Origin of the sequence: Paenibacillus sp. FSL R7-0302, from assembly GCF_038006885.1 — a bacterium.
Lineage (GTDB): Bacteria > Bacillota > Bacilli > Paenibacillales > Paenibacillaceae > Paenibacillus_AQ.
In genome coordinates this window covers 4,783,348-5,014,033 of sequence record NZ_JBBOWB010000001.1, presented here as the reverse complement: position 1 = coordinate 5,014,033, position 230,686 = coordinate 4,783,348, and the positions used below count along the sequence as shown (strand labels likewise).

Annotated in this window: 186 protein-coding genes, 5 pseudogenes and 1 riboswitch (1 of these 192 cut by a window edge); of the genes and pseudogenes, 147 read left to right on the top strand and 44 right to left on the bottom strand. The window is 50.9% G+C overall.

Features of this window, described 5'->3' with window-relative positions; all coding sequences use genetic code 11:
• From MKY96_RS21545 to MKY96_RS21455, 19 genes and pseudogenes are all read left to right on the top strand, one after another.
• Positions 1-995, top strand: partial view of a DegT/DnrJ/EryC1/StrS family aminotransferase gene (locus MKY96_RS21545; RefSeq protein ID WP_340943154.1) — the 3' portion only. The gene continues 448 nt to the left of window position 1, outside the view; 995 of the gene's 1,443 nt are visible here — the last part of the coding sequence; its start codon lies off the left edge, out of view; the stop codon is at positions 993-995.
• Positions 996-1,010: 15 nt separating this feature from the next.
• Entirely contained in the window at positions 1,011-2,720 is a 1,710-nt protein-coding gene (locus MKY96_RS21540; protein WP_340943152.1) for an ABC transporter ATP-binding protein, read from the top strand.
• A 13-nt stretch (positions 2,721-2,733) separates the two neighbouring features.
• A complete protein-coding gene (locus MKY96_RS21535) occupies positions 2,734-4,359 on the top strand; it encodes an ABC transporter ATP-binding protein (RefSeq protein ID WP_340943151.1) in 1,626 nt (541 codons plus the stop codon).
• A gap of 24 nt (positions 4,360-4,383) precedes the next feature.
• Complete coding sequence (locus MKY96_RS21530; protein WP_340943148.1) at positions 4,384-5,892, top strand: radical SAM/SPASM domain-containing protein; 1,509 nt, start codon at positions 4,384-4,386, stop codon at positions 5,890-5,892.
• Positions 5,893-5,940: 48 nt separating this feature from the next.
• Positions 5,941-6,858 carry an SPL family radical SAM protein gene (locus tag MKY96_RS21525; protein ID WP_340943145.1) on the top strand — a complete coding sequence of 306 codons (918 nt, stop codon included), beginning with the start codon at positions 5,941-5,943 and terminating at the stop codon, positions 6,856-6,858.
• A gap of 51 nt (positions 6,859-6,909) precedes the next feature.
• On the top strand, positions 6,910-8,436 hold the full coding sequence (locus MKY96_RS21520; RefSeq protein WP_340943142.1) for a B12-binding domain-containing radical SAM protein: 1,527 nt from the start codon (positions 6,910-6,912) through the stop codon (positions 8,434-8,436).
• Positions 8,414-9,409: a hypothetical protein gene (locus MKY96_RS21515; protein WP_340943139.1), complete on the top strand. Its 996-nt coding sequence runs from the start codon at positions 8,414-8,416 to the stop codon at positions 9,407-9,409. The genes MKY96_RS21520 and MKY96_RS21515 overlap by 23 nt, the downstream gene beginning before the upstream one ends.
• Positions 9,378-10,358, top strand: a complete 981-nt coding sequence (locus tag MKY96_RS21510; RefSeq protein WP_340943137.1) for a radical SAM protein — start codon at positions 9,378-9,380, stop codon at positions 10,356-10,358. The genes MKY96_RS21515 and MKY96_RS21510 overlap by 32 nt, the downstream gene beginning before the upstream one ends.
• An 18-nt stretch (positions 10,359-10,376) precedes the next feature.
• Positions 10,377-11,669: a radical SAM/SPASM domain-containing protein gene (locus tag MKY96_RS21505; RefSeq protein ID WP_340943135.1), complete on the top strand. Its 1,293-nt coding sequence runs from the start codon at positions 10,377-10,379 to the stop codon at positions 11,667-11,669.
• Positions 11,666-13,309 carry a B12-binding domain-containing radical SAM protein gene (locus MKY96_RS21500; protein WP_340943132.1) on the top strand — a complete coding sequence of 548 codons (1,644 nt, stop codon included), beginning with the start codon at positions 11,666-11,668 and terminating at the stop codon, positions 13,307-13,309. The genes MKY96_RS21505 and MKY96_RS21500 overlap by 4 nt, the downstream gene beginning before the upstream one ends.
• 20 nt (positions 13,310-13,329) lie before the next feature.
• Entirely contained in the window at positions 13,330-14,805 is a 1,476-nt protein-coding gene (locus tag MKY96_RS21495; protein ID WP_340943131.1) for a radical SAM protein, read from the top strand.
• Positions 14,806-14,820: 15 nt separating this feature from the next.
• Positions 14,821-14,955, top strand: coding sequence for a hypothetical protein (locus tag MKY96_RS21490; RefSeq protein ID WP_340943129.1), 135 nt, complete (start codon positions 14,821-14,823; stop codon positions 14,953-14,955).
• 39 nt (positions 14,956-14,994) lie between these two features.
• Complete coding sequence (locus tag MKY96_RS21485) at positions 14,995-15,123, top strand: hypothetical protein (protein WP_340943126.1); 129 nt, start codon at positions 14,995-14,997, stop codon at positions 15,121-15,123.
• Positions 15,124-15,183: 60 nt separating this feature from the next.
• The gene (locus MKY96_RS21480; protein ID WP_340943124.1) at positions 15,184-15,495 is read left to right on the top strand and encodes a PqqD family peptide modification chaperone; all 312 of its coding nucleotides are present in this window, start codon (positions 15,184-15,186) and stop codon (positions 15,493-15,495) included.
• A 148-nt stretch (positions 15,496-15,643) separates the two neighbouring features.
• On the top strand, positions 15,644-16,567 hold the full coding sequence (locus MKY96_RS21475; RefSeq protein ID WP_340943122.1) for a hypothetical protein: 924 nt from the start codon (positions 15,644-15,646) through the stop codon (positions 16,565-16,567).
• A gap of 571 nt (positions 16,568-17,138) precedes the next feature.
• Positions 17,139-18,008 carry a class I SAM-dependent methyltransferase gene (locus MKY96_RS21470; RefSeq protein ID WP_340943118.1) on the top strand — a complete coding sequence of 290 codons (870 nt, stop codon included), beginning with the start codon at positions 17,139-17,141 and terminating at the stop codon, positions 18,006-18,008.
• A 202-nt stretch (positions 18,009-18,210) separates the two neighbouring features.
• The gene (locus MKY96_RS21465; protein WP_340943115.1) at positions 18,211-19,833 is read left to right on the top strand and encodes a hypothetical protein; all 1,623 of its coding nucleotides are present in this window, start codon (positions 18,211-18,213) and stop codon (positions 19,831-19,833) included.
• A 215-nt stretch (positions 19,834-20,048) separates the two neighbouring features.
• Positions 20,049-20,650 (top strand): annotated as a pseudogene (locus tag MKY96_RS33990) (transposase); the annotation flags it as partial.
• A gap of 1,910 nt (positions 20,651-22,560) precedes the next feature.
• Positions 22,561-22,743 (top strand): hypothetical protein, encoded by a 183-nt coding sequence (locus MKY96_RS21455; RefSeq protein ID WP_340943113.1) that lies wholly within the window; start codon positions 22,561-22,563, stop codon positions 22,741-22,743.
• A gap of 509 nt (positions 22,744-23,252) precedes the next feature.
• On the opposite strand, the gene MKY96_RS21450 is transcribed toward MKY96_RS21455, so the two are convergent.
• The 5 genes and pseudogenes from MKY96_RS21450 to MKY96_RS21445 all read right to left on the bottom strand — a co-directional run bounded on the left by MKY96_RS21450 (position 23,253) and on the right by MKY96_RS21445 (position 26,846).
• A complete protein-coding gene (locus tag MKY96_RS21450) occupies positions 23,253-24,314 on the bottom strand; it encodes a hypothetical protein (protein ID WP_340943112.1) in 1,062 nt (353 codons plus the stop codon).
• A gap of 281 nt (positions 24,315-24,595) precedes the next feature.
• Positions 24,596-24,655: pseudogene (locus tag MKY96_RS33985) on the bottom strand (IS3 family transposase); the annotation flags it as partial.
• A gap of 103 nt (positions 24,656-24,758) precedes the next feature.
• Entirely contained in the window at positions 24,759-24,974 is a 216-nt protein-coding gene (locus MKY96_RS33980; RefSeq protein WP_445671453.1) for a transposase, read from the bottom strand.
• 895 nt (positions 24,975-25,869) lie between these two features.
• Entirely contained in the window at positions 25,870-26,211 is a 342-nt protein-coding gene (locus MKY96_RS33975; RefSeq protein ID WP_445671493.1) for a hypothetical protein, read from the bottom strand.
• The gene (locus MKY96_RS21445; RefSeq protein ID WP_340943111.1) at positions 26,178-26,846 is read right to left on the bottom strand and encodes a transposase; all 669 of its coding nucleotides are present in this window, start codon (positions 26,844-26,846) and stop codon (positions 26,178-26,180) included. Before MKY96_RS21445 ends, MKY96_RS33975 begins: the two co-directional genes overlap by 34 nt.
• Positions 26,847-27,064: 218 nt before the next feature.
• Between MKY96_RS21445 and sigK the strand changes: the two genes are divergently transcribed.
• Positions 27,065-27,634, top strand: coding sequence for an RNA polymerase sporulation sigma factor SigK (gene sigK / locus MKY96_RS21440; RefSeq protein ID WP_340944694.1), 570 nt, complete (start codon positions 27,065-27,067; stop codon positions 27,632-27,634).
• A 15-nt stretch (positions 27,635-27,649) separates the two neighbouring features.
• Here sigK and MKY96_RS21435 read toward each other — a convergent pair whose 3' ends face one another.
• Positions 27,650-28,513, bottom strand: coding sequence for a helix-turn-helix domain-containing protein (locus MKY96_RS21435; protein ID WP_340943109.1), 864 nt, complete (start codon positions 28,511-28,513; stop codon positions 27,650-27,652).
• 118 nt (positions 28,514-28,631) lie between these two features.
• Here MKY96_RS21435 and MKY96_RS21430 point away from each other — a divergent pair, with 118 nt between their 5' ends.
• Both MKY96_RS21430 and MKY96_RS21425 read left to right on the top strand, forming a co-directional pair.
• Complete coding sequence (locus MKY96_RS21430; protein WP_340943108.1) at positions 28,632-31,736, top strand: glycoside hydrolase family 2 TIM barrel-domain containing protein; 3,105 nt, start codon at positions 28,632-28,634, stop codon at positions 31,734-31,736.
• Between the two features lie 46 nt (positions 31,737-31,782).
• Entirely contained in the window at positions 31,783-31,911 is a 129-nt protein-coding gene (locus MKY96_RS21425; protein WP_340943107.1) for a hypothetical protein, read from the top strand.
• A gap of 52 nt (positions 31,912-31,963) precedes the next feature.
• Here the strand turns inward: MKY96_RS21425 and MKY96_RS21420 are convergent, their stop codons facing one another.
• The 6 genes from MKY96_RS21420 to MKY96_RS21395 form a co-directional block, all read right to left on the bottom strand.
• Entirely contained in the window at positions 31,964-35,083 is a 3,120-nt protein-coding gene (locus tag MKY96_RS21420) for an amidase family protein (protein ID WP_340943106.1), read from the bottom strand.
• A gap of 677 nt (positions 35,084-35,760) precedes the next feature.
• Entirely contained in the window at positions 35,761-36,771 is a 1,011-nt protein-coding gene (locus tag MKY96_RS21415; protein ID WP_340943104.1) for a glycoside hydrolase family 130 protein, read from the bottom strand.
• 36 nt (positions 36,772-36,807) lie between these two features.
• A complete protein-coding gene (locus MKY96_RS21410) occupies positions 36,808-37,758 on the bottom strand; it encodes an MTP-1 family protein (RefSeq protein WP_340943103.1) in 951 nt (316 codons plus the stop codon).
• 33 nt (positions 37,759-37,791) lie between these two features.
• Positions 37,792-39,354 (bottom strand): extracellular solute-binding protein, encoded by a 1,563-nt coding sequence (locus MKY96_RS21405; protein ID WP_340943102.1) that lies wholly within the window; start codon positions 39,352-39,354, stop codon positions 37,792-37,794.
• Positions 39,355-39,412: 58 nt separating this feature from the next.
• Positions 39,413-40,285 (bottom strand): carbohydrate ABC transporter permease, encoded by an 873-nt coding sequence (locus tag MKY96_RS21400; RefSeq protein WP_340943101.1) that lies wholly within the window; start codon positions 40,283-40,285, stop codon positions 39,413-39,415.
• Positions 40,286-40,309: 24 nt separating this feature from the next.
• The gene (locus tag MKY96_RS21395; protein WP_340943099.1) at positions 40,310-41,161 is read right to left on the bottom strand and encodes an ABC transporter permease; all 852 of its coding nucleotides are present in this window, start codon (positions 41,159-41,161) and stop codon (positions 40,310-40,312) included.
• Between the two features lie 381 nt (positions 41,162-41,542).
• Here MKY96_RS21395 and MKY96_RS21390 point away from each other — a divergent pair, with 381 nt between their 5' ends.
• A complete protein-coding gene (locus MKY96_RS21390; RefSeq protein WP_340943098.1) occupies positions 41,543-43,795 on the top strand; it encodes a helix-turn-helix domain-containing protein in 2,253 nt (750 codons plus the stop codon).
• A 261-nt stretch (positions 43,796-44,056) separates the two neighbouring features.
• Here the strand turns inward: MKY96_RS21390 and MKY96_RS21385 are convergent, their stop codons facing one another.
• The 4 genes from MKY96_RS21385 to MKY96_RS21370 form a co-directional block, all read right to left on the bottom strand.
• Complete coding sequence (locus MKY96_RS21385; RefSeq protein ID WP_340943096.1) at positions 44,057-44,773, bottom strand: ABC transporter permease; 717 nt, start codon at positions 44,771-44,773, stop codon at positions 44,057-44,059.
• Entirely contained in the window at positions 44,773-45,723 is a 951-nt protein-coding gene (locus tag MKY96_RS21380; protein WP_340943095.1) for an ABC transporter ATP-binding protein, read from the bottom strand. Before MKY96_RS21380 ends, MKY96_RS21385 begins: the two co-directional genes overlap by 1 nt.
• 123 nt (positions 45,724-45,846) lie before the next feature.
• Positions 45,847-46,890 (bottom strand): HAMP domain-containing sensor histidine kinase, encoded by a 1,044-nt coding sequence (locus tag MKY96_RS21375; RefSeq protein ID WP_340943093.1) that lies wholly within the window; start codon positions 46,888-46,890, stop codon positions 45,847-45,849.
• A gap of 1 nt (position 46,891) precedes the next feature.
• On the bottom strand, positions 46,892-47,587 hold the full coding sequence (locus MKY96_RS21370) for a response regulator transcription factor (RefSeq protein WP_340943091.1): 696 nt from the start codon (positions 47,585-47,587) through the stop codon (positions 46,892-46,894).
• Positions 47,588-48,605: 1,018 nt separating this feature from the next.
• On the opposite strand from MKY96_RS21370, the gene MKY96_RS21365 reads away from it, so the two are divergent.
• From MKY96_RS21365 to MKY96_RS21215, 31 genes are all read left to right on the top strand, one after another.
• Entirely contained in the window at positions 48,606-49,586 is a 981-nt protein-coding gene (locus tag MKY96_RS21365; RefSeq protein ID WP_340943089.1) for a hypothetical protein, read from the top strand.
• A 346-nt stretch (positions 49,587-49,932) separates the two neighbouring features.
• Complete coding sequence (locus MKY96_RS21360; RefSeq protein ID WP_340943086.1) at positions 49,933-51,207, top strand: ACP S-malonyltransferase; 1,275 nt, start codon at positions 49,933-49,935, stop codon at positions 51,205-51,207.
• Positions 51,208-51,219: 12 nt separating this feature from the next.
• Complete coding sequence (locus MKY96_RS21355) at positions 51,220-54,963, top strand: type I polyketide synthase (protein WP_340943084.1); 3,744 nt, start codon at positions 51,220-51,222, stop codon at positions 54,961-54,963.
• On the top strand, positions 54,960-55,469 hold the full coding sequence (locus MKY96_RS21350) for a nucleoside deaminase (protein WP_340943081.1): 510 nt from the start codon (positions 54,960-54,962) through the stop codon (positions 55,467-55,469). Before MKY96_RS21355 ends, MKY96_RS21350 begins: the two co-directional genes overlap by 4 nt.
• A gap of 14 nt (positions 55,470-55,483) precedes the next feature.
• Positions 55,484-56,164 (top strand): 7-carboxy-7-deazaguanine synthase QueE, encoded by a 681-nt coding sequence (locus tag MKY96_RS21345; protein WP_340943079.1) that lies wholly within the window; start codon positions 55,484-55,486, stop codon positions 56,162-56,164.
• 15 nt (positions 56,165-56,179) lie between these two features.
• On the top strand, positions 56,180-57,559 hold the full coding sequence (locus MKY96_RS21340; RefSeq protein WP_340943077.1) for a coproporphyrinogen-III oxidase family protein: 1,380 nt from the start codon (positions 56,180-56,182) through the stop codon (positions 57,557-57,559).
• Positions 57,560-57,562: 3 nt separating this feature from the next.
• On the top strand, positions 57,563-58,762 hold the full coding sequence (locus MKY96_RS21335) for a class I adenylate-forming enzyme family protein (protein WP_340943076.1): 1,200 nt from the start codon (positions 57,563-57,565) through the stop codon (positions 58,760-58,762).
• Positions 58,759-59,124 carry a 6-carboxytetrahydropterin synthase QueD gene (queD, locus tag MKY96_RS21330; protein WP_340943073.1) on the top strand — a complete coding sequence of 122 codons (366 nt, stop codon included), beginning with the start codon at positions 58,759-58,761 and terminating at the stop codon, positions 59,122-59,124. Before MKY96_RS21335 ends, queD begins: the two co-directional genes overlap by 4 nt.
• Before the next feature lie 45 nt (positions 59,125-59,169).
• Complete coding sequence (locus MKY96_RS21325) at positions 59,170-59,454, top strand: hypothetical protein (RefSeq protein WP_340943072.1); 285 nt, start codon at positions 59,170-59,172, stop codon at positions 59,452-59,454.
• Positions 59,451-60,518 (top strand): BtrH N-terminal domain-containing protein, encoded by a 1,068-nt coding sequence (locus MKY96_RS21320; RefSeq protein ID WP_340943070.1) that lies wholly within the window; start codon positions 59,451-59,453, stop codon positions 60,516-60,518. Before MKY96_RS21325 ends, MKY96_RS21320 begins: the two co-directional genes overlap by 4 nt.
• The gene (locus tag MKY96_RS21315; protein ID WP_340943069.1) at positions 60,509-61,366 is read left to right on the top strand and encodes a 3-hydroxyacyl-CoA dehydrogenase family protein; all 858 of its coding nucleotides are present in this window, start codon (positions 60,509-60,511) and stop codon (positions 61,364-61,366) included. The genes MKY96_RS21320 and MKY96_RS21315 overlap by 10 nt, the downstream gene beginning before the upstream one ends.
• A 38-nt stretch (positions 61,367-61,404) precedes the next feature.
• Positions 61,405-61,662, top strand: coding sequence for an acyl carrier protein (locus tag MKY96_RS21310; RefSeq protein ID WP_340943068.1), 258 nt, complete (start codon positions 61,405-61,407; stop codon positions 61,660-61,662).
• Between the two features lie 11 nt (positions 61,663-61,673).
• Positions 61,674-62,804 (top strand): acyl-CoA dehydrogenase family protein, encoded by a 1,131-nt coding sequence (locus MKY96_RS21305; RefSeq protein ID WP_340943066.1) that lies wholly within the window; start codon positions 61,674-61,676, stop codon positions 62,802-62,804.
• A 36-nt stretch (positions 62,805-62,840) separates the two neighbouring features.
• Positions 62,841-63,920 (top strand): HAD-IIIC family phosphatase, encoded by a 1,080-nt coding sequence (locus MKY96_RS21300; RefSeq protein ID WP_340943063.1) that lies wholly within the window; start codon positions 62,841-62,843, stop codon positions 63,918-63,920.
• The gene (gene folE, locus MKY96_RS21295) at positions 63,907-64,506 is read left to right on the top strand and encodes a GTP cyclohydrolase I FolE (protein ID WP_340943060.1); all 600 of its coding nucleotides are present in this window, start codon (positions 63,907-63,909) and stop codon (positions 64,504-64,506) included. The genes MKY96_RS21300 and folE overlap by 14 nt, the downstream gene beginning before the upstream one ends.
• Before the next feature lie 46 nt (positions 64,507-64,552).
• A complete protein-coding gene (locus tag MKY96_RS21290; RefSeq protein ID WP_340943059.1) occupies positions 64,553-66,370 on the top strand; it encodes an ABC transporter ATP-binding protein in 1,818 nt (605 codons plus the stop codon).
• Positions 66,360-68,132 carry an ABC transporter ATP-binding protein gene (locus MKY96_RS21285; RefSeq protein WP_340943056.1) on the top strand — a complete coding sequence of 591 codons (1,773 nt, stop codon included), beginning with the start codon at positions 66,360-66,362 and terminating at the stop codon, positions 68,130-68,132. Before MKY96_RS21290 ends, MKY96_RS21285 begins: the two co-directional genes overlap by 11 nt.
• Positions 68,133-68,180: 48 nt before the next feature.
• Positions 68,181-69,455: a DNA glycosylase AlkZ-like family protein gene (locus tag MKY96_RS21280; RefSeq protein WP_340943054.1), complete on the top strand. Its 1,275-nt coding sequence runs from the start codon at positions 68,181-68,183 to the stop codon at positions 69,453-69,455.
• A gap of 5 nt (positions 69,456-69,460) precedes the next feature.
• The gene (locus MKY96_RS21275) at positions 69,461-71,017 is read left to right on the top strand and encodes an amino acid adenylation domain-containing protein (protein WP_340943052.1); all 1,557 of its coding nucleotides are present in this window, start codon (positions 69,461-69,463) and stop codon (positions 71,015-71,017) included.
• Between the two features lie 3 nt (positions 71,018-71,020).
• Positions 71,021-71,266, top strand: coding sequence for an acyl carrier protein (locus tag MKY96_RS21270; RefSeq protein WP_340943051.1), 246 nt, complete (start codon positions 71,021-71,023; stop codon positions 71,264-71,266).
• Between the two features lie 296 nt (positions 71,267-71,562).
• On the top strand, positions 71,563-72,534 hold the full coding sequence (gene sbnA, locus MKY96_RS21265) for a 2,3-diaminopropionate biosynthesis protein SbnA (protein ID WP_340943049.1): 972 nt from the start codon (positions 71,563-71,565) through the stop codon (positions 72,532-72,534).
• Between the two features lie 6 nt (positions 72,535-72,540).
• A complete protein-coding gene (locus MKY96_RS21260; protein WP_340943047.1) occupies positions 72,541-73,665 on the top strand; it encodes a glycoside hydrolase family 88 protein in 1,125 nt (374 codons plus the stop codon).
• On the top strand, positions 73,665-73,937 hold the full coding sequence (locus MKY96_RS21255) for a hypothetical protein (protein ID WP_340943044.1): 273 nt from the start codon (positions 73,665-73,667) through the stop codon (positions 73,935-73,937). Before MKY96_RS21260 ends, MKY96_RS21255 begins: the two co-directional genes overlap by 1 nt.
• On the top strand, positions 73,934-74,662 hold the full coding sequence (locus tag MKY96_RS21250; RefSeq protein ID WP_340943041.1) for an HpcH/HpaI aldolase/citrate lyase family protein: 729 nt from the start codon (positions 73,934-73,936) through the stop codon (positions 74,660-74,662). The genes MKY96_RS21255 and MKY96_RS21250 overlap by 4 nt, the downstream gene beginning before the upstream one ends.
• 84 nt (positions 74,663-74,746) lie before the next feature.
• Positions 74,747-75,913: a hypothetical protein gene (locus tag MKY96_RS21245; RefSeq protein ID WP_340943040.1), complete on the top strand. Its 1,167-nt coding sequence runs from the start codon at positions 74,747-74,749 to the stop codon at positions 75,911-75,913.
• Positions 75,910-76,842, top strand: coding sequence for a triphosphoribosyl-dephospho-CoA synthase (locus MKY96_RS21240; protein ID WP_340943039.1), 933 nt, complete (start codon positions 75,910-75,912; stop codon positions 76,840-76,842). The genes MKY96_RS21245 and MKY96_RS21240 overlap by 4 nt, the downstream gene beginning before the upstream one ends.
• Positions 76,805-77,356 carry a citrate lyase holo-[acyl-carrier protein] synthase gene (citX, locus tag MKY96_RS21235; protein WP_340943038.1) on the top strand — a complete coding sequence of 184 codons (552 nt, stop codon included), beginning with the start codon at positions 76,805-76,807 and terminating at the stop codon, positions 77,354-77,356. Before MKY96_RS21240 ends, citX begins: the two co-directional genes overlap by 38 nt.
• Positions 77,353-78,591 (top strand): MFS transporter, encoded by a 1,239-nt coding sequence (locus MKY96_RS21230; RefSeq protein WP_340943035.1) that lies wholly within the window; start codon positions 77,353-77,355, stop codon positions 78,589-78,591. The genes citX and MKY96_RS21230 overlap by 4 nt, the downstream gene beginning before the upstream one ends.
• Positions 78,579-79,814 carry a hypothetical protein gene (locus tag MKY96_RS21225; protein WP_340943033.1) on the top strand — a complete coding sequence of 412 codons (1,236 nt, stop codon included), beginning with the start codon at positions 78,579-78,581 and terminating at the stop codon, positions 79,812-79,814. Before MKY96_RS21230 ends, MKY96_RS21225 begins: the two co-directional genes overlap by 13 nt.
• Complete coding sequence (locus tag MKY96_RS21220) at positions 79,783-81,024, top strand: ATP-grasp domain-containing protein (protein WP_340943031.1); 1,242 nt, start codon at positions 79,783-79,785, stop codon at positions 81,022-81,024. The genes MKY96_RS21225 and MKY96_RS21220 overlap by 32 nt, the downstream gene beginning before the upstream one ends.
• Before the next feature lie 13 nt (positions 81,025-81,037).
• Positions 81,038-82,012: a 2,3-diaminopropionate biosynthesis protein SbnB gene (locus MKY96_RS21215; RefSeq protein WP_340943030.1), complete on the top strand. Its 975-nt coding sequence runs from the start codon at positions 81,038-81,040 to the stop codon at positions 82,010-82,012.
• Between the two features lie 83 nt (positions 82,013-82,095).
• Here MKY96_RS21215 and MKY96_RS21210 read toward each other — a convergent pair whose 3' ends face one another.
• The 3 genes from MKY96_RS21210 to MKY96_RS21200 form a co-directional block, all read right to left on the bottom strand.
• Positions 82,096-82,302 carry a hypothetical protein gene (locus MKY96_RS21210; RefSeq protein WP_340943028.1) on the bottom strand — a complete coding sequence of 69 codons (207 nt, stop codon included), beginning with the start codon at positions 82,300-82,302 and terminating at the stop codon, positions 82,096-82,098.
• 162 nt (positions 82,303-82,464) lie between these two features.
• On the bottom strand, positions 82,465-83,745 hold the full coding sequence (locus tag MKY96_RS21205; protein ID WP_340943027.1) for a glycoside hydrolase family 27 protein: 1,281 nt from the start codon (positions 83,743-83,745) through the stop codon (positions 82,465-82,467).
• Between the two features lie 109 nt (positions 83,746-83,854).
• Entirely contained in the window at positions 83,855-84,736 is an 882-nt protein-coding gene (locus MKY96_RS21200) for an AraC family transcriptional regulator (protein ID WP_340943026.1), read from the bottom strand.
• 109 nt (positions 84,737-84,845) lie between these two features.
• Here MKY96_RS21200 and MKY96_RS21195 point away from each other — a divergent pair, with 109 nt between their 5' ends.
• Positions 84,846-85,913, top strand: coding sequence for an SGNH/GDSL hydrolase family protein (locus MKY96_RS21195; RefSeq protein WP_340943023.1), 1,068 nt, complete (start codon positions 84,846-84,848; stop codon positions 85,911-85,913).
• 7 nt (positions 85,914-85,920) lie between these two features.
• Here the strand turns inward: MKY96_RS21195 and MKY96_RS21190 are convergent, their stop codons facing one another.
• Entirely contained in the window at positions 85,921-87,966 is a 2,046-nt protein-coding gene (locus MKY96_RS21190; protein ID WP_340943020.1) for an ATP-dependent DNA helicase, read from the bottom strand.
• Positions 87,967-88,172: 206 nt separating this feature from the next.
• Between MKY96_RS21190 and MKY96_RS21185 the strand changes: the two genes are divergently transcribed.
• From MKY96_RS21185 to MKY96_RS21175, 3 genes are all read left to right on the top strand, one after another.
• A complete protein-coding gene (locus MKY96_RS21185) occupies positions 88,173-89,462 on the top strand; it encodes a DUF1963 domain-containing protein (protein WP_340943019.1) in 1,290 nt (429 codons plus the stop codon).
• A gap of 88 nt (positions 89,463-89,550) precedes the next feature.
• A complete protein-coding gene (locus MKY96_RS21180) occupies positions 89,551-90,753 on the top strand; it encodes an ATP-binding protein (protein ID WP_340943017.1) in 1,203 nt (400 codons plus the stop codon).
• Between the two features lie 87 nt (positions 90,754-90,840).
• A complete protein-coding gene (locus tag MKY96_RS21175; protein WP_340943016.1) occupies positions 90,841-96,549 on the top strand; it encodes a HAMP domain-containing protein in 5,709 nt (1,902 codons plus the stop codon).
• A gap of 124 nt (positions 96,550-96,673) precedes the next feature.
• Here the strand turns inward: MKY96_RS21175 and MKY96_RS21170 are convergent, their stop codons facing one another.
• A complete protein-coding gene (locus MKY96_RS21170) occupies positions 96,674-97,714 on the bottom strand; it encodes a LacI family DNA-binding transcriptional regulator (protein ID WP_340944692.1) in 1,041 nt (346 codons plus the stop codon).
• 266 nt (positions 97,715-97,980) lie between these two features.
• On the opposite strand from MKY96_RS21170, the gene MKY96_RS21165 reads away from it, so the two are divergent.
• From MKY96_RS21165 to MKY96_RS21150, 4 genes are all read left to right on the top strand, one after another.
• Complete coding sequence (locus tag MKY96_RS21165; RefSeq protein WP_340943013.1) at positions 97,981-99,513, top strand: DUF5605 domain-containing protein; 1,533 nt, start codon at positions 97,981-97,983, stop codon at positions 99,511-99,513.
• Between the two features lies 1 nt (position 99,514).
• Complete coding sequence (locus tag MKY96_RS21160; protein ID WP_340943010.1) at positions 99,515-100,552, top strand: Gfo/Idh/MocA family protein; 1,038 nt, start codon at positions 99,515-99,517, stop codon at positions 100,550-100,552.
• Between the two features lie 180 nt (positions 100,553-100,732).
• Positions 100,733-101,398 carry a serine/threonine protein kinase gene (locus MKY96_RS21155; protein ID WP_340943008.1) on the top strand — a complete coding sequence of 222 codons (666 nt, stop codon included), beginning with the start codon at positions 100,733-100,735 and terminating at the stop codon, positions 101,396-101,398.
• Between the two features lie 147 nt (positions 101,399-101,545).
• Positions 101,546-103,069, top strand: coding sequence for a glycoside hydrolase family 43 protein (locus MKY96_RS21150; protein ID WP_340943005.1), 1,524 nt, complete (start codon positions 101,546-101,548; stop codon positions 103,067-103,069).
• A 75-nt stretch (positions 103,070-103,144) separates the two neighbouring features.
• On the opposite strand, the gene MKY96_RS21145 is transcribed toward MKY96_RS21150, so the two are convergent.
• Complete coding sequence (locus MKY96_RS21145) at positions 103,145-104,005, bottom strand: helix-turn-helix domain-containing protein (RefSeq protein ID WP_340943003.1); 861 nt, start codon at positions 104,003-104,005, stop codon at positions 103,145-103,147.
• A 141-nt stretch (positions 104,006-104,146) separates the two neighbouring features.
• Here MKY96_RS21145 and MKY96_RS21140 point away from each other — a divergent pair, with 141 nt between their 5' ends.
• Entirely contained in the window at positions 104,147-105,850 is a 1,704-nt protein-coding gene (locus MKY96_RS21140; RefSeq protein WP_340943001.1) for an ABC transporter substrate-binding protein, read from the top strand.
• 105 nt (positions 105,851-105,955) lie between these two features.
• Here the strand turns inward: MKY96_RS21140 and MKY96_RS21135 are convergent, their stop codons facing one another.
• Complete coding sequence (locus MKY96_RS21135) at positions 105,956-106,852, bottom strand: helix-turn-helix domain-containing protein (protein WP_340942999.1); 897 nt, start codon at positions 106,850-106,852, stop codon at positions 105,956-105,958.
• A 747-nt stretch (positions 106,853-107,599) separates the two neighbouring features.
• Between MKY96_RS21135 and MKY96_RS21130 the strand changes: the two genes are divergently transcribed.
• The 4 genes from MKY96_RS21130 to MKY96_RS21115 all read left to right on the top strand — a co-directional run bounded on the left by MKY96_RS21130 (position 107,600) and on the right by MKY96_RS21115 (position 114,925).
• Positions 107,600-111,103, top strand: a complete 3,504-nt coding sequence (locus MKY96_RS21130) for a DUF5107 domain-containing protein (protein ID WP_340942997.1) — start codon at positions 107,600-107,602, stop codon at positions 111,101-111,103.
• Positions 111,104-111,124: 21 nt separating this feature from the next.
• Positions 111,125-113,086: a glycoside hydrolase family 2 protein gene (locus tag MKY96_RS21125; RefSeq protein ID WP_340942996.1), complete on the top strand. Its 1,962-nt coding sequence runs from the start codon at positions 111,125-111,127 to the stop codon at positions 113,084-113,086.
• A gap of 39 nt (positions 113,087-113,125) precedes the next feature.
• Positions 113,126-114,412 (top strand): cellulase-like family protein, encoded by a 1,287-nt coding sequence (locus tag MKY96_RS21120; protein WP_340942995.1) that lies wholly within the window; start codon positions 113,126-113,128, stop codon positions 114,410-114,412.
• Between the two features lie 117 nt (positions 114,413-114,529).
• A complete protein-coding gene (locus MKY96_RS21115; protein WP_340942994.1) occupies positions 114,530-114,925 on the top strand; it encodes a DUF488 domain-containing protein in 396 nt (131 codons plus the stop codon).
• 67 nt (positions 114,926-114,992) lie between these two features.
• Here the strand turns inward: MKY96_RS21115 and hmpA are convergent, their stop codons facing one another.
• Entirely contained in the window at positions 114,993-116,174 is a 1,182-nt protein-coding gene (hmpA, locus tag MKY96_RS21110; protein ID WP_340944691.1) for an NO-inducible flavohemoprotein, read from the bottom strand.
• 163 nt (positions 116,175-116,337) lie between these two features.
• Between hmpA and MKY96_RS21105 the strand changes: the two are divergent.
• A pseudogene (locus MKY96_RS21105) lies at positions 116,338-116,763 on the top strand (RrF2 family transcriptional regulator); the annotation flags it as partial.
• 22 nt (positions 116,764-116,785) lie between these two features.
• Here MKY96_RS21105 and MKY96_RS21100 read toward each other — a convergent pair.
• Positions 116,786-117,202: a hemerythrin domain-containing protein gene (locus tag MKY96_RS21100; protein ID WP_340942992.1), complete on the bottom strand. Its 417-nt coding sequence runs from the start codon at positions 117,200-117,202 to the stop codon at positions 116,786-116,788.
• 313 nt (positions 117,203-117,515) lie between these two features.
• Here MKY96_RS21100 and MKY96_RS21095 point away from each other — a divergent pair, with 313 nt between their 5' ends.
• From MKY96_RS21095 to MKY96_RS21060, 8 genes are read left to right on the top strand one after another with little or no spacing between them, the layout of a single operon-like run.
• A complete protein-coding gene (locus MKY96_RS21095) occupies positions 117,516-121,190 on the top strand; it encodes a nitrate reductase subunit alpha (RefSeq protein WP_340942990.1) in 3,675 nt (1,224 codons plus the stop codon).
• Positions 121,180-122,751, top strand: a complete 1,572-nt coding sequence (gene narH / locus MKY96_RS21090) for a nitrate reductase subunit beta (RefSeq protein WP_340942988.1) — start codon at positions 121,180-121,182, stop codon at positions 122,749-122,751. The genes MKY96_RS21095 and narH overlap by 11 nt, the downstream gene beginning before the upstream one ends.
• Entirely contained in the window at positions 122,744-123,310 is a 567-nt protein-coding gene (gene narJ / locus MKY96_RS21085) for a nitrate reductase molybdenum cofactor assembly chaperone (protein WP_340942987.1), read from the top strand. Before narH ends, narJ begins: the two co-directional genes overlap by 8 nt.
• The gene (narI, locus tag MKY96_RS21080) at positions 123,307-123,993 is read left to right on the top strand and encodes a respiratory nitrate reductase subunit gamma (RefSeq protein ID WP_340942984.1); all 687 of its coding nucleotides are present in this window, start codon (positions 123,307-123,309) and stop codon (positions 123,991-123,993) included. The genes narJ and narI overlap by 4 nt, the downstream gene beginning before the upstream one ends.
• Positions 123,994-124,044: 51 nt before the next feature.
• Positions 124,045-124,503, top strand: a complete 459-nt coding sequence (locus MKY96_RS21075) for a GAF domain-containing protein (RefSeq protein WP_340942981.1) — start codon at positions 124,045-124,047, stop codon at positions 124,501-124,503.
• Positions 124,503-125,546 (top strand): sensor histidine kinase, encoded by a 1,044-nt coding sequence (locus tag MKY96_RS21070; RefSeq protein ID WP_340942978.1) that lies wholly within the window; start codon positions 124,503-124,505, stop codon positions 125,544-125,546. Before MKY96_RS21075 ends, MKY96_RS21070 begins: the two co-directional genes overlap by 1 nt.
• A gap of 28 nt (positions 125,547-125,574) precedes the next feature.
• Positions 125,575-126,222: a response regulator transcription factor gene (locus tag MKY96_RS21065; protein ID WP_036691001.1), complete on the top strand. Its 648-nt coding sequence runs from the start codon at positions 125,575-125,577 to the stop codon at positions 126,220-126,222.
• 23 nt (positions 126,223-126,245) lie between these two features.
• A complete protein-coding gene (locus tag MKY96_RS21060) occupies positions 126,246-126,773 on the top strand; it encodes a hemerythrin domain-containing protein (RefSeq protein ID WP_340942975.1) in 528 nt (175 codons plus the stop codon).
• A 96-nt stretch (positions 126,774-126,869) separates the two neighbouring features.
• Here the strand turns inward: MKY96_RS21060 and MKY96_RS21055 are convergent.
• Positions 126,870-127,298, bottom strand: a pseudogene (locus tag MKY96_RS21055) (PD-(D/E)XK nuclease family transposase); the annotation flags it as partial.
• 332 nt (positions 127,299-127,630) lie between these two features.
• On the opposite strand from MKY96_RS21055, the gene MKY96_RS21050 reads away from it, so the two are divergent.
• Genes MKY96_RS21050 through moaA form a run of 3 tightly spaced genes read left to right on the top strand, consistent with a single transcriptional unit; the run spans position 127,631 to position 131,463 of the window.
• Positions 127,631-129,121, top strand: a complete 1,491-nt coding sequence (locus MKY96_RS21050) for an MFS transporter (protein WP_340942973.1) — start codon at positions 127,631-127,633, stop codon at positions 129,119-129,121.
• Positions 129,122-129,169: 48 nt separating this feature from the next.
• A complete protein-coding gene (locus tag MKY96_RS21045) occupies positions 129,170-130,414 on the top strand; it encodes a molybdopterin molybdotransferase MoeA (protein ID WP_340942971.1) in 1,245 nt (414 codons plus the stop codon).
• A gap of 32 nt (positions 130,415-130,446) precedes the next feature.
• A complete protein-coding gene (gene moaA, locus MKY96_RS21040; protein WP_340942970.1) occupies positions 130,447-131,463 on the top strand; it encodes a GTP 3',8-cyclase MoaA in 1,017 nt (338 codons plus the stop codon).
• 138 nt (positions 131,464-131,601) lie between these two features.
• Here the strand turns inward: moaA and MKY96_RS21035 are convergent, their stop codons facing one another.
• A complete protein-coding gene (locus MKY96_RS21035; RefSeq protein WP_340942969.1) occupies positions 131,602-132,315 on the bottom strand; it encodes a YwiC-like family protein in 714 nt (237 codons plus the stop codon).
• A 201-nt stretch (positions 132,316-132,516) separates the two neighbouring features.
• On the opposite strand from MKY96_RS21035, the gene mobB reads away from it, so the two are divergent.
• From mobB to MKY96_RS20965, 14 genes and pseudogenes are all read left to right on the top strand, one after another.
• Positions 132,517-133,083 (top strand): molybdopterin-guanine dinucleotide biosynthesis protein B, encoded by a 567-nt coding sequence (gene mobB / locus MKY96_RS21030; protein WP_340944686.1) that lies wholly within the window; start codon positions 132,517-132,519, stop codon positions 133,081-133,083.
• A gap of 15 nt (positions 133,084-133,098) precedes the next feature.
• A pseudogene (mobA, locus tag MKY96_RS21025) lies at positions 133,099-133,548 on the top strand (molybdenum cofactor guanylyltransferase); the annotation flags it as partial.
• Between the two features lie 171 nt (positions 133,549-133,719).
• Positions 133,720-134,205 (top strand): molybdenum cofactor biosynthesis protein MoaE, encoded by a 486-nt coding sequence (locus tag MKY96_RS21020; protein WP_340944684.1) that lies wholly within the window; start codon positions 133,720-133,722, stop codon positions 134,203-134,205.
• 19 nt (positions 134,206-134,224) lie between these two features.
• Entirely contained in the window at positions 134,225-134,932 is a 708-nt protein-coding gene (locus MKY96_RS21015; protein WP_340942966.1) for a DNA alkylation repair protein, read from the top strand.
• A 107-nt stretch (positions 134,933-135,039) separates the two neighbouring features.
• Entirely contained in the window at positions 135,040-135,531 is a 492-nt protein-coding gene (locus tag MKY96_RS21010; RefSeq protein ID WP_340942965.1) for a pyridoxamine 5'-phosphate oxidase family protein, read from the top strand.
• A gap of 174 nt (positions 135,532-135,705) precedes the next feature.
• Positions 135,706-136,263: an RNA polymerase sigma factor gene (locus MKY96_RS21005; protein WP_340942964.1), complete on the top strand. Its 558-nt coding sequence runs from the start codon at positions 135,706-135,708 to the stop codon at positions 136,261-136,263.
• Positions 136,245-137,429 (top strand): DUF4367 domain-containing protein, encoded by a 1,185-nt coding sequence (locus MKY96_RS21000; RefSeq protein ID WP_340942962.1) that lies wholly within the window; start codon positions 136,245-136,247, stop codon positions 137,427-137,429. Before MKY96_RS21005 ends, MKY96_RS21000 begins: the two co-directional genes overlap by 19 nt.
• 201 nt (positions 137,430-137,630) lie before the next feature.
• Positions 137,631-138,980, top strand: coding sequence for an ABC transporter substrate-binding protein (locus tag MKY96_RS20995; protein ID WP_340942960.1), 1,350 nt, complete (start codon positions 137,631-137,633; stop codon positions 138,978-138,980).
• A 183-nt stretch (positions 138,981-139,163) separates the two neighbouring features.
• Positions 139,164-140,126, top strand: coding sequence for a carbohydrate ABC transporter permease (locus MKY96_RS20990; RefSeq protein WP_340942958.1), 963 nt, complete (start codon positions 139,164-139,166; stop codon positions 140,124-140,126).
• On the top strand, positions 140,123-140,968 hold the full coding sequence (locus MKY96_RS20985; protein ID WP_340942957.1) for a carbohydrate ABC transporter permease: 846 nt from the start codon (positions 140,123-140,125) through the stop codon (positions 140,966-140,968). The genes MKY96_RS20990 and MKY96_RS20985 overlap by 4 nt, the downstream gene beginning before the upstream one ends.
• A gap of 200 nt (positions 140,969-141,168) precedes the next feature.
• Positions 141,169-142,932 carry a sensor histidine kinase gene (locus tag MKY96_RS20980; protein ID WP_340942955.1) on the top strand — a complete coding sequence of 588 codons (1,764 nt, stop codon included), beginning with the start codon at positions 141,169-141,171 and terminating at the stop codon, positions 142,930-142,932.
• Positions 142,933-142,974: 42 nt separating this feature from the next.
• Positions 142,975-144,579 carry a response regulator transcription factor gene (locus MKY96_RS20975; RefSeq protein WP_340944681.1) on the top strand — a complete coding sequence of 535 codons (1,605 nt, stop codon included), beginning with the start codon at positions 142,975-142,977 and terminating at the stop codon, positions 144,577-144,579.
• A 112-nt stretch (positions 144,580-144,691) separates the two neighbouring features.
• A complete protein-coding gene (locus tag MKY96_RS20970; protein ID WP_340942954.1) occupies positions 144,692-145,774 on the top strand; it encodes a Gfo/Idh/MocA family protein in 1,083 nt (360 codons plus the stop codon).
• A gap of 418 nt (positions 145,775-146,192) precedes the next feature.
• Entirely contained in the window at positions 146,193-146,873 is a 681-nt protein-coding gene (locus MKY96_RS20965; RefSeq protein ID WP_340942951.1) for an RAP domain-containing protein, read from the top strand.
• A 570-nt stretch (positions 146,874-147,443) separates the two neighbouring features.
• On the opposite strand, the gene MKY96_RS20960 is transcribed toward MKY96_RS20965, so the two are convergent.
• Both MKY96_RS20960 and MKY96_RS20955 read right to left on the bottom strand, forming a co-directional pair.
• Positions 147,444-148,487, bottom strand: a complete 1,044-nt coding sequence (locus MKY96_RS20960) for a HAMP domain-containing sensor histidine kinase (protein WP_340942949.1) — start codon at positions 148,485-148,487, stop codon at positions 147,444-147,446.
• Positions 148,484-149,158 (bottom strand): response regulator transcription factor, encoded by a 675-nt coding sequence (locus MKY96_RS20955; RefSeq protein WP_076076479.1) that lies wholly within the window; start codon positions 149,156-149,158, stop codon positions 148,484-148,486. The genes MKY96_RS20960 and MKY96_RS20955 overlap by 4 nt, the downstream gene beginning before the upstream one ends.
• 216 nt (positions 149,159-149,374) lie before the next feature.
• Here MKY96_RS20955 and MKY96_RS20950 point away from each other — a divergent pair, with 216 nt between their 5' ends.
• Positions 149,375-151,753, top strand: coding sequence for an ABC transporter ATP-binding protein/permease (locus MKY96_RS20950; RefSeq protein WP_340942946.1), 2,379 nt, complete (start codon positions 149,375-149,377; stop codon positions 151,751-151,753).
• A gap of 195 nt (positions 151,754-151,948) precedes the next feature.
• Positions 151,949-152,290, top strand: coding sequence for a hypothetical protein (locus MKY96_RS20945; RefSeq protein ID WP_340942943.1), 342 nt, complete (start codon positions 151,949-151,951; stop codon positions 152,288-152,290).
• 44 nt (positions 152,291-152,334) lie between these two features.
• On the opposite strand, the gene MKY96_RS20940 is transcribed toward MKY96_RS20945, so the two are convergent.
• Together MKY96_RS20940 and MKY96_RS20935 are read right to left on the bottom strand one after the other, a co-directional pair.
• On the bottom strand, positions 152,335-152,625 hold the full coding sequence (locus tag MKY96_RS20940) for a hypothetical protein (RefSeq protein ID WP_340942942.1): 291 nt from the start codon (positions 152,623-152,625) through the stop codon (positions 152,335-152,337).
• A 159-nt stretch (positions 152,626-152,784) separates the two neighbouring features.
• Complete coding sequence (locus MKY96_RS20935; protein WP_340944679.1) at positions 152,785-154,215, bottom strand: DHA2 family efflux MFS transporter permease subunit; 1,431 nt, start codon at positions 154,213-154,215, stop codon at positions 152,785-152,787.
• Between the two features lie 299 nt (positions 154,216-154,514).
• Between MKY96_RS20935 and MKY96_RS20930 the strand changes: the two genes are divergently transcribed.
• The 3 genes from MKY96_RS20930 (at position 154,515) to MKY96_RS20920 (ending at position 156,919) form a co-directional block, all read left to right on the top strand.
• A complete protein-coding gene (locus MKY96_RS20930) occupies positions 154,515-155,096 on the top strand; it encodes a TetR/AcrR family transcriptional regulator (protein WP_340942941.1) in 582 nt (193 codons plus the stop codon).
• A gap of 119 nt (positions 155,097-155,215) precedes the next feature.
• On the top strand, positions 155,216-156,043 hold the full coding sequence (locus MKY96_RS20925; RefSeq protein WP_340942939.1) for a metallophosphoesterase family protein: 828 nt from the start codon (positions 155,216-155,218) through the stop codon (positions 156,041-156,043).
• A 177-nt stretch (positions 156,044-156,220) separates the two neighbouring features.
• Positions 156,221-156,919 carry an SDR family NAD(P)-dependent oxidoreductase gene (locus MKY96_RS20920; protein ID WP_340942938.1) on the top strand — a complete coding sequence of 233 codons (699 nt, stop codon included), beginning with the start codon at positions 156,221-156,223 and terminating at the stop codon, positions 156,917-156,919.
• A 25-nt stretch (positions 156,920-156,944) separates the two neighbouring features.
• On the opposite strand, the gene MKY96_RS20915 is transcribed toward MKY96_RS20920, so the two are convergent.
• Complete coding sequence (locus MKY96_RS20915) at positions 156,945-158,156, bottom strand: sugar efflux transporter (protein ID WP_340942936.1); 1,212 nt, start codon at positions 158,154-158,156, stop codon at positions 156,945-156,947.
• 248 nt (positions 158,157-158,404) lie between these two features.
• On the opposite strand from MKY96_RS20915, the gene MKY96_RS20910 reads away from it, so the two are divergent.
• On the top strand, positions 158,405-161,245 hold the full coding sequence (locus MKY96_RS20910; RefSeq protein ID WP_340942934.1) for a glycoside hydrolase family 3 C-terminal domain-containing protein: 2,841 nt from the start codon (positions 158,405-158,407) through the stop codon (positions 161,243-161,245).
• 168 nt (positions 161,246-161,413) lie between these two features.
• On the opposite strand, the gene MKY96_RS20905 is transcribed toward MKY96_RS20910, so the two are convergent.
• Positions 161,414-161,803 carry a hypothetical protein gene (locus tag MKY96_RS20905; RefSeq protein ID WP_340942932.1) on the bottom strand — a complete coding sequence of 130 codons (390 nt, stop codon included), beginning with the start codon at positions 161,801-161,803 and terminating at the stop codon, positions 161,414-161,416.
• A 27-nt stretch (positions 161,804-161,830) separates the two neighbouring features.
• On the bottom strand, positions 161,831-162,742 hold the full coding sequence (locus MKY96_RS20900; RefSeq protein WP_340942929.1) for a helix-turn-helix transcriptional regulator: 912 nt from the start codon (positions 162,740-162,742) through the stop codon (positions 161,831-161,833).
• A gap of 183 nt (positions 162,743-162,925) precedes the next feature.
• On the opposite strand from MKY96_RS20900, the gene MKY96_RS20895 reads away from it, so the two are divergent.
• Both MKY96_RS20895 and MKY96_RS20890 read left to right on the top strand, forming a co-directional pair.
• Positions 162,926-166,063: an alpha-mannosidase gene (locus MKY96_RS20895; protein WP_340942927.1), complete on the top strand. Its 3,138-nt coding sequence runs from the start codon at positions 162,926-162,928 to the stop codon at positions 166,061-166,063.
• 16 nt (positions 166,064-166,079) lie between these two features.
• Entirely contained in the window at positions 166,080-167,219 is a 1,140-nt protein-coding gene (locus tag MKY96_RS20890) for a glycoside hydrolase family 88/105 protein (protein ID WP_340942926.1), read from the top strand.
• Between the two features lie 410 nt (positions 167,220-167,629).
• On the opposite strand, the gene MKY96_RS20885 is transcribed toward MKY96_RS20890, so the two are convergent.
• The 8 genes from MKY96_RS20885 to MKY96_RS20850 all read right to left on the bottom strand — a co-directional run bounded on the left by MKY96_RS20885 (position 167,630) and on the right by MKY96_RS20850 (position 173,464).
• A complete protein-coding gene (locus tag MKY96_RS20885; protein WP_340942925.1) occupies positions 167,630-167,893 on the bottom strand; it encodes a hypothetical protein in 264 nt (87 codons plus the stop codon).
• A 94-nt stretch (positions 167,894-167,987) separates the two neighbouring features.
• Complete coding sequence (locus MKY96_RS20880) at positions 167,988-168,917, bottom strand: phosphotransferase enzyme family protein (protein WP_340942923.1); 930 nt, start codon at positions 168,915-168,917, stop codon at positions 167,988-167,990.
• 23 nt (positions 168,918-168,940) lie between these two features.
• A complete protein-coding gene (locus tag MKY96_RS20875) occupies positions 168,941-169,393 on the bottom strand; it encodes a GNAT family N-acetyltransferase (protein ID WP_340942921.1) in 453 nt (150 codons plus the stop codon).
• A gap of 87 nt (positions 169,394-169,480) precedes the next feature.
• On the bottom strand, positions 169,481-169,936 hold the full coding sequence (locus tag MKY96_RS20870; RefSeq protein ID WP_340942920.1) for a DinB family protein: 456 nt from the start codon (positions 169,934-169,936) through the stop codon (positions 169,481-169,483).
• 59 nt (positions 169,937-169,995) lie between these two features.
• On the bottom strand, positions 169,996-170,574 hold the full coding sequence (locus MKY96_RS20865; RefSeq protein ID WP_340942919.1) for a hypothetical protein: 579 nt from the start codon (positions 170,572-170,574) through the stop codon (positions 169,996-169,998).
• A 4-nt stretch (positions 170,575-170,578) separates the two neighbouring features.
• Positions 170,579-171,103, bottom strand: coding sequence for a GrpB family protein (locus MKY96_RS20860; protein WP_340942917.1), 525 nt, complete (start codon positions 171,101-171,103; stop codon positions 170,579-170,581).
• 325 nt (positions 171,104-171,428) lie between these two features.
• Positions 171,429-172,358, bottom strand: a complete 930-nt coding sequence (locus tag MKY96_RS20855) for an alpha/beta hydrolase family protein (RefSeq protein ID WP_340942915.1) — start codon at positions 172,356-172,358, stop codon at positions 171,429-171,431.
• 119 nt (positions 172,359-172,477) lie between these two features.
• Positions 172,478-173,464 carry an alpha/beta hydrolase gene (locus MKY96_RS20850; protein WP_340942913.1) on the bottom strand — a complete coding sequence of 329 codons (987 nt, stop codon included), beginning with the start codon at positions 173,462-173,464 and terminating at the stop codon, positions 172,478-172,480.
• Positions 173,465-173,674: 210 nt separating this feature from the next.
• On the opposite strand from MKY96_RS20850, the gene iolG reads away from it, so the two are divergent.
• The 21 genes from iolG (at position 173,675) to MKY96_RS20745 (ending at position 202,856) form a co-directional block, all read left to right on the top strand.
• On the top strand, positions 173,675-174,724 hold the full coding sequence (iolG, locus tag MKY96_RS20845) for an inositol 2-dehydrogenase (RefSeq protein ID WP_340942911.1): 1,050 nt from the start codon (positions 173,675-173,677) through the stop codon (positions 174,722-174,724).
• 39 nt (positions 174,725-174,763) lie between these two features.
• Positions 174,764-175,597 (top strand): 5-deoxy-glucuronate isomerase, encoded by an 834-nt coding sequence (gene iolB, locus MKY96_RS20840; RefSeq protein WP_340942910.1) that lies wholly within the window; start codon positions 174,764-174,766, stop codon positions 175,595-175,597.
• Positions 175,598-175,798: 201 nt separating this feature from the next.
• Positions 175,799-176,809 (top strand): LacI family DNA-binding transcriptional regulator, encoded by a 1,011-nt coding sequence (locus MKY96_RS20835; RefSeq protein WP_076076418.1) that lies wholly within the window; start codon positions 175,799-175,801, stop codon positions 176,807-176,809.
• Between the two features lie 590 nt (positions 176,810-177,399).
• Positions 177,400-178,410: a 5-dehydro-2-deoxygluconokinase gene (gene iolC, locus MKY96_RS20830; protein ID WP_340942907.1), complete on the top strand. Its 1,011-nt coding sequence runs from the start codon at positions 177,400-177,402 to the stop codon at positions 178,408-178,410.
• A 48-nt stretch (positions 178,411-178,458) separates the two neighbouring features.
• On the top strand, positions 178,459-179,919 hold the full coding sequence (locus MKY96_RS20825; protein WP_340942904.1) for a CoA-acylating methylmalonate-semialdehyde dehydrogenase: 1,461 nt from the start codon (positions 178,459-178,461) through the stop codon (positions 179,917-179,919).
• 23 nt (positions 179,920-179,942) lie between these two features.
• Positions 179,943-181,889, top strand: a complete 1,947-nt coding sequence (iolD, locus tag MKY96_RS20820; RefSeq protein WP_340942901.1) for a 3D-(3,5/4)-trihydroxycyclohexane-1,2-dione acylhydrolase (decyclizing) — start codon at positions 179,943-179,945, stop codon at positions 181,887-181,889.
• Between the two features lie 94 nt (positions 181,890-181,983).
• A complete protein-coding gene (gene iolE / locus MKY96_RS20815; RefSeq protein WP_340944677.1) occupies positions 181,984-182,880 on the top strand; it encodes a myo-inosose-2 dehydratase in 897 nt (298 codons plus the stop codon).
• Positions 182,881-183,184: 304 nt separating this feature from the next.
• The gene (locus MKY96_RS20810) at positions 183,185-185,452 is read left to right on the top strand and encodes a helix-turn-helix domain-containing protein (protein WP_340942899.1); all 2,268 of its coding nucleotides are present in this window, start codon (positions 183,185-183,187) and stop codon (positions 185,450-185,452) included.
• A gap of 410 nt (positions 185,453-185,862) precedes the next feature.
• Positions 185,863-187,476: an extracellular solute-binding protein gene (locus MKY96_RS20805; RefSeq protein WP_340942897.1), complete on the top strand. Its 1,614-nt coding sequence runs from the start codon at positions 185,863-185,865 to the stop codon at positions 187,474-187,476.
• A 137-nt stretch (positions 187,477-187,613) separates the two neighbouring features.
• On the top strand, positions 187,614-188,453 hold the full coding sequence (locus MKY96_RS20800; RefSeq protein ID WP_340944676.1) for an ABC transporter permease: 840 nt from the start codon (positions 187,614-187,616) through the stop codon (positions 188,451-188,453).
• Positions 188,454-188,478: 25 nt separating this feature from the next.
• Positions 188,479-189,351 carry a carbohydrate ABC transporter permease gene (locus MKY96_RS20795; protein ID WP_340942894.1) on the top strand — a complete coding sequence of 291 codons (873 nt, stop codon included), beginning with the start codon at positions 188,479-188,481 and terminating at the stop codon, positions 189,349-189,351.
• Positions 189,352-189,388: 37 nt separating this feature from the next.
• Positions 189,389-190,333, top strand: coding sequence for a sugar phosphate isomerase/epimerase family protein (locus MKY96_RS20790; RefSeq protein WP_340942893.1), 945 nt, complete (start codon positions 189,389-189,391; stop codon positions 190,331-190,333).
• 74 nt (positions 190,334-190,407) lie between these two features.
• Positions 190,408-192,147, top strand: coding sequence for a hypothetical protein (locus tag MKY96_RS20785; protein ID WP_340942892.1), 1,740 nt, complete (start codon positions 190,408-190,410; stop codon positions 192,145-192,147).
• A 520-nt stretch (positions 192,148-192,667) separates the two neighbouring features.
• Complete coding sequence (locus MKY96_RS20780; protein ID WP_340942891.1) at positions 192,668-194,032, top strand: IS4 family transposase; 1,365 nt, start codon at positions 192,668-192,670, stop codon at positions 194,030-194,032.
• A 179-nt stretch (positions 194,033-194,211) separates the two neighbouring features.
• Positions 194,212-195,594 (top strand): radical SAM/SPASM domain-containing protein, encoded by a 1,383-nt coding sequence (locus MKY96_RS20775; RefSeq protein ID WP_340942888.1) that lies wholly within the window; start codon positions 194,212-194,214, stop codon positions 195,592-195,594.
• Positions 195,595-195,663: 69 nt separating this feature from the next.
• Positions 195,664-195,798: a hypothetical protein gene (locus tag MKY96_RS20770; RefSeq protein ID WP_339223142.1), complete on the top strand. Its 135-nt coding sequence runs from the start codon at positions 195,664-195,666 to the stop codon at positions 195,796-195,798.
• A gap of 77 nt (positions 195,799-195,875) precedes the next feature.
• Positions 195,876-197,246, top strand: coding sequence for a radical SAM/SPASM domain-containing protein (locus tag MKY96_RS20765; protein ID WP_340942885.1), 1,371 nt, complete (start codon positions 195,876-195,878; stop codon positions 197,244-197,246).
• 27 nt (positions 197,247-197,273) lie between these two features.
• Positions 197,274-199,220: a B12-binding domain-containing radical SAM protein gene (locus MKY96_RS20760; RefSeq protein WP_340942883.1), complete on the top strand. Its 1,947-nt coding sequence runs from the start codon at positions 197,274-197,276 to the stop codon at positions 199,218-199,220.
• Positions 199,221-199,261: 41 nt separating this feature from the next.
• Positions 199,262-200,509 carry an MFS transporter gene (locus MKY96_RS20755; protein WP_340944673.1) on the top strand — a complete coding sequence of 416 codons (1,248 nt, stop codon included), beginning with the start codon at positions 199,262-199,264 and terminating at the stop codon, positions 200,507-200,509.
• A gap of 201 nt (positions 200,510-200,710) precedes the next feature.
• Positions 200,711-202,033 (top strand): IS4 family transposase, encoded by a 1,323-nt coding sequence (locus MKY96_RS20750; RefSeq protein ID WP_076086935.1) that lies wholly within the window; start codon positions 200,711-200,713, stop codon positions 202,031-202,033.
• Between the two features lie 436 nt (positions 202,034-202,469).
• On the top strand, positions 202,470-202,856 hold the full coding sequence (locus MKY96_RS20745) for a hypothetical protein (protein ID WP_340942881.1): 387 nt from the start codon (positions 202,470-202,472) through the stop codon (positions 202,854-202,856).
• Positions 202,857-202,936: 80 nt separating this feature from the next.
• On the opposite strand, the gene MKY96_RS20740 is transcribed toward MKY96_RS20745, so the two are convergent.
• On the bottom strand, positions 202,937-204,301 hold the full coding sequence (locus MKY96_RS20740) for a helix-turn-helix domain-containing protein (RefSeq protein WP_340942879.1): 1,365 nt from the start codon (positions 204,299-204,301) through the stop codon (positions 202,937-202,939).
• 116 nt (positions 204,302-204,417) lie between these two features.
• Here MKY96_RS20740 and MKY96_RS20735 point away from each other — a divergent pair, with 116 nt between their 5' ends.
• The 8 genes from MKY96_RS20735 to MKY96_RS20700 all read left to right on the top strand — a co-directional run bounded on the left by MKY96_RS20735 (position 204,418) and on the right by MKY96_RS20700 (position 214,213).
• Complete coding sequence (locus MKY96_RS20735) at positions 204,418-206,697, top strand: glycoside hydrolase family 3 C-terminal domain-containing protein (protein ID WP_340942877.1); 2,280 nt, start codon at positions 204,418-204,420, stop codon at positions 206,695-206,697.
• Positions 206,698-206,759: 62 nt separating this feature from the next.
• Positions 206,760-206,871, top strand: a riboswitch (guanidine-I (ykkC/yxkD leader).
• Positions 206,872-206,929: 58 nt separating this feature from the next.
• Positions 206,930-207,289, top strand: coding sequence for a DMT family transporter (locus tag MKY96_RS20730; RefSeq protein ID WP_036725854.1), 360 nt, complete (start codon positions 206,930-206,932; stop codon positions 207,287-207,289).
• A gap of 1 nt (position 207,290) precedes the next feature.
• Complete coding sequence (locus MKY96_RS20725) at positions 207,291-207,605, top strand: DMT family transporter (RefSeq protein ID WP_036725732.1); 315 nt, start codon at positions 207,291-207,293, stop codon at positions 207,603-207,605.
• Between the two features lie 111 nt (positions 207,606-207,716).
• Positions 207,717-208,580: an aldo/keto reductase gene (locus MKY96_RS20720; protein WP_340942872.1), complete on the top strand. Its 864-nt coding sequence runs from the start codon at positions 207,717-207,719 to the stop codon at positions 208,578-208,580.
• 422 nt (positions 208,581-209,002) lie between these two features.
• Positions 209,003-210,442, top strand: coding sequence for a PTS mannitol transporter subunit IICB (locus MKY96_RS20715; protein ID WP_340942869.1), 1,440 nt, complete (start codon positions 209,003-209,005; stop codon positions 210,440-210,442).
• 108 nt (positions 210,443-210,550) lie between these two features.
• Positions 210,551-212,617: a BglG family transcription antiterminator gene (locus tag MKY96_RS20710; protein WP_340942867.1), complete on the top strand. Its 2,067-nt coding sequence runs from the start codon at positions 210,551-210,553 to the stop codon at positions 212,615-212,617.
• 16 nt (positions 212,618-212,633) lie between these two features.
• Positions 212,634-213,068 carry a PTS sugar transporter subunit IIA gene (locus tag MKY96_RS20705; RefSeq protein WP_076079725.1) on the top strand — a complete coding sequence of 145 codons (435 nt, stop codon included), beginning with the start codon at positions 212,634-212,636 and terminating at the stop codon, positions 213,066-213,068.
• Positions 213,068-214,213 carry a mannitol-1-phosphate 5-dehydrogenase gene (locus MKY96_RS20700; RefSeq protein ID WP_340942864.1) on the top strand — a complete coding sequence of 382 codons (1,146 nt, stop codon included), beginning with the start codon at positions 213,068-213,070 and terminating at the stop codon, positions 214,211-214,213. Before MKY96_RS20705 ends, MKY96_RS20700 begins: the two co-directional genes overlap by 1 nt.
• Positions 214,214-214,304: 91 nt before the next feature.
• On the opposite strand, the gene MKY96_RS20695 is transcribed toward MKY96_RS20700, so the two are convergent.
• Positions 214,305-215,378: a M42 family metallopeptidase gene (locus MKY96_RS20695; protein WP_340942862.1), complete on the bottom strand. Its 1,074-nt coding sequence runs from the start codon at positions 215,376-215,378 to the stop codon at positions 214,305-214,307.
• Positions 215,379-215,531: 153 nt separating this feature from the next.
• On the opposite strand from MKY96_RS20695, the gene MKY96_RS20690 reads away from it, so the two are divergent.
• The 17 genes from MKY96_RS20690 to MKY96_RS20610 all read left to right on the top strand — a co-directional run bounded on the left by MKY96_RS20690 (position 215,532) and on the right by MKY96_RS20610 (position 230,443).
• Positions 215,532-215,708, top strand: a complete 177-nt coding sequence (locus MKY96_RS20690) for a hypothetical protein (protein ID WP_340942860.1) — start codon at positions 215,532-215,534, stop codon at positions 215,706-215,708.
• A gap of 139 nt (positions 215,709-215,847) precedes the next feature.
• Positions 215,848-216,345 (top strand): stage V sporulation protein AC, encoded by a 498-nt coding sequence (gene spoVAC / locus MKY96_RS20685; protein ID WP_340942859.1) that lies wholly within the window; start codon positions 215,848-215,850, stop codon positions 216,343-216,345.
• Positions 216,346-216,348: 3 nt separating this feature from the next.
• Positions 216,349-217,383, top strand: a complete 1,035-nt coding sequence (gene spoVAD, locus MKY96_RS20680) for a stage V sporulation protein AD (protein WP_340942857.1) — start codon at positions 216,349-216,351, stop codon at positions 217,381-217,383.
• Positions 217,380-217,730 carry a stage V sporulation protein AE gene (spoVAE, locus tag MKY96_RS20675; RefSeq protein WP_036697920.1) on the top strand — a complete coding sequence of 117 codons (351 nt, stop codon included), beginning with the start codon at positions 217,380-217,382 and terminating at the stop codon, positions 217,728-217,730. The genes spoVAD and spoVAE overlap by 4 nt, the downstream gene beginning before the upstream one ends.
• Before the next feature lie 221 nt (positions 217,731-217,951).
• Positions 217,952-218,908, top strand: coding sequence for an AAA family ATPase (locus MKY96_RS20670; RefSeq protein ID WP_036725719.1), 957 nt, complete (start codon positions 217,952-217,954; stop codon positions 218,906-218,908).
• Position 218,909: 1 nt separating this feature from the next.
• Entirely contained in the window at positions 218,910-220,160 is a 1,251-nt protein-coding gene (locus MKY96_RS20665) for a DUF58 domain-containing protein (protein WP_036725716.1), read from the top strand.
• A complete protein-coding gene (locus tag MKY96_RS20660; protein ID WP_340942856.1) occupies positions 220,157-222,400 on the top strand; it encodes a DUF4129 domain-containing transglutaminase family protein in 2,244 nt (747 codons plus the stop codon). Before MKY96_RS20665 ends, MKY96_RS20660 begins: the two co-directional genes overlap by 4 nt.
• A gap of 95 nt (positions 222,401-222,495) precedes the next feature.
• Positions 222,496-223,020: a YqeG family HAD IIIA-type phosphatase gene (locus tag MKY96_RS20655; RefSeq protein WP_036697929.1), complete on the top strand. Its 525-nt coding sequence runs from the start codon at positions 222,496-222,498 to the stop codon at positions 223,018-223,020.
• Positions 223,021-223,028: 8 nt separating this feature from the next.
• Positions 223,029-224,150, top strand: coding sequence for a ribosome biogenesis GTPase YqeH (gene yqeH, locus MKY96_RS20650; RefSeq protein WP_036725851.1), 1,122 nt, complete (start codon positions 223,029-223,031; stop codon positions 224,148-224,150).
• A gap of 20 nt (positions 224,151-224,170) precedes the next feature.
• Positions 224,171-225,049, top strand: a complete 879-nt coding sequence (gene aroE / locus MKY96_RS20645) for a shikimate dehydrogenase (protein ID WP_340942853.1) — start codon at positions 224,171-224,173, stop codon at positions 225,047-225,049.
• A 51-nt stretch (positions 225,050-225,100) separates the two neighbouring features.
• On the top strand, positions 225,101-225,394 hold the full coding sequence (gene yhbY / locus MKY96_RS20640; RefSeq protein WP_036697934.1) for a ribosome assembly RNA-binding protein YhbY: 294 nt from the start codon (positions 225,101-225,103) through the stop codon (positions 225,392-225,394).
• A 12-nt stretch (positions 225,395-225,406) separates the two neighbouring features.
• Positions 225,407-225,997 (top strand): nicotinate-nucleotide adenylyltransferase, encoded by a 591-nt coding sequence (locus MKY96_RS20635; RefSeq protein ID WP_036725703.1) that lies wholly within the window; start codon positions 225,407-225,409, stop codon positions 225,995-225,997.
• A complete protein-coding gene (gene yqeK / locus MKY96_RS20630) occupies positions 225,981-226,559 on the top strand; it encodes a bis(5'-nucleosyl)-tetraphosphatase (symmetrical) YqeK (RefSeq protein WP_036725702.1) in 579 nt (192 codons plus the stop codon). The genes MKY96_RS20635 and yqeK overlap by 17 nt, the downstream gene beginning before the upstream one ends.
• Positions 226,556-226,903 (top strand): ribosome silencing factor, encoded by a 348-nt coding sequence (gene rsfS, locus MKY96_RS20625; protein WP_340942849.1) that lies wholly within the window; start codon positions 226,556-226,558, stop codon positions 226,901-226,903. The genes yqeK and rsfS overlap by 4 nt, the downstream gene beginning before the upstream one ends.
• On the top strand, positions 226,900-227,823 hold the full coding sequence (locus MKY96_RS20620; RefSeq protein ID WP_340942847.1) for a CvfB family protein: 924 nt from the start codon (positions 226,900-226,902) through the stop codon (positions 227,821-227,823). Before rsfS ends, MKY96_RS20620 begins: the two co-directional genes overlap by 4 nt.
• A 22-nt stretch (positions 227,824-227,845) precedes the next feature.
• A complete protein-coding gene (locus tag MKY96_RS20615; RefSeq protein WP_340942845.1) occupies positions 227,846-228,616 on the top strand; it encodes a class I SAM-dependent DNA methyltransferase in 771 nt (256 codons plus the stop codon).
• Between the two features lie 633 nt (positions 228,617-229,249).
• On the top strand, positions 229,250-230,443 hold the full coding sequence (locus tag MKY96_RS20610; protein WP_076086938.1) for an IS256 family transposase: 1,194 nt from the start codon (positions 229,250-229,252) through the stop codon (positions 230,441-230,443).
• Positions 230,444-230,686 lie beyond the last annotated feature (243 nt).

Here is a 230,686-nt window from a genome sequence, read left to right as displayed (position 1 = left end):
CCGTTAACTCTGGTACAAGCGCTCTCCTCTGCGCATTTAAAGCTTTGGGTATCGGTGAAGGGGATGAGGTTATCTGCCCAACCTTTAATTACATCGGTTCGGCAACCTCAATGATGCATTTTGGAGCTACTCCTGTTTTATGCAATATAGACAATACCTTCATGTTATGCCCGGAAGAAGCCGAACAACGCATTACATCCAACACCAAAGCGATAATATGCTCCCATTTACAGGGCAAGGCTGCCAGAGTCAAAGAATTACAGAGCATAGCAAAAAAACATAATATATTTTTGATTGAAGATTGTGCGCAATCTTTCGGCGCTTTTTATGACGATCAAGCACTTGGCTCTTTCGGAGATGTTGCCTGTTTTAGCTTCCATGAACATAAAGTATTAAGCAGTGGCGAGGGCGGGGCTCTTGTTACGAACAATCAAGAAATATATGAGAAGGCTTTATTATATTCTGATGCGAGCCTGTTATATATGCACTCTAAATACTTGCCCGGCTTCCCGGCACAAAATATGCGCTTATCGGAATTGCATGCGGCAATTTTTATGGAGCAGATGAAAAAATTGGATTTATTTGCAAATCATTTGCGCAGTCTGCATAGATTGATGACACAAAAATTATCTCTGCTCCCTAATGTAGATCTGCAAACTATTGAGAACTACGAAGGTTACATACCGCAGTCTATATATATCGGTATGAAATCTCAGGACATTGCTGTTCAACTGGCGGAATTTCTCCGGGGAATTGGTGTCCAGGCAAAAACACTTTACAACGAAAAAGAGATAACGACAAATGTATTTATGCATTGGCCCTGCTTGCTGGAGAAGACGGGAGTTCATGCCTCAACCGAAACACAGTATTCAAGAACTGCGGATCTGTTGAGCCGGACTGTCACACTTTCATTCGGACTGGATATCACTGAGGAGCTTGTTGATAAGGTAAGTGATGAAATTGTGCAATTCTGTTCGCCGTTGGGGATGAAATAGGACAGGAGAGAAATGATGATCGCAAAAACTATTCGTTCGGTACGGGAAGTAACGGAGACGAAAAAGCGGAAGCTAGTAATTTTAATATTGCTGAATCTAATTATAAACTTGTTATTTATTGTCTATTTGAATTCTATTAAGGATCTAATTAACAGTGTAACCACTAGGGAATTTGGAGCTCTGGGGAAGCTTGCAGCCTTTTTGTTCCTGGTAGTGCTGTTAAATATATTAATGAACAGCATAAGTAAATTCTATACTAACCGTTTACAAATGCAAACGGAAATAAAGATGAGTAACAAATTTTATGAGAAATTGAACAGGGTCTACTTAGGTGATCTTGAGAGCTTCAGCCAAGCGGATATAATCACCAGATTTAACGACGATTTAAAAAGTATAGTTAACTTTCAATTCAATACGTTGTTATCCTATATGTCTAATATCACTAGGCTTGGATTGATCCTGTTATATATAGGCATAAATAATGTATATCTGCTGGCTTTTGTTGTGCTGATGCCCGTACTCATTATAATTCCCAGGCATTTCGGGAAAAAAAGCGGTGAAGCCTACATCAAAGCTCAAGAGTCCAAAACGGCACTGAATATGATTTCTAAAGATATTATTGACCATGCAGATGATATCCGTATTTATTCGGCAAATGAATACTTCATGGACAAATACCGGTCCAGCGAGCGGAAGTTAGTGACACATGAAAAGAAAAAAACTTTGTACGATAACATAGTCTGGATTGCTGGCGTAGGAGGCTATCAAGCCATTTATGTATCGTTATACGTCATCGGCGGAATTTTAGCTTACAACAATAGGATGGATTTTGGCGTGATCGTAAGTACTTTTATAGTCATTGATCCAATGGTTGATATGATAATGCAGCTGCCGGGGATTATGCCTGCAATCTATAATGTGCGAAAAAATATTGAACGGTATAACGAATTAATGAATTTGCCGGAAATGCCGGCTGGAAATATAAGCGGTGAAGCTTCCAATACGAATTCGATCATCCTGAACCAAGTCAGTTATACCTACAAGCATGGGAGAAAGGCGTTAGACAACATTTCTCTAGAAATTAAAGATCAAGAAAGAATAGCGGTGATTGGGAAAAGCGGCAGCGGAAAAAGCACCTTGTTGAAGCAACTGATGGGTTATGACGGCAAGTATAATGGAAGTCTGATACTAAATGGCCAAGAACTCAAAGCAATGGGTACGGATGATGTGAAAAAATATATATCATATTTGCCACAGGAAATATTTTTCCAACACGATACTATCGAGAACAATATTAGGGGAGTCCTGTATGATTGCAAACTTGAGAACTTCATAAGGTATGCACGCATAACAGAAATTCATTCTGAAATCCAAAATATGAGCAGCGGATATCAGACTGTAATTCAGAATGATGGTGAGAATATGTCAGTCGGACAAAAGCAACGTTTAGGAATTGCGATGGCAGTGGCCAAGCAGAAGCCGTTTTTGCTTTTGGATGAATGCTTTTCCGGAGTTGATGCCTCAACAGAGCAGAAGATTCTAGATCATATGTTTTCAGAATTATCATGCGGTGTTGTGCTAGTTACTCATAGAATAAGTGCAGACATTATGAGTAAATTCGATAAAATTCTTCTAATGGATAACGGGCAGATTGCCGCTTATGAAAATTATAACGTTATATTACAAAATTCACTATATAAAAGCATGTTAAAAGAAAATGAATAGAGGGGGTGACGGATTGAACAACAGATTTCAAAAGGAATTTATTAAACACCTTAAGCAAACAAAAAGTTTAGGAATTCTCATGGTTACTTCTGGCCTGGAAATTCTAAGGGGCCTCCTAATGTCTTTAGGAATAGCATGGGGAGTAAAGTGGATTACTGATGGAACACTACAGCATGATGTAGGAATACTCAGAGACGGGATCATCGTTTTTACCGGCTCCATTCTTATTGGTACCTTTGTTGTGTATCTCATAAACCAAAAATTAAATTATTCTATTATTTCAATGCACAGCCAATTACGAACCAACATGGTACATAACGTGTTGTACAGCGATTCAAAAGAAACAAATAAAAATGATGTCTTATATAGGGTCAATAATAACATTACAGATTTCAGCAATTTGTACAAGGCGATCCACTTATGTATCGGCAGCCTGGGGAAGATATCAGGCACAGTTATTTCCGGCTTTATTCTATCCTGGCACTTAACGCTTGCCCTTTTAGTTTTCGGCGTGGTAAAAATCTTCATCGATAAGAAGTTGGTCGCCTACTTCTATGGTGTTCATGATGAAATTAATAAAAAAAAGTCATCAATGTTTTCAGCTGTAATGCAGATTATACAAGGAATTATTTTTTACAAATTGGCCGGTGATGAACGCGCAACAAGAGAAAATATTCAGAATCACTTAGAAGATTATAACCGCCTCAATACAAGATCCGTTCGTATTGGTGTGAACATTGATGCCATTTCCAACTTTGTCGATATTTTAGCATTGCTTACCGTTTTATTTATAGGATCATTTTTGGCTGCAGAACAAGCGATCACAGTAGGGGCCTTTGTGGCATTCGTATCCATGTACGATGTTCTGCTTAATCCTTATAAGTTTGTCAGCAGTCTCATGCGCGAGTATCAAAAAAACAAAGCAGGATGTATAAGTGTTTTTGAATTACTGGGATTACAGATTCCGGAGATTAACAGCTGCGAAGCTGCCGAAATTCTAAAGACTCCGTTTCAATTGAAAGTGGAGAGTATCAAGTTTGGCTACGATAAGAGCAGGCTGATTCTGAACAACATTCAATTTGAAGCCAACTCCGGCAGAATTACCTATCTTACTGGCAAAAGCGGCATTGGCAAGACAACGTTATTGAATCTGATTAACGGATTATACAAACCCTTAAGCGGAAAAATCTCCGTCGTAGGCGAACACAAGACGGAATTGAATCCAAGTTTAGTTACCTGTGTATCCCAATCTCCATTTTTATTTAATGGAACCATTAGTGAGAACATAGCCTTAACACATAAATCAGAGATAGACGAAACCCGTTTGGTTGAGGCAGCCCAAAAAGCTGGTCTAGAGGAATTTGTGCTAATGCTTTCCAACCAATATGAACATGTAATTAAGGACGGAGGTGAAAACTTATCGGGAGGCCAGAAATGCAGGATTGCACTCGCCAGGATGTTCTATAATCCGTCTCCGCTTATATTATTGGACGAAATTTATGCGTCACTGGATAATATCACTATCTCTTCTATCGAACATTCTTTAAAGGATTTATGCAGCAAAAATCATTGTGTCTTATTTATATCCCATCGGGACGAGTGGATTCCCAAGGAATCTGCAATTATACAAATAATGTGACATTCAGATTGGGAGGTAAATCTTTTGCTAGCAAATGAGCCGCAAAAATATTTTGATTTCCAGATCCTATCCAGGCCGTTAAAAACAATTTACGATGATTTGCAGCATTTCAGAGATATCGGAATTCCTCAGCCTAATGACTTCAAACTGTTTGCCCCAATAAATCAGAGGAATTTTCTGCTGGCTGTTAAAAGCGGGGTTTTCATGGAAGTTACTGAAGATGCAAGACAACAGTTATTTCAATATCAAGCAGAAGGAGAGTCTTTTGCAATCGATGCACAGGTCAAAAGGCAATTGATTTCTTTAGCCAAGCTGGGGGTTTTCTCGGAGAATAAATTAAAGACATTATCGACTTACGTGGAAAAAATGAATCTGAATCTCTGTCACAAGTGTAATCTGATTTGCAAATACTGCTTTGCCGAAGGAGGAGGGTATGGATATTCAGAATCTGTGATGCCTGAGGAGACTGCGCGCAAAGCCCTTGAGGTTTTTATTTCCCAGATTCCTGAGAACTGTGGGGGTAACATCATTTTATTTGGCGGAGAACCGCTGCTGAACAAAAAGCTGATGTATTTCATCATAGATTACGGCAGAGCGTTATCACGGAGATATGGCAACCAAATCATTTTTGATATTTTCACAAATGGTACTTTGATCGATGAAGGTATTGCCGAATTAATGAATAGTGGTAAAGACATTCGAATTCTTCTGAGCTTGGACGGCCCTCCAGAAATCAACGATCAGTACCGCTTCGGCAGGGGAAAGCTGCAGGTATCTGCACAAGTCGAAAAGCGGGTGAAATTGATTGAACACTATTTAAGTGACCGTGTGGTTCTTCGATGTACTGTTGCAGATGTTGAACATAATTTGATTAACCGTATTAAATACTTTGTATCTTTAGGGTTCCGCAATATTGTGTTTGACCCGGCATCTGGTGATAATCTACCGGGAATTCCACCTACAGATCAAATTTATCAGTCAATTTTGGAGCAATTACCTGCTGTAACTGATTATTTAGTTGAATTAATTGATACCAAAGGTAATGTGAATATCAATCTGGTATCGGAAATGCTATCACAAATCCTGAAAAACAGCTGTAAGGCTGAATTTTATGAAACACCGCCATGTCCTGCAGGAAGCAGTTACATTTCCGTAGATACTTCCGGTGCTGTGTACCCCTGTCATTTCTTTGTCGGAAAGGAAGCATTCTCTATAGGAAGAGTCAACGAAGGTATTCAGCCTATAGATATCCTCACGGATAATGGAATCAGGAATCTGGAAAAACAAAATGATTCGCTCTGCAAGGATTGCGATTTGAACGTACTGTGCGAAGGCCCTTGTCCATACAAACGGCTTGTATTATTTCCTTCGGAGTTAATCGTCCAAAAATCTCATTGCAGGTTAATGGAAGAACGGGTTATTCAAAGTTTAAGATTGCTTTCCAACTATTACCCTAAAGGGCAGCTGCCTTATAGGAAACTGTGGGATGTGCTGATCAGAGAGGTTGAAAATAAAGCTGTAGCACAAAGCTGAATCTTCTTTTATTAGTTCAATTAAATAAATAATAAAGAGGTCACGATGATGAAATCATATGAAATCAAACGAATTTCACCAGCAGTGAATAAGACGAGTCAAAAGATTGGTCCGAAGATCCTTGTCAATCCGTACTATGGCTGCGAACATCAGTGTCTCTTTTGCCCTGCAAATGATGGGTTTCTTAAACGCAAAGCATTCGATGATTTTAGGGAAAAAGGTGTAATCCGTGTTGTCGAGAACATCATTGATCATGTGAATAATTATATCCTCAATAACGATTATGCCAAGGTGATCCATTTATCACCGGTGTCTGACCCTTTTCAACCGGTAGAAGCAGAGCTTCAACTAAGCAGGCAAATCATAAAACATGCTGCTGACATTAACATGCCTGTAGCCATTTGTACTAAAGGATCCGTTCCAGGCGAGTTATACCCGTTAATCCAAAAGCATCCGCATTCCTTTGTGCAAATTTCAATTTTGACTATAAATGAGGCCAAACGAAAAATGCTTGTCCGGGGAAACGGTGCCAGTGTGGAAGAATTATTGAACGGGATTGAGGCGATGTCTGATTACGGCATCCGGATTATTGCCAGAATCGATCCGATATTCCCCTATATCACCGATGATATGGCGGAATTTAAAGCGCTGGTAGATGAGTTGAAGAAGAGAAAGGTAAGATATATTGTCAGCAGTGTGGCGGATATTATCGAAGGTGCCCTTGATAGAGAACGAGGATATCTAGAAGCTATACAACCGGGACTATTTGAAAAGTATACAAATTTGTACACAGAGAAGATAAATGGAAGAATACACGCAAATACAGAGTATCGTGAGAGTATTTTTTCCAAACTGAAAGAGATCTGCGAAAGTAAAGGACTGGAATTCGGAATTACATGGGAACCTGATATAAATGGTAACAGCATAAATCACAAATACAGTCATCAAATCTCAAATATGCTGTGACTAAATTCATATAACAACGATGGAAATTTTACTAGGAACGAGGTGCAGAACATGAGAATTGCTTGTATTCTTCCACACAGCAATTCGATATACAGGCATAAGTATTGTGCGGACTATGTTCATATGTCAGGCCTTATTACAATCAGAGAGTTTATGAAGAAGAAAGGGCATGACTCCCAGATTTTTGATTTTATAAAAGAAGAAGGGGAGGATGAGGAGGAACTCACTGAGGCGTTAGAGCTTTATGATCCGGACATCGTGTGTATATGCGGCATGTTTTGTATTGAGGATATTTACGATTTTATGTGGGCGCCTAAAAACAGTCTGGAACACCGTATATGTATTGCAATTGGAACAGGTGCATTAGATTATGCCAAGTGTCTAGAGAGTATGCCTATGCTTGATTATGTTATACCTGTGAATCCTGAAGAAGTGCTCATGGATATTATTAATATTGAATTAGGGGCTATGACACTCTGCCGATTAGAAGGTGCTGCATACAAGGATGTTGGTGGAGATATATGTTTTGCCAAAAGAAATTTCAGTTCCCTTGATGATATCATGGCCGGTGTGGATGTGCGGCATTACATCTCATCAGAAGATCCTTCAATGGCTTTAGTGTGGTCCAGCAGGGGCTGTTGGTACAAGTCCTGTATTTACTGCAATGTCGGAGCTGCATCCACATTATGTAAGGGTGGCAGCTGGATATGCCGGGATATCACAGAGGTGGTAGCCGATCTACAGATTTTATATGAGCTGGGGATTCAACGTATTCATTTTTTGGATGCTGAGTTTATCGGACCGGGCAAATTAGGACGCAAGAGGGTTAACGAGTTTGCTGAACTCATTCGTGAAAGTGAAATGAAGTTGGAATTCTATATAGATGTCAGGGCGGATTGCATTGACTATGAAACTATTAAATTACTTAAGGATGTCGGATTACATTCCGTTTTTGTAGGAGTGGAATCGGTATCCTCACGTGAACTTTCCACGATAAAAAAAGGGTACGGCCAGGAGAAGGTTGTAAAGGCTCTGGATTGTATAAAAAAGGCAGGTATCGGTTACAGAATAGGCTCTTTATTGGCTGTACCGGACAGTACGCTGGATGACATTGACTCCAAACTGGAATTCTACCTGGAACACAAAATATACGAAGCACTAAATATAACTGGCGTAGGTTCTATATTTCATGAACTTCATCTGCATTTAGGCACTCCAATATATAAGGGGTTCAAATCCTTTATTAAAGATGAAAGCATCTGGGAAGGCGAAGTTCCCTGTTACTACATGGATGGGGATGTTCAAGTTTTTATTGCCCAGGCAAGGATTTTTCAACAGTTCGTCTTGGACCGCTATGTATATTCCAAAGATAACTGGAATAATCCGGACATGGTGAAAAGATATCATTTTTCATTAAGGATTATCGCTTTATCAGGACTCCGCAAACTGATTTCAGCTCAAAAAGAAGGAATGGATTCCATTCTGCTGCATGAAAAAATTGTTGATATCTTTAAAAAACATGATCATACATGGACCAAAATGGGAGGGAATATTCTTGATGAACTCGCTTATAGATAATGATCTGGTTTACAAAGACAATGAGGCGCCAGCGTTATTGCTGGAGGAGGATTACCGGGATTTTAAAGGACACGACTTTGAAATCCTAGGGAATATGTTAACTGGGCTTCCACAGGCCAATATTAAAAATATTATTATTAAATCGATGAGTCCCCAGGCGTTAACCGGAATGTCTGAATATATTCTTAGCAAGATTAGTGCAGGGATTGTGTGGCGGATTACCTATGAGGATTTGTTGAAGATTTATGAAGAGCGGCGTGAATTGCCCTCTTGTGTGAAGCTTGTACTAAGAATAGAAGAAAACATGACGAACGAATGTTTAAATTCAGTTGATTTCTTGAATACTCTTTGTGAAAAAATTAACGAAATAAATAGAACCTACTATAAAATCTCCGCAATGATTATAAATCTCAATACAAATCATCTTGTGCATGTTGAAGAGCTGCTGCTGAATGTCTATAACCGAACCCAAATTACACTAACTTTAAACCCAGTGCTGGACGCAAATAACGGCCTGCATATTACATGGGCTCAATTGGACCATCTTTACCGTATTTCCATAGAAATAAATAATAATTATGAGAATCGTACAGCTGTACTGATGGAGCTGGGAATTCTTCCTGCCAGACTGCTGAATGAGCATCCCTGCAACGGTTATGTCTGTTTTAAACACACCTGCCATTCTTCTAAGGGTGATGTTCCAAGGAGACTGGCTATCATGAGAAACGGCAAGGTCTACCCTGAACGCAAACAAGCAGACCCTAATTTGTTGATCGGTGATCTTGCAGAGAATACTCTAGAGAACATGCTGATCTCCTATAAGGATAGCGAAAGCCATGAACTCTTCAAACAAATTTCTAAGGCAGTGCATATTAAGTGGGTGCAGACAAGCCCATTTCGTGTAGTCCCTTGGGGTCATTTGTTCAGTGAGGAGGCAAAATATGCAGATAGAACAACAGAGGCTTCAGTATGAGTCTATTTCCATCGAATTAACCAAACAATGCAACCTGGAATGCCCTTATTGCTATTCCAGACTGAAGAAGAAGGAAGAGGAACATCAATTGACAACAGAACAGCTGTGCTTCTTTTTGGAGAAATTCAGAAGCTCCGGCGGACGCAGAGTTTTGTTCACAGGTGGAGAGGCACTTCTAAGGACTGATTTCAAAACGCTGGTGTTGTTTGCCAAATCGCAAGAATTACTGGTTGATTTATTTTCTAATGGAACACTGATTGACGAGGATTATGCAGAATTCATCAGCAAGCATATCAATATGGTTAACATTAGTCTGGATGGTCCCCTTGAATATCATGACCGGATGAGAGGGAACGGCAGCTATGAACAAACAATAAAGGCGTTATCTTACCTTGCTGAACAAGGAGCACATGTTGCCCTGCAGTGTATGGTGACACCAGAAAGTCATGATGACTGGGATTGGTTGAAGGATATTATTCTGCACACAGATCCGGTGATGGTGAAGTTAGGACATGTGAGCAGAATGGGCAGAGGAAAATACAAGGAAAAGCTATGGTTAACGAGTGATAAAATACTGGATTTAAAATCCGTCTCAGGGATTTTGGCAGAATCACATAACCATTTCCACACGAGAATTACCACGAATGTCATTACTAAAGAAGAATATTTAAAGTTCTACCCGACTCTCGAAAACGTACTTTCCCCGTGGATGCTGCCTGACGGAAATATTATGAGCTGCTATGTACACCATCATAAGGAAGATTGGGCTATCTCTAACTATGAAATATACCCTCAATATAATGAGGAAGTTTGGCAAAACACAAGACTTCTTGAGCAGCAAATGCAGCTTGAGGTTATGCAGAGAGAATATTTTGACATGCTTGAGCTGTCAGAACAAGTAGCTTCCAGAATTAGCAGTAGGAATAGAAGCCTTGCCTCGTCACATTAAAAAATTAGGAGAATTAATATGGCACTTAAATACTATCTGAACGGTAATTTCATCCTGGTCCAGAAACCTGATCTTGTCCTAATCAGAATGAAGCCATACGGAATTTATCCCATCAATGAAGCAGGGGTTAAGATTCTACAATCTGTTCATCATACCGCTGATCTGGAAGGGATATGCAGGGAGTGCAACGCAAACACAGAGATCAAAATTAACAAGCTGTCGGCCTTCTTGGATCTTTGTACGACTAATCAAATTTTAACGAATGATGCAGCAAAGGGAGGGAAATTAAGCGTTAAGTCCCCTGGAACAACTCCTTATCTGGAACGCCTATTTTTTGAAATAACCGATCGCTGTAATCTGAATTGCAATCATTGTTATATGTCTGCGTCTTACAGGTCTGTTAATACCACTGATGTGCCGTTGGAGAATATTAAGGATGTGATAGCTCAAGCGGACAAGCTTGGCGTCTACCGGACAGATTTTACAGGCGGGGAAATTTTCTCCCGTGACGACATTGATTCTGTGCTAAAAATCAGTGCCGATCATTTTATGATCACCAACATCTTTACCAATGGAACGCTAATCAATGAATCCATGGTTAATCTTTTGGCGGATCTGGGGAATATCCGGACAGTTTTCGTTAGTCTGGATGATATCGTAGAGAAGGAACATGATATATTCCGGGGGATGAGGGGAGCTTTTTCCAGTACAATTCAGGCACTGCATCTAATGAAAGAAAAAAATATCAAGGCGGTAGCAAACGTAACTTTGAGTAAAAGAAACATTAACCGGATACAAGAGATCATTGATTATTGCCGGAATGAGCTTCAGATTGAATGCAGGACTGCACCAATTTTATATGTCGGGCGGGGGAAATGCTTTGAGCATATGGATCTGTCTTTAGACGAGATTAGCGAAGCCATGAAAATATCTTTGAAAAATCGGGTGAGATTTACTTCCGGATACTGTGAAGACGAGACACCTGACGGCACTATCGTCCCTGGCTGCGGAGTAGGTCATAAAATGCTGTATGTACGTTCTAACGGGGAAATATGTCTGTGCCCGACACTCAGCTCACGGGAAGCCGACATGTTTAATTTAGGGAATATTTATAAGGATTATCTAAAGGAAGTATGGGAAGAATCCCACGGAATTATAGCTTTTAGGGAATCTGCATGTAAGAACAGGGATTGTAAAAATATAGGGGGGTGTCTGGGGGGCTGCCGCAGCCGCGCATATTTAATGAATCAAGACCTGTGTGACGTCGATCCTATCCTATGTAACTTTTTTAAAGAAGAAGTTGTAGTATGAAAATATTGCTGTTGTATCTGAATCCGTTTGATTGGGCATCTATAGCGGCTCCTCCTTACGGGCTTGAGATTATCTCTAATTACGTGAAAAGAAACGTGGACGATACGACGACCAGCATTGTAAATCCCTTTGCCTTCAAAAATATGAAGGATGATCTGAAGCAATTGTTATTAAATTTCCAACCGGAAATGATCGGCTTAAGCATCAGAAACCTTGATAATATGGCGAACATATGGACGGAAAAAGCGGAAGCATGCAACGGAATTAAAACAAGAGGCTTCTTGCAAGAATATGAAGAGGTCGTTCGCATTATAAAAGCAGTTACACAAGTGCCCGTAATCGTTGGTGGGGCAGGCTTTAGTATTGCCCCTGCGGCCATATTGAAGAGACTGAAATTAAACCTTGGTATTGCAGGGCCGGGAGAAGTTACATTTGCTAAGTTAGCCAATGCAGTTAAAAGCAAGCTTAATCTAACAAGGTATATTGACAATAACCTGGATCAATTAGATGGAATGATCTATGTTTCTCCTGAAGCTGACAGGGTCAGTCCGCCGGCGCACGCTACGTACTCCGCTGAAATGTCTTTTTTCGAGCGAGCTGTCCAATATAGCCCGAAATGGACCGGAAGTGTGCCGGTCAGAGTTTCTACAGGATGCACAGGAAAATGTTCATTTTGCGTAGAAGGAAGCTTGTTTCCAAAAAACCAGTGGAGATGTATCGAAGATATCATCAACGAAATCAAGCTGAACAATAATCATAACGAGGCCGTATGGTTAGCCTGCAGCGAACTGAACGATCCGGATGAAAGCAATGTCATTGAGTTATGTAATGCGATCAGGAAGAGCGGAGTGAAAAATCGTTTCAGCTCTTACTTCACTCCGGCTCCTTTTTCCAAGGAACAATATTATGCCTTAAAAGCAGCCAACTTTTCGGATCACAGCATCTGTTTCGGGATCACGCATGTGTCAGACCATGTGTTGCGCAAAAATAACATTGCCCATCGTAAAAAAGACATTGACCAGTTGATAAAAACACTTGTTGAAGCAGGAGCATCAGGGATCACCGTAGGATTCATTGTAGGGTTACCTGGAGAAGATGAACAAACCTTAAATGAACTCATGCAATGGATCAAGGAAATGGATAATCTGTTTGGAGAAGGGCTACGCTGCTTCTACAATTGCGGTGTTAGGGTGTATCCGAATACGCAGCTTGCCCGGATAATTCAGAAGCAGGGTGACAGGGATAACCTGTATGGAGAGGCAGGGCCGGACTTTTTGGAGCCGGTGGTTTTCTCAACGCCATGCGCTCCGGAGGAAATGAATCAACGGATTATTAAAGCCATCGGAAAGACCAAGGGAATTGTAGCTTCCTATAATCTGGGTAATGAACTGCTTCAGGAAGACATAAAGGTTGCTATCCATTGGCAAAGATCAAAGTACCACCAATTTGAGAACAATTATAAAGAAGCTATCGGCGAATTGCTGGAAATATATCCTCTGTGCTCCAAAAAGAGTGTGAGAGAAAAATTAATGCTGGATATCATTCAATTGATTATAGAGGCTAAGAAACAGGATTTGAATACAAGTTTGTATCTCAATCACATGCTGAAGAATTCTGCTTTTTATTCGTTAGTTGATTAACTGAATAGTGGGGTGATTCGATGAACGCTGATAGCGTCAATTACTTGAAAGGGATCAGGGACCCTTTAAGGCCAAGGATCAGAATGACTTCTTTTTGTAACAGACAGTGTAATTATTGTTTTGCACAGGACTTTCTCTCTGAGGATACATCCGACCGGGAAATCTCTATTGACAATCTGACTTACATTCTGAACAGGCTGACTGAGGATGGAATTCCTATGGTTGGCTGGCAAGGCGGAGAGCCGTTACTGCACTCCCGTATTGATGAGATTATAGCATTACACAAACAATATGGCGTGAAGGTTATGCTTTTTACAAATGCGTTGGTTCCGCCTGACATTATACAGTCATTGGACGGGGTAGTAGAACAAGTATTGATTAACTGCAATGAGCCGCTAACCTATTCTGCGGAAGAATGGACATTGCTGAACCAAAATATCTCTAGCTTTATTTCTTTAAAAGGAACCGGCAAAGTCGCTCTTGGCATCAATGTATACGATAGCTCCATGGACACGGATTATATTATTGATTTGTCCGTTAAGCACGGTATAAAAGAAGTCCGAATTGATATGACACGGCCAGCACCCAGTAATACTAACGACTTCATTAAATTCTCCGGAATCAATCAAATATTCGCTTTAATTAAACAAACCATTATGAAGCTGGAGCGAAAAGGGATTTCAACGCCGCATTTGGATTGCCCATTTCCACTGTGCACTCTTTCTGAGGAGGATAAGAGATTTGTACAAAAATATATTCATGACGATTTCAAATTTGGTGCATGCCGGACAGGAGTAGACATAACGACAAACGCTAACCTTTCCTCATGCTTTTGCTCTGTACCTATCAGCGATACGGGTCTTAGAAAGTATAAGAACATTTGGCATGCTTGGCTGAGCCTTGAACATTTGGAGAATAAAATACGTTGGGAAAGACACACGAAAGAAAGCTGTAAAACTTGCAGATATCATACTCAACAAATATGCCAGGGCGGGTGTCTGGGCTATAAAATCGACGCTGGCGAACATGTTGATTTTGCCGGTATAAAGCACTCTCAAAATGATCTGCCCGATCATTACCTGGAGGCGCTGGCTTCTGCCTATAAGTACTTTTACAAGTCTAATTATGTAGATTGTTATTTGGTGCTGAAAAGATTGCTCACTCAATACGAACATGAGAGAGTCTTATGGTTAATGGCAGTGGTCTGTGTCTATCTCAACTATGATGCCTATGATTATTTTGTGAAGTTTATTGCCGCCAGTAAGGCGCCGTTAATTTCAGCTTACGAAGCAGGATCTGTCTTATGGTCAGCCGGACTATTGAATTTAAGCCAGACTGTAATGGAGTATGGACTTAATTTGGCAACCGCTAAGGATTCCGGATACCAAAGATTGTTATATGCACTAATCAAAGTCGTCAAAGAAAGCAAAAAATATGATGAAATTAATAAATATTTCAGAATGTTAATAACGGAATTCAAAGAAGCAGTGGTATGAAAGGAGGTGAATAAAATGGAAAACAAAAAATCGGAGTTTATGGAGCTCGGAGTTAACAAAGCTGAACAAGAAGATATTTTTGAGCCTGTCTTAGGAGAACTGGTATCTGATGACTCTTTTGCATTTACTCTGCTATCCTGTCATTGCTGATCACAGGAAATATTAAACGAAATAAGGTGGTGAATAGATATGGAGAATAATAATGCTGAAGTGGCTGCACAATTAATGGAGCCGCAAGAGGATATTTTCGAGCCTGTCTTAGGGGAATTAGTATCTGATGATTCTTTTGCGTTCACACTGTTGTCTTGCCATTGTTAATGACCATTAAATAAATACCCGAGACTAATGCAGGCCTTGCTCAGGGTATGACTTAATAGAATGCTGCTTGCATTAGTCAGGGCTAAAAAGCGAGGGTTACTAATGACAACGTATAAATTAAAAGATTCAGTGAAGATGGAGTTAAATGAAGGAGATTTAATGATTGTTGACATGGAAACAGGTTTTGTAGGCAAAGGCAATAAACATGCATATCAGATCTTATCTTTACTGTCTGAACAAAAAACGGTTAATGATGTAGTTAATGTATTGAAATCTCAGTTTCATGAGAGTCAAATAGAACGAATTGAAAAATCAGTGCCTAGTGTTTTGGAGTGGGCAGTCGAAAGAGATTTAGTCTTATCCCATCCATAAGGGTTAAGGCTCAAAAACCACCACACATTGCCCAATGTGTGCTTCGGATCTATATATAAAGTGCGATGCCATATTGTGCGTGGGGATGGGTCCACACGCACAATGAAAAATCACTGGATCGCCAAAAAAGGGTAGGGAAAAATTAGATATGGACAAGAAGTTGAGAATATCGGCGCCCTATATTACGACTTATCCGCCTTATGCTAATATTTCTTCAATGATTGGGGACTGCAAAGACTCCATGAACTGGTTTCATAACAACTTTGTTGACTTGAAAATTGAAGAGGACACCATTTTTTTTGCTGAACATCCAACATTATTTAATTCATGTCCGTGGCTCTGCATTGAGAAATTAACAAGAGAGCAAATTCAACTGAAGTGGAACAGCTTTGTTCATTTTGTAATCGATTGTATCGATGCAGGTTGCTATTTAAATCTTACACTAGACCAATCGCAAATATCTAATGCTAAAAGGACAACGGCCCCTTTTTTTCACGAAACAATGATCTTTGGCTATAATTTTTCTAAAGAGATCATTTATATTGCCGATAATTTCGGAGGAGGAGACTACCAAACAACTGAGTGCACATTTCTAGAAATCTCACGGGCATATGCCCGATTTAAGCCTAGTTCTTATCTTGGAATTAACAAAATAAGTGTAACTGAAATAGATTATAATTTTGACCTGGAGTTTGTATTGAAGTCCATGCACAGCTACATGAATTACCGTTTAAATTGCAACCTTAAAGCCTCTGACGTTTACTCTTTTTGGAATAATAAAATTATTAGATATAGCGAACATGATGATTTGGATATACGTGATTTCCATTTATTGTGTAGTCACAAAAAGTGCATGCTGGACCGTTTGAATTTCATGAAGGACAATGGCCATATTCATAAAGAAAGGAAGTACGATGACTACATTGAAGTCGTTATTCAGACCCATATCCAACTATACTTGGCATTAAAATATTTAGTCACTAAAGACCAAAAAATTATTGATCGAATCATCTACAGTAATAACCGAATCCGTGCAAAAGAGTCAGCGATTCTAAAGAGACTCTTTATTTAAAAACTCTTCCTGCTTAACGGCAATTTTTATGACAACTGAACAGTGTTTTCAGTTAATCATTGTAACAGATTGTTTCAGTGTGATGAGATAAGAAATTAATATTCTGAAATAAAGTTCTATATAAATGACTTGAGTGTTGGGAAATCGACTTGAATGTCTTTAAAAAGACAGAGCTGTAGTGTGGTAGGCAGTTCAGGCGCTTTAGGCAGAGAGTCGAAGCAATTTTAGAATGTCGAAAAGAGGCTGCTTTTCTAGGGCTTGCTGATACACATAGACAATCATTTGTCCAAAATGCTCTTCTTAAATGCGGCGCACCACATCACCCAGTGTAAGGTTTGGCGTCACTAATGTGGGTAGCCTTTCCATCAGGGGGACTGGCTTTAGTAAGGGGTCTGAAAAAGGGAAATAAAATAATGAATACATATAAGTTGAAGGATTCTGGAAAATGGAGATTCATGAAGAAGATGTATTGATTGTTGATATGGAAGCTGATTAAACTTAGTGCTTGAACGGTACGTGAGAACCAGCGTTTAGGGCACGGCTTTACGGAGATGCGGGTATACTTTATGACTTGCTCGACAGCATTAAATACAAATGGGATGGCGACTATACTTTAACCCTCCCTAAAAAAACGGAGGGAATCGCCTTGTTTAACGAAAATCCGATTATTTCTAAATGGGTCGCTGATATATACGACCAAAAAGTTACCGAAACAGACGAGGTAGATTTTCTGTTATCGGTCATTGGAAATGAACCTAAAAGGATTTTAGAAGTCTGCTGTGGTAGTGGACGCATACTTGTACCGCTTGCTAAGGCGGGACACACCGTGATCGGTATAGATATAGACACATTTATGTTAGACAAAATTTTAGCAAAATCCGCAGGACTTGAAAAAATCGAATGGCACAAAGCTGATGCGGTGCATGACGATTGGGGTTCTGGCTTCGATGTAGTTGTGCTTGCCGATAATATTTTATTCAATATAGTTTCCGACATGGATTATAAAAGAGCACAGGAGTTGTTTATTAAAAAGGCGGCTTCTTCGCTTGTTCCAGGTGGATATGTTTATATTGCATATAGTCCGGGAGGCAATAACATAACCAAGCCTGGGCAATCACAGTCGCATAAAGATAATGGAAATAGGATTGTATGGGAAGGTACGGACAACGATGGAAATTACGGGAAAATGATATTAATACCCGGGTCGTTCAACTCGGAAACAAGTCTTAATAGCTTTGGTCGAAGGTTCGAGTTAACCTTTGCTAATGGTGGGGAATTATCACAAAATATTGATTGCGTAAAACATTTCGCCACGCTTGAGCAAATCCACGGTTGGTTATCTGATGCCGGATTTATAATCGAACTTGAATGTGAGGATTTTGATAAAAACCCCATCAATGATGAATCGTGCGAAGTTAAAATTTATGCACAGAAAAAATAGCATTTCCTAATTATGAAGCCCCAATATGGAGACATATACTAAATGGAGAAGTTATTTTGAATAAATTACTTGAGTGCTGCGAAATCGATTTGAATGTCTTGAAAGAGGACAGAGTTGTAGCCCTTTTAATTGATATTGCTACAAATCTGTTTTTTATCTTCAACAGTTATTTTAGTTGTTTTAGCATTGAGAGGAGAAGGAAATGAAAAAAATATTGCCTATAAGCAAAGAAAGTTATCTTACTGCCTACCCGCATTATGTTAATATATCCTCGATTTTATTTGATGATAGAATTGATGAACCTTTTAATTTGTGGATTTCTAATATCAAAACAACTGAGGCGAAATTGAATACAGAGTGGTTCGAAACAGAAATTATGAAATGCAGCCATATCAATAAAGCAGAGGGTAGTGTAAAAGTCTTTTTATCTAATATTAATAAAATCTCTTGTAATGAAGGAGATATAACTGGCTATCATGATTCTTTTAAATATATCTATACTGAGATGAATGGAAATGGTTATATTGAAATTGAAATTGAGCATTTTAAAAATACAAGTGTTTGGGCAAAAGCTGGCTTAATGTTCAGGGAAAACCTTTGCTCAGATTCAAGATATATATCCATTCTTGCTACACCTTCAGTTAATGGTATCGTCATTCAAACAAGAGAATCGGCTGGGGGAGAGTCCGAATATGAGTATATTTGTGCTTCGCATTTTCCGGCATGTATGAAAATAGAGCGGATAGGTGATTGTACTCAATTGTACTGCGGCAATTCATTAGGAGAATGGGAGTATATCAGAACAATTGAATTTCAATTTCCATCATCTGTTTATATGGGGATTGCATTATGTTCACCAGTAAAAAATGCGTATTTAAATTGGATTACTACAAACTTTATTCAGTTGTATTGCTATAAAGATTTTGATTTACATGCTATCCCCTTGAACTTTAGCACAGGTATATACTTAAACGATGATTTTTATTCCTTTTGTCCATACCTTAGAGTTCAAAATATTAAGTATTCTTTGCTGAAAAAAAACAACATAAATATAATTAAATTCATAATAAGTGCTTTGGATGATGATAATTATGTTGATGTGTTTTTAAATGAGTATTTTGTACCACAAGGCAATGGATTTGAGAAGTATGAGTATCAACATGGGAATATGATTTACGGCTATGATCTACAGGGTGAAACGTTTAATATAGTTGGTTACAACGAGCACAGTCTTATTAGACATAGTGTATTGTCATTTAAACAGTTGGAGGATGCGATTATTGAGGACGGGAGAGAAGGATGGTATCGAATAGGACTATTATCTATATTTAAATTTCATCCCTATGTTACGTTTACATTTAACTTGGATTTGATGTTAAAACAGCTCGAAGACTATTTATATGCTAAAAACTCCTTGGAAGGTTGTTCTATTATGGAGAACAATGAACCTAGAATAGCCCACGGAATAGATGTGTACGATTATTTAATTATAAATATTTCACTTTTCCCAAGCGACATTCGACCACTGCACGTTATTTGGGAACACAAGAAAATTATGCTGTTGAGATTGAAGTATCTTAAGTTTTATGATTACATAAATATCGATGATTTTCAATTTCTCTATTCTGAATATTCCTCCATTGAACGACTGGCTATGCAAACAAGAAATCTACAAATGAAAAATATTCTTAAGTTTAATGATGCTAATATTGAAAAAATACAAAAAAAAATTAAAATTATTAAATTAAAAGAAAAAGAAACAATACCTATTATCATACAAGCTTGTCGGAATATTGCCGAAAATCGAGATGGAAACTCTCAATGATGACGTAAAAAAGTGCGTGTAAGGATCGGGGAGTCTAGTAAAAAAGTAGGGTATCTTTGGGATTGCGCAGACACCAAGAAAAAATGGGCCAACCAGTATTTTCTGCTGGCCTATTAATACGAAGAAGCCCTAATCAATGACGAGTAACAACAAAACCGTTCAGTGATCTACTCAAAAAGTCTTTAAGAGTTTCAGATAGAAAAGATCAAAATTGAATCCGCTACGAAATCAAAGATCACGTGACGGTCGAACATCCAGATGAGCCCTATACTCAAAAAGGATATTACATACGGAAATGGGAAACCCGTGACGGTCCCAATCCTAATTTACAGCTTCTTCAGGATTGGCAAGGGCAGTTCCAGACCGAGCTCTTTGAGCCCTACCAGCGCTGGGAAGCGTGGCTCGAGGATACCATTATCCACATGTACACAGGGGCAAGAGTACCCGGCATATTGCCTCGTTTATTGAAAAAATATTTGGAACATCCCGCTCCTAACCACCGTCAGCAATATCACCCGCACGGCCGCCTGACAGGCCCGTCCGCTCGCCAAACGGTACTCTGTCATTCATCTGGAAGGCATGTATATCAAGCTTAAGCGCCAAAGTGTAGCCAGTGAAGCCATCTATATGGCGATGAGGATAGACGAAGAAGGGCAATGGGAAATCCTCAGCTTCAGTATTGGCGCCAAGGAGGGGGCACATGGCTGGCGGGAAGTGCTGCAAGACTTGCACCGCAGGGGGCGAATGAGAGGAAGCCTTTAAGGAAACCTAACCCTAAGTCGATGTCCAGCGCTGCATAACCCATAATATGCGGAATATCTCCGAGAGATGGAACCAGCGCATCCTATGAGAGGTTAGCAATGCTCAGACGACAGCTACGTTGGCCCAAAAGTTCCCAGAAAAGCATCCTCCTGCTCCCGCGAGCGAAGAAAAACGACAACCGCACCAATGGGTAACGAAATTAAATTTTAGTAGGCCAGATTGCCCTGTCCCTTTGAAAAACATTCATATCCATTGTCACAATGGATACTCTACAACCCTTAAAGATAAATATACAAACTTCTTGACGCTACCAACTATGATACGCCGAAAAAGGTTTTATCCTGCTTTCTCTGAACTTAAGTATACAGATTTCCTGAAAGGTGGGTCTAATTTCATGTGGGAGTTGATCTTTGCTTTATCATAAAAGGTCACCTGTTCTGCGGTTTAGTGGATCTTCGATAATCTCACTTTACTAATGAAGGGGTGTTTTTTTCTGTGCTCGTTAGACCCTTGCTTAAATAAGCTTCATCTTAATCGTTCGAATTTATCCTAAGAAAAGACAATAGATATCTTGGCTTAGAAATATATGATGTTATTACAGAAATGCTAGAAAAACAGAAGAATAATACGGTTGGGCAACAATTTGTCATTCATCCATTCCATTTGCTTTTTGAACATAAAAAGTTGTTATCATTAGCTATTTCCTTGACTAGCAGCCCTTCTTTAAAAAGGGAATCAGATTTGTTAATTAATGAGGCCTTGAAGCTTAGAAATTTAGTCCTTTACTGCAACCATTTCATCGCTGAGAAAGGAATATATATAAAGTACGAAGTTATAATTGAAAACATTATGAAGATAAAGAAAATCGAATTAGCTATGATCAACTCCTTAATCAAAAATAGTAGAGTGTTCACCACTCGCTCTTCTTCCAAACATTAATAAACCATTTCATTAACGGATTTGCCAATTAATATTAAGCGTTAATGAGGCTGTGTCATGAAGAGTCAAAATAAACCTAAGGTAGCGAAAAAAATGTGTCGAAATGGTTTTTGGTATAAAAATGCAAATCACGTCGACACTATTTCAAACACAATCGTTGATACAAAATCATGCCGTGAACGATAGTGAACAGGTGAGCTGCAACTCGGGCTACCCGGCGTTCGAAAGGAAGACAAGAAATATCGAAGCCTGCAGAGGCTCCCCCACAAATGGGTTGAAAAGCAAACCGGTAAAAATCATTGTAAGCTAATCGAAATAAATTACTTTTTATGGTGATTATTCCTACGTCCTGAATCCGTGAAATGAAAAGCCTGAAGGGTTAGAAAAATAGCTTCCGGTGAAGTGAAATAAAGAAAAAGGAAATAATTCCCTTATTTCAAGAACTCACCTTGGAGGTGCACCGAAGAACCCTGTCCGTTTTTAACTCGATCAGTCCGTGGAACTGCTGACCGCTCATTCCGGTTTGGACCTTAGCGGCGTTCGCCCTTCTCATACCCAGATCGCCAAATGTTTAATTCGCTATTTGTTGCCTGTTGCCCTGCACCCTACCGTCACTCACACGGATGTCCTTCTGGCCTACCTGGGGCTGCTTTGCCAAAGGAAAAGTGACTTCGACCCGATTGAGCCCTTTCGGAAGGATCGCTTTTTCGCCAAATCCCTAGGCCTTAAACACGTCCCGTCTTCGCCTACCCTTCGGCAGCGCCTGGATTTGGCCGCTACTCACAGTTACGACTGGCAGACGATTCTGCTTGAAAAGTCGGCGGACTTGCTTCGTGCGCTGGACGTACCGCTGCCCCCTGTTCGGGTCTCCCTTCCCGAAGGGGAAACCATGTCCTGGCTACCACTGGATCTGGACGTCTCGACGTTTGACAATAGCACCACCCGCAAAGAAGGGGTGCCCCTAACGTACAAAAGGTGGACGGCTATACGCCGTTTTTGCCTATCTCGGACAGGAAGGCTACCCGAGTGAACGTCAACCTGCGCGAAGGAACCACGCATGTGCAAAAAGAAGCGGCTGCGTTTCTATACATGCGTAAGGGAAGCTGTGGTGTGTTTTTATTTACCGAACCGTTAGCCGGACGGCGTCATGTACAGGCGAACGAAAGACGAACCAAAGTGGATTGGGCCCTTCAAATCAGGAATTACTAGACGTGCACTACCTCAATGCGAAACGGGTTCCACTTGTGATGGACAACTTGAATACTCATACGATCTCTTCGTTGTATGAAGTGTTTCCGCCAGAATAGGCCTTATCTTTAGCGAGACGTCTGAAAATCCACTAGACTCCCCAAGCATGAGAGTTGGCTAAACATGGCCGAAATTGAACTGAGCGCATTGACGATCTAATATCTGAATCGGCGCATTGGCTCAATTGAACAATTGCAGCGCGAAATTACGGGATGGGAAGTTGACCGGAATCAGGTACAAAAAAACCGTGGAGGGGCACTTCACCACCCCTATGGACAGAGGGGAATTGAAACATTTGTTTCCTGAAATTTGATGTGGTCAAGGTACTAGGTTGAGAAATATATATTTGAAGTCTTTTTGGGGCTGGAGAATGGGATAGAATTATTCAAGTGAAGTCATGTGCATATACCTTTTTCCCAGATAAAAAGGCATACTTCAGCAGTATCTATTAGACTACGCCTTTTTACAAATCATACCCGAATAGTGCCCGTTCGCCTCGTATAATGAACCCTTGGAGGAATGGTGGTGAAAATTAAATTATCCAGCATCATCTCTACGACGCAGCGTTCTTTTGAGACAATATCATCAAGCCCAATAATAATTTTTTTGATTAGCTCCGAATTTCTCGTCAACTGTGCTTTTAATAACATATTACGAAACATGAGCATGTTCTGCACAATTTGTTTGTAGTTATTATAAATGATATCTGCATTGTTCATCAATTTGCGGGATTTCATATATTGTATTCTTTTTAGCATCATTACTTTGTGGTCCCATAGTACATGCAGCGGCTTGATATCGTACTTATCTTTATTCTGCAAAAGCAAATCCAGATAATGCTTGATGTCCTCATAAACCTTCATTCCAAATACAAAATCCCTGGGATTGTCCATCATTCTGAATCTTTCCGAAGTATTTTTGGATAGGAGATAGTCATTCAGCGTCTCTGCAACTAAGGATGTGTCAAAGTGATAGCTTGCTTTGTTGAAAAAACTTAATAAGTGCAGCCCGCCTCTTCCTTCTTCTAAATAATCCTTAGGTGCGTCGATATTTAGATATGCTTGCTCTACCTGCTCAAAAGATGCCTTTGTGTAAGAATATTTTCCTGTAAAGGTAAAGTCGGCCACATCGAACATTTGTTCCTCCAGGTTGTATCCAAAAATAAATAATTCGTGTGGAGAGATTTTTTTTTGATGGACAAGGCTGCCTGCAATACAAGACTCATCAAAGATGCCGTAAATATAATTATCAAGGTCAATAGCATCCACAAAAAATTGGCTTAAGTTTGTACTCATGCCGGCGATGGTTTCTCTTTTTAGCGTTTGGTTGTATAGCCAGGGGCAGTCAAAAATTATATTGGACTTGGGCCAGAAGTCAAAGAACAGTCCATGCGTATCGCTCCACAGTTGTATGTAGTTGTTGTAAATCCATGGCAACGTTTCTTCATAGTTTGATAAAATTGACAATAGATTGGCATGCCATGTCCAAGATGTTATAGGGGGATATTTCATCGGCAAGACTTTTTTTGTCATGACTATCACTCCTGTACATTTTGTAGAGATCATGTTAAATTGCAAAGCACCTGTATAGATGATATCATATTATTTGGTTTTTTTTTCAATATAAATATACCCACGATAAAATGAGTAGAGAATAAAATCCAGATGGCCATACAGAGTATTATTAATATTGCTCAACGTATTTGAATAAGCTTCTTCACAGCAGCTCGAAGCGCTTTCATATTTTTCACGCCCCCTTAAAAATGCAGCTGGTGGATTGTCAACAGTAATTAGAAAGCTTTTTTAAGGGTTTCTTAGCGGTACTGAACCGGCGTCAGGTAGCCGATCGTTCCGTGAATGCGGTGTTTATTAAACTAATACCTTGACCAGACCAAAATACAGGATAGAAATACTTTAACTTCCCCCCGTGCCTGCTCAGTGGTAAATTGCCAATCGACAGATTTTTTTTGATTTTAGTTACGTTGCGTTTCCCAAGCTGATACCTCGCCATTCTTCAGTAGAGGCAATTCGGCGGTTTAGGCATTGAATCGTCAGTGCACTGAGTTCAACTTCAGCGATGTTCAGCCAACTGCCATGCTTAGGGGTGTAATGAATTTCTAGCCGTTTCGACAAAGCCAAGGCCTGTTCAGGTGAAAAGGTGTCGTACAAGGACGAGATCGTAAGGGTATTCAAGTTGTGGACTTCCAGCAACTCCTAGATCTGCAGAGCCCAATCGGATTTAGTGCGTCTTTCCGAAGCCTGCACGTGACGCCATCCGGCGAGCGGTTCCTTGAACAAAAACAGGCTGCAGCTTACCTTACGAACATATTCGTAATCTTCCCGCAGAACCTGCCCTGGCTCCATTAGTTGTGGAGGGCGTGGGTCATACGGAAGGGCATAGACATCTAAGACGTCTTTTATCCGAGCGACGAATTAGCTACTCGGTTTGGCGGGAATGCACCATTGTTTTTTAGGTGAGGCTTACGTTTTGTTTTTTTTTAAGTCGTCCAAATCGTTTCTCGTCCGACCGATTCCAAAATATTCAGTTCGATGACTCGACGGGTCAGCAAACGAATGGGCTAGCGGGCATACCCTTTCGGGGGAATGAACAGGCTTGTGCAATAATTCGGGCTTCCACCGCACCCGTGATCGGCGAAGAGCGTGCTGGTTAAGCGCGCCGGCGGTAACGGAGTGCCTCCTCCAGTCCGTGGGTACAGTAAGGGATTACTGTATAAAAAACCATGACAGTACTGACTCCTGAGCGGCTGGCGATTTCAGTCTGCTTAGGAATGGCGCCTTGATTTTCATCCGAATGAAGCAGCACTAGATAGCGACGGCGAATGTCAGGGGGCGTTGTTTCTGCATGAAGAAATTGTTCAATTCTTTCGCGTTCTTTCGGCTTCAGTCGAACCTCGTGTTCTTATTAATCTTCCATAAATTCCATATTATTCTTTTAGAAGGAGCATAAAAATAGAATTAAAAACGGTCAAGGTACGGTTTGAGTTAATTAATATAATAATCTATGGAGCCAATAGTTTTTGTTCCTTTTTGTACTCAGATAGAACAGTAGCAGGTAACGGATAGCAGGCTACACGTCTAGATTATTAAATCGAGGATCGGTGTCTTCTTTGACAGGCCTTTGTATGTTACCGTTGAGTTCTGTCCGGATCGGCTGGCAGTTGGCAAAGGAGCTCTTCCGGATCCTGCGGCGCCTACGAGTTGAAGCCCGGCGTTTGGCCTTGCCAGCTGGCGGGCATCCAGGAGTGGGATTGGCTGGGATTTGCAGTAGCAGTCGTAGCTGGTTCAACTTGTCTAATGCAAACTTACTCAAATTGTACGCTAGCGTGCTGAGCAGGAAATCGACACTTGCCCGGACACCCCAGTGACGTGTGCGTTTCATCCCGAAACATTCTTTGAGATAGGCAAACACACGCTCCACTGACGTACGCTTGTTGTACAGTGTGTAAAACTTTCGCTACCTCTTGCGGAATAGGTGTACAACCGCAAATCCGTTTGTATGCGAATTTTAAACATTTTTTGTAAATCGGATCCGGAAAGCTCACAGCCTTTGCATTTGCTAGGCCGGGTCAGGGTCTCGTACTTGGTATCCAAACTGTCGTAACGGTATGGATGCCCTTGAGTACACAGCGGTGTGCAATCCACATTCATTCCCGCAGGCGGGTCTTTGTGGTGAATCAGAGAAATCCCAGGACAGGCTCCCAACGAATGAGTCAACTGGTAGGTCGCCGCGCAGTTGTAGCCTTTGTCGCCCAAGATATATTTGACCTTCAGCATTGGAAACTTTAGGAGCAGGCCTTTGAGAAGGACGATCGCCATACGCTGATCATTCAGATTGGCCAAACTAAAGAGGCCGCTGAGAATATACTGGCTGTCCGTGTCGACCAGCAGATTCGCCTTAAAACCGTAACAGCTGATCATTCTGCCCTTCGTATTTTTCTTGTCGCAACGCGCGGCTTGCCGGGGCAATGCGGTCAGCAGTTCATCGTACGTGTAGGGCAACATCGCTTCAATAGTTTTCTTGAAACGGTCCGAGACTTTGTTCATAGGCTTCCATTTCCTCGCGCCAACCTTCCTTTTCGGCCTGGGATGGACGACCGGGCTTGCTGTGCCTGGGTTTCTCGACAATCTGAGAGTCCCTTTTCAGGGACTCTTTTCTTAGTCTCTGCTGCCAGCACGCAAGTCTACAACTACAATGTTCTTCTGGTACCAAGAATATTTCGAGAATGAGTTTAAAGTGCAACCTAAATAAGTTCCCAGAAGATATCTTCTGTTACCTTTTTAAAAATGTTGTAACAATTAAACTGACATCGCATCGTGTCCACAACCTCAAGAAATTCGACAACACCGGCGAAGACATGGAGGACCTGATCTCCATCGGCACCATCGGCCTGATCAAGGCCATTGAGAGCTACCGCCCGAACAAGGGCACGAAGCTGGCTACTTTTGCGGCAAGATGTATCGAGAATGAAATCCTGATGCACTTACGTTCGCTGAAAAAAACACGTAAAGACGTATCCCTCCACGATCCGATCGGAACGGATAAGGAAGGCAACGAGATCACCCTGATCGATATCCTCGGCTCGGAAGCCGATGATGTGATTAAAGAGGTCGATCTGAAGATTGAGAAGAGCAAGATCTATCGGAATCTGGATATTTTGGATGACCGGGAGAAGGAAGTCGTAGTCGGCCGCTTCGGCCTGGACACCGGCGGGGAAGAGCGGACGCAGCGGGAGATTGCGAAGGAGCTGGGGATCTCGCGGAGCTATGTGTCGCGGATTGAGAAAAGGGCGCTGATGAAGCTGTATCATGAGTTTTATAAGGTGAAGCGGTGAACTCATAATCAATTTCTAAAGCAACTTGTCTGCGGATGAGTTGCTTTTTGTTTTACGAATATATCGTCCTGGAGATACCCCTTCGGACTTCGTGAATTGTTTGGTGAATGAATATATATCCCCGTAACCAAGACTGACGGCTACGTGTTTGATGGGAAGTCCAGACAGCAGCATCATTTTTGCCTGTCTCATTAAATGTTCAGTGTGGTATCGCTTAGGGGAAATTCCTGTAGTCTCTTTAAACAATTTCCGAAAGTTCTCGTAGCCCATATTCACGGCAGATGCCACTTCCTGAATATCAAAGTGAATATCATTGGAGGCACTAATCAGCTCGCAGGCTTTTGTTATTTTACTTTCAATTTCATTGCTATGAGCATTATGAATGCTACTGTGTAATCTGATAATCAAATCCTGAGACTTCATTAGCAGGGAGGGAAGACTTTCATCTGTTGCACTTTTCAAGGCTTTCAGCAAGGAAACAAAATCAAAGAAAAAATCATTCGTATGCTGTGTCGATTGGACTTCCTTATCGGAATTAATAATTCCAAGTGTCTGTAAGTATGAATAGACAGGATACCCGACACTGATATAAAACTCGATCCAATTCCCATCTGGTTCAATTGCAGTAGAGTGCAAACGTTCAGGTAGACGTTGAACAAGATCACCTGCTTGCATAGGAGTAACGGTACCGTCCGCAGAAATAAACTTTCCAGTGCCTTGCAATACTACAAAACAGCTGTAATAGCCTATCTTAAAATCATATTGAGAACGCTCTGCTGATCTTTTCCGCATAAAGCCGCAAGATAAAATACCTTGATTAAAGTCTTTGCCGATACAGCGGTAGATTACATCATTTTCATTAATGTCTTCAACATTCATGTACGCACACCCCTACCAAAATGGATAAATGAAATACCATACTCAACATTTAATATAAGGGAATTTCCTTATATTATAGGGGCATCTACATTAAAAGATCAACCAATTAGAACAATGGATGGGAGTGTTATTTAAGCCAATGAAGCTAAGCAGAGATTGGGAAAATCAATATGTTACTCAAAAAAACCGTTATCCCATGCATGAGCCCTACGGAGTATACGAAACCGTTGAACAGGCTTTGAGCGGAGACCGGAGAAAGTCTAAATACGTAAAAAGCCTGAATGGAATGTGGAAGTTTAAATGGTTCGGATCTCCCGATGAAGTAACGGATGAATTCTACAGTCCTGAATATGATGTTTCCCATTGGGATCATATTCCGGTTCCTTCCCATTGGGAGCTTTCGGGGTATGGAAAACCTGTATACACCAATATGTTATATCCCTTTGTTCAAAAAGGGGAGGGTTCAAGTCACGAAATTCAACTCAGGAATAATGAATACATTTTGAATCCGCCTCATGTGCCAGAGAGTAACCTTACCGGTTGTTACGTTAGAACGTTTGAAGTTGACGAACATTTTAACGAAAGGGATATATTTATCGATTTTGGAGGTGTAGAATCGTGTTTTTATCTGTGGTTAAACGGCAAAATGGTTGGTTATTCTCAGGATAGTAAGCTTAACGCTTCTTTTGATATCACGGATTACATTCAAAAGGGACAAAACCTTATAGCTGTTCAGGTGATGCGGTTTGGAGCCGGTACTTATCTGGAGGATCAGGATTACTGGCATCTCTCGGGGATCTACCGGGATGTTCTCATTTATGCAAAACCACGTATGCGCATTCATGATTATAAGATCGAAACCCTCTTTTCCGGTAATTATAACAATGCCGAATTATCCGTGACGGTTGTACCTAATAATCAAGTGAATGGTTATGGTGATGCCCATGCGCGCTTGTCCCTGTATGATAGCGATCAGCAATTGGTGACTGCGTTTGAAACGCCAAAGTTTGCGGATTGTGATTCCTACCTGCGAGAAAAATATGTAGCAAAGGTTACAAAAACCATTTCAAATCCTCACTTGTGGAGCGACGAGAGCCCTTATCTCTATAAATTGGTGTTAGAAATGATTGATTTGTCTGGAAATGTAGTTGATATTGAGAGCGCGAATGTCGGCTTCCGTGAAGTGAATATCGATCGCAAAGGGGTCCTGAGAATTAATGGGAAGCGTCTCATTATACGGGGAACCAATCTTCACGCCTTTTGTCCTGAAACAGGACGAGTCGTAACAACAGAATATATGCGCGAGCAAATCAAGGTCATGAAATCGCTGAATATCAATGCGGTAAGAACAAGTCACTATCCGCACGCAATCGAATGGTATGACTTGTGTGATGAACTGGGCATTTACTTGGTGGATGAAGCCAATATTGAAACACACGGTCTTGGCGGCCAGTTAAGCGCATCCCCCGAATGGACAAATGCGTATATGGAACGGGCTACACGGATGGTTCTGAGAGATAAAAATCATCCATCCATTATTCTCTGGTCTCTGGGTAATGAATCCGGTTATGGAGCGAATCATGCTGCGATGTACGGCTGGATTAAGGAGTATGACAAAACAAGGTACGTTCAGTATGAGTCTCTGAATCCTCCGGCAAACATATCCGATATTATGGCGCCTATGTATCCTCAGAAAGATTGGATTCTGGATGTCATGGCTGAAAGCGAGGATTTGCGTCCTTTTATTATGTGTGAATATGCGTACGCGAAAAGTAACAGTAACGGAAACTTTAAGGAATTTTGGGATCTCATTCATAAATTCCCGCGGTTTCAAGGAGGATTTATTTGGGATTTTCAGGATAAAGCGCTGGTTAAGCAGGATAAAGACGGAAATAAAAAGTATGTCTATGGCGGGGCATTCCAGGAAGAGGTTACTGATCCTGCACCTGATATGTGCCTGAATGGTATAGTTTTCCCAGATCTCACTCTCAAGCCAGCTGCGAATGAAATCAAAAATGTACAAGCTCCTATCCAGATCGATTACATGCCTGGGAATAATGGCTTTCGAATTTATAATCATTACACGCATCGGGATTTAAGCCATTTGAATATGGTTTGGGAGCTGGTTTGCGATGGAAAGGTGACTGAAAGCGGTAGTTTGCCTAGATATCACACAGCACCCGGATCCGTTGATAAGCTGCAAGCGCCATACGATTCGTCTAAAGTCTCCGGGGAAGCTTTTCTGAATTTCCATGCTTATTTGGACGAGGACACCTTCTATTCTAATAAGGGAACCTGTATTTATGCATGCCAGATAGAGATTAAAGATTCTATTAATAAAGTGCATACCGGAGATATAGAAAAGGATAGCTTGAAGTATGATGAAACGGCAAATGAAATTCATATCTATAATGAAAATACGTCGGTTCTTTTCTCGAAAGAAACCGCAGAGTTCATCTCTGTAAAATACAATAACAAGAATTATTTCACGGGAGGAACCAATAACTTCTATCGCCCTCCGACAGGCATTGATGGAGGTATTCATCTCGAATCGTCCAATTATGCAGATGAATGGAAAGCTCTCGGGCTCCATTCCCATCAAAAAGAAATCAAGAATATTCGGGTATTTGCAGCATCTGCTGCTGTTATCATTCAAGTTCATTGTCTATATCATGGGTGCATTGAAACAAAAACTAATTATACCGTCGGCGGCAAAGGTATAGAAATCACTAATACCGTTGTGAACAATGCCAAGGTCGACACCCTCCCGAGAATTGGGCTAAGCTTTAAGTTCTCAGATGCGTGGAAGAAGTTGAAATGGTATGGTCGCGGGCCATGGGAAAACTACGCAGATCGTAAATCTGCCGCATTCGTTGGAGTCTATGAGAGCACTGTAGAACAGCAGCACGTACCCTATATCTTACCGGTAGAATGCGGTGGTAAGGAGGATGTCCGGTATTTATATTTGTCATCCCAAGAACAAGCAGTAAAAGTATCGGCAGCGGGACATTTCCATTTTGATATTCATGGACACAGTATTGAGCAATATGACAATGCCGCCTATGAAGACGAGCTGGGAAATTCAGATTCTGTTTATCTTAATATTGATCACAAACATGCAGGTCTTGGCGGAGATACCGGCTGGACCAAAAATATTCACGATCCCTATCAAATTAAGAAAGGTATTTATGTTTATAGGGTAACTATAGAAATTATTTCTTAAGAAAAACGCATCCGCTGCAAACTTCAGATGATATCCTTTCGTTTATATGCCGAAATTATTTGAAAAAGATGAGCAACTGGAGATGCCGACAATGATAAGTGAGGGGCAAATGGTTAGAGAATATTGTACAGGAAAGATCGAGAATATGACTGAGCAGGACTTCATCCATGAATAAGACAAAGGCCATCCTTTTTAGGATGGCCTTTCCTTTACACTTTTAACTCCTCTTACTTCCCACTCTCCAGCAATCTCGCCACCATAGTAGCGAACTCTGCCCGAGTGATATCTTTAGCAGGCTTAAAGGTGCTGTCTTCGTATCCTTTGATGATGTTATTCGATGCGAGTGCATCAATGGAGTTATAATACCAAGCTTCTTTGTTAACATCCTTGAATGATGTGTTTCCGGTGCCGGTCAGCTTGAAGGCTCTGGTGATTAGTGTTGCTAGTTCACTGCGGCTAATCTTCGCGTTCGGACGGAAGGTGCCATCGCTGTATCCGTTCATCAGGCCGGCACTGGCTGCTGCGCCGATATACTTATTGGCCCAATGTGCCCCAGATACATCGGTGAATGTACTTGCTTGTCCATCAAGTCCCATGTGCGTTGTAATGACCTTAATGGCCTCGGCACGGGTCAAGCCTGCATTCGGACGGAAGGTGCCATCTTCATAGCCGGTTAGTAATCCTTTGGAAATCAGCAGGTCAATGCTTGCTTTTGCCCAATGATTCAGTGTATCTGTGAAGCTGACCACTACCGGCGTAGGTGTTGGTGCTGTTGTTTCTGCTGGTGCTGGTGTAGCTGTAGGAGCCGGTGTAGCTGTAGGTGCTGGCGTTGGTGTTGCCGGTGGAGTTACGGTACCTCCTCCAGGACTTGGATTGCTTGGTTCATTGTCTACTGGATCAGGATCAGTAGGGGTTGGAACATATGGGAGTGCTGGTGCAAAAGCGGTAAGCAGTCTGGCTTGACTTTGCTGCTCAAGCGCATAGCCCATGCCCAGAACCTTGGCATCGTCCCACGCTCTGCCCACAAGCTGCATCGAGATCGAATATCCGCTGTCGTTTGTTCCCACAGGAACCACTACCGTAGGGAGACCCACATTAGATGTTAATACGCCCGTGTTGCGGTCCGAACTTAATTGAGAGGCTGATGCGTCATTGTTGTAGACGTCACTGATGAAGCCTGCATAGACAATGGCATCCACGCCATTCTCGTCCATCCAGCCTTTGATCACTTCCTTATAGTCCGTTCTATACTTGATGTAATCTTGTACAGCCTGTTCCGTCATCCGCGTAGGTGCAGTGTAACCTCTCTGATTATAGATAAGCACCTTATCTGAAGCGAGTACACTTGCTCCGTCCGCGTAAGGGAAGGCTTTGTGAAGCTCAATGTAGCGCGCCCAGCCTTCAGTAGATCCGTTAATGCCTTGAGGACGGGTAGGAGCTGCTGGCATTTTTGTCATTTCAACCATTTCCGCTCCCGCAGCTTGCAGTTCTGAGAACTTATTCTTTACGGCTAGTCCGGTATCATCATCAGCATAACTGGAGACAAAGGATTCGGGGATGAATCCGATTTTCTTTCCTTTCAATGCCCCGGCATCCAATGATTCCTTCCAGTTCTCCGGACGTTTATGATCTGCATCAGCAGTTACGGTGAAAATATCCTGCGGGTCCGTACCTGTTGTAGCATTCAGCATAATGGCCAGGTCCGTTACGGTTTTGGCGATAGGGCCCGCATAATCCTGTCCCCAAGTGAGCGGCAGTACACCTGTCGTACTGGCCATGCCGTCTGTACCGCGGAAGCTCTTTAAGCTGGCGCCTGTTGTCGGTGCATAGAGAGATACCCCGGTCTGCGATCCCATGGCTGCTGCTGCGAAATCAGCTGCTACCGATACGGCCGAACCGCCGCTGGAGCCAAAAGAGGTTTTGGACGGATAGAGCGCATTCCATGTCTGCATCCAGCCGCTTTCACTGAAGCTTCCGCTGTTCGCGAACTCCGAAGTGTTGACTTTACCAATAATGACCGCGCCGGCTTCCCGCAGCTTATTCACCTGGAAGGCATCCGATTCCGGCCGCCAGCCTTCTAGTGCTTTACTGCCGCCTGTTGTAGGCATGTCCTTGGTGTCGTAGATGTCTTTAATCGCAATTGGAATTCCCAGCAGATCACCCTTGGCACCTTGTGCACGGGCATCGTCAGCAGCTTTGGCCTGAGCCAGCGCGGTTTCGGATACATGCAGGAAGGCATGGAAGCCAAGTTGCCCCATATCGTATGCCTTGATTCGATCCAAATACGCTTGAGTAATTTGTACAGAAGTCGTTGTACCACTAATCATATCCTGCTGCATCTGTGCAATGGATTTATTCACAACATCGTAAGGGGAGGAAGTGATGAAGCTTTGCGCTGCCGGAGCCTCTGGAATGAACAGGTTATCTCCAGTATTAAGTCCCTCTATGCCTGAGATATCCCAGTTGCTGATGGAGCGGATCTGTGCAGGGGTTAAGCCGGATACATCCAGCTGCTGATGGAGTCCATTAAGCGTGGCAACCAGATTGTTCAGCCCGGCTTCACCAGCTTCTCCAACTTGTACAAAATTCACCAGGGATTTCGACTGGCCCGGTTCAAGATTCAAGGTATTAATGAAGCCATAGAAATTCGCCTCATTACCGGACTTGGCCAGAGGTGTGGTGAATGGATTCTGCTGCTGATTCCCAAGAGCCGTTAATCCATTATTAAATGGATGTGGAGACCCGACTGCAACACCTAGAGGTTTATTGTTTCTGGCACTGCTATCGACCACAATCCATGAATCGTCTGTAGTCACCTCCAGATCATTGGAGTAGGTTGCCTTGACCACTGAAGCATTAGCCGCTGTGCCATAGCCTAAGGAGCCGCCGAAGGAGACATCTACTTTTACAGCCATATCATTCTTATTGGTAAAAGTATCAAAGAATCTAGTCCGGTTATTGATAGTGTCCACATACACATCACGGGTGACGGTGACATTTCCCAGATTGACAGATTGAGAGGAAGTGAATCTATTAACGCCATCGTATTTGAGGTCGAACCCGCGCATCATTTGTCCATTCATTAGGGAGGCGGAAGGCGAAGATACTTTAACAAAGATATTACCGAAGCCCTGCACTTGTGTAGTGCCGACGGTACGCAAGCTTCCTGTGTCCAAGCTGGGAGCAAAAGCATCGTGAATCTCCCATACAGTGCCACTAGATGAAGTAACCCTCGTTAACGCATCTGCCGTTTGAAACGGAATGACTCCTGAAGCAATAACAGATAATGCAATGGAAGTAGCTATAACTTGCCTCTTAGTTCTACGCAGACGTTTCAACTTACTCATGTAGGCAATCTCCCTTTCCTCTATGTATATTATTAATTGTGTTAAGAAATATAACATTGTATATTAATTCAGTCAATGAATAATATGAAATTGAACTATTTTTAGAGATTTTAACAAAGGGAGAGTACTGTATTTATTAAAAAGTGTATAAAAAATAATATAAAAGTGTTTTATATAACATTTAATGTTATGTATATGGTAGTTATCCTGGTTAGTTTTTTCATAACCCTACTTTTCTGCTGATAGATTATGGAATGTGCTACAATTCACCCATCCTGATCGTTACAGGGGCTGTGGCAGCTTTTCTCATTGTTTTTACAATCCAATTCTATTACCCGGCTGTTTTGGACAAGTGTGTGGATCGCGTGGAGTCCTTTTTACGCAGCCAGAAAAACAATCCTGCTCTCTCTACATTCAGTATGTTCTTGCGAACAGGCTTGAGGATGAAGCGAGAACGGTTATGGAGCAGCTGATGAGCAAGCATAAAAGCCGACAACAGGGAGCTTGCGATTAAGTATGCGAGGGAAGCAGTAGAGGCTTCGAGGGGCGTCCAGCGTTATGTGTTATACAAGGAGTACGAACGAACGTTACCGCAAGCGGTTGAAGCATAGTTTGAAAAAGCGGGTATCATCCTCATTCAAGGATGATACCCGCTTCTGTTAGTTAGGATGCCAGTCTTACTGTCCTAAACAAACCCTGATCAGATCATCGACATGCGCGGTCGCCAAACATTCCACAGTGTCAGCAGCACCGTAATAGATTTTGACTTCGCCGTCATCCTCCAGGATCATGCCGCCGGGGAAGATGACGTCGTTGCGGAAACCTATGTCCATTTCGTAGGGGGCTTCCGGGGCAAGCAGCGGCGAAGCGCTCATCCCGAGAATTTTCTTCGGATTGTTCAGGTCAAGCAGCATAATACCTGCCGTATACCGCTTCTTCCAGGACGGCTCCCAGCCGTTCTTGCCTCGGGCCGGATCAAGATCCACCGCATGGAAGGTGGTCAGCCAGCCCTTATCTGTCTTCACGGGCGGTGCTGCCGGACCGATCTTGTCATTGGCGAACGGGACCTGCTCCACCGCCAGCAACAGCTCCGAACGTCCCCAGTAGATCAGATCCGGTGACTCCGCGATCCAGGTGTCGAACCGGTCCTTGCCTCCGCGGCTGTAGACGGTGAACGGCCGTTCCAGCCGCACATAGTTGCCGTTGATCTTCTCCGGGAACAGCACCATATTCCGCAGGTCCGGCGTGGACAAGCTCAATATTTCAAAGGATTCGAAGTCATCCGTTACGGCGATCCCTCCCCGGATACCGTGCCGCGTATCTACAGCGAAGCACATGTAGCAGCGGCCGTCAATTACCGTCAGACGCGGATCATATCCGCGCACGAACTCTTCATCGTTCAGCTTGAACACCGGCTTGGGGCCGGCCGTCCAGTGGATGCCGTCTTCACTGAATGCGATACCGAGATCCGTTGTATGAGAGGGCTCAAGGGTCTGCTGCTCAAGGGAGCCATAGTCATTGCGGAATACCATCACATACCGGCCGCCGAACTTCACCACTCCCGCATTGAACACAAGTGCGGTGGGATAAGGGACCCGCGCTGCATCCAGCACAGGGTTGGCCGGGTGACGGCGGATGAGCGGGCTGGATGCCAAAGCTCCTATGACGGGTGTACTTGCCTGATTCATCGTTTGAATATCCTCCTTATGAGTAAGAACTGTATTCTAAACAATATGTCCATGGGGGGCGAACGGATAGTCGATTGTAATCCGCCCGGCCTGGCAGTCGCCAACGCCGCTGTACAGATCGGCCTTGCCGTCGCCCCGCATCACGATCCCCGAAGAGAAGACGCAGTCCGTCAAATAGGGTAACTTGGCAGGTCCGGGCGGGTAGCAGGAACGGCTTCCGATCAGATGCAGGTCATGGGATTCCCGGGTCACGGGATCGAAGACGAAGGCCATGTTCAAATATACCTTGATTTCCTGCCCGTTCTCATCCTTATGCTGATAACAAATATGGCCGATGATTCCGATTTTGCCGCTGCTCAGCAGGTAAGCCTGATTGACGCCTCCCCATTCACCAGCTCCGAAGATACCGTGGATGTAAGGGGCATTCTCAATGACTTCAGCAGTCAAATCCTCCAGCTTGTCAATCACCGTGAAGCCGATCATGGATTCGCTGCCATATTGGCCCTTCACCTCGTGGCCCCGCGGACGCGAGAAGACGCCAATTCTGCCGTCTGCCAGAGCAACAAGACGGATATCCTTCATTTTGTTAGGACCGGTAGTGAAGTAGTACAAATCGTGGAGGTCCGTCCCCCGGTAAAAGTAACCGAAAAATGTGCTATATTTGCCGCTCTGATATTGCACATGGGTTCCGCCCAGTACAAGCTCATCTCCTATTTCGCTGATAAACGGGTCCTCCAGCGTGTAGATCATGCTGTTCTCCACCAGGGTCCATTCATCCTGGCCTGTCTGCTCGAACAGCCGGACCCAGGAGCGGGCCCATTCCTCCCGGCGTTCTACCCGGCCGAACAAGTAACGTTTGCCATCCCGTTCAAAAGGAATCGAAATATTATAGACATCGAATCCGTCCACGTTTTTAAATACCAGAGTTGTGCTGTCATAGATGGTTTTGGTTGCTTCAAATTCTAGTTTTTGCTGATGCAGGCTCACGATTTCTCCGCTCCTTTTGTATAGCAGCTCGTTTTATTGCTGAGAAGCTTGATATTCCTTGAACTGCTTTTGGTATTCGGCAACGACCTTGTCCAGACCTGCCTTCTTCATCTTATCCAGCGCTTCGGGGAAGGACTTGTCGTAGTCCAGTACCCCCATATAGATTGGAGTGATGCTGGCTGAAGCTTCCGAGAGAATATTGGTATACTCGGTTCTTACATTCGTCGGGTCAAAAATAAAGTTGGCTGCGATACTATTGACCGCACTCGGATTAGGCTCGAATAAGACCTTGTTATTCTCAGGAATACTGCTCTCCGGGTCAAAGCGCATAAAGTTCACATTGCCGTTCTGGGAATCAGAGCCTCTGTATCTTGGATTATTATTGTTGTTCGGGTCTCTAATAGGCTTTAGGCCCTTGTCGCCATCTTTGGTGTAGTGCTCACCCTCGATGCCGTATTGAACCAGATCGTAGTTGTCTTGGCTGGCTAGCATCCAATCCATAAACTTAACGGCGGCCTCCGGATGCTTGCTATTCGCCGGCACGGCATTTCCGTTCTTGAAGGAGAGGGGACGCAGATACTCTTTCTCCGGGTTAAACCATACGACGCCGATATCGTCCACTGTAGCTGCCGGGTTGTATTTCTGGAGCCCGTTCAGGCTTCCGCCGGTTCCCAGGCGTACGAACCATTCTCCGCTGTCGAGTTGGGCATCTACCTGCTCCTGCTTCATGACCAGGATGTCAGGATTCGTAATTCCCTTGGTGTACAGCTCGTGCATGAAGGCAGCATCCTTCTTGAATTCGTCAGTTTCAATCCAGGATTTGACCTCTCCATTCTGGTTGACATAGAAGAACTTATCCTTAACGGTGAACGGGAAGGTGTCATAGGTCCGGTGCAGGATGGAGGTATGCAGATTGATCGGGTCAAAATCGGCCCGGGTGCCTAAGTAAGGCTTGTTCTTTCCCTTCCAGTTCTTCATCACCGTCTCCCAGGCGCTAATCAATTCAGCCGGAGTTTTAGGCTCCTGCAAATTATTTTCGCGGAGAATATCGCGGCGGATATTAAACTGGCCTTCGCTCGCCATTTCAACCCAGTAGGAGGGGACGATATAATATTTCCCGCCGATGGTTGCCCCGCTAAAGATATCCTCCGGAATATACTTTTTCAGGTTGGCTCCATACTTCTCAATCTCATCCGAGATATCTGCCAGTGCGCCCCGGGTATAGTAGTTGGAGAACGGAGTACGGTCCTGCATGACATGGAACAGATCGAAATCATCGCCAGTGGACAGCATCAGGTTCAGCTTCTGGTCCCAGGCATCCCAGGGGATGAAGATTTTCTCTACGGCAACTCCGACACCGTCTGCAGCCAGCTTCTCATTGACCTTCTGGAACACCTTTTGGTAATCCTTGGGCTCGGTGCCGGGAACGACGTATTTGATCTTGACGACCTCAGAGCCATTAGCATTCTCTGCATTCGGGGATGAAGCATTGCTTTCTCCATTTGCGGCAGGGCTGGCATTATCGGCCTTGCCGCACCCAACCAGGGTGGACAGGGCGAGCACCACAGCTAACAGGGTTGCATAGGATTTTCTCATGAATAATACGGACCTCCTCTTATGATGTCTTATATATGTTAACCCCTAAGGGATGACATCAGCCTTTCACTGAACCGATCACGAGCCCTTTCACGAAGTATTTCTGTAAGTAAGGATAGAGGAAAACAATCGGCCCGATGGTTACGATGGCTGTCGCCATCTTGACCGACTCCGAGGGAAGCGTAACATCGCTTGTTCCCGCCAGCATGGCCATATCGTTCAGCATACTGATCTCCGATTGCATCTGCAGCAGCATGAATTGCAGCGGGTACAAATCCTTCGTGTCAATCAGCATGATCGCATTCCACCAGTTGTTCCAATAATCCAGTCCATAGAAGAGGGCAATCGTCGCCAGTACCGGCTTACATAACGGAAGATAAATCTTGAAGGCAATGACAATATCACTGGCTCCGTCTATGGTGGCGGATTCCCGCAGCGAATCAGGAATGCCGTTCATGAAATTGCGTACCAGGAAGAGGTTGAACGGGCTGAACAGCAGGGACGGAATAATCAGAGCGAGAATATTATCGGTTAATCCGAGCGCACGGTTCATCAGATACCAGGGCACAATGCCGGCTGAGAAAATCATGGTGATAAAAAAGTAAAGGGCCAGCAGATTGCGGTGCCTCACATTTTTGTTCGCCAGCGTGTAGCCTGCCATAGAAGTAATCAGCAGGGCCAGCGTGGTACCGGCGAGAGTGACAAAGATCGAGATGCCGTAGCTCTGAATGACCTGGGAGCCGCTTGTAAAGATCAGCTTATAGGCATACAGAGAGAATTTCTCCGGAAACAGGCTGTAGCCGTTCTTAAGAATAGCATCCTCATCCGTGATGGAGATCATCAGCACGAGCAGCATCGGAAGCAGGCACAGTGCCGAATAGACCGCAGTCAGCGTGTACATGACCGTCCTGCTGATTGAGATTCTTTTCATTAATACTCCTCCTCCTTCCTGGATTTAATATAATGCGCCATCTTTGAAGTACTTGCGGGTAATGGCATTGGTACCAAAGACAAGGATAAATCCGATAACGGACTGGAACAGTCCCACGGCCATGGCTTCGGAAGGGTCGCCGATCTGGCGCAAGGAACGGAATACATACGTATCAATAATATCTGTGGTCGAATACAGGGTACCGTTGTCCCCGATGAGCGCATAGATCATCCCGAAATCGCCGTACATAATTTTGCCGACCGAGAGCATCGTCAGAATAATAACCGTTGGCATCATTAGCGGAAGCGTGATCCGAAAGCACATCTGCAGGCGGCCCGCCCCGTCAATCTCGGCTGCTTCATACAACGTCTCATCGATGCCGGTAATGGTTGCCAGATAGATAATGGCGCTCATGCCGGCTCCCTTCCACACATGCATAATGGTCAGAATCGCCGGCCAGGACTGGGCTTCGGTGTACCAGTTCACGGAGGCCATACCGAACTGGTTCAGAATTCTATTGATTACGCCCATATCCATGGAGAAAAGCGCATACAGCACATAGCTGATGACGATCCATGAGATGAAGTTGGGGAATAACATCAGCGACTGGCTGATCTTCACAAACAGCTTCTTGCGCAGCTCGTTCAGCACCAGTGAAATGGCCAGCGCCATCAGCGTGCCGAAAATAATAAACAGTAAATTGAGGTAAATGGTATTAAAGGTAACTGTAAGCGCTTTATTGGAACGGAAGAAAAACTCAAAGTTTTTGAAGCCCACCCATTCGCTATGGAAGATTCCCTTTGTATAATTGAACCGCTGGAAAGCAATGACCATATAAGGATAAGTCAGATAGCCGAAAATAAACGTGTATGCCATGGCCGGCAAAACCAACAAATAGGATGTGCCATTCCTGCGGATGTCTGACAGTATGCTGAGCCCTGGACGCCGTTTTTTCTTCAATTCCTGTTCCCCCCTATTTGTTTGTATAGATGACTGTTGCCTTGATTTCAGCTTAGCCATGGCCGCAGCAAGTGTCTATTTTAAAAGATAGCAAACGCTTTCAAATTCGCTCTTAAGGCTTTCAAAAAAACGGAATGGCTTTCATTTTCCCCTGATTCAGTACCTTTTCAGCTGGAAATGTACTATATTTAGAAATGATACCGAGCAGCATGGGGGGGATACAGCATGCGGGCAACCATCAAGCGGCTTGTTCGATACAAGGCCTTTCAAAAACTCACCATTTCATATTTCCTTCTCGTGCTTCTAACCGTAAGCCTGCTGTCAAGTGTACTCTTCTCCCTGTTCTCCCGAAGCGCGATTAAGGAGATCGAACGTAATTCCCGGGCGATGTTATCCCAGATTACTTACGCCTCGGATGTCGTCTATAATCAGGTCATGACAATCGGAAATACACTGCTGATTCAACCGGAGATCCTGTCCTTTCTGGATGAGACGGTGGAGAACAAGGTAAGCAATTATCATATTTATCAGCAGATCGAACAAATTGCCAATCTGAACCCGTATATCCACAGTATCGGAATCCATCGGCCTTCTACAGGCACGACAATCGATACCGCCGGGCTTCCGTTCGACGCATCGCTCACCGCGCTCAGTGCGAAGCAGTACATGGAGTTCAATCCCCGCAGCCTTAAGGTTGCGGGCCGGAATAACGGCAGACCGTTACAGTTCCTGACCTTCTTGCTGTATCCGAACTTCGCATACCAGACCGCAGGCAATCCGCTGATCTATATTAATGTAGAGGAGCAGTCGATTCTGACGACCATCCGCAAGATCGGCAAAGCGGACGCGGCCAATAATGTGTTCGTGATTAATAATGAAGGTAAAGTATTATCTCATACCGATTCCAATCTGTTCCTGGATGATTTATCCGGAGAAGAGTATGTGCGGACCCTGTTAATCGAGAACCAACCGGAGAACAGCTTCACCACAACGATCGGAAACGAAAAGAATCTGGTCACTTATGTGAAATCCGAGGGACTTGACTGGTATTTTGTAAGCGTTTCACCGTATTCTGAGCTCATCACTGACATTGACAGGCTACGGAGTATTACGCTGCTGGTCACAGCCGGTATTGTTCTTGCAGGTTTGTTGATCTCTATCCTGTTGACCTCGAACATGAATAGGCCCTTATCGGCGCTGCTTGAAAAAGTAATGCCTAACCCGGCTAATCCCGCACGCGGCTTGGCGCTTATTGATGAATACAAGATGATGACCGAGGTGTTCCATTCCTATCATGAACGCGAGAAATCGATGCAGTTTGTCATCAGCCGCTCTTCCCGGACCGTCCGTGAGCATTATCTGCATGCCTTGCTGCGTGGTCATTCCCTGGAGGACTCGGCCTCCAGCGAGATGATTAAGGAGATCGGCGAGGAGGTTGCGGGACCGTTCTTCGGCGTGCTGGTGTTCAAGATCAATGAGTTTGAGCCTGCAGGGGAGAGGGTGGAGGGGAAACAGCAGTCCTTGCTGCGCTTCGCACTAGGGAATATTGCCAAAGAGCTGCTGGAGCATATCGGCCCCTGTGATGTTCTTATTATGGGAGGAAGTGAAGCCGTTGCCATCCTTCAATACACGAAAAATCAGCTGCCGGAGGAGTTGAAGCCTGCCTTGCGTAATGTTCAGAGCTTCCTGAACCGTTACTTCAAGGTGACTGTATCGGTAGGTGTAGGAGATATCTCCTTTGGCAAGGGGAATATTCCGTCCTCGTATACTTCAGCCCAGCAGTATGTGAAATACCGCTTAATCTATGGAAAGGAAGCGATTCTAGATGCAGCAGCGACACGGCACCATGTGTTAACGGCCTTAAGCTATCCCGCCGCCTGCGAGAAGAAGCTGATTGATGCCGTGCAGCAGTGCAAGACGGAACTCATTGTTAGCGCAATCGGAGAATTTATAGATACCATATCCGGCGGTTCCGTTCATCAGGTCATCACCTTCAGCAGTCAGCTCATGTTGTCTTTGCATAAAGCTTTTGACTATTTACAGCATGTGCCGGATTCGAATTTCAATGATTACCTGCAGGCCGTAACCGAGATTGAAGGGGCTGAGGATCTGACGGAGATCCGTAACCTGTTTGGCCGCTATTGCAGCACAATATGCACTTTAATTGAAGAGAAAAATCACTGGCTGAATGCGCAGAAGCATAATATTCTCATTGAAAAAGCACAGAATTACATTCATGAGCATTATGCTGAGCCTAATGTCTCCCTCGATCTGGTGTCCAATATCGCCGGACTATCCCCCAGCTATCTGGGCAAGCTGTTCAAAGGAGCGACCGGGCAATCCTTCAGTGAATACCTGAACAACACCCGGCTGGACAAAGCGAAGGAGTTGCTTGCTTCTACGCCTGACACGGCGGCCAAGATCAGTGAAGCGGTCGGGATCTACAATATCACTTACTTCTCCACCTTGTTCAAGAAAAAGTACGGGCTGACCCCTTCGGCCTTCCGTGAGCAGGAGGCGATGAAGAGCGCCGCAGGTGATGATGAGTAGTCGTTTCCCGCTTAAACAGCGGAGAGGACGGAACGATTGTGGAAAAGCGATAGCGGTCGCCTTTGTGTCCGGATTTTCACCGCTAAGGGGAATGAAAAAAATCTGGACACAACAGCGATTGTAACAACGTTCCGTTTGCGGAGCGTCCACCCAAGTACTCACGTTGATCCTGCTCCGCAATAAAAAGCTGTCCCAAGTAGCCATTTCATGGCCTTTGGGTACAGCTCTTTTCTTCATATGATGTGAGATGATCCGGCCCTCTTATGGCTGCTCTGCATATCTCCACCAGGCAAAGGTTCCGGCGATTCCGATGATCCCGGTATACGCAACAATGATGATACTGCTTAGCTGCAGCGAACCTGTGCTCTGGAATACCGACGGGATGGTCCATGGGAAATAAGGCGCGAATCCGAAGGAGGCCAATACATTGGATAGAATAACGATGATCAGGATGAGTCCCAGGGGTGCAAGGTAGCCCCTCGTCACATTAGCCAAAAGAATGGTTGGCGCGGTCACCAAAATGTACAACAGCGAGGTGACCAGGAACTTAAGGAACAAACTCCAAATGAAAGCGGCGGACCCGCCTTCTACGCCCAGGATGGCCCCTACGGCAAAACCTACAGCAAACATATAAACGGAAAGCAACAGGCACCATGCCAAAATGACCAGGAATTTGGACAATACAATTTTCGCTCGGGAAATGGGCTTGGCCAGTAAGTCCTTAATGGTCCGATCCGAAAACTCCCGCCCGAATACCCATGCTGCAACAAAGGTGTATCCGATCAGTCCCAGCGGGGCAAGCGTCTCCAGCAATCCGGTTAAATACGCTTCCCAGGTAACACCGCCGGCGGCACTGGATAATACATTTCCAACGCCCATCATGATGGGCCCGAAGCCCAGAACCAGGAACATGATCCAGAACACATTCGAGCGGATAATCTTGCGGAGCTCACAATGTAACACCGATAGAATATTCATTATCTAATCCCCCTGTTAACCCCGATAGTGCGGAGAAAATAGCCTTCCAGATCCTCTGTAACTACCCGGAGCGATGTGGGCGGCTGATTGGATTGAACCAGCAGTTCGGCCAGCCGTTCAGGATGATCTGCGACATGTTCATTGGTGAGTCTGATATAGCCGTCCGGGGTATCCACAAAGGCATAGCCATGCTCTTCCAGCACCTTCTTTAAGGCAGGCTTGTTCCGGCCGTTAACGACCAGACTTTTCTCTAAGGACTGCTCCAGCTTGTCCATTGCGACTTCTTGCACCAGCTGACCGCCGTGGATAATTCCAATCCGTGTGGACACCTTCGAGAGCTCCTCTAACAGATGGCTGGATATGAACACCGTGATGCCGAAATTGTGCGCCAGATTATATAACATATTTCGTATCTCAGCTACGCCTGCGGGATCAAGGCCGTTGATCGGCTCGTCCAGGATCAGAATTTCCGGGTTGTGAATCATCGCTTTGGCCAGTCCCAGGCGCTGTTTGTTCCCGAGTGAGAGATGTTTTGCTTTTTTCTTTTGGTGCGGCGCAAGCCCCAGCTTGTAGATTACCTGAGATACGGCATCCTTGTCCGGCATCCCTTGCATGCGTCTTGCGATCTCAAGATTCTCTGTTACAGTCAGATCCGGATAAAAGGTAGCCTCCTCCAAATATCCGACATTGCTCCATAATTTAGAGTTTCCGGCATCGACCTTCTCACCTAACATATAGAGCTTGCCGGAGGTAGGCTTCAGCATGGCCAGCAGCATCTTGATCGTCGTTGTTTTCCCGGCGCCGTTCAGTCCCAGGAATCCGTAGATCTCTCCCCGGCTGACCTCCAGCGAAAGATTGTTTAATATGGTATAGTCGCCAAACCTTTTGTGCACACCGTCAATGTGTATGGCGGGCGTGCTGCCGATTCTTTTCTTGGATAAAATACTCATTTTTCCTCAGACCTCCTACTTGTAAAGCCAGTGTTTGTTGTGTTCTGCTGTAACCTATTGTCACATCCAAACATGAAGCTTTATTAAAAGAAAAATAAATAGATCTGAAGAAAATATAAAAAACTATAAAGGCAGGCTGAACCGTATCCCCAAACCGCCGTATTCAGAAGGGAAGGCCACAATTTCACCCCCGTGATGCTCAATAATTGATTTACAGCTGGCCAGTCCCAGGCCAAGCCCGCCCTTGCGGATCTGCCGCGACGGGTCTACCGTGAAGAATTTGAGGAACAGCGAAGACATATCCTTATCCGGCACACCAATGCCATTATCCTCTATTTGAAAATAGGCATGATGCTCCCGCAGATAGCCAGTCATATAGACCTTCAGCTTAGGCTTCCCTCCATATCTTACGGCATTGCTGAAGAGGTTGCCGAACACCCGGCGGAGCATCGGTTCATTGACCATAAGCCTTATACTGTCGGTGAAGTCATGGCGGCAGGTTAGTTCGATGTCCAGTCCAGCAAGCTCGTACTCATATTCAAAAGCGATGTCTGCAAACAGTTCTGTCGCCTTAACAGGTGTAGCGGTCATGGACTCGAGCTCCATTTTTTCTTTGGTGAAGCGGGAGAAATCATTGAGCAGTTCAACCATAAAGGCTGACTTCCGCTGAATCAATTCATAAAATTCCTGCTTTTCAGCATCAGGTAAGTCCCCATGTGTAGCCAAAAGTTCGGTGAAGCCGTTAATCGAGGTCAGGGGTGTCTTCAAGTCGTGGGCGATGGCGGCAATCATATCGGTCTGTTCTCTGTGGGCAAGCTGAAGCCTGTGCTCCATCTTATTGAAGTGCTTATACAGTTCTCCGATCTCGTCCTTACGCTTCAAAGCCAGCGGAGGCAGGGGGTGGACCACATTGACTTCCTCCAGCCGGGCATTCAGACGCCGGATAGGCTTCTCAATATAATAATGAATATAGATGATCAGAATGGAAAATATGCAGCCGGCGATGACGAAGATGGGCAGCAGTAATACTACATATGGTGAATCCAGCAAAGTGGTACGTATGGGGGAATATACGGCGAAGACAAACTTCAAGTACAAACCAATAGAGAACATCAGAATCAGCAGCATTAGCAGGAATAACAGGGGAAGCTTGATTTTCAGTTTCATCCTATTGCTCTCTTTCCGTGTATTTATAGCCTATGCCCCAGATGGTTTTGATGAAGTGTTGCTCAGGACCCAGCTTCTTGCGGATATTCTTAATATGAACCGTTACGGTGTTGATCTCGCCATATTCGTCTCCCCAGACGTTCTCATAGATCTGCTCCCGGCTCAGTACCTGGTTGGGGTGACGCATCAGGACAGACAGAATCAGAAATTCCTTCGCGGATAAGTCGAGCTTCTGGCCGTACAGGAAGGCTTCATACGTTTTATCATTCAAAAGGAGCGGAGCATCGGCCTTTTCTTTAGCGGGACTAAGCTCGCCCCACTCTTTGTGCAGCCTGTCCACCTTGCGGAAATGAGCCTTGATTCGGGAAGCCAGCTCCTGAATACTGAATGGCTTGGTCATGTAATCGTCTGCGCCGATTTCCAGACCGACAATTTTATCAATGTCCTGATCCCGCGCACTTAATAACAGAATCGGAACATTATAAGACGACCGGATCGTTCGGCAGACATCCAGTCCGCTCATATCAGGCATGACGATATCGAGAACAATGAAATCAATAGGGTGATCCTCCACCGCAGACAAGGCTTCTCGCCCGGAACTGGCCGTAATTACAGCGAATTGCTCATACCTTAGCGTCTTGCTGATGAGTTTCACGATTTCTTGATCATCATCGACAACTAATATTGTTTTTGACATTTGACTACCTCCCGGGCACTAACCGTTCTGAGGTTAATCATAATTGCTGGATAGTGTTGTTGCAATCCTCAGCAGGTCTCTTAATTGGAGAGATTAGGTCCGGTGTATGTTCATAAATAATAGTCTTTCCTGTTAAGGCAATATCATCATTTGCGCCGGGTAATTCCCAGTCAGGGAAAGAAACCTTAACTTCCATTGTTGTCTCGTTATCTTGAATAAAAACAATGTTCTCAGAAAATGTCCCCCACTCTGAACATCCGAGGAAGGAGAGAGAAGAAAGTGATGAAAAATGAGGGAGAGAGATTTGCTGACCTAGACAAGAAATTTGATCTTCTAATTCTGTAAAGATGGAATATTATATTTCTCGTTGATTGTATTAGGAAAATAATCATTTAGATTAGGTACCATTATTTCCGGATAAGAAATGGGTGAAATTTAATTTATTATTATTAGAACTGTACATAGGATCAATACAGATCAAAGTTCGATCTTCTTCCGAATAGCCAATGACCACGGTCCTCTTTTTGATAGCCGTCAACCCATGGAATCCAAAATATACTCATATAAATACCAACCGGGTAATTCTAGCCCCCAAGCGCTGGTGTACATTAGTTCATAGTCTCTCCCCCAAAACGAAGAAACACTCACTATTAGGTCTTGTGTACATGTTTTCTTAGGATCATAAACAGGCATTATTTCAAGTAACATAAATTACCCCTTTCATTTAAAATGGGTAGAGAATTAAGAGAAATACATAAAATGTGAAGTAAAACGTTAATTTATTTATTGAGAATATAATTTTATGTATGTGACTGAAGTGAACTTAATCACTATTAGATTCATTATTAGGGATTTTATTACAATCCGGTTACGATGATTGCGCTTTCTAAAAATTAAACTTATACTTTCTTAAAGCCTGTGCCAAAGAGGTGAACTTAAAGCGAATTCTCAATGTTATGCGAATTGAAATTTCAGTATGAAGTCGATTACTTAACAGATTAAGATGGAGGTGTTATTTATGAATGTATACACATTGCCTGTATGCATACCGCAGGTTTATGGATTTCTACATCATGCACATAAGCTCTCTATAGTGCTGGAGAATGAAAAGAACTTACCTTGGTTTTATAGCAATTATCTCCAGTTATACACAGCCGAATACTCAAATGAATTTAAACTGGACTTTTACTCTTTTGATGGGAAATATCCCCGTCATCCCGGAATCAATGAGAACTGGTACGAAAAAGAATTTTTTTTAGACATGCATTTTAATATAGTTCCATTTATTATAAATTGTATAAAAAATGGACGTTATGTTGAAATTTTAATGGATGAATACTATTTGTCCTGCAAACCATCCTATCAAATTTCTCATTTCACACATCAGAGTTTAATTTATGGATTTGATAAAGAAGAAGAATGCTTTTTAATTCTGGGTTTTAATCGTTCGGGGAATTTTAGCAGAATTCAGGCGTCCTTTGAAGAGATTGAAAAGGCATTTCACAATTCCAGTATAGGTGGAGTTGGTTTTTTTGACTGTACTACTTCACTTGATTATTCCAATTCTGATCCTTCACTTAATCTTGCAGTCATAAAAACTTATATAAGCGACTTTATTCATTCTACTAATTCTTTTTTAACATACAATCCCCCAGGGGCTACTTATGGATTAGGTATATACAAAGAATTATGCAACCGATTAACTCTAGTAGAATCCTTCAGAGAAGATATCAGACCGATACATATTATACTCGAACATAAAAGTTGTATGGTTAACAGATTGCGTTATCTGCAAAAAGAAGGGATTTTTACTGATGCTTCTTATTTAATTGATGGATTTTCCGGTCTTGTTAAGGATGTAAGTAGAATAAAACAAGTACAACTAAAATATGTTTTATCAAAAAAACAACAGTTGATAAATTATGTAATACAAGAAATCCTTACTATTATGGAGCGGGAAGAGGAGCTTTTGCATAACTTTTTAAAGAAATTGGATTAGTTACCCTCCAGACGACCTAGCTCTTATTTTGCTCACATCCTACGCTTTTTTGTTAAAGCTATCTATTTCGGCGTAAACTGTCGGGATAGATTTTTTTTGATTTAAATTTAAAAAGGAAAAAAGACACTATCATAAAATATAGCATGGTCTTATGTGATTATACATGATGGTCATCACAATTTTTTATATTATTAGGATAAAATATCAATTATGTTACAATAGTTGTGCTTTCATGAATTCGAACGTATACTTTCATTATTGTACGAAAATAGGTATTTTATAGAAAAATATATAAAATATTTGGTTGTGATACTATTTTTGATGATCTAAGGGAGTGCGAAGAAAATTGTATAAGAAGAAGGCATTTATTTTTCCGGGACAAGGTTCACACTACGCTGGGATGGGACAGACGTTCTACAACGACTTTCATTCTGTACAGATATTGGTTGAGGAAGCCGGTGATCTGCTTGGCCTTAATATAAAGGATGTGTTACTTCATTATACAATAGATGAATTGGAACAATCGGAGTTGGTACAGACTGCAATAGTAATAGTAGGTTATTGTTCGTTTAAGGTTTTAACGGAGGAGTACGGCATCTATCCCGATTTACTGGCCGGACATAGTCTGGGGGAATTATCGGCACTCGCCTGCTCTGGTGCGATAACGTATAAAGATACTTTAGCATTGACCCGAAAAAGGGAAAAAATTATGAATATGATTGGTCCCGGGCAAGGGGGCATGATAGCAGTTATGGGAATTGACGCTGATTCGGCAGACAAAATATGTAAAAGCATATCAAGTCATCTCGGATATGTTGCTGTTTCAAATTACAACTCGGATGAGCAAGTGACGATTTCAGGAACGGAACAAGCTTTGAAAGAACTGATATCTCAACTAAACAATCAGGGAGTCAGAATATTACCGGTTCCAGTTCCCGGACCCTATCACAGCAGATTAATGGAATCTTCGCTCCCCTTCATGAAAGATGAATTGAATAAATGTGATTTTTCCCCTCTTGAGTATCCCGTCATTTCCAGCATTACAGGAACCCTATACAGATCAGAAAAAGAAATTTATGAGCGTTTGGCAATTCAATTAACCAACCCCGTTCGCTGGACACAAGTGTTGGCCTGTTTTGCTGAGGGTGGGATAAAAGAATTGATTGAAATTGGTCCTCAGTCAGTCCTGCGCAATCTCTCAATGACTAATTGTATTGACTTGACTGTTCTGGCAATAGAAAACCGTCGTGACTTTCAAGAAATTCTTCGCAGGTTTTCAAAGGTACGAGAGCTTGAAACAGTAAACTCCGTTAGTCGTAATCAACTTCTGAATGATTGTCTGAAAGAAGCGTTGTGCGCTCCTAATTATAATGATGATGAAAAGGAGTTTGAACAGGGGTTCCTGAAACCTTACAGAAAAATACTATCGAATTCAAGAAATTCAGAAAAATTGGGAGGAGTGCCAGGATATAAAGAAATGAAAGAAGCTTTAGACATGCTTCATCAAGCTCTAATCATAAAAAAAGTGGCGGATTCTGAACGTCGTGAAATCATGCAAGATGTGCTCTATGTAAACGGGTTGTTTGACGTTTATCCTGATTATCTGAAAATGCAGGTATAAGGAGGTATGAATATGGAGAGTTCGAAGGATATAGCAGTAATAGGGATAGGTGTTAGGTTTCCCCAAGCGGAAAATCCAAAAGAGTTTTGGGAGTGTTTGCGCAACGGAGTGGATTGCGTAGGTTCCCTGCCTGAGGGTAGACGCCAGGATGTAGAGGAATACGTCAAGGCGGTGTATCACGAAGATGAAATCCCCCACTATCGTGAAGCAGCGTACTTGGAACGAATTGATACGTTTGACTATGAGTTTTTTAAAATATCGCCTAAAGAGGCAGCTTTGATGGATCCACATCAGAGGTTGATGCTTGAGACGGCGTTTCAGGCTGTTAACAATTCCGGCTATGCTCAAAAGATAAGGGGGACCCGTACAGGCGTATTTATTGGATTTCCAACGGAATTTTCTGCTGTTATGTATCAGCATTTAATTATGAAACTGAATCCGGAAGAAGCAGATAACTCCTTTTCAGGTAATTTGCCTGCGGTTATCGCGGGGCGCATTTCCTATTTCTTTGATCTCAAGGGACCTTCTCTGCTAGTAGACACCTCTTGTTCATCCTCCTTGGCAGCTGTACATATGGCTTGCAACAGTCTGAACAGCGGTGACAGTGAGTTAGCCCTGGTCGGTGGAATCAATTTATTTATTATGCCAACAGAAAATAAAGTGGTTAAAAATATAGGTATTATTGCTCCAGACGGGCGCACAAAGTCTTTCGATGAGGACTGCGACGGGGTAGGGCAAGGTGAGGGAGTAGGCGTTTTAATATTAAAGCCGCTGTCCCGGGCCCTGGATGATCATGACTATATCCATGCCGTTATTAAAGGCAGTGCAGTGAACCAGGACGGCAAATCTATTGGAATTACTGCCCCTAGCGCAGGTGCTCAAGGACAAGTGCTGATGCAGGCCTGGAAAAATGCTGGAATTGATCCATCATCCATAAGCTACATTGAAACGCATGGAACAGCAACAAAACTCGGTGATCCAACCGAAATTCAGGGAATACGCAAAGCTTTTTCCAATTACACTTCACATAAGCAATTCTGCGGAGTTGGATCAGTGAAAACCAATATCGGGCACACGATCGGCGCAGCTGGGGTAGCGGGTATGATAAAGGCGATCCTCTCACTTAAACAGCGTCAAATTCCGCCCAGTCTTAATCTTATAAAGCCTAACAGGAAAATTAAATTTGAAGATTCACCGGTTTACATTAATCACAGACTCCGCCACTGGACCGTAAGTCCCCGTAGGTGCGGAGTAAGCTCTTTTGGAATCAGCGGAACAAATGCCCATGTCGTATTGGAAGAAGCCCCTGAGTTATACAGGGAGAAATATTTAAGACCGGACTCTAGCATTTTCACTTTATCCGCTAATGGACGGGAACAGATATTAGAGCTTGTAGACCTCATGACGTCCTATCTTAAAGGAGAACGCTCTGACTCACTGGCAGATATCTGTTATACCTCTGCTGTTTGCAGACTTCATTTGAAATACCGCATAGCCATAATAGTGCAGGATGCAGGTGAATTAATAGCTAAACTGGATAATTTAAGACTTAATCCAGAGACGCCGCAGCCCAGTGTGTGGACCAACCTTGGAAATTGCATATCGGTTAATGAGATAGCAACGAAATCAACGACCGATGATTTGCCTGTTATTTGTAGGCGTTATGTTCAAGGTGAGGATATCCCCTGGGAGGCTTATTATGCAGACTTACCAGTATACAAGGTTCCTCTTCCCGATTATCCCTTCAAAAAAACACGCTGCTGGATTCAGAGTGATCCACGTGTACTAGCCTACAAAAAGCGGAATTCCGCTGAGAAGATGTATCGAACGGTTTGGAGTGCCGAACCGCTCCTCTTATCAACGGTACCATGGAACGGCAAGCGAGTAATCCTTCTTACAGATCGCTCAGTTGCGGGAACTTCGATGGCGGACCTTCTGCGGCATCAGGGCAACAACGTACTAGAGATCGAGATAGGCTCCTCCTATGTTCCTTTAGACAAGGACCGTATAAAGGTTCCCGCACGTGAAGAGGATTTCGAGCGGCTGCATCCTCATTTGGAAATGTTTATGCCGGAGAAAATTATACATATGACGACAGCTTTCAGAGATAGAGATCCTGACACTCTTGCGCAATTGGAATTGAATTTAGAAGAAGGTGCCTACAGCCTGTTATATCTAGTCAAAACACTTCAGAAGCTTAAATCACCTGTTGGAGTCGAGCTTGTTATTGTGACCTCAGGTACTGCCCGCATTGAAGCAGATGATCTTGTCCAACCGCATAATGCAGCGTTGGCAGCTCTAGGTAAAACGGTAAAATGGGAAAATCCGCAGATAAATTGCCGAAGTGTTGATGTTGGTCGGGGTATTACAATCGATGAGCTAATGGCAGAAATCCAATATCCGGGCAGTCCATACGCAGTGGCTCTCAGGGAGAAACGGCGTTATGTTGAAACGATTGAAGCGGTCTCTGCGGATTCCATTGAACTTCGGTCAGGACCAGTACTTCGTAAGGGCGGTACTTATGTGATTACGGGAGGTATTGGACGTATCGGCAGCCGTCTGGCAGAGACATTGTCTGGACATGAGAGAATCAATTTAGTGCTACTCAGCCGTTCCAGCTTCCCCCCGAAAGAACAATGGGAGAACATTCTTAACAGGTCCGGTGAATTGGAAGACGGTATTGGAGAAATCCTTCTTAAACTTATGAGGATTGAGCGTAGTGGTTCCTACGTGGATGTGCGTTCTTGTGATATTAGCGATCCGGATCAAGTGAACGCTACATTCCAGAGTATACGGCGAGATTGCGGAATTATCGACGGCCTGATTCATCTGGCTGTATCTGATGAAACCTGTAGCTTGGCTGAACTAACGAAGAAAGCGATGAACCGTTCGACCAGAGCAAAGGTTCATGGTACATGGATTCTGGACCAGGAGACACGTGAGGATAATTTATCCTTCTTTATTCTGTTTTCATCGGTGATGACATTAGTATCGGGAGCCGGGAATGGGACCTATACGTTATCGAATGCCTACATGGATGCTTATGCCGAATACAGGAACAACAAATTTCCTGGTTCGATGGCAATCAACTGGCCGGAGTGGGAAGGTATTGGTCTCGCTGAGGATAAGCAAACCGATGAAGAACGTTCCATTTTCAAAAAGATTCCTTCAGAAAAAGGTCTGGAGATGTTCTCCAGGATAATGGAGCTGAAGGCGGAGCGTCTTATTCCGGGAGAACTTAACGTAAATAGTCCAATCTTCCAGTTGTTGGATTACATGCCTTTTCAATTATCTGGCGATTTGGTCTCACAGCTCAAACACTATAGAAAAACTAAGCCTTCCGCCAACCACCTGCCCATTGAGAAGAATAGCGGCGTACCGCAGCGGCAGGTATCAGCCGGGAGTATGGATATAAGCCGCACTACTGTTCCTGTTCAGACAGCGGATTCTTTACAGGTCCGTTCTTTACAGGCGAGCGAAGCTTGCGCTTTAACAGGAAGAGCATCAGGTATGTATACACATTATGAACAGCAGCTGGCAATGGTATGGCGTGATATGTTTGGTTATGAAACGATTAATGTTACCGACAATTTTTTTGAAATAGGCGGGGACTCAATTTTTGCTTTCAGGCTTGCAGCAATTCTCTTAGATAAGGGAGTAAATGTGGATGCGGAAGATATCTTGCGCTATCAATCCATTGAATCTATTGCCAAGATTATGGAGAGCAAGGTTGAAGAGGGGGCTGTCCCTACATGATGGATCATGATGAGTATTTTATGCGATTGGCAATTGAGACTGCCCGTCATGGGATCGAACGTTTTGAATTTCCGTTTGGTTGTTGTATAGCCCAGGACAGCTATCGTTATGTAGTTACCGGAAATCATTGCTTTACTTCCGCCGATCCAACTGCTCATGCAGAGATTACTGCAATACGTGAATGGAGTCGGTTATACGGTGCAATCAGCTTGAAAGAAACAGTCATTTATTCAACTAGCGAACCATGCCTGATGTGCCTTGGAGCCATAAATTGGGCACGCATCCCGCGGATTGTATACGGAACCTCGCTGCACAGCTGTATCCATCACGGATTTGCAGAAGCAGATATTAACTCTGCTGCTTTGCTGAATACCTTTTTGCATTCTGTTTCTATGGAAGGGGGGGTACTGGAGCAAGCGTGTGAGCAACTATTTGGATCGTGGGAAAAAAAGAAGAGGTTGACAGCCTTATTCTCTAAACAGCCATCTAAGCTAAGTACGACGTAAAGGAAGGAGAGGCAATGAAGAAAATCGGAGTATATGAAATCTTCTCTTCCATCCAAGGAGAAGGGATTTTGCAGGGGATTCCTTCTGTTCTGATTCGCCTAGTCGGTTGTAATCTGGACTGTTCCTGGTGCGACACCCAGAGCTTTCTGAAAGGAGGAAGAGGGACTTACTACAAGCTGGAGCAAATAGTTGATGCACTTGATAGCTACTGCTGCAAAAATGTTGTTATCACCGGAGGAGAGCCCTTTATTCATCAAGAACTTCCTATACTCACCCGTGAATTACATGAGCGCGGATATCATATTACGATCGAAACGAATGCGACACTATACCAGGAGGTAGTCTGCGACCTCATAAGCATGAGTCCCAAGTTGTCTAATTCCGTTGTTACAGATCCCGACACGAAGAGCAACAAGATTGATATTGGAGTTATACGTAAGTTCATTTCCAATTTTGACTACCAGATTAAATTCGTTGTCAACGATCAGGAAGATATGGAAGAGGTTAGTTCTATTCTGAAAGAGATCGGAGATTATGATCCTTTTCGGGTGATGATTATGCCTATGGCAGCTACCTTGAAGGATCTGCAGCTAGTGCAGAAAAAAGTGCTCAAATTGTGCATTGATTATAACATGAGATACGCGAACCGTCTTCAGCTGCAAATCTGGGACAATCAAAGTGAGGTTTTAAACTAAAAGGGAGGCTATAGAATGAAAGGACCACTGAGTTTAAAAGAACGTATGGATGATTTTTGGGTGTATCCGAAATTATCGAAAGTGAATGATAAACGCGAGTACAGAGATGATTTTTTTCAATTCCTGCAACAACCTTCTTTAGATAGTAAAGCAGCACTTAACTTGTATATACACATTCCATTCTGTGATTCTGCCTGTATTTTTTGTCCTTATTATAAAGTTCACGGTAGTAAAAATCTGGAAATCAAAATATCAGAGTATATCGACACTCTTATCGCTGAAATGAAGCACTATGCCTCAACTCCATATTTCTATGGGAAAAAGATTGATTCCGTTCATTTTGGTGGGGGCAACCCGCTGCTTATGCAACCTGCAGATTTTGAACGGATCATTCTGGCTGTTAAAACATATTTTCAGGTGGATTTTAAGGAAAATTGGTCAGTTGAAGGATCGATCAATTGTGTGAGAAGCGTCGATCAAATTCGCCAAATGATGGATTTAGGAATTAACAGGATTAGCTTCGGTATTCAGACATTTAAAGAAGATATTCGTAAGGATATGAATATGAGAGTGACTCTGGATGATATTTACCGTGGGGTAGACATCCTGAACTCTGCTGGTCTGACTGATTATTGCATCGATATGATGTACAATATGCCGAATCAATCAATTGATGATGTCATAGAAGATCTGGAGAAAGTGACAGCTTTGAATCCCTATCATATTGATATTTACAATATGGCTGTCTTTCCAAACACTTATCTTGACCGTCAGATCAAGAAAGGTGCCTATCGAATTAAACCTTCCAACCCGAACCAGCTTACAGCCTTCCGTGAGGCCCATAAGTGGCTGAAAGAGCATGGATACCAGCAGATAACGACCAATACCTATTCCTTGCGTCAAAAGGAAACACATATTGGCGACCGCCTATACTTAACTAATAACAATGTACTTGGAATCGGAGTATCTTCAAGAGGTTATTTAGACGGTTATGTCTACAAGAATGTGTGTGATATGAAGCAATATACGGAACAAGTGAGTCAGGGTTTATTTCCTGCCAATCTGGCACACAAGCTGACTGAAGAAGAACACAATGACCGGACAATGGTCTTTTTCCCGATCACTTTGGCGATCAGCAAAGCTTCTATCCCCAATTATGCCTTCTATGAAGAAAAGATAAATACCGTTATCGGTATGGGACTTGCCGAATGGACAGGCGACACTCTAAAGCTGACAGAGGAAGGCATCGTATGGGCCGGCAATATAGCGGCACATTTTATTAGTGAGGAACGATGGAACACGTACATGAGTTCATTTTTCCAGTCTGTTCGAGACAAGACGAACTTCTACAACGAAGATGATACAGGGATGAAGGTTGTGGAACTGGAGGTTTAGTTCATGTTGTACTCGAGTCTTCAACAAGCAAAGAATAAATACTCAGAGCGGTGTGCAGTAGTCTGTAACGGACACCATATGAGCTATGCTGAACTCTTGAAAGAAGTTGACTATGCCTCGGAGCGGTTTGGCGAACTGGGACTTGGGGGCGGTCAAACAGCCGCTTTGGTTTTGAGCAACTCACTGGAGTTCATCATCTGTCTGTACGCGTTGTCTAGCAGGCATGTATGTGTGGTGTTAATAAATCCGCAGAATGACGTAGAGAAAATATGCGAAAACCTGCAAATGACTCACTTGGATATTGTAATTATGGAGAATCACGTTTACGACAACCTTAAGGATACGGGCGCATCTTTTCCTTTCCAAGTTATTTTGCGTGAACATCTTTCCGGGTATTGTCGTCCCGGTGCATCAAAGCTTATGAACAGGGACGATAATCTGTATCAATCCAGAAACGAACATGCTCCGGTTGTTATCCAATGTTCTTCGGGGACTACAGGATTGCCTAAAATGGCCATCCGGACGAACCGGAACCTGTCAGTGGATACGGATAACATTATCTCGACATTTGCTTATACAGAGGAAGATGTTGTCTACTGCGCAGTTCCGGTATGCCATGGATACGGGTTGACCATGGGGTTGTTAGCTCCACTTAAGGCAGGAGCTCAAATATGGCTGGAACGCTGGTTCATGCCGAACCGTCTAATCAGCGACTTATCCAAGACAAGGCTGTCTGTATTTCTGGGAACGCCAGAGTACTATGATATTCTGAACCGCCGTCAATACAGCGAAAGAAACATCAACTTAAGTGAAGTCCGGCTGCTGTTGTGCTCCGGCTCTCCTTTACAAAAAGAGACCGGGTTATCGTTCCACACACGGTATGGACGCTGGATTCAGCAGTTGTACGGAATGATGGAAGTGAGCACGATGTCCTGTAATTTGGCTGCGGATGAAAACAATGTAACAAGTGTAGGACTGGCAGTGAATAATGTCTTGATCAGGCTCGGTGCAGGAGGGGAGATTGAGGTTTTCAGCGAGACGATCTCCGAGAGCTACGTTGGAGACCGAAAGATAACTCCAGCAGAGAAACACGGATGGTTCAGGACTGGTGACCGGGGATATCTCGATGAGACAGGACGGCTGTATATCCAGGAGCGTATCAAGGCTTCGGAGCAATTTGCAGAAATGGAGGCGAACCTATGAAAGTGACTATCGGTAAAGAGTTTTTATTTGAAGCAGCACATCAGTTGCCGCAGAGAGAAGAGTACGGCGCTTGCCAGAACCTGCACGGGCACCGTTACGAATTGACTGTGGAAGTAAGGGGAGAAGTAAATGAACTGGGGTGGGTTTGCAATTTTAAGGAAATAAAATCTATTGTTAAAAATAATGTAATCGAACTGTATGATCATGCATATTTGAACGATCATTTCGACTTACCGACAGTTGAAGTCATGGCTGTACATATTTTCAAGGTGTTGTCTGAGAAATTACGAGACAAACCGTACGACTTGAACCGAATCTTATTATACGAGACTCAGGACAGTTATGCGGAAATTAGAGCATAACTCGAATTAACAATTCTAACAATCATTTAAGGGGAGAAAAACGTTATGGGGAAACCGGAATTTCAAATATCGGAGCGGGAACTGCGGCTTTTCATTATGGATAAAATCAGCGAGGAAAGCACAGATTTAGATGCATTTGATGAGAATACCGAGCTTGTCGACAGTAAAATTATTTCATCAATCTCTTTGATTAATCTGCTTGCAGGAATAGAGGAATATCTGGGTCAAGAGGTTGTTACCAATGAATTCGGCATAGAAGATTTTACATCAGTGAATAAGATCATCCAATCTGTCAGATCCTCCTTGCAGTGGCCGGATCAATCTCTATGAACGCCAGTTCATTTATGGAGTCAGAGTTTGTCTTTCCTAAGGAGTTTGAGTATTACTGCTTTAAAAATTGCTATTGGAATCTTTTAAAATATTATGGTGTTGAAAGTCCCGAGTTATTTCTGGATTGCGGAATCGAATGGCTATTTACTGAAGATGGATCGGATAAATATGGCTACTCATTCAGCACGGGAGATTTTTTCTCCAGCTTTCTGCCTTCTTGGGCTGGGCAAGCACATTTCCACTCTAATTCAGATAACAAGTATCAATGTGAGGAAATTTGGGAGTCCAATCGTCTGAAGTTAATGGCAGGAGTACCTTTAATTGCTGGAGTTGATGTATTCGAACTGGATTATACTCCCTTCTATCACAAAAAGCATTCCTATCACTCCTTACTACTGACTGGGTATGAGGAAAGGACAGAACAGTATCAGTTAATTGATTGGTACCCTCCCTGGTTCTTTAAGGGAGAACGTACGCAAGCTTTACTTGACCCGGCAAGGTCCTCAGCGAATCAAGCAGACGGAATTCTGAGCGGGAATCCTATCGATTATCTCTGGGTAGAGGTAGAGAGAGAGGGATGGACAGCGGCCAAGAAACATCAAATTGATGAAGCGTTATCTTTGTGTCTAGATCAGTTTTACAGCAGCCCTGAAGAAAGAGGTAATGCGCAGAGAGGCGTTTACGCTCTCCACGCATTGTTGGAGACAATTGAGAAAATGATGGAAGAAACCAAGGGACAAAAGGAGTTTATGGAAGACCTGCATGGTAAATTATTTTTTACAGCACCGCGAAAATCCTTTCTGAAGTTTTATCTGAAATCAGCAGCCCGAGAGTGGCCATCATCCAAATTGTATGGTTGTATCAAGTGCTTGGAGGATACAATCACGGAGTGGAAGAAGCTCTCCTCCATCGTGATTAAGGCATCACTCTCGGAAAGAACCGAACTATTTCAGCAGGTGATCGATTTATTGAGACGTCAGATCTCTCTGGAGAAAAATTTCTACTATGAACTGTATAGCGTAAGCAAAAGTCTAAAGGTGGAAGGATTTCCGATATGGATATAAAACGAGTTGCGGTTATTGGCGCCGGTATCATGGGCAGAGGAGTGGCAGAGGTATTGGCGGCAGCAGGGATCTCAGTCGTTCTGATTGACCGGAAAGATGATGTACTGCGGCAATCCAGAGACCAGCTCCAGGATGATCTGCGGATCCGGGCACTTATTCGCCAATCAGAAATAACGGCTCAGGAGCCTGAGGCGATTATGGAACGCATAGAATGGACAACCCGTTTAGATGTTCTGACCCAGGCCGATTATATTGTGGAAAATGTCCCCGAAGTGACACACGTGAAGAAGGAACTGTATCAACAGATAGCTCCGTATCTTCCAGAATCGTCCGTTATAGCTGTTAACACATCCTGTGTTTCCATTACTGAACTGGCTGCCGGATTACACCGGCCGGAACGGGTTATTGGTGTGCATTTTATGAATCCAGTGCCGTTGATCCCTGCTGTTGAAATTATTCGGGGTTATCATACGTCAGCAGATACTCTGAATATAACCACCTCCTTAATGGAGAGACTTGGAAAACAATCAATCGTAGTAAATGATTTACCTGGTTTTGTATCTAATCGGATATCCCATCTGATGATGAATGAAGCCGTGTTTGTTGTTCAGGATCAGGTAGCAACTGCCTGGGAAGTCGATGAAATATTTAAGAAATGTTATGGACATAAAATGGGACCCCTGGAAACAGCCGACTTAATCGGCCTTGATACAGTAAAAAATTCCCTGGATGTTTTATACAAAAGTTACCAGGATTCTAAATTCCGTTGCTGTCCGCTTTTAAAGAAAATGGTAGACGCAGGCCTTCTGGGGCGGAAGACGGGACAAGGATTTTATCAATACACTTAAACCTACTTCAGAATTTAAGAATGGGAGAGGAATAACCGATGGATGATGTGCAATTGAAAATTGAGCATTTTCTGCTTCGCATGTTCCGTGTCAAACAGATCGGTCTGAATGATGATATCTTTGCGCTGGGTTCAATGAATTCCTTATTCGCGATGCAATTAATTCTTTTTCTTGAGAAGGAGTTTCAAATTCGGATTGAAAGCAAGGATATGGATTTGAACCAGTTTAAGACACTGGGAACTATTATTGAGCTGGTAGAAAGAAAACGTCTTATTCTTAAATCTTCTGGAGAATAAAGGAGGCATTTATGGGGACATTTGGAGTTCAGGAGGCTTTGCGTAAAGAAGAGTTTAGACGTTTTACCGAGTTAGAGGTATTCCCGCTTGCAGACAAGATTGACCGGGATGAACAGATGCCGAGGGAATTAATTCGTAAGTTGGGCGAGTCGGGATATCTGGGAGCCTTTCTGCCAAAACGGTATGGAGGGCATGAAATGAGTATGTCTGATGTGGGATGTCTGAACGAAGAATTGGGGAGAGGCTGTTCTTCAACACGGGGAATTTTGACAGTGCAAGGTATGGTTGAAATAGCCATAGACCGCTGGGGAACACCAGAGCAGCGACAGGAATGGCTGCCGGAGTTGGCACAAGGTTTGGCCATTGGCGCGTTTGCCCTTTCTGAACAAGGAGCCGGGACAGATGCCAAGAGTATTGAAACTGCTGCCGTTGTCCAAGATGGCGTATATATTCTGAATGGTCATAAAAAATGGATTACAATGGGACAACTGGCCGATGTGTTCATTGTGTTTGCCAATTATAACGAGAAGGTAACAGCCTTCTTGATGCCAAGGGATACTCCCGGCTTGACAGTCCGGCCGATCGGCGGAATGTTGGGTCTAAAAGGATCCATGCTGGCTGAACTACAACTGAACAATTGCCGGATACCGCTGGAGAACATGATAGGGTCTGAGGGAACGGGATTGACCAATGTTGCGATGTCCTGTTTGGATTACGGACGTTATACGGTAGCCTGTGGGTGCGTCGGACTTGCGCAAGCCTGTCTGGATGAATCGCTGCTCTACGCCCGTAAAAGAAAACAGTTTGGGAACTCGCTAAGAAATCACCAGCTTATTCAAAAAATGATAACTGAGATGGTAGTAGGTGTTCAAGCGGCCAGAGTATTGTGCACAAATGCAGGGCGCCTGAAGGATGAGGGAGATCCCGAATCCATCATGGAGACTTGGAATGCAAAGTACTTTGCTTCCAAGGTGGCCGTTAAATCGGCCGCTGATGCTTTACAAATTCAAGGTGCTGTCGGGTTCAGTGCGAATAGTCCTGCACAAAGACATTATCGGGATTCAAAAGTTTACGAGATTATTGAGGGTACCTCCCAAATTCACGAGTTAATGATCGCTACGAACGCTTTCCGGAGAATGTAAAATTTCGGAGCAGCTATGGGAAGGGGGAATTAAACGGTGGGCAAAAATATAAAATGTGTGGTCTGGGATTTGGATAATACATTATGGAATGGTGTGCTTAGCGAAGGGGACCCTGTTGAGCCGGATAATGCCGCCTTGGAATTGATACGGGAGCTTGACAGAAGGGGGATTCTCCAATCCATTAGCAGTAAAAATGATTATGACAAAGCGATGCAGAAACTGGATGAGTTTGGCCTAAGGCATTTCTTCCTTTATCCCCAGATTCATTGGAATCCTAAGTCGGAAGCGGTGCAGGCTATCATCAACCGGTTAAACATTTCGGAGGATACAGTTGCCTTTATTGACGATCAACCCTTTGAGCGTGATGAAGTAGCGGCTCATCTTCCGGATGTGATGACAATAGATGCTGCTTTTATTAGCAGAATTCCTGATTTTCCAGAAATGAATCCTAAGTTTATTACGGAAGACTCTCTCCGCCGTAGGGAAATGTACATGCAAGATCAACAGAGGAACGAGAGCGAACAGGAGTTCACGGGGACCAAAGAAGAATTTCTTGCCGGGCTGGGCATGGTGATGTCCATTTCTGAGGCAGAGCTAGAGGACCTGCAGCGTGCGGAGGAACTGACAGTCCGGACACATCAATTGAACTCGACGGGTATTACATACGATTTAGAAGAGCTTGACAGTCTCAGGAGATCACCGAACCATCTTCTTCTAATAGCGAATCTTGAAGATCGTTACGGGGATTATGGAAAAATCGGACTTATGCTGGTGGAATGTGGTCCAGAAGAATGGACAATCAAGTTGCTGCTCATGTCCTGCCGGGTCATCTCCAGAGGGGTGGGAACCGTAATGCTTAGTTATATCCAAAAGGAAGCAGAATCATCAGGGGTAAGGCTGCTGGCTGAGTTCCTGCCGAATGAACGAAACCGTATGATGTATGCGACCTATAAATTCGCAGGATTCACCGAATTGCCCGGTAATTGCGGTGGGGATGTCCTTGTGCTGGAGCATGACGCAGATAACCGGGCTGTTTACCCTAAGTATATGACAATCCATACAGGTAACGAAGGGCGACAAAAAAGGAGAGAGAGGCTAGCGAATGGGAAAATTTAAGGATGTCTGCATTCCAGAGCGTACCGAAGCTAATACGGAGGAGATCTCTAAGTATATTCGAAAAATTATAAGCTTAATCGGAGAGGATCCCGACCGGGAAGGCCTGCTGGATACACCGAAGAGAGTAGCCAAAATGTATAATGAAATTTTCAGGGGTTATTCCACAGATTGTGCGGAACTCTTGTCGGCCACCTTTAACGAAAACTACGACGAGCTGGTCGCTCTTAGCCATATTAAGTATTTCAGCATGTGCGAGCATCATATGGTTCCCTTTTACGGACAGGTCCACATTGGTTACATTGCAAATAATAAAATCGTTGGTCTGAGTAAGCTGGCGCGATTGGTTGATGCACTATCAAGCAAGCTGCAGGTTCAAGAACGGTTGACAACAGAAATAGCTGATATGATTGAGCGGCATTTAAAGCCTCTTGGTGTAATGGTGATTGTGGAAGGTGAGCATCTTTGTATGTGTGCCAGAGGCGTCAAGAAACCAGGGGTAGTAACTACTACCTCCGTCAGCCGGGGCGTGTTCAAAACTGATTCCGACCGCAAAAACGAATTCCTGCATTATATCAGACGAGATTAACCGCGTTCTATAGACTTTAGTACTATAAAGGAGCTTTATGATGGTTTTGAAGAAAAAAAAGTATACCTTACTCGACTCCATTTCTATTGCGTATAAAGCAAACCCGGTTATTGTACTTTGCATTTTGCTGTTTGCTGGAGCTAACGGTTTTGTTCCATTTCTACTCATTCTTATGAATTCGAGTTTTATCAATTCCGCGATTGATTATGTGAATCAGAAATCATCCTTTAGTGATGTGTTAGGGCCGCTAATTACAATTTTTCTTTTAATCGGTTATGTTCAGATGTACGCTGTAATCTCTCAAATTCTGTTCTCCAGAGTCACGATCAGCCTTAGAGAAAGCTTTAATACGGCAATCATTCAAAAACAACTGTCGATTAAGTACGAACATATTGAAAATGAAGAAACAAATGAATTATTGAACCGTATCGTTAAAAATCCCGGATTTTACTCCATTAATGAAGTATTCAGGCATCTTGTGGATCTAATTGGAATTCTGATCAATTTTGTTGCCGTAGGCTGGCTGGTATTTGAACTGAAATGGTGGCTTGGTGCGGTTCTGTTTCTGGTATGCATTCCGCTTGTTCTGATCTCTTACGTCTCACAGCAAAAAATTTATACTATTCTGCGATCCACCAGCGATCTGGACCGGAAATCAGGATACATCGAATTTGACGTCCTCCGCGGCCGTGATTTAGCTGCAGAGCGCAGACTGTTTGGCTTCACAAGCTATTTCAACGAAAAATTCGAGCAATACTTTACCGGTGCCATCAATTTATCGAAGAAAGTTAAATTTAAATGGCTGGCATTAAACAAAGTTTCTGTCATGTTTATTATTATCACCTGTGTGAGTTTTGCCGTTATGCTGTTGACGCCTTTAAAGAATAACGAAATTACTCTGGGCTTTTTCATTTCACTTGTAACAGCAATCTTTCAGCTACAGGAGAAAATGGCTAACCAAATGTCGGAAATTATCGGATTTTTATCAAAGGACAATGAATATATGAAGGATCTCAACCGCTTTGTCCAGCTCGAAGACGAAGAGGAAAATATAACTGGCTCCCAAGAAAAGAACATCCCTATTCTACGGGTGCAGACAATTGAATTTAAGAATGTGTACTTTAAATACCCGGGGACGTCCAATTATATTCTGAAAGGATTATCTTTTACTATACAGAGCGGGATGCATTATGCAGTGGTGGGTAAGAATGGTTCCGGCAAAAGCACGATTACAAAATTATTATTAGGTCTGTACACACCTGATCAAGGAGAAATTCTTATTAACGGAATCAATATTAGGCATATTCAGTCCCAAACACTCCATATGCTTTTTTCCGTCGTATACCAGGATTTTGCTAAGTATTCTGTAACTGTCGGCGAGAACATTGCAGTGGGCGATACCCGCCAATTTACCGGTAAAAAGAAGTTGGAGGCAGCTAAAATCATTGAAATTGCCGATTATGTAAGATTAAAAGAAAATGTGGAGCAGCTTCCGCAACAGTTTGATACCCCTCTGGGAAAAATTTTACCAAACGGAATTGACCTCTCAGGTGGGCAGTGGCAAAAAATTGCATTGGCCCGTTCGCTGATGAAGAAAGACACCGTGCGAATTTTGGATGAACCGACGGCGGCGCTTGATCCGCTGGAAGAAAGTAATTTGTACACACATTATTCAAGAATATCATCAGAGGATACGACCATCTTTATTTCACATCGCCTTGGCTCTACTAAACTTGCAGACATAATCCTGGTTATTGATGACGGACGGGTAGCGGAATGCGGATGCCATGAGGATTTAATGCAGAGTAGAGGGATTTACAATGATATGTTTAATTCACAAAAGGAATGGTACTATGAAGCCTAAATCCATGTCTTTTCCGAAAATTTTAAAGAGAACCTTATCTTATGGATTTCAGAAGCTACCCGGATACTTTGTTTATTACATCTTAATTTCTTTATGTCTGGCTGCGCTGAATTTCCTGTCTATTGATATTATCAAACGAATGTTCGATACGGTTTCGCTTGCATTCTCTACAGGAGTATGGGAGGGAACCATATCTATCATTTTGTTGGGAGGCCTGGTATTAGTATTATTCCAGTTCATTAGTGGTTATCACAGTTTTCTGAATGAAGACTATTTTCTTCAATTTATTAGCAAAATTCTAAAAGATATGAATGCCAAAGCAGGCAGGCTTGAGCTTATAGAATTCGAATCGATAGAGCTGTATGAAAAAATAAGTTTGGCAATCGGGGGCGTTCATCATGCCATTAAATCAACTATCCTGCTGCTAAACGGTGTGATTTTTCACCTGGTATTCTTTATAAGTATCAGCGTCTATTTCTTTTCGATCAAGCCTATTCTTGTTCTGCTGTGTTTCTTATTTTTCATTCCTAAATTTATCTCCCAACTGATTAAAGGGTCCAATTTATACAAGCTGCAGGAGGATCTTGTACAGACTACAAGGGAGATGGAATATTATCAAAAATGTCTTACCGATAAGGAGTACTACAAGGAAACGAAAACCTTGGAAGCAAGACCGTATTTTTTTAGCTTATATCAATCTAAACTTCGAGAATGTAATCAGAAGGAATGGAAAGCTAATTTAAAAATTGGCATGATCGATCTGCTGCTCAGTTTCATTACATATTTGGGCTATATAGGTTCTTTTGTTTTAATTACGTATTTCCTTCTAAAAGGAGAGTTATCCATCGGGATATTTGCCGCTGTGTACTATTCTTTGAACAAGTTGATGAATAGTATGAGTGACATGATGGAGTTGTTTGGTAGTATCTATCAAAATGCCAACCTTGCCGGTAAGCTCTATGATTATTTAGAAATTCCAGAGAATCCGACGGAAACGGTAGAGCTCCCCCCATTGGAAAAAATTACGTTGCGTGATGTTTCATTTACGTATCCCTATAGAAACAAAGAATCACTAAAAAATATTAATTTGGAAATATATAAAGGTTCTAAACTGGCGATTGTCGGTGCCAATGGATCGGGGAAAACCACTCTGGTCAAAATTATTACAGGGTTATTTCAAACCTCCGGAGGGGAGATTTTTTACAACGATATTAATCTGTCTGGTAAGCAGAAAAATCTATACAGCAAAATATCGGCTGTTTTTCAGAATTTCGGTAAATATAAGCTGACATTAAGAGAGAATGTCATCCTTAGTGAGATTGAAAAACCATATGATGTCGAATATCTAAATACCACGCTAGATAAGTCAGGATTCAACAGAAATAAAGACGGGCTGACAGAGGGTGTTGAGACGATGATGTGTCGCTCTTTCGGAGGAATAGATCTATCCGGAGGAGAGTGGCAGCGCTTGGCTATTGCAAGAGGACTATATAAAACGAATGATCTCATCGTACTGGATGAGCCTACTTCAGCGATCGACCCCATCGAGGAAACAAATGTGTATAAGCGTTTTAATGAAATATCAAAGGACAAAACAACGATTTTCGTTACTCACCGTCTGGCTTCAGTCAAATCGGCAGATAGAATTATTGTAATGGATTCAGGAGCTATTCTGGAAGAAGGGAGTCACGAACAACTCATAGCACTCAAAGGTAAATATCATGAAATGTATATGTCCCAAGCCGAATGGTATGTTCGCTAAGAAACATTTCTAACACCCTTAAAAATGTTTTGTGATAAGGAGGTAAAGATGGAGATTATAGAAATTTCTAAGGAAGAATTAAAGTCATTTTTAGTCACCTATCAAGGTTTGCATCCAAACAAGCCTAAGGCTGACAGATCAGAGATTATTCAATTTATTAAGAGAGTGGGGTGTATTCAATACGACCCTTTAAACATGGTTGGGCACAACCCGGATCTTATGCTCCAATCACGCTTTTACAATTACGATCCATCCATTTTAAATCGACTTCTTTATGAAACAAGAGATGTGATTGACGGATGGGATAAAATGATGGCGATATATTTAACGGAGGATTGGCCGTACTTTAGAAGAATGCGAGTTAAAAAGCGTGAGGAGATCGAAGGGATTCTGACATATAGAAATTCAAGTAGTGCTCTTCAGTATGTAGAAGAAGTAAAGGAACACATTGTAAATAAAGGTCCAATTTCTCCTGCCTTTATAGACTTTGGCCGCGCTGAGAAAGGACGATGGGGCCATGGAAAGCTGTCAAGTGCTACGATGGATTACATGTGGAACGTAGGGATTTTGTCGGTGAAGGAAAAGAAAAATACTCAAAAAATATATGATCTTACTGAAAATTTACTTCCTTCTCATGTTTTAGAACAAGAAGATCCTTTTGTGGATGATTACTCCTTTTATAAATGGTACTTTAAAAGAAGAATTGGGAGTCTGGGAGCCTATTGGCTTCGTAACGGAGGAGGGTGGCTAGGACACTTTGTATCAGATAAAAAACTTCGAATCCATGTACTAAATGAATTGTTTGAAGATGGCGAATTAGTTCAACTTAAGATTAAGGGCTCGAAGGAGATTTTCTATATGCGCTCTGAGGACAAAGAAGTTTTGAATCAGATGAGTATGGAGATCCCTGTCTCCAAAGCGCTCTTTCTAGCCCCTTTAGATAATCTTTTGTGGGATAGAAAGCTGATTAAAGATATTTTTGATTTTGAGTACAGTTGGGAAGTGTACAAGCCGGTATCCAGCCGAAAGTATGGTTACTATGTGCTGCCGGTACTTGTGGGCAACCAATTAGTGGCGAGATTTGAACCTGAGAAACATCGTGCTAACGAACCACTTAATGTAAAGAATTGGTGGTGGGAGGATGGAATCACGATAACGGGCCAATTAATTGACGCGGTGTTTGAAGGAATAAACGACTTTTGCTCCTATCTTAAAGCGGACGGTTTATCGCCAAAATCAACTGAGAGAATTACAACCAGTAGACTGAAAGGTATTGATGGAAAGAATACAGATAACAATGTTAATTATGTAGCAAAGGGTTGACGTCCATGTATAATGATCGTTACGACTTAGATACCGGCACTCTCATCCCATACATCCAAATGTTTCAAGAGAGTCTTCAAAAAAATAGGACGAAAACTGCTCTTCTCTACGGCGAAGATGAAATAACATACGAAGAACTGGACCTGCGATCAAGCCGGGTGGCTGCATATTTGAGTCACAATGCTGTTACTAGCCGGAGTATCGTTGGACTCTTTATGAAAAGAACTTTAGACCTACCTATTACACTTCTAGGCATAATGAAGACGGGGGCTTCGTTCCTCCCGCTCGATCCTGACTATCCCCAGCAGCGAATTCGTCATATTATTGAAGATAGTGGCTGTCAACTGATAATTGTAAATCAAGCGCTCAAAACTAGCCTGGATTACTATGGACATACTGTAGTTGCCTATGAGGAAATCCACCAGTATGAAGAAACCGGCTATCAGCTGCCAACAGTGAGTATGGTGGCGGCAGCGTATTTATTGTACACGTCTGGATCGACTGGTTTACCTAAAGGGACGGTTATAAACCAGCAAGCGTTAGCTTCGTTTGTTTACGGAGTTACTAAAGAAATTCAATTCTCACAAGCCCAGACGATGCTCTTTCTAACTACAATCTCATTTGATATTTCATTGTTAGAGTTGTTAATTCCACTTTTATATGGTATGAAGATCGTCATCGCTGATGAGAGGGGACAACGAAATCCATACCTATTGAAGAAAATTATCACTGAGAAGGATATAGACATGCTTCAAATGACTCCATCTGCTATGCAACTGCTAATTAATTATGATAAAGAACTAGATTGTCTGCGGCGGGTAAGCCATGTACTGCTTGGTGGAGAAGCACTTCCGTCACCGGTACTCGAGCATATACGAAACTACACAGACGTTAACATTTATAATCTTTATGGCCCTACAGAAACAACAATTTGGTGCATGGTTTCAGATTTAACGAATCAAGATACTGTTACTATCGGAATTCCGTTTCATAGTGTAAAGGTATACGTGCTTGACTCGGCAATGAATGAGGTAGAGCCTGGGGGAGTAGGAGAGTTATATATTGGAGGCCCTCAAGTGGCTGGGGGATATTGGAATAGTCCAGAACATACGACAGAGAAGTTTAAGAATTATTCGAATATTGAAGCAGGAATAATCTTTAAAACTGGTGATTTAGTACGACTTTCTGAGGTAGGAAAATTCGAATTTATGGGTAGAAATGATCACCTGGTAAAAATTCGTGGATTCAGAATCGAACCCGGTGAGGTTGAAGCTGTACTCTTGCGGCAAGAAGGAATTACTCACGCAGCTGTGGTGTCGAAAATGGGTAAAAACGGAAATTTGTATTTAAGCGGATATTATGTATCGGATGAATGGGTGGACAAACAGACGCTGGTTGATAGTCTAAGAAACGTTCTACCCAGTTATATGATACCGGAACAGTTGACTCAGCTGGAGCAGCTGCCCTACACTCCGAATTTCAAAGTTGATCGAAAATATTTAGCTAGCTTAGATTTTAATGCTTGCAGATATAATAAAGTAATATCCGATCAGGGAGTGTGAAAAATGGTTTCTATTGAACAAAAAGTGAGAGAAATTATTACAAGTCATGTAGACGTTTCAGTTGATATGGATAAGGTTCATAGCAATTGCTATCTTAATACGATTGGAGTGAATTCTATAAACTTTATCCGCTCAGTGCTTGATTTGGAAACAGAATACTCCATAGAGTTTGATATTGATATGCTAGGGTTTGATAGCTTTGAGACATTTGGCAATCTTGTAAAGTATGTTGAACGAAAGGTTAGCTGATGTATTCAGCGGAGAGATGAGACAAGCAAGCAGCTATATTTTGGAGTATGAACATGTTAATCGGGATGAAGCATCTATGAATTAAAGGTTAATAGTTCTATATTTATCCCCGCCCTCCAATGAAGGTAAGAACTTCATTGGGGGGTTTGCTATGGTTTTGTATAGAAAATTTGAATCAAAGTGATAAAAATTTTTAATATATTTACATTTATTAGGATAGAAGTGTATGATGCAAATGTATTTATTTTACTTTTTATAGAAAAATCTATAAGAATATGCCTTGGGAGGTGATAGGTTTGATCTACGACAATGTGCTGCAATTAATTGGGAACACGCCTATTGTTAAACTGAATTATCTTCCGGACCCGTATGGGGCGCAGGTATTCATCAAGCTGGAGGGGCTTAATCCCGGCGGCAGCATGAAGGACCGCACGGCGCTCTACATTATCAGCCAAGCGGAGGCAGCGGGACTACTGAAGCCCGGCGGCACGATTGTCGAATCCTCCTCCGGGAATCTGGCCATCGGGCTGGCGCTTGTGGCACGGCAAAAGGGGTACAAGCTGATCTGTGTGGTCGATCCCAAGATCAGTCTGGTCAATCTCAGTATTATCCAGGCCTATGGTGCGGAGACGGTAATGGTTGATCAGGCTGATGAGTATGGCAACTATCTTAGAGCCCGCCTGGACAAGGTACAGGATCTCGTCAAGCAACTGGGAGCATTCTGGCCTAATCAGTATAATAACCCGAGTAATCCTGAGGCACACAGACAAACGACCGCGCTTGAAATCTATGAGGCGTTCGGTAATGAGCTTCAGTGGGCGGTGATACCGGCAGGCACCTGCGGTCTCATTACCGGGTGCAGCCTGGGGCTGAAAGAACATATCCCGCACATAAAGATTATGGCTGTTGATGCTGCCGGCTCGGTTACCTTCGGGCAGCCGCCAGGTGTCAGACATCAGATTGGCATTGGTTCAGCTATAGTACCGGGCAATGTGCGAAGAGAGCTGTATGACGAGATTACGCATGTCTCGGATGCAGAGGCCTTCTCCACCACCCGCAGGCTGGTTAAGGAAGAGGGGCTGCTGGTCGGCGGCTCCGCAGGCGCAGCGGTGTTCGCGGCCCTTAAGCTTGCCCGCCGCCTGCCTGGCGGGGACAAAGTGCTTACGATTCTTCCAGATCGCGGAGACCGGTACTACAATACTATTTTTTCGGATGAATGGCTGGAGCAGATTGGAATTGAACTGGGGAAGAACGCTGTGAAAATATGATCGGGGGTGCTGGAGATTACCGTTTCCACACGTAATGAGGTTATCGACCGCGCTGTCAGACAGACCCGAAGGCAGCTCGACAAGCTTGCTTCTATGCCATCCTCCGGTGAGATTAGGCTTCCTTATGTTACGAACAACGGAAGATATATGCTGGAGGATAAGTGGTCTTCAGGATTATTCATTGGACTTCTCTACCGGCTCTATCAGTTGACTGGCGATACTCTTTATATTGAGGAAGCTAACCGCTGGATGGGCGGGATTGAACCTTATAAGAATCAGGGGGATTATCAGGACATTGGCTTCCTGTTCTATTATTCTTATGCGCTAGGGTACGATCTGACCGGTAAGGAAGCATACAGAACGATTGCGCTTGAAGCTGCTGACAGCCTCTTTGATTCGCGTCTCCCGGGCGGTTATCTGGAATGCAATTGGCTGCCCGAGGGGAAGCGCTATGCAGGCGTTGACAGTATGATGAACATCCGGTTGTGGCTATGGGCCTACCGGATAACCGGTGAGGAGCACTATCGCGCCGCTGCCATCGGATCAGCACAGATTACAAGTGCTGCGCTGATGAGGAAAGACGGCTTCACTTACGAATATATGAGAATGGACTCACTTACGGGAGCCCCGGAGCAGCCCTACAACAAGAATGCCAAGTTCAGCTCAGCATCGGTGTGGGCCAGAGGCCACACATGGGCACTCTATGGAGCAGTTCAAATGTATGTGCTGGGCCATGAAGAGGAGTGGAGGACAAGGGTTGAGCAGCTCTCCGCCTTCTACTTAGCCCATGTCTGTTCGGATGGGGTTCCGGCCTGGGATCTGATGCTGTCCCATCAGGAGACAGCTATGAGAGATGCTTCCGCTGCTGCGATCGCTTGCTCTGCATTCTACCAGTTTGCCGCAGCCTTAAGCCCTAATGATCCCTTACACCAGCAGTTCCGGCAAGAAGCAGAGAGGGCGCTCGATATTCTGATTTCTGCGGAGTATGCGCCTCCGGGTCCGGAGCATGAAGGACTGCTGGTGCACGCCAGCACGCCGCTGCATGTCGTTCAAGCCGCAGGCGAATCCCAGATCTGGGGCGATTATTTTCTGCTGGAGGCTCTATATTACTCATTGGAGGTCGGTTCTTAATGAATGTCAGTGCCGGATCGATAGAATCTAGCGATATTAAAATTGTCATCGAAGAAGGCCACGCTGCAATGCAATGCATGAATATGGTGCCGGAGCTTACGGACCGCCAAGTCTATGAATATGTTGTTCCCATTCTGAAGCAGTATGGCTTGGCGGATCTGTCCCCCCAGATCTGGTTCAATGGAGCCAACGAGTGGGTGGTCCGCAGCCGCTGCGAAGCCTTGACATGCATGCTGAACGCTGACTTAGAGCGGGAGGAGGTTACGGGATGAATCAAGCTGCTGAACCCTTAGTCTATTTCTATGTTCCGGGATACAAACCGAATTACATAGAGTACGCTATGACCTTCTATCCTATGAATATTATCTTCTGCCTCGAAGACGGTACGCCGGAGGATAAGAAGCTGGAAGCAAGATACGTAGTCAAGACTGCCCTTCAGGAATTCAGTGACTCGGAGCATACACTTATTGTCCGCGTGAATAGTGTTCATACCTCTCACTGGGAGCAGGATCTGGAGGAGCTTGTGCCAGAGCGCCCTGCCCGAATCCGGCTGCCCATGGTCCGGACGGCGGAGGATTTACGGCAAGTGGAACGCAAGGTGCAGGATATTATACACAAGCGCAGCTTGAACTATTCTCCCAGCTATGAAGTCATGATTGAATGCTGTGAGGCTATATTCAATCTCGGAGAGATCCATCAGGCCAGCCGGAATATCTATGCGTTTACCTTTGGAGGAACAGATTATTTCAATGACTGTGTGGCTAAGGGGCTTGTGGACCCGGCCCTGGAGGTCCGGAAGGCCAAGCAGAAGCTGGGGGAATACTGCCGCAGTGTGGGCCTTCAATGCTTTGACACCACTTACATGGCTTTTCGTGATATGGAGGGGTTCCGCGAGGATTGTCTGCTCTCCAGGGAATACGGCTTCACGGGGCGTTCTGTAATCCATCCGGACCAGGTGGCCGTTGTCCAAGAGATATACGGAATTTCAATAGCGTAGGAGGCTGTTATGTTCACAACATACCGATTGGAATTGCCAGAGCCTGTGACTCTGAATAAGCTGCAAATCCCTGTTTTCACTCATATGTTCCTGCAACATGTATCTGCCCATAAGGTGCAGGTCGATCCGATTCAAGGGAAGCGCATCAGCGTCACTTATTTATCGTCTTGTCCCAGGGAGCAGATCGAGCGGGAGGTCGCTAGTTTCCTGGAGCGTTTCACCCCAAAGCATGATGAGGCATCCGCATCATCCGCTGAAGTGCAGGAGCCTGGGCTAAATGTGGTGGAGCTGCATGAGCCGCCGCTTGAGCGGCTGTGCTCCTGCTGCACACCGGGCAATCAGCGGAATGTCTCGGATGATCTGCTGGAGCAGGGGTGGCTGACTTTATTGAAGAATCAGGAGTTGGCCTACCATCGCCCGATCATCCGTCTGCTGGAGTATTTTGACCAGAGTTATGTGGATTATGTCGGCCGGAGGATCGGGGATTGTCAGGAGCGGCAGTATTCAGTCTTGTTGCCTGCTTCCTTCGCCGAGAAGATGAATTACTTCCATAGTGCGCCAATGCATCTGCTACTGGCTACCCACCTCAGCCATGACCAGGACAAAATGATATCCTTCGCGGAGGACGTCTCAGCCAATAACGGCAAGCTTCCCCAGGACTGCGGACCTTATCTGGAGACGCCTCCCTATATTCTGCAATCCGCACCGTGCTATAAAGTCTATATGGAGATGGAGGATCAGGTGTTTGAGGATAATACCGCTTTTGTACTCAAAGGCCAGTCCTTCCGCAATGAGGGGAAACGTGTATATCTGCTTGAACGGTTATTGAATTTCACTATGCGTGAATTCGTATTTCTGGGTACTCCCGAATATGTTACCCGGATGCGTGACTTGACATTAGGGTGGACCATCGAGTGGATGGAAGAGGTAGGGCTGAAAGGCGGGTGTGCCTTAGCCAATGATCCTTTTTTTCTGCCGGGTAAGGTGAAACAGAATTTCAAAGTGCCGAAGCATGTCAAATATGAGGTTCGTGCGGATATTCCGTATAAGAACGATACGATTTCGATTGCTTCCTATGACACGCACGGTGATTTTTTTGCGAAGACCTTTAACTTCGGGCTTAAGGATCATTCCGAGACATGGTCGGGCTGCATCGGGCTTGGCCTGGAACGGGTGGTCTGGAGCTTCCTTCAGCAGTACGGTCTACAGAGTGAACACTGGCCTGCGGCCATCCCGGAGAGCGTAAAGTGACAGCTTCGCAACAGGATACATCCTATTCGCTGGCAGAGGCGATGACCTACAGTGTTCTGGCGGAGGCTGTGAGCTGGCCTTCTCCCGGACTGGTCTCCGCCGTCAGCACGGGTTGTCACGGGGATATGGATATCTACACTTTTCTGAGAAGCGCACTCCGCATTCAGCCATATTACCAGGCAGCAGCCCGCTTGGGCATAGAAGAATCCGCTGACAGAACTGGAACGGAAGATCTGTTCAGGATGCTCCAGAAGCTCGGGCGGCGTGCCGAAGCTGGCATGCTGAGGGCTACCGGGGGAGTGAATACCCACAAGGGAACGATCTTTCTGGGACTGATTCTATGTGCGGCTGCGGGAATGACCAGCCAAGGGCCATCCGGCGGCGCAGAACCACGGGACATCTGCCGGCTGGCCGGAGGGATCGCCGGGAGTCCGCTTCGCAAGCAGCTTACGGACATCCTGAAGGAGACACAGGTTACAAGTACAGGCGGACGCGCGTACAAGGAATGGCGGATCAGAGGTATTCGCGGTGAAGTGATCGACGGATTTCCTTCCATTCTGCAGCAGGGCCTGCCTTCCTTCCGTTCTGCGCTTGATCAGGGGGCGGATATGCGAACGGCGGTTATTCATTGCTTGTTCTCACTGATGTCTGTGGTTCAGGATACAACGCTTCTGAACCGTGACTTTGACAAGGCACGGATCAGTTATACGCAAGCGTGTGCGCTGGAGGCTCTGGACCGGGGGAGTCTGTTCACCTCTGAGGGCAGGGCCTATATCCGCAATATGGAGCAGGATTTCCAGCTTCGTTCCTTGTCGCCCGGGGGATCAGCCGATCTTCTGGCCATGACGGTTGCCCTGCACTTGTGGGACGAGCATCGAAGGGGGGAAGTGTGTGGAGAACCATTCCGCTATGTCTGCCATTCTTCGTGACCGTGAGCGCCTCCCTGAGCTTAGAGAGGCGAGGGTTCCGGCGGCAGGTTCGCTGATACAGATCATGATGAATATTCCCGGACCATGCAAGAAGCTGGATTGCACCTATGAATTGTTCGAGCTCTGTATCAGGGCTTTGCAGGAGGAGCTGGCTTCAGCAGCTTGTGCGGTGCTGTCCTTGGAGCGGACCGACTTAGATGTTGGTCCCGTAGCCTATATGCAGGTATCCTGGGAAGCTAGAGCGTTGAAACGGTTCTGTTTATTATTCGAACAGGGACATCCGCTGAGCGCCTATTGGGATATGGATATTTACAGTCCCTCGGGAAGAGCGGTGGGCAGGAGGGAGATCGGGGCCCCGCCGCGCTCCTGTTATCTGTGCAGCCAATCTGCCAAAGTGTGCGGATCACAGCGGCGCCATTCCCCGGAGGAATTAATAGGCCGCATGACCGCTGATTTGACAGCCTACAGACAGGCGCAGATGGGTGTGCCGATTGCAAGGAGGGCAGGGACATGAACCTTTTCCGAAAGCTAAAGGTGCCCCGGCCGATATTCTCCATTTGTCTGAACACACTGGTTACCCATCTTGGCTTCTACGCTATGACGGCGATATTAACGGTCTATCTGTCTCAGGTCAAAGGGCTGCCGCTTTCGGTTACCGCTGTAGTTACCATGATCTTCACTGTGTCATACCGCAGTGCGAGATTCCTTACCGGACCCTTGCTGGACAACATGGACCCGTTCAAATGCATGTGGTTCGGCTGCCTGCTAACAGGAGTCTCCATCGCTATGGTGGATTTCTGGCAGTCTCCGGTGTTGATTACTATACAGCTTATCGTTGCAGGGATCGGCTACTCTGTCCGAGGCTTATCCTCCAAGGCCTCTTTATCCTTCGTGGGGAGTAAGGATGGCAATGCCTTGTTTTATTTTGCGAATTCCAATATGTATACGAACGGTGCAGCCATTGCCGGGCCCTTAATCGGCTCCTTTCTTCTGACAAGCTCCTTGAAGAGCTTCACGTTGTCCTTCGTTGGAGGGTTTTATATTGTGGGTGCCATCCTGCTCAGTATCTTCCCGCCCGGGTGTAGTCTGCAGGACCGGGAACGGAAGCCGGTAAGCTTCTGGAAAGGATATCAGACCGTTCTGCTCGATAAAAGCTTCCGAAAGGTGCTGCTCTTCAATATGATTGGCTGCTTTTTCTTCACCCAATTGTTCAATTCCTTTCCTTATTTAATCGGCACTTATTATAACGCACCGGAAAGGCTGGGGAGTCTGCTGATGCTGAACGGAATCCTTGTGGTGCTCCTGCAGATTCCCGTCGGGCGATGGATGAATACCGCGTTGTCCGGCCAGCGTGAGGGATACCGGCTGATGCTGGCGTTTCTGCTATTCAGCATTTCTTTCTCAATGAATGCGATAATCGGTTCGATCTGGGGCTACTACGTATTCGTTGCGTTGTTCACCCTTGCTGAAATGTTATTCATCCCCACGATAGATGCGTATGTCTCTAACGCTGCCCGCCCGGATCTGCGTATTACGTATTTCAGTGTCATCGGATTGTCCACAGCCCTTGGAGAAGGAATCGGTGTATATACCGGGCTGCAATTCATACATATGTGGAGCATATACGGAAAGCTGTCCTATTTCTGGTTGTCTCTAGCTCTTCTGTCTGGGCTGTCCCTTGTACTATACGTAATGCTAAACCGGTCACCTGTTCATCACAAGGAGGAGGAGAAACTATGGCGGTATTAATTCTGAATCAGAGGAGGCGGGCCTTCGCTCCTTATCTGACCTGGCTGGAGGATCTGGATGAAGAAGTATACCTGTATACTTCGCCGGCATATGGTGAAATAACGGAACCCTTTGCCCTTGTGCAGGTGTTCGACAACTGGGTGAGCAATGACCGGGTAGAGATCGATGCGTTACGATTGTATGAGGAACATCCTTATCGTCTGATCATCGCTCTCGATGAGAGTGATCTCATTCGTGCAGCCCGGCTGCGTGAACGGCTGCACCTGCCTGGTCAACAGCTGGAGAGTGCAGTGGCTTACAGGGATAAGGCCGTGATGAAAAGCTTAGTAAGCCCGCAGGTATCCTGCCCGGCATTCCGCAGACTGGCTTCACCGCTTCACTTGAATGATTTTGTGCTGGAACACGGCTTGCCGGTTGTGGTTAAACCGGTGGACGGCATGGGCTCCATGAATACGGACATCATACGGACCCAGGAGCAATTGAACGGTGTATGGGAACGCGGCCTCAGCAGCGGCTTAATGGTTGAAGCCTACGTAGAGGGAGAAATGTATGAGATCGATGGGCTCATGATGGGCCAGGAGATCCGTTTCGCTTCTGTGGGCAAATATTCCTGCAAGCCGCTGGAGATTCTCCGGCAGGATTGCTTCGTGGAATTGCTTAGCCCCGGCTGCGCGGTGTATGAGCGGCTGGTTCATGAAGTTCAGCAGGTCATTGAAGCCTTGCCCTCACCGGGCGTCTCAACCTTTCATTGTGAAATGTTCCATACCCCGGAGGATGAATGGGTATTCTGTGAAATTGCCAGCCGGACCGCAGGCGGGCGGATCAGTGAGTCGGTCAGCGCCATGTATGACGTTGATCTGAACCGGGAGTGGGTCCGGGGGCAATGCGGACTGCCGCTGAAGCTGCCGGTGCCAAGGCCGTCACAGGTAGCGGGGGTATATCTAATGCCGAAACGTCCGGGAACGGTAGAGACCATTCCGCAGACGCTGCCCTTTGAATGGGTGAAGGAATATGTTCCCCGCGTCAGAGCAGGCGAACAGCTGGACGCGGCTCAATCCAGCGTGGATGCCGTGATGACCGTAATCATCGTTGGCGAGAATTCGGCATCGCTGCAAGCCCGGCTGTCACAGCTGCTGCGGTATCTGGAGCAAGAAGTGCAAATTCTGCCCGCCTACAAGGAGGATACAACCCATGAAGCACCTGTTATTAGTGGAAAGCAATGAGTCTATCGCAGGTATCCAGGCCTGCAAGGAGATGGGGTACACCGTAACGTTGCTGACCCAGAATATTCAGCATTACCTGAAGGGTCAGCCGCTGGAGTCCCATCCGCTCCGGTTGGTAGATTACATTCATGAAGTGGACACCTTTAATGAAGAAGCTGTGGTTGACTTTGTCAAAGCGTACCATCAAGCGAACCCTTTGACCGGAGTGATGTCTTTTGCGGAATTCTACGTGGTTCAGGCAACAGCTGCGGCGCATGCGATTGGTGTGCCGACCATGCAGCCGCTGGCGGCCAAGAATGCCCGGAATAAATATAAATCCAGAGAAATCTGCGTTCAGAGCGGCGTTCCGGTTCCCCGTTCACTGCTCGCAGGCAGTGTGGAGGAAGCTTGCAGACATGCCCATTCCATGGGTTATCCCTGTATCGTTAAGCCGTGTGACGGGGCTATGAGTATTGGGGTGGTCTTTGTCAACAATGAGCGAGAGCTGCGCCAGGCTTACGAGAGCTATGTGAACAACAGGGATTTCGGGCGTAATCTCTATGGAAGTACGGATGTGCTCATTGAGGAATATGCAGCCGGGCCTCTGGTCAGTGTGGAGATGGTCACTTATCAGGGGCAGGATCACCTGATCGGGATTACGGACCGCCGGCTGGTTGGATTTCCCTATTTTGTAGAGACTGGCGCCAGCTTTCCGGTTCGGCTAAGCCATGAGGCGGAGATTGTGGAGGTGGTCCGCCGGGGACTGCATGCGCTTGGGGTTGACTTTGGCCCCACACATACAGAGGTTGCTCTCACTCCTGATGGTCCCAAGATTATTGAATTCAATCCGCGGATGGTAGGCGGGCCTGTTCCGGAGATGATTAAATACGCAACCGGCATTGACCTGCCGCGTGAAGTGCTTCGTATGCATATGGGAGAGGCCCCGGAGTTGACGCCGAGCGTCACGCGTGGCGCTGCTTCACGGGAATTCTGTTCCCCGGTTGACGGCAGGCTGATTGAGGTTACGGGGCTTAAGGAATTAGAGGGGCGTGCGGACATTCTGCGATCGCATTTCATTGCTGCCGGGCGCGAGGTGTCCTTTCCGAGATCTAATTTTGACTGGATTGGCAGAGTGATGGTTGGAGGGGACGATGCAGAGCAGGCTGAGCAGAAGTGCAGTGAAATCCAGAATACGATCGGCTTGCACATTGCAGCCAGACCTATAAGCTGAGGAGGCCTTGAGCATGTTATATCTGAATACCACAAACCTGGAGCAGATGAATCTTCCCTGGGCACTGTGCATGGATACGATACGGAGTACTGTCCAAGTGATGGCAGCGCACGAATTCTCCCAGCCGATCAAACCTTATCTGCTCTTTGATAAAGATCCAAGCAGCCGGATTATTGCCATGCCCGCTTATGTGGGCGGAGAGATCGGGATGGCAGGCATCAAGTGGATCGCCAGTTTTCCCGGTAACCATGGCAGGCAGCTTCCCCGTGCCCACTCGGTTACGATACTGAATGATTCCGGCAGCGGGAAGCCGGTGGCTATCATCAACAGTCCGCTTATCTCCGGGATTCGCACAGCTTCAGTCAGTGGACTGATGATCCGGGAATACGAGAAGGTACACCCTTTTGCGAGTAAAATTATTGCCGGTATTGTAGGGTTCGGACCGATCGGTCAGCTCCATCTGTCGATGCTGAATCAGCTGCTCGGGGACCGGCTGGAGGAGGTTCGGATCTTTGATCAGAATCCGGGTGCTCTGGATCATATCCCGGAAGAGCTTGGGACAAGGGTGCGTCCCGTGGATTCATGGGAGGAAGCCTACGAAGGGGCTGATCTGTTCATCACCTGTACAATTTCCAGCTCCGGTTATATTGACCGTAAGCCCAAAGACCAGAGTCTGCTGCTGAACGTGTCACTGCGCGATTTCACCCCGGCTATCTTAAGCTACACCTCTGCCATTATTGTCGATGACTGGGATGAAGTGTGCCGTGCGAATACGGATATTGAACATATGCATCATCAAAGAGGGCTGCGGAAGGAAGACACGGCGTCCATCGTCGAGGTGGTCTGCGGCAACGCGCTGGCGAAATTCCCGAAGGAGGAAGCGGTCATGTTCAATCCGATGGGAATGGCTGCCTTTGATATTGCCATAGGGTCACTATATTATCGTGAAGCGCTGAATCGCGGGTATGGTAAGGAGTTAGAGGAGTAGGGGGCAGGATCAGCATATAAAATAGCCGGGCCGGATAAGAGATACTCTTGTCCGGCCCGGCTGTGTACTGCCTCGTCACAAGGCTACGGATTCTTGCGGTTCTTCTTCTCTTCCGGGTCTGGTGCAAGGCCGGGAGCCGCTACCTCCGGGTCATTCCCCAGCACGGCGCCTACGAGCTCATCCAGCTTGTCTGTCTCCGATTGACCGTCCGCCGGACTGGATTCGCCCTCCGGGATCGGGTGGACACCTGCGGTGCGTCCGTCAAGCGGAGCTTTTGTATCATCCTTCATCTGTATGTCTCCCTTCTAAGTGCAGGTTCTGTCTTAGGATGTGTCTGCGATAACCGTTCTATGTAACGATAACCGCTGCGGGGGCTGATGAAACCATGCGGGGAGCAAATAAAAGCCGGGAGTCCTGATCATGCGGGACTCCCGGCTTTCTCCTGGCTTCTACTATAAAAAGCTATACAACCGCACCCCATGCGCAGGCACGGTGGTCTGTAGCACGCCGCCGCTAAGCTCAGCAGGCGTCTGGCTCCACAGCTCCGTACCTGCGGCTGCGCCGCCGAGGCCGATCTCTTCGAGGCTCAGGTCAACCGGCAGCGGACTGTTGCTGGTGTTGAAGACGGCCGCATACCGGGTGCCGTCGTCATGAGCAGCGGTCCAGACGATCAGCTCATCGCGGTACAGGGCTTCCCTGGCGCCATGGCTCTCGCGCTGCATGCGCAGCACCTCGCGGTTGGTGAGCAGCGACAGGGTCCAGTCGTCATTGTCCCGCAGCTCACCGCCGAAGATCAGCGGCGAACGGAAAATACTCCACAGCGACATCATCGTCAGCTGCTCGTCCCGGGTGAAGCGGGTCCAGCGGTCATCCCCGCCGCCGTCAACGGAGCGGACGCCGATGTGGCCGAGCGGCAGCATGTCGCAATCCGGCCAGGAGCCGGCCTGCGGGATGCCCTGCCAGCTGCGGCAGCGGCTGAACATGTCCAGCAGCAGCTCCCAGCGGTCCCAGAAATCATCCGTGATGCGCCACATGTTGGCGTGTCCGGTGAAATGTTGTGCGTATTCTACCGGAGCCGGGCCGGGGGAGAGACTCAGGACCATGGGGCGGCCGCAGTTCTCGATTGCCCGGGAGATCAGTGCAATCTCCTGCTGATGGGTATCGTATAGTCTGGAAGCGGCGATGTCATCCACCTTGACCAGATCGACGCCCCACTGCGCGTACAGTTCAAAGAGCGAGTTATAATACTCCTGCGCTCCCTCCTTGGAAGCATCGACACCGTACATATCTGTATTCCACGGACAGATGGAGTTCGTGTGCGCGATCTCGCGGGCAGTTGCTTCCGTACCGAGAATAGCGGTGCCTGCATGAGCGGCCTGGCGCGGGATACCGCGCATAATATGAATGCCGAATTTCAGTCCCAGGCTGTGGACATAGTCGGCCAGCGGCTTGAAGCCCTGACCGCCTGCTGCGGAAGGAAAGCGGTTCTCGGCAGGCATCAGCCGGGAGTATTCATCCATGACCAGCGGGACAAAGGGGCGGTACAGGGAGGACACGGCACCAGGCTCATACCACTGAATGTCAACGGTAATGTAGCTCCAGCCGAAGTCTTTGAGATGCTCGGCCATATATTCCGCATTGCCGCGGATTTCCGCTTCGGTTACGGCTGCGCCGTAGCAATCCCAGCTGTTCCAGCCCAGCGGGGGGACAGGTGCTGCAAGCTTATGATTCATTGTGTAATCTCCTTATCAGATGGATTATTGCTCCTCATAAGTCCATCATAATCAAGGATAAATCCAATATCTATAGTAATCTTATAAGCCGAATAGCACTATATTGCGCTTAGTCAAAAAAGAGCTGGCGGTAAGTCAGGCTCTCGCCCCCACTGCGGAAATCGCCCGGGGTCAGCCCAGTCAGGCTGCGGAACGCCTTAATAAAGTAGCTTCCGCTGGAGTAGCCGATCTGCTGCGCAATAGCTTCAATGCTTAAGCTCGTCCCCCGGAGCAGCTCCATCGCCTTCTCCGTACGGACCCGGGTCAGATAAGCGCCGGGCGTATGGCCGGTGCTGGCCGAGAAGCGGCGGATGAGATGATACTTGGACAGGGAGACATGCTCCGACAGCTGGTCGATGCTGATCATCTGCGAATAATGCTGCTCGATGTATGCGGCGGCGCGCTTGATATTCTCTGACCAGTTGTCCCTGTCGCGCAGCGTAGCCGCCTGCATTCGGGTCAATTCGGTCATGAATTGATAGACGCTGGACGAGGCGATCAGCGGATCGGAGATTCTGCCCGCTCCGGCATCCATGACAATCATCCGCGCCAGCCGGACAGGGGCACAATCTGCGGGCAGCCGGGGCACCTCGCCCGCTTCGCGCAGGAATCTGCGCCAGTGGGGCAGGATCAGGCTTGGGCGCAGCAGGAGGAACAGGAACTCCCAGGGCTCTGCCGCATCCGGCGGATAGTAATACCGGTGAGGTCCCGGGATTTCCGCCAGCAGAGCCTGTCCGGCCCGGACCCGGTAGGACCGGTTCTCTGACTCGAACACGCCCTCCCCGGAGAGCGTGTACTGGAACAGCAGCAGCGGGCCGTCGCTGCGCTCCATCCCGTCCCAGCGGTATGCGGGATCGGAGACGGAATCATAACCGGCTGCGAACAATACGCACAGCTGCAGCTCCTTATCTTCGGCAAAGCGAAAGCCATAGGTCCCTCTGGGGATGTCCATGGATAGCCTCCTTTTTCTTGACAAGTACTTAATATCTTAACATATCATTGCTAATATAAAGCGCCTTTGCTACTGTTACGAATAGAAACGAGAGAAGGAAGGTTATGGAATGTCCCAGATGCAAACGTACCAACCGGCAGCTAATCAGGTCAGACTCATCGGACGGACCCACTGGATGGGGGAGGTGCTGTGGCTGGCTCTTTCGGGGAGCGGAGTGGAATTCTCATTCTACGGCCGGGCGGCCCGGATCACTCTGCAAGGCGATGATATCGCTGTAACCGGCAACAATCTGGCCCGGATCGGAATCAGCGTTAACGGCCAGCGGGTGATAGACGATCAGGTGGATCAGCCGCGCAAAACGTATACAGTGTTCGAAAGCGACACGGTGCAAGCGGTTACTGTAAGAATTACGAAGCTGTCTGAAGCGGCCATGTCAACGGTTGGCATTGCGGAGATCGCGGTGCAGGCTGAGGAAGGGATTAAGCCGACTCCATCTCCGCAGCATACGATCGAATTCATCGGCGATTCCATTACCTGCGGGTATGGTGTGGATGATGAAGAAGCGCTGCATACCTTTTCTACGGCTACAGAAGATGTAACGAAGGCTTATGCCTACCTGAGCGCAGAGCAGCTTGGTGCGGATTACAGTATGGTGTGTTATAGCGGATACGGCATTATTACCGGCTATACCGAAAATGATCAGAAGCTCACCACGCATCTTCTGCCCGATTACTACGAGAAGGTAGGCAAGTCAGAAGGGAGGTTCGGCGGCAGTCTGCTGCCTCAGGAGATAGCTTGGGATTTCAGCAGATTTACGCCGGAGCTGATCGTCATTAATCTGGGGACCAACGACGATTCGTACACGAAGGATGACCCTGCCAAGCAGGCGGATTATGCAGAGAACTATGTCGCTTTTCTACAAATGGTCAGACGGAATAATCCCGATTCGACCATTCTGTGTACGCTGGGGATCATGGGGGACAGGCTGTATCCTGTTCTGGAGCAGGCGGTTGGCCGCTATGCCCGGGAAACCGGTGACAGCAGAATCTCGGTGATGAAATTCGAGGTGCAGCTAGAGGCGGACGGCCACGCTGTTGATTATCATCCTTCGCAGGTGACGCATCGCAAAGCGGCGGATAGACTGGCGTCAGAGATCCGGAAGCTGATGAAGTGGTGATTGACGGTCACCGGTGAATTCCCTTCTCGCGCACAAACTTCTCCAGCACCCCGAACTCCTCCGTCACCTTGGTGAACGGCAGCGCGGCAAGGACCTGCTCCCGATATGGGTTGCGGGCTCCAGCCGACAGGCGCGAATCCAGAATGCTGAGCACGCCGAGGTCTGTCTCGCTGCGGATCAGGCGCCCGGTACCTTGCCGCAGGCGGAGCAGCATGTCCGGCACATAGACCTCCATGAGCGGATTCGCTGCCTGCTCCGCCTTGTATTCGTAGACAGGATCAGCCGGAACCGGGAACGGCAGCCGGAAGACGATCAGATGCGACAGATCTGCACCCTCGATATTCACGCCTTCCCAGAACACACCGGTACTCAGCAGCACGCCCTTACTCGCCCGGAACTCAGCGATCACCCCGTCTTGGGACGAGCCTTCCCGCTGCATATGAAGCGCCCATTTCAGCTTCTCCCCACTCAGCTTCTTGTGAATGTATTTCATATCCTCTTTGGCCGAAAAAAGCACCAGCGTCCGCCCGTCCGTTACATTGCACAGCCGCAGCAGCTCCTTATACGCCGCTTCCAGATAAGCTTCCCGGTTATGGTGGTTATAGTAAGGAACGTCTTTGGCAATATACATCATCGTGTGGTTGTCATAATCGAACGGTGAAGCCTGACGCTCCATATACTCCCCCCTGTAGCCCAGCGAGCGGGACAGATAAGCGTATTGCTCCTCCAGCGTGTCACCGGACTGGCTGAGGGTTGCGGAGGTCAGGATGACAGAGGTTTTGCCGCTAAACAGACTGTATTTCAGGAATCGGCTGATCCCCTTGGGGCAGATGCTGACGGCAGCTTCTCCCCGGGGCTGGCTGGCCCAGAGCAGATAGTTGTCCTCCGTCCCGGCAAGCACCTGGAAGAGGTCAATCATTCCGTTCACCGCTTCGAAGGTATTGTCAATCTCCCGTTCATGCCGGGAAGTCAGCACCGAGAGACTGAGGCGGAAATCCTGCAGAAGCTGCACGGCCTGCTGCAGCGGGACTCCTGTAATCTCCGATACTTTAATCCGGTCAGTGTCCTGCTTCGCCGTGTGCAGCAGGTCTGCTTCAATCTGTCTGAATACCTCTTTGGCACAGCGACGGACAAACTGGAAGGACTTCATCAGGCTGCGGTCTGCGGATTGCTTAAAGAGCAGCTGCATAGCATCCTCCAGCACCCGGGAGATCTGCCGGAAGGTGAATTCGAGCGTCTGGGCATCTCTAACCTTGGCTTCCAGATTATGCGCTTCATCTATAATGATCAGCGCGGGGCGTTCAGCGATCAGGCCCTTGGTCCCTTCCTTTTTCTTGATCAGGTCACGGATCAGCAGGTCCTGATTCACGATGATGAAGTCCATCTCGCCCGGGGCCGCATTGATCTTGGCCCGCATGTCGTAGAAGGTGCAGGTATGCTTGTAGTGGCAGTGCTCGAACTTGCAATCCGTCACACACACGTTAGACCATAAGGCATCACTGACCCCGCCCTTCAGGTCTGCCCGTTCGTTGATTTCTGCATTCAGGATACGTTCTGCCATTACCGTGAGCGGGGAGCCGGACTCCCCGGACGGGAACAGGTTCGCTACCCGGTACCGGCAGGCATATTGCCCCATGCCCTTGCCGACTACAGAGCGGACCATGGAGAAGCCGAGCCGGCTGCCGATGAACCGCAGATCCTTATGGATCTGTTCGGAGAGCTGGATGGACGAGGTGGCGATAATGACCGGCTGCCGGGAGAGCTGGTTAATCAGCAGGCCGGGAATCAGGTAGGCGAAGGATTTGCCGATGCCGACTCCGGCTTCAATCATGGCATTCCGGCCATGGATATAAGCGTCGGCAACATCCAGCGACATATCCTGCTGGCCGAGCCGTTCGGTGAGACCGAGCCGTTTGAACCGGTCATACATGCGGAAGATCGCATTGACTAGAGCAGGCTCGGCGTCTTTGGCCGGCTCCTTCTTCTGTAATTTGTAGAGATCATTTAACCAGCTGATGACGACCGCCCCTTTTCCTGTCAATTGTCCTGTCAATGTTAGTCTTGTCCTGCATGGATTACGGCAGAGGTTGTTATTATCTTAGATGGCGGGCGAACAGTCAAGGGTTAAGGCTGAATTTGTAATCTAGATTCTGGAAGTTCGTCCCTTGCAGGCGGGAGCGGGGCTACATTCGATCGGAAGGTCCGTATCTATTATAATGAGGGCATACTGCGTACTGATCATGAAGGGAGAGAGAGGATATGAGCGAACGTCTGCCTTGTCAGACCCCCGGCTGCACGGGAAAGATTCTTCCAGCAACCGCACTGAAGACCGGAGGCATCTGTATGCCCTGCTACCAGCAGAAGAAAGCGATGGAAAGACAGGCTTATATTGAACAGAACCGCAAAGAGGTGAACAGGTATGCGGGTATCCATGATCCGGTTGAAATTCTCACCATTATGCACAGCCCCCGGAAGCCTGACCCGCTGATCAAGGAAGTTCCTTACCCCCGGACTGCACAGGAGCTGTATCATGATCTGACAGAGGAAGAGAGAGAACGGATGGAGAGCTATGCCGTTCATTTATTGGAAGAAGAGGATATAGACCAGGCGGAGATGGTTCTGGTGTCCCTCCTCTGCTTCACGGATACACAGCTTGGGCCGGGTCTGGAAATGCTCCTCCGCACAGGGAATTATGCACCCGCGATTCTTTTCAAGGATGCTGACGCGAAGGTCCGGGACCGGTTCATTGCCCAGGTGGAGTCCGATCCGGTTAACCGTAATCTGCTGCTGCTGGCGCTGGCCTGGATTGGCGATGAAGAGGTGGTCAGGCTGTTCGCGGCATGGCGGCAGTCCCCGCCGGAGTGGGCAGCAGCGTTATATCAGGCGCCCGAGACATATGCCCTTGAAGCAGGCTGGGAGCTGGATGCCGGAGGCGGCAAAAGACAGCTGTACCATTCCGAATGTTACCCCTTCCTGGTAAGCAGGGAAGACACCCCGGAAGCCCCCGGCGCTCCGGCGGCCGTTCAAATGCTCCAGACAGGAACGGACGCCTGTCCTTGGTGCGGAGGTGCGCTAACTGTCTTATTCGATTACGATTTACAGCATCCGCAGGTTAGGTTCATGGAGCTGCCCGGCAAGCGTCTGAGGATTGCAGCCTGTATGCACTGCAACTGTTATGGCACTGTATATATGAAGGCCGACCTGGAGGGCGGGTATTCATGGAGTGAATATAATGCTGTTCCCGGATATCTGCCTGACAATACAGGAGGAGCATTGGCGTTCAACACATGGCATGTCATGCAGCTGTCGGAACAGCCGGCAGGCACATATGAGAGTGCATACTGGGTTCTGGAGGCACCGGCCTCGCAGATCGGAGGTCATCCGGCCTGGATTCAGGATGCGGACTATCCGCCCTGTCCCTGCTGCGCACAGACGATGACTTTTGCGGCGCAGGCGGATATGGGCCAGGTGGCGGAGGACGAGGGGATTTATTATGCTTTTCTGTGCCGGAAGTGCCTGATTACAGCGGTGAATTACCAGCAGACCTGAGTTTCGGGATTTGAAATTTTGGGTATATAAGCTATATTTTCGAAATATAAACGCAAGGCATGCCACAAGCTGGAAAGTGAGGGTTCTCATGGATTTTCCGGTCAACATCCTGCTCGTAGACGATCATCCCGAGAATCTGCTTGCCCTTGAGGCCGTTCTCCGCGGAGAGCCTTACCGGTTGTTTCGGGCCTATTCCGGGATTGAAGCTTTACGTTGTCTGCTGGAGGAGGAATTCGCCGTCATTGTGATGGATGTGCAAATGCCGGGCATGGACGGGCTGGAGACGGCGCGCCTTATCCGTACCCGGGAGAAGAATCATGTGGTGCCGATTATTTTCATGTCCGCGAACAGTACTACGATGGAGGATATCTTCGCCGGCTACTCTGTCGGTGCGATGGATTACATGACGAAGCCCTTCGTCCCGCAGCTGTTCAAGTCCAAAATTGAGGGTTACGTCAGCATGTATGAAGCGAATAAGAAGCTGCAGCTCCAGAGCGAGATGCTGAAGCAGCAGGCCCGGCAGCTGGAGAAGACGAATCAGGAGCTGAGGGAAGCCAAGGAAGCCGCAGAAATTGCTTCCAAGGTGAAATCGGAGTTCCTGGCGATGATGAGCCATGAAATCCGCACGCCGCTGAACGGGATCATCGGGATGTCTGATCTGCTGCTCGCCTCGGATCTGCCGGAGGAATATTGTGAGATGGCGGGGATTATCCATACAAGCAGCAATGCCCTTCTGTCGGTGATCAATCCCATTCTTGATTATTCCAAGCTGGAATCCGGGAAGCTGGTGGTGGAAGCGGCGCCGTTCTCCCTGCAAGACTGCCTGAGCGAGACGGTTGCCCTATTCACCGCGAGGACCCGTGAGCGGAAGCTTGATATGGTGGTGGAGATTGATCCTGCTGTGCCGCCTGATCTGGTGGGAGATGTGAACCGCCTCCGCCAGGTACTGAATAATCTCGTAGGCAACGCCGTGAAGTTCACCCATGCAGGCAGTGTATACATAATGGTTAACAAGCAGGAGGGACCGGCGGAGAAGCTTACACTTGAATTCACAATCAGAGACACAGGAATCGGGATTCCCCCGGATAAAATCGGCGAGCTGTTCCAGCCCTTCTCCCAGCTCGACGCCTCTACCACACGCAGGTTCGAAGGCACGGGGCTTGGCTTATCGATCAGCAAAGCTCTGGTGGAGTTGATGGGCGGAAGTATCCGGGTGGAGCCGTCGGATGAACCCGGGGCTACGTTTGTTTTTACAATTGTCGTTCAGGAGTATCATGGACCGGTGGCGTAGAAGATGTCATCGCCAGACCGGTCAGGCTGGAGGCTATACAACAGGTCATGCAAAAATACGTGCTGAATAAGGGGCAGGGTTGATACTATGAGCGATGACAACCAAATTAAAGAAAACCAGGGCGATGGAATAGACGCCGGTGAACTGCTGAGCGCCTTGATGGCGATGAAGAAGGGCAATTTCTCCCACCGGATGCCGTATGACCGGACGGGAATCGCCGGTAAGGTAGCGGATACGTTCAACGAGATTATGGATATTCAGGAGAGCCTGGTGAACGAGGTTCAGACGGTGGCCAGAGTGGTCGGCAAGGAAGGGAATCTGTCCAGACGGTTCGTGCAAAAGAATCTGGGCGGGTCCTGGGAGACGGTGACCGATTCCTTGAACGGACTGGTGATTGACCTGATTCAGCCGACCAGCGAGATGGTCCGGGTCATTAACGCCGTAGCCAAGGGCGATCTGTCCCAGCAGGTGGAGCTCGCGATTGAAGGACGGCCGCTTACCGGCGAGTTCCAGCGAACGGCAAGCAATATCAATATGATGGTGAATCAGCTCAGCACGTTCGCCTCCGAAGTTACACGCGTGGCGCGTGAGGTGGGTACCGAAGGTATTTTGGGCGGACAGGCTGATGTGAAGGGGGTCTCCGGGACCTGGAAGGACCTGACGGATAGCGTCAATTATATGGCGACGAATCTTACGGATCAGGTGCGCAATATCGCGGCGGTGACCACGGCCGTAGCGAACGGCGATCTGTCGAAGCAGATTACAGTCAATGCACGGGGCGAAATCATGGAGCTGAAGAATACGATCAACACGATGGTGGACCAGCTCTCCATGTTCGCCTCTGAGGTGACCCGGGTGGCGCGTGAGGTCGGGACCGAAGGCAAGCTCGGCGGACAGGCCGATGTGAAGGATGTCTCCGGCACCTGGCGGGATTTGACCGAGAGCGTCAACTACATGGCGTCCAACCTGACGAACCAGGTGCGGAACATCGCGGTGGTGACCACGGCGGTGGCCAACGGCGATCTGTCGAAGAAGATTACCGCCGATGTGCAGGGTGAAATTCTGGAGCTGAAGAACACGATCAATATCATGGTGGATCAGTTATCGACCTTTGCTTCCGAGGTGACCCGGATGGCGCGCGAGGTCGGTACGGAAGGCATTCTTGGCGGGCAGGCCGACGTTAAGGGCGTGTCCGGCACCTGGCGGGATTTGACCGAAAGCGTCAACTATATGGCATCCAACTTAACGAATCAGGTGCGCAATATCGCGGAAGTGACCACGGCGGTAGCCAAGGGCGACTTGTCGAAGACGATTACCGTCGATGCGAAGGGCGAGATTCTGGAGCTGAAAAGCACGATTAACATCATGGTGGACCAGCTCAGCAACTTCGCCTCCGAGGTCACGCGTGTGGCGCGCGAGGTATCTACGGAAGGGATTCTCGGCGGACAGGCCGATGTGAAGGGCGTCTCCGGGACCTGGAAGGATCTGACCGACAGCGTGAACTTCATGGCGGGCACGCTGACGGATCAGGTGCGCAATATCGCCGAAGTAACGACAGCCGTGGCGAAGGGGGATCTGTCGAAGCAGATTACGGTGAATGCGACCGGCGAGATTCTGGAGTTGAAGAACACCATTAACACCATGGTGGAGCAGCTGTCGATCTTCGCCTCCGAGGTAACGCGCGTGGCGCGTGAGGTTGGCACTGAAGGGATGCTGGGCGGACAGGCGCAGGTGAAGGGCGTAGCCGGGACCTGGCGCGATTTGACCGAGAGCGTGAACTATATGGCGTCCAACCTGACGAATCAGGTGCGCAACATCGCGGTGGTAACGACAGCGGTGGCGAACGGGGATCTGTCCAAGAAAATCACTGCGGATGTGCAAGGCGAAATTCTGGAGCTGAAGAACACGATCAATACGATGGTCGACCAGCTCTCCATGTTCTCCTCCGAGGTAACGCGTGTAGCGCGCGAGGTCGGTACAGACGGCAAGCTCGGCGGCCAGGCGCAGGTAAAGGGAGTCGGCGGCACCTGGAAGGACTTGACCGAAGGCGTAAATAACATGGCCCGCAATCTGACGGACCAGGTGCGTAATATTGCAGATGTGACCACGGCGGTAGCCAAGGGCGACCTGTCCAAGAAGATCACCGTAGACGTCAAGGGCGAGATTCTGGAGCTGAAAAATACGATCAACACGATGGTGGACCAGCTCTCCATCTTCGCCTCCGAGGTGACGCGTGTAGCGCGCGAGGTGGGCACGGACGGCAAGCTTGGCGCACAGGCCGAGGTGAAGGATGTCTCCGGCACCTGGAAGGATCTGACCGATACGGTGAACTTCATGGCGAGCAACCTGACGATTCAGATGCGCAACATTGCCGGTGTAACGACGGCGGTCGCGAACGGGGATCTGTCCAAGAAGATTACGGTGGATGTCAAAGGCGAATTGCTGGAGCTGAAGAACACGATCAATACGATGGTGGATCAGCTGAATTCGTTCGCCTCCGAGGTGACGCGTGTAGCGAGCGAGGTCGGCACGGACGGGAAGCTGGGCGGACAGGCCCAGGTGCGCGGTGTCGGGGGCATCTGGAAGGATCTGACTGACAACGTGAATATCATGGCCACCAATCTGACCGATCAGGTGCGGGGAATCGCCAAGGTCGTGACGGCAGTGGCGAACGGTAACCTGAAGCAGAAGCTGACGGTTGAGGCTAAGGGCGAGATTGCCGAGCTGACGGATACGATTAATAACATGATCGAGACACTGGCCACCTTCGCTGATCAGGTGACTACCGTGGCCCGCGAGGTTGGAGCTGAAGGGAAGCTGGGCGGGCAGGCCAGCGTGCCGGGGGCTGCGGGCACCTGGCGTGATCTGACCGACAACGTCAATTACATGGCGAGTACGCTGACCACACAGGTGCGGGCCATCACCAATGTGGCTACAGCAGTGACTAACGGCGATCTGTCACGGGCGATTGATGTGTCCGCCTCCGGGGAGGTTGCCACGCTCAAGGATAACATCAACGAGATGATCCGTAATCTGAAGGAGACGACCCGCATCAACACCGAGCAGGACTGGTTGAAGACCAATCTGGCCAAGTTCTCGCGGATGCTCCAGGGGCAGCGTGATCTGTATGCAGTCAGCAGGATGATCCTGTCCGAGCTGGCTCCGCTGGTATCGATGCAGCATGGCGTCTTCTACATTAATGAACCCTCCGGCGGGGAAGCGGTGTTGAAGCTGTTCGCCAGCTATGCGTATCAGAACCGCAAGCATCTGGCGAACGAATTCCGGGCGGGGCAGGGGCTGGTCGGCCAGTGCCTGATTGAGAAGCAGCGGATTCTATTAACCAACGTTCCGGGCGACTATGTGATGATCTCGTCCGCACTGGGAGAAGCGACGCCGCTTAATATCATTCTGCTGCCGATCATCTTCGAGGATCAGGTGTTGGCGATTCTGGAACTGGCGACCTTCCGTCCCTACAGCGATATCGATATCGCCTTCCTGGATCAGCTTACGGAATCCATCGGCAGTGTGATCAACACGATGCAGGCGAACCAGCGTACAGAGGAGCTGCTGATTCAATCCCAGTCGCTCACCGAGGAGCTGCAGAAGCAGCAGTTGGAGCTGCGGAGCACGAATGACGAGCTGGAGGATAAGGCGAAGCTGCTCGTACTCCAGAAGGCAGAGGTGGAGAGCAAGAACCATGAGGTGGAGGTGGCCAAGCGTTACCTGGAGGAGAAGGCGGAGCAGCTTGCCCTGACCTCCAAGTACAAATCCGAATTCCTGGCCAACATGTCCCATGAGCTGCGCACGCCGCTGAATTCCTTGCTGCTCCTGGCAGAACAGCTGGCCGAGAATCCGGATGAGAATCTGCATGAGCTGCAGGTGAAGTTCGCCAAGACGATTCAGGATTCCGGGCTGGAGCTGCTGAACCTGATTAATGATATCCTCGATCTGTCCAAAATCGAATCCGGCACGATCACGCCGGATTTCAGCGAAGTCTCGCTGGCGGAGCTCACGGACGGGCTGGACCGTTCTTTCCGCCATATGGTGGATGCCAAGAAGCTCGACTACCGGATCAAGATTGATCCCGGTGTACCGGCCAGCATCGCTACGGATTCCAAGCGTCTGCTGCAAATCCTGAAGAACCTGCTGTCGAACGCCTTCAAGTTCACCGAGCAGGGACAGATTATGCTGCAGATCCGCAAAGCGGCCGACGGGTGGCACCCGGATAAGGAGTCGCTTGAGCGGGCGGCAACGGTCATCTGCTTCTCGGTAAGTGATACGGGAATCGGCATTCCGGCGGAGAAGCAGCAGATTATCTTCGAAGCGTTCCAGCAGGCGGACGGCAGTACAAACCGGGAATATGGCGGAACAGGTCTCGGGCTTGCCATCTCCCGCGAGATCGCCGAGATGCTCGGCGGCGAGATTAGCCTGTACAGCGAAGTGGGCAAGGGAAGCGTATTTAACCTGTACCTGCCGACAGATGCGGAATTCACTGAACCGGAGCCTCCGAAGGCTCATGTTCCGGAGGTCATTGACATTACCCCGGCCAAACGCAGAAGCAGCCTTGTCAAGCCGGAAGAGGAGCCCTTCGCGGATGACCGCGATGGGATTGAACCGGGAGACCGGGTGTTCCTGATCGTTGAGGATGACCAGAAGTTCAACGAGATCATTCTGGGGATGCTCCACAAAAAAGGAATTAAAGCGGTTATCGCCACCAGCGGCTGGGATGTCCTGGAGCTGGTTCAGAAATACCAGCCGTCGGCCATCACGCTGGATCTGCATCTTGGCGGAGATACGGACGGCTGGCTGGTGCTTCAGCAGCTCAAGAACGATATCGGGGTAAGGCATATTCCGGTCTGCGTAATGACCGTGGATGAAGACGAGGTGCAGCTGCTGCAGAAGGGGGCTTACGACTATTTCCGCAAGCCCGTGACCAATGAGGAGCTGGAGAATGCGCTGGACCGGCTGAACCGGTTCGCGGATCACACCACGGCTAATCTGCTGGTCGCCGTCCAGGATGAACAGGAGCGCAAGCATATAGCCGAGCTGCTGGACAATCCGGATCTTACACTCACTCTTGTAGAGACCGGGCGCAAAGCCTTGAACCAGCTGAACAGCAAGACGTTCGATGCGATCGTGCTGGACAGCAGCCTGGCAGACATGAATCTGATCCGCTTCCTCCGGGAGATGTACAAGAACGCCAGGAACAAGAGAATTCCCGTGCTGGTGCAGATGAACCGGAAGCTGACGCCGGAGGAAGAAACCGAGTGGGATGAGCTGGCCAAGATGGCGGTGCTCAAAGAGGTGAAATCGGAAGCCCAGCTGATTGATGAATCGACCCTCGCCCTGCACCGCAAGGCAGAGAATCTGCCGCCGCTCTCCAGAGACAAGCTGGTGAAGCTGTATCAATCGGATGAGATGATCGAGTATAAAAAGGTGCTTGTCGTGGATGATGATATCCGCAACATCTTTGCGCTTACCTCTATTCTGGAGCGTCATCAGATGAAGGTGATCCCTGCGGAGAATGGCCAGGATGCGATCACGCTGCTGGAGCAGACGCCGGATATCGGAATTGTCCTGATGGACATCATGATGCCGGGAATGGACGGCTACGAGACGACCCGGGCGATCCGGGAGAAGCCGGAATGGAGGGACCTCCCGATTCTTGCGCTTACCGCCAAGGCAATGAAGGGGGACCGGGAGCTGTGCCTGGAAGCAGGCTGCTCGGATTATATTACCAAGCCGGTGAACAGCGGACAGCTGTTATCGATGATGCGTACCTGGCTGGACAAATAGGACAGAACGTATAGGACAGGACCCTAGAATAGAGCCATGGAACAGGAACAGGAGCCAACCCCTTAGCCGCGATCAGGCGGTTAGGGCGGGCTCCTGTTTTTTGCGTATAAACGGTGAGTTCTGCTTACTGATCCGCAGAGGGTTCGAGCCGCCGGCAGGAAGCTCTCTCAATCAAGAGGGTGTCGACTTTGACCTTGGTGCTGACTGCGGACTGCCGGTGAAGAGAAGCGGTGAACAGCTCCACGGCCCATGCGGCCATCTGTTCTTTCTCCACATGAACGGTGGTCAGCTCCGGGGCTACAATCTGCGATTCATTGATATTATCGAAGCCGATGACGGATACATCCTCCGGGATGGAGAAGCCCAGCTCGCTGAGCGCCTTGATCGCGCTGATGGCGATGTAGTCACATTCGCAGAAGAAGGCAGTGGGAAAAGGCTGTCCGCTGTCCTTCAGCCGCTGCAGCTTGTCCCGTAACGGTCCCTGGGAGGAAAATAAAGTCGGCGGCACCGCCAGCAGGCTGCTCCGGGGGATCTCCACCTGCGCCTCCGCCATGGCGTCCATGAACCCGCGCTGCCGTTCCCCGAAGTTATGAATCCGCTCCTCGGATGCGATATAACCGATGCTCCGGTGCCCGTGGCCGGTCAGATAGGTGCCTGCCTGATAAGCCCCCATATAATTATTGATCTCGACAAAATGGACAGGCAGCGCATCGAAGCAGGTGTCCAGCACGATCAAGCCGGGCAGCTTGTCCGCGATATCGGCTATTCTGGCCGCATCCAGGCTGGTGCCGAGCAGAATCACGCCGCTGGCGGGCTCCTCCATCACGGATTGAATGCCCTGCTCATAGTGCTTTTCTTCAATCGCGGAGAACATCAGACTGTAGCCCCCCATCCGGCAGCGCTCCTCGATATGATGAATCAGCTCCCGGAAGAAGGGCTGCTGATAGTACTCCTGATGAACCAGTCCGGCATTGGTGAACACCAGGAACCGCAGGGTGGTGGGGTTCGCTTCAGCGGCCGCTGCTCTTCCCCTGCCGGTATATCCGTAGGTCTCCGCCAGGCGCAGGATTCGCCCGCGTGTCTCCGGTCCGACCCCCGGCTTCCCGTTCAGCGCCAGCGAGACGGCCCCTTTGGAGACCCCGGCCAGCCGGGCAAGCTCCTCCATATTCAATGACAAGACCTCCATTCAGCATCGTAGCTTAAGTATGTTTAGTGTAAGGGAAGGTAGTGAATTTAGCAATGAAGCAGGGATTGAGTGTATTTGTTTAGTTTTGTTTAGCAATTAATAATAACATTGACGATAATTATAAGGTGATGTAGGATGGTTTTATTATGATCGTATAGTTATTTGATCTTATTTTGTTTAGTTATTGTTTAGTTTATTGTTACTTATTGTATATCTGAGGATTCATACAGAAGGGAGCAGGACTTATGGCTAATCCGAAGGAAGCAGGGCGGGCTGAAGCATTTCAGGGGAGGGTCTCCGTATCGGTGCCTGACCAGAATTCACAGTGGGGCGTATGTGAAATTGTATTGCACGGAGGCCCTGCCGGGGGCAATCCGTTTACGGAGGTAGCGCTGCAGGCGGAATTTTCGATGGGAGATCGTTCGGTTCTGGCTCTGGGCTTCTATGACGGGGAAGGGGTATACCGCATCCGCTTCATGCCGGAGCAGCAGGGGAAGTGGACGTTCCGGACCAGCAGCAATGAGCCTGCGCTGCATGAGCTTGAAGGGGAACTGGAATGCACGGCTGCGGCAGGCGGGAATCATGGTCCGGTCCGGGTGCGGAATACCTTTCATTTTGCCTATGCGGACGGAACGCCCTATCTTCCTGTCGGCACGACCTGCTACGCCTGGACCCATCAGGGGGACGAGATGGGGCGCCAGACGCTGGATACGCTGAAAGCGTCTTCTTTTAACAAAATAAGAATGTGCGTGTTCCCGAAATCCTACTCCTATAACGAGAACGAACCGGAGTACTATCCCTATGAAGGCTCGGCCCAAGCAGGCTGGGATTACAGCCGGTTCAACCCGGCGTTCTTCCGGCATCTGGAGGAGCGGATTGCAGACCTTGGGGAGCTGGGCATCGAGGCTGACCTGATTCTGTTCCACCCGTATGACCGTTGGGGCTTCGCGGATATGGGCAAGGAGGCGGATGACCGCTATCTCCGGTACCTTGTAGCCAGGCTCTCGGCTTACCGCCATATCTGGTGGTCACTGGCCAATGAATATGATTTTATGAGAAACAAGATGCCGGCTGATTGGGAGCGGTATGCCCACATTGTAACGTCGTATGATCCTTACGGGCACCTGATCTCTAATCATAATGGCATTGCCTTCTATGATTTCAACCAGCCCTGGGTTACGCATTGCAGCATTCAGCGTGTAGATGCTTACAAGACCTCGGAGAATACGGACGAATGGAGACGGCGCTGGAGTAAGCCTGTCGTGATCGATGAATGTGCCTACGAGGGCAATGTCGAGCATGGCTGGGGAAATATTACCGGGGAAGAGATGGTCCGCCGTTTCTGGGAAGGCGCGGTCCGTGGAGGATATGTCGGACATGGGGAAACCTATCTGCACCCGGAAGATAAGCTCTGGTGGGCCAAGGGCGGCCGGCTGTATGGCACGAGCCCTGAGCGGATTGCTTTTCTGCGGCGTGTGCTGGAGGAGGGGCCTTCAGAGGGTCTGAACCCGCTGCCTTCAGAGTGGGATCTGCCCAGAGCCGGGGTGGAGGATGAATATGTTCTCTATTATTTCGGATTCAACCGGCCGCTGTTCCGCCAGTTCACGATGAACCCGGAGATCCGCTATAAGGTGGAGCTGCTGGATACCTGGAACATGACGGTGGAGGAGCTTGCGGGCAGCTATCAGGGAACCTTCAGGGTCGAGCTGCCGGGACGGACCTATATGGCGGTGAGAATGACGCGCCTGCGCGATGAGTATGACCTGGAGGCGAAATAAGATGTGGAAGGTTGGTGTTGTGGGCGCCGGGTATTGGTCGGATAAGCATTTGCAGGCATGGCAGCGTATCCCCGGCGTTCAGCTTCAAGGCCTGTGTGACCTGGATTCGGTTAAGCTGCACAGTAAGGGGGAGGCATACGGGATTCCCGGGGACATGCTGTACTCTAAGCTGGAAGACATGCTGTCTTCTGCGGAGCTGGATATAGTAGATATTATTACTGCGCCGGATACTCACCCTGAGCTGGTCGGACTGGCCGCACGGGCCGGGAAGCACATCCTGTGCCAAAAGCCTTTTGCCCGTTCTATGGAGGAAGCCAGTGAGATGGTGGAAACAGCCCGTGCTGCGGGCGTCCGGCTGATGGTTACAGAGAACTGGCGCTGGCTGCAGCCGATTCAGGCCATCCGCAAGCTGCTGGATCAGGGAGCTGCAGGACGGCTCCAGATGATCCGCTATATCCACACGGATTATTATTCACCGCGGTTTGCCCCGGAGAATGAGCTTCCGCAGCCGTTCTTCCGGGAGATGCCGAAGCTGCTGTTCTATGAGATGGGGGTTCACTGGTATGATACATGGCGCTTTCTGTTCGGGGAGCCGAAACGGCTGTACGCCGAGACCCGGAAGGTCAGTCCGTATATTGCCGGAGAGGACGCCGGGCTGATCACCCTTGGCTATGAGGATTATATGGGCCTGATGGATATGAGCTGGGCCACCCGGCAGAATCTGCCCGGCCCGCTAACCCTGCCGGTGCTGCCGGACCATAAGGAGCAGTTGATTATCGAAGGCGATCAGGCAACGATCAAGCTGTACAGCAGCGGCAGGCTCAGCCTGATTGATAATAACGGGCTGGAGACGGCGATTTCGGAGGATAACGGCCTTGATTTTGAAGAGAGTCATTACCGGCTGCAGTCGCATTTCATTGAATGCCTGGACACTGGAAGGGAATTCCAGACGAGCGGCGAAGATAATCTGAAGACGCTTGAGCTTGTATTCGGGACCTACCGAAGTGCGGAGGAGCATGAGGTCATTCATTTAGCTTAACTCCAAGGTGGCGGCGTGGGATGATGGGCGAGTGTACCTATACGTTCAAATATACGAAGAGCCGGAGAGCCGTTGTCCGGTTCTTCGCCATGCTTACCGGCAAGATTGGCTGATCGCCGGGGAATAGCGTACACTGGGTGGATAGAGTCATTACTGAACTTAAGCTGCGGGGTGAGAAGGATGGACAAGCTGCTGGAGCAGATCACGGGCGAGCTGCTGGGACAGGTTAGTATTGAGAGCGTGAATCCGCTGGAGCCGGTGAAGGTCAGCGGTGTACCAAAGCCCTGGAGTGTGCTCGGAACCGGAAATTATGCGGCTGTCTTCTGCCGGCAGGGAGCTGAGGAATTCGCAGTGAAGATCTACGCGCCGGGCAGGCCGGGCATTGAGGAAGAAGCAGAGGTATACCGCCGCCTAGGGCACCATCCGGCCTTCTCGGAGTGCTTTTATGCCGGAGCGGATTTCCTGGTTCTCAAAAGGCTGGGCGGAGTCACCTTCTACGATTCCATGCAACGCGGCATTCTCATTACCGGACAGGCTATTGAAGACATTGACAACGCGCTTCAATATGCGAGGTCCCGCGGGCTGCGTCCGCATGATATCCATGCCAAGAATGTGATGCTCCGGGACGGACGGGGACTGATTGTAGATGTCTCTGATTTCCTGAAGGATGACGACTGCAGCATGTGGGAGGATTACAAGCGGCTGTATTACCGGTTGTACCAGCCGGTGGCTTCCCGCCGGGTATTTCCGGTTCCCCGTCTGATTCTGGAGACGGTCCGCAGAGGGTACCGGTTATGGCGTCGGCGGAAGCAGAGGCGGAGCGGCTTCAATCATTTGAAAAGGTAACTATATAACATCTGCACGGAACTAAGCGCGGCCATGTCTGGATTTTGCTATTCCCGTGACTTGAAAGTGAAGGTTTGGCAGAGCGATTCCATTTATAATCGATATAGAACCTAGAATTCAATTGAAAATGGACAGGAGCGCCTCTTCATGCATTATACCAATCCCATCATATCCGGTTTCCATCCCGATCCCAGCATCTGCAGGGTAGGGGATGATTATTATCTGGTGACCAGCACATTTGAATATTATCCGGGCGTCCCTGTCTTTCACAGCAGGGATCTTGTTCATTGGCGGCAGATCGGCCATTGCCTTACCACACCCAGCCAGTTGCCGCTGGAGAATTCGTGGAGCTCAGGCGGAATATTCGCGCCGACCCTCCGTTACCATAACGGCTGGTTCTATATGGTGACCACGAATGTAAGCGGGATGGGCAATTTCTTCGTCAAAACACAGCATCCCGAGGGACCCTGGTCGGAGCCTTACCTGATTGCACAGGGCGGCATTGATCCTTCCCTGTACTTCGATGAGGACGGGCGCGTATATTTCCAGTCCGCCATGGACGGCGGACAGGGGAACGGTATCTACCAGTGCGAGATTGATATCGGGACCGGGGAAATGCTGACCGGGAGCGTGCTGATCTGGACAGGAACGGGCGGCGCTCATCCCGAGGCTCCGCATCTGTACCGGAAGAACGGCTGGTATTATCTGATGATCGCCGAAGGCGGTACGGAGTACGGACATATGGAGACCATCGCCAGAAGCCACCAGCCTTATGGCCCGTATGCTGCTTGTCCCCATAATCCGATTCTGTCCAACCGCAGTACGGCAATCAGCATACAAGCTACAGGCCATGCCGATCTGGTTGAGGCGCAGGACGGGAGCTGGTGGGCGGTGTGCTTAGGCATCCGTCCGGTCTCCTATCCGATGGGCCATCATCTGGGCAGAGAGAGCTTCCTGGCTCCCGTAAGCTGGACATCCGAGGGCTGGCCGGTGATCGGGAACGGCGGCCGCATCGAGCCGGTTATGGACTCCCCGCTGCTGCAGGAGGTCCGCTGGCCGGCGAAGCCCGTAAGAGACCATTTTGATGATACCCGGCTGGGGCTGGACTGGACTTGTCTGCGTAATCCGGCAGAAGGAAGCTGGTCGCTCGAAGAACGGCCGGGCCATCTCGTTCTGCATGGCTACGAGGCTACGCTGAATGAAGCCGCGGCACCTGCCTTTGTAGGCCGCCGCCTCAGCCACTTCACGGCCAATATAGCAGCAGAGCTGGATTATGAGCCGCAGCATGAAGGGGAAGAAGCCGGAATTGCAGTGTACAAGAACGAGAAGCATCATTATGAGCTGGTGATCCGCTCTGTCAGCGGGCGGAGAGCCGCCGTATTCCGGCGGACGGTCGGTTCACTCCGGGTGGAGCATGTGGAGGAGTGTCCTGACGGGCCGGTCATCCTGAGAATCAAGGCGCTGCCCGGCAGCATAGAAGCCTCGGTTGAGGCACCGGATTCCCGGGTGATCGGGCTGGGGTCTGGAGAGACACATTATCTCAGCACCGAAATTTCAGGAGGGTTCACCGGGGTATTCGTTGCCATGTATGCAACGTCCGTGACGGGACAGGCCGCTCCGGCAGCGTATGACTGGTTCGATTATGAGCCGCTGGATCAGCCGGCGGTATAAGGTGTGAGCAGCAGTTCCTTGGGACATGCTGCTCTTTTTTGCGTTAAGCGGCGTATGGACCTGGCTGCTGCACAACTACTGCTGATTGCGGTAGGCCTTCGGGGACTTGCCGTACGTTTTTTTGAAGAGACGGGCGAAGTAGTTACTGTCATTAAATCCGCATCTATAGGAGATGTCTGTAATAGGGTGTCTGGTGTGCTTGAGCAGTGAGCAGGCATGTTCCAGCCGCAGACGCTGAATATAAGCAATCGGTGTAGTCAGATAATACGCCTGGAATATTCTGTTCAAATGACGGACGGAAATATCCGATTTGGCGGCAATGGCATCAAGAGTAACCGGTTCATGATAGTGATCCTCAATATAGGAGATGGCACTGGCGAGGTGCATCAGGCTGTGGTCCACGCCCCTCTCCTGAATGTCATAATGTCTGGACAGATACACGACCAGCTCCATGAATTTGGAGGCGAGCATGGTCTGATAGCCGTGCTGCTTCTGCTCATATTCTGTAATCATGCCGGCCACAAGCGATGAGACAGCCTCCAGGCTGACGATGGGGAGGTTCATTTTGCTTTTATAGGCGTTAATGCTGCGGTAAAAGGGTTCTAAGACAAACAGCGCCTGATAGCCGTTCAGCGTTCTTAAGTCCGGTCCGGCCAGCTTAAGCATGCCTGATTTGTACATAATGTTGCAAATTCTGAAATCATAAGGGTCCTTATAGGCATGGGGGGTGCCGCCGTTAATCACGAATACATTGCCTTTCTTGATAAAAGCCTCTTCGTCGTTGACGATATGCGCAGCATGTCCGTTCAGCACAATGACAAGCTCGGAGAAGTCTGCATGCTGATGGAGGGAGGTGTCTTCTTCGTGCCCGCCGTATTGGATAAAGAAAGGAAAATGCTCGTCAGTCGTGAACCAGTTCAAATATACATTGCTCACAAAGCTCCCACCTCATAAATACGTATTTGTCTATATAATGCTAGTCTGCGACTTGAAAATCAAGGTTATCGGCCAAAGGTGACGCTAAAATATAACTGTAAACGCATTCAATCAAAGGGGATGAGACGGATGAAAAAACAAATGCCAAGAAGATTAGGGATGGGTCTGCTGGCAAGTATGCTGCTCATTTCGGCAGGCTGCAGCAACGGCAGCAGTGCCGGAAATAACACAAAGAATACAACGAACGGAAATAACAGCGCAAAGGATACAGCTCCCGTAACGTTTACCTTCTTTGGCGCCGATGCCAGTCCGAATTGGAACAGGATGAAGGATGATATCGGCAAGGAGATTGTTGCCAAAACAGGTGTTACCCTGAACGCGGAATATGATGTGGGCAGCGGAGGGGGACAGGACAAAATCTCAATGATGGCAGCCAGCGGAGAGTATCCTGATATGATCTATGCCAAGGGAGAGCTGGGCAAGCTGGTGGATGCGGAAGCCATTATCGACCTGACCGAGCTGATTGATAAATATGCCCCAAATATAAAGAAGGTCATGGGCGGGAACATGAACCGGATGAAATACAGCAAGGATAATCAGGCGATCTATTCGATCCCGACGAATGTCGGCATTGATCAGCAGAGCTTCGATGCGACGAACGGATTTCAGATTCAGCACCGCGTATTGAAAGAGCTTGGATATCCCGAAGTCCGGACGGTGAAGGATTTCGAGAATGTCCTCAAGGCGTATGTGGCTAAGCATCCAACGACGGACGGGCAGCCGACCATACCACTGACCGTCAATGCTGACGGCTGGAAGATCATGATTACGGTAACGAACCAGGGCGATATCACCACCGGAGGAACCAATGACGGCGAATATTATGTGAATCCTGAGACGTACGAGACGATGCTGCATTATAAGAAGCCTGAAGAGAAGGAGTACTTCCGCTGGCTGAACCATATGTACAATGAAGGGCTGCTCGACAAGGAATCCTTTGTTCAAAAGGATGACCAGTACAAATCCAAAATCTCCAGCGGCCGGGTGCTGGGGCTTACCTCAGTGGAATGGGAGTATCAGGATGCGGAGAACGCCCTGAAGGCTGCGGGAAAAGACGAATATACGTACGCCCACTTCCCGGTTACGCTGAGTGAGGAGTACAAGGATCACGCCATGCAGTCTGTCGGAGTGGACGGCTACGGGATCAGTATCACCGCGGCTTGTAAAGATCCGGTCCGCGCGATTAAATTCCTGGACTGGCTGTCCTCGGAAGAAGGCCAGGTGCTGAGAAACTGGGGGATCGAAGGCAAACATTATAATGTGGAGAACGGGAAGCGCGTCATCCCTGCCGACATTCTCGATCAGAAGGTCAACGATGCAGCAAGTTTCACCAAGGCGACAGGGGTGGGATTGTATTCCACGCTGGGAGTCCGCTACGGGGACGGTGTGAAGGATTCTACAGGCAATTACTATACAACGAACTTCCCGGAACAGATTCTGGCCGAATATTCGGGTGCGGAGAAGGAGAGTCTGGCTGCGTATAACGCAACAACCTGGAAAGACCTGTTCCCGGCGGAGGATGAATTCCCGGTCAAGGAATGGGGCGCGCTGTACAATATGCCGGTGCCGACAGATGGGGATTATCAGGTAATCTATCAAAAGACGCAGGATATCGTCCACAAACGGATTCCCGAAGCCATCCTCTCCAGCACAGCCGATTTCGATAAAATCTACGACGATTTTATTGCGGAGCTGAATAAAGCGGGTGCAGAGAAAATGGAGAAGGAATATACAGAGCTGGTTAAAGCGAGAGTCTCGCTGTTTACCGGGAAGGAGATTGAGTAGCAGAGCCGCTTAGCTTACGCGGCAGAGATATTCAGAGATATTCAAAAAGAGCCTTCCTGCAGCTGAGAAATTAGCCTGGAAGGCCCTTTTCGTTCGAGTACAGATTCAGCCCTTCGGGATCTTCCGGTAGCTTGAAGGAGAGAACCCCGAAATCTTCTTGAACAGCCTGGAGAAGTAATAAGGGTCGTTGATCCCTATAGCGGAGCCGACCTCCTTAATGCTGAGTTCGGTAAGATCGAGCAGATGGCCTGCCCGCTGGATTTTGAGCCGCAGGAAATACCCGATCGGGGAGACCCCGGTCTCGGCGTTGAAGATATAGATCAGATGCTGCTTCGACACGCCGACCTGCTTAGCCAGCTCAGGCAGGGTGAGGTTGCTGCCCAGCCGTCCGTTCATATACTGGATCGCCTGTTCCAGATAGGTCCCGCGTTTCTTCTCCTGCGCGGACGGGCCTGCCGTAATGCCGATGCCGGAGAGCAGCTGTCTGGCCGTCTGGGCGATGTGCACATGGGTAGCCAGGGCGTAGGTCCGCTCAGCCAGCAGCTCATAGGCAGGGACGAACCATTCAATGAGCCGGGCCTTGCCGCCCGGGGCCAGGGCGAGGGGAGCGCCCGACAATCCGAACAGCTTCACCAGCCGGTCCGCATGATTTCCTTGGAAATGGAACCAGTATATGCTCCATGGCTCTTCCTGCATGGCCCCGTAGCGGTGCGGGGTGTGTGGAGGAATAATCACCATGTCCCCCGGCTGCATGGTCATCTCCTCCCCGTGATTCAGCTCCACCCAGCCCTCCCCCGCTTCACACAAGATCAAGATATGCGACGGGCTGCCTTCCAGGCGTTCCCTGAAATGATAACGGGCATTCGGGAAATAACCAATGTCCGTGATGAACAAGGAGGCGGTCAGCTCCTCCTGCTCCAATTCCTTCATCCAGTACTCCGGCAGCACATACAGCTTCTCCTCCACAAACCCTTCCGGCTTGCGGATATTGCCATCATTCATGCCGCTTCCCCTCCTGACAGATCGTATATAAACCAAACGTTAGACACCCTGGCCCAACAAGTAACTTCCCAATCTCTTCTCGCAGGCATCAGCGTATTCATCCGAAGGCTTAGAACGGAATAGCCCCTTCCAAAAGAAGTGCAATGAGTTTTTTGGGAGCTGTAGAGGCTGAATATAGGGAATGCGAGATGCTTGGGTGCTGGAATGCTAAGATGCTTGGGTGCTCGGTGCTCGGTGCTCGGTGCTCGGTGCTGGGATGCTGAAATGCTTCGAAGTTACGATGCTGAGAGATAAGAATGTGTAATGCTTCGGTGCGTCGGTGCTGGGATGCTGGGATGCTTCGGTTCTGGCATGCTGAGATGATGAAAATGTTGCATATTTTGCAATTTTGATTCTCTGGTACAGTGGTGCCAGGGCGGATTGTTGCACAAAATGCAGGAATTTCCTCGTTTGGTCTCAGGAAGGAGGATAGATGTTGATTTTTGTGCAACAATTCCGGTTTAAGGCTGAATTCAGGAGCGGAATGTTGCATTATGGGCAGGATTTATCCCAACCCTAACCCCAACCCCAACCCCAACCCCAACCCCAACCATCGGTCGGGAAATCGTATCCTCATCGCAGCGACGCCGGGAATCTAAGCTTGTACAGAATAAGAATATAATCCATCACTTCCCGCATTTCGTCAATTGGAAACTCCCCGGCCAGGGGCTAGAGTAGAAGTATCAAGTTAAGGGAGGCAGTGAAGGCATGAAGCGAGCAGCTAGTGGTTATACACCGGAGCTGGCCGGGAGTAACGCGAACAACAAGTACAGCGCAGACAACGCGAACAACAAGTACAACGCAGACAACGCGAACAACACGCACAACGCAGACCGGGTACAGGTACGGGAGACCAGTGTGATCATACCAACCTATGAGGCGGGCGCCGCTGATCCGAACCCCATGTTTCTGGAGAAAAGAGTCTATCAGGGAAGCTCAGGGCGTGTATACCCGCATCCCGTGATTGAGAGCATCTCGGATGTGAAGCAGGATAGACAGTACAAGCTGATTACTCTGGAGAACGAATATCTGCGGATAGAGATCCTGCCGGAGCTTGGAGGACGGATCTACCGGGCGCTCGACAAGACGAATCATTATGATTTTGTCTATTATAACCGCGTCATCAAGCCTGCGCTGGTCGGCCTTGCAGGTCCCTGGATCTCTGGGGGCATTGAGTTCAACTGGCCGCAGCATCACCGCCCGAATACGTTCGGCCCTGTTGAATATAAGCTTGAGGCTGCTGCGGATGGAAGCGCTGCCGTATGGGTGAGCGAGATTGACCGGATGTACGGGACGAAGGTTACGGCTGCGTTCAGACTCTATCCCGGGAGAGCCTATCTGGAGGTCTATGCGCAGTGTTATAACCGGACGCCCCAGGCGCAGACCTTCCTCTGGTGGGCCAACCCGGCGGTTGCGGTGAATGATCAGACGCAGTCTGTTTTTCCGCCTGATGTCACAGCCGTCTTCGATCATGGTAAAAGGGATGTATCGCGGTTCCCCATTGCGACCGGTACCTACTACAAACAGGATTATTCGGAAGGCGTGGACATCTCCCGCTATAAGAATATTCCGGTTCCGACCTCCTATATGGCCTATAAGTCGGATTATAATTTCGTCGGCGGATATGATCACGGCGTCCAGGCGGGGCTGCTGCATGTGGCTGATCATCACATCTCACCGGGGAAGAAGCAATGGACCTGGGGGAACGGGGAATTCGGGCAGGCCTGGGACCGCCAGCTGACCGATGAAGACGGACCTTATATTGAACTCATGACAGGCGTGTACACCGATAATCAGCCTGACTTCACCTGGCTGCAGCCGTATGAGGAGAAGAGCTTCACCCAGTATTTCATGCCGTATAAGGGCATCGGTCTGGTGAAAAATGCCTCGGTAGACGCTGCGGTCAATCTGGAGGCGGATGCAGTATCGGCTCAGGCGGTGGTGAAGGTATACGTGACCTCACGGCAGGAGCAGGCCGTGATCAGCTTAAGCGGAGCCGCAGGCGAATATCTGCGGGAGACTGCAGATATGTCTCCCGCAGAGGCTATAGAGCGTACGGTTATGCTGAACCATGGAGAGCAGGAGCATGACCTCAAGCTGACGGTTCATAGCGGGGAGGGCAGGCTGCTGGTCGCCTATCAGCCGAAGCGGCCGGAGATTGAGCGCATCCCTGGAGCGGCGAAGCCGCTGGCAGTGCCGGAAGAGCTGCGCTCAGCAGAGGAGCTGTACCTGGCAGGCCTGCATCTGGAGCAGTATCGGCATGCCACCTTTGAGCCGGAGGCCTATTATCTGGAAGGGCTTAAGCGGGACAGCGGGGATATCCGGCTGAATGTAGCATATGGAACGCTGCTGCTCCGCCGCGGGCAATACGCGCAGAGTGAGCCGTTGTTCCGCCACGCCATTGAACGTCTAACCTCGCGTAATCCTAACCCGTATGACAGCGAAGCCTATTATCAGCTGGGGGTTGCTCTGCGCGGCCAGAACCGCTTGGATGAGGCCTTTGCCGCTTATTACAAAGCGGTATGGTCGGCAGCCTGGCAGGCTGCGGGGTATTTCTCGCTCGCTCAGATAGCCTGCCAGCAAGGCCGTTATGCCGAAGCGCTGGAGCTGGCGGAGCGTTCGCTGACCCGCAATACGCGTAATTATAAGGCAAGGAATCTCCAGTCTGCTCTGCTGTGCAGGCTTGGCCGGCTGCAGCAGGCGAGGAGATTCGCCAGTGAGACTGTGCAGCTTGATCCTGCTGATTTTGGCGCATACAACGAACTGGCCCTGGCCCTTGCAGCACTGGAGGACCCTGCTGCGGCAGAAGAGGCGCTGACAGAATTAGAACGTCTTATGCGTGGTGACGCACACAACTACCTTAATCTTATGGCGGATTATATGGACTGCGGGCTGTATGCGGAAGCTCTTGCTGTAGGGCGGAGGGCAGTCAAATGCGGAACATCCGAATCTGAAATCGACACCGACACCGACACCGACTCCGTCTACCCGATGCTGCATTATGCCCTTGGCGAATGTTATGAGCGTACGGGACAAGATGAGCAGGCACGGGAGGCCCGCCGCCAGGGGCAAGCAGCCTGTCCGTTGTACTGCTTCCCGAACACCCTGTCCGAGCTTGAATGGCTGTTAAGCGCCATCCGGGCGAATCCCCTGGATGATAAGGCCTATTACTATCTCGGCAATCTCTATTATGACAAGAAGCGGCCGGAGGAAGCGGCGGCAAGCTGGGAACGTTCACGTGATCTGAGAGGGGATTTCGCCATCGTTCACCGCAATCTGGCTCTGGCCTATTACAATAAGCAGAACAATCCTGAGGCGGCGCTCGCTTCACTGGAGCAGGCATTTGCCTGTGCGCCGCAGGATGCGCGGATTCTGTATGAGCTGGATCAGCTGCGCAAGAAGCTCGCATGGTCTGCCGGGAAACGGCTGGGTCATCTTGAAGCACAGCACAGTCTGGTGGAGCAACGGGATGATCTGTATATCGAATATGTTACGCTGCTTAACCAGCTTGAGCGCTATGACGAAGCGGTTAGGGCATTAAGCTCGCGTAACTTCCATCCCTGGGAAGGCGGAGAGGGGAAGGTGACCGGACAATATAAATTCGCTCATACCGAGCTCGGCAAGCAGGCACTGCAAGAGGGCAACTATAAGTCAGCAGCTGAGCACTTGGAGCAAGCGCTGGTCTATCCGCTGAATCTGGGCGAAGGCAGGCTGGAAGGCGCCCAGGAGAATAATATCTATTATTATTTGGGCGCAGCCTATGAAGGTCTTCAGCGGGAACAAGAAGCCGTCGCCAGCTACACCATAGCTTCACAAGGACTGGCTGAGCCGGCAAGTGCGATGTTCTACAATGACCAGCCGCCGGAGATGATCTACTACCAGGGGCTGGCCTGGTTGAAGCTCCGTAACGGGAAGGAGGCCAAGCGCCGCTTCAATATATTGATCGATTATGCCGAGCGTCATCTTTTCGATGATATCAAGCTGGACTATTTCGCCGTATCGCTGCCGGATTTCCTGGTGTTTGAGGATGACCTCAACCGGCGTAATGTCATACATTGCCGCTACATGCGGGGGCTCGGGCTTCTCGGGCTCGGCCGGTATGAAGCAGCGGTAGCGGAGCTTGATTCCGCTCTTGCCTTGGACCCCAATCATCAGGGAGCCGGAGTTCACAGACGGATGGCCGATCATGCCTTTGAACCGGGACATCTCTAAGCAGAAGGAGGACAACAGAGTATGCATACAACAGGACGGCATGATATAAGCCTGGACGAAGGCTGGTGTTTTCAGTCAGATACAGCAGGCATAGGAGAGCGAGAGGAATGGCAGATTACAGGCTTGCCTGCTCCAAGGGAGGTTGCGGTTCCGCATACCTGGAATGTGGAGGAGGGTCTGGAGGATTACCGGGGGGGCGGGTGGTATGAGTATAGTCTCAGCATTCCTGAGGAGTGGAGCGGCAGCCGGTTCCGTCTGCATTTTGAAGCCGTCTACCGTGATGCGGAGGTCTGGATCAACGGCCGGAAGGCCGGTTCGCATGTCAACTCCGGGTATACTGCCTTTGAGCTGGAGGTGACCGCGCATATTCTGCATGGCAAGGAGAACCGGATTACGGTAAAAGCGGATAATTCCCCGGCCGCTCAGGCGCTCCCGCAAAGCCGCAGCTTCGACTGGGCGGACGACGGGGGGATCATCCGGCCCGTACAGCTTATAGTAACCGGGCAAACGGCCGTCAAGCATATCCGCGTCTCCCCGGAGGTCCGGTTCGGACCAGCGGGCCAGCAGGCGTCCGGCCGGTTACTGGCAGACGTACAGCTATGCGGACCCTCTGCTTCAGCAACAATAGGGGCCGCTATTTTCAAGAATGGTACACAAATATGGGAGGATCACCGCCCCCTGCCCCCGCAATCCGGGACCTGGCAGCTTGCAGGGATGGAGTGGCTCCCGGTGGACTTATGGCATTTCGATCATCCGCATCTCTATCAGCTTCAGATCACTATCCGGGAGGCCGGACAGCTTCAAGATGAAGTGAGTGTAAATTTCGGTTTCCGTGAGCTTGTGGTCAAGGGGCAGGAGCTATGGCTGAACCGTGAGCCGGTCCGCCTGATGGGTGTCGAATGGATGCCGGGTTCGAATCCGGCGGTTGGCATGGCTGAGAAGCGGGAGGATCTTGGCGCGATGCTGGAACGGCTCAAGGAGGCGAACGCTGTGATCACCCGTTTTCACTGGCAACAGGGGAATGAGCTGCTGGACTGGTGTGACCGCAACGGCATTCTTGTCCAGGAGGAAATTCCGCATTGGCAGCAGCCGGCGGAGCCGGATCAGCTCACCTTCGCGGTAGCCTTGTCCCAGGCGAAGGAGATGATCCGCGATCATTCCCATCATCCGTGTATCTTCGCTTGGGGGATGGGGAATGAGCTGAACGGGCAGTCGGAGACCACCCTCCGGTACATGAAGCAGCTGAAGCAGGAGATCCATACGCTGGATTCACAGCGATTGATTAACTATGTGAGCAACACGGTCCACCTGAATCCGCGTAGTGATGCTACGGGAGCCGGGGACCTGCTGATGTGGAATGACTATATCGGAACCTGGCATGGCGAGCTGGATGAGGAAGAGGTCATCCGGCAGATGCTGGCCGATTACCCGGATAAGCCGGTGGTGGTGGCTGAATATGGCCTCTGCGAGCCGGTGTACGAAGGCGGAGATCCCAGAAGAACAGCGATTCTTCTTCACAAAACAGAGCTCTACCGCAAGTATCCCCAGTTTGCTGCGCTGATCTTTTTCAGTCTGAATGATTACCGCACGCAAATGGGAGAAGACGGGCAGGGGAGATGGAAGCAGCGGGTGCACGGTTCGGTGGATGTACATAACCGGGTGAAGCCTTCGTTTGCAGACTTGCGTGAGGTGGCTTCACCGCTCCTGCTTGCAGATGCCCCTGTGCGGCGGAACGGACGGGAGCTTGAGGTCACCCTGAAATGCCGGAAGGATATTCCCGGCTATGCCGTCCGGGGCTATTATGTAAGGGTGTCTATAGATGGCGCAGAGGAAGCAGCGCAGGTACAGGTGATTCCTGATATGCAGCCCGGAGAGGTCCGTACGCTGAGCCTCAAGCTGCCTGCTGCACCTGGATCGGAGCTGACCCTAACGGTCTATCGTCCGAACGGCTTCAGCGTGCTGGAGCTGGAAATGGGCCAGTAGTTGACCCGGTAATTCAACTAATCCTAAGGAGTGAAAAGAATGGATGCAGTGCTGAGCAGATTGCCCCGCAAGCTTACCCTCACCATGTGGGATTTCTCCTGGTACACAATGACCTTGCCGGGCGAGCCTTATCATGATCTGGCGGCAAGATGCAAGGAGGCAGCCGACAGAGGATACAACACCATCCGGATCTGTGCCATGCCGTTCCTGTTATTCACAGCGGAAGGCAAACGCCCCGGACCGCTGCACTTCGGCAGTCTGGGGGAAGTGGGACAGCGTACCCGCTGGTATAACTGCCGCGGCGGTGCCGAGCTGGACGGGCATGCGCATCTGCTGGAGCTGTTCAGACAGGCCAAGGCGCACGGACTCTACATTATGCTGTCTTCCTGGGAATATCAGCAGAGCCCCAGCTTCCTGGCCTACCCCGCGCTGCGTGATGAGCTGGCTGCAATTGCTCCCGCAGAGCGGTTCATGACCCTGGCCCGGTCGATGGACCAGCTCATCCGGTATATCAAGGGGGAAGGCTTCGCTGATCGAATTGTTTATGCCGAGCTGCATAATGAAGTGGAATTCGGGCAGCTTACCGCCGTGGGTACCGTGCAGGGAATCGGCCCAGCGGATACGCCAAGGCTGGTGGCGGCCATGCAGCCTTATATCGAGGAAGCGGTGGGCTATCTCCGGGGGCAGCATCCCGATGTTCTGATCACGGCCAGCTATACGCTGAACGAAGCTTATCCGAAGGCATATGTAGCCCGTAATCTGCAGGTGGCCCACTATCATCTCTATATCAAGGGCGTACTGAATGAGCTTATGGACGCGGCGGGGTTGAATGATGAGGGGGTGTCTTTTCCGAATGCTTTTGTCCGGTCTATGCTGAGGGAAGATGCTCCGCCCTTCGGGGAATGGACCCTGCCCGCAGGGCAGGAGTGGCGGATGGAGGGCAATCCGGTCGGGATGAAGCTGATCTATCTGCATGATTGGGCCGACCCTGATCTATGGGATCTCTACCTGTATGACCGCTATGGAGCCCACAAGCTGGCGATGCTGCAAAAAGCGGCCATGCGCCTGGAAGAAGCGCAGGAATGGGCTATACATTCGGGCCTGCCGGTGGTGATCGGCGAAGGCTATGTCGGCTATACCCCGCTGCTTGCGGGCTTCGAGGAGGGCCCGGTCGGGAAATTCATTGCCGAGTATGCGCTGCGTAAGGGGATGGCGCTGGGCTTCTGGGGCATGACGCTGTGCTCCAACTGTGCGCCGCATCATCCGTTTTGGCAGGATGTAGACTGGCAGCAGCGGTGGAACCGGTACATTCTTGACGCGGAGTAGCATAGCTGTGAAGCGGCATAGTCAGCGCGGCAGACCGGCAGCTTGTCATGCCGCTGGAAGCAGAATAGACCCCGTGGTATATTGGGTGTATTTAGTGGTGAGCAGGAGGGATGCAGCATGGGAGAGCCATCCGGCGGGAAAGCCGAAGATGCTCCGTACTCTATTGGCCTGAAGCGAATCTATGAACCTGCGGACCCCGGGGACGGATACCGGATTCTGGTGGACCGGCTGTGGGCGCGCGGAGTGACGAAGGAGCAGGCAGCCATTGACGAGTGGATGAAGGAGATCGCGCCCAGCCCGGCGCTGCGCAAGTGGTTCGGACATCTGCCGGAGCGGTTCACGGCATTCAAGGAACGGCATATCCTGGAGCTGGAGGAGAATCCGGAATGCGCGGGGCTTGCGGAAGTGATCCGGGAGCGGGCGCTTAATCAGAGGGTCACACTGGTCTATGCCGCGAAGGACCCGGTCCATAACCATGCGAAGGTACTCTATGAATGGCTGATTTCACGTTGAAGAAAGCGGGCTTCCTCCGAACCGGTAAGGGTTCGGCAGGCGGCCCCTTTGCTTTTAGATGAACAATCTACGCGTTGCTTAGCTGCAGTGCCGGTCCGAAGAACTCATAATGAATCTGGGTCTCAGTCATTCCCAGCTTCCGCAGTTCGCCAATCATGGCTTCCATAAAAGGAACAGGCCCGCACACGTAAGCATCTCCGGTAACATCTACATAGCTCTTCAGAATTTCGCCTGTAATCACGCCATCCGGTCCGCCGGAGTAGAAGGTTCTGGTCTTGACGTTGCTCAGCGCGGCCGCATGCTTCTCAATATCTGTACCGAAGGCAGCAAGCGATTCGTTCCGTGCAGAGTGCAGGAAGACGACCGGCCGGTCCGGTGTTACATTAGCTACTGTCTCGAGCATGCTCATCATAGGGGTGATGCCTACACCGCCTGAGATGAAGGCTACAGGGGTAGTTAAGGAAGTATCCAGCAGGAACTCGCCGGCAGGGGCGCTCGCCTCAACGGTATCGCCCTCATTCACCCCGTTATGAAGATAGACGGATACCACGCCATTCGGGTCATTCGTCTCCTCGCGTTTCACCGAAATGCGGAATTCATCCGGCTTCGGTGCTTGGGACAGGCTGTACTGGCGGATCATGGTATATTGCTCTCCAGGGATCAGCACACGGACAGAGATATACTGGCCCGGCTTATAGTCTGGTACATTCGAGCCGTCTGCCGGCTTCAGATAGAACGATGTAATGCTGCCGCTCTCCTGAACCTTACGCACCACGGTAAATGGCTTGAAGAAGTTCCAGCCGTGCTCCTGCTCCCGCGCTTCCTTGTACATGCTGTCTTCCACGCCGATGAATGCACCCGAAATCACTCCGTACGCTGCTTTCCAGGCACTCAGGATCTCATCCGTAGCAGCATCGCCCAGCACCTCCTTAATGGCCTTCAGCAGGAATTCTCCGACGATCGGGTAATGCTCCGGCTTGATGCCGAGGCTGACATGCTTGTGGGCGATCTGGACCACCGCAGGGAGTATATTCTCAAGGTTGTCTATGTGGACTGCCGCTGCGTAGACCGCATTGGCCAGTGCCGCCTGCTGGCGGCCTTGCGCCTGGTTGGCGTGGTTGAACACATTCAGCAGTTCCGGGTGGGCCTCGAACAGGTTACGGTAGAATACCGTTGTAATGGTGGTGCCGTGTTCCGCCAATACTGGCGCTGTGGATTTGACAATGTCACGAGTCTCTTGTGTTAAAATATGAATCATCCCCTCTCCATATAGTACAAAATTAATATATACGGTTTTGAAGATAAAAGATATATTTAAAATACCACTTTAACAAATTAGACAAAGAATATGATAAACTTTGTAATAAATATCACTTACGTGAAGCTAAGTTAATATAGAACGGAGCATGACTATGCGGCTGACCTTATATACCGATTACTCCCTGCGAATCCTCATGTATCTGGGAGCCAAGCAGAGGGAGGAGTTGACTACAATCCAGGATATCTCCAGTGCCTACGGCATCTCCAAGAATCATCTGATGAAGGTCTCGCATGAACTCGGCAAGGCGGGCTATCTCGAAACGGTGAGAGGTCGCGGGGGAGGGATCAGGCTTGCGCTTGCGCCGGAGAGGATCAATATCGGGGAGGTTGTGCGCCGGATGGAGGATGATTTCTATCTCGTTGAGTGCTTCAATCCCTCAGGCGGAAGCTGTCCGATCTCACCGGTGTGCAGACTCAAAGGCGTGCTGGGCAAGGCCCTGCACGCCTATCTGAAGGTGCTTGAAGAGTATACACTTGAGGATCTGCTGATGAATAGAGATGATCTGCGTGCTATTCTGCAGGAGAGCGGCAGCAGTCATGCTACTCCCCGAACAGCAGCCGTTCCTCATCCCGGCTATGAACCGCATTCACAACCAGCAGGGCATGGAACTGGTGCAGCACCTCAGGGGTGAGGCCGTCTTCGGCAAGCATGCTTTTGACATCCTGCACGATGATCCGCAGCAGCTCATGATCCCGCTTCAGCCGGATAACGGGTTCTTCCAGGTTCGGATTCTTCACAATCATCTCCTGATAGAATCCGTCTTCCTCCGCATCGGCATGGCTGAGTATCCGCGTCTCCCAGTACTCAATCAAGTGGTCAGCCGCCTGGCGAGCCACCTCCACTTCCTTAAGCGCCAGCAGCTCTTCCACTTCTTCTGTCTTGGCTACAGCGCCGGAGAGCCCGCCCTGATGTATGGCATGATGGGCATGCAGCTGGCGCAGTGAGGGTCCTGACATTCTTCTTCATCCTCCCGTACTATAACTATCACAGACGTATCTACTGGTCAGTATAGCATACAGAGCTGCCATGGAATTCCCGCTAAGAGCTTCCCCTGGGCATAAAGAGGGAACTCCCTAATGGGGACCCCTGTCCGGCAGTACACATGCAGAATCAGAGCTTTTCTCCTCAGGGGGGAAGGCTTTTTTGCTGCGGGGTGAGATCAAGGGAATTCCCGAGGTTCAATAGGTGTTTCCCTAATGGGAAGCGCGGCCGGGGAGATCCATAATGAGATTAATTGAATAGATTCGTACAAAGGAGTGTTCTGGACAGATGAAGAAGAAATTCGGCCTTAACTTTTTTAAGCCGGTGGAGAGCTATTCCGGGAACTGGTCCATTCTTGAAGAGAAAAATAGAGATTGGGAGAACATGTACCGCCAGCGCTGGTCTCACGATAAAGTAGTCCGCACCACCCACGGCGTGAACTGTACAGGCTCCTGCAGCTGGAAGGTGTTCGTGAAGAACGGGATCATCACCTGGGAGAACCAGCAGATCGATTACCCGTCCTGCGGACCGGATATGCCGGAGTTCGAGCCGCGCGGCTGTCCGCGCGGAGCCACCTTCTCCTGGTACGAATACAGCCCGCTGCGCGTGAAGTATCCGTATATCAGAGGGAAGCTGTGGCGGCTGTGGCAGACGGCGCTCCAGGAGCATGACAATTATGTCGATGCCTGGGCCAGCATTGTGGAAGATCCCGAGAAGGCCAGCCAGTATAAGAAGGCACGCGGCAAGGGCGGCCATGTCCGGGTAGCCTGGGATGATGCCCTGCGGCTGATCGCAGCGCAGCTGATCTATACGATCCGCAAATACGGCCCTGACCGGATCGCCGGGTTCACCCCGATTCCGGCCATGTCGATGGTCAGCTACGCTTCAGGAGCGCGGTTCATCTCGCTGCTGGGCGGCCAGATGCTGAGCTTCTATGACTGGTATGCCGATCTTCCTCCGGCTTCGCCGCAGATCTGGGGCGAGCAGACGGATGTCCCGGAATCCTCGGACTGGTACAACGCCGGTTACCTGATGATGTGGGGCTCGAACGTGCCGCTGACCCGGACGCCGGACGCCCACTTCATGACAGAAGTGCGCTACAAAGGCACCAAGGTCGTATCGGTCGCCCCGGATCTCGCCGAGAACGTGAAGTTCGCCGACAATTGGCTGGCTCCGAATCCCGGCTCGGATGCAGCGCTTGCCCAGGCGATGACGCATGTTATCCTGCAGGAATTCTACCAGGAACGCCAGGAGCCGATGTTCCTGAATTATGCCAAGCAATATACCGACATGCCGTTCCTGATTCTGCTCGATCCGCATGAGGACAGCCTGAAGGGCGGACGCTTCCTGCGGGCCAGTGATCTGGGCGATGCTTCTCCGCACTCGGACTGGAAGCCGGTGATCTTCGATGAAGCCACAGGCGAGATGATCGTGCCGAACGGGACGATGGGGCAGCGCTGGGAGGAAGGCAAGAAGTGGAACCTGATTCTGGAGCGGGAGGACGGCAGCAGGGTGGAGCCGGCCCTGACCATGGAACGCCATGGGGAAGAGTGGACGGAGATCGTATTCCCTTACTTCGATAATGCCGGTAACGGCACCTTCAGCAGAATCATCCCGGCCCGGAAGATGAAGCTTGCGGACGGCACGGAACGTTATGTCGCTACCGTATACGACCTGATGATGAGCCAGTACGGCATTAAGCGCAGAGACAGTCTGCTGAACGCCAAGGGGTATGAGGATGAAATGTCTCATTACACTCCGGCCTGGCAAGAGAAGATTACTACAGTAAAAGCAAGCGTCGTTGTGCAGATTGCCCGCGAGTTCGCCCAGAACTCCATTGAGACCGGCGGACGCTCCATGATTATCATGGGCGCAGGTATCAACCACTGGTTCAACAGTGATACCATCTATCGTTCCATCCTGAATCTGGTGGTGCTGACCGCATCTCAGGGAGTCAACGGCGGCGGCTGGGCGCATTATGTCGGCCAGGAGAAATGCCGTCCGATTGAAGGCTGGTCCACCGTTGCCTTCGCGAAGGATTGGCAGGGTCCAGCGCGGCAGCAGAATGCAACCTCGTTCTTCTATTTTGCCACCGAGCAGTGGCGGTATGAGGAGAGTGGCACCGATTCCCTGAAATCGCCGACCGGCGGGGATGTTGCTTACCAGCACCCGGCAGATTACAACGTGCTGGCTGCGCGGCTAGGCTGGCTGCCGTCCTTCCCGCAATTCAACAAGAACAGCCTGCTGTTCGCCGAAGAAGCGGCGCAGCAAGGCAAGAAGACGAATGCGGAGATTATCGGCCATGCCGTAGAAGAGATTACATCGCGGAAGACGCGCTTTGCTGTTGAAGATCCCGGCGCACCGGAGAACTTCCCGCGCTCCCTGTTCATCTGGCGCTCGAACCTGATCTCAAGCTCCGCCAAGGGACAGGAATATTTCATGAAGCATTTGCTCGGAGCCTCGGATGGTCTGCTGGCCGAGCCGAATGAGGAGCAGAAGCCGGAGGAGATCGTCTGGCGGGAGGATGTGGAAGGCAAGCTGGATCTGATGGTCGCCCTGGATTTCCGGATGACGACGACGCCGCTGTATGCCGATATTGTCCTGCCGGCCGCAACCTGGTATGAGAAAACAGATCTGTCGTCCACCGACATGCATCCGTTCGTCCATCCGTTCAATCCGGCCGTGAATCCGCTATGGGAATCCCGTTCTGACTGGGATATCTACCGCCAGCTCTCGGAGGTATTCTCCGAAATGGCGAAATCGCAGCTGCCCGGCGTCTATAAAGATGTGGTAATGTCCCCGTTGGGCCATGACTCCATCAGCGAAATCTCACAGCCGATGGGTCTGGTCAAGGATTGGGCCAAGGGCGAGGTGCCGGCCATTCCGGGTAAAACCATGCCTAACTTCACCATTGTCGAGCGGGATTACACGCAAATTCATCATAAATACAGCTCGCTCGGACCGAATTTGGCTACCGGCAAAGCAGGCGCACACGGCGTCAGCTTCTCGGTTGCCGAAGAATACGAAGAGCTGAAGAAGATCAGCGGTGTGCATTACGACGAAACGATCCGGCACGGACTGCCGAAGCTGCAGACGGCCCGCCAGGCGGCGGATGCCATTCTGCATCTGTCTTCCGCCACCAACGGCCGCGTCTCCCAGAAGGCTTATGAGTCGGCCGAGAAGGATCACGGGGTCGAGCTGCGGGATATTTCGGCAGACCGGGCCGCCGAGAAAATTACGTTCCAGAGCATTACCGCACAGCCGCGAGAGGTGATTCCGACACCGGTATTCAGCGGCTCGAATAAGCAAGGCCGCCGGTATTCGCCGTTCACTACGAACATCGAACGTCTCGTGCCGTTCCGTACCCTGACCGGGAGACAACATTTCTATATTGACCATGAGATCTTCCAGCAGTTCGGCGAAGCGCTGCCGGTCTACAAGCCGACCCTGCCTCCAATGGTCTTCGGGCCGCGCGACAAGGCCGTGAAGGGCGGAACCGATGCGCTGGTTCTGAGATACCTGACGCCGCACGGCAAATGGAATATCCACTCGACCTACCAGGATAACCAGCACATGCTGACCTTATTCCGGGGAGGTCCGACAGTGTGGATCAATAACGAGGATGCGGCGGCTCATGACATTGCGGACAACGACTGGCTTGAGGTCTATAACCGTAACGGGGTCGTCACTGCGCGCGCCGTGGTCAGCCATCGGATGCCGAGAGGCACCATGTTCATGTACCACGCCCAGGATAAGCATATTCAGGTGCCGGGCTCCGAGATTACGGATACGCGCGGCGGAAGCCATAATGCGCCAACCCGGATTCACCTGAAGCCTACCCAGATGGTCGGCGGATATGCACAGCTCAGCTACGGCTTCAACTACTACGGTCCGATCGGCAACCAGCGTGATGTCTACGTAGCCGTCCGCAAAATGAAGGAGGTCAACTGGCTTGAAAATTAAAGCGCAAGTGGCAATGGTAATGAATCTGGATAAATGCATCGGCTGCCACACCTGCAGCGTGACCTGTAAGACCACCTGGACGAACCGCAAGGGTGCGGAATATATGTGGTTCAACAACGTGGAGACGAAGCCGGGTATCGGCTATCCGAAGCGCTGGGAAGACCAGGAGCTGTACAAGGGAGGCTGGCAGCTGCGCAAGGGCCGGCTTGAGCTGAAATCCGGCAACAAGCTGTCCAAGATCGCGCTCGGCAAAATCTTCTACAACCCTGATATGCCGGAAATGAAGGATTATTATGAGCCTTGGACCTATAACTATGAGCATCTGACGAGTGCCGGGGAGCAGAAGCATTCCCCGGTCGCCCGGGCCCACTCTGCTGTCACCGGCGAGAAGATGGATCTGGAATGGGGACCGAACTGGGAGGATGATCTGGCGGGCGCGCATGTGACCGGCCCGCTGGACCCGAACATTCAGAAGATCGAGGAAGAGATCAAGTTCAACTTCGAGAAATCCTTCATGATCTATCTGCCCCGTCTGTGCGAGCACTGCCTGAACCCGAGCTGTGTGGCTTCCTGTCCGTCGGGAGCGATGTACAAACGCGATGAGGACGGCATCGTTCTCGTGGACCAGGAAGCCTGCCGCGGCTGGAGATATTGCATGACCGGCTGTCCGTACAAGAAGGTGTACTTCAACTGGCAGACCAACAAGGCGGAGAAATGCACCTTCTGCTTCCCGCGTGTGGAGGCAGGCCTGCCAACGGTATGCTCCGAGACCTGTACGGGCCGTATCCGCTACCTTGGCGTTCTGCTGTATGATGCCGACAAGGTGCTGGATGCCGCATCCACCCCGGATGAGAAGGATCTGTACCAGGCCCAGTGTGATCTGTTCCTGAATCCGCATGATCCGGAAGTCAGAGCGCAGGCGAGAAAAGACGGCATCTCCGAGGACTGGCTGGAGGCTGCGCAGAACTCGCCGGTCTACAAGCTGGCGATTGAGCATAAGCTGGCCTTCCCGCTGCACCCGGAGTACCGGACGCTGCCGATGGTATGGTACGTACCGCCACTTAGCCCGATCATGAACTACTTTGAGGGCAAGGATTCACTGAAGAACCCGGATATGATTTTCCCTGCGATCGAAGAGATGCGTACACCTATTCAATATCTGGCGAATATGCTGACGGCTGGCGACACGGAGACCGTGAAGGAAGCTCTGCAGCGGATGGCGATGATGCGCTCTTACATGCGCGCCCAGTCTACCGGCCAGGAGTTCGATCTTAGCCGTCTGGAACGTGTCGGCATGACGGCGCAGCAGACGGAGGAAATGTACCGCCTGCTGGCCATTGCCAAATATGAGGACCGCTTCGTGATCCCGACCTCCCACAAGGAGCAGCACATGAACCCTTACCGTGCCCAAGGCTCTGCCGGTTACGGCAGCGGAATGGGCGATATGGGCTCGGGCTCCGGCTGTGACGGCTGCGGACCGGCGAGCCCTTCCGGCGACACCTTGAAGACCGGCAAGGAGATGTATGAAGAGAATTTCTACGGGGGGATCTGGCGTGATTGATCTGAGCAAACTGCATCATTACAAGCAATCCTTCGGTTATTTCGCCCTGCAGCTCATGTACCCGGAGAAGCTGGATTTCCATCCGACTTTTCTGGAAGAGGCGTTTGACCCCGGCCACCCGGCATATTCCCATGTCCAGACCTACTGGAAGCTCATGCAGAGCTTCAGCCTGGAAGAGATTCAGGAGAATTATGCGGCTACGTTTGATTTTCAGAAGGACTGCGCGCTCTATATGACCTACTTCAAATTCGAGGATGCCAAGGAACGCGGGCAAATGCTCGCCAAGCTGAAGCTGCTGTACGAAATGTTCGGCCTTGAAATGCCGGAGAATGAGCTGCCGGATTACCTGCCGCTGATGTGTGAGTTCATCTATGCCGCGCAGTGGCTGGACGTCCCCGGCGCGCCGGAGAACTTCCGGATGCTAATGGCGATTCTGGAGGATGGCTCGTATCATCTGGTGAAGGCGCTGGAGCAGCGGGAGAGTCCTTATTATCACCTGGTTAAAGGATTGCGAGAAACCTTCAAAGCTTGTGCGGAACAGGAGGCCCTAAGTCAATGAATATGCTGGGTCAGTTTTTATGGGTTATTTTCCCGTATATGTGTATGGTCGTATTTATCGGCGGGCATATTGCCCGCTACCGCAAGGATCAATTCAATTGGACCGCCAAATCCAGTGAATTCATTGAGAAAAAACAGCTGAAATTCGGCAGCATTCTGTTCCACCTCGGCATCATGCCGGTCATTCTGGGTCACATCGGCGGTCTCGCCGTGCCCAAGTCCTGGCTGGAGGCTGTCGGCGTCAGCGATCATATGTACCACATTGGCGCCGTATACATCGGAGGGATCTTCGGTGCGGCCACCCTGGCTGGAATGCTGATCCTGACCTCACGGCGCTTCACCCTGAAGAACGTCCGCCGGCTCAGCAGCGCCTCCGATCTGATCGTCAACTCGCTCCTGCTGTTCATTGTGTTCATGGGGATGTACTCCACTATTGTCACGAATGCTGTACAGCCTGAGTTCGATTACCGGGATACAATCTCCGTGTGGTTCCGCGGCTTGTTCATGTTCCGCCCGGACCCGTCGCTGATGAGCGGAGTGCCGTTCTCCTTCAAGCTGCACATCCTGTCAGGGTTCGCGATTTTTGCCTTCTGGCCGTTCACCCGGCTGGTTCACGTATGGAGTGTTCCGTTGAATTATGTAGGCAGAAGTTATATCCTATACAGAAGAAATAAATCAAATTAACGGAAGAGCAGCGTGGACTTCTTTCCCTGTTCAATCCGAGGAGAGAAAGCGATGATGAATAAGGTGGATTACCAGACCCGGCTTGACCAGATCCGTAAGTGCCTGGGATATGACTTCATGTCGCTGGCGTTCGCCGAACCGGCGGAGTATGACTATGCGATCCGCTGGAAATACGCCTCAGGCAATATAAGTGACCGCTACAAACGGATTGTGCTGCAATCCGGCAGAGGGATTGCCGGCATCGTGTTCAAGACCGGCAAGCCGTTCCTGATCCCTTCGGTGAAGCTTATGGTGAAGCCCGACAGCCTGTTCAATTATCCCATCACCAAGATGGAGAATCTGAACAGCATCGGGGCGGTGCCGATGTGGAATGATGCCCGCGTGGCAGGCGTGCTTCTCGGCGGCTTCAGAGGGGACCGGCAGGTGACCGCTGAGATGCTGGGTGATCTGGAAGCGACGGCGCGGGGCGGCATTGGAGACTTGGACGGGAAGGAATTGTTGCTCAGTTGATGAACCCCGCTACGGATTTGCGCAGTGAGCTAATGACGAAGCTGTTCGAGAACAGCTCGGAGGCGATGTTCTTTTTTGACCGGCAAGGGAAAGCCCTGGCGATGAATCCGGCTGCCGAGACGATCGTCGACAAGGATATTCTGAGGCAGCTGTATCAGGGGAATCCTGAAGCGCTCTGCGGAACCTGCCGGGGATATACCAGCGAGACGGAGCTGCGGACCTGCCTGAATTGTTATTTTCACACCCCGGACTCGGAGGAGTTCACCTCTTATCAGGTCTATCTGGAGACCAGAGACAAGGGGATTGTCCCGTATGCGGCAACCTTTCACACTATAGATGAAGAGAACGGAATCCGGGTGTTCATGCTCAGGGATCTATCGAGACAGTTCAAGACGCAGGAGAAGTTCTACCAGAACAAAATGATGAAGCATATTATTGAAGCCCAGGAGAATGAACGCAAGCGGATCTCCCGTGAACTGCACGACAGCGTTGCGCAAGAGCTGATGAGTGCCGTGATTGATCTGCGTGTGCTGAAATATATGACAGCTGATGACGGCCTGCTGAAGAAAGTGAAGCAAACCGAAGTGTCGATGACCCGCCTGCTGAGTGATATCCGCAACCTGTCGGTGGAGCTTAGGCCGGCTGCCCTGGATGATTTCGGTCTGGAGGCCGCTTTCCGCTCCCACTTCAAGCGGGTGGAACAAACGTATGGCCTGGTGATTGAGTATGAATCCCGGCTGCCCGAGAAGCGGTACGGGAGTGAGATTGAGACGGTTATGTACCGGGTATGTCAGGAAGCGGTGCTGAATGCCTTGAAGTATGCCCAGGTAGACAGCGTCAAGGTCTCGCTCACCGAGAACGACGGCATGCTCCAGCTGCTGATTCAGGATGAAGGGATCGGCTTCCATCTGGGCGATGAGCCTGCCGGAACAGGCTTGGGCTTGTTCGGGATGCAGGAGCGGGCAGAGCTGGTGGGCGGAACCTTCAGTGTGGATTCAGAGACCGGCAAGGGTACCCGGATTATGCTGCAGGTTCCTGTATGATGGGCCCGAGGAAAGGAATGAGCTTCTGATGAAGATCGTCATTGCAGACGACCATGCGATCGTACGCAGCGGATTCTCCATGATTCTTAATTTTCAGGATGATATTGAAGTGATCGGAGCAGCGGCGGACGGCAGAGAGGCCTACACCATGGTCGCCAAGCTCCGGCCGGATATCCTGATCATGGATTTAAGCATGCCTCCGGGAGAAAGCGGGCTGACCGCGACCGGCAAGATCAAAGAGGATTATCCCGATACCCGGATCCTGATTCTGACGATGCATGACGATGATGAATATCTCTTCCATGTCTTGAAGAACGGGGCCTCCGGGTATGTGCTCAAGAGTGCGCCGGACGAGGAGCTGCTGCTGGCGATCCGGACGATTTACGAAGGCGGTACTTATATTCATCCTAAGATGGCTACCTCGCTGGTCCGTGAGTTCATTAAGCAAGACAAGACCGGCGGGACGGAAGATCTGTTCGAGTTACTGTCCAAGCGGGAGCTGGAGATTCTGCCGCTCATTGCCAAGGGATACGGGAATAAGGAGATTGCAGAGAAGCTCTTTATTTCCGTTAAGACCGTGGAAGCCCACAAGGCCAAAATTATGGAGAAGCTTAACCTTAAAAGCCGGCCCGAGCTGGTCGAATACGCTTTGAGGAAAAAAATGCTGGATTTCTGACCGGCCACTGGAGGGTTAGCTGTATGCCGGAACATACAGACCTTAAGTTTACGCTGCCCGCGATGCGCATCCTTGAGAATGAACACCGCTATCTATCTTTTCTGATGGAGGAATGGCATGCCATTGTCCTCTGGTTTGAGCAGGAGCAGATTACGCTGGAAGAGGCCAAGGCCCAGCTTGAGAAGCTGCGTAAGGCAGTGCTTGCGTTCAGCGTTCCGCTGAAGCGGCACACGGAGAAGGAAGAGACGTATTTCTTTCCGCTGCTGGGCCAGTATATCGGCTTCGACCAGGGTCCGCTGGCCGGCATCCAGGAGGAGCACCGTGAGATTGACGGGTACATCGGGCATTTCCTGCATCACTCCGAGGGAGATATCAGCCAGATGACACTCGCGGGAATCCGCTCAGCCGTACACGATGCGGGAGAGGCCTTTGAGGTGCTGACGGTCCATTTTGTCAAAGAAGAGATCGTGATCTTCCCGATGGGCGAGAACCAGCTGAGTCCGAAGGACAAGGAGCGGCTAGGCGGACAGTTGAATACGCTGATTACGTGACAAAAAAACAGGCCGCTCCATTCTAACTGGGGCGGCTTTTTTGATACTTTTGATATTTGATAATAGAGGAATTTATACTTTTCAACAGGGGTTCGGTCAGTGCTTCCCCATCTGTGCTTTCAACCTTAGGATTTGTTGTTCTGTGAGACCTGAAGCTTTAAGAATAACTGAGGTCTCTACTCCAAGCGCAAGAAGTTCAAGTACTATGGCCTCTGCCCTTTTTTGTTCACCCTTAGCAATTCCCTCCGCAATTCCTTCCGCACGTCCTTCCGCACGTCCTTCTGCACGTCCTTCTGCTTTAGCACCATTCATCCGTGAAGCCTCATCACGCAAATACTTCATCCGGGCATCATACTCCATACGTGTAGCGGCATCCTGGCTCAGAAATTCAAGTGTATCCATTGCTTTTTTTAACATGGGTTCATTCATGGTCAGCACCTCCCAGTTTGGTTGTTCAACACCCTTCAGGAATAATAACCAGTTGATTAAACCGCCTGTTAACGGTATGGCCTGATCCTCAAGCTCGGCTTATTATATCATGGCAGAATTACGCGTTGTAGACAAAATCAGCCTTTTTGGATACATATAATGCTATTCTGTCCCTAAAACTCTGTAACGCATGCAGTCAATTAGGCGGCGTTATTTTTTACAAGAATGTATATGTTTTGTGGTCCCCGCAAAGTACCTGAGTCATCACCTACGCTAAAGCCCCACTTTGTGGGGTTATTTTAGGGTTTACCCTGTCAGGGAAAGGGGACTCCCCTATATCTGAGCCGGGGAACGGCGGATACAATGAGTACAGGAAGTATCAATAACAGGAAATCATCACAAGAAAAAACGGCGAAAAGGTGAAACGAATGATTAAAAAAATGCAATTGCCGCTGCAAACCTTAAACTTGATTACCGGATTCATGGTGTGGGTGATTATCTCTTCGCTGATGCCCTTTATCACGGAGGATATCAGCATTCCTTCCGGACGGCTGGCGATGGTCACGGCGATTCCGGTAGTGCTTGGCTCGATTCTGAGAATTCCGCTGGGCTATTATGCGAATATTCTGGGGGCGCGGATTATTTTTATGTCCAGCTTCGTGCTGCTGCTGTTCCCGGTCTACTTCATCAGTGAAGCGTCCACAGTCACACATCTTATTATCGGAGGCCTGTTCTTGGGGGTAGGAGGAGCTGTATTTTCAGTAGGCGTAACCTCATTGCCGAAGTACTATCCGAAGGAGAAGCATGGTCTGGTTAACGGTATCTATGGAATCGGGAATCTCGGTACAGCGGTTACGACCTTCTCGGCGCCTATCCTGGCAGCACAGTTCGGCTGGCAGACTGCGGTCAAAATGTATCTGATTCTGCTGCTGGTATTCATCGTTCTTAACTTCTTCTTCGGAGACCGTCAGGAGCCCAAGCTCCGCACTCCGATTATTGAACAGATCAAGAGCGTGTCCAGGAACGAGAAGCTTTGGCTGTTCTCCCTGTTCTATTTCATTACCTTTGGCTCCTTCGTAGCCTTTACCATTTATCTGCCTAATTTTCTGGTATCCAGTTTTGGTCTGGAAAAGGTAGATGCCGGGATGCGCACCGCCGGCTTCATCGCGGTAGCGACCTTCTTCCGTCCGATTGGCGGCTGGCTGGCCGACAAGTTCCAGCCTTTATTCTTACTTATCTTCACCTTCAGTGTATATACGGTGGCTGCCATTATTCTGGCCTTCATGCCGGACATGGGCCTGTATACGGCAGGCTGCCTGGCGATTGCGGTAAGTGCCGGAATCGGCAACGGTGTTATTTTCAAGCTGGTGCCTCTGTACTTCAATAAGCAGGCGGGGATTGCCAACGGGATTGTGTCGATGATGGGCGGTCTGGGCGGATTCTTCCCTCCGATTATGCTATCTGTGATTCATGCGGCAACCGGACAATATTCCATCGGCTTCATGCTGCTGTCCCAGGTAGCGTTGGCCAGTCTGGTGCTTGTGGTGTGGCTGTACTTCCAGGACCGGCTTGCTCTTACCTCTGAGGTGTTCAATTCGACCGGCCAGGGGATTCTGGTTACGGATGTGTCCGGCCACATCAAGACGGTCAATCCGGCCTTCACGAGGCTTACCGGCTACACCGAAGAAGAGGTGCTGGGCAAACAGCCGAGCCTGCTGAAATCCGGCCGCCAGCCGAAGGACTTTTACCGCGTGATGTGGGGTGAGGTCAAGTCAAAGGGCATGTGGCAGGGCGAGATCTGGAACAAGCGCAAGAACGGGGAAGAATACCTGCAGTGGCTGAATATTAGCGCCGTGAAGGATGAGACCGGTGAAGATGTCCGGTATGTAGGCACCTTCAGCGATATTACGCAGAAATAAACGGGTGTACGGATGCTCAGTCCGGTACCCGCTGAGGAGCAGATGAGGGTGGAGATGAACAGAATCCCGGTTACTGTAGCTGAAGCTGTGCTGCGGGTAACCGGAAGAGTATGCCGCACAGGTACAGAGAACGTTCCGCTTCATGCAAGCTATGGACGTATTCTGGCCGGGCCGCTCACCGCAACCCATGATGTACCGCATTTCACCCGGTCCCCGTATGACGGCTATGCCATCGCTTCCAGAGATTCGGCCGGTGCTTCCGGCAGTAACCGGGTAAGCTTCACCGTGGTGGATCATATCGGCGCAGGGGAAGTGTCGCAGGCTGTAATCGGCCCTGGTGAAGCGGTACGGCTGATGACAGGGGCAGCGCTCCCGGCCGGGGCAGATGCGGTAGTTATGTTTGAACAAGCAGTCTCCGCAGGGCGGACATTTACGATCCGCAAGGCGTTTGCGCCGCAGGAGAATCTCTCTCTGCAAGGGGAGGATATGCAGGCGGGGGAGACGGTCATTCCATCCGGCAGCTTCATTCATCCCGGGGTTGTGGCGCTGCTCGCTACCTTCGGTTACGGGGAGGTTAAGGCAGGGAAGCGGCCGGTGGTGGGGATTCTGTCTACAGGCACCGAGCTGCTGGCAGTGACAGACCCGCTCGTACCCGGCAAAATCCGTAACAGCAACGGGCCGATGATTGCCGCCCAGCTCGCGCGGATGGGCATTCCTTACCGGATCTATGATACAGCAGCGGACCGGCTGGAGGAATGCCTGCAGACCGTCCGTCAGGCGCTCGCTGAGACCGACTGTCTGATCACAACGGGCGGAGTGTCAGTGGGCGATTATGACTACCTGCCGGAGATCTACAAGCGCCTTGGAGCTGAGGTGTTGTTCAACAAGGTAGCGATGCGTCCCGGCAGTGTGACTACAGTGGCAGTAGCCGGGGATCAATTCCTGTTCGGACTGTCCGGCAATCCGTCGGCTTGCTTCACCGGCTTCGAGCTGTTCGTAAGACCTTCGCTGCTTAAGATGATGGGGGCGGAACAATTATATCTCCCGCGTACCACAGCCGCTCTGGCGGAGGATTTCACCAAGGCGAGCCCGTTCACCCGGTTCATCCGGGCGGTATATGACGGCACTGCGGTCCGGCCGGCCGGCTTCAACAAATCGAACGCCGTCTCCTCCATCGCACGCGGCAATTCCCTAATAGTACTGCCGGGCGGAACAAGAGGCTTCGCCGCAGGAGATCAGGTGGATGTCCTGCTGCTCGGGGCGGAAGAGGGCATGAATGATTGGGTACTGTAAGGTTAAGTGTACGGGAAGGGAGATAGACGCACATGAATTATCATCCACTACAAGATCAGCTGCGGCGGCCTATCCACGATTTGCGGATTTCGGTCACGGACCGGTGTAATTTCCGCTGCTCCTACTGCATGCCAAAGGAGATATTCGGTGACGACTATGCTTTTCTTCCATCCGGTGAGCTGCTCACCTTCGAAGAGATTGGCCGGCTGGCGGGGCTGTTCGTCTCGCTTGGCGTAAGCAAGATCCGCCTGACCGGAGGTGAGCCGCTAATGCGCCGCCATCTGCCGGAGCTGGTTGCCTGCCTCTCTGCCATTCCCGGTGTCGGGGATATGGGACTGACGACGAACGGGACTCTGCTGGGCGGACAGGCTGCGCCGCTGTATGCTGCGGGCCTGCGCAGGCTGAATGTCAGCCTGGATGCGCTGGACCCGGAGCTGTTCGGCAGAATGAACGGGCGCGGCTTCAGGCCGGGAATGATTCTGGACGCTATAGATCAGGCGGCGGCCGCCGGATTTGAGGTCAAGGTGAATATGGTTGTCCAGCGGGGCGTGAACGAATCAGAGATTCTTCCGATGGCCGCCTACTTCAAGAAGCGGAAGATCACGCTGCGCTTCATCGAGTTCATGGATGTCGGCAACGATAACGGCTGGAGCTATGATAAGGTCGTCACCAAGCAAGAAATCCTGCAGCAGCTGCACAGCGTCTATACGCTGGAAGCTCTTGAGCAGAATTACAGCGGCGAGGTCGCGCAGCGCTACGGCTATCTTGGCAGTCCGGCCCAGATCGGCTTCATCACTTCCGTGTCCGAATCGTTCTGTTCCACCTGCTCGCGTGCCCGGCTGTCTTCTGACGGCAAGCTGTATACCTGCCTGTTTGCCTCCAAGGGCTTTGACCTTAGGGCCATGCTGCGCGGAGGGGCTGGCGATGAAGAGCTGCTGGCAGCGATTAAGCAGGTATGGGAGCAGCGCAGCGACCGTTATTCCGATGAGCGGACGGAAGAGACCCGCAGAAGCAAGGCCAAGATTGGTATGTCCTATATTGGAGGATAATGTCTATCCCATTGTGCCGCCGGGCTCAAGCAATCAGGACATGATCGTAGAATAGGCTGCAGACCTGAAGGAAGCTCCTCACGCGCGGGTTGGCGAAGGAGCTTCCTGGTTTTTGTCCAAATAAGTATTGTGGTTCTCTTAGAAATAGAGCATCAGCACAGACACATACAGCACGACGGAGAAGCCGATCTCGATGATTCCCGTACGTTTGGCCGTAATTCCTGTCCTCGGCAGAATGGCTGCCCGCAGCAGCAGAACCAGCAGCGGGACCAGCAGTGAAGGGAACAGGTACAGCCCGGCTGCTGCGAACAGCAGATGATACAGCACGGAGCCGTAATAGAAGCGGATATTATTCCGCTCACGGATGACGGTTTTGACATAGAAGGCAGTTCCTGTGAAGTACAGCACCGCCAGCACGAATAGCTCATTCACGGCCCTCCAATTCTCCCCCTGCCCTACATAGAAGACCGGATAAATCACCAGACAGAACGCCACAATAGCGGAGATGTCATTAAGCAAGGCACGTTCATTCTTGGTCCTGGCATAATAGAGGTTAACAGCGAATAACGGCAAGAGCAGCAGCACGAATCCCAGCAGTACAGGCTGGACAATTACCAGATAGAGGGCGAACGGAAGCAGCAGCAGCCCATATAAACTTAGCGGCTGGACATAACGTGCGAACTTCCGGGTCTTCACCCCCTGCAAGAGCGGGAAGCTGAACAGATAGATCAGCAGCCAGCAGATAAACAGCGGAATATGTATGAACTGCCCCTTGGAAGCGGCGACGCCCAACAGAAACGGGAGAACGAGCATCGCCCAGGCGCCGTGCTGGTTGGGGATGTATTTTTTCATACAGCCATAGACCTCCTTCGCGGATATATCATGGCATGTAAGCTGCCAGACTCTTTAACTATACTTGTATCCGGCGGAGAATGATGGTGATTTGAAGCACAGTGGCGCTGGCAGACGATTGGTCGGGGAATGGGAAGCGGGCAGAATGGAATAGTGTATAATCGGAATAGATCTTCAAGCGAAGGAGCAGACACAGTGACTATGGAATCCCAGCATGCGGCGGTACAGCGCCCAGTTCCTGTACTGCAAATCGTCGGATACAAGAACAGCGGCAAGACAACTCTCGCCTGCCGGTTAATCCACGCCCTGTCTGCGCAGGGACTGCGGGTTGGCTCTGCCAAGCATGATGCCCATCAGTTTCAGCTGGATGATCCGGGAACGGATAGCAGCAGGCATCTCCTGCACGGTGCAGTGGAGACGGTATTGACCTCGCCGGAGGCGACCAGGGTCATGCGCAGATCTGCGGCTTCACTGCGGGAAATCGCCGAGTCGATGCGCGGCAGAGTAGATCTGGTAATTGCTGAAGGGTTCAAATCTGCAGATTATCCCAAGATCGCCCTAATTCGCCGCACAGAGGACCAGATAACGCTGCAAAAGGAAGCGACGAACATACGCCTGTGGTTAAGCTGGGAAGAGGCTGCGGAATGGCAAAGTGCAGCGTTTGATTCCCGGATTAGCCAGGATACTCCTCCGGTATTGTCTATGCGGGAGCAGGCGCTTGCGGATCAGACGGTCATCGCGCTGGCGCTGGCGCTGCTTCAGTCCTAAATTCTACTAAAGGAGGTGCCCTTGGTGCTGACAGGAATTATACTGGCGGGCGGACAGAACTCCCGGATGCAGGGCCGCAATAAAGCCCTCCTGACTTACCACGGGGAACCGTTCATTGTCCGGCAGGTGAGGGAGCTGCAGACCCTGTGCTCCAGCGTGATTGTAGTCACGAACGATCCTTCCCCGTATCTGGAACATCTTCCATTGGATATTCAATATATACCGGATGTCTATGCCGGGCATGGGCCGTTGAGCGGATTTCATGCCGCTTTTGCCAGCGCGGAGACGGACTATGCCTGGGTGGTAAGCTGTGACAGCCCTGATATATCAGCTCCGGCCGCCTCATGGATGCTTGCCCGGCTTGAAGCAGGCGGTTATGATGCGGTTCTGCCGGTGATTGGCGGCAAGCATCAGATGCTGCATGGCGTATACCGGGCGCACCGGATCTTGCCGGACATTACAGCAAGACTTGCGAACCGTGAGTACCGGCTGGCTGGTTTATTAGAATCAATGCACTGGCTAGGGGTGGGAAGGGATGAGCTGGCCGGTGCGGGGTTAGAGGAAGATTTCGCGGCAGATATAGATACACCCGAGCAATATGAGCAGCTGCTGCATCTATCGAAGGGAAGTGAGCAAATGGGCCATTCGTTATTTGAAATTACAGAGTCCGCGATTATACCCGCTGAGGTATCCGATAAAGTTCTGCGCAGAGAAGCCGGGGCGATTACCTTATTCATCGGGACGGTGCGTGAGTTCACGCAGGGGAAGAAAACCTTGTATCTTGAATATGAAGCATACCCGTCCATGGCTGTAACGCAGCTGAAGCGCATCGGGCAGGAAGTGCTGGAGCGCTGGCCGGATACGAAAGTTGCAGTCACCCACCGGATCGGCAGGCTGGAGATTACCGATATTGCCGTGGTCATCGCAGTCTCCTCGCCCCACCGTAAGGCTGCCTATGAAGCGAATGAATACGTGATTGAACGGATCAAGCAAATCGTCCCGATCTGGAAAAAAGAAACCGGCGAGGACGGCAAAGCATGGATTGGCGACCAGCTCGGGCAGCAGACGTACCCCGAGGGACGGCCCGACTTGCCGGATATTCCGGCGGAGGACGAGAGGTAGCTAAAAGGAGGAACGTTCAATGAATGCAGAACAGGTCATGCAGGAGCTTGAAGCGCTTGGCAAGGAACGGACCAAGAAGATATATACCGCAAACGGCGCACGGGAACCGCTATTTGGTGTGGCTACCGGTGCCATGAAACCGATCTTCAAGCAAACCGGAATCAATCAGGCGCTGGCTGAGGAGCTGTATGCCACAGGTAATTATGATGCGATGTATTTTGCCGGGATCATTGCCGACCCGAACGGGATGACAGAGGCGGACTATAACCGCTGGATAGACGGGGCTTATTTCTATATGCTGTCCGATTTCGTGGTGGCTGTCACCTTGGCTGAAGCAGATATTGCCCAGCAGGTGGCGGATGAGTGGATCAGGAGCGGAGAGGACCTTAGAATGTCGGCAGGCTGGAGCTGTTACTGCTGGCTGCTGGGAAGCCGCCCGGATCAGGAGTTCCAGCGCGACAAGCTGGCCGGAATGCTGGAGCTTGTGGGTAAGACCATTCATGACTCCCCGGAGCGTACCCGGTACTCTATGAACAATTTTATGTATACCGTAGCCGTGTCCTATTCACCGCTGCATGATCTGGCATGTGAGACGGCGGAGCGGGTGGGTCCGGTCGAGGTGGACAAGGACAAGCCGAAGAGCAAGCTTATCAGCGCTTACGATAATATTATGAAGGCTGTGGACAAGGGACGGACCGGCTTCAAACGCAAACATGTGAGATGTTAGTCCGCAAGGATAGGTGAACATCCGGTAACGCTTCGTCTTTTCTGGTTAATAAATGCTATGCATTTGGACAACCTATTCCCTATCCTGGAAGAAAAGAGGCGGTTAAGATGTCAACTACACACCATAGTCACGAGGAAGCCGTTGAGACGGTCCGCAAGCTGATCAAGGGTATTGATATGGCTATGCTTACCACGATTTCGGAGGAAGGGCTGGTCTCCCGGCCCATGAAGACACAGGAGGTTGAATTCGACGGAGACTTGTGGTTCCTGACCAAGAAGGATACGAGCAAGTTCGGGGAGATTCTGTATGATCCCCGGGTGAACGTGGTCTATGCAGATAAGTCCTATGTCTCCATCCGTGGAACGGCTGAGATTGTAACCGACGTGAACAAGAAGAAAGAGCTCTGGAGTGCAGGGTACGATACGTTCCTGAAGACAAGCTATGATGACCCGGATGTGATTCTGATTAAAGTCCATGCCGAAGCGGCGGAGTACTGGAAGAGCGGCAACCTGGCCGAGAAGGCGGTATACATGTTCAAACGGATGACCGGCCAGGACACGGACAAGCTGAATCTGAATCAGACGGTCGAGCTGGAATAGAGTAGACAGACAGACGGTTTTGGAAGCTTACAGGTTCATAGGTTCTGCAACGGAGAGATCAACAGAGTTCATCTGGGGGTCTCTTTTTTTGCTGTGGAGCCGTAAATAAGATCATTGTCACATTACATACTGCTCATGTGTTATATCTATATGTTTCGCAGAAAGGAGACTATCGTGGACGCTATTGGAGACAAGATTAAGAGGATACAGGACGGGGAAGGAGGCCTTTACTCCGATGTGATCAGGCTATACCAGCAGCGGATTTACCTCTACTGCTATCGCTTGCTGAATAACAAGGAAGAGGCGGAAGATGCGGTACAGGACATCCTGATCAAGGCCTACCAGAATATCGGACAGTACAAGCCGCAGGCAGATTTCGCATCATGGCTCTACAAAATTGCTTACCATCACTGTCTGAACCTGCTGCGGCGGCAGAAATTCCAGCAACAGGTGCGGAAGCTGCTCCGGCAGGAGGTTACGGTGAAGAGCGCCGAGCAGACGGCCCATAACCGGCTGTTCAGCGAGCCTGTCGCGGCCGCCCTGGCGAAGCTCGGTGTGGACGACCGGAATTTGTTGATCCTGCGGATTTATGAAGATAAATCATTTGCGGAAATCAGTGAAATTCTGGGTGTGAGTACGGCTACCGTACGCAAAAGATATGAACGGACGAGGGGAAAGCTGAAAAAAGCGATTGAGAGAAAGGAGAAACAATTATGGGCAAGCGTGAATTAACGCCGGAGGAGCAGTTTCTGAAGGAGGGTGACCGTTCAGCACATTGGAACACCGTTGATGTTCATGAACCAGTCATGAAGGCGCTCGGGCTTGAGGGGGCCTTGTCTGCTGAAGAAGACGAGAACCTGCTGCAGACCCTTCCGCCAAGCGAAGAGGCACCAAAAGTAATGCGCAGAATGGAAACAAGAACCGGGCGGAGACAGAAGCGGATGCCGGTGAAGGGCTGGGCGGCGGCGGTCCTGGCACTGGTCTTGCTGGGCGGGGGCTATACCCAATTGTCCGGCAAACTCCAGCAAGGGGCTGAAGCCCAGAGTTCGGATGAGGTCCGGCAAGGGGCCGGAGCCCGGTATAAGGTGCTGCCGTATCAGCCGCTTCCGGCGACGGCTTCCGGCGGAACGCTGATTGAGAAGGCGAAAGAACCCTTGAAGCCTTATATTCCAGAAGCACAGCCGGGTATAGAGGATGAGGCCAACCAGAAGCTAAGTATTCTCTATAACCAGAAGTATTCAAAAGGGGCAGAGCTTATGAAGGAGCTGCTGCTTCCTGGAGAGTATGCCACCTATGTAATTACGCGTGATGACGAGGAGGGAGAGGGGAGTATGAACATGTACCGTCCGCCCCTCACGTTCAAGGACTATACCGCCTATAAGACCAGTGTAGATGAGCACAACGCTCCGGTCCTGGAGCAGCCGGCGTATCTGCCGGAAGGGTATGCCCTGGACGAGGCAATCATCAAGCCTTCTTTCTTAAAAGTTCCGGATGTGCAGGAGCTGGAAGGCGGAAACGAGAGGGACCTGGGAGACAGCTTCCGGTTAACCTGGAGAGTGGAGAAGGCGGAGAACATTGCCTACCCGTATTCCTCACTGGTATACAAGAAGGGGGAGGTCCAGGTAAGAATCAGTGTCTCGCGTGTGGATGACAACCAAAACCCGGCAGATCCGCTGTCGTGGAGTGAACATACAAAGATGGAAAATATTGAAATCGAAGGCAGACAGGCCGTTTTTTCGGATGACTCCGGCAACAAGGAACTTGACTTGGGGTATAAGTATAAGCTGGTTTGGTCTGACCCCGGTGCAAAGGTTATCTATTCTGTGATCTCCGGCCAGGAGAATGCGGAGCTAACGAAGGATGAGCTTATCGGCATTGCTGCCAGTATGATGAAGTAAGTAACGCAGAGTTGACACTCAGGGCTGTTTCGCTATCTTAGCATAGCGGAGCAGCCCTTGAACGTTTATGGCCTGTCTACAGGACGGCATATTCGTAAGATTTTATAAGAATTCGTGCATCGCTCTCCTATGAACTTCCAACCTGTCTTGTTACTATAGCAATGTAGCAAGAGAATACAGATGTATACAGGAGGGTTAAAGATGTTGAAATGGAAGCGTTCTCTTTCGGTCCTGGCGATGACAGCGATATTAGGTACACTGGCTGCCTGCGGCGGCGGAGGGAATAAAGTAAACAATGCAGGAGGGGCTACAGAAGCACCTGCCGGCACCAATGCTGCTGCGACGGCTGCTGCAACGGAAGCGCCAAGCACCAATGAGCCGGTCAAGCTGCGGATTATGTGGTGGGGCTCCCAGCCGCGTCACGAAGCTACCCTCGCCGCCCTGGAATTGTACACGAAGAATAATCCGAACGTAACCTTTGAGCCGGAGTATTCCGGTATGGACGGTTATCTGGACAAATTATCCACGCAGGCTGCGGCCAACAATGCACCCGATGTGGTTCAGCTTGACCCGGGCTGGATGCCGGACTGGATGGCCCGCCAGCAATTGGCCGACCTGGCTCCTGAGGTGGATGTCAGCAAATTCGATACGAAGCTGCTGTCCGGCGGACAGCTTGACGGCAAGCAGTACGCTGTTCCGCTCGGTTCCGTAGCCTTCGGTATGGTATATGATAAAGCGGCTATGGATAAGCTGGGGATTGCGAATCCGGCCAACGGCTGGACCTGGGATGAGTTCTTCGCTTTAGCGAAGGAATCCAAGTCCAAGCTGCCGAAGGGTCAATATTTCACCCTCGACTATGCAGGTAACTATTTCATGTACTCGGCGTATCAGTATGCCAGAGGCAAAGGGCAGGTCATCACGGATGACGGTCACTTCAACGTGGATGAAGCCACCTATCTGGACTGGACCCGCAAGTTCGAAGAGCTCCGCAAGGAAGGGCTTGTTCCTCCGGCGGATGTGAATGCCTCCGATAAGGAGAATGATCCGCAAATGGATCTGCTCGCAGCAGGCAAGGTGCTGTTCCGTTACAGCTTCTCCAACAATCTGGGAACCTGGGACAGCATTAAGCCAGGAGCCTACGCACTTGTAACCATGCCACGTGCCGAAGAGGCCGGAGGCTGGCTGAAGCCGTCGATGTACATGGCAGTCTCCAAGAACTCCAAGCATGCTGAAGAAGCCAAGAAATTCATCAACTGGTTCGTGAATGATGCTGAGGCTGCCCAAATCACCAAGACCTTCCGTGGCCTCCCGGCCAACAAGGATAACGCCGCTCTGCTGGAAGCGAATATGAGCGATCTGGATAAGGTAGGCTTGGCTCTGCTCCGTGCTACGGAGCCGGATGGCCAGACCTGGTCGGCCGGAGCCGGCGGCTGGACGAACTTCGTGGATAAAGACTGGGTACTGGTCCGTGACCAGCTCAGCTTCGGTAAATCCACACCGGAAGAGGCGTTCAAGCAGCTGAAGGAAGCCTCGCTATCCTACGAGAAATAAGGTATGAACTGTAAGCCCGGGACAGCAATGTTCCGGGCTTTATCTTTTTATAACGCGGCTATACTCGTGTTTTCGAATTAATCGTTATATTTTGAAAGAATTCGAGCATTGCCCTCCTTTAGCCGGAGTGTGGGCCAATACTATACTTAAGCTATACAAATTGACCACAAGAGGTGACCACAGATGAACCGCTCCACAACCACTTTAGCCCAAGCCTCGCCAGCGCCGAAAAAAAGCTCCTATTTCAAAAGCCGGTGGAACGCTCCGCTTGCAGGCTATTTGTTTATTTCGCCCTGGCTGATCGGGTTCCTGGTACTGACGGCGTATCCGTTGTTCTTATCCCTGTACTATTCGTTTACCGACTACACCCTGATGCAGCCGATGAAATGGATCGGGTCCCGCAATTACGAACGGATTTTCACCGCAGACCCCAAATTCATTCAATCCGCCAAAGTCACAGTCATGTATGTGCTGGCCTCCGTGCCCCTTAAGCTGATTGCGGCCCTGCTCGTGGCCATGATACTCAGCAGAGCGGTCAGAGGGATCAGCGTCTACCGCACAGCGATCTATTTCCCTTCTCTAATCGGAGGCAGTATCGGGGTATCGCTGCTCTGGCGCAACATCTTCGGGGTAGACGGGATTTTCAACAAGCTGATTGCTGTCTTCGGCATCGAGGGCAAAAGCTGGATTACCAATCCCGACACCGCGCTTAGCACACTGATTCTGCTGACCGTCTGGCAATTCGGCTCCACCATGGTTATTTTCCTGGCAGGGTTGAAGCAGATTCCCAATGACTTGTATGAAGCTTCCTCGGTAGACGGGGCGAACAGGTTCATTCAATTCTTCCGCATTACACTGCCTATGCTGTCGCCGATTCTATACTTCAACCTGATCATGGCCGTGATCAACGCCTTCCAGATGTTCACCTCGGCCTTCGTGATTACGAATGGCGGTCCGATGAACGCTACATATGTATATGCCATGTATTTGTATGAACGGGCCTTCAGCCGGTACGAGCTGGGCTACGCTTCTGCACTGGCCTGGATTATGCTGGTCGCGATCGTCGCTGCAACGCTGCTGATCTCCTACACCTCGAAGTACTGGGTATTCTATGAGACTGACACTGGAGGGAAAAAACGCAAATGACAACTCTGAATTGGAAGCCTGCATTCCGGCATGTGTTCATGATTCTCTTCAGCTTCATCATGGTCTATCCGATTGTCTGGTGGATCGGAGCCTCGCTGAAGGACAGCACCGAGCTGAGTTCACCGGGAATCTTCCCGTCCGTCCCGCAGTGGGAGAACTTCACCAAAGGCTGGAACTCAGTTCCCGGACATACGTTCACTGATTTCTACCTCAACACCTTCTGGCTGGAAATTATGGTGCTGATCGCAACGCTGTTATCCTGTACGCTGGTTGCCTTCGGGTTCGCCCGGCTGGATTTTCCGCTGAAGAAATTCTGGTTCTCGATTCTGATGCTGACGCTGATGATGCCGGGCCAGGTGCTGATCATTCCCCAGTACGCCTTGTTCCATCAGCTGGGCTGGGTGAACACGTATTTGCCGTTTGTCGTTCCCCATCTGCTGGCGGGCGGGGCCGGCGGAAGCTTCTTCGTCTTCCTGCTGATCCAGTTCATCCGCGGTGTGCCCAAGGAGCTGGACGAATCGGCCAAAATCGACGGCTGCTCCTGGTTCGGAATTTTCTGGAGAGTGGTCATGCCGCTGGCCTTCCCGGCGGTCGTTACGGTGACGATCTTCTGCTTCCTGTGGAACTGGGATGACTTCCTGGGACACCTCCTGTACATCAACACGGTAGACAAATACACGGTGGGCCTTGCGCTGCGTATGATTAATGACTCCCAGTCTGCAGCCGAGTGGGGCCAGCTTCTGGCCATGTCGCTTGTCTCTATTGTTCCGGCAACGCTTGTGTTCACCTTCCTGCAAAAGTATTTCGTGGACGGGATTGCGACAACAGGCATAAAGGGATAAGATGCAAGTGGAAACGACTTTGCCGTCCTTTTAAAGGGCGGTACCGTTTCAGCGAGAAATAGAAGGATAAGTTATGGTGTGCAACATATAAATTCTTATATTTTTAAAAAACATCCGTCCGATAACGGTAAAGCGCCTGAGCCTTATTCGACGCTTTACCGTTTATTTCGTGTGAGCCGGAGGCGAAGGAAGGGGATCACTTGACCAATCCTTTTAAAAAGTACAGGATCGACCGTCTGTTTTTTCACAGCTTTGCCATTATAATTATTCTGGTGATAGCGGTAACGGCTTGGACCAGCTACAGCAATTCCTCCAAGGCCCTTGTACAGACCACCTCCCATTATCAGCAGCGGCTGCTGGATGAGTTGAACAATGAGATTACCACCCGGCTCGATATGATTGAGCAGATCTCACTGTCCACCTCACGGGACAACGAGCTGACGACTTTTCTGCTGAACAGGCAGGATGATTTCGAACGGTACCGCAAGCGTGTAAGCGTTGAGAGTGCGCTTGGCAATTTGACCTATGCCATTCCGTTGATTCAGGGGATTGACCTGTATATGGATGAGCCGATGCCGAGCGACGGCCAGAGCTATATCCAATTCCGGAATATTCGCGATCTGGATAAGCAGTCCTGGGCCAGGAATCTGGTGAAAAGCGATTTCGCCTGGTCGGGGGAACATTCCATTCCCAGTGTGCAGGGAGACATTCCGGTGCTTAGCTTCGCCCGGAAAATCATGAACGAGAACGACTATCTCGGTGTGCTTGTCGTTCATATTAAAGCCAGGGAAATCCGTGCGCTGCTGACCGGCAACTCCTCCGGGTCGAACCGGATCATGGCGGACAGCGCCGGCAAGCAGATTCTGAGCATCGGGGAGACGCTGGAGCAGAGCGAGTGGTCGAAATGGATCGACCTCAAGAGCAACAAATCCGGCTATGTCCACATTCCCGGCGATAAGGATACCGGCAATACGCTGCTGGTCTACTCCAGAATGGATAATTCCATCTGGACGCTGATTGAGTTCACCTCCTGGAAGCAGATTACGGCAAGCAGTCTGGAACTGGCGGAATGGATCGGGCTGATCGGGATTGGAGCGATTCTGCTGGTCCTGCTATTGACGCATTATCTGAGCAGGCAATTCTCCAAGCCGATTAAGCAGCTTGTAAGCGCTATGAGAATATATTCAGTCGGCGGGCACAAGGAGGAGCTGCCAAGCGACTACGAGAATGAATTCGGTTATTTATTCTCCGGCTACCGCAAGCAGACCGAGCGTATCGAGGAGCTGTACCTGTCGCTGGAGCGGCGGTATGAGCAGCAGCGCAAAGCGGAGATTGAGGCCTTGCAGGCCAATATCAATCCCCATTTTCTCTACAATATGCTGGACCAGCTTAACTGGATGGCCATTGAGGCGGGGCAGGATGAGCTGAGCCGGATTCTGGAGCTGATGGGTCAGATGTTCAGGATCGGCTTATCCAACGGGGCGAGCTTCATCATGGTATCGGAGGAATTGCAGCACATCCAGTGTTATCTCGAAATCCAGCAGCTCCGCTGGGGCGACGGTCTGGAGTACACCATCGAGGTGGAACCGGGGCTTCAGGAGGCTTATCTTCCCAAGCTCACCCTGCAGCCGTTCGTGGAGAATTCCATTGTACACGGCTTCAATAAGCAGCGCAGCGGCCATGTGTCGATCTCCTTAACTAAGGTAGAGGAGACGCTGCAGATTATAATTGATGATAACGGGGCAGGCCTGAAGCAGCCGGAGGCGCGGCCGCACAGGCGGCATACCGGCGGCTATGGCATACGGAATGTGAGAGAGCGGATTGCCGGATATTTCGGAAAAGACTACGGGATTACGCTGCAGGAACGTGAAGAGGGAGGGACCCGGGTAGAGATTGTTCTGCCGCTGCTCACAGAGGCTCCGGCACAGATACTGACTGCTTCTCTCGCTGCGAAGGAAGGCTGATAAGGATGCTGCGGGCCAGAGAAGCTTAAGGAGGCAGACATGATGTGGAAGATCGCTATTATTGACGATGAGCGCCAGGTACTTCAAGGGATGAAACGGGCGATTCCATGGGAGGAGCTGGGGGCGGAATGGGCCGGTGAGGCGCTGAACGGGGAAGATGGTCTGGCGATGATCCGGGCAACCAGCCCGGACATTGTAATCACGGATATCTATATGCCGGTAATGAGCGGCCTGGAGATGATGGAGCAATTAAGGAACGAGGGCTTCAAGGGCAAAATCATTATTCTGAGCGGTTATTCAGACTTCGAGCATGCCAGACAAGCCCTTCGGCTTCAGGTCAGTGACTATGTCTCCAAGCCGATCAGCCTGCCTACGCTTAGAACGATCCTTCACAAGGTTATTGCAGAGCTGCTCAGAGAGCAGGAGAAGGTGATCAGACAAGGCGAGCTGGAGCTGAAAATGATGCTGTATGAGCCTTTTGTCGAGAAGGAATGGGTCCGGTCCGCTGCGGTCGGCACCCTGGAGCCTTCGTACCGGAACAATTCCCATCTTCCGCCCTCGTATCATTACTGGCTGGAAGGCAGGCATGCAAGCATCGGGATCGAGCTGATCCGTGATGACCGGGCCAGCTCCTTCTCGGTCTCCGACTGGAATCTGCTGCGCTTCGCAGTCAGTAACATTGCCTGTGAGGTTACGCGCAAGCATTACGCTAATATGGAATACACCGAGCTGAACAGCTACCGGGCCTTGCTGATTATTCATCCTGAGGCAGAATGCACGCAGCAGCTGGAGGAGCTGGGGACCCGGCTGGTCGACAGCATCCACTCGTATCTCAGGCTGGTAGTCCGTATAGGGATTGGAGGACTGAAGGATACCTGGACGAAGATTCCAGAATCGACGGAGGAGGCGTTCCGCGCTATGGATCACGGAGCCTTACGGATCAGTCCGGCCTATGAGGTGTACTGCTACCGGGAGAGCCACAGCAGCGGGCAGGACCGCGGGGTGCTCTTCCCGGTGAAGTTCTCCTACAAGCTGGCCGCCGCGATGAAGGCTTCACAGGAGGCGGAGGCGCAGCAGCTTGTATACGGATACATTACCGAGCTGCAAGCGGAGCAAGGGGTCTCCGCCAGCTACGTACAGATGCTCGGCAGCGAGCTATGGGGCATTATCACCTACTCCCTGTATGAGTCCGGATTCGTGCTTGATGATCTGTTCACCAATGACCAGATTGCCCAGGAGATCGGCAACCTGGCCATACCCGACCAGCTGGCAGGCTGGTTGTCCGCCAAAATCACAGCCATCTGTGCCAGCCGCCAATGGAAAGGCAGCAGCAAGCACCGGCAGGTCGTTGATTTCATGACGAACTACATTCATGAGCATTATGCCGAGGAGCTTACGCTGGCTGATCTGTCGGATAAAGTGTTCATCTCCCGGAATCATTTGTCGATTATTTTCAAGAACATTACCGGGGAGACCTTCAACAACTATCTGACCCGGGTACGGATTGAGAAGGCCAGGGAGCTGCTCATGGAACGCAATATGCTGGTCTATGAAGTGGCGGAGCGGGTTGGCTACAAGAACATTCCTTATTTCAGCACGCTATTCAAGAAGATCACCGGGATGAATCCCACGGAGCTGATCAAATGATGACACATATAATCCGCTAGAGACAAGTATGATGATAGAAGCCGCGATGACGGAGCAGGGACTTGCGGCTGAGCTGCATCAACATCAATGAGTCATCAAGGAGGACAGGGGTATGCCCGTTAACTTCAGCATTATCGGCGGAGGGGGATTCCGCGCACAGTATTATTTACGAATTGCCCGGGCCTTGCCGGACCTGTTCCGGATCGGCGGCCTTGTAGTCAGGGACCGGGCCCAGGGACAGGAGATAGAAGCGGCGTGGGGTGTTCAGACATACCGCTCCCTTGACGAGCTGCTGCGCAGTGAGGACCCGGATTTCGCAGTAGTCTCCGTCAGCGGCGGGGCGGCAATGAACTATTTGTACCGGCTGGCCGAGATTGGCCTTCCGGCACTTACAGAGACGCCGCCTGCCTCCAGTCTGGAAGAGCTGGAGCAGCTGCACAAGGAGCTAACCGTGCACGGGGCTTGGATACAGGTTGCAGAGCAATACCCGTACCATCCGGTTCAAGAAGCACGGCTGTCATTGATCCGCTCTGGCAGGCTAGGCAGAATCACGGAGACGACGGTCTCGGTATCCCATCTGTATCATGGGGCAGCCCTGATGCGCAGGATGCTTGGCATTGGGTTCGAGGAGGCGGTCATCCGGGGGATGCGGTTCGACTCCAGCTGGGTCGGCGGCCCAACCCGCAGCGGCCCTCCGGCTGAAGACAAGCTGATTCCGCTGCACAGGGAACTGGCCTGGCTGGATTTCGGAGACTGCTTAGGCATTTACGATTTCACCAAGGACCAGCACCGCTCCTGGACGCGCTCGAATCATCTTAGCGTGCGCGGAGAACGCGGGGAGATCTTCGACAACCGGGTGCTGATCCAGCAGGAGAATCTGGTGCCTCTGCAAATGGAGCTGAAGCGCATCAACCGTGGAGAACAGGAGAATGCCGAAGGCTATTACCTCCAGGGAATTATTTGCGGAGAGCAATGGCTGTATAACAACCCCTTCGCCCCGGCTCGGCTGTACGATGACGAGCTCGCCATTGCGTCCTGTCTGGACAAGATGGCCCTCTATGCCGCTGGCGGCCCTAGCTTCTACGGGCTGGAGGAAGCTTCGCAGGATGTATACCTCGGCAAGATGATCGAGAAGGCCATAGAGTCCGGCGAAGCCGTAAGAGCAGAGCGGATGTGCTGGGCGGAGGGGAAGTAGGGTTGTGGCAGGAGTGTAGCTGCTGGTTATGCTGCTCACATTCTGGCCCGGCTTGAGCTATTGCTATGGCTGAATGTGTGCTTGATCAAACTTCGTTCCGCTCAAACCCCGGCCTCATGCGGACATTGGCCCCGCCATTTTCGCAGTGTGAGGTACATTTTCGAAGTGAGAGGTACGCATGAAGCGAAGTTGATCTTCCGGTGAAGGATGTTATTGACGGTTGCAGTGTGGCGATACTATAATTTGTAAAACGGATGAAGCACATCCCGCGCCTTGATTGATTGGGTGCGGGATTTTTTGTGCGCGAATATGCCCGTAACTTTAGGTTCTGACGCCCCCGGAAGTGAGTGGAGACTGGTGGGATGATCAAGCCCAATTTGCGGGGGGAGAGCTGATTTTATAGAGGAGGAAGAGAGAAATGGGATTTGCTGAAGAGCATCAGAGATGGCTGGAGTATCATAAGAAACGCAGAACTGGGGAACGTCTGGACCGGCTGGACCGGGGCCATCGGCATGGGGAGCAAATGTTTGTGGAGCGGGTATGGTGGCCGATTTTCGGGAAGTTGGATGATCTTCATCCGGAGTACGAGGTAGCAGACTGGCGGGGCAGGCCGTATTTTGTGGATTTTGTGTGGAAGCCGGGACAGGTTAAGTTCGCTATTGAGATCAAAGGATATGGGCCGCATGTTCAGAACACGGACCGGACCCGCTATCGCCAGGAGCTGAACCGGGAGATGTATCTGCAGATTGCCGGATACCGCGTCATCGCCATCCCGTACGATGATCTGGAGTCTGCACCGGAGCAGACCATCTCCCTGCTGAAAGCTTTGCTAACCCCATGTTTGTTGAAACAGAGGGCTGAGGGCGGATGCCAGTATAAAAGGATAGAGCGCGACATGCTGCGGATGGCGAGCCGGATGAATGGCATGATCCGGCCGGTGGATGTGGTGAAGGGGCTTGGTATTGATCCGCGAACGGTGAAGAAAAACTTGAATAGTTTGTGTGACAAAGGCAAGCTTGCGCCTGTCTTGTTACAAGGAAGTAATAGAATCTGCCGGTATGAGCTTGTTCCATCTATTATGGATAATGAGATATGGTAGATAGTAAAGTCTGATCCCGCCAAAAGTGGGCGTGAGGAGTAAACGAGAGGGATAAATCCCTCTGATCCCGCCGCAAGTGGGCGTGGGGAGTAAACGAGAGGGATAAATCCCTCTGATCCCCCCGCAAGTGGACGTGGGGAGTAAACGAGAGGGATAAATCCCTCTGATCCCGCCAAAAGTGGGCGTGGGGAGGAAATAGGAGGGATAAATCCCTCTGATCCCGCCGAAAGTGGGCGCGGGGAGTAAACGAGAGGGATAAATCCCTCTGATCCCGCCGAAAGTGGGCGTGGGGAGGAAATGAGAGGGATAAATCCCTCTGATCCCGCCAAAAGTGGGCGTGGGGAGGAAATGGGAGGGATAAATCCCTCTGATTTCGCCGAAAGTGGGCGCGGAGAGGAAATGGGAGGGATAAATCCCTCTGATCCCGCCAAAAGTGGGCGTGGGGAGGAAATAAGAGGGATAAATCCCTCTGATCCCCCGCAAGCGGCCACAAAAGGGCGCACGCCCAACCCCTCAAGCCGCGCCCCCCGGCGGCCATTCGGTCAGCCCCGCCCCCCGGCCGCCTTCCCCTCAAGCCCCGCCTCCCGGCAGCTTGATCGTGAACGCCGAGCCCTGGCCCGGCTCGCTGCGCACCTCAATGGTGCCTTTGCTCAGGCTGATGATGCGCGCGGCGAGCGGCAGGCCGAGGCCATTGCCCCCGGCGGCGCGGGCGGGGTCGCCCTGGTAGAACTTCTCGAAGATGTGCTTGCGCACCTTCGGGGTCATGCCGATGCCGGTGTCCGCGATGACCACCGAGATCCAGGCCCCGTCCGAGTGGAGCGCGACCGAGATCGTTCCGCCCTCCGGCGTGAACTTGATCGCATTGCCGAGCACATTAAGCCACACCTGCATCATCAGCTCCTCGTTGCCATAATACCGCTGCTCATCCAGCTCTATATCCAGATTCAGCTGCTTGGCGGACCAGAGGGATTCCAGCAGCAGCAGGGCCTGGCGGAGCTGCTCGTCCAGCGGATATTCGGCCAGCTCGGAGAGCATCTCCTGGTTCTCCAGCTTGGATATCTTGAGGATGTTACCGGACAGATTGGAGAGCTGCCGTGAGCTCTCAATGATCATTCCGGTGTATTCGTTATGCTCCTCCTTGCTCAGATTCTCTTCCTGCAGCAGCATGGCGTATCCTTCGATTGCGGCAATGGGCGTCTTGAATTCGTGAGACACATTCACGACGAAGTCATTGCGGAGGGTCTCGATGCTGCGTAGCTCCTGAACCATAAGGTTGAAATGATGTGCCACCTCACTGATCTCATTAATCCGGTGGGACTCATTCAGATAGATATTGAAGTTGCCGTCTGCAATCTCTTTGGCTGCCTTGCTGAAGTCTGTAATCGGGGCCAGGATCTTCTTGCCTACCAGGATAGTGATCGTGGTCCCGACGACCAGGCTGAACAGCATCATCGTGAGAACAGGCGGAAACGGATTGCCGTGCTCCCTGGTATGATTGCCCAGCCGGTAATACAAGAAGGCTGTGATTCCCAGGATGAAGACAAAGAATAGAATGATCACGAACACCATTGAGACGAAATACCACCATAGCCCCCTGTCTCTTCTCCGAATCATCCCTGCTTCACCGCCTTATAGCCAAGCCCTCTGACCGTGACGATTTCAAAATCCGGATTGTCCCTGAAACGCTCACGCAGCCGGTTAATGTGAACCACCACCGTGTGCTCATCCGACTCGGAGTCCATCCCCCAGATTTCATCCATGAGCTGCTGCTTGGTGAAAATTTTATTCGGATAAGAGATCATTTTATAGAGGAGATAGAATTCCTTCTGCGGCAGCACGATGCGCTCTGGCCCCTGAATCACGGTTAACGTATCATAGTCCAGCACCGTTTCTGCCCATTCGATTTTGCGTTCACTGATGATTTTGGCCCGGCGCAGCAGCGCCCCGACACGCAGGAGCATCTCATTCACATTGACCGGCTTGACCATATAATCATCAATGCCAACGAGGAAGCCCTGCTGCTTATCGGCAAAATTCTCCCGCGCCGTCACCATCAGGACCGGAAGCTGACTGTTGTTGTCCCGGATCATCCGTGTCAGCTCGAAGCCGTCCATCACGGGCATCATAATATCGCAGATCATCAGATCGATGTATTCCTTATCCAGCATCGCCAGCGCATCCTCGCCATTCACAGCCGGAACCGTGCGGTAGCCGTGTCTGGTCAGTACAGTACAGAAGAGCTGCCGCAGCTTGGCGTCATCCTCCACTACAAGAATAGTAAACATAGGTTCTCCTCCTGGAACGGTTCCATGTTATAGAACGTATAGCCTGTATAGATGTTCTGTGGTTTTTTTTAAGTATACCTCATTAAGATCAACTTAATCTCAACCGGGAGTTTAGGTTTAGTTTATATTGGACGATTATACTGGGGAACAGCAGGACAGGAAATGCGTCGCACTTACAGAGAATAAGAGTATAGGAATGGAAAGGGAGACTGGACAATGCTTCAATTAAAAAACATTACCAAGAGCTATAAGACCGGCGAATTCACTCAAGTTGCACTGGATAAAGTAAATCTCAATTTCAGAGAAAGTGAGTTCGTTGCGATTCTGGGCCAGAGCGGCTCAGGCAAGACCACGCTGCTTAATATCGTCGGCGGACTGGATCAGTATGACAGCGGAGAGCTGATCATTAACGGCCAATCGACGGAGCGCTTCAAGGACAGCGAGTGGGATGCGTACCGCAATAACAGTGTCGGCTTTATTTTTCAGAGCTATAATCTGATCTCGCACTTAAGCATCACGGACAACGTGGAGATGGGGATGACACTCAGCGGGGTATCTTCAGCCGAGAAGCACCGCAAGGCGCTGGAGGTACTGGAGAAGGTCGGACTTAAGGATCATGTGCACAAAAAGCCGAACCAGCTCTCAGGCGGACAGATGCAGCGTGTGGCGATTGCCCGTGCGCTCGCGAACAATCCGGATATTATCCTGGCCGATGAGCCTACCGGAGCTCTGGATTCAGAGACCAGTGAGCAGATCATGGAGCTGATCAAGTCGATTGCCGAGGATAAGCTCGTCATCATGGTTACCCATAACCCTGAGCTGGCAGAGAACTATGCAGACCGCGTGATCCGCTTCTCGGATGGTCATGCGATCTCGGACAGCAATCCGCTGCCTACACAGAAGACCTCAAGTGCTTATAAGCTGAAGCAGACAAGCATGAGCTTTTTCACAGCCCTCAAATTATCCGGCAAAAACATTGCCACCAAGAAATGGCGCACGGGGTTGACCGCTTTTGCCTCCAGTATCGGAATTATCGGTATTGCCCTGATCCTGTCCCTGTCCAATGGCTTCGACAAACAGATCAGCTCCTATGAAACCGGGGCCTTATCCAACTTCCCGATCTCCATCAACCAGACGGCAATGAATTTGCAGAATGCAGGTCCTCCAGGGCAGGAAACAACGGAGCTCCCCTCCTATCCGGCTGAGAAAAAGCTGTATCCATACGACCCTACGGTGAATTCAGCCATCCACACGAACGTGCTGACCAAGGAGTATATCGAGTACCTTGACGGAATCGATCCCAAGCTGATTGACGGCGTCTCTTACACCCGTACCGTGAATATGAACTGGCTGGTGAAGAATGGGGACAAGGCGTCGGTTCTGGATAAAAGCAAGATCACAGTAGCACCGTATCCAAGCAAACAGGGCAGTGCCTCGGGCAGCTATCTGGAGCAATACTATGATCTGCTGGAGGGGAAATTCCCGACAGAGAAGACGGATCTTGTGCTGATCGTGGATCAGTACAACCGTCTGACCGATGGAGCAGTGAATGCGCTTGGACTGGATTATGAAGCAAAGAGTATCAATCTGAGTGATCTGGTCGGAACTCCGCTCAAGCTGGTCATGAACAATGATTATTATAAGCAAAATGGTGAACAGTTTGTAGTCAATGCAACCGGAGGAAATCTGAATGACCTCTACAACAGCCCCAAGGCAGTAACACTTAATATTGTCGGTGTGCTGCGCGCACAGGAGGGGTCGACAATCTCAACGCTGTCGCCCGGCCTGGTCTACTCCGATGAGCTGGCGGCTTCCTTCATTGCAGATGCACAGAAGTCGGAAATTGTACTCGCACAAGAGAAATCAGATATCAATGTATTGACGGGGCAAGCCCTGTCGGAGGGGATCGCAGGCGGGGGCTCCAGTACCGGAATGGGCGAGATGCCGCTCGTGAACGCCGGTATGGCAGCGGCAGCCAACATGTCGTCCATGACGAAGGAGAATGCCCTTGCAGCGCTGGGGGCCACGGATATTCCAAGCGCAGTCTCGCTGTATCCGATTGATTTCAGCGCCAAGGAATCTGTAACGGCTTATCTCGATAAGTGGAATGAAGGCAAAGCGGCGGAGGATCAGGTGCAGTACACCGATCTTGCGGCGATTGTGACGAATATTTCCGGCGGAATTATGGACGGGATTACGATGGTGCTGGTTGCTTTTGCGGCGATTTCCCTGGTGGTCTCCCTGATCATGATTGCGATCATTACTTATATCTCCGTAATGGAACGTACGAAGGAGATCGGCGTACTGCGTGCACTGGGTGCCCGTAAGAAGGATATCACGCGGGTGTTCAATGCCGAGACCTTCATTATCGGGGCATGCTCGGGAATTCTGGGTATCGGCATCACTTATCTGCTGACCATCCCGGTCAATGCAGTCCTCTACAACCTGACGGAGCTGAAAAATGTGGCCCAGCTGAATCCGCTCCACGCGCTCGTTCTTGGTGTCATTAGCGTCCTGCTGACTATGCTGGGAGGAGCTATTCCGGCCAAAATGGCGGCGAAGAAGGACCCGGTGACTGCCCTGCGCAGTGAATAACCAGCCGTAGTTCAGATCAACCAGATTGAAATAATGAAATGACGAAATAACAAAGAACCAAGGGAATCCGTTCCTTTGGTTCTTTCTGCATTTAATTTCCGCATGATAAATTGCCATAGATCACAGACATATAGGGATATTGTGGGATAAAATAACAGGAAATAGAGATTTAATCATGTATCCAGGAGGGATTAAATGAAGACCAGAGGCAAGTTGCAGGTCGTTGCAGGTTTTCTTATGCTGGCGGCTATCATTACCTTGCACGATGTGCTGGAGAATCAGACGCTGAGAATCGTATTATCGATCACTGTAGCGGTAGCCGCTGCTTATTTTCTTTCCAAAATCAGTCTACCGAAGCAGGTATCCGGCAGAACGATGACGGTAGCGTTAGTATCACTGCTGATATTCACTTGCGCATACCATATCCTTTTGTCCGTAGTTCTGGAGCAGAGTATATTCGCTAATGGCTTTTGGATGTTCTTATGCGTAATTTATTTGTTAATCTGGATGCGTGTCCGGCTAAGCCTCTCAAGATAGCGGCAGCCGCTTGCATTGGAAGCAGCCGGAACAGCAGTCTGGGATTACTCCGCAGATGGCAGCTGGGCGCGTAAGGTTTTCTTTTTGTTAATCTCCTTGGACAGCTCTAGCTGCTGCTGGGAGATTTTTTTGAGTTCGGCCTGCAGCTTGGTAATGCGGCTCATTTTACTGCTGAGGGAGCTTGGGGATGAGCTTAGCGTGCAGTCTTTTTCCAGCTGGTTGATCTTGAGCTTGGTCTTGCGGGTCTTCTTCTGCAGCTCTGTAATACCGGCTTCCATCTCTGCGATCTCCTGGTTTAAACGATCCAGCACCGGTCTTGTGAAATTAATAGCCATTCGGGCACCTCTTACTCTTCTTAATAATATGCAGTCAGGATATCATTGTACTATAAGCGCTACGTATATGCGAGGGTGCAGAAGAAGACCCGTGGAGTGCGCTCCGCGGGTCTTCTTCTGTCTGCAGCCTCTGAAACAGCACAGCATCAGGTGCTCTCCTTAGACTTCCTCAGCGACAACAATCTTCTGCTTCACACCCGGTTCTTTGGCCTGCCCCACCTGCTTAATGAAGAAGGAGAGGATCAGCCCGATTATTCCGATGCCCACAATAACCAGATAGGAATCGTTGATGCCCTGGATGGAAGCCTCCATGACCATATGCTGCTGAGTCTCGCCGGCAGCTCCGCCGCTGGCTGTGAGTTCCTGGAAGTGAGTGGCGGTACGGCTGGTCATCACGGTGACGAGCAGAGAAGTGCCTACTGCGCCGGCAACCTGCCTTACGGTATTGGAGATCGCTGTACCATGTGAATTCAGCCTGGAGGGCAGCTGATTCAGCCCGAGGGTCTGAATAGGCATCAGCAGCAAGGCCATTCCGATCCGGCGGCCGGTGGACATCAGCATCAAATAACCGTAGCTTGTCGAGTCTGTAAGATTCACGAAGCTGAGTGTAGTCAGAATCGTGATCGTCAGGCCGATAATGGCGAGCCATTTCGCTCCGAAGCGGTCGAACAGCTTGCCGGTGACCGGCATCAGCGCCCCCATAATCACCGCGCCGGGCAGCAGCAGCAGGCCGGATTCCATAGCGGTGAAGCCGCGGGCATTCTGCAGATAGAGCGGCAGCAGCATCATATCCGCATACATCACAATCGTAACCGCCACACTGATGACGGTGGTCAAGGAGAACATATTGTATTGGAAGGCCCGCAGATCCAGCAGCGGGCTCACGGAGGTGAGCTGCTTCCATATGAATAATCCTAGCGACACGGCGCCGGCGGCCAGCGACAATAGCACCTCTGCGCTGGACCAGCCAGCACTGGCTGCCCGGCTGAAGCCGTAGAGCAGGGTGCCGAATCCGATGGTGGACAGGATTACGCTGGTGATATCGATTTTGGGAAAAGAACGCTCGGCCACATTTCTCAGATAAATAAAACCGCATACGATGACCATAACGGTGAGCGGAAGCATGCCGTAGAACATCATCTCCCAAGAATAACGCTCCATAATATATCCGGCCAGCGTAGGGCCGATGGCCGGGGCGAAGATAATGGCCAGCCCGACCATCCCCATGGCGGCGCCTCTTTTCTCACGCGGGAAGAGGGTCAAAATAACCTGGGTGAGCAGCGGCATGATAATGCCGGCACCGGCAGCCTGAATCATACGTCCGGTAAGCAGCACCGGGAAGCTTCCCGCGAGCGCCGATACAAGGGTACCCGCAAAGAAAATAAACATCGAGGCCTGGAAAAGCTCCCGTGTAGTGAAGCGCTGCATCAGATAGGCCGTAATGGGAATCAGCACACCGTTAACCAGCATATAGCCGGTAGTGAGCCACTGGGCCGTGGCCGCCGTAATATTGAAGTCATGCATCAGCTCCGGTGTAGCCACGCTCATGATGGTCTGATTTAGTGTAGCCAGAAAGGCACCCAGAATCATTACGAAAAGAATAGGTCCCTTGGAAATGGATTGGGCTTCTTTGCTTGCTGTCTTGTTACTCACTATTCTTCATCCTTTCAAACCGCCAAATCATGGACTAAATTTACAATGTGTCGTATAGTTTACGATGTATAAAGTAGATTATAGATGAAAATATCATGTAATCAAGCAACGATTTTCGGGAAAATGTAAATTAGTTTACACTTAGAGGACATGTGTAGTGTATGTAGTAAAAAAACGACACTTTCGAGTGAAATTGTAGCCTGCACTTGGGCAGCAGCAGATTGGAGAGCATAGCAATGACTAATTCCGCCGAGCGGACAGATCCGCGTGTCCTTCGTACACGCCAGTTCCTGAAAGAGGCTCTGATTGACCTGATGGAAGAGATGAGCATTGAGAAAATCACCGTCAACCGTCTGGCGCAGCGGGCCCAAATTAACCGTGTGACCTTCTATCTGCATTACCGGGATATCCCGGATATGCTGGAGAAAATGGCGGATGATATGGCTGAGGAGGTTCTGGAAGTGGTGAGAGAGGATCCGGACTTTATGGAAGCCGCACAGCAAGAGAAGTGGCCGATGCTGGAGCACCTGCTTGTGCATATTGCAGAGAACGCCAAATTCTACAAAATCGTACTTACGTCGCGGAAGAGCACGATATTTACCGACCGGCTGTTTAAACTGATGGCAGACATTATTTCTGCACGGGTGGAGAGCAGGGTTAGCGCGCATGACGCTTCTGAAGTAACGGTACAGAAGGACATTGCTGTGTGGTATGGCTCGGCGGCCCTCATTGGTACCATCATCGCCTGGCTTCGGGAGGATATGCCGTATACGCCGCAGTATCTGGCCAAGCAGATCACTTCGCTACGGGCGAATTGATTGCCGGAGGCAGATCAGGAAGGCTCCACAGGTCCAAGAGCAGCCAATTCCTCCCGCATATAAATAGTAGAGACTACTATGTATTCTGAAGCTATTTTGATGAGGTGGGGTGGTGCGAGATGAAGAGACGGGCAAGACCGGCACGGAAGCGGGGGCTTCGCGCCAAGCGGCAGGCTGTACCCGGAGTGAAGCGCAGAATCAAGGTGCAGACAGTTGAATTTGCGGTGTTTGGTGACAGTCACGTGGGATATGGGAACAGCTTGAGCATCTTTAAGAGTCTTTTGCCTAAGGCAGTGGGCAGCGGGAACAAACGGTTTATCATCTTCGGGGGAGATAACACCCAGGCGGGGGCGGATCACGGGAATAACGCCGGGACGTACTATAAGGAATTCAAGGACACCGTTACCAGTACGCTGGGAAGCATCCCTTACAAGGCGTCGATCGGGAATTGGGAGGCCAGCACACGGTCGTTGTTCACCCAGTATTTAGGGGCGGTGGCCGGACAGATGAATTTCCCGGGAACGCAGGGCAAGGTGAGATATGTATGGCTGGATTGCGCACTGGGGCAATTCACGCCGGCCAGCCTCAATCTGCTGCGTAATCTGGATGACAGGTATTTCTATATTATTGATTTCCATTGGCCGCTGCGGGTGCAGGGCATTACGGTGGATTCCAGCCATGTGCTCAGCGCGGCCGAGACCTCCAAGTTCTTCACGGCCATTCCGGCAAAAGCCAGAGAGAAGGTGCTGGCGATCTTCACTCATCACGGGCACAAATTCTACCGGAAGCTGAACAACATCTATCCGGGGTACACCAAGACCAAATTCTTCGTCACCGGCTGCTCCGGGGACTACAAATGCAAGCCCGGCGGGAATATGGGCTACTATAACGCCACATTAACCAGCAGCGGGCCAGGCTATAAAGTTGAGGCTTATATCGCGCACTGAGGGGCTAAGGGAATGAGACATAGCAGCGGGAGAGTGTCGTGAAGACATTCTCTTTATTTTTGGGCGGGCGTCCTGGCGGTAAACTTGACAGCCCTTTCATGGGTTGGGTATGGTTTAACAATACCGAATAATAAAAGTCATCAATACAAATAGAATTACGACAGGAGGAACAATACAATGAATATTCTAATTACAGGGGCGGGACGCGGACTGGGCCTTGAATTGGCGGCAGCTGCGCTGGAGCGTGGACATGCTGTTATTGCCGGGGTGCGGGATCTGACGCGCGGGCAGGCAGCATTAGCTGATCTGGCGGCAGTATACGGGGATAAGCTTACTCTTGTGACGCTTGATGTGACGGACGAGGCCGGAATAGCAGCGCTTGCTGCCAGCCTGACAGAGCAGGCCCGGACACTCGGCGTCATCATCAATAATGCCGCAGTGCTGAATGCCACGGACACCGCACTTGAAGCGCTGGATATGGAAGAGATGCAGCGTGCCATGGATATCAATCTGTACGGGCCGATGCGGGTGGTTAAGCACCTCCTGCCGCTGCTGACCGGTCCGGATGCTTCAATCATCAATATCTCATCAGAGGCAGGCAGTATCACCAATGCTTACCCGGGCAGCTATCCGTATACGATCTCCAAGACCGCGCTCAATATGTTCACGCAGAAGCTCCATGTCACGCTGAAGGACCGCGGCATCCATGTGCTCAGCGTCCATCCCGGCTGGATGCCTACCGATATGGGCGGAGCTAAGGCACCGCTTCACCCGCGCACCAGCGCCGAAGGCATTCTGGACCTGATCGGGCAGAGAGCCGAGCCGGCCGGCCATTTCAGATTCGTGGATTACACGGGTGAGGATATGGATATCTAGCTGGACATCTCCAGCACTTCACCTGTTAAGAGGCAAGTGGTGTGGTGATTTTCTCGTCCGGAGAGCGGCGGGGCCAGAGCAGCAATCCCAGTGAGCAGACTACCAGAACTACGCAGAGCAGGTAGGAATGGCGGTATCCTAACCACTGGGCTGCGGCTCCTCCCGCCAGGCTTCCGGCCAGTCTGCCGATGGTTGTAGCATTGGTATACAGCGTGGAGGCATAGCCGGGAAGGTCCGGCAGCAGATCCTGAATATAGCTGATGCCAATGGCAGAGATCACAGCGACAAAAAAAGCCAGCAGCACCTGTCCGGCGATGAGCTGCCACAGCTCACCTACTCCGATCACCAGCGCATAATAGATTCCCCCCATTGCCATTCCCCAGCCCAGCAGCACCTTGCTATCGTATTTGGCTGACAGCAGCCCCAGCACCAGCATGAACGGAATTTCCATTAACGCACAGATACTGGCCACCGAAGCTACATTCTGTGTAGTACCTCCAAGCGTATTGACAATGAACAAGGAGATATTCAGACTATTGGCCCAGTGTCCGGTATAGAGCAGGGTCAGGATGAGAAAAGGAACCAGTACCCTGGAGCTGCGTTGCAGCCCGGACGGCTGCTGGATACGTCTGTGGACCTGCTGCTTAGCGGCTGGAGGACGTACGAAGCTGAACACCAGAAGGGCATTGAGCAGGAAGATCAGAGTGGTCGATGAGAAGATCCCCTGAAATCCGAAGCGGCTCAGGAGTGCGGCTCCTACCAGCGGACCGCTGATGAAGCCAAGGGAGAACATCGAGCGCAGAGCCGAGTTAGCCAAGGCATGATCAGGAGAGCTGCTGGCGCTCACAGCTTCTCTGGCACTGGCGAATAATTGCGGCATCGCCGGGGCGCCTAATGCGGTGAATATGGTCATATAAGCCAGCAGCGGGTAGAAGTCATGGATGAATATGTATCCGGCAAAAGCAACGGCGTTGAACATCATACAGATCACCATCAGCCTGCGGCGGTTCAGCCCGGCGTCGGAGCGTTTGGCAATGAACATGCTTAAGGCTACTCCGCTAAGCAGCGTCACCGCTGTAAATATTCCGAAGGTTCCGGCACTGACACCGAGTTCTTCTGTGAAGTAGACCGCCAGGAATGGAGCGCTGATAGAGATGGCCATTCCCTGGAACAGCATGCAGAGCAGGAATATAGGGTAGGTTGGAATGAGGAGCAGAGCATAGGTTCTTTTGAGCATAGAGTGTGAGGACTTCCTTTCAGCATCGCTTGTAGTCTTATCTTTGATATAATTATAGTATAACGTCAATAGCATATGATGTGTCTGATTAGTATCTTTACCATACGGAATCCCTAATAATGAACTGATTTTTGGGCCAATTGTTCAGGTGTTATTGTCCGGGAGAATCTTCTAAGATGGAGGAGGATAGGACAGCCGGGCTGTGCGGACGTTCGGTTTGGCTGGAGATGAAACCGTTATCATGAAGAATGAAGGAGAGATTATATATGGACGCTGCTATGTATCCTTTTAGACAAATGGAATTGCCATTAGATGAACGTGTTCAGGATCTGCTCTCCCGGCTGACGCTGGCGGAGAAGGTCAGTCTGATGCCGCAATATCAGGCTGCCATTGAACGGCTGGGTGTAGGCGGTTACAAGCATGGAACGGAGGGAGCGCACGGGATTTCCTGGCTCGGCAAAGCCACCTCATACCCGCAGCCAAGCGGCCTTGCCTGCACCTGGAACCCGGCGCTGCTGCAAAGAATCGGCTCGGCGATCGGCGATGAGGCCAGAGCCTTTTACCGTAAGAATCCCACCATTAACGGCTTGACCCTGTGGGCACCGACTGTGGATATGGAGCGGGACCCGCGCTGGGGGAGAACAGAGGAAGCCTACGGGGAAGACCCTGAGCTGACAGGCCGATTGAGTACAGCGCTTGTTCAAGGAATTCAAGGCGATCACCCGGTGTATCTGAAAGCGGTCGCAACCCTGAAGCATTTCCTCGGGAACAACAATGAGATTGACCGGGGCGTGGCTTCGTCCAGCATTGACCCGCGCAATATGCGCGAATATTATCTGGAAGCGTTCAAGCCTGCCTTCAAGGAAGGCGGCGCACAATCCATGATGACCGCCTACAATTCGGTGAACGGCGTGCCGGTGATCCTCCATCCGGCGGTGATGGAGATTGTGAAGGGCGAATGGGAGATGGACGGCTTCATTGTGAGCGATGCCGGAGACCTGTTCGGGATTGTGAAGGATCATAAGTATTATGATTCCTTCGCCCAATCTATGGCGGAGTCGATCAAGAACGGCATAGACAGTGTAACTGAAGAGACAGAGGAGACTATTAAGGTTATTCACGAGGCGCTCCGTGAAGGGCTGCTGACGGAGGAGGATCTGGACCGCGCGCTGGCGAACACCTTCCGCGTCCGCTTCCGGCTCGGTGAGTTCGACCCGGAGGAAGGTAATCCGTATACGATGATAGACGACTCAGCCATTCTCAGCAAAGCGCATGGCGAGCTGTCACTCGAAGCCGCGAAGGAATCCATCGTGCTGCTGAAGAACGATAACGCAGCCCTTCCGCTGAATGCAGCCGCGCTCTCCAAGGTGGCTGTGATCGGCACGCTGGGGGACGAAGCATTCAGAGACTGGTATTCCGGTACGCTGCCGTATGCGGTGACCCCTATGCAGGGAATCACCAAGAAGCTGTCAGGCAAGCAGGTCACCTTCGAGAGCGGGGATGACCGGATCATTCTGACCTCCGCTGCCAGCGGACAAGCGGTGGGGTTTACAGGTGAGGACGGACGGCTCGCAGTGCTGCATGATCAGCCGGAGCGGGGAGAGATGTTCCGCCATACGGCGTGGGGCTGGACCGCTCATACCCTTGAATCCGCCAGCAGGGGACAATATGTTACCCTGACAGATGTCGGCACACTGACCGCTTCCGCTGATGAAATCTATGGCTGGTATGTGAAGGAATCGCTGAATCTGGTGCCGGAGGGGGAAGATGCAGTCAGCTTGCGGACCTGGAACAATCAGCCGCTTGTTATCAGTGCGGAGGACGGAACCATTCACGTTGCTGAAGAAGAAACGTCTGCCGAAGCAGCCCAATTCCATAAGAAAGTTGTCGTGAACGGAGTAGAAGCAGCAGTGGAAGCGGCCCGGGCCGCTGAGGTTGCCGTTGTCTTCGTCGGTAACCATCCGCTCTTGAACGGCAAGGAGGAGATTGACCGGCCGGATATTGTACTGCCCGCAGAGCAGGAGAATCTGGTCAAGGCTGTCTATGCCGCCAACCCGAACACCGTCGTGGTGATCGTCGGCAGCTATCCGATTTCCTCCACCTGGATCGACGAGCATATTCCGGCCGTGCTGTACACCTCGCACAGTGGACAGGAGCTGGGCCATGCCGTCGCAGATGTCCTGTTCGGCGATTACAGCCCGTCAGGCAAGCTGAATATGACCTGGTACCGCAGCGTCAGCCAGCTGCCTGAATTCATGGACTACGATATTATCCGGGGCAAGAGAACCTACATGTACTTCGACGGTGAACCGCTCTATCCGTTCGGTCACGGTCTGAGCTATGCGCAGGTGAACTATAACAGGCTGTCTCTGGCGTCGGAGGAAGTATCACAGGAGGGTACGATCAGTCTGAATGTAGAGCTTCAGAACAGCGGGAGTGTAGACGGTGACGAGGTAGTCCAACTCTATGTCCAGTGCTTGTCTACCCGGATCAGGCGTCCGCTGAAGCAATTGAAGAGGTTTGACAAAATCCGGCTGGCTGCGGGACAGAAGCAGACGGTCACATTCACCTTACCGGCCGCTGAACTCTCCTTCTGGGACGTCAGCCGCGAACAGTACTGTGTGGAGGATGGGGAATACATGCTAATGGCAGGCCGTTCCTCGGGAGATATCCGGCTGTCCGCCACAATCAGGGTGCATGGCGAGACCGTTCCGCCGCGTGATCTGTATACGCCAGTGAAGGCTGAGAATTACGATGATTACGATAGCGTCTTCCTTGATGTATGCAAGGCAGGCGGCGCTGCGGTGCATCCGGTGAAGGAAGGGGCATGGATCGCCTTCCATAATGTCCGTTTTGCAGAGGGTGCAGCAGGCGTCGAGATGCTTATATCCTCCGTCCAGGGAGGTATGGTTGAAGTCCGGACCGGCAGCCCGTCCGGCAAGCTGGCGGCTACCCTTACAGTTCCGTCCGGCGGCGTTCAGCAGTGGCACAGCCAGTCCGCTATAGCGAGTGTGGATGCAGGGACCACAGATGTATATCTTGTCTTGCGGGGTGAGGTTCTGCTCAGCCGCGTGCAGTTTACGGTGTAAAAGTCAGCCCTGTTACTGTTCAAATGTAAATTTCTCGCTGAAACGGTACCATCCTTTAAAAGGACGGTACCGTTTCCACTTGTCCAACATGCAAGAAGCTAACAGAGCAGCGTTTCTCCTGTAACGGGAGAAGCGCTGCTCTGCTGTGTATCCGGTCCCCGGATAAGTCTAGCTTAATTCATCCGTCACATCTGACCAGGTGGAATAAGCAGGCAGCTTCTGCAAGCCCCAATAATCCAGCAGGATACGGATCACGCTGTCCCTGTCAGTCATCTCCCGGGAGAAATGCCTGAAGGACCCGTCTGGATAGCCGAGGCGCAATTCAACGACGATGCTGCTGGGAGTATGGCGGATAGGGGCGGCCTGCATATACAGACTTCCCTCTACCGGCGTACTGGGATCAATGACGATGAAATCATCCGGATCTTCGGCGAAGCCGTTAACGATATGGGTGATAAGCGAGGCTTCAATCGCGTAGTTTGCATAGGTTTCATATTGGGTGCTGATTGTATACGTGACACCGCTGCTGTTATCTTTGCTGGAGTTTAGCGTTTCCATGTTCCATTTTCCTCCTCGATATTTAATTCAATACGAACTCAAAGACGAAGCCCCGCCAGATGCCCCCTGCGCCTTGCGGAATGCGGAGGGGGACATGCCGCTCTGCTTATTGAAGATGCGGTTGAACTGGGAGAAGCTGTTGAAGCCGCATTGCCCGGCGATGTCGGAGATCTTGTACCGGGTATGGAGCAGGAGCTGCTGGGCTTTGCGGACGCGGGTCATCTGGATGTACCCGGTCAAGGTGAAGCCGGTGACGGTTCTGAACTGGTGCGATAAATAATAAGGGCTGATATAGAATTCCTTGGAGATGGAGTCCAGGGACAGCTCGCTGCCGTAATGGCTGTGAATGTGGGCGGTGATTGAATAGATTTTTTGCATCATGGCATTGCCGATCTCCTCAAGCACGTACGCATTCTTGTCATTCTGCTGGGACAGACTGCATAAGAACTGCTGGAACAGACTGTGAATCAGTACCGGATTCAGCGGTGAAGCGCTGCGGGAACAGTTGAAAATAGCATTGAGCGGCTCGAACACGGCACTGCGCAGCCCTCCGGTGAACCGGTAGATCGGAACCTCCTCGGCGAACGGTTGCAGCATTGCATTGTAAGCGGTCTCAAATCCGGGTATATTCCTGGGCAGGTTGAAGTTGATAATTAGCCGCTTATGCGGCGGGCCTGCGGGATACTGGGTCATATGCAGCCGGTACGGAGCAAGCAGAACAATGTCATACTGCTGCAGGGCATGTACATTACCTTCAATAATATGAGTAGCGCTGGAATCCAGCAGAATATGAATCTCATAAAAGTCATGATCGTGCTGGAACTCCATATTGATGTCGTGAGATCGCTGATCGTAGTCAAAATAGTAAAAGAGCGGATCAGCCGGAGTATTGATCCGTATGCTATATTCTTGTTCGTATAACAGGTCGCTGTCAAGCATAGCCTCTCTCCTCATCATTGCCGTTTTACTAAAGAAGCCTAAGCCGTTTCCACCTGTATATTATAGGCTCAAAAAAGCAAAATATGCAATGAATCGGTCGGAATACAGCAAGAGTAGGGTAGTTTTTGGAGTGAAAGGTTTGCTATAGTGACCATATGAAAGCGGATACAGGGAGTGATAGGGATGTTATTCACAGAAGAAAAACTGATCAAACGCCAGGCTGAAGTGGAAAAGTATAGATATCTTAAGGTCCAGGAGCTTACAGAGTTCGCGTTCGCTGAGGATGAGGAAGGGGCTAACGGTGTATACCCGGAGTCGGTCTCCTTTGATGGCGTCATCAGGCTTCAGGAGCATTGGCGCGGGCGGGACCGTTACATCTGGCTCCGCACAGAGATCGTGCTGCCGCCTAGTCAGGCAGGCTTCAAAATTGCCGGCAGATTTGATTTTGGCAAAACAGGGGACTTCAATAACTCCGGCTTCGAATCGCTGCTGTTCGTGAACGGATCGCCTTATCAGGGCGTAGATAACAACCATAGAGAAGTAATCTTTGGCGATGAATGGGGCGGACAGACGGTAGAGCTGGCCTTCCGGCTGTGGTCGGGACTTGAGGGCGGCGGAGTGCCTAGAATTCAGGAGCACCGGCTCAGCGAAGCGTTCATCGGCTATTTGGACGAGGGCATAGATGATCTGTTCTACATGTCGAAGGCGGCGCTCGATACCTTCCGTTATCTGGGCAGAGACCAGCCGGAGAAGCAGTGGCTGTTAAGAGCACTGAATGAGGCCTTCCGTCTGATTGACTGGTCGGAGCCGGGTTCGTCAGAGCATACGGCTTCGCTGTATCAGGCAGGTGCCAGTCTGAATCAGGCGATAGAGGCGATGCCGCAGACTTTTGACGTAACCCTTACGGCTGTGGGCCATACCCATATTGATGTTGCCTGGCTGTGGAGGCTGAAGCATACCCGTGAAAAGACAGCCCGTTCCTTCTCCACCGTACTGCGGCTGATGGAGGAGTTCCCGGAGTACCAGTTCCTTCAGACACAGCCTCAGCTGTACGCTTATCTGGAGCAGGATTATCCGGAGCTGTTCGGGCGGATCACCGAGAAGGTGAAGGAAGGGCGCTGGGAAGCGGAAGGGGCGATGTGGCTGGAGTCGGATTGTAATATCCCGTCCGGCGAGTCGCTAGTCCGCCAGATTATGCTGGGCAAACGCTATCTCCGTGAACAATTCGGCGTAGAGAGCAAGTACCTGTGGCTGCCGGATGTCTTCGGGTACAGCTGGGCGCTGCCGCAGATTCTCCGTAAATCGGGCATCGACACGTTCATGACGACCAAAATCAGCTGGAACCAGTTCAACCGGATGCCGCATGACACCTTCTGGTGGCGGGGGATGGACGGCTCAGAGGTGCTGACGCATTTCATCACGACCTCCGAGAAGGATGGGGCAGAGTACACGTATAACGGCCGGATGACGGCGGGGCTGCTGCGCGGGATCTGGAATTCCTATCAGGATAAGGAGATCAACGATCACCTGATGTTTGCATACGGCTGGGGTGACGGAGGCGGCGGGCCGACGCGGGAGATGCTGGAGCTTCGGCGGCGCTTCGACAAGCTTCCGGGCATCCCGAAGATTGAGATGGGAAGTGCCGGGGATTACTTTACCGGGCTGCATGAACGGATCGAAAATGCGGAGTCGTTCGTACACACCTGGAACGGTGAGCTGTACTTCGAATGCCACCGGGGCACGTACACCTCACAAGCCCGCAACAAGAAATATAACCGCCGCCTGGAGCTGCTGCTGCGCGATGCCGAGTGGCTGCATACGCTGACGGGTGTAAGACAGGGGAATCTTGAAACCGCTTATCCTGCGGCTGAACTGACCGGGATCTGGGAGATTCTGCTGCGCAACCAGTTCCATGACATCATCCCCGGCTCGTCGATCGCTGAGGTCTACGAGGATAGTGATGCTGAATATGCAGAAGGCGAGGCGCGCTCACTGGCTCTGATTAACGGTGTGGCCCAAGAAGAAGAGGCTGACAGCAGGTTTACTCTGATGAACAGCTCGAACTGGAACCGCCCGCGTTATGCGCTGCTTCCTATAGCTGCCGCAGATTCCGCACAGGTTCATGATGCTGACGGGAACCGGCTATGGCAGCAGCGGACGGCAGACGGGGAAGTATTTGTCTATGTTCCGTCTGTGCCTGCACTGGGCACGGCGGTGCTGAAGGTAGTACACGGACAAGCAGGCGAAGCCACCCAGGAGGCACAGATTCCGCCGCTTGCAGCCGTATCTGGCAACACGCTGAGCACACCGCTTGTTGAAGTGGTGTGGAATGAGCAGGGGCATTTCACTTCGATGATCGACCGCAAGAGCGGCCGTGAGCTGCTGGCGCCAGGGCAGCGGGGGAATGTACTACAGGTGTTCGAAGATAAGCCGCTGGATTTCGAAGCGTGGGATATCGATATTTTCTACCAGGAAAAGATGACCGAGATCACTCAGCTGACCGGATGTGAGCTGACCGAGAACGGCCCGCTGCGGGCGGTGCTGCGTATGACCTGGACCTATCACCGCACAGCGGTTACCCAGGATATCATCTTCTACCGTGATACTGTGCGGATTGACTTCCATACTGAGCTGGATTGGCACGGACATAACCAGCTGCTGAAGGTGGCTTTCCCGGTGGATATTCATGCGCTGGAGGCTACCTATGATATTCAGTTCGGTAACGTGAAGCGTCCTACACACTGGAATACGAGCTGGGATTACGCCCGCTTCGAAACGGTGGGCCATCAGTGGGCGGATATCAGCGAGAAGGGGTATGGCATTGCGCTGCTTAATGACTGCAAATACGGCTACGATATCAAGGATAGCGTGCTCCGGCTGACGCTGCTGAAATCGGCGGTGCATCCCGATCCGCAGCAGGATCAGGGGCATCATGAATTTACGTATGCCCTGTACCCGCATACCGGTGATTTCGTCGAAGGCAGGGTGGTCCAGGAGGCGTGGGAGCTGAATAACCCGCTGCGCAGTGTCGCAGGCGAACTGGAAGGGAACCCGCTGCTCTATATCGATGGTGCGCATGTGACAGTGGATGCTATCAAACGTTCGGAGGACGGCAAGGATGTGGTGCTGCGCCTGCATGAGTACGCAGGTTCCCGGACGCAGATTACTGTAGATAGCGCCTATTCTATGGCTTCCTGGCAGGAATGCAATCTGATGGAGGAGCCGCTGGGAGACTGGCAGGAAGCAGAGGAGCTGAGCTTCCAGGTGAAGCCTTATGAGATCAGAACGTTCAGAATCAAGCTGCGCGGGGCGCAGAGCTGAGAGGAGAGAGGCTAGGATGGAAGCAGGAGAGAAGCAAGCGGTGCCGGTTAGCTGTGTGAGCAAGGAAGAGGTTATGCAGAAGCTGGACCTGGTCACGAATAAGCTGCTGAAGCTGGGCCGGCCGGATAATGAAGCGGAATTGCAGAACCTGGGGGAAGATGCGGGACGCCGGGGGTATTTTGCAAGGGACTTCGGGATGGAAGAGTGGGATTGGCCGCAGGGAGTGGGGCTGTATGGCCTGCAAAAGCTGGACCGGCATTTCGGGGACGGCCGTTATGCGGCATACACCAAGCCGTGGATGGCCCGGCAGCTGGAGAAGGGATTGCCCAGCCGGAATATTAATACGACTGCCCCGCTGCTCTCACTGATGGAGCTGGAAGAGGCCGGAGAGCTGAGTCTCGAATGGATAGATTGGCTGATGCACGGCCTGCCCCGGACGCTGGAGCAAGGCTATCAGCATGTGACTACGGGGACTCAGAAGCATGAGGTCTCGCTCCATGAGAACGAGATCTGGATTGATACGCTGTTCATGGCGATTCTGTTCACTGCCAAAATGGGTGTGAAGTACGACAACCCGCAGTGGCGCGAGACCTCGCTGCATCAGCTGCTGCTGCACATTAAATATCTCTATGACAAAAAGACCGGCTTCTTCTTCCATGGCTGGCATTTTGCAGAGCGCCACAACTTCAGCGAAGCCTTCTGGTGCCGCGGCAACGGCTGGTTCGCCCTCGGTCTGCCGGAATATCTGGAGCTGATGCGGCCCTATCTGACAGACGGAGTCTTCAGCTATCTCCAGCAGACGCTACAGGCCCAGGCGGAAGCCTTGCTCGCTTGTCAGAGCGGAGACGGACTATGGCATACCCTGCTGGATGATCCCGGCAGCTATACCGAAACCTCCGGTTCGGCTGCGATTGCCGCCGGTATTCTGAACAGTGTGCGCCGGGGGCTGCTCCCGGAGGCCTATAGCGAACCTGCACTACAGGCAATCCGCGCCATCCTGGACAGAATTGACGGCGAAGGCACAGTGCTCGGCGTGTCCGGCGGTACTCCCATCGGCGCAGCCAAGGAGGACTACAAAGGGATCATCATTGCCCCTATGGCCTACGGACAGGCGATGGCGCTGGTCGCGCTGGGCGAAGCGCTGCATTACTGCTGAAGCCGGAGTCTGGGCAGGGGCGAAGCGGGCTGAGTGATAAGAATTGAACAAGCGGCAGCCAGGGACGAATGATTCGTCTGAGGCTGCCGCTTGTCATATTGTTGGGGGAACGCACAGGGGACGGGGGGCTGGCCTGTATGCGCAAACCGAATACATTTGGTGTTGGCGAGAGTGTGCGGCCGAATGTAATCGGAAAACCGATCACAATTGGTGTTGGCGAGAGTGTGTGGCCGAATGTAATCGGAAAACCGATCACATTTGGTGTTGGCGAGAGTGTGCGGCCGAATGTAATCGGAAAACCGATCACAATTGGTGTTGGCGAGAGCGTGTGGCCAAATGTAATCGGAAAACCGATCACAATTGGTGTTGGCGAGAGCGTGTGGCCAAATGTAATCGGAAAACCGATCACATCAAGTATCCAATCCGTGGTCCTCATCAATGCACCAGCCGAATTCGTCAACAATGGCCATCACCAACCCGGTTATCGCACGCTCCAATGGCTCATCTATCTTAGTTGCTGGCAGAATGACCTCGACCAGGTTCACCGCTTCAATCCCCTCCAGGGTATAGTAAGCGTAACTGCCGTCCGAATTTGCGGAGATTCCCTTTACCCCGATATGCGCTCCATGGAATGCCTTGGAGAAAGATAAAGGACCGATTTTGTCAAAACCCATTAAACTAATAAAAAATCGCTCCAGTACCTCCGTCCTTACCGTCTTGGCGTAGTCCACAGAATGGAGGCTAATGTAGTCATACACTTCACTCACCTCACGTATGCATATACTCAATCTTGCTTCTGTACAGATTCAGAATCCGCACCTGCTCCTCGCTAAGCTCCTCGAAGTTCCAATACATATGCATCAGGTTGTATTCAAACAGCTCTTTCAGTCTCATAAACAGCGGCAGTTTTCTGGCCATCTCAGCGGAGAGGGGATGCTCTTCCTTATATCCGTCCGTGATTGCCTTGGTAATCGTGCGCTTATAGTCCATGAGGTTTTGTCCCCCCGCGAATGAGTACTCCAGCGCAGAATAGATCGGTACAGCTAAATCGTAGGCATAATAATGTCGCTCACAATCCTGAAAATCAATCAACGTCAGCGCAGAGTCACTGTCCACCAGGGTATTGTTCAGCCACAGGTCCCCGTGGATTAACCCGTAGTTCGCCTCATCTTTGGGCAGCATTCGGATCTGCTTGAGCACATCCTTCGCAATATCCCGTATGGCCCGTTCTTCAGCAGGAATGTACTTGAGAAAATCATATTCATCGTTATCATACCAATGCGGAATCGGCTGGGCAGCGTCAGACTGCTGATATTCTTTGCTCACCTGATGCATTCTGCCTATTTGCTGTCCGAGGGTTCTGAGGATGGTTTTGTCCCATTTGGCCCGGGGCAGGTGGATTCCGGCTGCCGCCCGGAACAAGACCACGAACTTCTCTTCTTCATCCAGCAGCAGGGTGCTGATAAGCGAATTATGTTCAGTAGGTATAACCTCCGGCACCCGTACGCCCCGATTGAACAGATAGGTTGTCCAGTTCACTTCAGCTAATTGTGCTTCATAGGTCTTATAATTCGTAATTCGGGCGAAAAATGTCTCCTTACCCGAGTGACAACGGTACATTTCGTTGGTGACCGCCTCCACACTGGAGAGTTGAACCGGATAGGTAGTATTCAGAAATTGCAATATTTGTGCTTGCATAGGTTGGTTAACCTCCATTTGACTTACAGATCCTGAGACAGGCGTATCATATCCATAACCTGCATCCCGTTCTCATAGATTTCTTCACTATAATGTCTGATGAAAAAGTCCCTGTCGATCCCCGTGATCCGGAATCCGCATTTCTGATACAACGCAAGCTGGCCGATACTAGAGTTGCCTGTGCCGATCTCCAGCGTTTTGAATCCGAGATGCTTAGCCTCCTGAATCGCGTGATTCACCAGTTGCTTCCCGATCCCCCGGCCTTGGAACTCCTCACCCACTGCAATATTGACCAGCTCGGCGGTCTCCGGTCTGGTAGGCAGTAACACATAGACTCCGACCACTTGTTGATCCGCCTCAGCAACGAAGCATTGTCCTCTTGCAATATAGTCCTTAACCAGCTTCGGTGCAGGGTCTGCCAATAAAAGCAATCCGGTTGGGGGCGGTTCATCTGTGTGTAACGCTCTAATTTCCATTCTAGCATTCGCTCCTTATTCATTAACAGGCCAGATGCAGCCAGTCCGTGATATGAAAGCTACCCTATTAACATTCGTGAAGTCCTGTTAGAGTCTCACAAAAGTGATGTAATCAACGGGAGCCGGTTCTGCCGATTCCATCCGAAGGGCCCGGTTGATCTGTCCCCGGTGATATTGCCCATGTAAAAGCACCTGCAGCAGGATGTCCCGCACGGAGGTCTGGAACGAGGTTCCATTTTGGCTGCTGTAGCTAATCATCTGATCCAGCGCAGATTCTTCCAGCTTGCCGATATAGCTGCGGTATTGCTCAGCATTCTCTTCGAACAGTTGCCGGATTGCCGTCAGGTCTTCCGCTTCTTCCCATAATGCGTATTGTGTGCTGCCCTTACCCTGCAAGCGCGACAGCCAGACTTGCTCCGCCACCGCCACATGCCGCACCAGCTTCAGCAGCTCCGCGTCCTTCGTGTGACTCGCTTCAAGCGCTTCCAAAATCCGTCCGTCCGCCCAGTACAGATGGTCCATCATGCGCAGGATTGTCTTCATTTGAGTTCCTCCTTAGAGTTTTTTAGCTTATTTCCACTCATTCAGCCTATACAGAAAAGCTATTTAGGTAAGCTCCATGAATGAATTAGGGTCCCGTTCTTTTCCAATTGGCTGTAACGTATAGCATTCCTGTTCTTGAGTTCATCAAACAACTGATAATAGTCCCGTTCCAAGGCTTCCCAATCACTATAATGTCCATTCCCCGCCGATTCTCCGCTTGGACAGCTGACATTGGTCTCATTGTACAGGATGCCATGGGAAGTTTGCCATTCAGGCAGGATGTCCTTCCATTCTCCAAATACATGCCCCCGCCACTGCTCCCCTAAAGCCGACCGTAACAGATTCTTATTCACAGGATCAACTGCCCTGAACATTTCCAGTCCGGCAGGACCAAGATCCATGAAGAGGTTCCCGCAATTGGAGCACTGGTAAGCGGATTTGAACAGTCTAGTGATTAAGGATCTAATCCTCATATCAGCTTCTTTCTTATCCCGCGGCGTCGGACCCGATTTCTCAATAGCATCGTCAATCTCATCCATAAGATCATCCTGATCCTGGTCCGCAAGGAAGTATCCTTTATAGGGCAAATAATCCGTATTGTCGTAGATTCGGTGTCCGCATTCACATCTGAAATTCATCGGCTCACCTCGCATCAGAACGCAGGCTTGCGTACCAGGAAAGCGCCTGTTGTTCCATCGAGCTCACAAATGCTTTTTTGGCTGGACTATACTGACTGGTGTCTTCGAAGCGATCCGCTAATTCTTGTTTGAACTGACTGTATCTTGCCGCTTCCGCCGGATGGGCTCTTAAATAATCTCTGAACACGAGATGCCGTTCAATCTGAGGGTTGTCTGCCTGATAACAATGAATATGATGCGTCCTTGCCTCACCGCCTTTGCGGAATAGCCTTCTTCCGGGAATTCCCCATTCTCCACCTGCATCATATCCGAGCAGTGTCATCTTATCGTTGTACGAGTCGATTTTGCCTATGTCTTGTACGATACACATCATATCAATGACGGGTTTAGCTTTTAAACCGGGTACTGAGGTGCTGCCAAAATGCTCAAAACGTACAATTTCATCTGTGAAAATAGTAGTTAAAAACTCAGTCTCCTGCTGAAAAAGTCTGATCCAGTCTGTATTATAGTCGCTAAGTCTGACCTTCATCAAATGTCCTCCAGGTTAATGGCGTTTGGGTATCATTTCATGCTAATCAATGGGCGTTAGCTTATACTTGGAGATCTCTTTCTTCAAATAATAATGAGTATGGCTGCCGGCATTATGTATCGTTCCGAACACTTCATACCCTTGCTTTAAGTAAAATTCCAATGCCTGAAAGCTTAGGGTATCTAATTTAATGAAATTGCATTGGAACACTCCTTCAAGCAAGAGTTATGATAGCTTAAGTGTATCATTGAGTACCCGTATTTAGCTGTAAAGAACATTTAAAATTAAGCAATACTGCCCCTGCAACTACGTTTATCAATTCATGCTAAGTTCCTACAGGTTCACCCTCTGCGTTGATGGGAACAACGGTTTCTCCAGACTGTAAAGCGAAATTTCGGCCCGCCTCACCCTTACAAAAGACCGCCTCCATGAATGCGGTTGCAGCTTCTGCGGTAACGGCATGAACGGGAACTGCGTGTTGATCACCGTAATGAAGCGGAATATCCGAAAACGACATGTGCTGAGCCCCTTTTACCCGATAGAATTGGGCATTATTCAGAGAGTTGAAGGCATAGCGCTGCCCATCGATGTAATCGTATGCAATGGTCTCATTCATAGAGGCTGCCATCTCCCGGTACGCCGAAGCTTCTTGCCGCAGCAGCAGAACTGGAACAGCAGACTGTACGTCTTCGCGGCGTATGAGGTGAAAACTGGGATCGAGCAGGACAGCCGCCTTGATCCGGTGATCCTGCTTGGCGGCCTCCAGGGAGGCGGCACCTCCGAGCGAATGTCCCAAGACAGCAACCTTATCCAGGTCGAACAGCCCGGCGAGCTCAGCATCATCGGAGCAGTTAAGCGTCTCAAGAACGTCCATAACTGCGTGTATATATTGTACCCGGTTGTGGAGCAGACGGGACCAACTGGTGTAGTCGCTGCTTGCCAGCTCCGCCATTTCCGGTGCCTGCTTGAGATAGCTGCCATCTGGAAATACGGTGAAGATAGACTCATGCGGGGCGCTAATCGTAATTACCACGTAGTTTTTGGAGACTAACTTGGAAATCACTCCGAGATACATATCGCGTTCCACACCGAATCCAGGGGAGAAGAGTACGACGGGATACCCTTCTTGTTTTGGAGCCACTGCCCCGCCTGTTGTTACACTGGCAATGTTCAGGTTGTCCAGCTCAACGCCCATCTCTGTCAAAAGCTTAGCTGCCTCAGCCTGGCAAGGTGCGTACAGGTCGATACCCTTCACCGGTTCTCCCCCGATGGCTGGATAAAAAATGCTAATAACGAGTCTTGGGCTTCCTTCCAGAACTCTTGTGAATCTCCCGATCATGTTAGCTCACCTTTCTTAATGGATATATATTCCTACTAAATAGACGCCTGCTTGTCTGTTTGGTTGCGATGATTATCTCTTAATAAACTCAGTACTGAATCTACGACAGCTTGCGGATAATATAGTTGAATGGAATGCCAGCTGTCCTCTATCACGATCTGCCGGGTTTTTGCGGTTAACTGGAGGAGCGTCTTCTGTGATTGTTGCCAAGCTTCATTCTGCCTTCCGGCAGATAATACGAGGATTGGTAATTCCGAAGCTAAAGGCTCTGACTCTATTAATTGGAGGGCACTTTCTATAGTGCAGAGAGATTCCAGATATGCCGCTTTATACGCATTATTTCGATATCCGAGTGTATTCATTGTATGTTGAACTGGTGGAGGCAGCCGTTTGGCACCAATAGGTTGTCTTAATAGACGGGGCAACCCAATAGGGGATAAAAGATAACCCATTCTTAGCCGTCTCAGGTGCCGCAGTCGTTCTTCATATCTGATTTGATTAAAAGTGGATTCTATGAATCTTTGCTCATGTGTGGAGTCCACAAGAATAATCCCGGAGACCTCTTCAGGATACTTAGAAGCAAACAGCCGCATGATCATTCCGCCATAGGAGTGCCCTACAAGAATGTATGGGGGTTCTAATTCAAGCTGCGTCAATAATTCCCGCAAATCACGAACATAGCCTTCGCAAGTCGGCTCACTGATAGGTGTAGTACTCCAACCGAAACCGGCCCGGTCATAGGAGAGGACCTTGGTATGCTTGGCTAATGCGGGCTGAACCAATGACCAATCCAGAGCACAACCGCCCATTCCTGCTTCCAATAGAATCGTCGGAAGATTACTTGTGTTGCTGCCGGTAACCATCGCATGGAGATGATGTGAGCCAACTGAAATCTTTTCTCCTGGAGCTTTATATTTATGTAGAAGATATTTGGAAAGAGCGGCCTGAATCCATGTGAATGGAAGTCCGATCAGAGAAATAATTACACGAAGCAGGCTTTCGGTAAAATTAATTTTGCTCATGAGACAACACCTCTTTTCCTGTTCTAACTTGCATAATATAGGATTCATTTAATTGTTAAAGAGAAATCTCACGGTATCTATTTCCTATTTTATTTCGGCCTACGCTTATCTGATCTTTTTGAGAAAAGATTTGCTTGAAGCTTTCCCGGGCATGAAGTATACTATTCTCGGGAAGGTTAAGCGCTTACCCTCTGAGGAGGATAAGCGAACATGGTTAAACCGATTGTAGTTGGCATTATCGGAGCGGGAAGAATTGGCCGCCTCCACGCAGACAATCTGCGTGCGATGCCGTCGTTCAAGCTGAAGTCCATAGCTGAAGCTATGATGAGTGAGGAATTGCTGGCCTGGGCAGAGAGCAGGGGGCTTGGCTCTGTTTTTGCTGCGGGTGAAGATATACTGAATGATCCTGAGATTGAAGCGGTGTTCATCTGCACGCCGACTGATTCGCATGCGTCCTGGATTGAGCGGGCTGCGCACGCGGGCAAACATATCTTCTGTGAGAAGCCGATTAGCCTCTCCTCGGAAGAGACCCAGCGGGCTTTGCAGGCGGCAGAGGACGCTGGTGTGCTGCTGCAAGTCGGCTTCAACCGCCGGATGGACCCCAGCTTCCGCAAGCTGAAGCGGCTGGTTCAGTCCGGAGAGCTGGGGAATCCTCATATTGTGAAGATTACCTCACGTGACCCGCAGCCTCCCGGTGAAGCTTATGTACGTTCTTCCGGTGGGATGTTCATGGATATGACGATTCATGATTTCGATATGGCCCGTTATCTGGTAGGCAATGAAGTGGCTGAGGTCTACACCCGGGGGGCGAACCTGATTGATCCGATGTTCGGCCGTTGCGGGGATGTGGACACCGCCGTCATTACACTGACGTTCGTGAACGGGGCGATTTGCGTGATCGACAACAGCCGGCAGGCCGTATATGGCTATGATCAGCGGGTGGAGGTCTTCGGAACGCTGGGTTCGGCGACGGCAGACAACTGCCGCCCGACAACAGTGGAAGTATCCACCGCGACTTCGGTCACCCGCGATCAGCCGGAGCATTTCTTCCTGGAGCGCTATAACCAGGCATTTATGGAGGAGATTATTGCGTTTGCCCGTTCGGTAAGGCTACAGGAGCCGGTGATCTGCAGCGGCCGTGACGGCGAAGCCGCACAGCTCATTGCTGAAGCAGCCAGAGAATCGTATCTGAGCGGACTTCCCGTCAAGCTGTCTGTAACTGCTGCGGAAGCGGGATTTTCTGAACTGCAGGCCTTGTAAGCGGATACAGATTCTTAAGACAGAGGAGGATGGATGAAGATGTCTGATCTACTGATTAAGGCCGGAGCGCCGGATAAGGATGGCTGTATCGCTGCGGTCAGCCCCGAGAGTGCCGGATGGAAGTATGTCGGGTTCGAGGTGTACCAATTGCAAGCTGGGGCTACCCTGGAGCGTGATAGCGAAGAGAATGAAGTCTGTTTGGTACTGCTGGCGGGCAAAGCAGATATAGAGGTGGATGGCGAGCGGTTCGCCGGTATCGGCGGACGCATGTCAGTCTTTGAAGATATGGCTCCTTATGCTGTGTATGTTCCGGCGGGAGCGCATTATGAGGTTACTGCACTGACAGAGCTGGAGCTTGGAGTCTGTCTTGCTCCGGGAAGCGGCAAATATCCGGCACGGCTGATTACCCCGTCAGATGCGGCAATCGAGGACCGCGGCTATGGCAGCATGACTCGCAAAGTCGTTAATATCCTGCCAGAACACAGCGTAGCTGAGAGCCTGCTGGTGGTCGAGGTGCGCACGGGCGGCGGCAACTGGTCCAGCTATCCGCCGCACAAGCATGACCAGGATAACCTGCCGGCCGAATCCTACCTGGAGGAGACGTACTATCACCGGGTCAATCCCGCCCACGGCTTCGTGGTGCAGCGGGTCTATAATGATGACCGCAGTCTCGACGAGACTATTGCTGTTCCGGATAAGAGCATTGTGCTTGTGCCGGAGGGCTATCATCCTGTCTCAGCACCGCCGGGATATGATTCGTATTATCTTAACGTGATGGCCGGACCGGTCCGCACCTGGGTATTCCACAATGATCCCGATCATGAGTGGCTGTTCAAGCCGGGACAGAGCGTGCCTGCATCAGCGGCAGAGTGAACAGAGTTGAAGAGGATAGAAGGTTATCTGGCGGCTAGGTAGACAAGTGAATGGATAATTATGGGGCTTCCGCGCAGCGGGAGCCTTTTTGAACTAGCTGGTCTGTAAAAGACACACATACCCGATAGATAGACAGCGTGGGAGGACTTCCTTATAATCGAAGGATAAGAAGGCATGAACGCAAAGGCGGGCTTAATAACGATGAAACCTACGATCTATGATGTGGCACGGGAAGCAGGCGTCTCTATCGCTACGGTGTCCAAGGTATTGAATAAGAGCGGCCGGATCAGTGACAAGACGCGGGAAAAGGTAGGGCGGGTCATGGAGGAGCTGAACTACCAGCCCAGTCTGGTAGCTTCTGCGTTGACCAGCCGCCGGACGGGTACCATTGGGCTGATGATCCCCGATATTGCCAATCCGTTCTTTGCGGAGACGGCCCGCGGCATCGAGGATTACGCCCAGGAGCAGGGCAGCGACTTAATCGTGTGCAGTACGGACCGCAGCGATGAGAAGGCGGCCCGGTACATCTCGCTGCTGCTGCGCAAACGGGTGGATGGCCTGATTATTGCCTCTCATACGGGGAATCCTGAGCTGATTCGCGGAATGGTGGCTGATCATGTGCCGCTTGTGCTGTTCTCAGCCGATATCCGTATGCTGGAGGGCAACAGCGTCACCGTCGATGATTACAAAGGCGGCTATCAGGCCACGGAATATTTGCTGTCCCTCGGTCACCGCAGGCTGGGAGTGATCTCTGACAATCTGCCGGGGAGCAGGCTGCGGGTGGAAGGATTCCTGGATGCGCTGAAGGCGGCGGGAATTTCTTTTGACAATCCGGCGAATATGATCCACACCTCGGCAACGCTGGAGAACGGGCGTACGGCAGCAGCAGAAATGTTGAACCAGGCACAGAACATACGCCCGACCGCCATCTTTGGCTGCAATGATCTACTGGCGATCGGGGTACTCAAGGAGGCGCGCAGTGCGGGCCTGTCCATTCCCCGCGACCTGTCCGTAGTCGGCTTCGACAATACGATGCTGGCAGAAATCTGCCATCCCTCGCTGACCAGTATCGCCCAGCCTCTGCGCGAGATGACCGAGCAGGCGATGCTTCTGCTGAATGAATCAATCAGTAACCCCACCAGCCCCAAGCGCAAAATCATGCTGATGCCCGAGCTGGTCATCCGCCATTCGACGGGTCCGGTTCCGCACTAACCACACACTATCTATTCAAGACCTGTTCCGGCTGCGGCTGGGAGCGGGTCTTTTTTGCGTGCTGTATTAGTGTGGAAGAGCGCGATTGTGTGGAGGGACATGGACCGGATGTATGTGGAAAACCGAACATATTGGGTCAGTGAGCCGGTGAGTAGGCAGATGTATGCGAAAAACCGAACACAATTTTTCTACCTGTTGTTCCGAGGGCGATCTTCCCCTTCAGTGCATTCCATGCGATTATTGATATCGCTTTCAAATTGAGGATTGCCAAAAGCGCGCTTCTAAACTATACTAAAGTAGAAAATTAGGTTAAGCGCTTACCCTCCCCCTAGAGATGAAATGAAACATTCTGTTCCAAAGGCAACAATCAATCGTTGAAATACTCAACCTACACGCCAAGTTATACGCCAAATGACTCTTACAGCAGCATATCAATCTAACCTTACGTTAATGCGATGTATAGCTTCATTGTACGAATTACAACTTTACTGTGTAATTTACAGCCTCACTGTCCAATTGACGACGATTTACAGCCATTCGTATTACCGAACGAACTACCTTTTCCCTAGCTTGATCAAGGAGGCATCACTATGAACGGTTTACAGTTCGACCCTGACCGGCGGCTGGATGTAGTTGCTGTTGGCCGGTTGTGTATTGATTTGAACGCCAATGAGACCGGGCGGCCGATGGAAGAGACGATGACCTTCACCAAATATGTCGGCGGCTCTCCGGCCAATATTATCATTGGTGCAGCGCGGCTCGGCATGCGTACCGGCTTCATCGGCAAGCTGGCTGACGACCAGATGGGCAGGTTCATCCGCAGCTATCTGCGCAAGGATGGCATCGACGACAGCCAGGTCTGCGTGGACCGGACGGGTGCGGTGACGGGGCTGGCTTTTACCGAAATTAAGAGCCCGCAGGAGTGCAGCATTCTGATGTACCGCGACCATGTGGCCGATCTGCTGCTGAACACGGAGGAGATCTCGGAGGATTACATTGCCAGCTCCAAGGCGCTGCTCATCTCCGGTACGGCGCTGGCCCAGAGCCCTTCCCGCGAAGCGGTGTTCCTGGCACTGGAATTTGCCCGCAAGCATAATGTGACCGTGTTCTTCGATCTCGATTACCGCCCTTATACCTGGACATCAGCCGCTGAAACGGCGGTCTACTATAACCTCGCAGCCGAGAAAAGCCACTGCATCATCGGCACGCGCGAAGAATTCGATATGATGGAGAATCTCTACAATTTGGCAGGCGCCGATGATCAGGCCACGGCAGCCCGCTGGTTCTCGCATCAGGCAGAGCTGGTGGTCATCAAGCACGGCGGCAGCGGCTCGATTAGCTATACAGCGGATGGGCAGAGCCACCGGAGCGGGATTTTCCCGGCAAAAGTGCTCAAGACGTTCGGCGCAGGCGATTCCTATGCGTCAGCCTTCATCCACAGTCTGATGAGCGGGCACAGTGTCAGTGAGGCGATGCGGCGCGGCAGTGCCTCGGCCTCGATTGTCATCTCCCGCCACAGCTGCTCCGATGCTATGCCAACCCTGGAGGAGCTGGAGGATTTCCTGCGAACGAACGAGGAGGTTCCGGCAGGCGCACAATAAGTAAGGGTAGTCAGCAGACTTTATATAGAACAGAAGGAGTGGACATAAATGACAGAGCAAACGGCACAAGTATTGAAAAACTATATCGGCGGGCAATGGGTAACAGCCGATACGGCACAGACGGAGCCGGTAGTGAACCCGGCCACAGGTGAGCTGCTGGGCAGAACGCCTCTATCCGGCAGAGCCGATGTAGACCGGGCGGTGGCGGCGGCTAAGGCCGCTTTTGCAGGCTGGTCCGCAACACCGGTTCCGCGCAGAGCACGGATTCTGTTCAAATATCAGCAGCTGCTGGTCGAGAATTGGGAGAAGCTTGCGAAGATCATCACCCTGGAGAACGGCAAAAGCTTCAAAGAAGCCTACGGCGAGGTCCAGCGCGGCATTGAATGCGTAGAATTCGCGGCAGGCGCTCCGACACTGATGATGGGCCGGCAGCTGCCGGATATTGCGACTGGCATCGAGTCAGGCATGTACCGCTATCCGATTGGGGTGGTCGGCGGGATTACCCCGTTCAATTTCCCGATGATGGTGCCGTGCTGGATGTTCCCGCTGGCGATTGCCTGCGGCAACACCTTTGTGCTGAAGCCTTCGGAGCGTACACCGCTGCTGGCGGCCCGCCTTGCGGAACTGCTGGAGGAAGCCGGACTGCCTAACGGTGTGCTGAATGTGGTGAACGGCGCGCATGAGGTGGTGAACGGGCTGCTGGAGCACCCGGATGTGAAGGCGATTTCTTTTGTCGGATCGCAGCCGGTGGCGGAATATGTGTACAAAAAAGGAACAGACCACCTGAAGCGTGTCCAGGCGCTGGCCGGAGCGAAGAACCACTCCATCGTGCTGGCGGACGCGAACCTGGAAGCCTCAGCCTCCCAGATTGTGAATGCGGCCTTCGGCTCTGCCGGGGAACGCTGCATGGCCTGCTCAGTGGTAACGGTGCAGGAGGAAGTGGCCGATGAGCTGATCTCCATTCTGCTGCGGGAGTGCAATAGCATGACCATCGGGAATGGGCTGGAGGAGGATACGTTCCTGGGGCCGGTGATCCGTCAAGGCCATAAAGAACGGACGGTTAGCTACATCGAACAGGGCATCGCCGAAGGCGCGAAGCTGCTCAGGGATGGCCGTGAGGATGCGGCGGTGAAGGGAGACGGTTATTTCATCGGACCTACGCTGTTCGACGGGGTGACGGAGGAGATGAAGATCTGGCAGGAGGAGATTTTTGCTCCGGTGCTGTCGGTGATCCGGGTTAAGGATGTAGCCGAGGCTGTGGAGATTGCGAATCGCTCGCGGTTTGCGAACGGAGCTTGTATCTTTACCAATGATGGCGGTAAAGTCCGTTACTTCCGCGAACATATCGAGTCCGGCATGCTGGGAGTCAATGTTGGAGTGCCTGCACCGATGGCGTTCTTCCCGTTCTCGGGCTGGAAGGATTCGTTCTACGGCGATCTTCATGCGAACGGAAGCGACGGGGTGGAATTCTATACGCGCAAAAAAGTCGTCACTGCCCGCTGGCAGTAGACAAGGCGAAGGGAGGACATGAAGTGGAACGTATCCGATTAACGACAGCGCAGGCGCTGGTTAAATTTCTGAATCAGCAGTATGTGGATTACGGCGGCGGGCCGGAACGCTTCGTGCACGGGGTATTCACCGTGTTCGGGCATGGCAATGTACTTGGATTGGGGCAGGCACTGCAGGAGGCACCGGGAGAGCTGACGGTCTACCAGGGACGCAATGAGCAAGGGATGGTTCACGCGGCAACCGCATTTGCCAAGCAGAGCCGCAGACGGAAGATTATGGCCTGTACAGCTTCAGTAGGGCCGGGGGCTGCTAACATGCTGACGGCTGCTGCAACAGCAACGGCGAATCAGATTCCTGTGCTGCTGCTGCCGGGAGATACTTTTGCTACCCGCCAGCCTGACCCGGTGCTCCAGCAGATGGAGCATACGTATAATCTGTCGATCACGGTCAATGACGCCTTCAAGGCGGTCAGCAAATACTGGGACCGTGTCACCCGGCCGGAGCAGCTAATGTCGGCAATGCTGAACGCGATGCGGGTGCTGACTGATCCGGGAGATACCGGGGCAGTTACGATTGCGCTGCCGCAGGATGTGCAGGGCGAAGCCTGGGAGTATCCGGCTGATTTCTTCAGCAAGCGGATTCACCGCGTCATCGCCCGGCTGCCTCATCCGCAGGAGATCGCGGCTGCGGCTGAGCTGATCGCCAGCAAGCAGCGGCCGCTGCTGGTCTGCGGCGGGGGCGTCCGGTATGGGGATGCCGGAGCGGCGCTGCGTGCTTTTGCCGAGAAATTCGCCATTCCGTTCGGAGAGACCCAGGCCGGCAAAAGCGCCGTAGCCAGCAGCTTCGAGTACAACCTCGGCGGCATCGGCGTCACCGGCAACGGCTGCGCGAATGCGCTGGCCCCGGAGGCCGATCTGGTGATCGGCGTCGGCACCCGGTTCACGGACTTCACCACCGCCTCGAAGAGTCTGTTCAGTCATCCTGAGGTGGAATTCCTGACGCTAAACGCTTCGCCATATCATGCGGCCAAGCTGGATGCGCTGGCGGTGGTCTGCGATGCTGCCGAAGGCTTGAACGCCTTAGCCGCAGCGCTGGAAGAGCGGGGATACCGCTCTGCGTATACGGATGAGATCACCCGGGCGAAGAAATCGTGGGCTGCGGAGCGGGAACGCCTGGCTGGTGTGGAGTATCCGGTGAACACCGGCAACACAGGTGTGTTCACCCCGGAGGTAGCCGGTCATCTCGATGAGAAGCTCCCGGAATATGCAGAGATGCTAGGCACTTCGCTGACCCAGACGCAGGTGCTGGGGATCATTAATGAAGCTATTCCGCAGGATGCGATTGTCATCGGAGCCGCAGGCAGTCTGCCGGGAGATATGCAGCGGATGTGGAACTCGGAGGTGCCGGATACCTATCATATGGAATACGGCTTCTCGTGTATGGGCTATGAGATTGCCGGGGCGCTGGGTATCAAGCTGGCTGAGCCGGGGCGTGAAGTCTACGCGCTGGTCGGAGACGGCAGCTACCAGATGCTGCATTCCGAGCTGGTAACCAGCTTACAGGAGAACCGGAAGATCAACGTTCTTCTGCTGGATAATGCAGGCTTCGGCTGCATTAATAACCTGCAGATGGAGCAGGGAATGGACAGCATGGCCACAGAATTCCGCCACCGGGGTACAGACGGCCAACTCAGCGGTGAGCTGATGCGGATCGACTATGCGGCGAGTGCGGCCGGTTATGGGGTGCAGACCTTCCGCGCGTCTACAGTTGAGGAGCTTCGCACGGCCCTGGCGGCGGCCCGCCAGTCGGAACGCTCCACGCTGATCGACATCAAAGTGCTGCCGAAGACGATGACCCACGGCTATGGGGCCTGGTGGAATGTCGGGGTTGCGGAAGTGTCCGGCCAGGAAGCGGTGCAGGAGGCTTACGACCGGAAGCGCAGCGGACTTAAGACAGCCCGGAGCTACTGAGCGGGCGCTGAATGTGCGCGAAGCAGGGCAGACGGCGCACAGTGAATCAAGGATTCTGCCACACTTGGGATAGTGGAAGGGGTAGAACATGAGCATGTTCAGAGACAATGCCGTCCGGCTGGCGATCGCTCCGATTGCCTGGACGAATGACGATATGCCTGAGCTGGGGGGCGGCAATACGTTCGAGCAATGCATCAGCGAGATGGCGCTTGCCGGATATGAGGGCAGCGAGGTGGGCAACAAGTATCCGCGTTCCCCGGAGCGGCTGCACAGGGCACTGGAGCTGCGCGGTCTGAGTATCGCCAGTGCCTGGTTCAGCGCCTTCCTGACGGTGCGCCCATATGAGGAGACAGCGGAAGCCTTCCGTGCGCACCGGGATTTCCTGCATGAGATGGGCGCCAAGGTCATTGTCGTATCCGAGCAGGGCCGGAGCATTCAGGGGCAGATGGATACCCCGCTGTTCGCTGATAAGCCGGTATTCACCGATAGCGAATGGACCACGCTCGCAGAGGGTCTGGGCGGACTCGGGCGGCTGGCGGCAGAGAAGGGCATGACGCTGGTGTATCACCATCACATGGGCACCGGGGTGCAGACCGCAGCGGAGATTGCCCGGCTGATGGAGATTACAGATCCTAATGAAGTGTCGCTGCTATTCGATACGGGACATCTGGCCTTCTCCGGCGAGAATCCTCTGGAGGTGCTGCGTGAGCATCTGCCGCGGATTAAGCATGTTCATCTGAAGGACATCCGGCCGGAGGTAGTCGAGCGGGTGAAGGCAGAGAACCTAAGCTTCCTTCAGGCGGTAAAAGCGGGAGCCTTCACTGTACCGGGGGATGGCTGCCTCGCGTTCGGAGAGATTTTTGCCGAACTGGCTGCCTCGCCCTATACGGGATGGTTCGTTGTTGAAGCGGAGCAGGACCCGGCGCTGGCCGATCCGCTGGAATATGCGATCAAGGCGCGGCGGTATATCCGGGAGCATAGCGGTTTGTAGCCTGCGGGTTTAGGGTGACCGCCTTAGGATAGTTGATGTATAAAAGAGTATATGGTTTGAACATCTCACCCTTCGGGGTGATTTTGTTATTGTACGGGCTGCGGGTGGAATGACTTTATCTGGTTAGCTGGAGGGGAAGCGCATGTGCTATAATGGCAGGAATTCGAACGGCGGTTAGTTCTGCCAGTTGCACAGTTGAAATAGGCCTGATGTCCAGGATTGCCGCAGAGCACCTTTGGATGACGGGTGTTTGAAGCGGCCGGATACGGCCGGGTATCCTGATGGTTGTGGAGGAGGTTGACGAATGTCCCGTTCCTGGTATCGCCGGTTGCTGCTGTCTTATTTCCCTATATTTCTGCTGACGGTGACGATTCTGATCTTTGCCTCATTTGTGTTCATTAATGATATCTCCCGGACGGAGACGAAGAAGGCAGACCGCATCTCCGCCAGCTATCTCAGGGATAGTGTAGACCGGACGATCAAAGAAGCCGAGCTGTCGGTGCTGGATGCGGTAGAGCGGAGCGAGGTCTACAAACGTTATTTCAATACGCAGAGCCAGCCGGACCAGGCGACGTTCTATGCGGTTGCCCAGAGTCTGCGCAATCTGATACAGGAATCCTCATATATCCAGTCGGTGTATTTGTATGACCGGGTGCGTGGAAGCGTTCTAACCGATACGGGGCTGAAGGAGCTGGAGGGATTCGCCGATGAGGACTGGATCAGGGCCATGACTTCGACTCCGGCAGTGCCGGAAGGCTGGCAACCGGTCAGGGATTATCATTCGGGTCTGTCCCAGCGTACAGAAATTCGCGTACTGACTACCAATAAAGCAATGCCGCTTCCTTTCGGCTCCGGGGGGATACTGGTCATCAATATCAAAATGAGTGCCCTGGAGCAGCTCATCGACAGCATGGTTAACCAGCAGCTCTCGTTCATGACTATTCTGGACGGCAATGGCAACACCGTATACCAGGCTCATTCCGATACAGAAGGTGCTGCTGACGGCAAGGTGCTCAACACACTTAAGCTGGAGAGAAACGGCTGGACGTTCGCAAGTGGAATCAAGGCGGGGAATCTGTTCAGCTGGGTCTCTGTGATCTCTTATCTCTGGGTAGCGATTGCGGTGGGAACCGTGGTCTGTGCGGTATTGTATCTGATCTATGTCACCCGGCGCAATTATAAGCCGATCCAGGTGATTATGAACCGGATTGAGGGCCATCAGATCCGCACGATGGATCAGTCTACGGACAGGCCAGACGAGATGATGCTGATTGACGGCGTGCTGGAGAATCTGATTAACCACATGACCGATTATGATACCAAAACCAGGGAGAACCTGCTGCTGCAGCGCAGCAAGCTGTTCACCGATCTGCTGCACAGCGAGCGGCTGGAGCAGGTGACCCGGCGGCTGGAGGAGCTGTCTCCGCTTACCGGTGCGAATGCTTCCTCGCGCTTCATCGTTGTGCTTGGGGAGATTAACCGCTATGAGCAGGTATTCGAGGACCGGTATACCCGGGGGGATCAGAATACGCTGAAGTTTGCCCTGATGAATGTATTTCAGGAATTGGCACGGAATGCGGAGCTGCAGGGATGGGCAGAATGGGTGGGAACCGAACGTGCAGCGATTCTGTTCCTGGCGACCGGCAGCGATCAGGAGATGGAGACCAAGCTCCGGGTCTTCGCGGAGGATTGCCGCTCCTGGGTCGAGCAGAATCTGCGGATCTCGCTCAGCTTCGGCATCGGCTCCGCTGCCGCCGGACCGGGGATGATCCGGGAGTCTTATGCGGCAGCCGAATATGTAATGCAGCACAAGCTGCTGATTCATGAGGATATTGTCCTGGCAGGCAGCGGCGAAGCGCGCCAGCCGCTGCTTGAGACGTATAAATATCTGCAGATGATTGCTGAATTCGTGAAGTATTTCCGCATGTCGAGCGGCCAGTGGCGGGAGCAGCTGGAACGGATCTTCGAGGCGTTTGAACAGGATTTCCTGAAGGACGAGGAGATCCGTTCCCTGATCCAGGCTATGCTGCAGATGCTGAGCCGGGAAGTGGCGGTGATGTCTGAGCAGCTGCAGGACGAGCTGTCGGCAGAGAATGCCGAGGTCCGGCTGAAGCAATTGGAGGAGGCCGAGGCGCTCCATGAAGTGAAGACGGTTCTATTCGAATATGTCACCGATTTATTCCGCACCTATGTCTCTGCCAGCGAGACGAAGAGCTACCGGGCCATGGTCAATGAGATGAAGGATTATATCGAAGAGAATTTCACTAATCCCGATCTCTCGCTGAAGCATCTGAGCGACCGGTTCCAGGTCTCCGGCAAATACGCCAGCTATCTGTTCAAGACCGAATTCAAAATGAAGTTCGTGGATTTCCTCACCGAGCTGCGGATGAAGGAAGCGGAGCAGCTGCTGATAGATACGGATTGTTCCCTCCAGGATATCGCACTTCAAGTAGGGTATGCGAATGCCATTTCATTCGGAAGAGTCTTCAAGCGGATTGCCGGCATCACGCCGGGCGATTACCGCTCCTCCAGACGCCGCGAAGCAGCCTCCAGATTGGAGCCCCAGGATTAGAGCAAGCTGGAGCAATGAAGATATTCCGTTTGCCGGTGAAGCATGTCCGTCTTCTGCCGATCTATGTAAGGCCCAGGCCGCAATTCTCTTACGCCAACCTCTGAACAAGGGGGGCGAATAGCGATGCGGCCTGTGTTTTTGCCGATATGAAAGCGGTTTATTGTACGAAAATCGTTGGTCGGATAAACCGGATGTCCGAATTCAGGCGCTTTACCGCATCCGAAACAGGTTTATTGTCAGACCTGCGAAAGTTATGGAATACTGTGGTCATCCCGCAGCAGCAAGCAGCTTTGAAACACTGGGGCCAGCCTGCTTGAACGGGATGAACGAATAAGAAATACGGGCATCATCAAGCTCGGGGGTATCATGAAGTCACCATTATAGCCTGCTAAGGCGAGGGAGATGGAACAATGACAGTGAACGTAAACCAAAGAGTTCTGAAGAAGGCAATCGGCATCGGCTTGACCGCAGTAATGGGAGCTACTCTGCTTGCAGGCTGTTCCTCAGACGGTAAATCGAATTCGGCAGCCGGAGGTACAGACGCACCCGGGAAGAGCGCAGAACGCGTAACCTTGAAGGTGGAGATCTTCGACCGCGGTAAAACGCCGAAGCAATACACCATTACCAATAACTTCATGTCCCAGATGATTCAGAAAAATTTCGGTGATCCGAATAATATCAATGTAGAATTCGTCCCGGTGCAGCGTTCGGAGGAAGTGACCAAGCTGAACGTGCTGATGGCCAGTAATACGGATGTGCCGGATATTGTCTTCACCTATGATTCCAGTGTCTTCTACCGTTACGCACAGCAGGGCGGGCTGACCGATGTGGGTTCCTTATTAGAGGAGCACGGCCAGACGCTGAAGAAATTCATTGGTGACGAGACGATGGCCTTCGGCCAGCTCGACGGCAAGCAGTTCGCGATCCCGGGTAAACGGGCGATTACAGGCCGCTACGCTTCATACATCCGCCAGGACTGGCTGGATAAGCTGGGGCTGCCGGTACCGAAGAACACCGATGAGCTGTACACTACTTTGAAAGCGTTTAAAGAGAAGGACCCGGGCGGTCTTGGCAGCAAAACCATTCCGATGGGCATGTCCCTCGGCTCCGCTCAGCTGGAGACGCTGATCTACTCCTTCATCAAGCCGATCAGCGGCGACCTTACTTACAGCCAGCGCTACGAGCTGCCGCTGCATGAGGGCTTCAAGGATGCGGCACAGTTCCTCAACAAGCTCTACAATGAAGGGCTGGTCAGCAAGGACTTCAGTCTGGATGAAGACAAAGCCCAGGTATCCAAGGATATTCAGAACGGCAACGTCGGCTTCTGGTCGGAGGATGTGGATAGTATGTTTTATGCCGATGGCACTCTTGATAATCTCTACAAGAATGTGCCGGGCAGCAAGGTGCTGCCGGCGGATATCCTCACCAATGCCAAGGTAGACAATAAGTATATCAAATCCCGCTATGCCTCGAACGGCATGTACATCATGATCCCTAAGAGCAGCAAGCGTGCGGTGGAAGCGGTGAAATACCTCGATTGGATGGCGACTGGCAACAACCTGATCGACATCTACAACGGCGTTGAAGGCGAGAACTATGATATGGTGGACGGCATCCCTGTCGTTAAGGCTGATGTGTCCCAGGAATTCCAAGACCGTCTGTTCACTTCCGGGGACACCGCGATTATCTCTAACGGTAAGAACCTCGGCGATCAGGCCACCAATGAGAAAGCCTGGATTCTGGGCTTCCCTGCGAACAACCAGGAGGCGCTGAAGCAGTCGATTGACATTGCCAACACGGATACTGTGGGCCCTATCGTCTTCGGCAAGCCGATTGAATCGGAATCGAAATACGGCACTACGCTCAGCGACAAGCTTAACGTGATTATCGTGAAGACTGCGATGGCGAAGCCGGATCAATTCGATACGATTTTCGAACAGGAAATGAAGGACTACATGTCTCTGGGCGGAGACAAGCTGAAAGCGGAGCTGGAGCAGGCGCTTACAGAGATTTCAGCCAAATAAACTAAAAAAAGTGAAAACCGGGGGGAGCTGGCATGCTGCTCTGCCCGGTTTTTTCTCCATAGGAGGAGAGGAACTTGAGCAAAGCGTCTTACATCAGAAGGTACTGGCAACTGTACGCGCTGCTTTCACTGCCCATTATGTATTTCCTGATTTTCCGCTACGGCCCGATGTACGGGGTGCAGATTGCCTTTAAGGATTTCAACCTGTTCCAGGGCATCAACGGCAGTGAGTGGATCGGCCTCGATGCATTCCGCGAAGTGTTTGGCATGAAGGAGTTTTACAGCAGTCTGCGCAATACGTTTATGCTGAATTTTCTCGATTTGGTCGTGTCTTTCCCGGCCCCGATTATTCTGGCTATTATGCTGTATGAAGTGAAGTCGGTATGGTTCAAAAAAATATCACAGACCCTCCTCTACATTCCCCATTTCATTTCCTGGGTGATTATCGGGGGGATCGTCTATCAATTGTTCGGCAACCAATCCGGTATGGTGAACGGTGTGCTGGAGAGCATGGGGCTGAACCCTATTCCTTTTTTGACCGAAAAAAATCCATGGCTGATTACTTACCTGTTCACGGGTGTCTGGCAAAGTGCCGGCTGGGGGACCATCCTGTATCTGGCGGCGCTTACCGGTGTCAACCGTGAGCTGTTCGAAGCTGCTGAAGTGGATGGGGCTACGCGGATGAAGAAGATCCGCTACATTACGCTCCCGAGTATCAAACCAACCATTATTACCCTGCTCATTCTCAACCTGGGGAAAATGGTCAGCATCGGCTTCGATCGTCCATACATCATCGGGAATACGGCAGTGCGCGAATACTCCGATGTGCTCAGTACCTTCGTCTACCGGATTGGTCTGGAATCAGGCCAGTATACGCTGGCGACTGTAGTCGGATTGTTCCAGGCGGTGGTTGGACTGGTGTTCATCCTTGGTTCCAATTATATATCGAAAAAAGTGACCGGCGACGGCATTCTATGATTATACAGAAAGGAGGCGGAGTACGATGAGTGAACGTACCTCTAACCGGATATTCGATATCGTTAACGTTACCTTTATTGCGCTGTTCGTGCTGTTCTGCCTGGCTCCGTTTATACACGTTATTGCGGTGTCCCTCAGCTCCACGCGGGCTATTACTTCCGGGGAAGTTACGATTTTCCCGATTGAGCTGAACTGGAAGGCGTATGTGCAGGTCTTCACCGACAATGCGATGATCCGCTCGCTGATCTTCACCATTATTCTGACGGTTGCGACTACGGTATTATGTATGCTTTTCACCGTTGCAGCTGCTTACCCGCTGACCAAAAGCAAGCTGAAGGGCCGCACGATGTTCATGTACCTGATTATCATCACCATGTTCTTCAGCGGCGGTATTATTCCTGAATATCTGCTGATCCGTGATCTGCATATGATCGATTCCGTGTGGTCGCTGATTCTGCCCGGTCTGGTCAGCCCGTTCAATCTGATTATCCTGATCTCCTTCTTCCGCAGCATTCCGCCGAGTCTGGAAGAGTCCGCAGAGATTGACGGCAGCTCGCATTTCCGCACCCTCATGAAAATTGTTCTGCCATTATCCATGCCGGTTATGGCTACACTCGCGCTCTTCTATGCGGTGGGACGCTGGAACGGATTCCAGGATTCCCTGATGTATATCAATAATCCCGATCTGTATCCGCTTCAGCTGAAGCTTTTCCAGATGGTTCAGAACAATATGATCACTGAGCTGACGAATCTGGAGGGGGCGGCCCGCACCAAGCTTCCGCCGGAGAGCCTCAAGGCCGCTACTGTCGTCTTCGCCACGGTACCGATTCTGGTCGTCTATCCTTGGCTGCAGAAATATTTCGTCAGCGGTGTTATGCTGGGAGCTGTGAAGGGCTAATTCAACATACTTAAGCGTTGCGAGAGGAGACACGGTCATGGAGGATAAGGGAGAATTCTCCTTCTCCACCTGCTGGAATATGAGACGTCATTCTACAGGTGATGGATTACTTAATGAGATCCGGGAGCTGGGGTTCCGCAGGGTGGAGCTGAATTATAATGTGACGGAGGCAATGCTGGTTACCATCGAGCCGATGATTGAACGCGGGGAGATCGGCATATCGAGCGTTCATAATACGTTCCCCCATATCCCGGACCCTGACTACGGCACGGATTCGGTCCTGCTGGGCTTCGAGGACAAGGAGAAACGGAAGCGGGCGATAGACCTGCTGGTCCGCTCGGCAGAGTACGCTCAGCGTTACGGCGGCGAAGCTGTGGTAGTGCATCCGGGCGAGGTACCGTTCCCTTATGATATCTCCGGGGAGCTGGAGCAGATCTACGAGGGGCAGGGCAGGGATTCGGCGGCTTACCGAAGCAAGTGGGCGGAGCTGATGGAGCGGCGTGAAGCGTACAGTGCAGGCTATGTACAGACCATTATCGAGAGTCTGGACGAGGTGTGTAACCGCGCGGTGTCCAAGGGGCTGAATATCCGCTTCGGCATCGAGACCCGCTCCAAGCCGCAGCAGATTCCGACGCTTGCGGAAGCGAAGACGATCATCAATGCGTTAAAAGGAGCGCCGGTCGGCATCTGGTATGATACCGGCCACGCCATTATGATGGACCGTCTGGGCCTGTACGACAGTATCGGGGAAATGGAAGGGCTGATGGATGATATCGTCGGCGTCCATATTCATGAGACGATCGGCCTCTCCGACCACTGGTGCCCTTATGTGAACAGCGGAGATCCGGATTTCTACGATGCCTATCTGCCGATGATTGAACGGGCGCAGGTCAAGGTGTACGAGCTGAAGGCTGCCTGCCGCCCGGAAGAGATACATGAGAGCCACCGTCTGCTTACAGCCAAGCTGGCGCGCAGGGGATAGGGCAGAAGGCTGATTGGCATCAGAGGAATCAGAGAAATTAGCCAGAGAGCTTCGAGCAAGGAGGAAGAACCCTAATGTATAAGCAACTGGTGGATAGTAATGACAAGGCTGTAGAGCTGGGGATTCCCCGGCAAGTGCTGGATCAGAGTAACCTGTATTATGGAGGAACCCTCGATCCCCACACGGGCATTGCCTGGGTGAATCACACCACTGGTACCCCGACGGATATGTGTTACTGGGGTGCGGCGCTGGTGAACCCGGATTCGAAGTATTACCGGGATGAGGAGCTGCTGGACCGGCTGAAGCTGGCGACAGAGTTCGTGCTGCGCTTCCAGCATCAGGACGGCTCCATCTCCCCGGGCTGGACGAATTATCATTCGCCGCCGGATACGGCCTTCGTTGTGGTCGGCTACGCGCAGTTATATCAGCTGCTGGCGAAGCAGGAGTGGCCGCCGCTTCAGCCGGTGCTGGACAACATGCTCCTGTTCCTGGAGCAGTCCCTCCCCGTTATGCTTACGGGCGGGGTCCATACGCCGAATCACCGCTGGGTGATGTGCGCGGCGCTTGGGTTTCTCTATGAGCTGTTCGGCAGAGAAGAGGCCCGGCAGCGGGCGGATGAATGGCTGGCGGAAGGAATGGATATTACACCGGACGGGGAATGGACCGAGCGGAGCAACGGCATCTACAGTGCTGTAAGTGATATTATGCTGATTCATGCCGCCCGGCTGCTGGATAAGCCGGAACTGCTGGACCCGGTGCGCCGGAATCTGCATATGATGGTCTACCTTGTTCACCCGTCCGGTGAAGTCGTGACCGATTATTCCGGGCGGCAGGATCTGGGGGTGCTCCATGATCTGTCTCCTTATTATCTGCCGTATGCGATTCTTGCCCGTTCGGACAAGGATGCCGTGCTTGCGGGTATGGCAGAATGGGCTGGACGCTCATTATCCAATCCGGGCGTCTGCTCGGTGAACGCCCTCGTACGGATGCTGCTGGAGCCGGAGCTGCAGCAGCCGCCGGAGGTTACAGCAGAGCTGCCTGTGCAGTATGAGCAGATCCTGAACGGCGATTTTCTGCGGGAAGGCTATCTGCAAAGAATGGAGTCGGCGGGTCACCAGGGGCGGATCTACCACAGCCGGCTGCATACCGACTTCGGGGCGCCTGTGGCCCGGCTTAGAGACGGGGCGACCAGCGTGACGCTGATCACGGAGACGCCTTCGTTCTTCGCGATGCGCCACGGCGCGGTAAGGCTGCTGGCCGTGCAGCTGAATACCAGCTTCTATCCCGGATTCGTGCCGATGCAGGAGATGACCCGGCTGCCGGAGGGCTACCTGCTGAAGGGCGTGCAGAAGAAGGGCTACTACGGCCCGGTGGCTGCTTCGCTGCTTCCGCCTTCGGCTGCGGCAGACGTCAGTCCCTGGTATCTGCTGCCGCACCATAAGCGCCCGCTCACGCACGAGCAGACACTCTCTGTGGAGACCGAGGTCCACAAGACAGCGGAAGGCTGGACGATCCGTCTGCATTGTGAGGAGCCCGCCCAGGTCATGGCTCAGTTGTCCTTCAACTTCGGCGGGGAGGGCAACCTCACCTCAGGCGAGCTGCAGACCGTGCATGAGGACTACTGCCTCTGGAGCGGCGGAACGCTCCGCTATTCCTACGCCGGGGACTGGATCGAGCTGACCGGCGGAGAACTGGCCCACCGCAGCCGCTCTGCCCGCGAGTCTTCGCAGCAGAACAGCTGCAAGTCGGTGCTCGTCAATCTGGTCACCCCGTTTGACAAGACCTTTACGCTTACGCTTTCTCCTTCTACTTAGGGAGGAGCGCTTATAGAAGTACTGTGTAGGACACCAGCATCTTCGGAGGCTGGTGTTTTTGGCGTGGAGGGAGGCGGATGCGGGAGTCTGGTCAACAGGAGAGGGAATAATCCCGTTGAATCTGGAGGAAATGGGTGGGGCGGTGTGATCAGAGGGATAAATCCATTTGAATCCGTTGGAAGCGGGCGCTACGGTTGAAATGGAAGGGATAAATCCCTTTGAATCTAGAGGAAGTGACTGAAATGGAGGGAAAAGAGGGATAAATCCCTCAGAATTCCTAGAGTTTGATGGTGATGAAGAGTAATGAGGAGCATTAGTGCACCTGATTTCGAAGAAAGTCGGCGGAATGAGCGAATGAGGTGCATTAGTGCCAATGTCATTAAGTTAAGATATAGAGCCAAAAACAAGAAAAAGGCAGGTTATCGAAAAGATAGCCTGCTCTTTTTTTGCACAAAAAAATCTTGACAATCCGTAGAAAACGTGTGGCGAAGCCCCTTGAAAAAACGAGGAGGTTACGCCAATGAATGCTTATGCAAATTCGCTGAAAGACAGACTGACATCTCTCATCCGTGAGATGGCGGCTGCCCCCGCGCCTTACGTCAGAAACCCGGGAAAGGATTTTACCCGAACGAAAAAACTACCCTTTGAAATGGTTATGCAAACCCTGATCTTTATGGGCGGCAACAGCCTCTATAAGGAACTGTTGGAATCGCAGGGCTATGACGTTAACACCGCAACTTCTTCTGCTTTTGTTCAGCAAAGAAATAAAATTTTGCCGTCTGCGGTCGAATCTTTGTTTCACACCTTTACCGCGTCCCATACGGAATTCAAGGATTATCGAGGCTATCGATTATTGGCCATTGACGGTTCCGATCTGCATATTGCAACAGATCCTGCGGACCCGTTGACCTATTCTCAAAGTCAGCCCCACTCGAAAGGCTTTAACCTTCTGCACTTGAACGCTGCTTATGACCTCTGTAACCGGCTTTACGTGGACGCCATCCTTCAACCTCGAAAGCTGCGCAACGAAGGAAGGGCGCTGTCCACGATGGTGGATCGGTCCCCTATTCAGGGGAACGTCATTGTGTTGGCGGATCGAGGATTGGAAAGCTACAATACGTTCGCGCATCTGGAACGGAAAGGATGGAAGTACGTCATACGGGTCAAGGATTTGCATTCGAATGGCATTCTTTCGGGCTTGCACTTGACCTTTGAAGGGGCGTTTGATCAGGAGATTCACCTGACGCTGACTAAAAAACGAACGAAAGCGTTCAGGGATCACCCCGAAATCTATAAAATTCTTCCGGCCACCTCTAGCTTTGATTTTCTGGACATGCAAAAGAACCTGTTTTACCCGATTTCCTTTCGGGTGGTTCGTTTCCTCCTGCCCAGTGGCGATTATGAAACCGTCATTACCAATCTACCGGCTGCTGAATTCTCACCGGATGAACTCCGGGAACTGTATCACCTGCGATGGGGGATTGAGACCTCTTTCCGGGCCTTAAAATACACCATCGGTCTGACCCATTTTCACGCAAAGAAGCAAGAGTCCATTACCCAAGAGATATTCGCAAGAATGATCCTCTACAATTTCGCTGAAATGATTACCTCGCACGTAGTCATTTCCCAAAAGGATAAACGGCACCTCTACCAAGTCAACTTCACGGTGGCCGTTCACGTCTGTAGACATTTCGGAAGAAGTGGGCGGGATGGGCGAATGAGTAGCATAAGTGCACCTGATTTCGGAGAAAGTCGGCGGAATGAGCGAATGAGGAGCATAAGTGCACCTGATTTCGGGAGAATTGGGTGGAATGAGCGAATGAGGTGCACTAGTGCACCTGACTGCGGGAGAAAGTTGGCGGCAGGTGCGGACTGGAGTGGTTAACCGCTTCTATCTACTTATTGCAAGAGTAATTGGGGATTTCTATTTTCCTGCTTTTTATATCATTTAATAGATTATTTCCTATTTTATGACTTTTATCATAGTTGTCCATCAGGAAAAGTTTTACATTATTTACAAGTTAGTAAATGCAACTCTATCAGTCCTGAGGAGGATGAGGGCGTATGAGATTGTCTAAGTATAACTTCAAACACAGATTAAGCGATGATGTTCTGCTGATCATGAATACATTAACCGGAGCTGTAGACTTGGTTGAGCCCAAGGTAGCCCGTGTTCTTTTTAATAGAAGCTCCGATACATCTGCATTAAACGATCTGGACCCGGAAACGCGTACCCTGCTTAAGAGCAGAGGGTACCTCACGGACATGAACGAAGAACAATATGTCCGTGAATCACTAGAAACCTACTACCGCTCTCATCCGGCCTTACAATTCACAATCTGCCCCACCTACAAATGCAACCTCGCTTGCCCTTATTGCTTCCAATCGGACATTCACCAGGACTCGCCGACGCTTGACCTTGCACAGATTAATGAGATATTTCAGGCGATGGATCAGATGGTCTATCAGCAGCCTGAGGCGGCCGTCCAGTTCGAGCTTTTCGGGGGCGAGCCCTTCCTGGCCCGTAATCAATCTCAGGTGGAGTTTATTTTACAGCAGGCTATTGAGCGGAGTTGGCCTATTCTCTCCATTACGAACGGTACCGAACTCGGTGCGTATTTCCCTTTTCTGCAGAAGCATTCGGCGCATTTCCGCCATATGCAAATCACACTGGACGGCCCGAAGGAGATCCACGACCAGCTGCGTAAATACAGGAACAACAGCGGCAGCTATGATCTTATCTGCTCGAACATTGCTTTTCTCCTGGAGCATCATATACCCGTAACCGTCCGAATCAACACAGGCCGGGAGAATGTCCGGCATTTGCCGGAGATGTTCGCCGGGTTCGAGCGGCTTCAGTGGACAAGCTCACCGGATTTCTCCTGCCAGATTGCCCCGATCAATGATAATTTCAATACGGGGAAGGTTGCCGGCTTCCAGCCTGAATCTGATCTTCTTAAGCAGCTTCATGTACTCTTCCCGGATTGGGAAGCCACCCGGCGCAGGTATAAGGTCAGCCTGGGGTATTTCATGGAGAAGAAGCTGCGGATACTCCGCAAAGCTATGTTTGACACAGACGATGACCACTATTACTTCGATCTGTCCGGCTGCAGTGCTTCAAAGCGTCATAATCTCGTATTTGGTGCAGACGGGCGGCTGTATCCTTGTGTTGAAACCGTCGGATTCCCGGAGTATTCGATTGGAAGCTACCTTCAAGGGCTGCAATTGGATGAAGAGAAGTGGCAGAGATGGCACCGGGATATCGTGGTGAATGACAAATGCAGTCACTGTAATCTTGCGCCTCTCTGCGGGGGCGGCTGCGTACTGAAAGGAAGCAGAGACGGGGAATTAAGGGATTTCGAATCGAACTGCAGCGATACAAGGCAATATCTGAAGACCTATCTCGATCTTCACCGGGACCGTCTGCTCGAAAGCTATTGCCAGTGAGCTCCATTACCCTGATGTCAAGGTATTTACCTTGCCATAAATATTCTTAGAGGAGAGGAGGTAATGTACATGAAATCACTGACGAAGAACAAGGATCTCTGGACGAATCTCTCAGCCAAAGACCTTGAAGAAATTACGGTTCCAATGGCATGTTGCCAGAAAGCATCCATTCAAATCAACAATCCTGCCAAAAAAGCCATCTAACAGCATCCTTATATTTGGGAAATAGCGGGAAGCGCATCCTTATGCCTTCCCGCTGTTCATACCAGGGGGGATAGACATTGTATATTTCAGAATATATTCTTACGTATCGCTTAAGAAACGGACGTCATCTTATCTTCAATTCCCTGTCAGGCGCAATGGATATTGTGGAAGAGCATATCAGCCGGTTCCTCCAGAAACAACAGCCTGCTGCCTATACTCTCACCGCTGAAGAAGAACAGTTTCTGGCCGGCAGAGGTTATCTGTACAGGGAGCGTGAAGAGGAGCAAGCTCTGATCCGCCGGTACCAAGAATACCAGGATCAGCATGGATCAGGTGACATTTCCTTTGTGTTCTGCCCTTCCATGACCTGTAATTTGAAATGTGTCTACTGCTTTGAGCCCCAAGAGATCCGCTCCAGCCATGAACGGATGACTGAAGATCAGGTGCAGGCTGCCTTCCTGGCCATGGATCAAATCATGCAGCAGCAGCAGTCTACCCGGCATCATTTTGTTATTTTTGGCGGAGAACCGCTCCTGCCCCTGAACCGATCAATCGTCGGGCTTATTCTTGAGCAGGCCCAAGCAAGGGGAGTCACAGGTACGGTCATATCAAATGGGGTGTTCCTGTCACATTATCAGGAATTGCTAGAGCCTTACAAGGACATGCTCAGAATCCAGTTAACCATAGACGGCCCCCAGGCGGTTCATGACCGGCGGCGGATCACCCGGGCCAATGAGGGAACCTTTATGAAAATAACCGCTCAGATTGACTCCTTCCTGGAGCATGATTTCGACATCGCTATTCGTGTCAATCTGGATGGTGAGAATATAGAGCATCTGAATGAACTTCTGGATTTCTTCCAGGAACGGCAATGGAATGCTTACCCTAACTTCTCGGTTTCACTGTCTCCCGTTGAGAATTATGCAGGGAATTCCGCCCCGGGCCTGCTGCCCAGCTATCAGCTCACGGAATTTATCAAAGCGCATGTGCCAAACGATAAACTACAAAGGCTGAATGCCACGTTAAACAGTGATCTAACCAGACTCTCCCTGCCATTTGAGAACGTGCTGGGAACAGGTCTCGCTAAAGATAGCTATTTTCCTAACTGTTACTTTTGCGAGGCGGCCGGAGGCAGAACATTCACCTTCTCGCCGGACCACCAGGTCTACCCTTGCACCAGTATTATAGGGGATCAAAAATGGAGTCTCGGAACGTATTACCCTCAGCTTGAGCTGGATGAACAGAAGCTGGCACTCTGGAAGGAACGCCATGTCTTGAATCAGCCGGAGTGTAAAGCGTGCAATATCGCTTTTCTATGCTCCGGGAATTGTCCGGTTCAAGCCGGCCGAACCACCGGTTCGATCTTAGGCGCCTACTGCGGAAATGTGAAGCGTGACCTTGACAGCCATCTGGAGCTGCTGAATGATTCATTCACCGCCTTAAGTTAAATCTTCTCTTACGTGAGGTGTTGGGAAATGATCCAATTGATATGTCCGCCCTATAATGCAGCTGTGGATACCGTTGATCCCCCGCTTAATCTGCTTGTGCTCGGCGCTGCACTTCTTGAAGCGGGGTACGGGGTGTGTCTCACCGATCTGGCATTACTCTATTCAGGCACCAGCCATTTCGATGCAGCAGCCCTTGCCGGTATTGCCCGATTAATCATCGGCAAGCCATCCAGAGTGCTCGGATTCACGGCGATGTGCGGCAACTATTCGATCGCACTGAGAATTGCGGAGGAATGCAAACGGCTGGACCCGGACAGAATCATTATTCTTGGCGGCCCCCATGCAAGCTTCGTAGAGGCTGAAACCTTAACCCATTTCCCGGCGATAGACTATATCGTTGCCGGGGAAGGCGAGCTGACGCTGCCGGAGCTGATTGCGGCCCTGGAGTCGGGCCAACCGCTCTCAGAGGTTGAAGGAATCTGCTTCCGTGAAGAGGGGACCATCCGCACCAATCCGCCGCGGCCGATTCTGAGGAATCTCGATGATACGCCTTTCCCCGCCTTTCATCTAATAGAGGATATTGAAGCCTATTTTACCACTCCGGAGAGCCGTTTCTTTCCGGTTGAGGCGGGGCGAGGCTGTCCTTTTAACTGCAGCTTTTGCAGTACCTCCACCTTCTTTTCACGAAAATACAGAACCAAAAGTCCTGCCCGGATCATCGCCGAGATGAGATACGTCAGGGATCGTTGGGGAATCACCCATTTCAGCTTAACGCATGATAATTTCACGGTTAATCAGAAGTTTGTCAGACAATTCTGCCGGGAGCTGCTGGATTGCAGCGAGCCCTTCACCTGGAGCTGCTCCTCCCGGACAGACCACGTTAATATAGACCTGTTTGAAGTGATGATGCAGGCGGGGTGTAATGGCGTCTTCTTCGGGATTGAGAGCGGCAGCCAGCCCATCCAGCAGGTCATTGGCAAAAAGCTCGATCTGAACCAGGCCTACGAACTTCTCCGCGAGCTCCACCGGCTGGGTCTGTCATGTACGGCTTCATTTATTACCGGATTTCCCGAAGAGACAACCGAAGACCTGAATCAGACGCTGGATATGATTGTCCGGCTGCTCTCCATAGGAATAGCGGATGTGCAGCTGCATCAGCTGTCCCTTTTTCCCGGGACCCAATTATTTGACGCAGCGAAGGACAGCCTGGTGCTGGACGGGCAGTTCTGGAGCACGAACGATATGAACAGTGATTTCCAGCTATCCGGCACTGAAAAGAACTGGATTGCCAGCTACCCGCAAATCTTCAGCAACTATTACTCCTTGCGATCTGTGGATACACATACGCTGCACAGGATCAGAAAGCTCTACTACCCGCTGGCCCGTTCGTTTTTCCGCACCTTGTATTATCTCAATCATCTGGCGGCTGTATCATACACCCGTACAATCGATTATGTCTCAACCAGGCTGGATATGCATGGGGCAATGCCTCAAGAAGCGGAGCTGGCCCTCATTCTTGATGAGCTGGTGCAGGGTCTTGTGCCGGAAACAGGGCGGGTCCTTAACGACTTCCTGTCTTATGAGCGTGCGGTGATGGAATTGATGCAGCAGGATACAGCACCGCAGGACACAACTGCTATGAAGCCTGTCAAAGTGATGCAGCCGCACTATTCCATCCCTGCGCTGAAGCTGCACAGTCCCCTTCCTGCAGAGCTTGAGCTTGCGGAGGGGGATGGAGAATGGATTCTGCTGGTGCTGGAGAGCGTTGAAGGCCACAGGCGCTACGTCCGGGTGATGAGCATGGACCCTTTAAGCATTGCCATTATTCAACAGATGGAGGGCGGGAGCGACTTCCGGACGGTTGTACACAACCTGGCGTTAGAGAATCCTTTTGCTGCTAGCGAACAGGATCGGCAGGAATGGATCAGCCGGGTGTACGACCATTTCCATACGCATGAATTGCTGACTTCCTAGGGTGACAATACCGAGAGAGAGGGGGCCTTGCCTTGTGGAGTATGCTGAAGAACGGAGTGTTCCGCCGGTTATGGTGCACGCAGACCTTATCCTCTGTAGGAGATGAGATCAGGAACTGGGCTATCCTGTTCTGGGTATTTGCGGAAGCGGATCAAGCTGTCTTTTACCGGACGGCTCTTTTGTTTGCCCAGATGCTCCCGGTCTTTATCATGGCTCCTCTTGCCGGAACATGGGTTGACCGCAGAAAACCTAAGAAGGTGCTGCAGGCGACACTGGTGATCCGGGCTGCGATGTCTTTTGTACTGGCCGGATTGATCTGGATGGAGCAGGTTCCGCTTTTACTGGTCATGCTGGCCTTCACGTGTACGGTTCAGCAATTTTTTCAGCCTGCCATCAGTAAATTAACGGTCACAGCCGTGGACAACGAGGATTACGGTACCGCCAGCTCTTCTGTAAAGACGGTAGATACGTTGATCAGTCTTGCCGGGCCTGCGATCGGAGCCTTTGTCTATGAGTGGTGGGGGGCCTCTACTTCTTTAATTGTGGACGGCTTTTGTTTCATCGTTGGCAGCCTGTTCATTCTGGGTCTTAAGGTGAGACCGGCTCCCCTCGAAGTACCCTCCGGTTCCGGTCCGGCAACCTCCTTTTGGGTGGATGTCCTGGAAGGCTTCCGGTATATCTTCGCTTCTGCGCTCACCAAACGCTTATTTATCATGTTGGCGGTAATGGGGGCGTGCACAGGGGCGATTAATCTGTTAAACATATATTTCGTGGTGAAAGAGCTGCATTTAGACCAGAATTACTTAGCCTGGGCAAGCACCGCCGGGGGCATCGGTATGTTCGCGGGGGCGCTTGGTCTGAACCTGCTTGGGGCGAAATTTAAAAATTATGTGCGGATTAACATTTGGGGAGCGGCGGTCATGACGCTGGGGCTGTTGCTGCTCACGCTCTCCTTCGGCTCTTGGTCCATGCTGCTCAGCCGCGCCATTATCGGGATTGGCATATCTCTGTTGAGCATTACGCTATCGACTCTGTTAATGACCTATGTTCCTGAGAACCTGCTCGGCCGCGTCGGTTCCGTGTTTGAAGGCGGGCCGCTGGCGACCAATATGCTGTCTTATCTGTTCTTCGGATGGTTGTATGTATATACCGGCGCCAGATTGATCTTCGGCATCTCCACTATGCTGTTCTTCATGGCGTTTCTGCTGGCCCTTAGCCTTCGGTCTGTACTCTCCCCGGCCCGGAGAGTCCGTGCCGAACAGCAGGAGTTCATCAGCCCGTCCCAGTAACATCCTAACCCGGGATGCACCGGCGGGATGAGCGAATGAGGGGCATAAGTGCCAATGTCATTAAGTTAAGATATAGAGCCAAAAACAAGAAAAAGGCAGGTTATCGAAAAGATAGCCTGCTCTTTTTTTGCACAAAAAAATCTTGACAATCCGTAGAAAACGTGTGGCGAAGCCCCTTGAAAAAACGAGGAGGTTACGCCAATGAATGCTTATGCAAATTCGCTGAAAGACAGACTGACATCTCTCATCCGTGAGATGGCGGCTGCCCCCGCGCCTTACGTCAGAAACCCGGGAAAGGATTTTACCCGAACGAAAAAACTACCCTTTGAAATGGTTATGCAAACCCTGATCTTTATGGGCGGCAACAGCCTCTATAAGGAACTGTTGGAATCGCAGGGCTATGACGTTAACACCGCAACTTCTTCTGCTTTTGTTCAGCAAAGAAATAAAATTTTGCCGTCTGCGGTCGAATCTTTGTTTCACACCTTTACCGCGTCCCATACGGAATTCAAGGATTATCGAGGCTATCGATTATTGGCCATTGACGGTTCCGATCTGCATATTGCAACAGATCCTGCGGACCCGTTGACCTATTCTCAAAGTCAGCCCCACTCGAAAGGCTTTAACCTTCTGCACTTGAACGCTGCTTATGACCTCTGTAACCGGCTTTACGTGGACGCCATCCTTCAACCTCGAAAGCTGCGCAACGAAGGAAGGGCGCTGTCCACGATGGTGGATCGGTCCCCTATTCAGGGGAACGTCATTGTGTTGGCGGATCGAGGATTGGAAAGCTACAATACGTTCGCGCATCTGGAACGGAAAGGATGGAAGTACGTCATACGGGTCAAGGATTTGCATTCGAATGGCATTCTTTCGGGCTTGCACTTGACCTTTGAAGGGGCGTTTGATCAGGAGATTCACCTGACGCTGACTAAAAAACGAACGAAAGCGTTCAGGGATCACCCCGAAATCTATAAAATTCTTCCGGCCACCTCTAGCTTTGATTTTCTGGACATGCAAAAGAACCTGTTTTACCCGATTTCCTTTCGGGTGGTTCGTTTCCTCCTGCCCAGTGGCGATTATGAAACCGTCATTACCAATCTACCGGCTGCTGAATTCTCACCGGATGAACTCCGGGAACTGTATCACCTGCGATGGGGGATTGAGACCTCTTTCCGGGCCTTAAAATACACCATCGGTCTGACCCATTTTCACGCAAAGAAGCAAGAGTCCATTACCCAAGAGATATTCGCAAGAATGATCCTCTACAATTTCGCTGAAATGATTACCTCGCACGTAGTCATTTCCCAAAAGGATAAACGGCACCTCTACCAAGTCAACTTCACGGTGGCCGTTCACGTCTGTAGACATTTCCTGCGCTCCAAGGGCGATGGACCCCCGCCTGATGTGGAAGCTTTGATTCGCAAAAATATTTTGCCGATTCGTCTCACCCGTCCTGGGCAAAGGAATACACGCAGAATACGTAGCAAATCCGCCATTAGCTTCGTCTACAGAGTAGCATAATTCGGTTCGCATGAACATTTTTTTAAGTGGATCTTCCATCCGCTTTGTTTGCTATGCGCTTTTTTCCTTCCTTACACCAAAAACAAACGGCATAGGACGTTTCCCCATACCGTTTTGGATTCTCTTTATTAATTCCAAACTTATCTTTGAACTTATCTTAATGACATTGGCATAAGTGCACCTGATTTCGGGGAAAGTTGGCGGAATGAGCAAATGAAGGGCATAAGTGCACCTGATTTCGGAGAAAGTTGGCGGAATGAGCGAATGAGGGGCATAAGTGCACCTGATTTCGGAGAAAGTTGGCGGAATGAGCGAATGAAGGGCATAAGTGCACCTGATTTCGGGAGAAGTAGGCGGGATGAGCGAATGAGGTGAAAACTAATGCTACATGAGATGAGCCCCCAGGCTGCTGAACTACAGCAGCCTGGGGGCTCTAATGTCAATTGTATCAGTCTCCACCGCCACCGCCGCCGCCAGAATCTCCACCGCCGGAATCCCCGCCGCCACCGAAATCGCCGCCTCCATGGCTGCTGTGACCGCCGCTGTCCCAGCCCCCGTGGCTGCCGTGATGATGATCAGGGGTATGATTCCCGTGGTGGTGGCCATGATGATGGCTGGCGCTGCTGTGTCCGTCCGAGTCCGGATGAATTTTGTGGCGGCTGTCTTCGTTGAAGCTGCCCGCATCGGCTCCCGTACCTGCGATGAAATAATGATCCCCCGAGTGAGATCGGGTTCTATTGCCGTAATTTTTGTACCGGGCATTACGATTGCTTCGATTAATAGCCATCACCGCAACGAATATTACTGCTACTACGAATATTAAGCTTCCCATCATGCAGAACCTCTCCTTATAACCAAATGTAGGATTGCCCTCATAGCAGAATCATACCATAATTCTGGAAACTACTTGGAGTGTTGCTTGAATTGTCTCGGGGTGAGGCCGGTATACTTCTTGAATACCTTGGTGAAATAGCTCTGGTCGTTAAAATGCAGACGGGTAGCAATATCCGATAGCGTGATACCGGGCTGCTGGATCAGACGCTTGGCTTCTTCGACCCGCTGCTGCTGGATATAGTCGCTGATGGCGGTGCCGGTTTCTTTTTTGAACAGCTGGGACAGGTAACTGGCGCTCATTCCGGCGTATTCAGCCAGCCTGCCGAGTGGCAACTCCTCATACAGATGATTGTAAATATAATTCCGGCACCGGTCGGAGATGCGGGAATGTCTTGCGCTGCGGCTGCCCTCTACCTGATCGGCAAAGTCACAGAGCGCAGCCAGCATAGCCCGGTCCACCGCCGGAATATCGCGGAGCTCCTCAATATACTGGATATGGAAGTCGCTTAGCGTATAGGCAATCTCCCAGAACAGCCCGCCTTCAATCGCCGCGCGGGTGGCCAGTGTGATGGAGGAGACAGCCAGATTTTTTTTGCTGCGCAGCTGGCTTTTGCGGGACAACCTTCCGTAGCTCTCTTCGGCAAAAGAAGCATGGGTCCGCAGCAGCCCCGCCTTGTCCCCATTGGTAATATAGCGGAACATTTCGCGTTCCTGCATCGGGTCATGGTGCAGCCATGTATGCTCGCGGCGGTAGGACAAGTCCAGATCCGGGCTGTCGTCCGCCGGATGCTGCGGTTCCGCCAGCGTACCCGCCGCCAGCAGCAGCTCCGTTACGGATAATGCCTGCCCGGTGACAAGCGTGTGGAGCAGCAGCGCCGCATGATACCAGCGCCTCCGGCTAACTATAGGCAGGTTGCCGTAATACTCTAGCCAGCTTGCCTGCTGCCCGGGCGGGATGTTGTGGTCGCGCAGCAGGCTGGCTGCATTATCACCGGTAACAGGTGCGTTCAACGCCGGGCCGGTGACGATGGCACCGTCAGCGCCGGGAAGCTGGAGAATAATGAAATTCTCCAGGAAGCCAGTCGCGTACAGACGCGGTAACGCGGGTGCGGCCGCAGCAGCAGTTCTATCCGTCACCGCGTTAAGCGTCCCGCCTTCAGCTGCTGTCTTGCTGCTAACCGTACTATACGACTCGTCCGTCTCCACATTGAGCGTCCTGCCCGCTGCCGCTCCTCCGTGCCCCCGGACTAGCTCCATCACCTCAACCGGCAGGCCGCCCGTTCCCTGCACGGCTGGCCGGTCCACGACAGCCGGTCCCAGGGCTAGACGGGGCACAGCCGCTTCATCAAGCCACAAGACCGGGACCCGGTAAGCTTCGTAGATCAGCTTGCAGATGTATTGTATACCATCGTCATTCCCGATTTCCTTCGCCATAGGACGCCCCCTCTTTTGTCTACTTAGAATACCAAAAATCGAAAGAAAGTACCATAATTGGCCGGAACAGTCCTATAGAATGGAGTCAAGAAACCGTATTCATAGGAGGCTATATAATGGCAAAGGACGTAACAGAGCTTCAAAAGCTCATTTCGCAAATGACACTGGAAGAGAAGGCCGGACTCTGCTCCGGGCTGGATTTCTGGAACACCAAAGGCATTGAACGTCTGGGTATCCCCTCAGTGATGGTAACAGACGGTCCTCACGGTCTCCGCAAGCAGCAGGGTGACGCAGACCATCTTGGATTGAATAACAGTGTACCGGCAACCTGTTTTCCGTCAGCGGCCGGACTGGCCTCCTCGTGGGACCGTGATCTGATCTTCCGGGTGGGCGAGGCGCTGGGAACGGAATGCCAGGTGGAGAATGTCGCCGTTCTGCTCGGACCAGGCAATAATATCAAGCGCTCTCCGCTGAATGGGCGGAACTTTGAATATTTCTCGGAGGACCCGTTCCTGGCCTCAGAGATGGCTGCGAATCATGTGAAGGGTGTGCAGAGCCAGGGAGTGGGGACGTCGCTGAAGCATTTTGCCGCCAATAACCAGGAACACCGCCGCATGTCAGTGGATGCGGTTATTGATGAGCGGACGCTCCGCGAGATTTATCTAGCCAGCTTCGAAGGCACCGTGAAGCAGAGCCAGCCGTGGAGTGTGATGTGCTCGTACAATCAGGTGAACGGAGAGTATGCTTCCGAGAGCTATGAGCTGCTGACCAAGGTGCTGCGCGAGGAATGGGGCTTCGAAGGCTTCGTCGTGTCCGACTGGGGAGCTGTCAATGAGCGGGTAAAGGCACTAGCAGCAGGACTGGAGCTTGAAATGCCGTCAAGCGCTGGAATCGGAGACGCCAAGATTGTAGCGGCTGTGAAGAGCGGTGAATTGGCTATGGAGACGCTGGATCTCGCTGTAGAGCGGATGCTGGCCTTTATCTTCAAAAGTGTCGAAAACCGCAACCCGCAAGCGGTCTTCGATGCAGATAAGCATCATCACCTTGCACGCGAAGTGGCCCGGGAGAGTATGGTGCTGCTGAAGAACGAAGGCGGGATTCTGCCACTTGTGAAGAGCGGCCGGATCGCCGTGATCGGTGAATTCGCCAAGCAGCCGCGCTATCAGGGCGGGGGCAGCTCGCATGTGAATCCGAGCCGGATGGATGATGCCTTCGTTGAATTGCAGGCCGTTGCCGGGGATGCGGCCAGCTTCCTGTACGCACAGGGCTATGAGCTGGAGAGCGATGACATCAATGCGGATCTGCTGCGCGAAGCCTGTGATACAGCAGCTAAGGCGGATGCAGCTGTGCTGTTCCTTGGTCTGCCTGACCGCTACGAATCGGAGGGCTATGACCGTAGCCATCTGCTGCTTCCTGCGAGCCATAAGGCGCTGATCGAAGCGGTGGCCGAGGTTCAGAGCGAGATTATTGTAGTGCTGAGCAACGGCGCGCCGGTCGAGATGCCTTGGCTGCATAGGGCGAAGGCGGTGCTTGAAGGCTACCTGGGCGGTCAGGCTTTTGGCGGTGCGGTTGCGGATCTGTTATTCGGCGATGTGAGCCCGAGCGGCAAGCTGGCGGAGACCTTCCCGATGAAGCTGAGCGACAATCCGTCCTTCCTGAACTTCCCCGGTGAAGGCGATACGGTGGAGTACAAGGAAGGCTTGTTCGTAGGCTACCGCTATTATGATAAAAAAGAAATCGAGCCGCTGTTCCCCTTCGGCTTCGGACTAAGCTACACGGAATTTGAGTACAGCAACCTGGTGCTGGATCAGACCCGCATTCAGGATACAGACACTGTGCAGGTATCGGTCACCGTTAAGAATACCGGCAGCAGAACAGGCAAGGAAGTTGTGCAGCTGTATGTCAGTGATATGGAGAGTAGTGTGATCCGTCCGCTGCAGGAGCTGAAGGGCTTCGCCAAGATCGAGCTGCAGCCTGGGGAAGAACGCATCGTAACCTTCACCTTGGATAAGCGTTCTTTTGCCTACTACAATGTGAAGCTGGCTGACTGGCATGTAGAGAGCGGGATGTTCACAATCTCTGTCGGATCTTCGTCACGCGATATCCGTCTGAGCACGCAGCTTGAGCTGGAATCCACCGTGAAGCTGTCCGGCCGCTTCCACCGCAACACCACAGTCGGCGATCTGCTCGCCAATCCGCTGACGGAGGAGAAGGCGAAGAGCTTCAGCAGCGTGTTCGGGCTGGAGGATGTGCTTGGCGACAATCCGGAGATGCTGCTGGCCATGATGAAATATATGCCGCTGCGCGCCATGATCGGCTTCGGCCAGGGCAAGTATACCGAGGCGGATCTGGAAGCGGATCTGCAGGAGCTGAACAGGCTGGCCGGACAGGAGTAAGAGATGCAGGGGTTGCATTCCGCAGCGTAGTTTGCTAACATACGGTGTAAGTTCATAAGCAGTTAATAGTTCTCTAGGGTTCCGCAGCAGGTACACACCGCTGGCCTGGTCCGAGGGAGAACACACGGATGAAGCCAATCCGTGTATACACGGAGGGACAAAAGCCCGGGAGGTATCGTCAATAATGACGATAACCTTCCGGGCTTATTTTATGAAACAGGAGGCAGGAGAAATGAAGAAGAGCACTAAGAGCTGGATCATGATTGCAGGCGCTGCTTGCTTTGAAGTGGTATGGGTCATCGGGCTGAAGCATGCCTCCGCTCCATGGGAATGGGCGGTTACGGCAGCGGCTATACTGATCAGCTTCTACGCCCTCATCTGGGCCAGCGGCAGGCTGCCGGTCGGGACGGTCTATGCTGTATTTGTCGGACTTGGAACCGCGGGTACCGTTCTTGCGGGCGGAGTCCTGTTCGGTGAACCGCTGCGGCCGCTGAAGCTGCTGCTGATTGGCCTGCTGCTGGCAGGGGTCGTCGGACTGAAGCTGGTTACCCCGGCTCAGGCTGAATCTGAACAGACAAAGGGGCTGAACTGATATGGCATGGGTTATGCTGATTGCCGCCGGTATATGTGAAATGTTCGGGGTTGCCATGATTGGCAAGCTGCACAAGGACCGCAACTGGCAGTCTGTCTGCCTTCTGATTCTAGGCTTCGGGGCAAGCTTCCTGCTGCTGTCTCTGGCGATGGAGAGTCTGCCGATGGGGATTGCCTATGCGATCTGGACAGGGATTGGAGCGTCAGGGGCAGCGGTTATGGGCATGTTGTTCTACGGTGAAGCCCGCGATCCGCGGCGGATCTTCTGCATTGTGCTGATCCTGGGAGCCGTAGCCGGCTTGAAGCTGATTGGCTGAGAATTCCGCTGAAACGTTACGGAGTTGGACACTTAACGGATGTTTCGCTGCCCCGGTTATGGTAAGTATAGTTAGTAAGAACATTATTCTTAATAAGGAGACTTATCACATATGAGCAGACCTGTATCTGAGAATATCCGCCTGAAGGACGGAGCTGTGCTGCCCAGACTGGGGCAGGGAACGTGGAGGATTGGCGACCAGCCGGCGAACCGGGCAGAAGAGATTGCTGCGCTTCGCCAGGGTGTGGAGCTGGGTATGAATCTGATTGATACGGCTGAGATGTACGGGGACGGCCGTTCCGAGGAGCTGGTTGGTGAAGCGCTGCGGGGAATCCGCGACCGCGGATTCCTGGTCTCCAAGGTCTATCCGCATAATGCGGGCGGGACTAAGCTGATTAACAGCTGCGAAGCCAGCCTGAAGCGGCTCGGCACGGACCAGCTGGACCTGTACCTGCTGCATTGGCGAGGCAACATTCCTCTGGAAGAGACCGTGGAGGGGATGGAGGCACTGGTTGCTTCCGGTAAAATCGCCCGCTGGGGCGTATCCAATCTGGATACTGCAGATATGCAGGAGCTGCTGAGTATTCCCGGCGGCAATCACTGCGCAGTCAATCAAGTGCTCTACCATCTGGGCTCAAGAGGGATCGAGCATGATCTGCTGCCCTGGCTGAGAGGACATAAGATTCCTGTCATGGCCTATTCTCCGCTGGCCCAGGCAGGCACGCTGAGAAAAGGGCTGTCTGAGAATGAAGCTGTGCAGCAGATTGCCCGGAATCATGAGGTCACTCCGCTGCAGGTTCTGCTGGCCTGGAGTATCCGGGACGAGGATATCCTGGCTATCCCCAAAGCCGCCACCCGCGAACATGTGAATGAGAATGCCGCTGCCGCGAAGCTTGTGCTTTCAGACGAAGAGTTGTGGCAGCTCGACGATGCTTTTCCCCAGCCGTCGTGGAAGATTCCGCTGGACATGATTTAATCATAGCTTAACCGCTGCTGTATGGCATAGCTGTCTCCGCTTAGGGGGCGGCTTTTTTGTTGTCTGGGAAACAGTAATATGGAAGCTGCTAAGGTACGCGGGCCGGATAGCGGCTACAGACCGCCAATGAGGAGCGTACACAGGTTGATTCCGTTCTTGTACGCTTCCTAAGCCTTAGATGATATTATACGTAAATTTGTGCATCCTAGGGAGAAGCTTGTAGGCCGTTGGAAGCAAGGCGGAAACTGGACTTAAGCCCCTTGGCAGGAGCTCTTAAATGTTGTCAACAATGTTCATGCCGAAACCGTGTTTTCAATTTGGTGACAAAGAAAGCGCTTTGATTTACGATGTGTTCAAAGGGAAACACCTTTCAGGAAGAGTTGCGGAAGGTTCCCGTTCATTACAATAAGGGGGCATCTTAAATGGCCACAACGGCAACGAAACAAGCTTCATCCGGCGGTGCAAGGGTGAAGGTTCAACAATTCGGACGTATGCTCAGCGGTATGGTTATGCCGAATATCGGCGCTTTCATCGCTTGGGGATTGATTACAGCATTATTCATTCCAACGGGCTGGTATCCCAATGAGAGCCTTGCAGCTCTAGTAGGTCCAATCATTAACTATCTGCTTCCTCTATTGATCGGTTACACCGGCGGACAGATGGTTCACGGCAAACGCGGTGCTGTCATTGGTGCGCTGGTGACCATGGGGGTTATCGTCGGCTCGACGATTCCTATGTTCCTGGGTGCGATGATTGTCGGTCCGCTGGCTGCCTGGGTGCTGAAGCAGTTCGACAGAGCTGTGGACGGCAAAATCAGAGCCGGGTTCGAAATGCTGGTTAACAACTTCTCGCTGGGTATCATCGGCGGCGCGCTGACTCTGGGAGCCTTAAAGGGTGTTGGACCGCTGGTTCAAGGCCTGACCAATATCCTCTCGAATGGCGTGGAGTTCCTGGTGAACCATAACCTGCTGCCGCTCATCAACATCATCATTGAGCCGGCCAAGGTATTGTTCCTGAACAATGCGATCAACCACGGGGTACTGGGACCGATTGCGCTTGAAGAGTCCCAGAGAATCGGCAAATCCATCCTGTTCATGCTTGAATCGAATCCGGGTCCCGGACTTGGTATCCTGCTTGCATACTGGCTGGCGGGCAAAGGCTCTGCCAAATCCTCTGCACCGGGCGCTATTATCATTCACTTCCTGGGCGGGATTCATGAGATCTACTTCCCTTACATCCTGATGAACCCGCGTCTGATTCTGGCGGTCATCGGCGGCGGAATGTCCGGTACATTCACCTTCCAGATGCTGGGCGCCGGTCTGGTAGCTTCTCCTTCACCAGGCAGTATCTTTGCCTATTTCGCAATGACACCTAAGGGCGGATATCTTCCGATGATTGCCGGGGTTGTCGTGGCTACCATCGTATCGTTCCTGATTGCAGCTGTGCTTCTGAGATCTTCCAAGAGTAATGATGAAGAGGAGATGGATCTGGAAGCGGCAGAAGCCAGAATGAGAGACATGAAGTCGGCCGGTACTGCAGCTCAGACTGCGGCTACAGCAACCGTGGCTTCCAATATCCGCAACAAAGCAAGTGTCCACAAAATCGTATTCGCTTGTGATGCAGGGATGGGATCGAGTGCCATGGGGGCATCGGTGCTGAGAAAGAAACTGCAGAACGCAGGGGTTAACATCACGGTGACTAACTCTGCCGTCAGTGAAATTCCTGCCGACGCGGATATCGTGGTTACCCAGAAGACGCTGACGGACCGGGCGATTGCCAGCAATCCGAATGCCGAGCATATCTCGATCGATAACTTCCTGAAGAGCCCGAAATACGATGAGCTGGTGGAACGTTTGAAGTAAGAGGCATACGTGTACAATTTAAGTATATAGTTCTCGCAGAAACGGATGCCGTCCCTTATAGGACGGTATAGCCGTTTTTGCTTGATGCAAGGCGGAGGGTTAGCGGAAATGACGAAAATTACCGCCAGACAGCGCCAGATCCTGTGGCTTCTGCTTGAAGCGACCGGAGAGATTACCGCTGTAAAAATTGCCGAGGCTACCGGGGTAAGCGTAAGAACCGTACACCGGGAGATGGAGGATATAGAGTCCGCGCTTGAGGACTTTGGTCTTGATCTGATCAAAAAATCAGGCAAAGGCATCCAGTTGAGCGGCCCGGAGGCCGGTCTTGCGGAGCTGCGCCTGTTCCTGCGGGAAGAGAAGCCGGCGGATTATTCCGGCGAAGACCGCAAGGTATTCGAGCTCTGCGTGCTGCTGGAGGCAGAAGAGCCGGTGAAGCTGTTCACACTTGCGCATTCCCTCAAGGTTACAGTTGCTTCTATTAGCTATGATCTGGATGAACTGGAGCATTGGGTCCGTAAGTTCGGTCTGGAGCTGGTCCGCAGGCGAGGCTACGGCGTAGAAATCACCGGCAGCGAGATCGACAAGCGACGGGCGATTGGGCGGTTAGCCGCAGAGCATCTGGATTTGTCTGATCTGGTCGGCCATGGTTCTCTGGCTGAGAGCAATCCGGCTTTTCGTTTTCTATTAACTACAGTTGGAAAGTCCAACCTTATGGAAGTAGAGAATACGCTGTGGGATATGGAATGGAAATGGACCGCGGAGCTGCCCGAAATTGTCTATATGGAGATGCTCCTGGCCCTTGCTGTCACTACCCGGCGGATTGAGCTTAACCGGAGCATCGACAGCGGGGCGGAAGCGGGCTATTCCAGGGTGTCCGATCACCGGAACATTGCCGGAGCCGAGCGGTTTGTGGGGCAGCTCGCTGAGGTGCTTAAGCTGAAGATCCCCCGGGTAGAGATTCTGTATATCGCCGGGCTGTTCGACCGGGTCCAGGATTCCTTCTCCTCGTCGGGCTACGCCTATGGCGATATTGAATTAATGGAGATTGTCTACAAGCTGACGGAGAGTGTGGTCAAGCGGACAGGGCTGCCCTTCCAGAGTGACCGTTCCCTGCGCGAGGGGCTGCTGGAGCATATTGATCCGGCGCTGAAGCGGATCCGGGAAGGCACACGCATCCGCAACCCGCTGCTCGGCCCGATCCGCAGGGATTACGAATATCTGTTCAACATCATCCGCGCAGCCGTGGAGGATATGGAGCTGGAGCTTGAGATTCCGGATGAAGAAATCGGATTTCTGGTCATGCATTTCGGAGCTTCTGCAGAGCGGCTGAACCAGCTAAGGCGCAACGTAAGAGCCATTCTGGTCTGTGCCAGCGGCCTCAGCTCTTCCCGTCTGCTCGCCACCCGTCTGACCAAGGAAATGCCGCAGATTGAGATTCTCGGCAACATCTCCTGGTATGAAGCGGCACGCCTGCCGGATGAAGATTACGATCTGATTATATCTACCATTGATCTGCCGATTGATAAGGAGCGTTACATTAAGATCAGTCCCCTGCTCACAGCGGAGGAGATTGAGAAGCTGCTGAATTACATCCAGAATACTACCCTGCGGGAACGAGGGAAGGGGATGTCCGGTGAACCGGAACATGCGGCACGGGAGGAAGCCTCGCTTGAACGGCTCAGGAGCTACAAGGGCATTCTGGATGAGATCGTCAGCCTGCTGGAGCGGTTCCGCTTCCATCCGATTGATAATAAGGGGATGGATCTGTCAGCGACGATAGTGGAGATGCTGGAGACACTGAATGGAAACGGCGTGGTCGGGGATGCCGGTATTGTGCTGGAGCGTCTGCTCGAACGGGAGCGGATGACCAGTCAGGTGATCCCGGATACCGCATTGGCGCTGTTCCATACCAGAAGCAGCCATATTCACCTGTCCTCGCTGACCCTGTACCGGCTCGATCAGCCCGTAATTCTGGAGGGGGATACAGAGGTCAGAGTCATTCTGCTCATGCTGGCTCCGCGCAGACTCTCCAAGGAGAGTCTGGAGGTGCTCAGCGAGATCAGCGCACTGCTGCTGAACTCCGAGCTGGTTCAATTGCTGGAAGAGCGTTCAGAGTCAGAGATCCGGGGGTATTTGTCCTCGGAGCTGCTTCATTTTTTCCAAAATAAAAGTTGAAAGCGGGAGAAACCATATGAGTATACTGTCAGAAAATAAAGTGATTATGCACGGTGCCGCAAACGATAAATACGAAGCCATCAAGATGGCGGGCAAGCTGTTGGTTGATGCAGGGCATGTAACGGAAGAATATGTTCCCAAGATGCTTGAGCGCGAGGAGGTGGTGTCCACTTATATGGGCGGCGGATTGGCTATTCCGCATGGTACCAAGGAAGCGCGGCCTTTTATTAAGTCAACCGGGTTGTCGATCATCCGCTTTCCGGACGGGGTGGATTTCGGCGGCGATGAGCCGGCGTTTGTAGTCATCGGTATTGCAGCCGCAGGTGACGGGCATATGGAAGTTCTGACGAACGTGGCGATGATATTCACCGAGGATGATGCCATTGACCGCGTCATGAACGCCCCTACGGCTGCTGATGTTATCGCAATCTTCGAAGGGGGACTGGAGTAATGAAGGCGGTCCATTTCGGCGCGGGCAATATCGGCAGGGGCTTCATCGGGCTGTTGCTGTCGCAGGCGGGCTATGAAGTTACTTTTGTGGATGTAAATGAGGCCTTTGTTACCCAGCTCAAGAAGCGCGGCGAGTATCCGGTCACGCTGGCCAGCGACGGTCAGGAAACGGTCATCGTGAAGAATGTAACGGCTCTTAGCAGTGTCACGCATGCGGATGAAGTGGCGGCCGCCATTGCTGAAGCTGATCTGGTTACAACCGCAGTCGGCGTGTCCATTCTGAAGCATATTGCCGGTACTGTGGCGGAGGGCATCCGCAGAAGAGTGGCTGTCTCCTCCGCGCCGCTGCATGTAATCGCCTGCGAGAATGCGATTGGCGGCAGTGCACAGCTCAAGGAGCTGGTATATGCGAAGCTGGATGATGAGACCCGTACGAAGGCTGAATCTTCGGTTGCTTTTCCGAACGCGGCTGTGGACCGGATCGTTCCGCTCCAGCAGCATGAGGATATTCTGAAGGTGGTCGTGGAGCCGTTCTATGAATGGGTGGTGGACGCCTCGCAGATGATCCCGGGCTATACGCCGGTTGAAGGTGTGCATTATGTAGAGAATCTGGAGCCGTATATTGAACGCAAGCTCTTCACTGTGAACACGGGTCACTGCTCTGCGGCGTACCTTGGCTATCTGCAGGGCTACGAGACCATACAGCAGGCTATGGCGGATGAGGCGTTAACGGCGAAGGTTCGCGAGGTACTTGAGGAGACCGGCGCGGTGCTGGTCCAGAAGCACGGCTTCGATGAATCGGAGCACATTAAGTATATCGATAAAATCCTGGAGCGCTTCCGCAATCCGGCGCTGACCGATGAGGTGTCCCGTGTAGGCCGTTCGCCGCTGCGCAAGCTGTCGCCGAATGACCGTCTGGTATCCCCTGCAACGCAGGCGTATGACAGAGGGCTGAGCTACACGGCGTTGACTCGTTCCATGGCCGGTGCGCTGCTGTTCAAGGCGGGGGATGACCCGGAAGCGGTGGAGCTGGGGGCCGCAATCGCGGAGCTTGGAGCAGAAGCAGCGCTGACGAAGTACACCGGGCTTGCTGCGGATCACCCGATTCATCAGTCTGCGATGGAGCAATACGCGATTTTGAGTTAAGAACATAGAATTACAGCCGCAGGGAAAGCCTATAAGCTTATCCCTGCGGCTGTTTGCGTTAGTGTGTGACTCTTAAAAGTGGGGAGATTGATTAGCTGTTCTCCAAAATCGTCTGCAGTGTCGTGCGGTCCAGTCCTTGCACGAGCTTGATCAGCAGCTCCTTGGCTGCCGCATAATCATCACTGTGGATAATTGAGGTTGCCGTGTGGATGTAACGGGAACAGATCCCGATCACCGCTGAAGGAATACCGATTCCGCTGAGATGCACCTGACCCGCATCCGTTCCTCCCTGGGAGACGAAATACTGGTATTTGATCTTATGGGTGTCAGCCGTATCCTGCACATATTCAATCAGTCCCCGGTGAGTAATCATCGTCGGGTCAAAAATACGCAGCAGCGCGCCCTGGCCCAGATGGCCGAAGGCCTGGCGGTCGCCGGTCATATCGGCAGCGGCGCTGGCGTCCAGCCCGAAGAAAATATCCGGTGCCAGCAGATTGGCAGCTGTCCGGGCACCGCGCAGCCCGACCTCTTCCTGAACGGTAGCCCCGCAGTAGAGCGTATTCGGCAAGGCTTGCCCGTGCAGTTCCTTCATTAATTCAATAGCCAGTCCAACGCCATAGCGGTTGTCCCAGGCTTTGGCCATAATCTTCTTCGGATTGGAGAGTGGTGTGAACGGGCAGACCGGCACGACCTGCTGTCCTGGAGCTACACCGAAGCTCTGCGCCTCTTCCCGGCTGTCTGCGCCGATATCGATGTACATCTTGCTGATCTCCCCGGCTTTGCCGCGTTCATCCGCGCTCAGCAGATGGATAGGTGTACTGCCGACCACGCCGTTCAGCGTACCCTTCGGCGTAATAATCTGCAGGCGCTGTGAGGCCACGGCCGAAGCCAGCCATCCGCCCAGCGGTGTGAAGCGGATCATCCCGTTGTCTGTAATGCCGGTAACCATGAAGCCTACCTCATCGAAATGGCCGGCCACCATAATCTTGGGACCGCTTACTTCACCGCGCATCACACCGAACAGGCTGCCCAGCCGGTCCTGTACGAATTCGTCCGTATAAGGCGTCATAGCCTCCTTGACATAAGCGCGCAGCTCGCGCTCGAAGCCGGAGGCTGAGGGGAATTCTGTTAATGTTTTGAACAATTCAAGTGTGTCTGTATTCATACATATATCGCTCCTTTATGTTATGACATCTAGTATGAACATTCTTACTCCGCTTGTCCATGCCGGGAGGGCAAATGAACACAGAGACTCCCTGTGCGAATACTATACCGTAAGGGCTCTGCAGGCAGGAGCCGGAGAAAGGAAGCGAGGAGAATGTGGCTCTCGGGGAGCGTAGCCCAGGCAGGCAGCCGGAGCGGATTCCGGAAAGTGCCGGGCCGCAGGCAGGGCTTGCCCAGGCGGTACCGCCGCCGGTACGGGCGGGAGAATGAGGCAGTGCTGATCCTGGTGCTGTTTCTGCTGCTGATTGTTGTGCTGTTTTATTTTTCCTGAGCAGGAGGGACATAACGGGGCCGCCTGAAGTGAACAATAAGGAAAACTTAATTCCGCACAGCACGAAGGGACGGGACTACAGCACAGCTTACCCGCTGCCCGTTCCCTTTCGTATCCAACAGTTCAGGGGGTGTCTGCATTGCCGGCAAAAACAAAAAAGTCAGGCGTCAAGCTGAACCTTGACGGTCTGACCCCGAAGTCTTATCAGGAATTGGCCAAGCCTTATGTACCCTCCCGTCCGGTATTCAAGAATTGTATCCGTGCCTTCCTGTCGGGAGGCTTGATCTGTGTGCTGGGACAAGGCATCCAGGAAGCGTTCATGGCGATATTCGATATGACCTCCCGGGAGGCGGCAAGCCCGACAGTTGCCATTCTGATTCTGCTCTCCGTCATACTGACCAGCTTCGGGGTGTATGATAAGCTCGCCCAGTGGTGCGGTGCCGGCACAGCGGTTCCGGTCACAGGATTCGCCAACAGTATGTGCTCCGCCGCACTGGAGCACCGGGCTGAAGGGCTGGTGCTGGGTGTGGGGGGGAACATGTTCAAGCTGGCCGGGTCGGTTATTGTGTTCGGTGTCGTTGCCGCTTTTATCGTGGGTGTAGTGTATGCCGTTATGGGCTGGGGAGGTGCACATTAAACGATGAAGCAGCTCGGCAGTCAGACCTGGGAATTTACGAACCGTCCGGTGATCCTTGGGACCTCCGCTGTGGTGGGACCTGAAGAGGGAGAAGGGCCGCTGGCCTCAAGCTTCGACTTCGTCTATGACTCGCTGGAGATGGGCGAGAAGACATGGGAGAAGGCAGAACGCGCCCTGTTCGAAAAAGCCGCCAAGCTCGCCCTGATGAATGCGAATCTGGAGCAGGATAAGCTGGAATTCTTCGTCGGCGGGGATCTGATGAATCAGATCATCAGCAGCTCCTTCGCCGCGCGGAAGCTCGGCGTGCCTTACTTGGGAGTGTTCGGTGCCTGCTCCACCTCGATGGAGAGCCTCGCCATCGCCTCCATGATTGTGGATTCCGGCGGCGGCAAGTACGCGCTGGCCGGTACATCCAGCCATAACTGTACAGTTGAGAAGCAGTTCCGCTACCCGACAGAGTATGGCTCGCAGAAGCCGCCCACCGCCCAATATACCGTTACAGGCTCCGGCTGCGCAGTGGTAGGAGTGAACGATGGGGCGGTTCAAGGGCCGCAAGTGGTGTACGCAACGCTTGGGCGCATCATGGATCTGGGACTGAAAGATCCGTTCAATATGGGAACCGCTATGGCCCCGGCAGCCGCCGATACCATCACGGCGCATTTCCGCGATACGGGGCTGTCGCCCGGTCACTATGATCTGATTGTTACGGGCGATCTGGCTTCCGTCGGCTTGCCGATTGCCAAGGATCTGCTGGCCAAGGAAGGCATCCCGATGGAGGAGACGGTCTTCAATGACTGTGGACTCATGATGTACGACCTGGACAAGCAGAAGTATGTCATTGCCGGGGGAAGCGGTGCGGGCTGCTCCGCCACGGTAACCTACGGGCATATTATCGGCCGGATGAAGAAGGGGGAGTTGAAACGGGTATTGATCGTGGCGACTGGAGCGCTGCTCTCGCCGCTGTCTTATCAGCAAGGGGAGAGTATTCCGTGCGTAGCCCATGCGGTAGCCCTGGAGATCGGAGGTGAGGGAGCATGATTTATTTATGGGCTTTTCTGGTCGGGGGTGCGATATGCGTGATCGGCCAGCTGATGTTCGATGTGCTGAAGCTGACTCCGGCCCATACCATGAGTACGCTGGTGGTGCTTGGTGCGGCTGCCGATGCTTTTGGCATCTACGATCCGCTCGTGAAATTCGCCGGAGCCGGGGCCAGCGTGCCCATTACCAGCTTCGGGAATTCTCTGGTCCACGGCGCGCTGACTGAGCTGGAACGCGATGGCTGGGTCGGTGTCGTCACCGGGATCTTCGATGTGACCAGCGCCGGGATTTCCTCGGCGATTGTCTTCTCTTTCCTGGCGGCGCTGGTGGTCCGGCCGAAGGGGTAACTGACGGCAGATGGAGCGTATACAGATATGTTGATTCCGGGATCGCCTATGGCGGTCCCTTTTTATATGAAGGGGGTGTACGACGCCTGATGCGGGTTTCTTTTAGACAAATCTAGCATGCCGCTCTATAAATTCACTTGGCCTAACATGTACTTTCGGTACTCCTATCATGTAAAATGTATATATTACTGCTTATTCTGATATAGGAGGGTTTAACATACATGCCCGTACGTCAAGAATCCACGCAAATTATGAACGCTGTCCGCACTAATCTGGAATCCTGTATTCTCGGTAAAAGCTTTGAAATAGAACTGCTGCTGACTGCACTGTTAGCGGGCGGACATGTCCTGATTGAGGATGTTCCGGGAACTGGCAAAACCCAGCTGATCCGCGCGCTCTCCCGGTCGATGTCCGGCGAATACCGGCGCATCCAGTGTAACCCGGATATTCTTCCGAGTGATATTACCGGCGTATCCGTCTATCATCCGCGTGATGAGATGTTCCACTTCCGTCCGGGTCCGGTGATGACCAATATCCTGCTGGCCGATGAGATCAACCGGGCGACCACCAAGACCCAGTCCGCACTGCTTGAGGTAATGGAAGAACGCAATGTTACGGTCGATGGAGAGACCTATCCCCTTCCGCATCCGTTCATGCTCTGTGCGACCCAGAATCCGATAGATTTCGAGGGAACCTATACCCTTCCCGAAGCTCAGCTGGACCGCTTCATGCTGCGCATCAGCCTGGGCTACCCCGATGCCGATACCGAGAAGAACCTGCTGCTAACCCATCAGCAGGGCCAGCCGGTGGACAGGCTGGCTCCCGTAACCAGCATGGAGACGATTGCGGCCATTCAGGAGGAGATCCGCGATGTGTTTATCAGCGAGCCGGTGCTGAACTACCTGCTGGATGTGGTCCGCCAGACGCGGGTACATCCGCTGGTGATGCTGGGCGCAAGCCCCCGGGCATCCTTATCGTTCATGATGGCCTGCAAGGCCTACGCTTTTCTCCAGGAACGGGATTATGTGCTGCCTGACGATGTGAAGACCCTGACCCCGTATACACTGGGACACCGGATCCTGCTGCGGCCGGAATCACGCCTGGACAACGTCAGCATGGACTCCCTGCTGCAGAAGCTGCTTCAGAGCATTAACGTGCCTGTAACCATGAGGCAATAAGATGAGGGCCTTACTTACGCGGGCTGCCGCTGCGGTTCAGCTGAGGAAGTTCACGGGCGTTCTGGCAATTTGGGTCATTACACTCTTCTACGTGCTGTTTCAGGGCGGCAAAACCTCGTTCATGCTGTTCATCATGGTCTCTGTTCTTTTTCTGTATCTGTTCATTGGCGGTCTTGAAGGGGTACGGCGGGCCAGAGGCGCACGCAGCTTCTATTCCGAACAGGATAAGCCGGATCTGCTCTATGCCGGGGGTTTTCTCAAGGTGAAGCTGGAAGTGACCATTCCGGGATTTCTGCCTTTGCCCTATGTGGTTGTAAGAGAAATTCTGAAGCGCCATAACGGAGAGTCCTGGGTGTTCGAGGAGAGCCTGATTCCGAACATGGGCGGACGGGGCGAGCTGCTGTTCCAGACGCCGCTGCTGGAGCGGGGCCGTTATTCTTTTGAGAATACGGATATTCTCAGCGAGGATATCTTCGGTCTGATGGAGCATAAGGGGACCTTCAAGGCAGAAGGCCAATTCCGGGTGATGCCCCGGGCCGTCGTAGTGCCGCGCTGGCAGCTGTATGAGCGCAAGGCGCGCCTGTCGGGGCCGCAGGTATCACTGCTTCAGTCCAGGCGCGAGACCACGCAAATCAACGGTGTCCGTGATTATGTCTACGGGGACAGGCTGACGCGCATTCACTGGAATGCAACGGCGAAGACCGGCGAGTGGAAGTCGAAGGAATTCGAGCATGAATCCGTTCCCAGAACCATTCTGGTGCTGGACGGAACCTCCAGCGGCTATTATAACTCTGCACAATTCGAGCTGGCAGTCTCGGTCACGGCTTCTCTCCTCGGCTTCGGCATCCGGGAGCGGATCGGCATCGGCCTGTGCTGTCTGGATAAGCATAATAAGGTGTTCAGTCCGGCGGAAGGCAATGCCGAGCGGCAAAAGATGATTCAGTATCTGATTGACATCAACGCGGAAGGCAAGGGGCCGCTGATTGACAGGCTGGAGAGTGTCCAGCGGCTGTTCCCCAAGGGGTCGTATTTCGTACTGATCAGTCCGCAGAGCGGCAGAGTGGTACTGGATACGCTGCGCTGGGCGGAGAACCGGGGGATGACCCCTTCCCATATTCATGTGCTGCATCCTTCCGGGAAATACCGGGCCGGAGAGTGGCAGAATATTCTGCACTCGCATGGCGTTACCGGACATAGCATCAGCACACTTCAGGAGCTTCCTGCGGTACTTGGAGGTGATTCTGTCCGATGAAGCACTGGTTCCAGGCGATACGTTCCTCATGGCATCACGGGCTGACGCTGCTATGGCTGAGCATGATCGCCATGCAGTGGGTGTCCTATACGGTGCCCTTCTGGCTGCAGGAGACCACCGTTTCTGTGGCGCTAACCCTGCTGGCTGTTACAGCTATTGAAATCATTTTTCCGTTCAAAAGAGTGTACCGCATACTGCTGGAAGGCGCGGCAGTGGTATTAATTGTATACAACGTGATTATCAGCTACGGGATTTACATTCCCGATCCTCTGCTGCCGGCGTTTCTTGACCGGCTGCCCGGGATAGCGGTATCGATGATTCCGTACATGTGGTTTGTGCTGGGCGCTTGGGCGCTGCTGCTTATGTCTGCTTGGTGGGTGAACGGCAAGGCGCGGATTCTGATGTTCATCGCGGCGAATATCACAGCCTTCGCCGCGCTGGATTCATTCACGACAGCGGTAATGTGGCAGGAGGTAGCCTGGACGGTCTTTGCCGGGATGGGCTGGCTGGTCACCCGGCATCTGAGGAATTTCCAGCTGCATTATCCGCGCGGCTGGACCTATATGCTGAGGTATCCGATGAAGGTTGCCTTGAATATAGCGATAGTTTTCTCACTGGTCATCCTTGCCGGGGTGAATATGCCGGGCGTGCGTCCCACCTTGACCGACCCTTATACCGCCTGGCAAAAGTGGAATGGTAACTCCGTCTCTTCCAGACCCTCCTCCGGGAGCGGGGACGCTGCAAGCGGCGGGTCAGCGGCGAACGGGACGACCTCGGGCTACAGCCTGAACGATGACAATCTGGGCGGGGGCTTCAACTTCGATTATTCGCCGGTCATGCAAGTGACCTCCGATCTGCGCACCTATATGCGCGGCGAGATCCGCAGCGTGTATTCGGGCAAAGGCTGGACAGACGATGATACCTCCGGCCGGGGAACGCATAACGAGGTGCAGGTGGGCGAGCCGCTGGAACGTGCTGCCGCCTCCAAGACAGAGACGCGTACGCTCAAGCAGACCGTCAAGCTGCTCGGAGGGAACAGTTATCCGGTTCTGTTCGGCGGCTATTCGATCTCGGGGGTAGACTCGGTGGACGGGCAGGAACAGAGCACCGGCTTGTCCTGGCGGAGTGAAGACAGTGAGCTGCTGTGGAATCCCGGAGGCAAGACAAGGGCTTACCCGCAGACCTATGTGGTAACCTCGGAGGTGCCGGTGGTTCCCCTTCAGGAGTTAAGCAAGCAGACCTTCGAGCAGCTCTATGGAAACAAGAATATCGACCCGCAGTATCTTCAGCTCCCGGATAACTATCCCGAGCGGGTGAGCGCGCTGGCCAAGGAGATTACGGACAGAGCACAGACGCCTTATGAGAAGACGATCCTGCTGCAGCAATACCTGCAAGCAACCTTTCCCTACACGAATCAGCCGGATACCTCACGGGCCAGAAGCAAGGACATGGTCGAGAGCTTCCTGTTTGAGATCAGGGAAGGATACTGCGACTACTATTCCACGGCGCTTGTCACCATGGCGAGGTCACTGGATATACCGGCCCGCTGGGTGAAGGGATATGCTCCCGGGGAGCAGGCCGAGATTCCGGATAGCGTAATGCTTCAGCAGGGTGCTGCCGGTTATGTAAATAACAATTACACGATTACCAATGCAGACGCCCACTCCTGGGCCGAGATCTATTTCGGCGATTACGGATGGGTTCCTGTTGAGGCAACGCCAGGATTCGATGTTCCGGTGCTGACGCAGAGTGAGCAGGATAATCCGGACCAACCTGAGGTAGAGGTAGAGGAGCCTGAAGAGCTTGAACCGGCGGCAGCGGGCCAGACGGACAAGTCTTCCGGATTCCATCCCGGCACCTGGGCCGTGGCTGGAGCAGCGGCTGTACTCCTGCTCTGGACCCTATTCCTGATCTGGCAGCGCCGGCTGAGCCTGCGCTTCCTGATTACCCGTATCCGCCTCGGCGGCCAGCCCACTCCGGCGCAAAAAGTTGCCGCAGAAACGGAGCGCTGGGTAAGGTATATGCGCAGGAAGGGTATGCTGAAGAAAGAGCATGAAACCCTGCGCGAATCCGTGGCACGGTGGAGCGTGGAACGCCCGCAAGCTGCAGGCAGTCTTGCTGCACTGCTGAAGATGTTCGAGCGGGCGAATTACAGCCCTGAGGTTATTGAAGACAAAGACTGGCACAGCGTGTATACTGAAGCTTTGCGGCTGCGAAAAATCATGAAGTCCGGCAAGTAATGCCCACTGGTGGTGAAATGCTGCCGGACCCTGGGATTTTTGCAGTCCTATAGAGCCGGGTTACAAGTTTCCTGTATGAAAATGAGGTGAATGTATTGTTTGAAAGATTAGTCCCCAAGCTCCGGGTAAACACGGTGTTTGATATCGCTCTGGAGGAGCTGTACCGTCAAGGCTACCGGGGAATTATTACGGATCTGGATAATACGCTGGTCGGCGCGAAGGCGCCGCTGGCTACTCCTGAGCTGCTGCTCTGGTTCGCCAAGGTGAAGGAGCTGGGCTTCAAGCTAGTGATCGTATCCAACAACAATATGGACCGGGTGTCGCGTTTTGCCACCCCGCTGAATATTGAATTTGTACATCAGGCCAAGAAGCCCAGCAATTCCCCGTTCCTGCGGGCGATGAAGCTGATGGAGCTGGGACCGGAGCAGACAATTGTGGTTGGCGACCAGATGCTTACGGATGTATATGGCGGCAACCGGCTGGGTCTGTTCACGGTACTCGTGCTGCCGATCTCCGTCAAGGATGAGGGAATAGGAACAAGAATTAACCGCAGAGTGGAGCAGATAGCGTTGACCCGTCTGCGTAAGCAAGGATTGTGGCAAGAGGAGGATAAATCTTAATGAATGCAATGAACGATGGAACAGCGCGGCCTGAGAAATGCAGCGGCTGCGGCATTAAGCTACAGAGCGTAGACAAGGAGCTCCCCGGCTATATTCCGGAGGTCGCCTTCGAACGGGAGCCGGTAATTTGCCAGCGCTGCTTCCGGATCAAGAATTACAATGAAGCCTCTTCCGTATCGGTGAACCAGGATGAATTCCTGAAGCTGTTAAGCGGAGTAGGCGAGAAGAATGCACTGGTAATCCATATTGTGGATCTGTTCGATTTCGAGGGCAGTCTGATTTCCGGGCTGCAGCGGTTTGTCGGCAATAATCAGGTCATTCTGGCAGTGAACAAGATTGATCTGCTGCCGAAGGTGACCAACTGGAACCGATTGCGCAACTGGATGCAGCAGCGCTGCAAGGAAGAGGGACTGCGCACGGCGGAGATTGTCCTGGTCAGCGCGAAGCGTAATCAGGGCTTCGACCGTCTGCTGGAGGCCGTTACCGAGCTGCGCGGCCAGCGTGATGTATACGTTGTCGGGGCTACGAATGTAGGCAAGTCCACCTTGATTAACCGGCTGATCTCCGATTACAGTGACCTGGAAGAGGAACTGACCACCTCCCGTTATCCGGGCACTACCCTCGATATGGTCAAAATCCCGCTGGATGACGGCCATTCCATCATTGATACGCCGGGAATCGTGTACCCGTGGCGGTACAGCGAGCTGGTCGAGCGCAAGGATCTGGGCGCAGTGATGCCTGAGAATCCGCTCAAGCCTGCGGTCTATCAGCTGAATGAAGGCCAGTCGCTGTTCTTCGGCGGACTGGGACGCTTCGACTTCATTCAGGGGGAACGCCAGTCCTTCACCTGCTTCATCAGCGGCACGCTGAAGATTCACCGCACGAAGCTGGAGCGTGCAGATTCTCTGTATCAGGACCACCGGGGCGAGCTGCTGTCTCCGCCGGGGACTGCCGACATGGATAAGCTGCCGCAGTGGCAGCGCCATGAATTCCGTATCGCCAGGAATAGTGAGACCGACCTGTTCATCTCCGGTCTGGGCTGGATCAAAGTGAACGGTACAGCCGGAGCGGTAGTAGCTGTCCATGTGCCGCGCGGCGTCAAGGTGCTTACCCGTCCTTCGCTGATCTAATTGTACAGGAGGAAGGCGACATGACTGAGACAAACAGGAACACGCAGAGTCACGGGGAGCTGCTGCTGGGCGTGATGGGTGACCCGATTGCCCAGTCCAAATCCCCGCTGATGCACGGGGCGGCGCTCCAGGCGCTCGGTCTCTCCGGGGCTTATGTGCCGCTGCACATTACGCCTGACAAGCTGGGCGATGCGGTGCAGGCGATACGGACGCTTGGCTTCCGGGGCGTGAATGTAACGATCCCCCATAAGGTTGCCGTGATGGAGTATCTGGACCGGCTGGATTCAAGTGCGGTGGATGTCGGCGCAGTCAATACCATCGTCAACGACAATGGCATACTGACCGGCTTCAATACGGATGGCATCGGTTATGTCCGCTCACTGAAGACAGAGGCTGCGCCGGATCTTACCGGCGCCCGCATCCTCGTGATTGGAGCCGGCGGTGCGGCCAGAGGGATTGTCTCGGCGCTGCTGAAGGAGCAGCCAGCAATGATCCTGATTGTGAACCGAAATGAGGAACGGGCCCGTCAGCTGGCAGACAGCTTCAGCAGCCGGGGCAGCTTAACCGGAGCAGGGATGGATGCCGTTCCCGGCGTGCTGGGCAGCATGGATATTGTAATTAATACGACATCCGTAGGCATGTATCCGCATATGGAGGACATGCCGATCGATCCGGCGGGGCTGCACGAAGGGATGATCGTCAGCGATCTGATCTATAATCCGCTGCATACCCGGCTGCTTACAGAGAGCCTGAAGCGCGGCTGCACCGTTCACGGCGGGCTGGGCATGTTCGTCTACCAGGGAGCTTACGCCCTGGAGTATTGGACGGGGCTTACGGCTCCCGCAGCGATTATGCGGCAGACTATTGCGGATTGTCTCGGCCAGGTGCCGGGCAAATGATTTTCACTGAACAGGGTAATAATATATGTTAATTAAGGAGTTTTCACATTTATGTTAACAGGCAAACAAAAACGTTATTTGCGCTCTTTGGCTCATCATCTGGATGCTGTATTCCAGGTTGGCAAAGGCGGCGTAAACGATCATCTGATCCGTCACATTGAAGAAGCTATTGAGAAACGCGAGCTGATGAAGATCAGTGTACTGAATAACAACGCTGATGATCCCAAGGAAATTGGTGCCGCGCTTGCCGAGCAGTCCGGTTCGGAGCTTGTTCAGGTTATCGGCAAGACTATCGTTCTGTACAAGGAATCACGCGACAACAAAACGATTGAGCTTCCAAGATAGGAGGTTGACCTCTTGAGAGTAGGCATAATGGGAGGGACCTTCGATCCTCTGCATATCGGCCATATGATGGCCGCTGAGACGGCGCGCGAGAGCTACGGTCTGCAGGAGGTCTGGTTCATGCCTTCGCATATCCCGCCGCATAAGCATGAGGCCGGGGCAACCGGTGAAGAGCGGCTGGCAATGGTGGAGGGAGCGGTGAAGAATCACCCTTCCTTTGGCATTCTTGACTGGGAAATCGTGCGGGGCGGAGTATCCTATACGCTGGAGACGGTGATTAGTCTGCAGGAAGAATATCCGCAGCATGAGTTCTTTTTCATCGTGGGTGCGGATATGGTTCAGTATCTGCCCAAGTGGCAGGGGATCGAAGAGCTGGTGCAGCGGCTGACCTTCATCGGTGTCGGACGTCCGGGCACTCCGCTGGATCTGGGACTGCTGCCGGAGTTCATTGCCGGTAAAGTGCTGCTGGCGGATATGCCGCTGGTCGATCTCTCCTCCACCATGCTCAGAGCCCGGGCCGCCGAAGGAAAGTCGATCCGCTATATGGTTCCGGATGCTGTATATGAATATGTTCAAAGGAGTGGATTGTATGGAGTACAGCCGTGAAGCGCTGATTGAGGCGGTATCCGGCCAGATGCCGGACAAACGCTGGAAGCATACACTCGGTGTGATGGAGTCTGCTGTGAAGCTGGCGCAGCGGTATGGCGCTGACCCGCAGCGGGCCGAGACCGCTGCCATCCTGCATGATGTGGCCAAATATTGGCCGGTGGAACGGATGCGGGAGATCATTGAACAGAATGGATTATCCGCTGAGCTTTTGAAATATGACAAGCAGCTATGGCATGCTGAGGTTGGTGCTTATACCGCCGAGCATGATTATGGCATTACGGATTCGGAGGTACTGGATGCGATCCGTTACCATACCTCGGGCCGGGAGAACATGAGTCTGCTGGAGCGGATCGTCTGTCTGGCTGATTATATTGAGCCTGGACGGGACTTCCCCGGTGTGGAGGAGATCCGCAGGCTATCGAAGGTCAGCCTGGAGGAAGGGCTGATTGCCGGACTGGATTCCACTATACGAGTGCTGCTGGAGAAGCGCCGGGTCGTATTTCCGCTTACGGTGCTGGCGCGCAACGATTTAGTTAGAACATTGGAGGATAAACTATGAGTGTACAATCAAACAAGCTGTTTGAGTTGGCGTTACACGCCGTTCAGGATAAAAAAGCAATGAACGTGGTGGCTCTCGATCTGCGCAGTGTGTCGCCGATCAGCGATTATTTCATCATCTGCCACGGTAATTCCGATACCCAGGTTCAGGCGATCGCCACTGAGGTGCGCAAGGTAGTCCATGAAGCAGGCGGGGTAATCAAAGGCATCGAGGGGATGGATGCGGCACGCTGGGTACTGATGGACCTTGGCGATGTGATTGTCCATGTCTTCCACCGCGATGAGCGTGAATATTACAATATTGAGCGTCTGTGGTCGGATGCCAAGGTCGTGGAGACGGTATGAGTCTGATTGCAGGAACTACGGTTACGCTTGAAGTGATGCGGGAGGTATCCCCTTACGGATACTTCCTGAGCGCGGGCGACCAGGATATTATGCTTCATTACACCGAGCTTGTAGGCAGCAAGCCGAAGATCGGCGACAAGGTGGAGGTATTCCTCTTCTTCGATACCGAGGACCGTCCTGCGGCGACGATGAAGAAGCCGTATCTGACGCTTGGCGAGATGGCGCTGCTGGAAGTGGCGGATATCCATCCGCGGCTGGGCTGCTTCCTGGAGATGGGGCTTGGACGGCAGCTGCTGCTGCCGCTCAGCGAGCTTCCCGAGCTGGTGGAGCTGCGTCCGCAGATTGGCGACAAGGTCTTCGCAATTATGGAGCATGACAAGCAGGGACGTCTCCGTGCCAAGCTGGCCGGAGAGCAGGAGCTTGCGCCGCTGGCCTTGCCTGCACCGGAATCGTGGCAGGGGCAGACGGTCACAGCCCGGGTATATAAGCCGCTGCAGATGGGCACCTTCGTGCTTGTAGACGCCGGTGTGCTCGGCTTCGGCATCATCGGAATGGTCCACTCCTCTGAACGCGTTCGCTTGCTGCGTCTGGGTGAAGTGATTGAAGCGCGCGTGGCCCATATCCGTGAGGATGGCCGCGTCAACCTCAGCATGGGCCACCGCAAGGAAGTGGGCCGTGATGTGGATTCGGCGGCTCTGCTAGATTTTCTGGCTTCCCGTCCGGGCGGCGGAATGCCATATTCGGATGCTACGCCTCCCGATATTATCAAGCAGCGCTTCGGCATCAGCAAATCAGCCTTCAAGCGCGCGCTGGGCAAGCTGATGAAGGAAGGGCTGGTTGTCCAGAAGGAGAACTGGACCTATCTGGCTTCCCTCGAAGAGGAGCAGGCCGGACCGGACAGCGATTCTGACAACCAATAGTATAGAGAAAGCGGTGTACGCAGTGTCTTCCTATGGCAAATTTGCTTATGTATACGATGCGCTTATGGCGGATATGCCGTATCCGGATTGGCTGGCCTTTGCCGAGACGGCATGGGGCAAATACGGCAAGCCGCGCAAGGTAGCCGAACTCGGCTGTGGTACCGGCAGCCTGACGATTCCGCTGGCGGGGGCAGGGTATCACATGACGGGGATTGATCTTTCTTCGGACATGCTGTCCGTTGCCCAGCGTAAGCTGGAGCAGCAGCCGCAGGGACGGCGCTTTTTGCGGGAGGGCAGTGTGCAGTGGGTTCAGCAGAACATGAAGGAATGGGAGCTGCCGGAGCCGGTGGATTCTGTGATTTCCTTCTGCGACTGCCTGAATTATGTGCTGGAGGAGCAGGACATCCGCAAGGTATTCTCCTGCACGTATGACGGGCTTAAGCCAGGCGGGACCTTCCTGTTCGATGTGCATCATCCGAACACGCTGATCCGCTATGAGGAAGAGCAGCCCTTCGTGCTGGATGAGCTGGATGTATCCTACATCTGGACCTGTGAGCTGGATGTGCCGCGCCGGGAGATTGAGCATCACCTGTCCATCTTCGCCCGCGAGGAGGGCCGCTCAGACACGTACCGGCGCTTCGAGGAGACTCATACCCAGCGTGCCTATGACCCGGAGTGGATGAAGCAGGAGCTGCTTGCTGCCGGATTCAGCGAGGTGTCGGTGTATGCGGACTTCGAATGGGTGGCGGCAGATGATTCGGCGCAGCGGCTGTTCTATGTGGCTGTGAAATGAAGCTACAAAAGAAACCTTGAAGCGTAATCGTCACTGCGGAGAAGATTTGGACTTCTAGAGCACATAAGAACTTTAAGCGTAAATCGTCACTGCGGAGAACATTTGGACTTACGGCCGCTGTTGTCTGCAGATTTCATGATTTAATACCGCTGTTCGCGGTAGAAATCCGCAGACAAAGGCGGACGCTACCGCTCCTACAGTTCCAAATTTCCCCTCCGTTCCTTTTTGCTTCTCGTTAAATTCTTTAGAGCTTCATATATGGTTGAGGTAGTATGGAGGTCCTTACCCGAAATTGGGTAAGGGCCTTCTTTGATCTTGATATGGACCAAATGTATGCCAAAAACCTAACACAATCGGCGCTGCTGAGGCACTTAGACCAAATGTATGCGAAAAACAGCATACAATCGGCGCTGCTGAGGTACATGGACCAAATGTATGTGAAAAACAGCATACAATCGGCGCTACTGGGTCACATGGACCAAATGTATGTCAAAAACAGCATACAATCGGCGCAACTGAGGCCGCGTGGGATGGCGTAAAGTAAGTTGTGTACCACAATTTGGAGCCTAGCCAGGCAACAAAAAAGTAGGGTATCCTCGGGTTTACCACAACACCAAGAAGGAGCCCTACTCGATGACTATTGTACCCGAACATATGCTAAATAATCTATTTGAAAAACTTGTTAAAGACTTCATGAAAGAGAATATGGAATCGCTCCTGCGTGCCGAAATCCAAGGGTTTATGGCGAGTGAAGAAGCCGGTGCCAGCAATAGCCGTAACGGATACTATACACGGGATCTGCACACGAGATACGGCCATATTGAGGATCTTCAGGTTCCCCGGGACCGCCAGGGTCTCTTTCAAACTCAGATGTTTGAACCGTACCAGCGGCGGGAGGGCTGGCTGGAGGAGGCGGTGATCCAGATGTATAAATCCGGCATGGGTACCCGAGATGTGGCCCGGTTTATTGAAAGCATGTTCGGCAGCCATTACTCGCCCACCACCATCAGTAACATCACCGCTACGGTGCTGGAGGACATTCACCAGTGGCAGAAACGTCCGCTGAGCAAGCGCTACTCTGTGATTTACCTGGATGGGCTGTACGTGAAGCTGAAACGGGGCACGGTCCGGGGCGAAGTCGTCTATTTTGCCATGGGAATCGACGAAGAAGGTCAGCGTCAAATCCTGGGGTTCTACGTGGGGGGTCAAGAGAGCTCGAATGGCTGGCGGGAGGTACTCAAAGATCTGTACGCACGCGGGGCCCAGGAAGTGCTGCTGGGTGTATTTGACGGACTGCCGGGGCTAGATGCGGCCTTTAAAGAAACCTACCCGCAAGCGGATGTGCAGCATTGTGTGGTGCACAAAGTACGAGCCACGTTACCCAAAATCCGGGTGGAGCACAAAACCGATGTGATTAAAGCCCTGAAGACCGTGTATGATGCACCGGATGAGGTCGTGGCCCGGGCGAACTTTGACACGGTGAAAGCGAAGTGGAATGCGTTATACCCGAAGGAAATGCGGTCTTGGGAGGAGCAGCTTTCGACGTTACTGACGTTCTACAAGTACCCGGAACCGATGCGAAAAGCGATTTACACGTCCAATCCCATCGAGCGAATGAACAAGGAAATCCGTAAACGCCTGAAGCCGATGAACAGTCTGACCAACATGGATGCGGCAGAAAAAATCGTGTATCTGGAGATGTTAGGCTACAACGAAAGGTTTGGGCAGCGAGTCACCCCTGGCTTTGGGGTGGACACGGTGAAAAAGAAGCTCAGCCAGCTCTATGAAGCCCGCTACCCTTCGTTGCCGACAGCCGAAGAAGAGTAACTAAGGAATCCAGTTTCTGGGGGTCGGGGTTCCCCCTCCCCCCAGAAACACTACACCCCCAACCCGTAACCCCGGGGAGGTACCTCTACTCATTTACACAAACTTCTTGACGCTACCCCGCGTGGAGCAAATGTATGTGGAAAACAGCATACAATCGGAGCAATGTGCTGGTGCGAGGGCGAGTGAGGCAGATGTACAAGTACCATCTGTACAAAAGGACGCATCAGCCGTTCTAATCTGCAT

Coding starts and splice junctions, on each gene's coding strand:
- MKY96_RS21540 (WP_340943152.1), top strand. CDS start 1,011: ATGATCGCAAAAACTATTCGTTCGGTACGGGAAGTAACGGAGACGAAA.
- MKY96_RS21525 (WP_340943145.1), top strand. CDS start 5,941: ATGAAATCATATGAAATCAAACGAATTTCACCAGCAGTGAATAAGACG.
- MKY96_RS21520 (WP_340943142.1), top strand. CDS start 6,910: ATGAGAATTGCTTGTATTCTTCCACACAGCAATTCGATATACAGGCAT.
- MKY96_RS21510 (WP_340943137.1), top strand. CDS start 9,378: ATGCAGATAGAACAACAGAGGCTTCAGTATGAGTCTATTTCCATCGAA.
- MKY96_RS21505 (WP_340943135.1), top strand. CDS start 10,377: ATGGCACTTAAATACTATCTGAACGGTAATTTCATCCTGGTCCAGAAA.
- MKY96_RS21500 (WP_340943132.1), top strand. CDS start 11,666: ATGAAAATATTGCTGTTGTATCTGAATCCGTTTGATTGGGCATCTATA.
- MKY96_RS21495 (WP_340943131.1), top strand. CDS start 13,330: ATGAACGCTGATAGCGTCAATTACTTGAAAGGGATCAGGGACCCTTTA.
- MKY96_RS21490 (WP_340943129.1), top strand. CDS start 14,821: ATGGAAAACAAAAAATCGGAGTTTATGGAGCTCGGAGTTAACAAAGCT.
- MKY96_RS21485 (WP_340943126.1), top strand. CDS start 14,995: ATGGAGAATAATAATGCTGAAGTGGCTGCACAATTAATGGAGCCGCAA.
- MKY96_RS21480 (WP_340943124.1), top strand. CDS start 15,184: ATGCTGCTTGCATTAGTCAGGGCTAAAAAGCGAGGGTTACTAATGACA.
- MKY96_RS21475 (WP_340943122.1), top strand. CDS start 15,644: ATGGACAAGAAGTTGAGAATATCGGCGCCCTATATTACGACTTATCCG.
- MKY96_RS21465 (WP_340943115.1), top strand. CDS start 18,211: ATGAAAAAAATATTGCCTATAAGCAAAGAAAGTTATCTTACTGCCTAC.
- MKY96_RS21450 (WP_340943112.1), bottom strand. CDS start 24,314: ATGACAAAAAAAGTCTTGCCGATGAAATATCCCCCTATAACATCTTGG.
- MKY96_RS21445 (WP_340943111.1), bottom strand. CDS start 26,846: ATGAACAAAGTCTCGGACCGTTTCAAGAAAACTATTGAAGCGATGTTG.
- MKY96_RS21435 (WP_340943109.1), bottom strand. CDS start 28,513: ATGAATGTTGAAGACATTAATGAAAATGATGTAATCTACCGCTGTATC.
- MKY96_RS21430 (WP_340943108.1), top strand. CDS start 28,632: ATGGGAGTGTTATTTAAGCCAATGAAGCTAAGCAGAGATTGGGAAAAT.
- MKY96_RS21425 (WP_340943107.1), top strand. CDS start 31,783: ATGCCGAAATTATTTGAAAAAGATGAGCAACTGGAGATGCCGACAATG.
- MKY96_RS21420 (WP_340943106.1), bottom strand. CDS start 35,083: ATGAGTAAGTTGAAACGTCTGCGTAGAACTAAGAGGCAAGTTATAGCT.
- MKY96_RS21415 (WP_340943104.1), bottom strand. CDS start 36,771: ATGAATCAGGCAAGTACACCCGTCATAGGAGCTTTGGCATCCAGCCCG.
- MKY96_RS21405 (WP_340943102.1), bottom strand. CDS start 39,354: ATGAGAAAATCCTATGCAACCCTGTTAGCTGTGGTGCTCGCCCTGTCC.
- MKY96_RS21400 (WP_340943101.1), bottom strand. CDS start 40,285: ATGAAAAGAATCTCAATCAGCAGGACGGTCATGTACACGCTGACTGCG.
- MKY96_RS21395 (WP_340943099.1), bottom strand. CDS start 41,161: ATGGCATACACGTTTATTTTCGGCTATCTGACTTATCCTTATATGGTC.
- MKY96_RS21385 (WP_340943096.1), bottom strand. CDS start 44,773: ATGAATATTCTATCGGTGTTACATTGTGAGCTCCGCAAGATTATCCGC.
- MKY96_RS21380 (WP_340943095.1), bottom strand. CDS start 45,723: ATGAGTATTTTATCCAAGAAAAGAATCGGCAGCACGCCCGCCATACAC.
- MKY96_RS21375 (WP_340943093.1), bottom strand. CDS start 46,890: ATGAAACTGAAAATCAAGCTTCCCCTGTTATTCCTGCTAATGCTGCTG.
- MKY96_RS21370 (WP_340943091.1), bottom strand. CDS start 47,587: ATGTCAAAAACAATATTAGTTGTCGATGATGATCAAGAAATCGTGAAA.
- MKY96_RS21365 (WP_340943089.1), top strand. CDS start 48,606: ATGAATGTATACACATTGCCTGTATGCATACCGCAGGTTTATGGATTT.
- MKY96_RS21355 (WP_340943084.1), top strand. CDS start 51,220: ATGGAGAGTTCGAAGGATATAGCAGTAATAGGGATAGGTGTTAGGTTT.
- MKY96_RS21350 (WP_340943081.1), top strand. CDS start 54,960: ATGATGGATCATGATGAGTATTTTATGCGATTGGCAATTGAGACTGCC.
- MKY96_RS21345 (WP_340943079.1), top strand. CDS start 55,484: ATGAAGAAAATCGGAGTATATGAAATCTTCTCTTCCATCCAAGGAGAA.
- MKY96_RS21340 (WP_340943077.1), top strand. CDS start 56,180: ATGAAAGGACCACTGAGTTTAAAAGAACGTATGGATGATTTTTGGGTG.
- MKY96_RS21335 (WP_340943076.1), top strand. CDS start 57,563: ATGTTGTACTCGAGTCTTCAACAAGCAAAGAATAAATACTCAGAGCGG.
- queD (WP_340943073.1), top strand. CDS start 58,759: ATGAAAGTGACTATCGGTAAAGAGTTTTTATTTGAAGCAGCACATCAG.
- MKY96_RS21325 (WP_340943072.1), top strand. CDS start 59,170: ATGGGGAAACCGGAATTTCAAATATCGGAGCGGGAACTGCGGCTTTTC.
- MKY96_RS21320 (WP_340943070.1), top strand. CDS start 59,451: ATGAACGCCAGTTCATTTATGGAGTCAGAGTTTGTCTTTCCTAAGGAG.
- MKY96_RS21315 (WP_340943069.1), top strand. CDS start 60,509: ATGGATATAAAACGAGTTGCGGTTATTGGCGCCGGTATCATGGGCAGA.
- MKY96_RS21310 (WP_340943068.1), top strand. CDS start 61,405: ATGGATGATGTGCAATTGAAAATTGAGCATTTTCTGCTTCGCATGTTC.
- MKY96_RS21305 (WP_340943066.1), top strand. CDS start 61,674: ATGGGGACATTTGGAGTTCAGGAGGCTTTGCGTAAAGAAGAGTTTAGA.
- folE (WP_340943060.1), top strand. CDS start 63,907: ATGGGAAAATTTAAGGATGTCTGCATTCCAGAGCGTACCGAAGCTAAT.
- MKY96_RS21285 (WP_340943056.1), top strand. CDS start 66,360: ATGAAGCCTAAATCCATGTCTTTTCCGAAAATTTTAAAGAGAACCTTA.
- MKY96_RS21280 (WP_340943054.1), top strand. CDS start 68,181: ATGGAGATTATAGAAATTTCTAAGGAAGAATTAAAGTCATTTTTAGTC.
- MKY96_RS21275 (WP_340943052.1), top strand. CDS start 69,461: ATGTATAATGATCGTTACGACTTAGATACCGGCACTCTCATCCCATAC.
- MKY96_RS21270 (WP_340943051.1), top strand. CDS start 71,021: ATGGTTTCTATTGAACAAAAAGTGAGAGAAATTATTACAAGTCATGTA.
- MKY96_RS21255 (WP_340943044.1), top strand. CDS start 73,665: ATGAATGTCAGTGCCGGATCGATAGAATCTAGCGATATTAAAATTGTC.
- MKY96_RS21250 (WP_340943041.1), top strand. CDS start 73,934: ATGAATCAAGCTGCTGAACCCTTAGTCTATTTCTATGTTCCGGGATAC.
- MKY96_RS21245 (WP_340943040.1), top strand. CDS start 74,747: ATGTTCCTGCAACATGTATCTGCCCATAAGGTGCAGGTCGATCCGATT.
- MKY96_RS21230 (WP_340943035.1), top strand. CDS start 77,353: ATGAACCTTTTCCGAAAGCTAAAGGTGCCCCGGCCGATATTCTCCATT.
- MKY96_RS21225 (WP_340943033.1), top strand. CDS start 78,579: ATGGCGGTATTAATTCTGAATCAGAGGAGGCGGGCCTTCGCTCCTTAT.
- MKY96_RS21220 (WP_340943031.1), top strand. CDS start 79,783: ATGAAGCACCTGTTATTAGTGGAAAGCAATGAGTCTATCGCAGGTATC.
- MKY96_RS21215 (WP_340943030.1), top strand. CDS start 81,038: ATGTTATATCTGAATACCACAAACCTGGAGCAGATGAATCTTCCCTGG.
- MKY96_RS21210 (WP_340943028.1), bottom strand. CDS start 82,302: ATGAAGGATGATACAAAAGCTCCGCTTGACGGACGCACCGCAGGTGTC.
- MKY96_RS21205 (WP_340943027.1), bottom strand. CDS start 83,745: ATGAATCATAAGCTTGCAGCACCTGTCCCCCCGCTGGGCTGGAACAGC.
- MKY96_RS21200 (WP_340943026.1), bottom strand. CDS start 84,736: ATGGACATCCCCAGAGGGACCTATGGCTTTCGCTTTGCCGAAGATAAG.
- MKY96_RS21195 (WP_340943023.1), top strand. CDS start 84,846: ATGTCCCAGATGCAAACGTACCAACCGGCAGCTAATCAGGTCAGACTC.
- MKY96_RS21185 (WP_340943019.1), top strand. CDS start 88,173: ATGAGCGAACGTCTGCCTTGTCAGACCCCCGGCTGCACGGGAAAGATT.
- MKY96_RS21180 (WP_340943017.1), top strand. CDS start 89,551: ATGGATTTTCCGGTCAACATCCTGCTCGTAGACGATCATCCCGAGAAT.
- MKY96_RS21175 (WP_340943016.1), top strand. CDS start 90,841: ATGAGCGATGACAACCAAATTAAAGAAAACCAGGGCGATGGAATAGAC.
- MKY96_RS21170 (WP_340944692.1), bottom strand. CDS start 97,714: ATGGAGGAGCTTGCCCGGCTGGCCGGGGTCTCCAAAGGGGCCGTCTCG.
- MKY96_RS21165 (WP_340943013.1), top strand. CDS start 97,981: ATGGCTAATCCGAAGGAAGCAGGGCGGGCTGAAGCATTTCAGGGGAGG.
- MKY96_RS21160 (WP_340943010.1), top strand. CDS start 99,515: ATGTGGAAGGTTGGTGTTGTGGGCGCCGGGTATTGGTCGGATAAGCAT.
- MKY96_RS21155 (WP_340943008.1), top strand. CDS start 100,733: ATGGACAAGCTGCTGGAGCAGATCACGGGCGAGCTGCTGGGACAGGTT.
- MKY96_RS21150 (WP_340943005.1), top strand. CDS start 101,546: ATGCATTATACCAATCCCATCATATCCGGTTTCCATCCCGATCCCAGC.
- MKY96_RS21140 (WP_340943001.1), top strand. CDS start 104,147: ATGCCAAGAAGATTAGGGATGGGTCTGCTGGCAAGTATGCTGCTCATT.
- MKY96_RS21135 (WP_340942999.1), bottom strand. CDS start 106,852: ATGAATGATGGCAATATCCGCAAGCCGGAAGGGTTTGTGGAGGAGAAG.
- MKY96_RS21130 (WP_340942997.1), top strand. CDS start 107,600: ATGAAGCGAGCAGCTAGTGGTTATACACCGGAGCTGGCCGGGAGTAAC.
- MKY96_RS21125 (WP_340942996.1), top strand. CDS start 111,125: ATGCATACAACAGGACGGCATGATATAAGCCTGGACGAAGGCTGGTGT.
- MKY96_RS21120 (WP_340942995.1), top strand. CDS start 113,126: ATGGATGCAGTGCTGAGCAGATTGCCCCGCAAGCTTACCCTCACCATG.
- MKY96_RS21115 (WP_340942994.1), top strand. CDS start 114,530: ATGGGAGAGCCATCCGGCGGGAAAGCCGAAGATGCTCCGTACTCTATT.
- MKY96_RS21100 (WP_340942992.1), bottom strand. CDS start 117,202: ATGTCAGGACCCTCACTGCGCCAGCTGCATGCCCATCATGCCATACAT.
- MKY96_RS21095 (WP_340942990.1), top strand. CDS start 117,516: ATGAAGAAGAAATTCGGCCTTAACTTTTTTAAGCCGGTGGAGAGCTAT.
- narI (WP_340942984.1), top strand. CDS start 123,307: ATGAATATGCTGGGTCAGTTTTTATGGGTTATTTTCCCGTATATGTGT.
- MKY96_RS21075 (WP_340942981.1), top strand. CDS start 124,045: ATGATGAATAAGGTGGATTACCAGACCCGGCTTGACCAGATCCGTAAG.
- MKY96_RS21070 (WP_340942978.1), top strand. CDS start 124,503: ATGAACCCCGCTACGGATTTGCGCAGTGAGCTAATGACGAAGCTGTTC.
- MKY96_RS21065 (WP_036691001.1), top strand. CDS start 125,575: ATGAAGATCGTCATTGCAGACGACCATGCGATCGTACGCAGCGGATTC.
- MKY96_RS21060 (WP_340942975.1), top strand. CDS start 126,246: ATGCCGGAACATACAGACCTTAAGTTTACGCTGCCCGCGATGCGCATC.
- MKY96_RS21050 (WP_340942973.1), top strand. CDS start 127,631: ATGATTAAAAAAATGCAATTGCCGCTGCAAACCTTAAACTTGATTACC.
- moaA (WP_340942970.1), top strand. CDS start 130,447: ATGAATTATCATCCACTACAAGATCAGCTGCGGCGGCCTATCCACGAT.
- MKY96_RS21035 (WP_340942969.1), bottom strand. CDS start 132,315: ATGAAAAAATACATCCCCAACCAGCACGGCGCCTGGGCGATGCTCGTT.
- mobB (WP_340944686.1), top strand. CDS start 132,517: ATGGAATCCCAGCATGCGGCGGTACAGCGCCCAGTTCCTGTACTGCAA.
- MKY96_RS21020 (WP_340944684.1), top strand. CDS start 133,720: ATGGGCCATTCGTTATTTGAAATTACAGAGTCCGCGATTATACCCGCT.
- MKY96_RS21015 (WP_340942966.1), top strand. CDS start 134,225: ATGAATGCAGAACAGGTCATGCAGGAGCTTGAAGCGCTTGGCAAGGAA.
- MKY96_RS21010 (WP_340942965.1), top strand. CDS start 135,040: ATGTCAACTACACACCATAGTCACGAGGAAGCCGTTGAGACGGTCCGC.
- MKY96_RS21000 (WP_340942962.1), top strand. CDS start 136,245: ATGGGCAAGCGTGAATTAACGCCGGAGGAGCAGTTTCTGAAGGAGGGT.
- MKY96_RS20995 (WP_340942960.1), top strand. CDS start 137,631: ATGTTGAAATGGAAGCGTTCTCTTTCGGTCCTGGCGATGACAGCGATA.
- MKY96_RS20990 (WP_340942958.1), top strand. CDS start 139,164: ATGAACCGCTCCACAACCACTTTAGCCCAAGCCTCGCCAGCGCCGAAA.
- MKY96_RS20985 (WP_340942957.1), top strand. CDS start 140,123: ATGACAACTCTGAATTGGAAGCCTGCATTCCGGCATGTGTTCATGATT.
- MKY96_RS20975 (WP_340944681.1), top strand. CDS start 142,975: ATGTGGAAGATCGCTATTATTGACGATGAGCGCCAGGTACTTCAAGGG.
- MKY96_RS20970 (WP_340942954.1), top strand. CDS start 144,692: ATGCCCGTTAACTTCAGCATTATCGGCGGAGGGGGATTCCGCGCACAG.
- MKY96_RS20965 (WP_340942951.1), top strand. CDS start 146,193: ATGGGATTTGCTGAAGAGCATCAGAGATGGCTGGAGTATCATAAGAAA.
- MKY96_RS20960 (WP_340942949.1), bottom strand. CDS start 148,487: ATGATTCGGAGAAGAGACAGGGGGCTATGGTGGTATTTCGTCTCAATG.
- MKY96_RS20955 (WP_076076479.1), bottom strand. CDS start 149,158: ATGTTTACTATTCTTGTAGTGGAGGATGACGCCAAGCTGCGGCAGCTC.
- MKY96_RS20950 (WP_340942946.1), top strand. CDS start 149,375: ATGCTTCAATTAAAAAACATTACCAAGAGCTATAAGACCGGCGAATTC.
- MKY96_RS20945 (WP_340942943.1), top strand. CDS start 151,949: ATGAAGACCAGAGGCAAGTTGCAGGTCGTTGCAGGTTTTCTTATGCTG.
- MKY96_RS20940 (WP_340942942.1), bottom strand. CDS start 152,625: ATGGCTATTAATTTCACAAGACCGGTGCTGGATCGTTTAAACCAGGAG.
- MKY96_RS20935 (WP_340944679.1), bottom strand. CDS start 154,215: ATGATTCTGGGTGCCTTTCTGGCTACACTAAATCAGACCATCATGAGC.
- MKY96_RS20930 (WP_340942941.1), top strand. CDS start 154,515: ATGACTAATTCCGCCGAGCGGACAGATCCGCGTGTCCTTCGTACACGC.
- MKY96_RS20925 (WP_340942939.1), top strand. CDS start 155,216: ATGAAGAGACGGGCAAGACCGGCACGGAAGCGGGGGCTTCGCGCCAAG.
- MKY96_RS20920 (WP_340942938.1), top strand. CDS start 156,221: ATGAATATTCTAATTACAGGGGCGGGACGCGGACTGGGCCTTGAATTG.
- MKY96_RS20915 (WP_340942936.1), bottom strand. CDS start 158,156: ATGCTCAAAAGAACCTATGCTCTGCTCCTCATTCCAACCTACCCTATA.
- MKY96_RS20910 (WP_340942934.1), top strand. CDS start 158,405: ATGAAGGAGAGATTATATATGGACGCTGCTATGTATCCTTTTAGACAA.
- MKY96_RS20905 (WP_340942932.1), bottom strand. CDS start 161,803: ATGGAAACGCTAAACTCCAGCAAAGATAACAGCAGCGGTGTCACGTAT.
- MKY96_RS20900 (WP_340942929.1), bottom strand. CDS start 162,742: ATGCTTGACAGCGACCTGTTATACGAACAAGAATATAGCATACGGATC.
- MKY96_RS20895 (WP_340942927.1), top strand. CDS start 162,926: ATGTTATTCACAGAAGAAAAACTGATCAAACGCCAGGCTGAAGTGGAA.
- MKY96_RS20890 (WP_340942926.1), top strand. CDS start 166,080: ATGGAAGCAGGAGAGAAGCAAGCGGTGCCGGTTAGCTGTGTGAGCAAG.
- MKY96_RS20885 (WP_340942925.1), bottom strand. CDS start 167,893: ATGGGTTTTGACAAAATCGGTCCTTTATCTTTCTCCAAGGCATTCCAT.
- MKY96_RS20880 (WP_340942923.1), bottom strand. CDS start 168,917: ATGCAAGCACAAATATTGCAATTTCTGAATACTACCTATCCGGTTCAA.
- MKY96_RS20875 (WP_340942921.1), bottom strand. CDS start 169,393: ATGGAAATTAGAGCGTTACACACAGATGAACCGCCCCCAACCGGATTG.
- MKY96_RS20870 (WP_340942920.1), bottom strand. CDS start 169,936: ATGAAGACAATCCTGCGCATGATGGACCATCTGTACTGGGCGGACGGA.
- MKY96_RS20865 (WP_340942919.1), bottom strand. CDS start 170,574: ATGAATTTCAGATGTGAATGCGGACACCGAATCTACGACAATACGGAT.
- MKY96_RS20860 (WP_340942917.1), bottom strand. CDS start 171,103: ATGAAGGTCAGACTTAGCGACTATAATACAGACTGGATCAGACTTTTT.
- MKY96_RS20850 (WP_340942913.1), bottom strand. CDS start 173,464: ATGAGCAAAATTAATTTTACCGAAAGCCTGCTTCGTGTAATTATTTCT.
- iolG (WP_340942911.1), top strand. CDS start 173,675: ATGGTTAAACCGATTGTAGTTGGCATTATCGGAGCGGGAAGAATTGGC.
- iolB (WP_340942910.1), top strand. CDS start 174,764: ATGTCTGATCTACTGATTAAGGCCGGAGCGCCGGATAAGGATGGCTGT.
- MKY96_RS20835 (WP_076076418.1), top strand. CDS start 175,799: ATGAAACCTACGATCTATGATGTGGCACGGGAAGCAGGCGTCTCTATC.
- iolC (WP_340942907.1), top strand. CDS start 177,400: ATGAACGGTTTACAGTTCGACCCTGACCGGCGGCTGGATGTAGTTGCT.
- MKY96_RS20825 (WP_340942904.1), top strand. CDS start 178,459: ATGACAGAGCAAACGGCACAAGTATTGAAAAACTATATCGGCGGGCAA.
- iolE (WP_340944677.1), top strand. CDS start 181,984: ATGTTCAGAGACAATGCCGTCCGGCTGGCGATCGCTCCGATTGCCTGG.
- MKY96_RS20810 (WP_340942899.1), top strand. CDS start 183,185: ATGTCCCGTTCCTGGTATCGCCGGTTGCTGCTGTCTTATTTCCCTATA.
- MKY96_RS20805 (WP_340942897.1), top strand. CDS start 185,863: ATGACAGTGAACGTAAACCAAAGAGTTCTGAAGAAGGCAATCGGCATC.
- MKY96_RS20800 (WP_340944676.1), top strand. CDS start 187,614: ATGTATTTCCTGATTTTCCGCTACGGCCCGATGTACGGGGTGCAGATT.
- MKY96_RS20795 (WP_340942894.1), top strand. CDS start 188,479: ATGAGTGAACGTACCTCTAACCGGATATTCGATATCGTTAACGTTACC.
- MKY96_RS20790 (WP_340942893.1), top strand. CDS start 189,389: ATGGAGGATAAGGGAGAATTCTCCTTCTCCACCTGCTGGAATATGAGA.
- MKY96_RS20785 (WP_340942892.1), top strand. CDS start 190,408: ATGTATAAGCAACTGGTGGATAGTAATGACAAGGCTGTAGAGCTGGGG.
- MKY96_RS20780 (WP_340942891.1), top strand. CDS start 192,668: ATGAATGCTTATGCAAATTCGCTGAAAGACAGACTGACATCTCTCATC.
- MKY96_RS20775 (WP_340942888.1), top strand. CDS start 194,212: ATGAGATTGTCTAAGTATAACTTCAAACACAGATTAAGCGATGATGTT.
- MKY96_RS20770 (WP_339223142.1), top strand. CDS start 195,664: ATGAAATCACTGACGAAGAACAAGGATCTCTGGACGAATCTCTCAGCC.
- MKY96_RS20760 (WP_340942883.1), top strand. CDS start 197,274: ATGATCCAATTGATATGTCCGCCCTATAATGCAGCTGTGGATACCGTT.
- MKY96_RS20755 (WP_340944673.1), top strand. CDS start 199,262: ATGCTGAAGAACGGAGTGTTCCGCCGGTTATGGTGCACGCAGACCTTA.
- MKY96_RS20750 (WP_076086935.1), top strand. CDS start 200,711: ATGAATGCTTATGCAAATTCGCTGAAAGACAGACTGACATCTCTCATC.
- MKY96_RS20745 (WP_340942881.1), top strand. CDS start 202,470: ATGTCAATTGTATCAGTCTCCACCGCCACCGCCGCCGCCAGAATCTCC.
- MKY96_RS20740 (WP_340942879.1), bottom strand. CDS start 204,301: ATGGCGAAGGAAATCGGGAATGACGATGGTATACAATACATCTGCAAG.
- MKY96_RS20735 (WP_340942877.1), top strand. CDS start 204,418: ATGGCAAAGGACGTAACAGAGCTTCAAAAGCTCATTTCGCAAATGACA.
- MKY96_RS20730 (WP_036725854.1), top strand. CDS start 206,930: ATGAAGAAGAGCACTAAGAGCTGGATCATGATTGCAGGCGCTGCTTGC.
- MKY96_RS20725 (WP_036725732.1), top strand. CDS start 207,291: ATGGCATGGGTTATGCTGATTGCCGCCGGTATATGTGAAATGTTCGGG.
- MKY96_RS20720 (WP_340942872.1), top strand. CDS start 207,717: ATGAGCAGACCTGTATCTGAGAATATCCGCCTGAAGGACGGAGCTGTG.
- MKY96_RS20715 (WP_340942869.1), top strand. CDS start 209,003: ATGGCCACAACGGCAACGAAACAAGCTTCATCCGGCGGTGCAAGGGTG.
- MKY96_RS20710 (WP_340942867.1), top strand. CDS start 210,551: ATGACGAAAATTACCGCCAGACAGCGCCAGATCCTGTGGCTTCTGCTT.
- MKY96_RS20705 (WP_076079725.1), top strand. CDS start 212,634: ATGAGTATACTGTCAGAAAATAAAGTGATTATGCACGGTGCCGCAAAC.
- MKY96_RS20700 (WP_340942864.1), top strand. CDS start 213,068: ATGAAGGCGGTCCATTTCGGCGCGGGCAATATCGGCAGGGGCTTCATC.
- MKY96_RS20695 (WP_340942862.1), bottom strand. CDS start 215,378: ATGAATACAGACACACTTGAATTGTTCAAAACATTAACAGAATTCCCC.
- MKY96_RS20690 (WP_340942860.1), top strand. CDS start 215,532: ATGTGGCTCTCGGGGAGCGTAGCCCAGGCAGGCAGCCGGAGCGGATTC.
- spoVAD (WP_340942857.1), top strand. CDS start 216,349: ATGAAGCAGCTCGGCAGTCAGACCTGGGAATTTACGAACCGTCCGGTG.
- spoVAE (WP_036697920.1), top strand. CDS start 217,380: ATGATTTATTTATGGGCTTTTCTGGTCGGGGGTGCGATATGCGTGATC.
- MKY96_RS20670 (WP_036725719.1), top strand. CDS start 217,952: ATGCCCGTACGTCAAGAATCCACGCAAATTATGAACGCTGTCCGCACT.
- MKY96_RS20665 (WP_036725716.1), top strand. CDS start 218,910: ATGAGGGCCTTACTTACGCGGGCTGCCGCTGCGGTTCAGCTGAGGAAG.
- MKY96_RS20660 (WP_340942856.1), top strand. CDS start 220,157: ATGAAGCACTGGTTCCAGGCGATACGTTCCTCATGGCATCACGGGCTG.
- yqeH (WP_036725851.1), top strand. CDS start 223,029: ATGAACGATGGAACAGCGCGGCCTGAGAAATGCAGCGGCTGCGGCATT.
- aroE (WP_340942853.1), top strand. CDS start 224,171: ATGACTGAGACAAACAGGAACACGCAGAGTCACGGGGAGCTGCTGCTG.
- yhbY (WP_036697934.1), top strand. CDS start 225,101: ATGTTAACAGGCAAACAAAAACGTTATTTGCGCTCTTTGGCTCATCAT.
- yqeK (WP_036725702.1), top strand. CDS start 225,981: ATGGAGTACAGCCGTGAAGCGCTGATTGAGGCGGTATCCGGCCAGATG.
- rsfS (WP_340942849.1), top strand. CDS start 226,556: ATGAGTGTACAATCAAACAAGCTGTTTGAGTTGGCGTTACACGCCGTT.
- MKY96_RS20620 (WP_340942847.1), top strand. CDS start 226,900: ATGAGTCTGATTGCAGGAACTACGGTTACGCTTGAAGTGATGCGGGAG.
- MKY96_RS20610 (WP_076086938.1), top strand. CDS start 229,250: ATGACTATTGTACCCGAACATATGCTAAATAATCTATTTGAAAAACTT.